Source organism: Pseudoduganella violacea (genome assembly GCF_014191875.1).
In the GTDB taxonomy this organism is placed as follows: Bacteria; Pseudomonadota; Gammaproteobacteria; order Burkholderiales; family Burkholderiaceae_D; genus Rugamonas; species Rugamonas violacea_A.
In genome coordinates this window covers 1-230,686 of the sequence record NZ_JACHXD010000002.1, presented here as the reverse complement: position 1 = coordinate 230,686, position 230,686 = coordinate 1, and the positions used below count along the sequence as shown (strand labels likewise).

At 64.4% G+C, this 230,686-nt stretch carries 189 protein-coding genes and 2 pseudogenes; 99 read left to right on the top strand and 92 right to left on the bottom strand.

Annotation, left to right across the window (positions count from 1 at the left end):
• Positions 1-50 precede the first annotated feature (50 nt).
• Positions 51-1,973, bottom strand: coding sequence for a PrkA family serine protein kinase (locus FHS03_RS04095; RefSeq protein ID WP_183439746.1), 1,923 nt, complete (start codon positions 1,971-1,973; stop codon positions 51-53).
• A 518-nt stretch (positions 1,974-2,491) separates the two neighbouring features.
• Here FHS03_RS04095 and FHS03_RS04090 point away from each other — a divergent pair.
• Positions 2,492-3,505: an adenosine deaminase gene (locus tag FHS03_RS04090; RefSeq protein ID WP_183439745.1), complete on the top strand. Its 1,014-nt coding sequence runs from the start codon at positions 2,492-2,494 to the stop codon at positions 3,503-3,505.
• A 49-nt stretch (positions 3,506-3,554) separates the two neighbouring features.
• Entirely contained in the window at positions 3,555-6,089 is a 2,535-nt protein-coding gene (locus tag FHS03_RS04085) for an ABC transporter permease (protein WP_183439744.1), read from the top strand.
• Positions 6,090-6,107: 18 nt separating this feature from the next.
• Here the strand turns inward: FHS03_RS04085 and FHS03_RS04080 are convergent, their stop codons facing one another.
• Complete coding sequence (locus FHS03_RS04080) at positions 6,108-7,115, bottom strand: response regulator (protein WP_183439743.1); 1,008 nt, start codon at positions 7,113-7,115, stop codon at positions 6,108-6,110.
• A 132-nt stretch (positions 7,116-7,247) separates the two neighbouring features.
• On the opposite strand from FHS03_RS04080, the gene FHS03_RS04075 reads away from it, so the two are divergent.
• From FHS03_RS04075 to FHS03_RS04065, 3 genes and pseudogenes are all read left to right on the top strand, one after another.
• A complete protein-coding gene (locus FHS03_RS04075) occupies positions 7,248-7,649 on the top strand; it encodes a group II truncated hemoglobin (RefSeq protein WP_183439742.1) in 402 nt (133 codons plus the stop codon).
• The gene (locus tag FHS03_RS04070; protein WP_183439741.1) at positions 7,649-8,920 is read left to right on the top strand and encodes a DNA recombination protein RmuC; all 1,272 of its coding nucleotides are present in this window, start codon (positions 7,649-7,651) and stop codon (positions 8,918-8,920) included. The genes FHS03_RS04075 and FHS03_RS04070 overlap by 1 nt, the downstream gene beginning before the upstream one ends.
• A 50-nt stretch (positions 8,921-8,970) precedes the next feature.
• Positions 8,971-10,504, top strand: a pseudogene (locus tag FHS03_RS04065) (acyl CoA:acetate/3-ketoacid CoA transferase); the annotation flags it as partial.
• 123 nt (positions 10,505-10,627) lie between these two features.
• Here FHS03_RS04065 and moeA read toward each other — a convergent pair.
• From moeA to FHS03_RS04045, 4 genes are all read right to left on the bottom strand, one after another.
• A complete protein-coding gene (gene moeA, locus FHS03_RS04060) occupies positions 10,628-12,523 on the bottom strand; it encodes a molybdopterin molybdotransferase MoeA (RefSeq protein ID WP_183439740.1) in 1,896 nt (631 codons plus the stop codon).
• A 1-nt stretch (position 12,524) separates the two neighbouring features.
• The gene (gene moaA, locus FHS03_RS04055) at positions 12,525-13,640 is read right to left on the bottom strand and encodes a GTP 3',8-cyclase MoaA (protein ID WP_183439739.1); all 1,116 of its coding nucleotides are present in this window, start codon (positions 13,638-13,640) and stop codon (positions 12,525-12,527) included.
• 23 nt (positions 13,641-13,663) lie between these two features.
• Complete coding sequence (gene chrA, locus FHS03_RS04050) at positions 13,664-14,974, bottom strand: chromate efflux transporter (protein ID WP_183439738.1); 1,311 nt, start codon at positions 14,972-14,974, stop codon at positions 13,664-13,666.
• Positions 14,975-15,066: 92 nt separating this feature from the next.
• Positions 15,067-18,219, bottom strand: a complete 3,153-nt coding sequence (locus tag FHS03_RS04045; RefSeq protein ID WP_183439737.1) for an Rne/Rng family ribonuclease — start codon at positions 18,217-18,219, stop codon at positions 15,067-15,069.
• Positions 18,220-18,777: 558 nt separating this feature from the next.
• Here FHS03_RS04045 and FHS03_RS04040 point away from each other — a divergent pair.
• From FHS03_RS04040 to FHS03_RS04025, 4 genes are read left to right on the top strand one after another with little or no spacing between them, the layout of a single operon-like run.
• The gene (locus tag FHS03_RS04040) at positions 18,778-19,800 is read left to right on the top strand and encodes an RluA family pseudouridine synthase (RefSeq protein ID WP_183439736.1); all 1,023 of its coding nucleotides are present in this window, start codon (positions 18,778-18,780) and stop codon (positions 19,798-19,800) included.
• A 39-nt stretch (positions 19,801-19,839) separates the two neighbouring features.
• Positions 19,840-20,499, top strand: a complete 660-nt coding sequence (locus FHS03_RS04035; protein WP_183439735.1) for an HAD-IIIA family hydrolase — start codon at positions 19,840-19,842, stop codon at positions 20,497-20,499.
• Complete coding sequence (locus FHS03_RS04030; protein ID WP_183439734.1) at positions 20,499-20,873, top strand: Rieske (2Fe-2S) protein; 375 nt, start codon at positions 20,499-20,501, stop codon at positions 20,871-20,873. The genes FHS03_RS04035 and FHS03_RS04030 overlap by 1 nt, the downstream gene beginning before the upstream one ends.
• Before the next feature lie 27 nt (positions 20,874-20,900).
• Positions 20,901-21,938, top strand: a complete 1,038-nt coding sequence (locus FHS03_RS04025; RefSeq protein WP_183439733.1) for a S49 family peptidase — start codon at positions 20,901-20,903, stop codon at positions 21,936-21,938.
• 252 nt (positions 21,939-22,190) lie between these two features.
• On the opposite strand, the gene FHS03_RS04020 is transcribed toward FHS03_RS04025, so the two are convergent.
• Positions 22,191-22,394 (bottom strand): hypothetical protein, encoded by a 204-nt coding sequence (locus tag FHS03_RS04020; protein WP_183439732.1) that lies wholly within the window; start codon positions 22,392-22,394, stop codon positions 22,191-22,193.
• 162 nt (positions 22,395-22,556) lie between these two features.
• On the opposite strand from FHS03_RS04020, the gene FHS03_RS04015 reads away from it, so the two are divergent.
• The 10 genes from FHS03_RS04015 to motD all read left to right on the top strand — a co-directional run bounded on the left by FHS03_RS04015 (position 22,557) and on the right by motD (position 33,514).
• Entirely contained in the window at positions 22,557-23,273 is a 717-nt protein-coding gene (locus tag FHS03_RS04015; protein ID WP_183439731.1) for a pseudouridine synthase, read from the top strand.
• Between the two features lie 70 nt (positions 23,274-23,343).
• A complete protein-coding gene (locus FHS03_RS04010; protein WP_183439730.1) occupies positions 23,344-24,327 on the top strand; it encodes a fumarylacetoacetate hydrolase family protein in 984 nt (327 codons plus the stop codon).
• A gap of 138 nt (positions 24,328-24,465) precedes the next feature.
• Positions 24,466-25,650, top strand: a complete 1,185-nt coding sequence (flhB, locus tag FHS03_RS04005; protein ID WP_183439729.1) for a flagellar biosynthesis protein FlhB — start codon at positions 24,466-24,468, stop codon at positions 25,648-25,650.
• The gene (gene flhA / locus FHS03_RS04000) at positions 25,647-27,758 is read left to right on the top strand and encodes a flagellar biosynthesis protein FlhA (RefSeq protein ID WP_183439728.1); all 2,112 of its coding nucleotides are present in this window, start codon (positions 25,647-25,649) and stop codon (positions 27,756-27,758) included. The genes flhB and flhA overlap by 4 nt, the downstream gene beginning before the upstream one ends.
• 69 nt (positions 27,759-27,827) lie before the next feature.
• Positions 27,828-28,838 carry a DUF4351 domain-containing protein gene (locus FHS03_RS03995; RefSeq protein WP_183439727.1) on the top strand — a complete coding sequence of 337 codons (1,011 nt, stop codon included), beginning with the start codon at positions 27,828-27,830 and terminating at the stop codon, positions 28,836-28,838.
• A gap of 114 nt (positions 28,839-28,952) precedes the next feature.
• On the top strand, positions 28,953-30,437 hold the full coding sequence (gene flhF, locus FHS03_RS03990; RefSeq protein WP_183439726.1) for a flagellar biosynthesis GTPase FlhF: 1,485 nt from the start codon (positions 28,953-28,955) through the stop codon (positions 30,435-30,437).
• Complete coding sequence (locus FHS03_RS03985) at positions 30,430-31,248, top strand: MinD/ParA family ATP-binding protein (protein WP_183439725.1); 819 nt, start codon at positions 30,430-30,432, stop codon at positions 31,246-31,248. Before flhF ends, FHS03_RS03985 begins: the two co-directional genes overlap by 8 nt.
• A gap of 24 nt (positions 31,249-31,272) precedes the next feature.
• Positions 31,273-32,004, top strand: a complete 732-nt coding sequence (locus FHS03_RS03980; RefSeq protein WP_183439724.1) for an RNA polymerase sigma factor FliA — start codon at positions 31,273-31,275, stop codon at positions 32,002-32,004.
• A complete protein-coding gene (locus FHS03_RS03975; RefSeq protein WP_050411929.1) occupies positions 31,986-32,732 on the top strand; it encodes a flagellar motor protein in 747 nt (248 codons plus the stop codon). The genes FHS03_RS03980 and FHS03_RS03975 overlap by 19 nt, the downstream gene beginning before the upstream one ends.
• Positions 32,732-33,514 carry a flagellar motor protein MotD gene (motD, locus tag FHS03_RS03970; protein ID WP_183439723.1) on the top strand — a complete coding sequence of 261 codons (783 nt, stop codon included), beginning with the start codon at positions 32,732-32,734 and terminating at the stop codon, positions 33,512-33,514. Before FHS03_RS03975 ends, motD begins: the two co-directional genes overlap by 1 nt.
• Positions 33,515-33,612: 98 nt before the next feature.
• Here the strand turns inward: motD and FHS03_RS03965 are convergent, their stop codons facing one another.
• From FHS03_RS03965 to flgA, 3 genes are all read right to left on the bottom strand, one after another.
• The gene (locus FHS03_RS03965) at positions 33,613-34,077 is read right to left on the bottom strand and encodes a flagella synthesis protein FlgN (protein WP_183439722.1); all 465 of its coding nucleotides are present in this window, start codon (positions 34,075-34,077) and stop codon (positions 33,613-33,615) included.
• An 8-nt stretch (positions 34,078-34,085) separates the two neighbouring features.
• A complete protein-coding gene (flgM, locus tag FHS03_RS03960; protein ID WP_183439721.1) occupies positions 34,086-34,400 on the bottom strand; it encodes a flagellar biosynthesis anti-sigma factor FlgM in 315 nt (104 codons plus the stop codon).
• Between the two features lie 98 nt (positions 34,401-34,498).
• Entirely contained in the window at positions 34,499-35,188 is a 690-nt protein-coding gene (gene flgA, locus FHS03_RS03955; RefSeq protein ID WP_183439720.1) for a flagellar basal body P-ring formation chaperone FlgA, read from the bottom strand.
• Between the two features lie 160 nt (positions 35,189-35,348).
• Between flgA and flgB the strand changes: the two genes are divergently transcribed.
• The 11 genes from flgB (at position 35,349) to flgL (ending at position 46,098) form a co-directional block, all read left to right on the top strand.
• Positions 35,349-35,759 (top strand): flagellar basal body rod protein FlgB, encoded by a 411-nt coding sequence (flgB, locus tag FHS03_RS03950; RefSeq protein WP_183439719.1) that lies wholly within the window; start codon positions 35,349-35,351, stop codon positions 35,757-35,759.
• A gap of 2 nt (positions 35,760-35,761) precedes the next feature.
• Positions 35,762-36,166, top strand: a complete 405-nt coding sequence (flgC, locus tag FHS03_RS03945) for a flagellar basal body rod protein FlgC (protein WP_050411935.1) — start codon at positions 35,762-35,764, stop codon at positions 36,164-36,166.
• Positions 36,167-36,179: 13 nt separating this feature from the next.
• Positions 36,180-36,866: a flagellar hook assembly protein FlgD gene (locus tag FHS03_RS03940; protein ID WP_229426056.1), complete on the top strand. Its 687-nt coding sequence runs from the start codon at positions 36,180-36,182 to the stop codon at positions 36,864-36,866.
• 28 nt (positions 36,867-36,894) lie between these two features.
• Positions 36,895-38,433, top strand: coding sequence for a flagellar hook protein FlgE (locus FHS03_RS03935; protein ID WP_183439718.1), 1,539 nt, complete (start codon positions 36,895-36,897; stop codon positions 38,431-38,433).
• 68 nt (positions 38,434-38,501) lie between these two features.
• Positions 38,502-39,245 carry a flagellar basal-body rod protein FlgF gene (gene flgF / locus FHS03_RS03930; RefSeq protein ID WP_183439717.1) on the top strand — a complete coding sequence of 248 codons (744 nt, stop codon included), beginning with the start codon at positions 38,502-38,504 and terminating at the stop codon, positions 39,243-39,245.
• Positions 39,246-39,315: 70 nt separating this feature from the next.
• Complete coding sequence (gene flgG / locus FHS03_RS03925) at positions 39,316-40,098, top strand: flagellar basal-body rod protein FlgG (protein ID WP_176346660.1); 783 nt, start codon at positions 39,316-39,318, stop codon at positions 40,096-40,098.
• Positions 40,099-40,108: 10 nt separating this feature from the next.
• Complete coding sequence (locus FHS03_RS03920) at positions 40,109-40,762, top strand: flagellar basal body L-ring protein FlgH (protein ID WP_183439716.1); 654 nt, start codon at positions 40,109-40,111, stop codon at positions 40,760-40,762.
• Between the two features lie 2 nt (positions 40,763-40,764).
• Positions 40,765-41,868, top strand: coding sequence for a flagellar basal body P-ring protein FlgI (locus FHS03_RS03915; RefSeq protein WP_183439715.1), 1,104 nt, complete (start codon positions 40,765-40,767; stop codon positions 41,866-41,868).
• A gap of 12 nt (positions 41,869-41,880) precedes the next feature.
• Positions 41,881-42,768 carry a flagellar assembly peptidoglycan hydrolase FlgJ gene (gene flgJ, locus FHS03_RS03910; RefSeq protein ID WP_183439714.1) on the top strand — a complete coding sequence of 296 codons (888 nt, stop codon included), beginning with the start codon at positions 41,881-41,883 and terminating at the stop codon, positions 42,766-42,768.
• A gap of 103 nt (positions 42,769-42,871) precedes the next feature.
• Complete coding sequence (gene flgK, locus FHS03_RS03905; protein WP_183439713.1) at positions 42,872-44,833, top strand: flagellar hook-associated protein FlgK; 1,962 nt, start codon at positions 42,872-42,874, stop codon at positions 44,831-44,833.
• 20 nt (positions 44,834-44,853) lie between these two features.
• On the top strand, positions 44,854-46,098 hold the full coding sequence (flgL, locus tag FHS03_RS03900) for a flagellar hook-associated protein FlgL (RefSeq protein WP_307729507.1): 1,245 nt from the start codon (positions 44,854-44,856) through the stop codon (positions 46,096-46,098).
• A 148-nt stretch (positions 46,099-46,246) separates the two neighbouring features.
• Here the strand turns inward: flgL and FHS03_RS03895 are convergent, their stop codons facing one another.
• From FHS03_RS03895 to fliF, 14 genes are all read right to left on the bottom strand, one after another.
• A complete protein-coding gene (locus FHS03_RS03895; protein WP_183439712.1) occupies positions 46,247-54,331 on the bottom strand; it encodes an SPM autocatalytic domain-containing protein in 8,085 nt (2,694 codons plus the stop codon).
• Between the two features lie 84 nt (positions 54,332-54,415).
• A complete protein-coding gene (fliR, locus tag FHS03_RS03890) occupies positions 54,416-55,240 on the bottom strand; it encodes a flagellar biosynthetic protein FliR (protein WP_183439711.1) in 825 nt (274 codons plus the stop codon).
• A 9-nt stretch (positions 55,241-55,249) separates the two neighbouring features.
• A complete protein-coding gene (fliQ, locus tag FHS03_RS03885) occupies positions 55,250-55,519 on the bottom strand; it encodes a flagellar biosynthesis protein FliQ (protein WP_050411946.1) in 270 nt (89 codons plus the stop codon).
• 13 nt (positions 55,520-55,532) lie between these two features.
• On the bottom strand, positions 55,533-56,300 hold the full coding sequence (gene fliP, locus FHS03_RS03880; RefSeq protein ID WP_183439710.1) for a flagellar type III secretion system pore protein FliP: 768 nt from the start codon (positions 56,298-56,300) through the stop codon (positions 55,533-55,535).
• Positions 56,290-56,937: a flagellar biosynthetic protein FliO gene (gene fliO / locus FHS03_RS03875; protein ID WP_183439709.1), complete on the bottom strand. Its 648-nt coding sequence runs from the start codon at positions 56,935-56,937 to the stop codon at positions 56,290-56,292. Before fliO ends, fliP begins: the two co-directional genes overlap by 11 nt.
• Entirely contained in the window at positions 56,934-57,350 is a 417-nt protein-coding gene (gene fliN, locus FHS03_RS03870; protein WP_183439708.1) for a flagellar motor switch protein FliN, read from the bottom strand. Before fliN ends, fliO begins: the two co-directional genes overlap by 4 nt.
• A 50-nt stretch (positions 57,351-57,400) precedes the next feature.
• Complete coding sequence (fliM, locus tag FHS03_RS03865; protein ID WP_183439707.1) at positions 57,401-58,381, bottom strand: flagellar motor switch protein FliM; 981 nt, start codon at positions 58,379-58,381, stop codon at positions 57,401-57,403.
• Between the two features lie 23 nt (positions 58,382-58,404).
• Positions 58,405-58,923: a flagellar basal body-associated protein FliL gene (gene fliL, locus FHS03_RS03860; protein WP_183440037.1), complete on the bottom strand. Its 519-nt coding sequence runs from the start codon at positions 58,921-58,923 to the stop codon at positions 58,405-58,407.
• Between the two features lie 181 nt (positions 58,924-59,104).
• Positions 59,105-60,745, bottom strand: coding sequence for a flagellar hook-length control protein FliK (locus FHS03_RS03855; RefSeq protein ID WP_183439706.1), 1,641 nt, complete (start codon positions 60,743-60,745; stop codon positions 59,105-59,107).
• Positions 60,746-60,791: 46 nt separating this feature from the next.
• The gene (gene fliJ / locus FHS03_RS03850; RefSeq protein ID WP_183439705.1) at positions 60,792-61,232 is read right to left on the bottom strand and encodes a flagellar export protein FliJ; all 441 of its coding nucleotides are present in this window, start codon (positions 61,230-61,232) and stop codon (positions 60,792-60,794) included.
• A gap of 35 nt (positions 61,233-61,267) precedes the next feature.
• Positions 61,268-62,938, bottom strand: a complete 1,671-nt coding sequence (gene fliI, locus FHS03_RS03845) for a flagellar protein export ATPase FliI (RefSeq protein WP_371871586.1) — start codon at positions 62,936-62,938, stop codon at positions 61,268-61,270.
• A 1-nt stretch (position 62,939) separates the two neighbouring features.
• Positions 62,940-63,644: a flagellar assembly protein FliH gene (locus tag FHS03_RS03840; protein WP_183440035.1), complete on the bottom strand. Its 705-nt coding sequence runs from the start codon at positions 63,642-63,644 to the stop codon at positions 62,940-62,942.
• 43 nt (positions 63,645-63,687) lie between these two features.
• A complete protein-coding gene (gene fliG, locus FHS03_RS03835; RefSeq protein ID WP_183439704.1) occupies positions 63,688-64,686 on the bottom strand; it encodes a flagellar motor switch protein FliG in 999 nt (332 codons plus the stop codon).
• Entirely contained in the window at positions 64,679-66,415 is a 1,737-nt protein-coding gene (gene fliF / locus FHS03_RS03830) for a flagellar basal-body MS-ring/collar protein FliF (RefSeq protein WP_183439703.1), read from the bottom strand. The genes fliG and fliF overlap by 8 nt, the downstream gene beginning before the upstream one ends.
• Positions 66,416-66,678: 263 nt before the next feature.
• On the opposite strand from fliF, the gene fliE reads away from it, so the two are divergent.
• On the top strand, positions 66,679-67,020 hold the full coding sequence (gene fliE, locus FHS03_RS03825; protein WP_183439702.1) for a flagellar hook-basal body complex protein FliE: 342 nt from the start codon (positions 66,679-66,681) through the stop codon (positions 67,018-67,020).
• A gap of 82 nt (positions 67,021-67,102) precedes the next feature.
• Here the strand turns inward: fliE and FHS03_RS03820 are convergent, their stop codons facing one another.
• From FHS03_RS03820 to FHS03_RS28495, 9 genes are all read right to left on the bottom strand, one after another.
• Positions 67,103-67,864 (bottom strand): flagellar brake protein, encoded by a 762-nt coding sequence (locus FHS03_RS03820; protein WP_183439701.1) that lies wholly within the window; start codon positions 67,862-67,864, stop codon positions 67,103-67,105.
• On the bottom strand, positions 67,864-68,289 hold the full coding sequence (locus FHS03_RS03815) for an EscU/YscU/HrcU family type III secretion system export apparatus switch protein (protein WP_183439700.1): 426 nt from the start codon (positions 68,287-68,289) through the stop codon (positions 67,864-67,866). Before FHS03_RS03815 ends, FHS03_RS03820 begins: the two co-directional genes overlap by 1 nt.
• Positions 68,279-69,718, bottom strand: a complete 1,440-nt coding sequence (gene fliK, locus FHS03_RS03810; protein ID WP_371871585.1) for a flagellar hook-length control protein FliK — start codon at positions 69,716-69,718, stop codon at positions 68,279-68,281. Before fliK ends, FHS03_RS03815 begins: the two co-directional genes overlap by 11 nt.
• Before the next feature lie 8 nt (positions 69,719-69,726).
• The gene (locus FHS03_RS03805; RefSeq protein WP_229426055.1) at positions 69,727-70,059 is read right to left on the bottom strand and encodes a flagellar protein FliT; all 333 of its coding nucleotides are present in this window, start codon (positions 70,057-70,059) and stop codon (positions 69,727-69,729) included.
• Positions 70,060-70,062: 3 nt separating this feature from the next.
• Entirely contained in the window at positions 70,063-70,503 is a 441-nt protein-coding gene (gene fliS, locus FHS03_RS03800) for a flagellar export chaperone FliS (RefSeq protein WP_050411959.1), read from the bottom strand.
• A gap of 25 nt (positions 70,504-70,528) precedes the next feature.
• Complete coding sequence (gene fliD, locus FHS03_RS03795; protein WP_371871583.1) at positions 70,529-73,198, bottom strand: flagellar filament capping protein FliD; 2,670 nt, start codon at positions 73,196-73,198, stop codon at positions 70,529-70,531.
• Between the two features lie 194 nt (positions 73,199-73,392).
• A complete protein-coding gene (locus FHS03_RS03790; protein ID WP_183439699.1) occupies positions 73,393-73,770 on the bottom strand; it encodes a flagellar protein FlaG in 378 nt (125 codons plus the stop codon).
• 78 nt (positions 73,771-73,848) lie between these two features.
• Complete coding sequence (locus FHS03_RS03785) at positions 73,849-75,336, bottom strand: flagellin N-terminal helical domain-containing protein (protein ID WP_183439698.1); 1,488 nt, start codon at positions 75,334-75,336, stop codon at positions 73,849-73,851.
• A gap of 329 nt (positions 75,337-75,665) precedes the next feature.
• Complete coding sequence (locus tag FHS03_RS28495; protein ID WP_183439697.1) at positions 75,666-79,196, bottom strand: calcium-binding protein; 3,531 nt, start codon at positions 79,194-79,196, stop codon at positions 75,666-75,668.
• Positions 79,197-79,496: 300 nt separating this feature from the next.
• On the opposite strand from FHS03_RS28495, the gene FHS03_RS03775 reads away from it, so the two are divergent.
• Positions 79,497-80,210 (top strand): PEP-CTERM sorting domain-containing protein, encoded by a 714-nt coding sequence (locus FHS03_RS03775; RefSeq protein ID WP_183439696.1) that lies wholly within the window; start codon positions 79,497-79,499, stop codon positions 80,208-80,210.
• 49 nt (positions 80,211-80,259) lie between these two features.
• On the opposite strand, the gene FHS03_RS03770 is transcribed toward FHS03_RS03775, so the two are convergent.
• The 3 genes from FHS03_RS03770 to FHS03_RS03760 form a co-directional block, all read right to left on the bottom strand.
• A complete protein-coding gene (locus FHS03_RS03770) occupies positions 80,260-81,858 on the bottom strand; it encodes a GGDEF domain-containing protein (RefSeq protein ID WP_183439695.1) in 1,599 nt (532 codons plus the stop codon).
• 140 nt (positions 81,859-81,998) lie between these two features.
• On the bottom strand, positions 81,999-82,646 hold the full coding sequence (locus FHS03_RS03765; RefSeq protein WP_050411964.1) for a response regulator: 648 nt from the start codon (positions 82,644-82,646) through the stop codon (positions 81,999-82,001).
• Positions 82,647-82,651: 5 nt separating this feature from the next.
• Positions 82,652-84,142: a sensor histidine kinase gene (locus tag FHS03_RS03760; RefSeq protein WP_183439694.1), complete on the bottom strand. Its 1,491-nt coding sequence runs from the start codon at positions 84,140-84,142 to the stop codon at positions 82,652-82,654.
• Between the two features lie 50 nt (positions 84,143-84,192).
• Between FHS03_RS03760 and greB the strand changes: the two genes are divergently transcribed.
• On the top strand, positions 84,193-84,759 hold the full coding sequence (gene greB, locus FHS03_RS03755; RefSeq protein WP_183439693.1) for a transcription elongation factor GreB: 567 nt from the start codon (positions 84,193-84,195) through the stop codon (positions 84,757-84,759).
• 16 nt (positions 84,760-84,775) lie between these two features.
• Here the strand turns inward: greB and FHS03_RS03750 are convergent, their stop codons facing one another.
• The 4 genes from FHS03_RS03750 to gmk form a co-directional block, all read right to left on the bottom strand.
• Positions 84,776-88,888, bottom strand: a complete 4,113-nt coding sequence (locus FHS03_RS03750; protein ID WP_183439692.1) for an Ig-like domain-containing protein — start codon at positions 88,886-88,888, stop codon at positions 84,776-84,778.
• Between the two features lie 125 nt (positions 88,889-89,013).
• Positions 89,014-91,290 carry a RelA/SpoT family protein gene (locus FHS03_RS03745; protein WP_183439691.1) on the bottom strand — a complete coding sequence of 759 codons (2,277 nt, stop codon included), beginning with the start codon at positions 91,288-91,290 and terminating at the stop codon, positions 89,014-89,016.
• Positions 91,291-91,361: 71 nt separating this feature from the next.
• Positions 91,362-91,565 carry a DNA-directed RNA polymerase subunit omega gene (gene rpoZ, locus FHS03_RS03740; RefSeq protein WP_005665923.1) on the bottom strand — a complete coding sequence of 68 codons (204 nt, stop codon included), beginning with the start codon at positions 91,563-91,565 and terminating at the stop codon, positions 91,362-91,364.
• A 22-nt stretch (positions 91,566-91,587) separates the two neighbouring features.
• Entirely contained in the window at positions 91,588-92,229 is a 642-nt protein-coding gene (gene gmk, locus FHS03_RS03735) for a guanylate kinase (protein WP_050411967.1), read from the bottom strand.
• A 149-nt stretch (positions 92,230-92,378) separates the two neighbouring features.
• On the opposite strand from gmk, the gene FHS03_RS03730 reads away from it, so the two are divergent.
• Together FHS03_RS03730 and FHS03_RS03725 are read left to right on the top strand one after the other, a co-directional pair.
• Positions 92,379-92,981, top strand: coding sequence for a TetR/AcrR family transcriptional regulator (locus tag FHS03_RS03730; protein WP_229426054.1), 603 nt, complete (start codon positions 92,379-92,381; stop codon positions 92,979-92,981).
• Positions 92,978-93,892 (top strand): alpha/beta hydrolase family protein, encoded by a 915-nt coding sequence (locus tag FHS03_RS03725; RefSeq protein WP_183439690.1) that lies wholly within the window; start codon positions 92,978-92,980, stop codon positions 93,890-93,892. The genes FHS03_RS03730 and FHS03_RS03725 overlap by 4 nt, the downstream gene beginning before the upstream one ends.
• 150 nt (positions 93,893-94,042) lie before the next feature.
• On the opposite strand, the gene FHS03_RS03720 is transcribed toward FHS03_RS03725, so the two are convergent.
• On the bottom strand, positions 94,043-94,933 hold the full coding sequence (locus FHS03_RS03720) for a YicC/YloC family endoribonuclease (RefSeq protein ID WP_183440030.1): 891 nt from the start codon (positions 94,931-94,933) through the stop codon (positions 94,043-94,045).
• A gap of 96 nt (positions 94,934-95,029) precedes the next feature.
• On the opposite strand from FHS03_RS03720, the gene FHS03_RS03715 reads away from it, so the two are divergent.
• The 5 genes from FHS03_RS03715 to hemW are packed head-to-tail and all read left to right on the top strand — an operon-like array spanning position 95,030 to position 99,637.
• Complete coding sequence (locus tag FHS03_RS03715) at positions 95,030-96,052, top strand: serine/threonine-protein kinase (protein ID WP_183439689.1); 1,023 nt, start codon at positions 95,030-95,032, stop codon at positions 96,050-96,052.
• Positions 96,053-96,069: 17 nt separating this feature from the next.
• Positions 96,070-97,047, top strand: coding sequence for a PP2C family protein-serine/threonine phosphatase (locus tag FHS03_RS03710; RefSeq protein ID WP_183439688.1), 978 nt, complete (start codon positions 96,070-96,072; stop codon positions 97,045-97,047).
• The gene (gene rph / locus FHS03_RS03705; protein WP_183439687.1) at positions 97,044-97,778 is read left to right on the top strand and encodes a ribonuclease PH; all 735 of its coding nucleotides are present in this window, start codon (positions 97,044-97,046) and stop codon (positions 97,776-97,778) included. The genes FHS03_RS03710 and rph overlap by 4 nt, the downstream gene beginning before the upstream one ends.
• A gap of 9 nt (positions 97,779-97,787) precedes the next feature.
• Complete coding sequence (gene rdgB / locus FHS03_RS03700; protein ID WP_183439686.1) at positions 97,788-98,372, top strand: RdgB/HAM1 family non-canonical purine NTP pyrophosphatase; 585 nt, start codon at positions 97,788-97,790, stop codon at positions 98,370-98,372.
• Positions 98,369-99,637 (top strand): radical SAM family heme chaperone HemW, encoded by a 1,269-nt coding sequence (gene hemW / locus FHS03_RS03695; protein WP_183439685.1) that lies wholly within the window; start codon positions 98,369-98,371, stop codon positions 99,635-99,637. Before rdgB ends, hemW begins: the two co-directional genes overlap by 4 nt.
• A 2-nt stretch (positions 99,638-99,639) precedes the next feature.
• On the opposite strand, the gene FHS03_RS03690 is transcribed toward hemW, so the two are convergent.
• The 5 genes from FHS03_RS03690 to FHS03_RS03670 all read right to left on the bottom strand — a co-directional run bounded on the left by FHS03_RS03690 (position 99,640) and on the right by FHS03_RS03670 (position 104,861).
• Positions 99,640-100,116, bottom strand: coding sequence for a DUF4411 family protein (locus FHS03_RS03690; RefSeq protein WP_183439684.1), 477 nt, complete (start codon positions 100,114-100,116; stop codon positions 99,640-99,642).
• Positions 100,103-101,257, bottom strand: a complete 1,155-nt coding sequence (locus FHS03_RS03685) for an ImmA/IrrE family metallo-endopeptidase (RefSeq protein ID WP_183439683.1) — start codon at positions 101,255-101,257, stop codon at positions 100,103-100,105. Before FHS03_RS03685 ends, FHS03_RS03690 begins: the two co-directional genes overlap by 14 nt.
• Before the next feature lie 55 nt (positions 101,258-101,312).
• Positions 101,313-103,079 carry a methyl-accepting chemotaxis protein gene (locus tag FHS03_RS03680; protein ID WP_183439682.1) on the bottom strand — a complete coding sequence of 589 codons (1,767 nt, stop codon included), beginning with the start codon at positions 103,077-103,079 and terminating at the stop codon, positions 101,313-101,315.
• A 142-nt stretch (positions 103,080-103,221) separates the two neighbouring features.
• On the bottom strand, positions 103,222-104,295 hold the full coding sequence (locus FHS03_RS03675) for a patatin-like phospholipase domain-containing protein (protein WP_183439681.1): 1,074 nt from the start codon (positions 104,293-104,295) through the stop codon (positions 103,222-103,224).
• A 74-nt stretch (positions 104,296-104,369) separates the two neighbouring features.
• Complete coding sequence (locus FHS03_RS03670) at positions 104,370-104,861, bottom strand: DUF1003 domain-containing protein (RefSeq protein WP_183439680.1); 492 nt, start codon at positions 104,859-104,861, stop codon at positions 104,370-104,372.
• 131 nt (positions 104,862-104,992) lie between these two features.
• Between FHS03_RS03670 and FHS03_RS03665 the strand changes: the two genes are divergently transcribed.
• Positions 104,993-105,388, top strand: coding sequence for a hypothetical protein (locus tag FHS03_RS03665; protein WP_183439679.1), 396 nt, complete (start codon positions 104,993-104,995; stop codon positions 105,386-105,388).
• Positions 105,389-105,472: 84 nt separating this feature from the next.
• On the opposite strand, the gene FHS03_RS03660 is transcribed toward FHS03_RS03665, so the two are convergent.
• The 7 genes from FHS03_RS03660 to tal form a co-directional block, all read right to left on the bottom strand.
• Positions 105,473-106,909 carry an efflux transporter outer membrane subunit gene (locus FHS03_RS03660; protein ID WP_371871582.1) on the bottom strand — a complete coding sequence of 479 codons (1,437 nt, stop codon included), beginning with the start codon at positions 106,907-106,909 and terminating at the stop codon, positions 105,473-105,475.
• The gene (locus FHS03_RS03655; RefSeq protein ID WP_183439678.1) at positions 106,906-110,052 is read right to left on the bottom strand and encodes an efflux RND transporter permease subunit; all 3,147 of its coding nucleotides are present in this window, start codon (positions 110,050-110,052) and stop codon (positions 106,906-106,908) included. The genes FHS03_RS03660 and FHS03_RS03655 overlap by 4 nt, the downstream gene beginning before the upstream one ends.
• Positions 110,053-110,061: 9 nt before the next feature.
• Positions 110,062-111,342: an efflux RND transporter periplasmic adaptor subunit gene (locus FHS03_RS03650; RefSeq protein WP_183439677.1), complete on the bottom strand. Its 1,281-nt coding sequence runs from the start codon at positions 111,340-111,342 to the stop codon at positions 110,062-110,064.
• A 224-nt stretch (positions 111,343-111,566) separates the two neighbouring features.
• Positions 111,567-111,950: a hypothetical protein gene (locus FHS03_RS03645; protein ID WP_183439676.1), complete on the bottom strand. Its 384-nt coding sequence runs from the start codon at positions 111,948-111,950 to the stop codon at positions 111,567-111,569.
• A 153-nt stretch (positions 111,951-112,103) separates the two neighbouring features.
• Positions 112,104-112,445, bottom strand: coding sequence for a lysozyme inhibitor LprI family protein (locus FHS03_RS03640; RefSeq protein WP_183439675.1), 342 nt, complete (start codon positions 112,443-112,445; stop codon positions 112,104-112,106).
• A gap of 5 nt (positions 112,446-112,450) precedes the next feature.
• On the bottom strand, positions 112,451-113,593 hold the full coding sequence (locus tag FHS03_RS28600) for a PAAR domain-containing protein (protein WP_183439674.1): 1,143 nt from the start codon (positions 113,591-113,593) through the stop codon (positions 112,451-112,453).
• A 154-nt stretch (positions 113,594-113,747) separates the two neighbouring features.
• Positions 113,748-114,683 carry a transaldolase gene (tal, locus tag FHS03_RS03630; RefSeq protein WP_183439673.1) on the bottom strand — a complete coding sequence of 312 codons (936 nt, stop codon included), beginning with the start codon at positions 114,681-114,683 and terminating at the stop codon, positions 113,748-113,750.
• Positions 114,684-114,840: 157 nt separating this feature from the next.
• Here tal and FHS03_RS03625 point away from each other — a divergent pair, with 157 nt between their 5' ends.
• Positions 114,841-115,413, top strand: coding sequence for a sigma-70 RNA polymerase sigma factor region 4 domain-containing protein (locus FHS03_RS03625; RefSeq protein WP_183439672.1), 573 nt, complete (start codon positions 114,841-114,843; stop codon positions 115,411-115,413).
• 12 nt (positions 115,414-115,425) lie between these two features.
• Entirely contained in the window at positions 115,426-116,646 is a 1,221-nt protein-coding gene (locus FHS03_RS03620) for a metallophosphoesterase (RefSeq protein WP_183439671.1), read from the top strand.
• Between the two features lie 2 nt (positions 116,647-116,648).
• Here the strand turns inward: FHS03_RS03620 and FHS03_RS03615 are convergent, their stop codons facing one another.
• Positions 116,649-117,302, bottom strand: coding sequence for a hypothetical protein (locus FHS03_RS03615; protein WP_183439670.1), 654 nt, complete (start codon positions 117,300-117,302; stop codon positions 116,649-116,651).
• A 120-nt stretch (positions 117,303-117,422) separates the two neighbouring features.
• Positions 117,423-117,875, bottom strand: a complete 453-nt coding sequence (gene soxR / locus FHS03_RS03610) for a redox-sensitive transcriptional activator SoxR (protein WP_183439669.1) — start codon at positions 117,873-117,875, stop codon at positions 117,423-117,425.
• Between the two features lie 75 nt (positions 117,876-117,950).
• Here soxR and FHS03_RS03605 point away from each other — a divergent pair, with 75 nt between their 5' ends.
• Entirely contained in the window at positions 117,951-118,403 is a 453-nt protein-coding gene (locus FHS03_RS03605) for an ester cyclase (protein ID WP_221208040.1), read from the top strand.
• Positions 118,404-118,478: 75 nt separating this feature from the next.
• On the opposite strand, the gene FHS03_RS03600 is transcribed toward FHS03_RS03605, so the two are convergent.
• The 4 genes from FHS03_RS03600 to pgi form a co-directional block, all read right to left on the bottom strand.
• Positions 118,479-119,333 carry an SIS domain-containing protein gene (locus FHS03_RS03600; RefSeq protein ID WP_176346707.1) on the bottom strand — a complete coding sequence of 285 codons (855 nt, stop codon included), beginning with the start codon at positions 119,331-119,333 and terminating at the stop codon, positions 118,479-118,481.
• Positions 119,333-120,805, bottom strand: a complete 1,473-nt coding sequence (zwf, locus tag FHS03_RS03595; RefSeq protein WP_183439668.1) for a glucose-6-phosphate dehydrogenase — start codon at positions 120,803-120,805, stop codon at positions 119,333-119,335. Before zwf ends, FHS03_RS03600 begins: the two co-directional genes overlap by 1 nt.
• A gap of 171 nt (positions 120,806-120,976) precedes the next feature.
• Positions 120,977-121,870, bottom strand: coding sequence for an SMP-30/gluconolactonase/LRE family protein (locus FHS03_RS03590; protein WP_183439667.1), 894 nt, complete (start codon positions 121,868-121,870; stop codon positions 120,977-120,979).
• A 13-nt stretch (positions 121,871-121,883) separates the two neighbouring features.
• On the bottom strand, positions 121,884-123,533 hold the full coding sequence (gene pgi / locus FHS03_RS03585; RefSeq protein WP_183439666.1) for a glucose-6-phosphate isomerase: 1,650 nt from the start codon (positions 123,531-123,533) through the stop codon (positions 121,884-121,886).
• Between the two features lie 233 nt (positions 123,534-123,766).
• Here pgi and edd point away from each other — a divergent pair, with 233 nt between their 5' ends.
• The 3 genes from edd (at position 123,767) to FHS03_RS03570 (ending at position 126,986) form a co-directional block, all read left to right on the top strand.
• A complete protein-coding gene (gene edd, locus FHS03_RS03580) occupies positions 123,767-125,692 on the top strand; it encodes a phosphogluconate dehydratase (protein WP_183439665.1) in 1,926 nt (641 codons plus the stop codon).
• A gap of 1 nt (position 125,693) precedes the next feature.
• On the top strand, positions 125,694-126,314 hold the full coding sequence (gene eda, locus FHS03_RS03575; protein ID WP_183439664.1) for a bifunctional 4-hydroxy-2-oxoglutarate aldolase/2-dehydro-3-deoxy-phosphogluconate aldolase: 621 nt from the start codon (positions 125,694-125,696) through the stop codon (positions 126,312-126,314).
• Positions 126,315-126,428: 114 nt separating this feature from the next.
• A complete protein-coding gene (locus FHS03_RS03570) occupies positions 126,429-126,986 on the top strand; it encodes a hypothetical protein (RefSeq protein WP_229426053.1) in 558 nt (185 codons plus the stop codon).
• A gap of 232 nt (positions 126,987-127,218) precedes the next feature.
• Here FHS03_RS03570 and FHS03_RS03565 read toward each other — a convergent pair whose 3' ends face one another.
• From FHS03_RS03565 to FHS03_RS03550, 4 genes are read right to left on the bottom strand one after another with little or no spacing between them, the layout of a single operon-like run.
• Positions 127,219-127,764, bottom strand: a complete 546-nt coding sequence (locus FHS03_RS03565) for a dihydrofolate reductase family protein (RefSeq protein ID WP_183439663.1) — start codon at positions 127,762-127,764, stop codon at positions 127,219-127,221.
• Entirely contained in the window at positions 127,761-128,723 is a 963-nt protein-coding gene (locus tag FHS03_RS03560) for a GGDEF domain-containing protein (RefSeq protein WP_183439662.1), read from the bottom strand. Before FHS03_RS03560 ends, FHS03_RS03565 begins: the two co-directional genes overlap by 4 nt.
• Positions 128,720-129,352 (bottom strand): chemotaxis protein CheC, encoded by a 633-nt coding sequence (locus FHS03_RS03555; RefSeq protein WP_183439661.1) that lies wholly within the window; start codon positions 129,350-129,352, stop codon positions 128,720-128,722. The genes FHS03_RS03560 and FHS03_RS03555 overlap by 4 nt, the downstream gene beginning before the upstream one ends.
• A gap of 3 nt (positions 129,353-129,355) precedes the next feature.
• Entirely contained in the window at positions 129,356-129,724 is a 369-nt protein-coding gene (locus tag FHS03_RS03550; protein WP_183439660.1) for a response regulator transcription factor, read from the bottom strand.
• A gap of 157 nt (positions 129,725-129,881) precedes the next feature.
• Between FHS03_RS03550 and rpiA the strand changes: the two genes are divergently transcribed.
• Both rpiA and FHS03_RS03540 read left to right on the top strand, forming a co-directional pair.
• A complete protein-coding gene (gene rpiA, locus FHS03_RS03545) occupies positions 129,882-130,559 on the top strand; it encodes a ribose-5-phosphate isomerase RpiA (protein WP_183439659.1) in 678 nt (225 codons plus the stop codon).
• Positions 130,560-130,663: 104 nt separating this feature from the next.
• Positions 130,664-131,050 carry a hypothetical protein gene (locus tag FHS03_RS03540; protein WP_183439658.1) on the top strand — a complete coding sequence of 129 codons (387 nt, stop codon included), beginning with the start codon at positions 130,664-130,666 and terminating at the stop codon, positions 131,048-131,050.
• 54 nt (positions 131,051-131,104) lie between these two features.
• Here FHS03_RS03540 and FHS03_RS03535 read toward each other — a convergent pair whose 3' ends face one another.
• Both FHS03_RS03535 and argA read right to left on the bottom strand, forming a co-directional pair.
• The gene (locus FHS03_RS03535; protein ID WP_183439657.1) at positions 131,105-131,377 is read right to left on the bottom strand and encodes an oxidative damage protection protein; all 273 of its coding nucleotides are present in this window, start codon (positions 131,375-131,377) and stop codon (positions 131,105-131,107) included.
• Between the two features lie 36 nt (positions 131,378-131,413).
• The gene (argA, locus tag FHS03_RS03530) at positions 131,414-132,724 is read right to left on the bottom strand and encodes an amino-acid N-acetyltransferase (protein WP_183439656.1); all 1,311 of its coding nucleotides are present in this window, start codon (positions 132,722-132,724) and stop codon (positions 131,414-131,416) included.
• Positions 132,725-132,778: 54 nt separating this feature from the next.
• Between argA and hrpA the strand changes: the two genes are divergently transcribed.
• Positions 132,779-136,825, top strand: a complete 4,047-nt coding sequence (gene hrpA / locus FHS03_RS03525; protein WP_183439655.1) for an ATP-dependent RNA helicase HrpA — start codon at positions 132,779-132,781, stop codon at positions 136,823-136,825.
• 86 nt (positions 136,826-136,911) lie between these two features.
• Here hrpA and FHS03_RS03520 read toward each other — a convergent pair whose 3' ends face one another.
• The gene (locus FHS03_RS03520; RefSeq protein ID WP_183439654.1) at positions 136,912-137,454 is read right to left on the bottom strand and encodes a PRC-barrel domain-containing protein; all 543 of its coding nucleotides are present in this window, start codon (positions 137,452-137,454) and stop codon (positions 136,912-136,914) included.
• 171 nt (positions 137,455-137,625) lie between these two features.
• Here FHS03_RS03520 and FHS03_RS03515 point away from each other — a divergent pair, with 171 nt between their 5' ends.
• On the top strand, positions 137,626-138,801 hold the full coding sequence (locus FHS03_RS03515; RefSeq protein ID WP_371871579.1) for an extracellular catalytic domain type 1 short-chain-length polyhydroxyalkanoate depolymerase: 1,176 nt from the start codon (positions 137,626-137,628) through the stop codon (positions 138,799-138,801).
• Positions 138,802-138,818: 17 nt separating this feature from the next.
• Here FHS03_RS03515 and FHS03_RS03510 read toward each other — a convergent pair whose 3' ends face one another.
• Positions 138,819-140,072: a putative Na+/H+ antiporter gene (locus tag FHS03_RS03510; protein ID WP_183439653.1), complete on the bottom strand. Its 1,254-nt coding sequence runs from the start codon at positions 140,070-140,072 to the stop codon at positions 138,819-138,821.
• 138 nt (positions 140,073-140,210) lie between these two features.
• Here FHS03_RS03510 and imuA point away from each other — a divergent pair, with 138 nt between their 5' ends.
• Positions 140,211-140,918: a translesion DNA synthesis-associated protein ImuA gene (gene imuA / locus FHS03_RS03505; RefSeq protein WP_183439652.1), complete on the top strand. Its 708-nt coding sequence runs from the start codon at positions 140,211-140,213 to the stop codon at positions 140,916-140,918.
• Positions 140,848-142,314, top strand: coding sequence for a Y-family DNA polymerase (locus FHS03_RS03500; RefSeq protein WP_183439651.1), 1,467 nt, complete (start codon positions 140,848-140,850; stop codon positions 142,312-142,314). The genes imuA and FHS03_RS03500 overlap by 71 nt, the downstream gene beginning before the upstream one ends.
• Positions 142,315-142,479: 165 nt before the next feature.
• Here FHS03_RS03500 and FHS03_RS03495 read toward each other — a convergent pair whose 3' ends face one another.
• The gene (locus FHS03_RS03495) at positions 142,480-144,375 is read right to left on the bottom strand and encodes a M61 family metallopeptidase (RefSeq protein ID WP_183439650.1); all 1,896 of its coding nucleotides are present in this window, start codon (positions 144,373-144,375) and stop codon (positions 142,480-142,482) included.
• A 191-nt stretch (positions 144,376-144,566) separates the two neighbouring features.
• Here FHS03_RS03495 and FHS03_RS03490 point away from each other — a divergent pair, with 191 nt between their 5' ends.
• From FHS03_RS03490 to coaD, 5 genes are all read left to right on the top strand, one after another.
• Positions 144,567-145,028, top strand: a complete 462-nt coding sequence (locus FHS03_RS03490) for an Hsp20 family protein (RefSeq protein ID WP_183439649.1) — start codon at positions 144,567-144,569, stop codon at positions 145,026-145,028.
• A 197-nt stretch (positions 145,029-145,225) separates the two neighbouring features.
• A complete protein-coding gene (locus tag FHS03_RS03485; RefSeq protein WP_229426052.1) occupies positions 145,226-146,695 on the top strand; it encodes a DegQ family serine endoprotease in 1,470 nt (489 codons plus the stop codon).
• A gap of 45 nt (positions 146,696-146,740) precedes the next feature.
• A complete protein-coding gene (locus FHS03_RS03480) occupies positions 146,741-147,400 on the top strand; it encodes a response regulator (RefSeq protein ID WP_183439647.1) in 660 nt (219 codons plus the stop codon).
• A complete protein-coding gene (locus FHS03_RS03475; protein ID WP_183439646.1) occupies positions 147,397-148,740 on the top strand; it encodes an ATP-binding protein in 1,344 nt (447 codons plus the stop codon). The genes FHS03_RS03480 and FHS03_RS03475 overlap by 4 nt, the downstream gene beginning before the upstream one ends.
• Positions 148,741-148,773: 33 nt before the next feature.
• Positions 148,774-149,925: a pantetheine-phosphate adenylyltransferase gene (gene coaD, locus FHS03_RS03470; RefSeq protein WP_183439645.1), complete on the top strand. Its 1,152-nt coding sequence runs from the start codon at positions 148,774-148,776 to the stop codon at positions 149,923-149,925.
• Positions 149,926-149,931: 6 nt separating this feature from the next.
• Here the strand turns inward: coaD and FHS03_RS03465 are convergent, their stop codons facing one another.
• Positions 149,932-152,055 carry a TonB-dependent receptor plug domain-containing protein gene (locus FHS03_RS03465; protein WP_183439644.1) on the bottom strand — a complete coding sequence of 708 codons (2,124 nt, stop codon included), beginning with the start codon at positions 152,053-152,055 and terminating at the stop codon, positions 149,932-149,934.
• Between the two features lie 123 nt (positions 152,056-152,178).
• On the opposite strand from FHS03_RS03465, the gene FHS03_RS03460 reads away from it, so the two are divergent.
• Positions 152,179-153,297 carry a sensor histidine kinase gene (locus FHS03_RS03460; protein WP_183439643.1) on the top strand — a complete coding sequence of 373 codons (1,119 nt, stop codon included), beginning with the start codon at positions 152,179-152,181 and terminating at the stop codon, positions 153,295-153,297.
• A complete protein-coding gene (locus tag FHS03_RS03455; protein WP_183439642.1) occupies positions 153,297-154,058 on the top strand; it encodes a LytR/AlgR family response regulator transcription factor in 762 nt (253 codons plus the stop codon). The genes FHS03_RS03460 and FHS03_RS03455 overlap by 1 nt, the downstream gene beginning before the upstream one ends.
• A gap of 3 nt (positions 154,059-154,061) precedes the next feature.
• On the opposite strand, the gene FHS03_RS03450 is transcribed toward FHS03_RS03455, so the two are convergent.
• From FHS03_RS03450 to FHS03_RS03405, 10 genes are all read right to left on the bottom strand, one after another.
• The gene (locus tag FHS03_RS03450) at positions 154,062-155,780 is read right to left on the bottom strand and encodes a methyl-accepting chemotaxis protein (RefSeq protein ID WP_183439641.1); all 1,719 of its coding nucleotides are present in this window, start codon (positions 155,778-155,780) and stop codon (positions 154,062-154,064) included.
• Positions 155,781-156,045: 265 nt separating this feature from the next.
• Positions 156,046-158,208, bottom strand: a complete 2,163-nt coding sequence (locus FHS03_RS03445) for a TonB-dependent receptor domain-containing protein (RefSeq protein ID WP_183439640.1) — start codon at positions 158,206-158,208, stop codon at positions 156,046-156,048.
• A gap of 188 nt (positions 158,209-158,396) precedes the next feature.
• Entirely contained in the window at positions 158,397-159,170 is a 774-nt protein-coding gene (locus FHS03_RS03440) for a tetratricopeptide repeat protein (RefSeq protein WP_229426051.1), read from the bottom strand.
• 29 nt (positions 159,171-159,199) lie between these two features.
• The gene (locus FHS03_RS03435) at positions 159,200-161,323 is read right to left on the bottom strand and encodes a bifunctional 2',3'-cyclic-nucleotide 2'-phosphodiesterase/3'-nucleotidase (protein WP_183439639.1); all 2,124 of its coding nucleotides are present in this window, start codon (positions 161,321-161,323) and stop codon (positions 159,200-159,202) included.
• A 79-nt stretch (positions 161,324-161,402) separates the two neighbouring features.
• On the bottom strand, positions 161,403-161,693 hold the full coding sequence (locus tag FHS03_RS03430; protein WP_183439638.1) for a type II toxin-antitoxin system RelE/ParE family toxin: 291 nt from the start codon (positions 161,691-161,693) through the stop codon (positions 161,403-161,405).
• A gap of 1 nt (position 161,694) precedes the next feature.
• Positions 161,695-161,979: a CopG family transcriptional regulator gene (locus FHS03_RS03425; RefSeq protein ID WP_183439637.1), complete on the bottom strand. Its 285-nt coding sequence runs from the start codon at positions 161,977-161,979 to the stop codon at positions 161,695-161,697.
• A 102-nt stretch (positions 161,980-162,081) separates the two neighbouring features.
• Positions 162,082-164,472, bottom strand: coding sequence for a TonB-dependent receptor plug domain-containing protein (locus FHS03_RS03420; RefSeq protein WP_183439636.1), 2,391 nt, complete (start codon positions 164,470-164,472; stop codon positions 162,082-162,084).
• A 147-nt stretch (positions 164,473-164,619) separates the two neighbouring features.
• Positions 164,620-165,426, bottom strand: a complete 807-nt coding sequence (locus tag FHS03_RS03415) for a PhzF family phenazine biosynthesis protein (RefSeq protein ID WP_183439635.1) — start codon at positions 165,424-165,426, stop codon at positions 164,620-164,622.
• A gap of 269 nt (positions 165,427-165,695) precedes the next feature.
• Complete coding sequence (locus FHS03_RS03410; protein WP_183439634.1) at positions 165,696-166,637, bottom strand: retron St85 family RNA-directed DNA polymerase; 942 nt, start codon at positions 166,635-166,637, stop codon at positions 165,696-165,698.
• Positions 166,634-167,590 carry a retron St85 family effector protein gene (locus FHS03_RS03405; protein ID WP_183439633.1) on the bottom strand — a complete coding sequence of 319 codons (957 nt, stop codon included), beginning with the start codon at positions 167,588-167,590 and terminating at the stop codon, positions 166,634-166,636. Before FHS03_RS03405 ends, FHS03_RS03410 begins: the two co-directional genes overlap by 4 nt.
• A gap of 584 nt (positions 167,591-168,174) precedes the next feature.
• Between FHS03_RS03405 and FHS03_RS03400 the strand changes: the two genes are divergently transcribed.
• From FHS03_RS03400 to FHS03_RS03385, 4 genes are all read left to right on the top strand, one after another.
• A complete protein-coding gene (locus FHS03_RS03400; protein WP_183439632.1) occupies positions 168,175-171,357 on the top strand; it encodes an error-prone DNA polymerase in 3,183 nt (1,060 codons plus the stop codon).
• 97 nt (positions 171,358-171,454) lie between these two features.
• Complete coding sequence (locus FHS03_RS03395) at positions 171,455-172,348, top strand: hypothetical protein (RefSeq protein WP_183439631.1); 894 nt, start codon at positions 171,455-171,457, stop codon at positions 172,346-172,348.
• A 9-nt stretch (positions 172,349-172,357) separates the two neighbouring features.
• Entirely contained in the window at positions 172,358-172,825 is a 468-nt protein-coding gene (locus FHS03_RS03390) for a GNAT family N-acetyltransferase (RefSeq protein ID WP_183439630.1), read from the top strand.
• Positions 172,826-172,995: 170 nt separating this feature from the next.
• Complete coding sequence (locus FHS03_RS03385) at positions 172,996-173,916, top strand: polysaccharide deacetylase family protein (RefSeq protein ID WP_371871598.1); 921 nt, start codon at positions 172,996-172,998, stop codon at positions 173,914-173,916.
• Positions 173,917-173,979: 63 nt separating this feature from the next.
• Here the strand turns inward: FHS03_RS03385 and FHS03_RS03380 are convergent, their stop codons facing one another.
• Positions 173,980-174,393 carry a PRC-barrel domain-containing protein gene (locus FHS03_RS03380; RefSeq protein WP_183439629.1) on the bottom strand — a complete coding sequence of 138 codons (414 nt, stop codon included), beginning with the start codon at positions 174,391-174,393 and terminating at the stop codon, positions 173,980-173,982.
• A 207-nt stretch (positions 174,394-174,600) separates the two neighbouring features.
• Here FHS03_RS03380 and pyrG point away from each other — a divergent pair, with 207 nt between their 5' ends.
• The 6 genes from pyrG (at position 174,601) to FHS03_RS03350 (ending at position 182,646) form a co-directional block, all read left to right on the top strand.
• Entirely contained in the window at positions 174,601-176,289 is a 1,689-nt protein-coding gene (pyrG, locus tag FHS03_RS03375; RefSeq protein WP_183439628.1) for a CTP synthase, read from the top strand.
• The gene (kdsA, locus tag FHS03_RS03370) at positions 176,286-177,140 is read left to right on the top strand and encodes a 3-deoxy-8-phosphooctulonate synthase (protein ID WP_183439627.1); all 855 of its coding nucleotides are present in this window, start codon (positions 176,286-176,288) and stop codon (positions 177,138-177,140) included. The genes pyrG and kdsA overlap by 4 nt, the downstream gene beginning before the upstream one ends.
• Before the next feature lie 147 nt (positions 177,141-177,287).
• The gene (gene eno / locus FHS03_RS03365) at positions 177,288-178,571 is read left to right on the top strand and encodes a phosphopyruvate hydratase (protein WP_183439626.1); all 1,284 of its coding nucleotides are present in this window, start codon (positions 177,288-177,290) and stop codon (positions 178,569-178,571) included.
• Between the two features lie 51 nt (positions 178,572-178,622).
• Positions 178,623-178,937: a cell division protein FtsB gene (ftsB, locus tag FHS03_RS03360; protein WP_176346748.1), complete on the top strand. Its 315-nt coding sequence runs from the start codon at positions 178,623-178,625 to the stop codon at positions 178,935-178,937.
• Positions 178,938-179,213: 276 nt separating this feature from the next.
• Positions 179,214-181,475 (top strand): TonB-dependent receptor domain-containing protein, encoded by a 2,262-nt coding sequence (locus FHS03_RS03355; RefSeq protein WP_183439625.1) that lies wholly within the window; start codon positions 179,214-179,216, stop codon positions 181,473-181,475.
• 19 nt (positions 181,476-181,494) lie between these two features.
• The gene (locus FHS03_RS03350) at positions 181,495-182,646 is read left to right on the top strand and encodes a hemin-degrading factor (RefSeq protein WP_183439624.1); all 1,152 of its coding nucleotides are present in this window, start codon (positions 181,495-181,497) and stop codon (positions 182,644-182,646) included.
• Positions 182,647-182,786: 140 nt separating this feature from the next.
• Here the strand turns inward: FHS03_RS03350 and FHS03_RS03345 are convergent, their stop codons facing one another.
• Together FHS03_RS03345 and FHS03_RS03340 are read right to left on the bottom strand one after the other, a co-directional pair.
• On the bottom strand, positions 182,787-183,938 hold the full coding sequence (locus FHS03_RS03345) for a glycerophosphodiester phosphodiesterase (protein WP_183439623.1): 1,152 nt from the start codon (positions 183,936-183,938) through the stop codon (positions 182,787-182,789).
• Positions 183,938-186,340: a TonB-dependent receptor gene (locus FHS03_RS03340; RefSeq protein WP_183439622.1), complete on the bottom strand. Its 2,403-nt coding sequence runs from the start codon at positions 186,338-186,340 to the stop codon at positions 183,938-183,940. Before FHS03_RS03340 ends, FHS03_RS03345 begins: the two co-directional genes overlap by 1 nt.
• 281 nt (positions 186,341-186,621) lie before the next feature.
• Here FHS03_RS03340 and FHS03_RS03335 point away from each other — a divergent pair, with 281 nt between their 5' ends.
• The 12 genes from FHS03_RS03335 to FHS03_RS03280 all read left to right on the top strand — a co-directional run bounded on the left by FHS03_RS03335 (position 186,622) and on the right by FHS03_RS03280 (position 196,538).
• A complete protein-coding gene (locus FHS03_RS03335) occupies positions 186,622-187,338 on the top strand; it encodes a thermostable hemolysin (RefSeq protein ID WP_183439621.1) in 717 nt (238 codons plus the stop codon).
• Positions 187,335-189,017, top strand: coding sequence for an AMP-binding protein (locus tag FHS03_RS03330; protein WP_183439620.1), 1,683 nt, complete (start codon positions 187,335-187,337; stop codon positions 189,015-189,017). The genes FHS03_RS03335 and FHS03_RS03330 overlap by 4 nt, the downstream gene beginning before the upstream one ends.
• The gene (locus tag FHS03_RS03325) at positions 189,004-189,912 is read left to right on the top strand and encodes a TauD/TfdA family dioxygenase (RefSeq protein ID WP_183439619.1); all 909 of its coding nucleotides are present in this window, start codon (positions 189,004-189,006) and stop codon (positions 189,910-189,912) included. Before FHS03_RS03330 ends, FHS03_RS03325 begins: the two co-directional genes overlap by 14 nt.
• Before the next feature lie 13 nt (positions 189,913-189,925).
• Complete coding sequence (locus FHS03_RS03320) at positions 189,926-190,297, top strand: darcynin family protein (RefSeq protein WP_050412039.1); 372 nt, start codon at positions 189,926-189,928, stop codon at positions 190,295-190,297.
• Positions 190,278-191,180 carry a diiron oxygenase gene (locus FHS03_RS03315; RefSeq protein ID WP_183439618.1) on the top strand — a complete coding sequence of 301 codons (903 nt, stop codon included), beginning with the start codon at positions 190,278-190,280 and terminating at the stop codon, positions 191,178-191,180. Before FHS03_RS03320 ends, FHS03_RS03315 begins: the two co-directional genes overlap by 20 nt.
• A gap of 27 nt (positions 191,181-191,207) precedes the next feature.
• Positions 191,208-191,549, top strand: a complete 342-nt coding sequence (locus tag FHS03_RS03310; protein WP_183439617.1) for a darcynin family protein — start codon at positions 191,208-191,210, stop codon at positions 191,547-191,549.
• A gap of 37 nt (positions 191,550-191,586) precedes the next feature.
• Positions 191,587-192,354: an SDR family oxidoreductase gene (locus FHS03_RS03305; RefSeq protein ID WP_183439616.1), complete on the top strand. Its 768-nt coding sequence runs from the start codon at positions 191,587-191,589 to the stop codon at positions 192,352-192,354.
• Between the two features lie 27 nt (positions 192,355-192,381).
• Positions 192,382-193,227 (top strand): SDR family NAD(P)-dependent oxidoreductase, encoded by an 846-nt coding sequence (locus FHS03_RS03300; RefSeq protein ID WP_183439615.1) that lies wholly within the window; start codon positions 192,382-192,384, stop codon positions 193,225-193,227.
• Positions 193,228-193,307: 80 nt separating this feature from the next.
• Positions 193,308-194,087: a helix-turn-helix transcriptional regulator gene (locus FHS03_RS03295; RefSeq protein WP_183439614.1), complete on the top strand. Its 780-nt coding sequence runs from the start codon at positions 193,308-193,310 to the stop codon at positions 194,085-194,087.
• 208 nt (positions 194,088-194,295) lie between these two features.
• Complete coding sequence (locus FHS03_RS03290) at positions 194,296-195,723, top strand: MFS transporter (protein WP_183439613.1); 1,428 nt, start codon at positions 194,296-194,298, stop codon at positions 195,721-195,723.
• 21 nt (positions 195,724-195,744) lie between these two features.
• Positions 195,745-196,128, top strand: coding sequence for a darcynin family protein (locus FHS03_RS03285; RefSeq protein WP_183439612.1), 384 nt, complete (start codon positions 195,745-195,747; stop codon positions 196,126-196,128).
• 131 nt (positions 196,129-196,259) lie between these two features.
• Positions 196,260-196,538, top strand: coding sequence for a 4Fe-4S binding protein (locus FHS03_RS03280; RefSeq protein ID WP_050412721.1), 279 nt, complete (start codon positions 196,260-196,262; stop codon positions 196,536-196,538).
• 34 nt (positions 196,539-196,572) lie between these two features.
• On the opposite strand, the gene hslO is transcribed toward FHS03_RS03280, so the two are convergent.
• Both hslO and FHS03_RS03270 read right to left on the bottom strand, forming a co-directional pair.
• A complete protein-coding gene (hslO, locus tag FHS03_RS03275; protein WP_183439610.1) occupies positions 196,573-197,538 on the bottom strand; it encodes an Hsp33 family molecular chaperone HslO in 966 nt (321 codons plus the stop codon).
• Between the two features lie 3 nt (positions 197,539-197,541).
• Entirely contained in the window at positions 197,542-198,066 is a 525-nt protein-coding gene (locus FHS03_RS03270; protein WP_183439609.1) for a gamma carbonic anhydrase family protein, read from the bottom strand.
• A gap of 167 nt (positions 198,067-198,233) precedes the next feature.
• Here FHS03_RS03270 and FHS03_RS03265 point away from each other — a divergent pair, with 167 nt between their 5' ends.
• The 14 genes from FHS03_RS03265 to FHS03_RS03200 all read left to right on the top strand — a co-directional run bounded on the left by FHS03_RS03265 (position 198,234) and on the right by FHS03_RS03200 (position 220,605).
• Positions 198,234-199,109 (top strand): alpha/beta fold hydrolase, encoded by an 876-nt coding sequence (locus tag FHS03_RS03265; protein ID WP_183439608.1) that lies wholly within the window; start codon positions 198,234-198,236, stop codon positions 199,107-199,109.
• 72 nt (positions 199,110-199,181) lie between these two features.
• Positions 199,182-200,015: a 3',5'-nucleoside bisphosphate phosphatase gene (locus FHS03_RS03260; protein ID WP_183439607.1), complete on the top strand. Its 834-nt coding sequence runs from the start codon at positions 199,182-199,184 to the stop codon at positions 200,013-200,015.
• A gap of 82 nt (positions 200,016-200,097) precedes the next feature.
• Complete coding sequence (gene htpX, locus FHS03_RS03255; RefSeq protein WP_183439606.1) at positions 200,098-200,970, top strand: protease HtpX; 873 nt, start codon at positions 200,098-200,100, stop codon at positions 200,968-200,970.
• A gap of 3 nt (positions 200,971-200,973) precedes the next feature.
• Positions 200,974-201,597, top strand: a complete 624-nt coding sequence (locus FHS03_RS03250; RefSeq protein WP_183439605.1) for an L-threonylcarbamoyladenylate synthase — start codon at positions 200,974-200,976, stop codon at positions 201,595-201,597.
• Positions 201,598-201,661: 64 nt separating this feature from the next.
• Positions 201,662-202,336, top strand: coding sequence for a site-2 protease family protein (locus FHS03_RS03245; protein ID WP_183439604.1), 675 nt, complete (start codon positions 201,662-201,664; stop codon positions 202,334-202,336).
• Positions 202,337-202,338: 2 nt separating this feature from the next.
• Complete coding sequence (locus FHS03_RS03240) at positions 202,339-203,541, top strand: tryptophan--tRNA ligase (protein WP_183439603.1); 1,203 nt, start codon at positions 202,339-202,341, stop codon at positions 203,539-203,541.
• 36 nt (positions 203,542-203,577) lie between these two features.
• Positions 203,578-204,159, top strand: a complete 582-nt coding sequence (locus FHS03_RS03235; protein WP_183439602.1) for a class I SAM-dependent methyltransferase — start codon at positions 203,578-203,580, stop codon at positions 204,157-204,159.
• Positions 204,160-204,243: 84 nt separating this feature from the next.
• Positions 204,244-205,122 carry a 4-hydroxy-tetrahydrodipicolinate synthase gene (gene dapA / locus FHS03_RS03230; protein WP_183439601.1) on the top strand — a complete coding sequence of 293 codons (879 nt, stop codon included), beginning with the start codon at positions 204,244-204,246 and terminating at the stop codon, positions 205,120-205,122.
• A 76-nt stretch (positions 205,123-205,198) separates the two neighbouring features.
• Positions 205,199-206,356 (top strand): NlpB/DapX family lipoprotein, encoded by a 1,158-nt coding sequence (gene bamC / locus FHS03_RS03225; RefSeq protein ID WP_183439600.1) that lies wholly within the window; start codon positions 205,199-205,201, stop codon positions 206,354-206,356.
• A 303-nt stretch (positions 206,357-206,659) separates the two neighbouring features.
• The gene (locus FHS03_RS03220) at positions 206,660-214,729 is read left to right on the top strand and encodes an Ig-like domain-containing protein (RefSeq protein ID WP_183439599.1); all 8,070 of its coding nucleotides are present in this window, start codon (positions 206,660-206,662) and stop codon (positions 214,727-214,729) included.
• A gap of 7 nt (positions 214,730-214,736) precedes the next feature.
• Complete coding sequence (locus FHS03_RS03215; protein WP_229426050.1) at positions 214,737-216,308, top strand: TolC family protein; 1,572 nt, start codon at positions 214,737-214,739, stop codon at positions 216,306-216,308.
• Positions 216,305-217,078 (top strand): efflux RND transporter periplasmic adaptor subunit, encoded by a 774-nt coding sequence (locus tag FHS03_RS03210; RefSeq protein WP_221208039.1) that lies wholly within the window; start codon positions 216,305-216,307, stop codon positions 217,076-217,078. The genes FHS03_RS03215 and FHS03_RS03210 overlap by 4 nt, the downstream gene beginning before the upstream one ends.
• Positions 217,079-217,087: 9 nt before the next feature.
• Complete coding sequence (locus FHS03_RS03205) at positions 217,088-218,407, top strand: efflux RND transporter periplasmic adaptor subunit (protein WP_183439598.1); 1,320 nt, start codon at positions 217,088-217,090, stop codon at positions 218,405-218,407.
• A gap of 2 nt (positions 218,408-218,409) precedes the next feature.
• A complete protein-coding gene (locus FHS03_RS03200) occupies positions 218,410-220,605 on the top strand; it encodes a site-2 protease family protein (protein WP_221208038.1) in 2,196 nt (731 codons plus the stop codon).
• A 97-nt stretch (positions 220,606-220,702) separates the two neighbouring features.
• Here FHS03_RS03200 and FHS03_RS03195 read toward each other — a convergent pair whose 3' ends face one another.
• From FHS03_RS03195 to FHS03_RS03185, 3 genes are all read right to left on the bottom strand, one after another.
• Positions 220,703-220,966 carry a hypothetical protein gene (locus tag FHS03_RS03195; protein WP_082219730.1) on the bottom strand — a complete coding sequence of 88 codons (264 nt, stop codon included), beginning with the start codon at positions 220,964-220,966 and terminating at the stop codon, positions 220,703-220,705.
• Between the two features lie 292 nt (positions 220,967-221,258).
• Entirely contained in the window at positions 221,259-221,729 is a 471-nt protein-coding gene (locus FHS03_RS03190) for a DUF7931 domain-containing protein (protein ID WP_183439597.1), read from the bottom strand.
• An 11-nt stretch (positions 221,730-221,740) separates the two neighbouring features.
• Positions 221,741-222,865, bottom strand: coding sequence for a cupin domain-containing protein (locus FHS03_RS03185; protein WP_183439596.1), 1,125 nt, complete (start codon positions 222,863-222,865; stop codon positions 221,741-221,743).
• A gap of 92 nt (positions 222,866-222,957) precedes the next feature.
• On the opposite strand from FHS03_RS03185, the gene FHS03_RS03180 reads away from it, so the two are divergent.
• Complete coding sequence (locus FHS03_RS03180; protein WP_183439595.1) at positions 222,958-223,503, top strand: FKBP-type peptidyl-prolyl cis-trans isomerase; 546 nt, start codon at positions 222,958-222,960, stop codon at positions 223,501-223,503.
• Between the two features lie 55 nt (positions 223,504-223,558).
• Here the strand turns inward: FHS03_RS03180 and FHS03_RS03175 are convergent, their stop codons facing one another.
• The 3 genes and pseudogenes from FHS03_RS03175 to FHS03_RS28595 all read right to left on the bottom strand — a co-directional run bounded on the left by FHS03_RS03175 (position 223,559) and on the right by FHS03_RS28595 (position 227,856).
• Entirely contained in the window at positions 223,559-224,620 is a 1,062-nt protein-coding gene (locus tag FHS03_RS03175) for a hypothetical protein (RefSeq protein WP_183439594.1), read from the bottom strand.
• Positions 224,617-227,244 (bottom strand): DNA mismatch repair protein MutS, encoded by a 2,628-nt coding sequence (mutS, locus tag FHS03_RS03170; protein WP_371871597.1) that lies wholly within the window; start codon positions 227,242-227,244, stop codon positions 224,617-224,619. The genes FHS03_RS03175 and mutS overlap by 4 nt, the downstream gene beginning before the upstream one ends.
• Positions 227,168-227,856 (bottom strand): annotated as a pseudogene (locus FHS03_RS28595) (DUF29 domain-containing protein). The gene mutS and the pseudogene FHS03_RS28595 overlap by 77 nt, the downstream one beginning before the upstream one ends.
• On the opposite strand from FHS03_RS28595, the gene FHS03_RS03160 reads away from it, so the two are divergent.
• Positions 227,855-228,424, top strand: a complete 570-nt coding sequence (locus FHS03_RS03160; protein WP_183439591.1) for a hypothetical protein — start codon at positions 227,855-227,857, stop codon at positions 228,422-228,424. The pseudogene FHS03_RS28595 and the gene FHS03_RS03160 sit on opposite strands and share 2 nt — an antisense overlap.
• Here the strand turns inward: FHS03_RS03160 and FHS03_RS03155 are convergent.
• A complete protein-coding gene (locus tag FHS03_RS03155; protein WP_183439590.1) occupies positions 228,417-229,115 on the bottom strand; it encodes a hypothetical protein in 699 nt (232 codons plus the stop codon). The genes FHS03_RS03160 and FHS03_RS03155 overlap by 8 nt on opposite strands.
• A 169-nt stretch (positions 229,116-229,284) precedes the next feature.
• Between FHS03_RS03155 and FHS03_RS03150 the strand changes: the two genes are divergently transcribed.
• A complete protein-coding gene (locus FHS03_RS03150) occupies positions 229,285-229,791 on the top strand; it encodes a hypothetical protein (RefSeq protein WP_183439589.1) in 507 nt (168 codons plus the stop codon).
• Positions 229,792-229,849: 58 nt separating this feature from the next.
• On the opposite strand, the gene FHS03_RS03145 is transcribed toward FHS03_RS03150, so the two are convergent.
• A complete protein-coding gene (locus FHS03_RS03145) occupies positions 229,850-230,563 on the bottom strand; it encodes a hypothetical protein (protein ID WP_183439588.1) in 714 nt (237 codons plus the stop codon).
• Positions 230,564-230,686 lie beyond the last annotated feature (123 nt).

The window sequence follows — 230,686 nt, the reverse complement described above, 5'->3', positions numbered from 1 at the left end:
CGGGCGGCGGGAGCCAGGCAGCTCCCGCCACGTATTATCGCACCGTCGGCTTAGGATGACTTCCTCACGCGCAGATACCATTCGCACAGCAGGCGGACCTGCTTGGCCGTATAGCCCTTTTCCACCATGCGCGCGACGAAATCGGCGTGCTTGTTGGCGTCCTCGGCGCTGGCCTTGGCGTTGAAGGAAATCACCGGCAGCAATTCCTCGGTGTTCGAGAACATTTTCTTCTCGATCACGGTGCGGAATTTTTCGTAGCTGGTCCAGGCCGGATTCTTGCCGCCGTTATTGGCCCGTGCGCGCAGGCCGAAGTTGACGATCTCGTTGCGGAAGTCCTTGGGATTGGAAATCCCGGCCGGCTTCTCGATTTTTTCCAGCTCGTTGTTGAGCGCTTCGCGGTCGAAGCTTTCGCCGGTGTCGGGATCGCGGTATTCCTGGTCCTGGATCCAGAAGTCGGCAAAGGTCACATAGCGGTCGAAGATGTTCTGGCCGTATTCGGAATAGCTTTCCAGATAGGCGGTCTGGATTTCCTTGCCGATGAATTCGACATAGCGCTGCGCCAGGTGCTCTTTTATATAGGAGAAGTATTTCTGCTCGGTCTCGGGCGGGAACTGCTCGCGTTCGACCTGCTGCTCCAGCACATACAGCAGGTGCACCGGATTGGCCGCCACCTCGGTCGAATCGAAGTTGAAGACCTTGGACAGGATCTTGAAGGCGAAGCGGGTCGACAGGCCGTTCATGCCCTCGTCCACGCCGGCGTAGTCGACATACTCGTGCAGCGACTTGGCTTTCGGGTCGGTGTCCTTGAGGTTCTCGCCATCGTAGACCAGCATCTTGCTGAACACGCTCGAATTTTCCGGCTCCTTCAGGCGCGACAAGATGGCGAACTGGGCCATCATGCGCAGGGTGCCGGGCGCGCAGGGCGCCTTGTCCAGCGAGGAGTTGGCCATGAGCTTGTCGTAAATCTTGATCTCGTCCGTCACGCGCAGGCAGTACGGCACCTTGACGATGTAAATCCGGTCGAGGAAGGCTTCGTTATTGCGGTTGTTCTTGAAGCTCTTCCATTCCGATTCATTCGAGTGGGCCAGGATGATGCCGTCGAAGGGGATGGCGCCGAAGCCTTCCGTGCCCTTGTAATTGCCTTCCTGGGTGGCCGTCAGCAGCGGGTGCAGCACCTTGATCGGCGCCTTGAACATCTCGACGAATTCCATCAAGCCCTGGTTGGCCAGGCACAGGCCGCCGGAATAGCTGTAGGCGTCGGGATCGTCCTGGGCATAGTCTTCCAGCTTGCGGATGTCGACCTTGCCCACCAGCGAGGAAATGTCCTGGTTGTTCTCGTCGCCCGGCTCGGTTTTCGAAATGGCGACCTGCTTCAGCACCGAGGGATAGCGCTTGACCACGCGGAACTGGTTGATGTCGCCGTTGAATTCATGCAGGCGCTTGACGGCCCAGGGGCTGGGGATATTGCGCAGATAGCGGCGCGGGATGCCGTAGTCCTCTTCCAGGATGGTGCCGTCTTCCTGCTCGCTGAACAGGCCCAGCGGCGATTCGTTGACCGGCGAACCTTTCAGGCAGTAGAAAGGCACTTGCTCCATCAGGGACTTGAGCTTTTCCGCGATCGAGGACTTGCCGCCGCCGACCGGGCCCAGCAGATAGAGGATTTGCTTGCGTTCTTCCAGGCCTTGCGCGGCGTGGCGGAAATAGGAAACGACCTGTTCGATCACTTCCTCCATGCCGTAGAACTCGCGGAAGGCGGGATAAATCTTGATGACCTTGTTGGCGAAGATGCGCGACAGGCGGGTGTCGTTGCGCGTATCGACCAGGGTCGGCTCGCCGATGGCGGCCAGCATGCGTTCGGCCGCCGAAGCGTAGGTCAGCCGGTCTTTCTTGCATAGGGCCAGATATTCGGAAAGCGACATTTCCTCTTCCCTGGTGCGCTCGTACCGTGCTGCGTAGTTGTCAAAAATGGTCATTTGAATGTCCTTTAATGTAAACCTGCTAGCTTGTCACGCGGTCGGCAGTCATGAAAAAAGGGAGCTGCTGGCCTGATTCTGGTATGTGCTGGTTCTCCTGATTCTTCTTGTTTTATATGCTGCCAGCTTCCTGTGCCAGTATGGATTGCCCATACCTTGGAGCTGGCCTTCTTGTTGGTGCGGCAGCGTGGTGCCGGATGTTTGTGTGTTCGCCGTAACGCATCTTACGTCTATGAAATTTATTATTGCTCCGTTGCCCCAGGAAGTCAAAACATATGTCGCAATATCGTTAATAGCGCATTCTAAATAATTGATTTAAAAAGGGAATATTAAATATTTTTTGAAATATTTCATGGCTTTTGTGTGTGGTTTTGCACGCATTTCTGCCACAGTAACATGCTTGCCTGAGCCGTGCAGGCCAGCGTGTAAAACGTGCGGCATGGCGGGCCGAAAAACAAGGCGGCGCGCATCGGTTAAGATGGCTGGTCTTCACGCCACACACCCAGGGGAACAATAAAATGCATACATCGCTGCGCTCCATCGTGCAGAACATGCCCAAGGCCGAGCTGCATATCCATATCGAAGGTTCGCTCGAACCCGAACTGATTTTCGCGCTGGCCGAACGCAATGGCGTCAGCCTGCCTTACGCTTCCGTGGAGGCGCTGCGCGCCGCCTATGCCTTCAAGGACCTGCAATCTTTCCTCGACATCTACTATGCCGGCGCCAGCGTATTGCTGCAGGAGCAGGATTTCTACGATATGACGGCGGCCTATCTGCGCCGCGCCGAAGCGGACCATGTGCGCCATACCGAAATCTTCTTCGACCCGCAGACCCATACCGCGCGCGGCGTGCCGATGGCCACCGTCATCAACGGCATCCACCGCGCCTGCCAGGACAGCCCGGTCAGCGCCACCCTGATCCTGTGCTTCCTGCGCCACCTGAGCGAGGACGACGCCATCGCCACGCTGGAAGCGGCCCTGCCTTACCGCGATAAATTCATCGGCGTGGGACTGGATTCATCCGAGGTCGGCAACCCGCCAGAGAAGTTTGCGCGCGTCTTCTCGCGCTGCAAGGACCTGGGCTTGCGCCTGGTGGCCCACGCCGGCGAGGAAGGCCCGCCAGCCTATATTTACGCGGCCCTCGATGTGCTGCACGTTGAGCGCATCGACCACGGCGTGCGCTGCCTGGAAGACCATGCCCTGACCAGGCGCCTGGCCGAAGAGGGCATGCCGCTGACGGTATGCCCGCTGTCGAACATCAAGCTGTGCGTGTTCAGGGATATGAAGCAGCACAATCTGCTGCAGCTGCTGGACGCTGGCCTGGTCGCCACCGTCAATTCGGACGATCCGGCCTATTTCGGCGGCTATCTGAACGAAAATCTGCTGGCCGCTTTCGACTCGCTGCCTTTGGGCCTGCAGCATGCTTACCAGCTGGCGCGCAATAGTTTTGTGGCATCCTTCCTGAGCGAGGCGGACAAGCAAAAACATCTGGATGATGTGGATGCCTATTTCGCCGCCTTTAATTTGACCTGATCGAAGTCGACGGCGGACGGCCCGCGCCGCCTGTCCTGCAAGGAGATACATGTTCCTGCAAGCCCTGAGAATGACGGCGCGCGACTGGCGCGCCGGCCAGTTGCGCTTTCTGCTGCTGGCGTTGATCGTTGCGGTGGCCGCGCTGTCGGCCACCGGCTTCTTCATCGACCGTCTGCGCACGGCGTTGAACCGCGACGCGCACCAGTTGCTGGGCGCGGACCTGCTGGTGTTTTCCGATAAGCCCATTCCCGAGGCCTGGCGCGCCGAAGCGCGCCAGCGCGGCCTGCTGCTGGCCGAAACGGTGGCTTTCCCCAGCATGGCCCAGGCGGGCGAGGGCGACGCCACCCAGTCGCTGCTGGTGGCGCTGAAGGCGGTCAGTCCCGGCTATCCGCTGCGCGGCCGGCTGAAGGTGACGGCGCAGGCGGCGCAGGCGCATGAAAGCATCGGCGCCTTTGCGGAAGGCATCCCGGCGCCGGGCACGGTGTGGATCGATCCGAATATCCTGGCCGGCTTGCAGGTAGAGGTGGGCGGCACGCTGCGCCTGGGCGACAAGAGCTTTACCGTGGCCCGGCTGATCGCCTCCGAACCGGACCGCGGCGGCGGCTTCATCAACTTCGCGCCGCGCGTGATGCTGCCGCTGGCCGACCTGGCCGCCACCGGTCTGGAGCAGCCGGGCGCGCGCATCGGCTACCGCCTGCTGCTGGCGGCGCCGTCCACGCGCCAGATGGCTGCGGTGGATGGCTATGGCGACTGGCTCAAGGCCAAGATCAAGGATGAAAAGCTGAAGGGCGTGTCGATCGAAACGCTGGCCGAAGGACGTGGCGAGATGCGCGCCACGCTGGAGCGGGCCGACCGCTTCCTGTCGCTGGTGGGGCTGTTGTCGGCCATGCTGGCGGCGGTGGCCGTGGCGATGGCGGCGCGCCGCTTCATGACGCGCCACCTGGATTCCTGCGCCATGCTGCGCTGCCTGGGCCTGACGCAAAACCAGGTGACGGGCATTTACCTGACCGAATTCCTGATGGTCGGCCTGGCGGGCAGCCTGCTCGGCGCCTTGCTCGGTTTCGCCAGCCACTTCCTGCTGCTGGAGATGCTGGGCAAGCTGGTGACGGCCGACCTGCCGCCGCCGACCGTCACGCCGCTGCTGCATGGCGTGGCGACCGGCATGCTGCTGCTGGCCGGCTTCGCCCTACCGCCCATCCTGCAACTGCGCAATGTGCCGCATAACCGCGTGATCCGGCGCGAACAGGCGCCGCCGCGTCCCATGGCGCTGGCGACGTATGGCCTGGGTCTGGCCAGTTTCTTTGTGCTGCTGTTGTGGCAGGCGGGCGATCTGCAATTGGCTGCCTACACGGGCCTGGGCTTCCTCGGCGCCTTCGCCGTCTTTGCCCTGGTCGGCTGGCTGGGACTGAAGGCGCTCAAGCCCTTGCGCGGCGTGGTCGATACCCAGAGCTGGCGCTTCGCCATCACCTCGCTGCAGCGCCGTCCCGGTGCCACCGTGGTGCAGATCGTCGCACTGTCGCTCGGCCTGATGGCCTTGCTGCTGCTGACTGTGGTGCGCGGCGACCTGATGACGGCCTGGCGCAATACCTTGCCGCCGGATGCGCCGAACCGCTTCATCATCAATATCCAGCCGGACCAGAAGGACGCGATTGCCGCCAAGCTGGCCCAGGCCGGCGTGCAGCGCGCACCCATGTATCCGATGGTACGGGGCCGCCTGGTGGCGGTGAACGACAAGGCCATCACCCAGGAGACCTACGAGGAGGAGCGCGCGCGCAATCTGGCCGACCGCGAATTCAATCTGTCGACGATGGCCGATATCCCGCAGGGCAATGAGATATCCTCCGGCCAGTGGTACGCCGACCGCGCCGGCGCGCCGGCCGAAGCTTCGGTGGAAAAGGAGCTGGCCAAGACGCTCAAGCTCAAGCTGGGCGACACCATGCGCTTCGACATCGCCGGTTCCTTCGTCGATGCAAAGATCACCAGCTTGCGCAAGCTGGAATGGGGTTCGATGCGCGTGAACTTCTTCGTCATCATCAATCCTGCCGCGATGGCCGAGACGCCGCAGACCTGGATCACTTCCTTCCACCTGCCGAAGCAGGCGCTTGCCCTGGGCAATACGCTGGCGCGCGAATTCCCCAACCTGACCATCATCGATATCGGCGGCGTGCTGCGCGAAATCCAGACGGTGCTGGACCAGGTCATCGTGGCGGTGGAATTCCTGTTCGTCTTCACGCTGGCCTCGGGCGTGCTGGTGCTGTACGCGGCGCTGATGGGATCGCAGGACGAGCGCACGCGCGAAGCGGGCCTGCTGCGCGCCCTGGGCGCCACGCGCAAGCAGCTGGCGCAGGCGCAGCTGATCGAATTCACTCTGGTGGGCGGCTTGTCCGGCCTGTTGGCGGCCAGCGGCGCGGCGGCCCTGGGCTGGGCGCTGGCGACCTACCAGTTCAAATTCGCCTGGTCCTTCTCGCCGACGGTGTGGGCGGCCGGTCTCGCGGCGGGCGCGCTGTGCGCCATCATCGGCGGCTGGCTGGGGCTGCGTTCGGTGCTGAGCAAGCCGCCGCTGCAAACCCTGCGCGAAGCGTAAGCGCGGCGGCGGAACGCTTCACGCCATGCTGGGCTGCGGCGCGGCATCCTTGCCATGCCGCTCGAAAGCGAAGACGGGACTGTCCAGCAGGTGGGGCGGCACGTCGAACAACGCCCAGTAATAGGTTTCGGCGCCGCGGCAAATCTGCGGCGCGTTGCAGTAACGGTGCCAGCGCTCGCCCACCTCGGCCGAGTACATGCCGTCGTTGCCCGGGATCTGGCTGAAAAAGGGCACGATGCGCTTGTCCTGCAGGGCTTGTAGCAGCGAGACCGGGGCGCCGCTGTCGCGCGCCATTTCGTACTGGGCTTGCAGGCTGTCGGCCGTTTCGATAATCATCAGCGTGGCCTTGCCGTTGCGCTCGCAGAACATGATGCCGGCCGGCTTGGGGAAGACATAGTGTTCGACAAAGCCGCGCATCTCGTACAGTTCGCGCACCACGGCCGCCAGCTGCGGGCAGCGCAGGAAGCCGTAGTCGTGCAAGGCCAGCATATCGCGCAGGGTTTCCGAGCGGTCCAGGAAGAAGGCTTGCTGCAGGACGTGGATTTCGCGTTCCAGCAGGTCCAGCGCGCTGCGGTCATTCTTGCGGATGTAGCGGTCGATCAGGCCGCGGTTGAAGGCGTCGACGGCGATCTTCTCGTCGCCGGTGCCGGTAAACAGGATCTTCTTGCAGGGCAGATGCTGCACGGCCTTGAAGAAATCGATGCCGCTCATCTGCGGCATGGAATAATCGACCACCAGCACGGACGGAATGGCGAAGCGCTGCTGCTGGCTGGCGATGCGGTGGATGCGCTCCACGTCGATCGCGATATTGCGCTGGTCCGCTTGCTGGCCATGCATGTCGAAGCTGACGCGCAGCGGCAGGCCGGTACGGCGCGGGCTGGCATGCAGCCAGACCAGGGCTTCGGTGGTGTCGCTGAAGCTGCGGCAGGGCTGCGACCCAAGGTGGTAGCCCAAGCTGCGCAGGAAGGTCGGGCTGTCGTCGACCAGCACGATGGTCGACGGGTGAGAGTAGACGGACAGTTTCATGGCTTACCCGGCATACGCCTCGAAAAATGGTTGAATCTGCATGATGCCGGGGAATGCGGCGGATTTGATTAAAATCCAATCGATGATTGATCCAGATCAATATGCTTTCACTGCCTGCGCTATCATTGCACTATGAATCAGAATGAAACCGCATCCCCTACTTTGTACGACGTGATCGGCGGCGAAAGCAAGCTGCGCGAGATGGTCGACCGTTTTTACGATTTGATGGAGCTGGAACCGGAATTTGCCGGCATCCGCACCATGCACCCGCCTTCCACCGAAGGTTCGCGCGACAAGCTGTTCTGGTTTCTCAGTGGCTGGATGGGCGGTCCCGATATGTTCGTGGAACGCTTCGGCCATCCGCGCCTGCGCGCGCGCCACCTGCCGTTCGCCATCGCCAGCGATGAGCGTGACCAGTGGCTGCGCTGCATGGCCTGGGCCATGGAAGACGTCGGCATCGCGGACGATTTGCGCGTGCGGCTGATGAATTCCTTCTTCCAGACCGCCGACTGGATGCGGAACAAGGCCGGCTGATGGAGGCGACCCTGCTCTGGCTCCTGCTGGCCGCCTGCGCCCTGATTATCGGCCTGCAGATCGTGCTGCTGCTGCGCGGGCGCAGCGGCGGCGTGGACGCCGACCTGGCCGAGCGCCTGGACCGCGTCGAGCGCGAAGTGCGCCTGCAATTGCAGGCCACGGCCCAGGCCCAGCGCCAGGAGATGGGCAGCACGCTGACCCAGGCCCATGCCGCCACGGTGCAGCAGCTCGATGGCATGCGGCGCCAGATCGAGGCGCTGACGGAATCGAATGCGCGCCGTCTGCTGGAAGTGCGGCTGACGCTGGAGAACAAGATGCGCGAGCTGCAAACCGATAACGGCGCGCGGCTGGAAGAAATGCGCAAGACGGTGGACGAGAAGCTGCATGCGACGTTGGAAACGCGTCTGAGCGAATCGTTCCGCCAGGTGTCGGAGCGGCTGGAGCGCGTGCACCAGGGCCTGGGCGAGATGCAGCAATTGGCGCTCGGCGTGGGCGATTTGAAACGCGTGCTGACCAATGTGAAGACGCGCGGCACCTGGGGCGAGGTACAGCTGGAAATGCTGCTGGAACAGGTGCTGACGCCGGAGCAGTATGCCAAGAATGTGGAAACGGTCATCGGCAGCAATGCGCGCGTGGAGTTCGCGCTCAAACTGCCGGGCCAGCAGGAAGGCGGAGCGCCGGTGTGGATGCCGATCGACGCCAAATTCCCGAAAGAGCAGTACGAAAGGCTGTTGGAAGCGGCAGAACGGGCCGACGCCGACGGCGTGGCCGTGGCCGGGCGCGAACTGGAGCGGGCGGTGCGCAACGAGGCGCGCACCATCGCCGAGAAATACCTGGCACCGCCGGCCACCACCGATTTCGCCATCCTCTTCCTGCCGACCGAAGGCCTGTATGCGGAAGTCATGCGCCGTCCCGGTCTGGCGGACGAGCTGCAAAGGCAGCACCGCATCAGCATTGCCGGTCCCTCGACCTTGACCGCGCTGCTGAACAGCCTGCAGATGGGCTTCCGCACGCTGGCGCTGGAGAAGCGCTCGTCGGAGGTGTGGCAGGTGCTGGGCGCGGTGAAGACGGAGTTCGCCAAGTTCGGCGACGTGCTGGCCGCCACCAGGAGCACGCTGGAACGCGCCGCCCGCAATATCGAATCGGCCGAAGTGCGCAGCCGGCAGATGGCGCGCAAGCTGAAGTCGGTGGAAGCTTTACCTGCTGAAGCGGCCCAGCTCCTGCTGGGGGCAAGCCAGGAACAGGATTCGGAAGAACTCGACAGCCTCTGAACGGGGCGTCGGCAAGGGGCCGGCGGCGCGGCGGGGCAGGAGGAGGGGAGATGTCCAGCAGCCCGCGCAGCAAGATCGTCAGCGCCGCCGACGCCGTGGCGCGCATCCGCGATGGCGATACGGTCGCCACCGGCGGCTTTGTCGGCATCGGCTTTGCCGAGAATATCGCCGTGGCGCTGGAGCAGCGCTTCCTGCGCGAAGGCGGGCCGCGCGGCCTGACCCTGCTGTACGCGGCGGGCCAGGGCGATGGCGGCGAGCGTGGCCTGAACCACCTGGCCCATGAAGGCTTGCTGCGGCGCGTGATCGGCGGCCACTGGGGACTGGTGCCCAAGCTGCAGCAGCTCGCCATCGACAATCTGATCGAAGCCTACAATCTGCCGCAGGGCGTGATCAGCCAGCTGTTCCGCGACACGGCGGCCGGCAAGCCCGGCATGCTGACCCACGTCGGCCTCGGCACCTTCGTCGACCCGCGCCATGGCGGCGGCAAGATCAATGCGCGCGCCAGCGAGGATCTGGTCGAGCTGAGCATGCTGGGCGGGCGCGAAAGCCTGTTCTACAAGACGCTGCCGGTGCAGGTGGCCATCATCCGCGGCAGCACGGCCGACAGCGCCGGCAATATCACCATGGAACGCGAGGCGCTGACGCTGGAGGTGCTGGCCATCGCCATGGCCGCGCACAATAGCGGCGGCCTGGTGATCGCCCAGGTCGAAGCGCTGGCGCCGCGCGGCACGCTCAATCCGCGCCAGGTCAAGGTGCCCGGCATCCTGGTCGACTGCGTGGTGCTGGCGGAAGACCCATCCCACCATATGCAAACCTTTGCCGAAGCCTTCAGCGCCGCCTATGCCGGCCTGGAACGGATCGAACTGGGCGAGCGCGCGCCGTTGCACCTCAACGAACGCAAGATCATCGCGCGCCGCGCGCTGATGGAATTGCAGGCCGGCGATGTGGTCAACCTCGGCATCGGCATGCCCGAAGGCGTGGCCGACGTCGCCGCCGAAGCCGGTCTGCTCGAACAACTGACCCTGACTACCGAAGCGGGCGTGATCGGCGGCCTGCCGGTGGGCGGCCTGAGTTTCGGCGCCGCCGCCAATCCCGACGCCGTCATCGACCAGCCCTACCAATTCGACTTTTACGATGGCGGCGGCCTCGATGTTGCCGTACTGGGACTGGCGCAAGCCGATCGCGAAGGCAATCTGAACGTCAGCAAATTCGGCCGCAAGCTGGCCGGCGCGGGCGGCTTCATCAACATCAGCCAGAACGCGCGCAAGGTGATCTTCGCCGGCACCTTCACCACCGGCGGCCTGCGTTGCTGTGGATACGGGGCGTCTCAGCATTGTGAGCGAAGGCAGCGCCCGCAAATTCGTCGACGTGGTCGAACACCGCAGCTACAGCGCCGCCCACGCCCTCGCGCGCGGCCAGCAAGCCCTGTACGTCACCGAGCGCTGCGTCTTCCGTCTGGGCGCGCACGGCCCCGAACTGATCGAAATCGCCCCCGGCATCGACCTCGAGCGCGACATCCTCGCCCACATGGACTTCCGTCCCGCCATCAGCGCCAAGCTGCAGCCCATGCCCGCCCACCTGTTCCACCTTTGATCTGCATCAAACAATGTCCCACCCTGGTGTCAGGCACCAAGGTCGGACATTCTTTGATCCAGCGCAAACAATGTCCTACTCTGGTGCCTGACACCGGGTGGGACATTTGTTGATTTAGATCAGACCTTCGAAGGGGAGGATGGCGACGGACTCGCCGGGGGCGACGTTGCCTTGCTCGTCGGGGAGGATGATGATGCAGTTGGCTTCGGTCATGGAGCGCAGGATGCCGCTGCCTTGCGCGCCCGTCAGACGCACTTCGGCCTGGCCGTCGGCGCCCAGGCTGACGATGCCGCGCTGGTATTCGGTGCGGCCGGCTTTTTTGCGGATGGCGTCGGCCGCGCGGGCGCGCAGCAGCGGCATGTCGTTGCCGCCGTCGACGCCCATCATGCGCTGCAGGGCGTTGCGGGCGAAGAAGTAGAAGGTGACCATGACGGCGACCGGGTTGCCGGGCAGACCGAACAGGAAGGCGGAGTGGCCGTTGGAGCGGATCTGGCCAAAGGCCATCGGCCGGCCCGGGCGCATGCCGATTTTCCAGAAACTGACTTCGCCCAGCTTGTCCATCACTGCGCGCGTGTAGTCGGCGTCGCCCACCGAGACGCCGCCGGAGGTGATGATGGCGTCGGCGCTTTCGCAGGCTTCGCGCAGGGCCGCTTCGAGCGCGGCCGGGTCGTCGCGCGTGACGCCCATGTCGATGATGTCGCAGCCGAGGCGGCGCAGCATGCCGTACAAGGTGTAGCGGTTGCTGTCGTAGATGCAGCCTTGCTCGAGCGGCTCGCCGATGGAGCGCAGCTCGTCGCCGGTGGAGAAGAAGGCGACGCGCAGGCGGCGCCGCACCGGGACTTCGGCGATGCCGAGCGAGGCGATCAGGCCGAGGTCGGCCGGGCGGATCAGCTTGCCGGTGCGCAGGGCGGGCTGGCCGGCTTGCAAGTCTTCGCCCTGGCGGCGCCGGTTGTCGCCGCTGCGCACGCTGTTGCCGGCGAAGGTGACGCTGGCGGCGTCGCTGGCGCTGGCCAGTTCCTGCGGCAGCACGGTGTCGCAGCCTTCGGGCATGACGCCGCCGGTCATGATGCGCACGCATTCGCCGGGACCGGGACGCAGCCCCGATGGCTGGCCGGCGTAGGCGATGCCGATGGTGCGCAGCGTGAGCTGTTCCCGGCCTTGCAATTGGGCGCCGTCGAAGGCGTAGCCGTCCATGGCGGAATTGTCGTGGGCCGGCACATCTATGGGCGAGATCAGGTCAGCTGCCAGCACGCGGTCGAGGGCGCTGCGCAGCGCGACTTTTTCGACGGCGCGCACCGGTTGGATGAAACGTTGGATGATGTGCTGGGCATGGCGCACGGGCAGCGCGCCGGGATCGTAATCCGACAGGCAGCCGATCACTTGCTGCAGGCTGGGCGCGTGGCCGCGCTCCTCTTGTTGCAGCTGCTCCAGCGTGTTGATATTGCGGAAGGCGGCGGCATCGCTGAACAGTACTTCGGCCACGCGCAGCGCGCCATGCCAGCCGCCCATGCGCCGCATGCCGCTGTCGAGATAAGCTTGCAACTGGGGCAGGGCGCTGCGCTTGACCAGACTGAACACGGGATGGCGCTGGCGCTGCGGCACGCCGTGCTCGTCCGGCTCCAGGGTGACGGCCACGGCCAGATCGGCGTCCTCGGCCAGCAGGGCAGTGTGCAGGCGCGCCGCCAGGTCGTCCGGCAGGAAGGGCGAGTCGCACGGCACCGTGAGCAGCAGCGCGGTGGCGCACTGTTGCAGGCCGACTTGCAGGCCTGCGAGCGGGCCGGCAAAGCCGTCCAGCGAATCGGCCAGCACGGGCAGGCCATAGGCGGCATAGGCGTCGGCGTTGCGGTTGGCGTTGATGGCGATGTGGGTCGCTTGCGGCTTGAGCTTTTCCAGCACATGGGCGACGAGGGTGGCGCCGCGGAACGGCTGCAGCCCTTTGTCGACGCGGCCCATGCGCGTGGCGCGGCCACCGGCGAGGATCAGGGCGCTGATCTGGTTCTTATCGGTCAAACTAACCCCCAATATAGGACATTTCGACGCGCCGTTCGCTGCCGGAGCGCGACAGGCCGTCGGTGTTGATGGTGCGCAGCTCGGAGTAGCGGTCGGCGCGGACGCGCCACAGCGCGCCGATGGCGGCGCTGATTTCGGCATCGCTGCGGCCGCCGCGCAGCAGGGCGCGCAGGTCGTGGCCGCGGCTGGCGAACAGGCAGGTGTAGAGCTGGCCTTCGGTGGATAGGCGCGCGCGCGAGCAGTCGTGGCAGAAGGCGTGGGTGACGCTGGAGATGAAGCCGATTTCGCCGCCGCCATCGGCATAGCGCCAGCGCTGTGCCGTTTCGCCGTTGTAGTTCGGATCGGCCGGCAGCAGCGGCATTTCGGCGTGGATGCGGCGGCGCAGCTCGTCGGAGGGGATCACATCGCGCATATTCCAGCCGTTCGAGGCGCCCACGTCCATGAATTCGATGAAGCGCAGGATGGTGGGCGTGTCTTTGAAATGGCGCGCCATGGGCAGGATTTCCTGCTCGTTCAGGCCGCCCTTGACCACCATATTGACCTTGATCGGCCCCAGTCCGGCTTGCTGGGCGGCGTCGATGCCTTTGAGCACATCGGCGACGGCGAAGTCGACATCGTTCATGCGCTTGAAGGTGGCGTCGTCCAGGGCGTCGAGCGAGACGCTGACGCGGGTGAGGCCGGCATCCTTGAGCGACTGCGCCTTGCGCGCCAGCAGGGAACCATTGGTGGTCAGGGTCAGGTCGAGCGGCTTGCCGCTGGCCGTGGGCAGCTTGGCCAGCATCTCGACCAGGCGTTCGAGATGGCGCCGCAGCAGCGGCTCGCCGCCGGTCAGGCGGATCTTTTCCACGCCGTGCGCGATGAAGAGGCGGGCCACACGCGCGATTTCCTCGAAGCTCAAGAGGGAGCCATGCGGCAGGTACTCGTAGTTCTTGTCGAATACTTCCTTGGGCATGCAGTACACGCAGCGGAAGTTGCAGCGGTCGGTCACCGAGATGCGCAGATCGTGCAGGGGGCGGGCAAGACTGTCCAGCACGCTTCCTGTCGCTGGCGCCAGGCTGGCGGGAATGGCCGGGACCGTACTACGGCCGTCCGACACAAGGATGATTTTCTCGGTCATGGGTGTTGCAAGGGGAAAAGCGTTCAACCCGGATACGATAGCACGACGCCAGCGATTGCACAGGTGGCTAAAAGGACTATGGTGTCCATCTTAAAACGGACGAGGGCCAGGCAGGCGAGGGCGCTGATGGCGATGGCCGGCCCGTCCCACCGCCCGTCGGGGCGGAAAACATGTTGTCCGAAAAATACGGCCAGGCTGAGGATGACGCCCACCACGGCGGCCGAAATGGCGGTCAGCGGCGCCGTCATGCGGATATTGCCGCGCGTGGCTTCCACCAGCGGTCCGCCGGCCAGGATGAAGATGAAGGAGGGCAGGAAGGTGAACCAGGCCGCCACCGCCGCCCCGGCCAGCCCGCCCGCCGCCAGCCAGGGGCCGCAGACGGCATGGGTCCAGCCGCCGACGAAGCCGACGAAGGCCACGATCATGATCAGCGGGCCGGGCGTGGTTTCGCCCAGGGCCAGGCCATCCATCATCTGCGCCGGGGTCAGCCAGTGGAAGGTTTCCACGCCGCCCTGGTAGACATAGGGCAGCACCGCGTAGGCGCCGCCGAAGGTCAGGAGGGCGGCTTTGCCGAAGAACCAGCCCATCTGGGCCAGTGGCGCGCGCCAGCCGAAGAGGGCGGCGAGCAGCAGCCAGACGGCGCCGGCCAGCAGCAGGCCGGCCAAGCCGGTGCGCAGCAAGCGGCGGGCGCTGAAGCGGGCATGGGGCGGCGTTGGCGTGGCGTCGTCGATCAGGGCGGGGCCGTAGTGCTGCGGGCCGGCGGCCCGGGCGGAGGCCAGTTGGAACCAGGTGGGGCGCCAGCGGCCGCCGAGCCAGCCGGCCAGGGCGGCCGCCGCGACGATGGCGGGGAAAGGCAGTTGAAGCAGGGTGATCGCGACAAAAGCAAGGAGGGCGATGCCCGCCAGCGCGCCATTGCGCAGGGTGCGGCGGCCCACGCGCCAAGCGGCGGCCAGCACGATGGCGACCACGGCCGGCTTGATGCCGTAGAGGATGCTGGCGATCAGCGGCAGGCTGCCGTAAGCGAGGTAAATCCAGGACAAAGCCATCATGATGAGCAAAGATGGCAGGATGAAGAGGGTGCCGGCGATGATGCCGCCGCGTGTTTTGTGCATCAGCCAGCCGATATAGACGGCGAGCTGGGTGGCTTCCGGGCCGGGCAATAGCATGCAGTAATTGAGCGCATGCAGGAAACGTTGTTCCGAGATCCAGCGCCGTTTTTCCACCAGTTCGCTGTGCATCATGGCGATCTGGCCGGCCGGGCCGCCAAAACTGATGAAGCCGAGCTTTAGCCAGTAAAGAAAAGCGCTGCGCAGGCTGACGGGAGCTGGGGACATGGCTTAGCCTTGGTGGGCAGGGGTGGGGCGGAAAAAAAGGGAAGCCAGCGGCTTCCCTTTGTTCAGATTAGCAAGGGCCAAGCCCATGCCGATCAGCGGCGGGTGTCAACCTGCACCAGCGGCTCGTCCGATACCGGCGGCTGCGGCTTGCGCTCGCGCGGCACGCGCACGGGGGCCACCACCTGGGCGGCGGCTTCCTGGGCGGCGCGCAGCTTGGCCGGGTCGGTCGCTGCCATGGTCAGGCCAACCGAACCCAGCAGGGCGTTCAGGTCGGCTGCCGGAGCAGCAGGCTGGGCAGCGGCTGGCGCTGCTGCGCTTGCCACTGGCGCGGCGGCCGGAGCCACTGGCACAGGTGCAGGTGCGGCCACGGCAACTGCCGGTGCGCTGACTGGCGCGGCTACGGTTTCCACTGCGGCGACGGCTGGAGCACTGGCTTCCGAAGCCGGGGCTTCTGCAGGCGCTGGCGCGGCAACGGCTTCCTCTGCGGCTGGCGCAGCGACAGCTTCGGCTGCGACGGCCGGCGCAGTGACTACCGGTGCGGCGATCGGCGCGGCCACGGCAACCGCGGGAGCGCTTGCTGGCACTGCTTCCGCCGCTACCGGGGCCGGCGCTTCGGCCGCGGCCGGGGCAACGGTGGCCTCGACAACAGCTTCGGCTGGCGCGGCGACAGCTTCCACGGCGGCGCTGACTGGCGCAACGGCAACGGCAGCTTCAGTCTGCACTGGCGCGGCAGCGGTTTCAGCAGCGACAGGTGCGGCGGGCACGGCCGTTTCCACGGCGGTGCTCACGACTGGCGCGGCGGTCGCGGCCACGGTTGGGGCCACAGCTTCGGCTGCCTCGACGGCGGCGATGGCGGGCGCCACGGCCTGGATCGCGGCTTCACCGCTGTCACCGGCTTCGCCATCGGCGGCGAATGCACCATCCTGGCCTTCACCGTCGCGCTCGCGGCGGTTGCGGTTGCGGCCACCACGACGACGGCGACGGCGCGGTTCATCGCCACCTTCGGCGCCGTCCGCGTCCTCGCCTTCCGGACCGGCATTGGCCGGTACTTTGACCAGGTCTGGCACTTCCACGGCAGGCGTGGCACCGGCCGGGCCAACGCCGGCGGCGGCCAATGCCAGTTCTTCCGCTTTCACTTCCGTGGCGGCAGCTTTCTCGCCGCGCGGCTCGCGCGGTGGACGTGGTGGGCGCTCGGCACGTTCAGGGCGTTCGGCGCGTTCCGGACGCTCGGCACGTTCGCCGCGCTCCGCGCGTTCGGCGCGTGGCGCTTCGGCCGGCTGGCCTTCACGCGCTTCGCGTGGCTCGCGTGGTGGACGCGGTGGGCGGGCTGGACGGCCTTCGGCCGCTTTCGGCGCTTCGTCCGTGCCGGCGGCGCGGGCGCCGCCTTCGCGCTCGTCGCGCTCACGGCCCTTGGCGTTACGGTTGCGGCCGCGTGGACCGCGGGCGTTGCGGTCGCCGCGCTCGCTGCTCGATGGTTTGCTGACGATGGCCGGAGCGGCCGGCGCTGCCGCTTCTTCTTTCTTGCCGGTGAAGAAGGAAATCAGCTTGGCGAAGAAACCTTGCTCGGCCGGTGCGGCGGCGGCTGGCGCGGCCGGTTTGACGGCTTCGGCGGCCGGCTTGCGGTCCACCATCGGCGCCGGCTGGGCCGGGGTGATGGTCTTGACCACGGCTTCCTGGCGCGGCTTGGCTTCTTCCTTCTGGCGCTTGCTGAAAGCCATATCGGTTTCGGCCTGCTCCGCCATGGTGTAGCTGGCGGCGCTGTCTTCCAGGCGCGGATCGTCGTGCTTGATGCGTTCGAGCTTGTAGTGCGGGGTGTCCAGATGCTTGTTCGGGATCAGGATCACGGTGATGCGGTGGCGGTTCTCGATCTTCAGCACTTCGCCGCGCTTCTCGTTGAGCAGGAAGGCGGCCACGTCGACCGGCACCTGCACGTGGATGGCGGCCGAGTTTTCCTTCATCGCCTCTTCCTGGATGATGCGCAGCACCTGCAGGGCGGACGATTCGGTATCGCGGATATGGCCGGTGCCCGAGCAGCGCGGGCAGGTCACGTGCGAGCCTTCGGACAGCGAAGGGCGCAGGCGCTGGCGCGACAGTTCCATCAGGCCGAAGCGCGAAATCTTGCCCATCTGAACGCGGGCGCGGTCATGGTGCAGGGCGTCTTTCAGGCGCTGCTCGACTTCGCGTTGGTTCTTGGCCACTTCCATGTCGATGAAGTCGATCACGATCAGGCCGCCCAGGTCGCGCAGGCGCAACTGGCGCGCCACTTCTTCGGCCGCTTCCAAGTTGGTGTTGAAGGCGGTGGTTTCGATGTCGGAGCCGCGCGTGGCGCGCGCCGAGTTGACGTCCACCGACACCAGCGCTTCGGTGTGGTCGATCACGATGGCGCCGCCCGAAGGCAGGGGCACGGTGCGCGAGTAGGCCGTTTCGATCTGGTGTTCGATCTGGAAGCGCGAGAACAGCGGCACGTCGTCGCTGTAGCGCTTCACGCGATGCACCATATCGGGCATCACATGGCTCATGAACTGGTGCGCCTGGTCGTAGATCTCGTCGGTATCGATCAGGATCTCGCCGATATCAGGCTGGAAGTAGTCGCGAATGGCGCGGATCACCAGAGACGATTCCTGGTAGATCAGGAAGGCGCCGGAGCCGGCCTTGGACGCGCCTTCAATCGCGCGCCACAGCTGCATCAGGTAGTTCAAGTCCCACTGCAGCTCTTCCACGGTGCGGCCGATGCCGGCGGTGCGGGCGATCACGGACATGCCTTGCGGCAGGTCCAGCTTGTCCATGGTTTCGCGCAGTTCCTGGCGTTCCTCGCCTTCGACGCGGCGCGACACGCCGCCGCCGCGCGGGTTGTTCGGCATCAAGACCAGGTAGCGCCCGGCCAGCGAGATGAAGGAGGTCAGGGCCGCGCCTTTATTGCCGCGCTCTTCCTTTTCCACCTGCACCACGATTTCCTGGCCCTCGCGCAGCGCTTCCTTGACGGAGGCATTGCGCACGTCCACGCCTTCGCGGAAATAGCTGCGCGCCACTTCCTTGAACGGCAGGAAACCATGACGGTCTTCGCCATAGCTGACGAAACAGGCTTCCAGGGAGGGTTCGATACGGGTGATGACGCCTTTGTAGATATTTGACTTGCGCTGCTCGCGTCCAGCAGTTTCGATGTCGATATCGATCAGTTTCTGACCGTCGACAATTGCTACGCGCAGCTCCTCTTGCTGCGTAGCATTAAACAACATGCGTTTCATTTTTATAAACTCCGCGACCCGAAGGCCGTCTCCAGGCCGCTCCATAAGAGCGGCAAACGTACACGGATATACGCGGGAGTTAAGGAGGCTGCGGGGAAATGCCTCGTCATGCGGCGCAGCAACGCCAAGCGCTGCCGCCGCAAAGGGCGCATGAGGCTGATCGTCATGCCGAGTGCACGCACCGCGGGCAACTCATCCATGCGGCCCGACAGGGTCGGGGGCGGGAGTATGCGGGCGTGCGCAAAGCGTCGGGCCGGGCCTCTCCAGGATCCCGGCGAAACGGCAAGCGTTATCAGCTTCATCAACCAGCGAGCAACGACTAGGGGGCTTGCTCGCCGGACTTATCCTAACAATCCAGCCAATCTAATCCCAGCACTCTTGCGCGCTATCCGATGGCCACAGTGGTGACCACCTTGATTCGCGCATGGGTGTGCGTATACATTTTTTTCCACCGAATTTGCATTTAGCGAGGCCAGTGGATACGCCCCTGTGTAAAATGTGCTTTTATTCTTACACGTGCAGCAGCTTAAACCGCGGCAAAACGATTATATATTCAAAATGAAGGACTTAGAGAGATTTTCTGGGAAGACAGGGCAAAACAAGGCCTCCCAGGCCCAGCCGGCTTCCCCCGCACCGGTCCTGCCGCAAGCACAATTCGTCACAATCACCGAAGAAGAGGCCGGGCAGCGCATCGATAATTATCTGTTGCGTGTTTGCAAAGGCGTGCCGAAAAGCCATATCTACCGCATCCTGCGCTCGGGTGAAGTGCGCGTCAACAAGGGCCGCATCGACCAATTGTACCGTCTGGTACAGGGCGATCTGGTGCGCATTCCGCCGATTCGTGTTGCCGAAAAGAATGAAGTCAGCGTGCCGGCCGCCGAATTCAGCATTATTTTCGAGGACAGCCACCTGCTGGTCATCGACAAGCCGGCCGGCGTGGCTGTGCACGGCGGCTCGGGCGTCTCGTTCGGCGTCATCGAGCAATTGCGCGCCTCGCGTCCGGACGCCAAATTCCTCGAGTTGGTGCACCGCCTCGACCGCGAAACCTCGGGTTTGCTCTTGCTCGCCAAGAAACGTTCCGCCTTGACCAGCCTGCATGAGCAGATGCGCGACGGCCATACCGACAAGCGCTACCTGGTGCTGGCGGTGGGGGACTGGAAGAATAAGCGCCAGCATGTAAAATTGTCATTGCACAAATATACGACGGCCGATGGCGAACGCCGGGTGACGGTGGCGGCCGACGGCCAGCCTTCACATACGGTATTCTCCCTGCTGCGCAAGTTTGAAAAATTTGCCTTGCTGGAAGCCGAGCTGAAAACCGGCCGCACGCACCAGATTCGCGTTCATCTGGCATCGTCGGGCTTCCCGATTGCTGGTGACGATAAATACGGCGATTTCGCCCTGAACAAAGCTTTGCAAAAAGCCGATGCCACGCGTGGCGCGCTGAAACGCATGTTTCTGCATGCCCATCAGATCACGTTTACCCACCCGGAATCGGGGAAACGCATGACGCTGAATGCGCCGCTGGCCGCCGAGTGCGATCGCTTCCTGCAAAGCCTGGGTCCGGCGTTGCCGCACTAATATTATATAGAGGAGCCAGCCGCGCGCCGGCTGGGGAAAATGTCAAGAAAGCAATTTGATCTGATCGTCTTCGATTGGGATGGCACGTTGATGGATAGCACGGCGGCCATCGTCAAGTGCATCCAGGCCGCCGCCAAGGACTTGGGGTTGCCGGTGCCGGGCGAGGCTGCCGCCGCCCATGTGATCGGCCTCGGCCTGCATGAGGCCATGCAGGCCGTGCTGCCCGACGCCGACCCGAAATACCATGCGCGCATGGTGGAGCGCTACCGCTACCACTTCCTGAGCCGCGACCATGAGCTGACCCTGTTCCAGGGCGCGCGCGAAATGTTGCAGGAATTGGCGCAGGAAGGCTATTTCCTGGCCGTGGCCACCGGCAAGAGCCGGGTCGGCCTGAACCGCGCGCTCAACGATGTGGGTCTGCTGTCGGCCTTCGACGCCACGCGTTGCGCTGATGAAACATTCTCCAAGCCCCATCCGGCCATGCTGCAAGAACTGACGCGCGAACTGGGCCAGGACCTCAAGCGCACCGTGATGATCGGCGACACCACCCATGACTTGCTGATGGCGCAGAACGCGGGCGCGGCCGGCATCGCCGTCGAATACGGCGCCCACCCGATCCACCAGCTGCAAGCCTGTAATCCGCTGTTCTCCGCGCGTTCCGTGGCCGAGCTGCACCAATGGCTGAATGAGAACGCCTGATGAGCGAGAACCCTGAGATCCTGATCTGCGCCTCCGACGAATTGGCCGAGGGCGGCAAGGGCGTGCGCTTTCCCGTCACGGCCGGCGGCGAGGACGGCACCGGCTTCGTGGTGCGCTATGGCGGCCAGGCGTATGGCTATCTGAACCGCTGCGCCCACGTGCCCATCGAACTGGACTGGGCGCCCGGCGAATTTTTCGAGTCGAGCGGCCTGTACATCATGTGCTCGACCCATGGCGCCGTGTATGTGCCGGAAAGCGGCCACTGTGCCGGCGGCCCGTGCAAGGGCGGCCGCCTGCGGCCGATCACGGTGAGCGAGCGCGATCAGCAGATTTTCTGGCAACCGGACGATTACGTCCGTCCGGCGCGCGCCTGAGGCGCCGTCTTTCACGAAAAGTAGAGCATGAACGAGAACACTGAACATCCCGGCAACGCCGCTGGCTTGCCGCCGACCCCGCCACCGGCGCCGCCGGCCGCGCCCACCGACGAGGGCGCGCCGCCCATCAAGTGGGAGAGGGAGGTGCTGGAGAAGCTGGTGTTCGCCACCCTGAAGGAACAGCGCGCCAACCGCCGCTGGAGCATCTTCTTCAAGGTTTTCATGCTGGTGATCGTCTTCCTGGCTGTGGTCAGCTATTTCGATATCGACCTGATGGGCGGAGATGCCGAGTCTTTAGGGCGACATACGGCCCTGATCGAGATCGAAGGCAATATCGAGGCGGAGGGTAGCGGCGCCGCCTCGGTGGTGATCCCGGCCCTCAACAAGGCGTTTTCCGACAGCGGCTCGGTGGCCGTGGTGCTGCACATTAACAGCCCGGGCGGCAGCGCGGTGCAGGCCGGCATGATCGTCGACGAGGTGCACCGCCTGCGCAAGGGCTATCCGGCCAAGCCGCTGTACGTGGTGGTCGACGAGATCTGCGCTTCGGGCGGCTATTACATCGCCGCCTCGGCCGACAAGATCTATGTCGACAAGGCCAGCCTGATCGGCTCGATCGGCGTGCTGATGGACGGTTTCGGCTTCACCGGCACCATGGACAAGCTGGGCGTCGAGCGCCGCCTGCTGACGGCCGGCGCCAACAAAGGTTTCCTCGACCCGTTCAGCCCGCAGTCGGACAAGCAAAAGCAGCACGCCCAGAGCATGCTCAATGAAATCCACCAGCAGTTCATCGACGTGGTGCGCACGGGCCGCGGCAAGCGTCTGAAGGAAACGCCGGAGATGTTCTCGGGCCTGTTCTGGACCGGCGCGCGCGCCATCGACATGGGCCTGGCCGATGGCCTGGGCAGCGTGGACAGCGTGGCGCGCGATGTGATCGACGCGCCCGACATCATCGACTACACCCAGCACGAGGGACTGCAGGAGCGCGTGCTGAAGAAATTCGGCGCCGCCGTGGGTTCCGGCGCGATCAAGGCGGCCGCCGAGGCCGCCCGTCCCGCCCTGCGCTAAATTGCGTTAAGAGAGCAACAGACAAGATTGGCAGTTTGCTCTTGTTACCCCTTGTATATTCCCGGTCGTGGGCTATAGTGGTGATGTAGTTCGTTCCAAGGGAGGGCTTATACAAGAAGTTGAAGGTTGGCGTAAGCTGACATTGCGATGGAACTACTCCCGGCGCATCGTGCATGCGCCCACCGAGTGAACTCACTTCCTCGAATGTGTTCCGGGATGGAACAAGAGAACGGCGGCCTCTGGCCGCTGTTTTCATTTCAGCCCGGTTTCTTCGGCATGGAAGCCGCCAGCCTGCAGCCAATCCTGATAATGCTGCTGCAGGTGCGCATGCCAGCGCCATTGCACCGTATGGCCGCCGAATGGGGCGCCACCGCGCCAGCGCGCCAGGGCGGCTTCGGTTTCATGTTGGGCCGCCTGTTCGGCGGTGGCACGGATATCGCTGTCGTGGATTTGCATGATCTGGCTCTCCCGTAAATTCTGATCGTGCTCGATGGAATCCTAAGGCACGTTAAGTAGATTCCTACATTTGTTTCCAGTGTATCGATGGGATCGGTCAGCAGTTTGATTTATATCAATCGCTTGGCGGGTGCCAGGGCAAATCCGGTAAAATTCCGCCCCATGAGTAAAATATCCCTAGACCGCATCCTGCAATCGCAGGGTTTCGGCACCCGCAAATACTGCCGCGCCCTGATCGAGGACGGCGATGTCCTGATCGGTGGCGTCGTGCAGGACAATTACAAGACCAGCTTCGACACCGAGGGCCTGGTGCTGCAAGTCTTCGAGGAAGAGTGGGTCTACCGCGAACACCTGTACCTGGCCCTGTACAAGCCGGCCGACTATGAATGCTCGCGCAAGCCCAGCCACCATCCCGGCGTGCTGACCTTGCTGCCCGAGCAATTCAGCTGGCGCGAAGTGCAGCCGGTCGGCCGCCTCGACCACGACACCACGGGCATGCTGCTGATGTCGGACGACGGCCCCTTCATCCATGCCCAGTCCTCGCCCAAGCGCCACGTGCCCAAGGTCTACCAGGCCACCACCCACGATCCGGTGACGCCGGAACTGATCGCGCAACTGCGCGCCGGCGTGCAACTGCACGACGAGCCGGCGCCGCTGGCGGCCCTGGTCTGCGAACAGCGCGGCGAGCACCAGCTGGAAATCGTGCTGGAGCAGGGCAAATACCACCAGGTCAAGCGCATGCTGGCGGCGGCCGGCAACCATTGCAGCGCGCTGCACCGCTCCGCCATCGGCGGCCTGGAATTGGCGTCGCTCGGCCTGCAAGAGGGCGAGTGGTGCTATCTGACGCCGGAACAGCTGGCCCTGCTGGCACCGGTCTGAGCCTCTCGGTCCGCCGCACCGGGCGGGCATCTGCTACAGTTTTGCTCTTCGCAACTTTCCGCTTTCGCCCATGAAACTGGCAACCCTGAAAGACGGCACGCGCGACGGCCAGCTGGCCATCGTCGCGCGCGACCTCAAAACGGCCGTGGTGGCCGATGGCATCGCCGCCACCCTGCAGCGCGCGCTCGACGACTGGGCCTTCCTCGCGCCCCAGCTCGACGAGCTGTCGCGCCAGCTCAACGAGGGCCGGGCGCGCCGCAGCTTCGATTTCGACCCGCAGCGCTGCATGGCGCCGTTGCCGCGCGCCTACCAGTGGGTTGACGGCTCGGCCTATGTCAACCATGTGGAACTGGTGCGCAAGGCGCGCAAGGCCGAGATGCCGGCCGCCTTCTGGGACGATCCGCTGATGTACCAGGGCGGCAGCGACGATTTCCTCGGCCCCTGCGACGATATCGTGCTGCGCCATGAGGAATGGGGCCTGGACTTCGAAGCCGAGGTGGCCGTCATCACCGGCGATGTGCCGATGGGCGCCACGCCCGACCAGGCCCAGCAGCAAATCCGCCTGCTGACCCTGGTCAACGATGTTTCGCTGCGCAATCTGATGCCCGACGAACTGGCCAAGGGCTTCGGCTTCCTCCAGTCCAAGCCCGCCACCAGCTTCGCGCCCGTGGCGCTGACGCCGGACGAGCTGGGCGACGCTTGGCAGGAGAGCAAGCTGCACCTGCCGCTGCGCTCGGCCTGGAACGGCAAGCTCGTGGGCCAGCCCAATGCCGGCGTCGACATGGTATTCAACTTCGCCCAGTTGATCGCCCACCTGTGCAAGACGCGCCATGCGCGCGCCGGCACCATCGTCGGCTCCGGGACGGTGTCGAACCAGGATGCGAAGAAGGGCTATTCCTGCATCGCCGAGAAGCGCTGCCTGGAAACGATCGCCGACGGCAAGCCGAGCATGCCCTTCATGGGCTTCGGCGACACCATCCGCATCGACATGCTCGATGCCGACGGCAAATCGCTGTTCGGCGCCATCGAGCAGCGCGTGTGCGCGGCGTCCTGAGATATTTTCTAATTTGCAATAAAACGGAACAAGCCGGGGAAAGTCCGCCTGTTCCGCCGATGGCCGTCATGGTCTAGAAGCAATAATGTCTCCTGCCAGGCCGCCGGGTGTCCGCGCCGGCCTTACCAGGAGCAGTAGATGGCTGAAGACAGCGAAGCCGAAAAGACCGAACCGGCGTCACAGAGGCGCCTCGAGCAGGCGCGGGAAGAAGGCGACGTTCCCCGGTCGCGCGAAGTGGCGACCTTTACCGTGCTGATGGCGGCCGGTGCTGGCTTGTGGATGACCGGTTCCGGCCTGGTACGGCAATTGAGCGCGGCGCTGGTGTCCGGCCTGTCGCTGACGCGCGAGCAAGTCTTCAATCCCGATGTCTTGCTCACCCGCATCCTGGTCGATGTGGTGCAGGTCATCGTCGCCTGCCTGCCGCTGGCGGTGGCGGTGATGATCGTGGCCCTCGCTTCGCCCTTGCTGGTGGGCGGCTGGCTGTTCAGCGGCAAGGCCATCACCCCGAATTTCATGAAGCTCAACCCGATCAACGGCTTGAGCAATCTGGTGTCCAAAAATGCGCTGGTGGAGCTGGTCAAGGCCATCCTGAAAACCCTGATCGTGGCCGCCGTCGCCTGGCTCGTGGTGCTCAAGCAGAAGGAAGCCGTGTTCGGCCTGGTCAACGAGCCGCTCAAGCTGGGCAGCGCCCACCTGCTCGATATGCTGGCCATGAGTTTCCTGTTCATTGTCGGCGCGCTCGGCTTTATCGCCGCCATCGATGCGCCTTACCAGATGTGGCATTACGCCAACAAGCTGAAGATGACGCGCCAGGAGCTGATCCAGGAATCCAAGGAATCGGACGGCAATCCCCAGATCAAGGGCAAGATCCGCCAGCTGCAGCGCGAAATGGCCAAGCGCCGCATGATGGCCGAGGTGCCGACCGCCGACGTGGTGGTGACCAACCCGACCCATTTTGCCGTCGCGCTGAAATACGTCGATGGCGCCGGCAGCGCGCCGAAGGTGGTGGCCAAGGGCACCGACGCGGTGGCGGCCAAGATCCGCGAACTGGCCAAGGAACACAAGGTGGCGATCCTGGAAGCGCCGGCCCTGGCCCGCGCGCTGCACAAGCATACCGAGATCGGCGACGAGATTTCGCCGCGCCTGTATGCCGCCGTGGCCGAAGTGCTGGCCTATGTCTTCCAGCTGCGCGCCTACCGTCCGGGCGGCCATTATCCAGACCGTCCCGGCAAACTCGAGGTGCCGGACGATATGGACCCGCTGCATCCAGCCTCGCAACAGGCGCCAACGCAAGCACAAAACAATACGGGAGCTAATCCATGAACAGCCTGAAACTACCCGCCTGGCTGAGCGGCATGAACCTGTCCGGCGCGGCCGGCAAGAGCCTGGCCGCGCCGATCCTGATCATCATGCTGCTGGCGATGATGATCCTGCCGCTGCCGGCCTTTGTGCTCGACCTGTTCTTCAGCTTCAATATCGCGCTGTCGGTCATCGTGCTGCTGACCAGCCTGTACACGGTCAAGCCGCTCGACTTCATGGCCTTCCCGACGGTGCTGCTGGTGTCGACCATGCTGCGCCTGTCCCTGAACGTGGCCTCGACCCGCGTCGTCTTGACCGAAGGCCATACCGGCGCCGACGCGGCCGGCAAGGTGATCGAAGCCTTCGGCCACTTCCTGATCGGCGGCAATTACACGGTCGGTATCGTGGTCTTCGTGATCCTGACCATCATCAACTTCGTGGTCGTGACCAAGGGCGCCGGCCGGATCGCCGAAGTGGGCGCGCGCTTCGCCCTGGATGCGATGCCGGGCAAGCAGATGGCGATCGACGCCGACCTGAACGCCGGCCTGATCGGCGAGCCCGAGGCGCGCCGCCGCCGCAACGAGGTGTCGCAGGAAGCCGAGTTCTATGGCGCCATGGACGGCGCCTCCAAATACGTGCGCGGCGATGCGATCGCCGGCATCATGGTCACGGTGATCAATATCGTCGGCGGCCTGCTGGTCGGCCTGATCCAGCACGATATGGCCTTCGGCGACGCGCTCAAGAACTACACCTTGCTGGCCATCGGCGACGGCCTGGTGGCGCAGATTCCTTCGCTGATCATTTCGATCGCGGCCGGTATCGTGGTCTCGCGCGTGGCCAGCGATAGCGATATCGGCACCCAGGTCATCGGCCAGCTGTTCGCCAAGCCCCAGGTGCTGTACATCACGGCCGCCATCATCGGCGGCATGGGCCTGATTCCAGGCATGCCGAACCTGGTCTTCCTGCTGCTGGCGGCGGCCCTGGGCGGTTCCGCCTATCTGATGGCCAAGCGCGCCAAGGAGCAGGCCGAAGCGCCGGAAGCCGAAGCGGCCGCCGCAGCGGCAGCCGGCGGCCAGACGGCGGCGCCGGAGCAGGAAGAGGCGAGCTGGCAGGACATCCTGCCGGTCGATACGCTCGGCCTGGAAGTGGGCTACCGCCTGATCCCGCTGGTGGACAAGGCCCAGGGCGGCGAGCTGCTCAAGCGCATCAAGGGCATCCGCAAGAAGTTCGCGCAGGAAGTGGGCTTCCTGGCGCCGCCAGTGCACATCCGCGACAATCTGGAACTCAAGCCTTCGGCCTACCGCATCGCGCTGAAAGGCGTGGAAGTGGGCGCGGGCGAAGCGTTCAACGGCCAGTTCCTGGCCATCAATCCGGGCATGGCCTCGGGCACCCTGCAGGGCATGGAAACCACCGACCCGGCGTTCGGCCTGCCCGCCGTCTGGATCGACGCCGCCCAGCGCGACGAGGCGCAGAGCATGGGCTATACCGTGGTCGACGCCGGCACCGTGGTGGCGACCCACCTGAACCACCTGATCACCACCCACGCTTCCGAGCTGCTGGGCCGGGCCGAGGTGCAATCCCTGCTCGACCACCTGGGCAAGGATTCGCCCAAGCTGGTGGAAGACCTGGTGCCGAAAATGATCTCGCTGTCGGGCTTGCAGAAGGTGTTGCAGAACCTGCTGGCCGAAGGCGTGCACATCCGCGATATGCGCACCATCATCGAAACCCTGGCCGAGCATACGGCGCAGAGCCAGGATCCGAACGAGCTGACCGCCCTGGTGCGCATCGCGCTCGGCCGCGCCATCGTGCAGCAGCTGTTCCCGAACGGCGGCGAGCTGTCGGTGATGACCTTGGATAACCGCCTGGAGCGCCTGCTGATGCAAGCCTTGTCGACCGGCGGCGAAGCCGGCATCGAACCGGGCCTGGCCGACACCATCGCCCAGCAAGCCAATGCCGCCGCCCAGCAGCAGGAAGCGCTGGGCTTGACGCCGGTGCTGCTGGTGCCGGGACCGCTGCGCGCCTTGCTGTCGCGCTTCCTGCGCCGCGCGCTGCCGCAGCTGAAGGTACTGTCGCATGCGGAGATTCCGGAGACCAAGACCATTCGCGTCACGGCCCTGGTCGGCGCCAATTGAGGGCGCGCAAGCGCCCCGGGTTTGCGCCAGTCGGCCTTGCCGCGACAGCGGCAGGGCTAGACTGGGGCCATGCCTGCCCCGTCCCGCCATGATTACGACACGCCCTGGAAGGATGCGCTGACGCGCTATCTGCTGGATTTTCTCGCCTTCTATTTTCCGGCCGCCCATGCCGCCATCGACTGGACGCGGCCCCATGTCTTTCTCGACCAGGAGCTGGCGCAAATCTGCCACGACAGCGCCCAGGGCCGACGCCTGGCCGACAAGCTGGTGCGTGTTCATCTGCGCACCGGGAGTGAGCAATGGGTGCTGCTGCATCTCGAAGTGCAGGCGGCCCGCGACTGCAGCCTGGCCGAGCGCGTCTTCACCTGCAATTACCGCAGCTATGAGCGCTACCGGCGGCCGGTAGCCAGCCTGGTGCTGCTGGCCGACCATAGCCCGAGCTGGCGGCCGCACCAGTTTTCCTATCGCCTGCTCGGCAGTGAGATGCGCCTGCAGTTCGCGCTGGCCAAGCTGCTCGATTACGCGCCGCGCCTGCCGGACTTGCTGGGGGAGGATAATCCCTTTGCCCTGGTGACGGCGGCCCACTTGATGGCGCAGCGCTGCCGCCGGCAGCCGCTGGTGGCCTATGCCGGCAAGCGCTATCTGATTCGCCTGTTGTTCCGGCGCCAGTGGGACCGGCGGCGTATCATGGATCTGCTGCTGGTGATCGACTGGATTTTGTGCCTGCCAACCGAGCTGGAGCTTGAGTTGCGCAGCGATATTCGGGAAATGGAAGGAGAAGGTGCCATGCCATACGTATCGTCATTTGAAAGAATAGGACGGCAAATTGGGCTTCAAGAGGGACTTCAAGAGGGACTTCAGGAAGGATTGCGGGAAGGACTGCAGCAAGGATTGCAGCGAGGGCAGGCCGAGTTGCTGGACCGGCAGTTAACGCGGCGTTTCGGCGCCTTGCCGGCGGCGGTGCAAAACCGTCTGCGACAAGCCAGCGCCGCGCAATTGCTGCACTGGGGCGAGCGCTTGCTCGATGCGGCAACGCTGGAGGAGGTGTGGGGGGCGGAAGAGGGCAGAACGACCCCCTGAAATGCGAGGTGTTTCGGCACTTGTTCGAGTGATGGTTTCTCCTGTGCATCGTGAATAATTTCACCATGAGAATTGAGTCGCTAATTGGCGGCGCATCGTGACACAGGAGCTGCAATGAACGTCAAAAAATTTACCGCACCCACATCGCGTGAGGCTTTGCGCAAGGTGCGTGAGGCCCTCGGCCCCGACGCGGTGATTTTGTCCAACCGTCAAGCCGATGGCGTGGTCGAAATCCTCGCGCTGGCCAATGACGATGCCGCCTCTCTCGCGATGCCGCCGGGCGATTCGCCGATGGCCGCACCGGCGCCGCGTCTGGAGTTGCCGGCCGCGCAGGACTTTGCCGCCGAACTGGAACCTGCCCTCGCGGCGCGTGCCAGCAGCCTGCTGTCCGCCGCCACGGCCGCTTTTGGCGCCGCGACGCCAGCCATTGCCACTGCCGCGCCAGCCGCCGCCGCGCCGCGCCCACAGCCGCGTCCGCAAGCGCCTGCCGCCACGGCGGCCCGTCCTGCCGCGCCGCAGCGCAGCGCGCCGCGCGCACCAGCCAATGCGGCGCCGCCGGCGCCGGCCGCACCGACCCTGGATATGGACCGCATTTCCGCCCTGGTGGCGGACGCCGTGGCCTCGGCCAAGGCCAATGCGGCCGCCGAGATGAGCGGCATGATGAACGAGATCCGCGCCATGCGCGGCATGATGGAAACCCAGTTGGCCGAGCTGTCCTGGGGCGCCACCCAGCAGCGCGAGCCGCAGAAGACGGCGGTGCTGCGCGAAATGCTGGCCGCCGGTTTTTCGGCCACGCTGGCGCGCTACCTGATCGACAAGCTGCCGGCCGGCCGCGACGGCGCCGCCAGCCTGCAATGGATCAAGACGGTCCTGGCGCGCAATATCAGCGCCATGGCCAATGAGCAGGCGCTGATCGAGCAGGGCGGCGTGTTCGCCCTGGTCGGCCCCACCGGCGTCGGCAAGACCACCAGCACCGCCAAGCTGGCGGCGCGCTGCGTGATGCGCCACGGCCCGGAAAAACTGGCCCTGATCACCACCGACGCCTACCGTATCGGCGCCCACGAGCAGTTGCGCATCTACGGCAAGATCCTCGGCGTGATGGTGCACTCGGTCAAGGACGAAGCCGACCTGCGCATCGCCTTGAAAGAACTCAAGAACAAGCACACCGTGCTGATCGACACCGTCGGCGTCAGCCAGCGCGACCAGATGGTGACCGAGCAGGTCGCCATGCTGCAGGGCGTGGACGCGAATGTGAAGCGCCTGCTGTGCCTGAACGCGACGGCGACCCAGGAAACCCTGAGCGAAGTGGTGCGCGCCTACCAGGGCAGCGGCCTGGCCGGCTGCATCATGACCAAGCTCGACGAAGCGGCCTCGCTGGGCAATGTGCTCGACGTGCTGATCCGCCAGAAGCTCAATCTGTTCTACGTCTCCAACGGCCAGCGCGTGCCGGAAGACCTGCACCTGGCCGACCCGGCCCAACTGGTCGAGCGCGCCTTCCGCCGCGAAGCGGCCAGCCGCCAAGTGGCCGAGGCCGACCTGCCCCTGCTGATGGCCGCAGCCGGCGGCGATACCCTGGCGCGCGAGGTGCACCTTGGCTAACTTCAATTTCGACCAGGCCGAAGGCCTGCGCCGCATGCTGGCGGGGCCGCAGCCGCGCATCATCACCTTCCTCTCGGCCACGCCACGCGACGACAAGGGTTCCATGCTGGTCAATCTGGGCGCCTCGCTGGCGCGCGCCGGCAACGATGTGGTGCTGGTCGACGCCTGCGACAGCGAGCATGGGGTGGCGTCGCGCCTCGGCCTGGACGGCGGCGCGCGCCTGCTCGACGTGGCGCGCCAGCAATGCGCGCTCAATGAGGTGATCCAACCCGCGCCGCAAGGCTTCGGCGTGGTGTCGATGACGGGCGGCGAAGCGCGCCGCGGTCCGGACGAAGGCCGCCGCCTGGCCAAGGCCTTCGATGTGCTGGCCAAGCAGACGGGCATCGTGGTGGTCGACGGCGAGTTCGATGGCGACGCCTTCCCGGTGCCGATCATGGCCAGTTCCGAGATCGTGGTGCAGGTGTCGAACAGCGCCGAATCCATCAAAAATGCTTATCTAATGATTAAGCGTTTGAGCCATGAACTAGGCCGCCGCCCCTTCGGCATCCTGGTAACCGGTGCGACAGAGGCCGAAGCGAGGTTGGTTTACGATAATATGGCGCAGGCGGCAAGCCGTTACCTGGCCGTGAACCTGGTGTCCATGGGTTCCGTGCCGGCCGACGAGTATCTGCACCGCGCAGCGCGCCTGGGGCGCGCGGTGGTTGACGCATTCCCGCTGGCCGGTGCTTCGGTCGCGTTTCGTCAGCTGGCTGGCCGCTTTGCGCTGGCTGCTGCGCCGTCCTTATCCACGGGGAGCAACAGCCATTTTTAGTGTTCAAGAACAAAACTAGAATTTATGTACACGGTCAAAGGGAAGGTGGACAAGGATTCGCTGCTGACGGAGCATATGCCCTTGGTCAAGCGCCTGGCCCACCATATGAAGGCAAAACTGCCGCCCAGCGTAGAAGTGGATGACCTGGTACAAGCGGGAATGATCGGCTTGCTCGATGCAATCAACCGCTACGAAGAAACCCATGGTGCCCAGTTTGAAACCTATGCGGTGATGCGCATCCGCGGCGCCATGCTCGATGAATTGCGCAGCAGCGACTGGATGCCGCGCAGCATGCGCCAAGACATGCGCAAGATCGAAAGCGCCATGTCCACGCTGCAGCAGCGCCTGGGCCGGCCGCCGAGCGAATCGGAAGTGGCGAAGATGCTCAAGCTCTCGCTGGCCGATTACCAGGAAATGCTGTCCGAAGGCGGCGGCCACCAACTGGTGTACTACGAGGATTTCCACGACGAGGATGGCAATGACAGCTTCCTCGACCGTTATGCCCACGACGAGGAGGCCGATCCGCTGCGCGCCTTGCTCGACACCGACTTCCGCCAGGCCGTGATCGATGCCATCGATGCCTTGCCGCCGCGCGAGAAGATCTTGATGGGCCTGTATTACGAGGAAGAATTGAATCTGAAGGAAATCGGCGCGGTGATGGGGGTCTCCGAATCGCGCGTATCGCAACTGCATACCCAGGCCGTGGCACGGCTGCGGGCGACTTTGAGGGAGCAGGCATGGACTGGGCCAGCGTAATCGGTGTCTTGCTGGGACTGGCCGGGGTCTTGGTCGGCCAGGGCCTGGAGGGCGGCAAATGGTCGTCCCTGGTGCAGCCGGCCGCTTTTGCCATCGTGGTGGTCGGCACCTTCGGCGCCGTGCTGCTGCAAACCCGCCCGTCCACCCTGCGCCGCGGCGTGTGGATGCTGCGCTGGGTGTTCGCGCCGCCGGCCGACAGCCGCGCCGCGCTGGCGCGCGACATCAATGCCTGGAACCTGGCGGCGCGCCGCGACGGCCTGCTGTCGCTGGAGCGCTTCATGCTCTCGTCGAAGGACAAATTCAATGCCAAGGGCTTGCGCATGATCGTCGATGGCGTCGCCCCGGACAAGCTGCGCCAGCTGCTCGACACCGAGATCACGGCCTTTGAAATGGCCGAGCGCCAGGCCGTGCGCATCTGGGAGTCGGCGGCCGGCTACTCGCCCACCATCGGTATTCTGGGCGCGGTACTGGGCTTGATCAGCGTGATGGAAAACCTGAGCGACCCGAGCAAACTGGGACCAGGCATCGCCGTGGCCTTCGTCTCCACCATTTACGGCGTGGGCCTGGCCAATCTATTCTTCTACCCGATCGCCAACAAGCTCAAGAATATCGTCACGCAGCAGGTGCACCAGCAGGAAATCGCCGCCGCCGTGTTCTACGACATCGCCACCGGCGACTTCACGCGCATCATCGACGAGCGCGTCGCCACGCTGCTGCGGGAACACTGATGGAACGCCGCGCGCGCCGCAAGTTCGACGATGAGCCGGAAAACCACGAGCGCTGGCTGATCTCCTACGCTGACTTTATCACGCTGTTGTTCGCCTTCTTCGTCGTGATGTATGCGATCTCCTCGGTCAATATCGGCAAGTACAAGGTGTTTTCCGACGCCCTCGGCGATGCTTTCGGCGGCCAGGGTTCGGCCGAGCCGATCAATACCCAGGTGCAGAACCTGCCGATTCCCAATCCCGGCCTGAAGCGGCGCACCGAACTGATCCGCAAGGAAAAGGAGCAGATGACCAAGCTGGCCCAGGATCTGCTGTCGACCCTGGCGCCGTTGGTGAAGGAGGGCAAGGTGCGCGTGACGCAGAACAGCCGCGGCGTCAGCGTCGAAATCAATGCCAGCGTGCTGTTCGATCCGGGCGACGCGCGCTTGACGGCCGAGTCGCGCGAGGCGCTGCAGGCGGTGGCCACCCTGCTCAAGGACGACAGCCATGCGGTGCAGGTGGAGGGGCATAGCGACAATGTGCCGATCCGCAACGCCATCTTCCCCTCCAACTGGGAATTGTCGGCCATGCGCGCCGGCAGCGTGGTGCGCCTGTTCATTGAAGCGGGCGTGCCGCCCGAGCGCATGACGGCGGTCGGCCATGCGTCGAACTTCCCGGTGGCGCCCAACGAGACGCCGGAAGGCCGGGCACGCAACCGCCGCGTCGCCGTCACCATTCTGTCCGGCATTCCCGATCCGAGCACGGAAATCCCCACCGAGGCCGCTGCCCCAGCGACCCAGCCTTAGGCATGGCGACCGAGCGCTGTCCACGACGAAAAAAACAAGCCGGATGACCCAATGCAAAAAGCCGGCAGCGCCGGCTTGTTCATTTCCGCGAAAAAAACTTAGCGGGCGAGGAAGCCGCGGCTGCTGCGGCCGGCCGTGGCGTGGCCGCTGGGGCCGTAGACCTGGCTTTGGGTCTGGGGGCGCAGCGCGTTCAGCGCGCCTTGCGTGTGGTTCAGGTGTTTGTTGATCAGCACGCCATTCAGGCGGTTCATTTCCTTGGCTTCGCGCGTCAGTTCCAGCACTTGCTGCCACAGGCTGTGGGCATTCGCGTCGCCGCTCGCGGCCAGCCAGGCTTCCATGCCGCTTTCCTGGGCGGCGTAGCCGGCGGCGCCGAGGGCGCTGTGACGCTGGCTGGCCAGCACCGCCATCTGGTTCACCAGCGCGGTTTTCTGCGGGGTGAGGGCGGTCAGGCTGTCGATGTCCGCGGCCACCAGATGTTTTTGCTCCAGCTTCAGGATTTCCAGCAGGGCGGAAATCAGGCTCTGCTCTTCATGCAGGCTGGCCATCGGGGACACGGTGTTCATGCTGGATCCTAACGTTTACGCGAGTGCAGCAGATCCTTGACCGTTTCCAGCAAGCCGTCCGCTACTTTTTCTGAATTGACCTGGAACTGGCCATCGGCAATCGCCAATTTGATGCGTTCGACTTTTTTGCTGTCGAACACGGCGTTGCTGCTGCTGGCTGCTCCGGCCGCCATGGCCTGTCCTTGTGCCGACAGGCGTACATTGTCTGCCCCGGCCTGGGGTGCCGGGGCGGCCGCCTTCTCCGCGCCGCGCGCGGTGGTATTGGCGGGCGCCGGCGTGTTCTGCAGGCCCGGTGTGGTGTTAACTGAATTATTGATCTTCACAGCTTTATCCTCGTCTGGTTGGAGTCTTTACTCCGGGATACGAGTCTTATATCGGCAGCTATTCGCCAAACTTTAGACCCACCAGACCACTTTTCTTGTCAGAAAGCTACCTCGACCAGTCCGCCGGCCCGCGCCACGCCGGACACCGACTGCCCGCTGGCCGTCCTGACCTGGACAGTCTGGCCTTCGGCGGCATTGGCCGCGGCCTTGCCCTCCGACGAGATGCTGAAGCCATTGCCGCTGCTGACCAGGCGCACCAGTTGCCCCTGCAAGACCACTTGCCTGCTGCGCAGGGTATCGAGGCGCAGCGGCACGCCGGCCGGCAGCGAGAGATTGCTGCTGCGGCCGACCACCTGGCTGGCATCGGTGGCCACGCCCGGCGGCAGCGCCGTCAGATCGCCTTTCAGCGTCGTCAGCTGGGCCGCCACGATGGGCTGGCCCTGGGCCAAGGGCACGGCGCTGGCGATGTAATCGCCTTCCACCGTCACCCTGGCTTGAATATACACCGTCCATACTGAGGGCGCCGCACAGCGCACGCCCACCGTGGTGCGGCCCCAGGCGCGCGCGCCCGGCATCATGAACGCTTCCGGCGCGGCGCAGGCGCCCAGACTCAGACGCGGCTCGATGGGGCCGACGCTGAGGCTGACCTTGCCCGGCAGCCCACCCGTCTGCACTTGCAGGAATTGCTCGACCGTCTGTTGCAGCACGGCGGCGTCGGTGCGCGCGGCGGGCTGCGCCAGCGCGGCGCCGGCCGACAGGAACAGGGCAGAGAGAGTCAGCAGTTTCATGGCGGGCAAGGACAAGATGAGAATGCTGCCATGATAGGTGGGCCCGCGCGCCGCGAAAACGGGGAATAGGATGGGAAAGCCGGCCTTTCTCTGGCGATCCATTTGCCGGCCGTGAACGTAAGATCGATGCTGTCATCACCGGATTTTCAGTGGAGCCACCATGCTAGGGAAACTTGACGAACATTTGCGCTTTAACGAGACCGTGCTGAGCTTGCGCTCGCAGCGCCAGACCGTGCTCGCGTCGAATATCGCCAATGCCGATACGCCGAATTACAAGGCGCGCGACATCGACTTTGCCAGCGCCCTGCAGGGCGCCATGGACAACAAGGCCGCGCTGAACACGACGGCAAAAAAACATTATCCGAATCCGCTGCAGCCGGGCCAGGCGCTGGCGGACGGCACCCCGCTGCTCTACCGCGGCGTGGTGCAGGGGGCGGTCGACGGCAATACCGTCGATATGGATGTCGAGCGCAACCAGTTCGCCGACAATGCGCTGCGCTACGAGGCCGGCGTCACCTTCATCAATTCCCAGATCAAAGGCTTGCTGGCGGCCATCCAGGGAGGGCAATAATCATGTCGCTGTTCAGTATTTTTAATGTTTCCGGTTCGGCCATGAGCGCCCAGGCCCAGCGCCTGAACGTGGTCGCCTCCAATCTGGCCAATGCCGACAGTTCCACCAGCGCCACGGGCGAAGCCTACCGCGCCAAGCAGGTGGTGTTCGAAGCGACACCGTCGGCGAATAACGCCTCGACCGGTGTCAAGGTGCAGCGCGTGGTGGAAGATCCGGGGCCGATGAAGCAGGTGTACGACCCCAAGCACCCGCTGGCCGACGAGAAGGGCTATGTGACCATGCCGAATGTGAACGTGGTCGACGAGATGGTGAATATGCTGTCGGCCTCGCGCTCTTACCAGACCAATGTCGAAACGATGAACGCAGCCAAGTCGCTGCTCTTGAAAACCCTGACCATCGGTCAGTAACCGGAAGACCATCATGGCAGTCGATACCTCCAACACCATGCAGGGCGGCCCGTCGGGCACGCTGATGAACGCCGTCAACCCAAAAAAGGCGACGGCGACCGACAGCACCAAGGCAGACCAGGACAAGTTCATGACCCTGCTGCTGACCCAGCTGAAAAACCAGGATCCGCTGAACCCGATGGACAATGCCCAGATCACCAGCCAGCTGGCACAGCTGCAAACGGTGAGTGGCGTGAACAAGCTCAACGCCACCCTCGATTCGCTGCGCGGCGATTACAAGGCGTCGGCCTCGCTGGCGGCCACGAATATGATCAACCACGGTGTGCTGGTGCCCGGCTCGGCCCTGCAACTGGCGGGCGGCAAGGCGGTCTTTGGCATCGATATGGGCACGGCCGCCGATCAGGTGCAGATCGAGATCAAGGACAGCAGCGGCAAGGCCATCCACGTCATCGACATGAAGAGTGTCAAGGCGGGCACCATGCCTCTGGTGTGGGACGGCACCTTGGCCGACGGCAAGAAAGCGCCCGACGGCGCCTACCGCATCGCCGTCACCGCCACCACCGGCGGCGCCAAGCTCAAGGATGCCGCCGCGCTGACCTTCGGCACGGTGGCCAGCGTCTCGACCGGCGCCGCCGGCATCAAATTAAACATCCCCAACGTCGGCACGCTGACGATGGACGATATCAAGCAAGTGTTGTAAGCCAGCCCATACTGAAGAGGGGAATAGCATGTTTCAACAAGGTCTCAGCGGTCTGAACGCCGCAGATATATCGCTCAAAACGATCGGCAACAATATCGCCAATGCCAGCACCGTCGGCTTCAAAGGGTCGGTGGCCCAGTTCGCCGACCTGTACGCGAACTCGCTGAATGGGGTGAGCGGCAACAATCCCGGCATCGGCGTGTCGGTCGCGCGGCTGGCGCAGCAATTCACCCAGGGCGGTATTGAAACGACCAATAATCCGCTCGATATTTCCATCAATGGCGGCGGCTTCTTCCGCACCGTGGTCAACGGCGCCGTCCAGTACTCGCGCAATGGCCAGTTCCTGCTCGACAAAAACGGCGGCATCATCAATGCCCAGGGCGCCCAGGTGACGGGCTATCTGGCCAATAAGGATGGGGTGATCCTGTCCGGCGCGCCGGTGCCGCTGGTGATCGACAGCTCCGACTTGAAACCGAAGCCGACGGATAACGCCAACTTCTCCATCAACCTGAATTCGAGGGACGAGCTGCCCGTCAAGACCCCTTTTAGTCCGACCGATCCGACAAGCTTCAACAAGCAGACCTCGCTGAATGTGTACGATAGTCTGGGTAACGCCCACGTGATGGGCGTCTATTATGTGAAGACGGCACCCAATACCTGGGACGTGTATATGTCCAACGATGGGGTGGAGTTGCAGACGCAGAAGGTGCTGGCCGATGCTGCCGCTACTGACCCGGTTAAATTGGCCCGTCAGGCATATTATGACGCCGTCGTCGCCGTGCCCCAAGGTGATATTCTGGCGGCAAATATTGGCTATGCTAACGCTCTGGGGGAGGCATTGGAAGCCGCCATACTGGCCATTGATCCCGGGGCCGATGTCACCAAGCTGAATGCGATGTGGAAAGACCCTGCGACCAATATCGGCAACCGTGGCAATACCAATCCGGATGAAATCGGCGCCACCATGGCCACGGCCTTCATGGTGCCGGCGGTGAAGCAGAGCACCTTGGTGTTTGACCGCTCTGGCGCCATGGACTTGACGGCAATGGCGGCGCTGACGCCGCCGCAAAAACTGCCGCTGACGGTGAGCCTGCCCATCTTCCCCGACCTCGGCTCGGTGCAGCCGATGACGATCAAGGTCGACTTTGCCGGCACCACGCAATACGGCGCGCCCACCAGCGAGAAAGCCAGTACCCAGGACGGGTATTCCGCGGGCAGCCTGGAGCGCTTTGCCGCGGATGAGAAGGGCGTCATTATCGGCCAGTACAGCAACGGCAAGTCGCGCCCGCTGGCGCAGATCGTGCTGGCTAATTTCGCCAGCCCGGATGGCCTGGTTCCACTCGGTAACAATGCCTGGGCCGAAAGCTCGGCCTCGGGCGCCCCCCAGGTCGGCGTGCCGGGCGACGGCAAGATGGGCAAGCTGCGCTCGTCCTCGGTCGAAGTGTCGAACGTGGATCTGACCAGGGAGCTGGTGAATATGATCACCGCCCAGCGCGTCTACCAGGCCAATGCGCAGACCATCAAGACCCAGGACTCGATCATGCAGACCCTGGTCAACCTGCGTTAAACCCGGCGTCGGCGCGGTAGGGGAGGGCGGCGCCTTCCCCGGGCCGCGCGCCGCTTTCGGAGCTTTTTATGGACCGACTGATTTACACCGCCATGACCGGCGCCAGGCACATCCTGGACCAGCAGGCCACCACCTCGAACAATCTGGCCAACGCCACCACCACCGGCTTTCGCGCCCAGCTCGATTCCTTCCGCGCCGTGCCCGTGGTGTCGGAAGGCCTGCCGACGCGCACCTTCGTAGTCGATTCCACAGTGGGCACGGATTTCCGCCCCGGCCCGATCCAGACCACGGCCAACCCGCTCGACGTGGCCATGCGCGGCGAAGGCTGGCTGGCGGTGCAGTCGCCCGATGGTTCGGAAGCGTATACGCGCAGCGGCAGCCTGAAAGTCAGCACCAATGGCTTGCTGCAGACACGTGCCGGGCATAATCTGATTGGCGAAAACGGGCCGATCGCGATTCCGCCCGACAGCGAAATTTCCATCGCCTCGGACGGCACGGTGTCGGCCATCAGCACCGTGCAGACCCAGCCCGGCCCCTCGAATGTGCTGGGGCGCATCAAGCTGGTCAATCCGCCGCCGGCCGAGCTGCTGCGCGGCGATGACGGCCTGTTCCGCCTGCAGTCGGGCCAGCCGGCCGATGTCGACCAGAATGTGCGCCTGGTCGACGGTGCGGTCGAGGGCAGCAATGTCAACCCGGTCGACGCCATGGTGAGCATGATCGCGCTGGCGCGCTCGTTCGAGACGCAAATGAGCTTGTTGAAGAATGCCGAGAATAACGCGGCGAAAGCTACCCAGATCCTCGCTTTGAATTGACCTTGGCAGCGGCATAATGTCTCCATGAAAACTGGCTTGGCGCGCACCGCCGGCCTCAAGGAGAAAGCACATGATCCGTTCCTTATGGATTGCCAAGACCGGCATGGAGGCCATGCAGACGCAGATGGACGTGGTGTCCAACAACCTGGCCAACGTCAGCACCAACGGCTTCAAGAAATCGCGCGCCGTCTTCGAAGACTTGCTGTACCAGAATATCCGCCAGCCCGGCGGCCAATCGTCGCAGCAGACCCAACTGCCTTCGGGCATGCAGCAAGGCACGGGCGTGCGTCCGGTGGCCATCGAGCGCATCCACACCCAGGGCAATCCCCAGTCCACTGGCAACGACAAGGACTTGATGGTGAACGGCCCGGGCTTTTTCAATGTGCTGCTGCCCGACGGCACCACGGCGTACACCCGCGACGGTTCCTTCCAGCGCGACAATAATGGCCAGATGGTCACGTCCAGCGGTTTCCCCCTGCAGCCGGCCATCACCATCCCCATCAATGCCAAGGAAATCACGGTCGGCCGCGACGGCACCGTGTCGGCCAAGATCGAGGGCCAGATCGCGGCGCAGCAGATCGGCAGCATCCAGCTGGCCACCTTCATCAATCCCACGGGCCTGGAGTCGCGCGGCGAGAACCTGTACGTGGAAACGGGCGCCTCGGGCGCGGCCCAGAGCAACCAGCCAGGCACCAATGGCACCGGCCTGATCCTGCAGGGCTATGTCGAGGTGTCGAATGTGAACGTGGTGGAGGAGATGGTGAATATGATCCAGACCCAGCGCGCCTACGAGATCAACAGCAAGGCCATCACGACCTCGGACCAGATGCTGCAAAAACTGTCCCAGCTGTAAAGGAGTTTGCATGAAAACCGCGTACACCGTCCTTGCCGCCGCGGCCCTGCTGGCCGGCTGCAGCGTCGCCCCCACTTCCATCGTGCAGGGGCCGACCACGGCGCGGCCGCTGACGGCGGCCCAGATGCCGGCCCCGGCCAACGGCGCCATCTTCCAGGTCAACGGCTACCGTCCCCACTTCGAAGACCGGCGCGCGCGCCAGGTTGGCGATCTGATCAATATTGTCATCACCGAGCGCACCTCGGCGGTGAAAAACGGCAGCAGCACCGGCAATAAATCGGGCAGCGTCAATTTCGGCGTGCCCGGCCCGCTGCAGGACCGCTTCGGCGCCACCGCCACGGCCAGCGGCGCCACCAAGTATGCCGATGGCGACAACCAGACCGCCAACAATACCTTCACCGGTAATATCGGCGCCACCGTGGTCGAGGTGCTGCCGAACGGCAATCTGATCGTGGCCGGCGAAAAGCAGATCGGCATGAACAAGGGCACGGAATTCATCCGCTTCTCGGGCATGGTCAATCCTGACTCGATCGGCGCCGGCAATACCGTGCAGTCGACCGCCGTGGCCGACGCCCGCGTCGAATACCGCACGAATAGCCAGATCGACCGCGCCGAAGTGTCGGCGATGATGTCGCGCTTCTTCCTCAGCCTGCTTCCCTTCTGACCATGAAGACCACGCTCAAAATCCTCGGCCTGTGCGCGGCGCTGCTGCTGGCGCCGGGCGCGCAGGCGGAACGCCTGAAAGACTTGGCCAGCATCGCCGGCGTGCGCCAGAACCAGTTGCTGGGCTATGGCCTGGTGGTGGGGCTGGACGGCAGTGGCGACCAGACCACGCAAACCCCGTTCACGGTGCAGAGCGTGGCCTCGATGCTGCAGCAGATGGGCGTGGCCCTGCCGCCCGGCACCAATCTGCAATTGAAGAATGTGGCGGCGGTGATGGTGACGACTTCGCTGCCCGCTTTCGCCCAGCCTGGCCAGCTGCTCGACGTGACGGTCTCGTCCATGGGCAATGCGAAAAGCCTGCGCGGCGGCACGCTGCTGATGACCCCGCTCAAAGGCGCGGACGGCCAGGTGTATGGCATGGCCCAGGGCAATGTGCTGGTCGGTGGCGTCGGCGCCCAGGCCGGCGGCAGCTCGGTGGTGGTGAATCACCTGTCGGTGGGCCGCATCTCGGGCGGCGCCACGGTCGAGCGCGCCGTGCCAACTTCGCTGGGCCAGGACAATATGATCCGCCTGGAGTTGAACACCACCGACTTCGCCACGGCCAGCCGCGTGGTGCAAGCGATTAACGATAAATACGGCAGCGGCATCGCGTATGCGCTCGACGGCCGCGTGATCCGCGTGCAGGCGCCGTCCAGCAGCGATCTGCGCGTGGCCTTCATCGGCACGCTGGAGAGCCTGGACGTGAAACCGGCCCAGGGCGCGGCCAAGGTCATCATGAATGCGCGCACCGGCTCGGTGGTGATGAACCAGGCCGTGACCCTGGAAACCTGCGCCATCTCGCACGGCAATCTGACGGTGTCGGTGTCGTCCGAGCCGCAGGTGAGCCAGCCCAATCCGCTGTCGGGCGGCCAGACCGTGGTGACCCAGACCAGCCAGGTCGATGTGAAGAAAGATGGCGGCAAGGTGCTGATGCTGAAAGGCGGCGCCTCGCTGGCCGAGGTGGTCAAGGCGCTGAACGCGATCGGCGCGTCGCCGCAGGACTTGCTGGCCATCCTGCAAGCAATGAAGGCCGCGGGTTCGCTGCGCGCCGAACTGGAAATCATTTAACAAGAGGCTGCCATGATCCGCCAAAGTAGCACTGCCGACCTGTCCAGCCAGTTTGCCCTCGATACCAAGGGCATGGGCGAGTTGCGCCAGTCGGCCCGCGCCGGTTCGCCGGACGCGCTGAAAACCGCCGCTACCCAATTCGAAGCGATGTTCGTCAATATGATGTTGAAGAGCATGCGCGAGGCGACGCCGCAGGACGGCCCGCTGGATAGCCAGCAAACGAAGATGTTTACCACCATGCTCGACCAGCAGACCAGCCAGAATATCGCCAAGAAGGGCGTGGGCCTGGCCGATATGCTGATCCGCCAATTGTCGCAGGGCGGGACGCCAGCCTTCCCGGGCGGCGCCGAGCTGCAGAGCGGCGTGGACAGCAGCGCGCGCCTGCAGAAATCGATCGAGGCCGTGGGCGGCAGCGCCGTCGCCAGCGGCAAGGGCGCGGCCCTGCCGCATGTGCGCGCCTTCCAGGACAAGCTGGGCGCCCATGCCGACGAGGCCAGCCGCGCCACCGGCATCCCGGCCAAGTTCATGCTGGGCCAGGCCGCGCTGGAAAGCGGCTGGGGCCGGCGCGAAATCAAGCAGCGCGACGGCTCGACCAGCCATAATCTGTTCGGCATCAAGGCCGGCCCGGACTGGAAGGGCAAGGTGGTGACGGCCACCACCACCGAATACGTCAACGGCAAGGCCCAGACCCGGGTCGAGCGCTTCCGCGCCTACGATAGCTATGCCGACAGCTTCAAGGATTACGCCAAGCTCATCACCGGCAACCCGCGCTATGAAAAAGTGCTGGCCAGCGCGGGCGACGCCAGCAAGTTCGCCCAGGGCTTGCAGCGCGCCGGCTACGCCACCGACCCGAACTACGCTGCCAAATTGACCAGTATTATCAAACGCACATTAGCTTGAGCCTGTGGGCAAGTTCTTCCCAGGGGCGGACACTGTAGCCGCCCGGCATTTCAAGTTTCGGCGTGTTCTGCCGTAAACTGATTAACAAGCGAAAGTTACGATTATGTCCAGTCTTCTCAGCATCGGTCAAAGTGGTTTGCTGGCGGCCCAGGTGGGTCTCGCCACGACCAGCCACAACATTACCAATGCCAATGTACCGGGCTATCACCGCCAGGTGGCCGTGCAGAGCACGACGCCGGGCGAAAACACGGGCGTGGGCTTCATCGGCACCGGCACTGAAGTGGCGCAGATCAAGCGCTATTACGACGATTTCCTGAACAAACGCGTGCTCAACGCCGAATCCTCGCAGTCGGCCTATACCGAGTACTACACCCAGATCAGCCAGATCGACAATATGCTGGCCGATACCACGACCGGCCTGTCGCCGGCCTTGCAGGATTTCTTCAAGGGCGTGCAGGACGCCAACTCGAACCCCTCCTCGGTGGCGTCGCGCCAAGCCATGCTGTCCTCGGCCGAGTCGCTGGCCTCGCGCTTCCAGGGCATGGCCGGCCGGCTCAACGAGCTGCGCGATGGCTTCAACAGCAAGACCACCTCCATCGTCAACGAGATCAATACCTATGCCAGCCGGATTGCCGACTTGAACAACGAGATCGCCGGCCTCTCCATCGACAAGCTGCGCCTGCCCAATGATTTGCTGGACCAGCGCGACCAGCTGATTTCCGAACTGAACAAGCGGGTCAAGGTCACGGTGATGCCGGGCGATAACAGTATGCTCAATGTGTCGATCGGCACCGGCCAGCCCATGGTGGTGGGCAATAAGCCCTTCGAACTGACCGTCACCACCTCGCCGACCGATGTCAGCCGCCTGGCCATCGGCTACAAGACGGCCAACCAGATCGCCGCGCTGCCGGAAAGCACTTTCACCGGCGGCAGCCTGGGCGGGCTGATGGAGTTCCGCAACACGGCCCTGGACCAGGCCGGAAACCGTCTGGGCCAGATCGCCGCCAGCCTGGCCGCCACCTTCAATTCCCAGCACCAGCTCGGTATTGACCTGAAAGGCGCGCCAGGCGGCAATTTCTTCAACGATATCAAGGCGGTGGTCGGCTACGACAAGCGCAATTCCATCAGCAGCACCCTGGATATCCAGGCGGTCATCAAGGATGGCACCCAGGTCACGGCCAGCAACTACGATATGAATTTCGACGGCACCAATCTGGTGCTGACGCGCGCCTCGGATGGCAAGCAGACCACGATCACGCCGTTCCCGCAGACCGGGCCGCAGATGATCGATGGCGTGGAGTACACCATTACGGGTGTGCCGGCCAATGGCGACCACGCGGAAATCCGGCCGGTGGCCCAGGCCGCCAGCTCCCTGTCGGTCGCCCTGAAGGATGCCAGCAAGATCGCGCTCGCCGCCCCGATCGCCACCAGCATGCCGACCACCAATACCGGCACGGGCAAGATCGATCCAGGCAGCGTCGATGCCGCCTATCTGCTGCCGGGCAATGCGCTGACGGCGCCGCTGCCGCTGACCTATGACAGCACGGCCAATACCCTGAGCGGCTTCCCGGCCGGCCAGGACGTGACCGTGACCCCGCCCGGTGGCGGCACCCCGACCACCTACCCGGCCGGCACGCCGGTGCCGTTCACCGACGGCGCCAAGATCAGCTTTGGCGGCATCAGCGTCAGCATCACGGGCAAGCCGGCCAATGGCGACCAGTTCGTCATCGGCCCGAACGTCAATGGCGTGGGCGATAACCGCAACGGCGTGGCCCTGGCCGGCCTGCAATCGAAGAATGTGGTGGGCGGCACGGCCACCTTCCAGAGCGGCTACGCGCAGATGGTCAACTATGTGGGCAATAAGACGCGCGAATCGCAGATCAGCATGGATGCGTCCGATGGCGCCGTGGAACAGGCCATGAAGGCCCAGCAGCAGCTCTCGGGCGTGAATTTGGACGAGGAGGCGGCCAATCTGCTGCGCTACCAGCAGGCTTACCAAGCCTCGGGTAAAGTGATGCAAACGGCCAGCCAGCTGTTCGACGTGCTGCTGTCGCTGGGCCGCTGAGGATTTTAAGGAAGAGCATCATGAATATGCGTGTCAGTTCCCGCACTATTTTCGAGACTGGGCTGAACCAGCTGACCAGCTTGCAAAGCCAGTTGTCGCGTACCCAGCAGCAGCTTGCCACCGGGCGCCGCGTGCTGACCGCCGCCGACGATCCGGTGGCCTCGGCGCGCGCGCTGGAGGTGACGCAGTCGAAGGAAATGAACGACCAGTTCAAGATCAACCGGCAGAATGCGCGCGCCTCGATGTCCCACGTCGATCTGGCGCTCGGTTCGACGGGCGATCTGATCAAGGATATCAAGACCCTGATCGTTAACGCCGGCAATTCCGGCCAGACGCAGAAGGACCGCGACGCCCTCGTGATCGAGCTGGAAGGCCGCTTTACCGACCTGCTGGGCCAGGCCAATACGGCCGACGGGGCCGGCAATTTCCTGTTCGGCGGCTACCGCCTCAATACCCAGCCCTTCACCCAGACGCCGGGCGGCGCCATGTACAACGGCGACCAGGGCGCGCGCGACTTGCAGGTGGCTTCGGGCCGCCAGCTCACCATCAGCGATTCGGGCGCCTCCGTGTTCGAAGGCGCGATCACTGGCAACGGCAGCTTCCAGACCGGGGCTGATCCCAGCAACAAGACCCGCAACGGCAGCGGCATCATCTCGCCCGGCTCGGTCATCGACCCGAGCCAGCTGACCGGCCACCAGTATGCGCTGACCTTCAGCGTGACCCCGGCCACGCCCGGCGTGCCGGCCCAGACCAGCTATATGGTGATGGATACCACCACCAATACGCCGGTGACGCCGGCGCCCGTGCCCTACAAGAGCGGGGAAGCGATCAGCTTCGACGGCATCCAGTTCGACGTCAAGGGCGAGGTGGCGGACCAGGATGTGTTTACGGTCGATCCGAGCAAGCGGCAATCGCTGTTTACCACGGTGCGCGACCTGATCACGGCGCTAAAGACGGCCGGCGACGGCCCGAATGCGCGCACCGACCTGACCAACAAGCTCAGCGTGGCCAACCAGAACATCAATAATGCGCTCGACAATGTGCTCTCGGTGCGCGCCAAGATGGGCGCGGGGCTGAAGGAACTCGATTACTTGGACGACGCGGGTTCCGATGTCGACATCCAGTACCAGACCACGCTGTCCAAGCTGACCGAAATCGATCCCATCGCGGTGATTTCGATGTTCACCCAGCAGCAGATGACGCTGGAGGCGGCGCAGAAATCCTACAAGAACATTTCCGGCCTGTCGCTGTTCAACTACATCTGAACGCGCGCGCCGCAAAGCAAAAACGGGAACTTCGGTTCCCGTTTTTTTTTGCGCATTCAATCCAGCGCGCGCAGCCAGCGCATAAATGCCGAGTCCGTGTCCGATTGGGGTCTGACCCCAATCGGACACGGACTCGGCAGCGTGAGGCCTATTTGGCGGCCAGCAGCAGCGCTTGGGGCTGGGCGCGGCGCTGCCAGTCCTCGCTGTTGCCGTTGCCGCCGAGGGCGGCGGCGCCTGTCAGGCCGGCCGCTTGCGCCTGGCGCGCGGCCTGGTTGAGGGCGTCGGCGGCGGGCAGGCCGGCGCCCGGTAGGGTGCCGGCGCCGAAGTGCTGCAACTGGCGCGTCAGCGCGGCGACGCTGGCGCTCAGGCTGGCGCCGTCGGCCGCGCTCAGCGATTGCGCCGCCATCGGCGTCAGCGTGGGCAGGCCGGGCTGGGTGGCGTTGCCGTAACGGTAGCCGGAGAGGGCGTCGGTCAGGGCGCCCACTTTGCCGCTCAGGCTGGCCGGATCGCCATCGCGCGCAGTCAGGAACCAGACGTCGGCCACCTGGCCCTGGCTGCCGTCGCTGCGCTCGTAACTGCCGCGCAGGCCGATCCAGTTCCCTTGCTCGAGTTCGCTGGTGGCGCGGGCGCCCGTGCCGAGGCGGGCGATGCCCAATGCGGCCAAGCCTTGCAGCTCGCCGGCCTGGCTGACGCCGTCGGCATTGCTGTCCTGCCAGACGCGCAACTGGCTGTAGGCGGCGTCCTGGCTGTCGATGACGCCGTCGGCATTGCTGTCGAGTTCGGCCAGCGCGGCGAAGCCATGGGCCGCCCGGCCGCCGGCCGTGCGCGTGGCCGTGCCGAACAGTTCGCTGCCATCGTCGATCTGGCCATTGCCGTTGCGGTCCAGGGCCAGCAAGCCGTCGCCTTGGCCGACCCAGCCGGTGTGTTGCAGGCGGCCGTCGGCGTCGAGGTCGAAGCGCACGCCCTGGTCGAGCGCGAGGGTGCGGATGCCGTTGCCGTCGAGGTCGAGCACGAGCGGGCTTTCCAGACCGGCCGCGTCGCGCTGCTCGGGCAGCATGACGGCCAGCTGGTCGGTGGTCAGGGCCGCGGCCTGGGCCGCGCTGAAGGCCTGGAATTCGCTGACCGTCATGGCGGCCAGCTGGTCCGCGGTCAACGCGCGGATCTGGCCGGCTTTCAGGGCGCGCACCTGGCTGGTGGTCAGGGCGCTGATCTGCACCGTGCTCAGGCCCGCGATCTGGCTGGTGCCGAGCGCGGCGAACTGGCCGGTGCTGAGCGCCTGCAATTCATTGACGTCGAGCGCCTGCAACTGGTCGGAATTGAGCGCGCCCAGGGCCTTGGTCGACATGGCGGCGATCAGGGTGGTGCCGAGCGTGGCCAGTTGCAGCGTGGTCAGGCCGCTTGCGCCCTGGGCGCCCAGGGCCGCGAACTGGTTGCTGCGCATGGCGCCCACGAGCTCAGCCGCCAGGGCGCCGATCTGGGCCGAGCCGAGCGCGGCGATCTGTACCGTGTTCAGGTTGTTGAGCGTGCCGAGCGCGGTGAGCTGGTCGGCGCTCAACGCGCGGATCTGGGCCGTGCCCAGCACTTGCAGGGCGCGCGTGGTCAGCGAGGCCATCTGGTCGGTCGTCAGGCCGGCAATCTGGGCCGATTTCAAGGCCGTCAATTGCAGGCTGCTCAGGGCGGCCAGGTCGGGCAGCTCGATGGCGGCGACCTGGTCGCTGCCGAGGGCACCCAGCGCGGCCACGCTCAAGGAGCGCACTTGACTGGTGCTCAGGGCGGCGATCTGCTCCGTGCTCAAGCTGCCGATCTGGCGCGTGCTGAGGGCGGCGATCTGGGCCGTCTTCAAGGTGGCGATCTTGTCGGCGCTGAGCGAAGGCAGTTGCACCGAGTTGAGCGCGGCAAACTGTAGGGTGCCCAGGGCGGCCAGGGTGCTCAGCGCGGCCAGCTGGGCCGTGCTCAGGCTGGCGACCTGGCCCGTGCTCAGGGCGGCGATGTCGCGCGTGTTCAGTGCGCCGAGCTGGTCGGTGCTGAGCACAACGAACTGGGCCGTGCGCAGCGCGGCGATCTGCGCCGTGCCGAGGGCGGCGATATCGTCGAGGGCGATGGCGGCCACCTGGTCCGTGCTGAGGCCGGCCAGGGCGGTCGGGTCGAGGGCGCGCACCTGGGCCGTGGTCAGAGCCACGATCTGGTCCGTGGTCAGCCAGCTCAGTTGGCGGCTGCTCAGCGCGTCGATCTGGCGCGTGCTCAGGGTCGACAGATGGGCTTCATCCAGGCTGGACAATTGGCTGCTGGACAGGGCGGCCACCTGGTTGCTGCCGAAGCCGCCCAGGCCGGGCAGGCTGGCCAGCTGGGCATTGCTGAGGGCGCGCACCTGGGCGCTGGTCAGGGCGCCCAGTTCGGCCGTGGTCAGCACTTGCAACTGGTCGCTGTTGAGGGCGGCGATCTGTTCGGTTTTGAGCGCCGCGACCTGGTCGGTGCGCAGCGCGGCCAGGTCATCGCCCTGGATGGCGGCGATCTGCTCGGTGCTCAGCGCGCGCAGCGCGGCCGTGTTGAAGGCGCGCCACTGCGCGGTGCTGAGGTCGGCCAACTGGCTGCTCGACAGGGCCGGCATCTGGCGGCTGGTCAAGGCCGCGATCTGGCTGGTTTTGAGCAGGGCCAGCTGGGTCGCGTCGAGGCCGGCGATGCGCGCCGTCGGCAGGGCGGCGATCTGGTCGCTGGTGAAGGCGATCAGGGCGCCCAGTTGGGCGAACTGGTCGGGCGTGAGCGCGGCCAGCTGGGCCGTGCTCAGGGCCGCGACCTGGGCGTCGGTCAGCGCGATGATCTGGTCCGAGGTCAGCGCCGTCAGCTGGTCGGAATACAGGGCGCGGATCTGTTCGCTGCGCAGGGCGGCGATATCGTCCAGTTCGATGGCCGCCACTTGGCTCACATCAAGGGCGCGGATGGCGCGCGTGCTCAGGGCGCGCACCTGGGCCGTGCTCAGCGCGCGCAACTGGTCGACCGAGATGGCCTGGATTTGCGGAATGCCGAGCACGCTGATGGCGGCCGTGTTGATGACGCTGATCTGGTCGGTGTTCAGCGCGCCGAGCTGGGCGGCCGAGAACGCCGCCACCTGGGTCGAGCGCAGCGCGGCGATATCGGCCAGCTCGATGCCGGCCACCTGGGCCGGGGTCAGGGCCGCGATGGCGCGGCTCGACAGGCTGGCGAACTGGCGCGTTTCCAGCGCCAGGATCTGGTCCGGCGTCAGCGCCTGCACCTGGCTGTCGCCGAGGGCCGCCAACTGGGTGCTGGTGAGGGCGGCGATCTTGTCCAGCGGCAGGGCCGTGAGCTGGGCGTCGCTGAGGGAACGGATCTGGGCCGTGGTCAAGCCGCGGCTGTTCAGGGCCGCGATCTGGGCCGGGGTCAGCACGCTGATCTGCAGGGTGCGCAGGGCGGCCACATCGCCACTGCTGAGCACGCCCAACTGGTCCGCGTTCAAGGCTTGCAACTGGTCCGAGCCGAGCGCGGCCAGTTGCCTGCTCGTTAAGGCAGCGATGTCTTCCAGCTCGATCTGCGGAATCTGGGCGGCGCTCAGGCCGTTCAGGGCCGCGGTCGAAAGGGAGGCGAATTGCGCCGTGCTCAGCACCTGCAACTGGCCGGCGCTGAAGACCGAGAGCTGGGCCGAGTTGAAGGCGGCCACCTGGCGCGTGCTCAAGCTGGCCAGGTCGTCCACGCTCATGACGACGATGCGGTCGGTCGACATGGCGGCGATCTGGGCCGTGCTGTAATCGCGCAATTCGCCCAGGGCGGCCAGCTGGTCGGCCGACAGCGCCGCCAGTTGGGCCGGCGACAGCACGGCGATGGCCTGGCTGCTCAGCGCATGCAACTGGCCGGTCGACAGCGCGGCCAGCTGGGCCGGGGCCAGCGCGGCGATCTGGGTGGTGAGCAGGGCGCGCACGTCTTCCGCTTCGAGCGCCTGCAACTGGGTGGCGTCCAGATTGCCCAGGGCGCGCAGAGTAAGCGCGCGGATCTGGGCGGTGGAGAAGGCGGCGATCTGGCCCACGGTCAGGTGGGCCGCCTGGTAGCTGGTCAGGGCCGCCACCTGGCTGGTCTTGAGCGCGGCGAAATCGCCCATGCTCAGATTGCTCAACTGCGCGGTATTCAGGGCCGCCATCTGGGCCGTGGTCAGGCTGACCAGGCTGACCATGGCGTCGATCTGGGCCGTGCTGAGCGCGCCGATCTGGGCGGTGGCGATGGCCGCGATCTCGCCCGTCGTCAGCGACATGATCTGGGCCAGGCTCAGCGCCTGCAACTGGTTGCTGCCCAGGCCGGCGATCTGGCCCGTGGCCAGGTTGCGGATATCGGTCAGGTCGATGGCCTGGATCTGGGCCGGGCTGAGCGCGCGCAGCACGTCGGTGGACAGGGCGCGCATCTGGGCGCTGCTCAGCGCCTGGATCTGGTCGGTATTGAAGAAGGTGAACTGGCTGGTGGTGAAGGCGGCGATCTGCGCCGTTTTCAGGCTGGCCACCTGGTCCGGCGTCAGCGCGCCGATCTGGTCGCTGTTCAAGCCCTGGATTTGCACGGTGCTCAAGCCGGTCAGGCCGAGCGCGCCGAGCTGGGTGGTGCTCAGGGCGCCCATCTGGCGCGAGGTCAATGCCGCGATCTGGGTCGAACTCAGGGCGCCGAGCTGGCCCAGCGTGAGCGCGGCCATCTGCTGGGTCTTCAGCGCCTGCACCTGGCCCGTGCTCAGGGCGGCGATGTCGATGGCCTCGATGGCGGCGATCTGGGTCGTGCTCATGCCGCCCAGCGTGGCCGGACTCAGGCTGCGCACCTGGGCCGTGTTCAAGGCCACGATTTGGTCGCTGCTGAGGGCACCGATCTGGGCGCTGCTCAAGCCGGCGAGCTGGTTGGTGCGCAAGGTCGTGATGCGGTCCGGCGCCAGCGCGCCGATCTGGTTGGTGGTGAGCGCGGCGATCTGGGCGCTGCGCAGCGGGGCCAAGGAAGCGAAGCTGGCCACCTGGAGCAGGGACAAGGAAGCGATCTGCTGCGTGCTCAGCGAGGCGATCATGGCCGTGCTCAAGGCGCCGAACTGGTCGCTGGTGAGGGCGGCGATCTGCTGCGTCGCCAGGCCCGCGATCTGGGCCGTGCGCAGCGCTTGCAGGTCGGCGATCTCGATGGCCGCCACCTGGTCCGAGTCCAAGGCATTCAGGGCGGCCGACCCCAGGGCGCGCCACTGGCTGCTCTGCAGGGCGACGATGCCGGCCGTGCTGATGGCTTGCACCTGGGCCGTGGTCAGCGCCGCCACCTGGTTGCTGCGCAGCGCGGCCAGCACAGCCAGGCTCAGCGAGGCGATCTGGTCGGTGGTGAGGGCGGCAATGGCCGCCGTCGAGAACGAGGCCAGGCTGACCAGGGCGCCCAGTTGGTCGCTGCTGAGCGCGGCTTTCTGCTCGGGCGTGAGCGAGGCGATCTGGGCCGTCGTGAGTTGTGCGATCTGGGCTGTGCGCAAGGCTGGAATCTGGGCCGTGGTGAGCAGGCTCAACTGGTTGGTGCGCAGCGCCTGCAAGTCGTCGAAGGCGATGGCGGCCAGTTGGCCGCTGCTCAAGGCGCGCAGGGCGTCGCTGCCGAGGGCGCGGAACTGGGCCGTGTTGAGGCCGACGATCTGGGTGGTGCTCAGCGCGCCGATCTGGGCCGTGTTGAGCACGGCGATCTGGGCCGTGCGCAAGCCGCTCAGGTCGGCCGTGTTCAAGCTTTGCAACTGGGCATTGCTGAGCTGGCCGATCTGGCGCGTGCTCAGCGAGGTCAGGGTCAGCGCGTCGAGCTGGCCCGCCGTCAGGCTGGCCAGTTGCTCACTGGTCAGGGCGGCCACCTCGGCCGAGGTCAGCGCGGCCAACTGGGCCGTTTGCAGGGCGGCCAACTGGTCGGTCGAGAAGGCGGCGATCTGGCGCGTGCCCATGGCGGCCAGGTCGGCCAGCTCGATGGCGGCGACCTGGGTGGCGTTGAGCGCGGCCAGGGCATCGGTGTTCAGCGCGCGCACCTGGGCCGTGCTGAGCGCGGCGATATGGTTGGCCGACAGGCCGGCCACCTGGCCGGCCTGCACGGCGCCGATCTGGGCGCTGCTCAGGCTGGCCCAATCCTGGGTCGTCAGGCTGGCCAGCTGGGCGCTGCCGAAGGCCTGGATCTGGCGCGTGCTGAAGCCGGCAAAGCTGGCGAAGGCATCGAGCTGGGCCGCGTTGAGCACGGCGATCTGGTCGCTGTTCAGGGCGCGCACGCCGGCCGTGCTGAGGGCGCGGATCTGGTCCGTGCCCAGGGCCATGATCTGGTCGGTGGTCATGGCGGCGATCTGCTGGCTGCGCAAGCCCGGCACATCGCGCGTTTCGATGCCGCCCAACTGGCTGCTCTGCAAGGCGGCCAGGGCGGCGCTGCTCAGTGCGGCCAATTGGCTGGCGCTCAAGGCCTTGATCTGGGCCGAGTTCAGCACGCCGGCCTGCAGCGGCGATAGGGCCGCCACCTGGTTGCTGCGCAGGGCGGTGATGCTGGCCGTGCTCAGCGCCTTGATCTGGTCGGTGGTGAGGGCGGCGATCTGCGCGCTTTTGAGGGCGTCGAGCGCCTTCAGCGCGGCCAGCTGGGCCGTGGTGAGCGCGGCCACCTGGTCGAGCGTCAAGGCCTGGGTGGCGGCGCTGCCGAGGGCGGCGACTTGCTGGACTTGCAGATTGCTGAGCTGATCGGTGCTCAGGCTGGCGATCTGGCGCGTCAGCAGCGCCCCCACATCCTGGCTTTCCATCGCCCGCAACTGGTTGGTGCTGAGCGCCTGCAGCGCCACGGTGTTCAAGGCTTGCACCTGGCCCGTGCTCAGGGCGATGAGCTGGGCCGTATTGAGGGCGGCCGCCTGCTCGGGGTTCAGGCCCGCCAACTGGCCACTGGCCAGACTGGCCAGATTGCGCGTCGACAGGCTGGCGACCTGATCGCTGCCCAGCGCCGCCACTTGCTTGCTGCCCCAGGTCGACAAGGTCTTCAGTGCAGCCAGCTGGTCGGTGGACAGCACGGGTAACTGGTCGGTCGTCAGCACCGCGATATCGTTGCTGTTCAGGCTGGCGAACTGGGCGGTGTTCAGGGCGCTGAGCTGGCCCGGTTGCAGGGCCGCGATCTGGGCCGTGCGCAAGGCGGCGATGTCGCGCGTTTCGATGAAGGCCAACTGGTCGCTGCCGAGCAGGTTCAGGGCTTGCGTCGACAGGTTGGCGAATTGGACAGTGCTGAGCGCGATGATTTGGTCGCTGTTCAGCGCCTGCCACTGGTAATCCTTGAGCGCGCCCAGCTGCTGGCTGCCCAGGCCGGCAATGGCCTGGGTGGCGAGCACGGCCAATTGCTCGGGCGCCAGCGCGGCGATCTGGGCCGTGGACAGGCTGGCCAGCGAGGGCAGGGCGCCGAGCTGGTCGGTGCTCAGGACCGGGATCTGGTCGGTGCTCAGCGCGGCCAGGCCGCGCGTGCCGAGGGCGCGCATCTGGTCGGTCGTGAGGGCCGTGATCTGGCCCGGCTGCAAGGCGGCGATCTGCTGGCAGGCCAGCGCCGCGATATCGCGCGTTTCGATGGCGGCGATCTGTTCGCTCAACAGCACGATCAAGGCGGCGCTGCTCAAGCCGTTCAACTGGGCACTGCCGAGGGCGATGATCTGGTCGCTGTTCAGCACTTGCAACTGGGCCGCGTCGAGGCTGTTCAACTGGCTGCTCGTCAGATAGGGAATACTGCTCGACACCAGGCGCGTCGGGTCGAGCGCGCGCAATGCCTGGGTGCTGAAGGCGCGCAACTGGCCCGAACTCAGGGCGGCCAGCTGGTCGCTGCCGAAGCCGGGCACCTGGTCGCTGTTGAGCACGGCGATTTGCTGGCTGCGCAGCCCGGCCAGTTCCTGGGTAGTGAGCGCGCCGAGCTGCACCGCGCTGAGCGCGGCCAATTGGCTGCTGGAGAGGGCCGGCATGTCCTGGCTGTCGATGCCGCGGATCTGCGCCGTGTCGAGGGCGGCGATCTGGCTGCTGCTGAAGGCGCCGATCAGGCGGCTGCCCAGCCAGCCGATCTGGTCCGATGTCAAAGTGGCAAGGTCGGCGTTTTCCAGGTATTTGATTTGGCTGGTCGACAGCGCGTTCAGCTGCGCGCTGCTAAACAGCGGCATCAGTTCAGGCGTCAGGGCCTTGATATCGTCCGATGTCAGAAGACTGATCTGATAGGTCGTCAGGCCGGCAATCTGTTGGGTTTCAAATACGATAGACATTTATACGCTCTCCGGGCAGCTTGACCATGATAAGCTAATTATTGCCACATGGAAATCAAACATTTGTAACCGGCCGTCAGCCGCTCAGGGCGCCGGGCGCGGCGCCGCCCCGGGCGGCTTGGCTGGCTGACCCCAGTCGCGCGGTAGTTTGCGCGCCGTCTCCACGCCCTGCAGGAAGATGTTCTGCAACGGTCCCGACAGGTAAGGCAGGGACAGTGCCAGCACCAGCAAACCCACGCCCAGCGTGACGGGAAAGCCGATGCCGAAGAGGTTCAGCTGCGGCGCCGCGCGCGTCAGGATGCCGAGCGCGACGTTGGTAATTAACAACGCCGCCACCACCGGCAGCGACAGTTGCAGGCCGGCGCTGAAAATCTTGCCGCCCCAGTCGGCCAGCTGCTTGAACGGCCCGCCGACGAAGGGCTGGGCCGACACCGGCAGCGTGATGAAGCTTTCGGCCAGCACCTCGATCAGCACCAGGTGGGCGTTGACGGCCAGGAAAGCCATGGTCGCCACCAGGGCCAGGAACTGGGCGATGGCCGAGGAGCGCCCCGCCGACATCGGGTCGAAAAACGTGGCGAAGCCCAGACCCATGGTCAGGCTGCTGATCTCCCCCGCCATTTCCACTGCCGCGAACACGATGCGCATGGCCATCCCCATTGCCAGTCCGATAATCATTTCCTTGACCAGGATCAGCAAACCCGCGTACGAGAGCGGATCGGCGGCCGGCAGCGCCGGCACATTGGGCGCGATCACCATGGCTACCATCACGCCCAGGCACAGCTTGACCGTCATCGGGATGCGCGGATTGCCGAAGACCGGGGCGGCCGTGATCAAGCCCAGGACACGGGTCAGCGGCCACAGGAGGCCGGCGATCCATGTGTTGATATCGGCAGCGGAGAGGAAAAGCATGAGGGCCGGTCAGCTGACGAGGGCGGGTATGCCCGTCAGCACCTGGCGCATATAGTCGAGCATGACCGACAGCATCCACGGCCCGGCCACCACCAGGGCCACGAACACGCCCACCAGCTTGGGGATGAAGGACAGTGTCGATTCATTGATCTGGGTCGCGGCCTGGAAGATGCTGACCACCAGGCCGATGACCAGGGCCACCAGCAGCAGCGGCGCGGCCACCATCAGCGTGACTTCCATGGCCTGGCGGCCCATGGTCATGACGGTTTCGGGCGTCATCGCGGCTTCCTCCTTAGTAGAAGCTCTGGGCCAAGGAACCCAGCAGCAGCTGCCAGCCATCGACCAGCACGAACAGCATGAGCTTGAACGGCAGCGAAATGACGGCCGGCGACATCATCATCATGCCCATCGACATCAAGACCGAGGCCACCACCATATCGATGATGAGGAAGGGGATGAAGATGGCGAAGCCGATCTGGAAGGCGGTCTTCAGTTCGCTCGTGATAAAGGCCGGCACCAGGATGCGCAGCGGCACGTCTTCCGGCCCCTGCAGCGCCGGCGAGCGCGAAATCTTGACGAACAGGGCCAGGTCCGATTGGCGCGTCTGCTTCATCATGAAGGTCTTGAGCGGGGCGGCGCCCTTGTCCAGCGCCTGCAGCATGCTGATCTTATTTTCCTGTAAAGGCTGGTAAGCCTCGGTATAGATGCGGTCGAACACCGGTCCCATGGTGAAGAAGGTCAGGAACAGGGCCAGGCCGATCATCACCTGGTTGGGTGGCGCCGACTGGGTGCCGAGCGCCTGGCGCAGCAGCGAGAGCACAATCACGATGCGCGTGAAGCCGGTCATCATCAGCAGCGCCGCCGGGATGAAGGTCAGCGCCGTCATCAGGATCAGCGTTTGCAGCGACAGGCCGTAATTGGTGCCGCCGCCGGACGCCGGCGTGCTGGTGAAGGCGGGAATCGTCGGTTCCGCCGCCGCCCACAGCGGCAAGGCCAGCGCGGCGCCGGCCAGCAGGAGCGTGCGCGCGGACCGCTTCGTCGCAGACTGCTTATTTGTCATTGCGTTTTTCGATCGTCTGTTTGAACCACTCGGCGAAATTGGCGCCCGGCAGGTTCTGCTGCGGCAGCGCGTCGGCCACGCCTTCCTGGCGCGGCATGGTGGCCAGCGCGTTCATGCGGCCGGGCGAAGCGCCCACCACGATCCATTGTTCGCCCACTTCCACCACCAGGATGCGTTCGCGCGCGCCGACGCTGAGCGCGCCCACGAGCTTGACGGTATGGCCGCTGGCGATGCTGCGCGGACCGAAGCGCTTGAGCAGCCAGGCCAGGCCGACCAGCAGGCCCAGCACAACGGCCAGGGCCAGCGTGGTTTGCAGCAGCGAACCGGCGGCCGAAGGACCGGCCGGCGCCAGACCGGCCGGATGGGCCGGACGCGCGCCGGCCAGCGCCGCCTGCTGTTCCGGCGTGGCGGCGGGCGCGCTATCGGCTGCCGCGCCAGTGGCGGGGCCAGCCTCAGCCGCCTGCACCGTTGCGCCCGTTGGCGCGGCAGTCGCACCCGTGCCGGCCGCCGCCGGAGCGGGGCTGGTTGGGGCGGCGATGGTGCCGGAGGCGCTGTGCTGGGCCGGCGCGGGGCCGGCGGCGAGGAGGAGGGTGCAGCAAGCCGCCAGCAGGGCGGCGCGAGGGAAACCAGGCTTCATTTATTGAGTTTTCGGATGCGTTCGGAAGGCGTGATGATATCGGTCAGGCGGATGCCGAACTTGTCGTTGACCACCACCACCTCGCCCTGGGCGATCAGGCAGCCGTTGACCAGCACGTCCATCGGCTCGCCGGCCAGGCCATCCAGTTCCACCACCGAACCCTGGGCCAGTTGCAGCAGGTTCTTGATGGCGATCTTGGTGCGGCCCAGTTCCACCGTCAGCTGGACGGGAATATCGAGGATGAAGTCGATATCGTTATGGGTTTCCGATTTCGCGGCGGTTTTCGAAAAGTCCTTGAAGACGGCGGCCGTGGCGGCCTGGCTTTGCAGGGCGTCCGCTTCCGCCTTGGCCTGCTCGGCAATGGCCGCGCCCCAATCGTCTTCTATGCTTTGATCGTCTTGATTGTCCGACATTCTTACTCTCCTGTGTTGCAGTTCCCGGCGCGCCGCCGCTTAGAGGTCTCTTATTTGAGGTTATCGGCATTGGCCAGCAATTTCTCCACCTTCAGCGCATATTGTCCATTCATGACCCCATAGGTGCAATCGAGCACCGGCACGCCGTCCACGGTGGCCTCGATGCTTTCCGGGATGGTCAGCGGAATGATGTCGCCCACGCGCATATTCAGGATCTCGTCGAAGCTGACGCGGGCCGTGCCCAGGCGCGCCACCAGCTCCACTTCGGCGATCTGGATCTGCTGCGTCATCAGGCGGATCCAGCGCTTGTCCACTTCCAGCGCCTCGCCCTGCAGCGAGGACGTCAGGGCATCGCGGATCGGCTCGATCATCGAGTAGGGCATGCAGAAGTGGATCTGGCCCGAGACCGAGCCCAGTTCCACGGTGAAGGTGGACGCCACCACCACCTCGTTGGGCGTGGCGATATTGGCGAACTGGGTGTTCATCTCGGAACGGATGTATTCGAATTCGACCGGGTACACCGGTTCCCAGGACTTGGTATAGGCCTCGAACACGATATCGAGGATGCGCAGGATGATGCGCTGCTCGGTCTGGGTAAAGTCGCGGCCCTCGACCCGGGTGTGGAAGCGGCCGTCGCCGCCGAACAGATTGTCCACCAGCAGGAAGACCAGGCCCGGATCGAAGACCATCAGCGCCGTGCCGCGCAGCGGCTTCATGTGCACCAGGTTCAGGTTGGTCGGCACCACCAGGTTGCGGATGAATTCGCTGTACTTGGAAACGCGCACCGAACCGACCGACACTTCGGCGCTGCGGCGCAGGAAGTTGAACAGGCCGACACGCAGCAGACGGGCAAAGCGTTCATTGATAATTTCCAGGGTCGGCATGCGGCCCCGGACGATGCGCTCCTGGGTGGCCAGATTATAGGTCCGGACACCCGCGACTTCCTCCGGCGCCTGGGCGTCGTCCTGGTCGCCGTTGACGCCCTTTAAAAGGGCATCGACTTCTTCCTGGGAGAGAAAATTATCAGCCATGACTCGCTACGACTCGCTACGGGTTACTGAATGATAAAGGAGGTGAACAGGACTTCGCTGACATCCTGCGCATCGCCCCGCTCTTCGAACGGCAGCTTCATCTGCTCGATGATTTCGCTGCTGAGCTGCTGCTTGCCTTCCGGCGTATTGATTTCCGACGCGTGTTTGCTCGACAGCAGCAGCAGCACGCGGCTGCGCACCTTGGGCATATTCTGCTTGACGATTTCGACCTCTTCCAGGCTGCCCACTTGCAGCGTGAAGGCCAGCTGCAGATACTGCTCCGAGCCTTCGGTCTCGGGCTGCAGATTGACGGTGAACGGCTCGACCGGCACATACACGGGCGGACCGGCCGCCTTGTGCGCTTTCTTGCCCTTCTTGGCCTTGGGCGCTTCCTCTTCATGGTCGGCGCTGGCGCCCTTGCTCAGGAACCAGGCCGCGCCACCACCGCCGGCGCCCAGCACCAGCACGGCGGCGAGGATGATGATCATCATTTTTTTCTTGCCACCCGCTGGCGGCGCATCGGCCTTGGCTTCCGCTTTCATCTTGGGATTCGCTTTCAAGTCTGCCTTGCTGCTGTCTATCGGCTATGCCGACATTATGTCCCATTATCCGCAATCGCAGTCCACCGGGATCGGCGGAACAGAGGGCGAATCTGGGTGTTTCTTTGCGGTATTGTAACTTGAGGGCAAGCGAATAGGGCGGCGGCGCGCGCCGCCGTCCGATTTAAGCAAAGGTATCGACCACACCAAGGCCACTGCGCACGCGCTGCGGGGCCGCCGCGACCGCTGCGCCATCGTCGCCAGCCGTGCCCGCACCGGCGCCGCGGCCGCCCTGACCCCGGTTGCCGCCGGCCTGGCGGGCGAAGGCTTCCTGCTGTTCCTGGCTGCCGGCCGAGACGGTGGCGTTGCCGAGCTGGATGCCCGCTTCATTCATCATATCGCGCAGCTTGGGCAGGGCGTTTTCCAGCGCCTGGCGCACTTCCGGCTGGGCCGCCGTGAAGCTGGCGCTGGCCTGGTCGTTGGAAATGCTCAGCACCACTTGCAGCGGTCCCAGATCGGGCGGATTCAAGGTCAGCGAAGCGCTTTGCTCGCCGCCGGCCGCCATCCACACCACTTTCTGGCCCAGTTGCTGGTCCCAGGCCTGACTGCCGACACGCGCCTGCAGCTGGTTGCTGGCGACGGCATTGGCCGCCTGCAGCGTGGCTTGGCCGGTCTGGGCCATGGCGGGCATGGCTTGGGGCGCGGGCGCGCTCTCGCGCTGCACCGTCATCACTTCGCCCTGGGTATTCTGGCTGCGCACGCCACGGCTGATGTCGTCGACCTTGGCCTGGGCCGCGCCCAGGGCCGGGGCGGCGGCGCCCTGCGGCGCTTCGCTGCCCGGACGGGCGCGCACGGCCGGTTCGCCAGCCGTATCGCTGAGTTCGGTCGTGGCGTCGGCGGCGGCATCGCCCGCCTTGGCTTCCGGCGTGCTGGCCTGGTTCAGGCTGGCCATGGCTTCGGCCAGTTCGCCGCCGCTGGCGGCGTGGGCGCCGCCCTGCGGGGCGGGCGCGGCCTTGGCCTGGGCCAGGCTGGCGCTGAAATCCGCTGGCAGGGCTTGCTCCGCGCTGTCGGCCTTGCCTGCGGCGGCGCTGCGTGCCAAGGCGGGGTCGATGGCGAGCGCGCCGGCTTTGTCGGCTGCGGCATCGGCGGCGCTGGCGCTGAGGGCGGCCAGCGTCGCGGCGTCCGCGCCGGCCGCCGCCTGGGCGCTGCCGTCCGAGCTGGCGACGGCGCTGGCGTTACCGTTTTGGGCCGCTTTGGCGGCCGCTTCCGCCGCAGCCGCCTGGGCCGCTGCCGCCGCTGCGGTCGCGGCGCTATCGGCGGCCGGCGCGGCGCTCTGGCCGTTCAGGCTGGCCATCATGGCCAGCAGTTGGGCGGCGGCATCTTCGGCGCTGACGACCTTCGTGCCGTCTTCCGTGCTCTCTTTGGCGCCGGCGGCGCTGCCGGCCGTCGACGCCGGAGTGCTGGCCGGACCGGCGTCGGCCTGGCTGGCGCTGTTGCCCTGGTTCTGCGGCTTGGCGGGCGCGCTGTCCTGGGTGGCTTGGGCGTTTTGCGTATTCGGGCTGTTCTGCGCGTTTGGCGCTGGCTGGGCCGGTTTGGCTGGCGCGGTGCTGTTCGCGGTGGGCGCCGGACGCGGCGGCTGGACCTGGGCCGGGCGTGCCGTCGGCGTGGCCGGGGCGGGCGTCATGGGCGCCGGCTGGCGCTGCTCCATCTGGCGCGCCAGCGTGCTGCGGAACAGATCATCGGAGCTGCCGCCGGGCGGCTGCTTGGGCGGCGTCATGCCGGAAGCCGGGGCCAGGAAGGGATTGGTGGTGATCGGTGTCTGCATGATAAAGCCGTCTGGTTAATGCCGCCGGTTGGGCGCCGAGCTCATCTCAGCGCTTGAAATATGCTTGCCGGGACGCGTGTTCGTCCATGGCCTTCTGGTCGCGCTTGGCGTCCACCTTCTGCTGCTGGGCCACGGCCCGGTCGCGCAAGGTGGAGTAGGACATGCGTTTGCGTTCGGCCGCCTGCCAACTGCTTTTCTCCTGCGCGCCGCGCTGCTGCATATGCACAACGATGTCGCGCTGGCCCTGGATCGCGGTATCCAGTTTCGCCATGAAAGCCTGGAAATTGCGGTAAGCCATGGGCGTGATGCCTAGCTGCTGGGTTTCATCGAAACGCTTGCCGTATTCGTCGCGGTAGCCGAGCAGCATGTTCAGCTTTTCCTCGGCCTCGCTGGCCGCTTTCAAGGCCGCGCCCAGGCGCTTGGCCGCGTCGTCGGTTTCGCGGCGCGCCAGATCGATCAGGGTTTCCAATTGGGTTTGCGAGGCCATGATCGTCAATTATAGGCTTCTGGCGGTCGCGGCAATCAATCGAATAGAGCGGTAAGTTGCCCCAAGCTCTGGCCCATATCGACGCGCTCGGTGATCTGCTGTTGTAAAAAATGCTCGATCTTGTCATGCAAGCCGATGGCCTGGTCCAGCACCGGGTCGGTGCCGGGCGTGTAAGCGCCGACGGCGATCAGGTCGCGGCTGCGTTCATAGCGCGAGAACAGCTGCTTCAGGTGGCGCGCCTCGTTCTGGTGCTCGTGCGAGGTGATCGAGTGCATGGCGCGGCTGATCGACTGTTCGATATCGATGGCCGGGTAGTGGCCGGCCTCGGCCAGACGGCGGTTGAGCACGATGTGGCCGTCGAGAATGGCGCGCGCCGAGTCGGCGATCGGGTCTTGCTGGTCGTCGCCCTCGGTCAGCACGGTGTAGAAGGCGGTGATCGAGCCGCCGCCGAGCTGGCCGTTGCCGGCGCGTTCGACCAGCACCGGCAGCTTGGCGAAGACCGAGGGCGGATAGCCCTTGGTGGCCGGCGGCTCGCCGATGGCCAGCGCGATTTCGCGCTGGGCCATGGCGTAGCGCGTCAGCGAATCCATGATCAGCAGCACGTTCTGGCCCTTGTCGCGGAAATGCTCGGCAATGGCGGTGGCATAGGCCGCGCCCTGCATGCGCATCAGCGGCGGCGTGTCGGCCGGGGCCGCCACCACCACCGAGCGCGCCAAGCCTTCCTCGCCCAGGATCTGTTCGATGAATTCCTTGACCTCGCGGCCCCGTTCGCCGATCAGGCCGACCACGATGATGTCGGCCTCGGTATAGCGCGCCATCATGCCCAGCAGCACGGACTTGCCGACGCCGGAACCGGCGAACAGGCCCATGCGCTGGCCGCGGCCCACGGTCAGCATGGCGTTGATGCAGCGCACGCCCACATCCAGGGTTTCCACGATGGGCGCGCGGCCCAGCGGATTGGCCGGGCGCACATTGATGGGCGCGCTGTCGGTGGTCTGGATGGGACCGAGATTGTCGAGCGGGCGGCCGGCGCCGTCGAGCACGCGGCCCAGCAGTTCCGGTCCCACCGGCAGGTGGCGCGCGCGGTCGCTCGGGCGGCGGCGCGGGTGGCTGACGCTGCCCGGACGCGGAATGGTCTGCTCGACCGGGAAGACGCGGGTGCCCGGCACGATGCCTTCGACATCGCTTTGCGGCATCAGGAACAGGCGTTCGCCCTCGAAACCGACCACTTCGGCTTCGACCTTGCCGCCGCTGGGCAGGGGCACGGTGCAGGCCGCGCCCACGGCCAGGCGCAGGCCGACCGCTTCCATCACCAGGCCGGCCACGCGCGTGACGCGGCCCGAGACCTGCATCGGTTCGACGAAATCGCTGAGCACGGCGCAATCGTTGAGGTAGGCGCGCCAGCGGCCGGCGTGGCCCTGGGCGCTGCCGGTATCGACCGGGGCGCGCGGCGCGCGGGCCGGGGCCGCGTCGTCGATCCCGTCCGCGCCGCTGTTCGTGTCGCCGTCCAGGCCGCTGTCGCCGTCCAGATCGCTGTCCTCGGCCAGCGCGCCGTCAGCGGCGTCGGCGTGCCGTGCCGCCGGTTCGTCGAATTCGGCGTCGAGTTCGGCCATGGCGGCGGCCAGGTCGGCCATGGCGTCGGCATTGGCCTGGGACAGGCCGGCCGGATCGCCGGGTTTGGCGGGGGAAGAGGCGGGCAAGTCCATCTCAGTCCAGCCAGTTCAGATCCTTGCCCAGCGCATGGGTCAAGCGCTGCCAGCGCGAGGCCGCCTGGGCGTCGATCTGGTTGCTGGCGGTATCGATCTTGCAACCGCCGCGGCCGATGCTCGGGTCTTCGATCACGCTCCAGCCATCTTTTTCCAGCTCCTCGCCCAAACCGTCGCGCACCACTTGCGCGTCCTCGGGATTGAGGGCCAGGATGGCGGGCGGCTGCAGCACCGGCAGGTACTGGATGGCGTCGCGCACGATGGGCAGGATCAGTTCCGGCTTGGCCGGCAGGGCGGTTTTGAGCATGCCCTTGGCCAGATGCAGGGCCAGTTCCAGCACCTCGTTGGCGATCAGCTGGTCGGCCTCGCGCAGCGCGGTGCTGAAATTGCCGGCGATCTCGGCCACCGGCTCCAAGGTCTTGGCGGTGGCCTCGCGCGCCTCGTCCAAGGCCTGGGCCTGGCCGTCGGCATGGCCGGCCGCGTAACCGGCCTCATAACCCTGCTGGCGCGCTTCCTCGCGGATGGCGTCGAGTTCTTCCTCGGTGGGGTAGTCGGGATGCTGCTCCGGCTCGGCATACATGGCCGCTTCCTCGGCCGCCTGGGCTTCGGCCAGGGCCGCCTGCTCGCGCGCCAGGCGCTCCTCTTCCTCCTGCTGGGCTTGCCGCGCCGCCAGCGTGCTGGGGCGGTTGTCGCCGAAGGATTTCATTTCCCAGCGCTGGAACGCCGGCTGGGGCTGTTTGGAAAAAATATCAGACAAACGAATCCTCGCCTTTGCCGCCTAGGACGATCTGGCCTTCGTCGGCCAGGCGCCGCACAATCTGCAGAATCTGCTTCTGCTGGGTTTCCACTTCCGACAGGCGCACCGGGCCTTTCGATTCGAGGTCTTCGCGCATCATTTCCGAGGCGCGCGCCGACATATTGCGGAACACCTTGTCGCGCAGCTCCTGCGACGCGCCCTTCAGCGCGATGATCAGCATTTCCGACTGCACTTCGCGCAGCAGCAGCTGGATGCCGCGGTCCTCGACATCGATCAGGTTGTCGAACACGAACATCTCGTCCATGATCTTCTGCGCCATATCGTTGTCGTAGTTCTTGATATTGTCCATGACCGAGCTTTCCTGCTCGCCGCTCATGAAGTTCAGGATCTCAGCCGCCGTGCGGATGCCGCCCAGCGTCGATTTCTTGATGTTTTCATTACCCGACAGCAGCTTGGTCAGCACATCGTTCAGTTCGCGCAGCGCGGCCGGCTGCACGCCGTCCAGGGTGGCGATGCGCAGCACGGCGTCGTTGCGCAGGCGGTCGGTGAAATGGCCGAGAATCTCGCAAGCCTGGTCGCGTTCCAGGTGGACCAGGATGGTGGCGATGATCTGCGGGTGCTCGTTGCGGATCAGTTCGGCCACCGACTGCGAATCCATCCACTTCAAGCTTTCGATGCCGGACGCGTCCTTGCCGCCCAGGATGCGCGACAGCAGCACCGAGGCCTTGTCGTCGCCCAGCGCCTTGGTCAGCACCTGGCGGATGTACTCGTCCGAATCGAGGCCCACGGTGGAGGCGGCCGCCACATGGTCGCGGAAATCGTCGAGCGTGGCCACCACCTGCTCATGCGGCACGTTTTTCATGGTGGCCATGGCCGCGCCCAGCTTGAGCACTTCGCGCGGGCCGAGGAATTTCATCACCTCGGCGGCCTCGGCCTCGCCCATCGCCAGCATCAGGATGGCGGCCTTTTGCAAGCCGGTATTCTCAGTCATTTGCGCCTATCCAATCCTTGATGACGTTGGCGACGATGCGCGGATCGTCGTTGGCCAGTTTCTTGGCCAGGGCCAGGTTGTCGCGGTAAGTCCGCGCGGTATTCTCTTCCAGGGCCGCCAGTTCGGCGGCCAGGATTTCGTCCGGCGACGGGCCGGTCGGCTCCTCGACCACCGGCTCTTCCGGTTCCGGCTCGGGCTTGTTGATTTCGTCGATCTTCTTGAACACGGGGCGCATCATCGGGCGCACGATGCGCAACAGGATGTAGAGCAGCACCAGGGCCACGATCAGGAATTTGACCAGATCGCCCAGCAGCGGCAGATTGGCCGGATCGCGCCACCAGTCTAGTGCCGGCGGCGCATCCTTGTCCACGCCGTCGAACGGGGCGTTGGCCACGCTGACCGAGTCGCCGCGCTCCTGGCTGAAGCCCATGGCTTCGCGCACCAGGCTGTTGATCTTGGCCATTTCCTCGGGCGTGTAGGGCTTGATCGTGACCTTGCCGGTCTTGGCGTCGACGAGGCGGCGGTAGTTGACGACCACGGCCACGGTCATGCGCTTCAGGCCCGCCATATTCTTTTGCTCATAGCGCACCGTCTTGTCGACCTCGTAATTGGTGGTCGATTCCTTGTGCGAGGGGCTGTTGGCGCCGGCCGCGCCGCTGGGCACCTGGCCGGGCGCCGGCGCGGTGCCGGGCGGGTTCTGGGTCAGGGGCGCGGTGGCCGTGCCGGGCGGTTGGTTCGACAGCGCGCCGGGAATGCCGTTCGGATTGGCATTGCCGTTGCCATTGGTCTCGCTGCTCTGTTGGCTGCGGATGGCCGAAGCGGCCGGCGGCGAGTTCGGCTTATAGCTTTCGGCGGCCTGCTCGATTTGGGCGAAATCGACGTCGGCCACGGCCTCGGCGCGCACATTGCCTTCGCCCACGATGGGCAAGACGATCGATTCGACCTGCTTGGTGATCTGGCGCTGTAATTCCTGCACATACTTGAGCTGGGACGCGTCGAGGTTCTTGGCGTTGCCGGCCGCGTTGCCGTTCTTATTGGTATCGGACACCAGATTGCCGGCCTGGTCGACCACGGTCACATTCGCCGGCTGCAGTTCGGGCACGCTGGACGCGACCAGGTGCACGATGGCGCTCACCTGCTGCGGATCGATCATGCGGTTGGGGTGCAGGTTGAGCAGCACCGAGGCGGTTGGCTTCTGCTGCTCGCGCACGAAGACGGAAGGCTTGGGCAGGGCCAGGTGCACGCGCGCCGCGTCGACGGCGGCCAGCGACTGGATCGAACGCGCCAGCTCGCCTTCCAGCGCGCGCTGGTAATTGACCTGTTCCAGGAATTGCGACACGCCCAGCTTCTGGTTTTCCATCAGCTCAAAGCCGACATTGCCGCCCTTGGGCAAGCCCTGGGCCGCCAGCTTCAGGCGCACATCATGCACCTGCTCGGTCGGCACCAGGATGGCCTGGCCGTTTTCCGAGAACTTGTGCTTGACGTTCATCTGGTCGAGCGCGGCCGTGATGGCGCCGCCGTCGCGGTCGGTGAAATTGGAGAACAGCACCTTGTACTCGGGCGCCTTGTTCCACAGGTAGAGGATCAGCAGCAGGGCCAGGAAACCGGCCACGGCGCCGCCGCGCACCAGGTTCCTGCCCATGGGCGTCTGCAGAAACGGCGGCTTCTCCTCGGGCGGAGGGGCGTCTGCCGGGGCATCGATATCAAGTTGTTCGGCGGCTGCGGCCATATTAGGTTCCGAAGGCTTGGAAAGCGTCTGGTTGGTGGGCGCCCCGTCACGGGAGAAAGGGCAGTGTGCACATTATTGGCCACGCGGGCGCGCTTCAATCGCGGGAACAGAAGGCCGTTTCCCCTGCTGCTCCAGGCGGCGCGCCGCTGGGGCTGTTGGTATTCTGGCACCCTGACCCTGCATCCAGGGACATATTGTAGCGCGGCAACACGGGACTGTCCCCGGTTGTTTGGCTATAGCAACAACACAAGGAGTCCAGCAAAATGAGAACAGGCGGCATCGACAGCAGCCAGATCCAGGCCATGATCGCCCAATTGAAGGCGGCGGCCACGCGGCCGCAAGCCACCCCGCCGGCCATCCAGACCGAAAAGCCGGCCACCAAGGTCGACTTCTCCGACGCGCTGAAAGGCGCCTTGGACGCGGTCGCCACCAGCCAAAATAAATCCGAAGCGCTCAGCAAGCGCTTCCAGATGGGCGACGACAGCGTCAACCTGTCCGACGTCATGGTTTCGATGCAGAAAGCCAGCATCAACTTCCAGGCCACGGTCCAGGTGCGCAACAAGCTCGTCTCCGCCTACCACGACATCATGAATATGCAAGTCTAAGGCGCGACAGCTAAGGCGCTACAGCCGAGCGCGTGTCCGCTTGGGGGCTGACCCCAAGCGGACACGCGCTCGGCTGTTTGCGTTAGGCCAGGCCGGCGATGCGGGCGTTGCGTTCGCGCTCGAGCTTGGTGATGTAGCGCTGCACGGCGTTGAGCGCGCTGCGCGGGATGTCGGTGAATTGGCAGCCGAGGCGGCGGTTGGTTTTGTTGTTGAGCAGGGTGAGGTCGGTGCAGTTGCGCACCTGCAGGCCGGTGGTGATCTGGCCGATTTCGGGCAGCTCGATGCGGCAGTCGGCATACTCGCGGCCGATGGCTTCGCCCAGCAAGAGCTTGTTGTCGAGGATGGCAATACCGCCGCAGCTGATGTCGGCCAGCGGGAAGCTGTTGGCGCCGCCACCGAATTCGGCCGGGAAGGGGATCAGCACGCGCACCGGATTGCCGACCGGCGTATTCATGCGGTAGAACTCGCGCCGCTGCAGGCGGATCAGGCTGGCCGGCAGGGCGATCTTGAACGCCGGACTGCCTTCATACACGCAGCTTTCCGCGCGTTCGCTGCGGAACAGGATGCGGATCTTGTCCAGCGTGGTTTCATACGAGATGGCGGGCGCGGCCAGGATGCGCGCGTTTTGCTCGGGATTGACCGAGCAGTCGAGGATGACGGCATTGTTGTCGGCATCGACTTCCAGGATCGAGGTCACGCAGACGTCGGCTTCGCCGCGCACCAGCATGCGGATCAGCTGATTTTTCTCGCCGATGCCGCGCAGCAGGTTGAGGATCTCCTTGCGCGATTCCACTTCGAAATCGTGCCAGTTTTCCAGGTCGGCGTCCTGAAGGTATGAGTGCATCAATGTCCACCAGTGGGTTCGGTAAGGGGAGCGCTGGTGTCGGGCGCCGGTGGAAGTGGCTGGCCCGCTTTTTGCGCCTCTTCAATATGATAAAGCCAGGCCAAAAGTTCCGCAATTGTCCGGTAGAGCAGGGGCGGGATCTGGCCGTCGAGGTCGACGTCCATCAGCAGCGACACCAGCTCCTTCGATTCGTGCACGAAGACGCCGTGCTCGGCGGCCACGGCGATAATCTGCTCGGCCACCAGGCCGCGGCCCTTGGCCACCACCTTGGGCGCGGACTCGCCTTCGCGGTAAGCCAGGGCCACCGCGCTTTGCAGTGGGCGGCGGCCATCCTGCTCGGCGCTGGCCGTGGGCAGGGTGGGGCGGGCGCTCTTGTCCACGGCATTGACCGGCAAGGGCAGGCGCGGCTTGTTCTCATTGGCCATCGCCGCCTCCACCCTCGCCGCCGATGGTCAGCGAGGCCAGCGGCGCGCCGGCCGCCTCCATCGCCTGCTGCAACTGGCCGGCCCAGGCGCGCAAGGTGCTGACCGTGCCGTCCGAATCGGATTGCACGGCGATATGCACCTGCTCGCCGACGATGGTGACGCTGGCCGCCAGCGCGCCCAGGCGCGGGAAGCGGAAGCGCACGCCGCTGCGCCACACCGGCTCGCGTGAGTCCTCGTCGCGCCCGCCTTGTTGCTGGCGGCCTTCACGCTCGTCGCGCCGCACCTCCCATTGCATGGCCTGGCCCGGCCAGGCTTCGCCCTGCCACAGCACGCGCTGCTGCTCGTGGGCATGTAGTTGCTGGTTGATCATCTGCGCGGCTGACAGGTCGGGGCCGTTCAGCGCGCGCGCCGCCGTCTCGGCCGCCGATTGCGCGGCGGCCTGGGTGAAGCGTTGCATCTGCGGCTCGCGCGCCAAGTCTTGCAGGCTGCGCTTGCCTTCGGCCCACTCGGCCACATGGGATTCATAGAACAAGCCGCTCTTGCCGAGCGCGTCCTGCAACTGCTTGCTGAGCTGGGCCGTGTCGGGCGCGCCGCCTGGCACCAGCGGCACCTTGCCATTGATGGTGGCGGGCACGCCCGGCGCCGTGTAGGCATTCACCAGGACATTGGCGATGGCGCGCGCGGCAGGGCTGAGGGTGGCGGGCAGGGTATTGCGGTCCAGCGCCGGCAACTGCTCGGCCGGCGTCAGCGGGGCCTTGCTGAGCAGCGTGGCAGCCAGGCTTTGTGGCCGCGCGCCTTCGGCCGGGGCGGCCGCGCCAGGCGCGGCACCGGCGATCTGGCCCGGGACGCCGGCCGCTGCATTGGCTGCCGCGCCGGCCGCCGTTTGCGCCAGGCTGGCCGCCGCATTGGGCAGGGTAGCTTGTCCCGTGGCCGGATTGGGTGGCGTATTGACGGCCGTCTGCGGTGTGGTAGCCCCGGCGTTGCCCGGTGTCGGCGTGGCGCCAGGCTGGGCGCCGCCCGTGCCCGGCTGGGAGGGCAAGCGGCCGCTCAGCGCTGGATTGGTTTGCGAGGGCAGGGCATCGGCATCGGCCGGCAACTGGCCGCTTTCGCTGTAGAGCACGGCCTGTTGGCCGCTTTGCGTGCCGACCTGGAAGGTGGGGCGGGGATTGGCTGACATCACCGTCAGCGGCAGTTCGGCGCCCAGTTCTACGCCGGCCGGCAACATCATGCGCGCATTGGTGTTGGCCACGCGCACCAGGAAACTGCCGTCGTTGAACTTGGACAGCACCTCGCCCTTGATGGTTTGCCCGACCAGCGACTGCAGCGAGCGCTGGAAGGCTTCCTGGCGCGCATCGCCGACGGGCGCGGCCGGCAGCCGCGTCTCGACCGGCCGGACGCCGGGAACATCGATGCGCGGCGGAATGGCCACAGCGACGGTCAGACGCTGCCGTAGGCGTTGACCAGGCGGCGCTCGGTGCCGGTGCTATTGATCAGCTTGGACAACTGGGCCATCCAGGGCATGACCAGATCGCGGATCTGGCGGTCGTCGTCCAGCATCTTCTTGATCAGCTCGGCCTTGCGCGCGCGCGCCTCGGCTTCCAGCTGGATGGCCGCCTCATTCGCTTTGAGCAGGGCCACCTGGGCCGAGACGCGCGCTTCCAGCGCCTCCAGCTCGTCCCAGTCGGAAGCGCCGGCGGCGGCCAGCATGCGGCCGGTCAAGTCGCCCATGGCCTCGTAGGCCGACAGCACATCGTGATTCGTCATCGTCATGGATTACACGCTCGCAAAAGCAGGTTTGTTCTGGGCCTGCGGCTGGGCCGCAGGGCTGCTGCCGATCTGGTTCCAGGTGTCGCGCAGGTCGGCCAGCAGGCCGCGCACTTCCTCCAGGATCTCGGGCTTGTTCTCGATATTGGCCGTCAGCAGGCGCGCGCTCATGTATTCGTACAGCGCGTCCAGGCTTTCGGCGATCTGGCCGCCGGCTTCCTTGTCCAGGCTGGCGCGCAAGCCATTGTCGATGATCTGGATCGCCTTTGAAATCGCCTTGCCCTTCTCGGCCGGGTTGCCCGATTTCATATGCGCCAGGGCGCTCATCACGGCTACCAGGGCGCCGTCGTAGAGCATCACGATCAGCTTGTGCGGCGATGCGGCGGCGACGCTGGTTTCCAGTCCGACCTTGGCATAAGCGCCGACGCCGCGTGGGGTTGATCCGAACATTATGGTCCTCCTCTTGTTGCTGTGATCAGCGGTTGGCGGCGATTTGCGCCAGCTGCTGGTTCAGGTAATTCTGGGTGCTCGCCATCCGCGCCAGTGAGGCGTCGAGACGCGAGTACTGGGCGCGGTAGCGTTTTTCGATTACCTCCAAGCCATCGGCAAATCGCTGGCGCTGCTTGGCCACGTCCTTGATGCTGTTATTGATGCTTTCGGTCTTGCTGCCGAGTAAACCCTTGCTATCGAGGAAAGAGGTGGCGAGGTTATTCAATTGATAGGCATAACCCTGAGTGAAACTGACTGTGCCGCGGCTGCCAGCTGAACCACCTGTAACCTCGATTTTCAGGCCTTCGATGGTGCTGCCAGGTGAACCGGTCATGGTCTGTCCCTTGCCGATAACAGGCTGGCCGTTGATGGTGCCGGCGATGTCCGTACCCTTGACCGGCGTGGCACTACCAAACAGACTGCTGAACGTTGTACCGCTACCATCGCTGATGCTGATATTCGAGTCCGAGCCATATTTGGCGGAGGAGAGCACCAGTTTGCCGTCGGCGTTGATGCTTGCCGCCACCGTCGACCCGGCTGCCGAGAAAGATGAAATACCATTAATGGCTGATTGCAAGACTTTAGCCAAATCCTCGCGGCTGTAGGTGCCGGCGGGGATATTGACGCTAGCAATGTTTTTGGTGTTACTGGGTGTGGTGTCGTTCAGGGCCACAGACCACATGGTATTGCTTGCAATGGTGACATTGGCAGGCAGTGCGGCATCGCTGGTCAGGGCGCCCTGCGTTGCCATGGCCGTCACATCAAGGTTATAGGTGCCTGGCTTGGTTGCTGCCGTCGAGCTGACGAAATTCACTTGGGAATCGCTGGCCGAGCCGATAGCCGCGAACATGCCGACAATGGCATTGAAGTTCTGATCGATGGCTTTTTGCAGCTTGGTGTTGTCGAGGGACATATTGCCGGTTTTATCAATGCTCAGGCCGAGCGCCGACAGGGTGTTCATATCGCTGCTCTGGCCGGTGAGCGTACTGCCGAGCAGACGGCGCAGCTGCGATTGCACCCCTTGTGCCGTGGCATCGGCCTGCAGGGCTCCAGCCTTCTTGGTTTCCGGGTCGTAGGAGATCATCTCCTTGATATTCTTGTTCAGCTCGTTATATGCCTTGACGAAACCCTCGATATTGGTCTTCAGTGTAGACGTATCTTTGTTCACAGACAGGCTGGTCGTGCCGGTCTTGGTTACGGTCAGCGATACGCCTTGAATTGCATCGCTAATATTATTGCTAGCGCTGGCGATGTCGATCCCGTTTACCGTCAGCTTGGTATTCTGCGCGGCCGCTGTCTGGGTCATATTCTGCGCTGCACCCGGATCATAGCCCAGCAGATCGTTAAGCGCGGCATCGGGCGGGTCGCCATTTTCCCCACTCAGCGTGATGCGCATCGATGACTTTTCGCCGGTCTTGGTCGACGTGAGTACGAGGCGGTTCGGAACCGCGCTGCCATCCGAAATAATGCTGGCGGTGACACCCCCGCCCGCCTTGTTGATGGCGTCGCGAATGCCTTGCAGGGTGTTGTTGGTGTTGTCGATCACTACCGACATTGCCGGTTGGGTCGCATCCATCGTAAAGCTAGCGCCGTTATAGCTGCCACTCGAACCAGCGGTCAGCCCGGCCAATGCTGGATTGGTGCCCCCCACCTTGATTTGGCCGCCGCTGGAAGAGAGCACAACGTTGCTGCCAGCTACCACATGGAAGCCGCCGTTGATACTACCGGCCGCCTTGCCGATACCGCCTGTGACCGCACCAACACTGCCGCTCACGGTTTCGGTCACGGCGATATTCGAGCCATCAGCGCGGGTAAATTTCAGATCGCCGCTGGCGGCTGTTCCGGTAAAGGTGATGTTGGCATCGGCCAAGGCTGTGGCTACGGCGCCAGGGCCAGCCAGGGCCGCATCGATCGAGGCGGCCGTCACGCCGGCGCCTGCCGCCACGTTGGCGCCCTGGGCCGCGATCTGAATACCTCCCACGGTCAGGGCATACGTACCGTCAGCGCCGGTGGCAACATCGCCTGTGCCGGCGAACAGATTGTCGGCTGTGGTGGTGGCCGTGGCCGTGGCGGTCACGCCGGTGGTGACGCTCTTTCCATTGATGGCGTCGGCTAGGGCACGTGCGCTATTGGTGCTGCCGTCGGTGGGGATGGCTGTGCCGTTGAGAATCAGCGAGCCATTGCCAATGCCACCCGAAAGCACAGTGCTGCTTAGCTTGGTGGCATTGACGCCAAAGCTGCCGCTGGTGCTGCCGAACTGGAAGAATAGTGTGGTCTTGCCGCCCAGACCGACTGACGAAGTGGTGCTGGCCATGCCCTTGCTGGTTAGCGACTGAGCCTGGGCCATTTGGGAGACATTGATATTGTAGTTGCCGGCCGAGGCTTTGCCACTGGCGCTGGCTGTCAGAACCGTCTCATCGCCGACCTTAGTCGAGAGGGACTTGAAACTGCTGACGGAAGTCAGATTGCCAAGCGAGCTTTGGAATTTGCCGATAGCACCACTGAGTGCGCCATACGCGCTGAGCTTGGCTTGGAACGAAGCAGTTTTCTTGTCGTAGCTTGCCAGCGGCCGCATTTCCGACTGCATCAGCTTGTCGACGATGGCATTGACGTCCAATGCGCCACCACCTGCACTAATACCTGAAGTTGAGGCCACAGCTTGCTCCTGAGAAAACGATAATATAGATGATTATCGGCAGAATCAAACGCGACTTGAGAAGGGTTTTTCCCGTTTTGTTTGCAAGGTGCAAGACAGGTTTGGTTTGGCTTGCAATCCCCTTTAGCATAATGCAAAAAAGCCCCGGCAGCCGCCCGGATAGGGACGGCGGCCGGGGCCGGGAGCGGCAGTCCTCAGGCTTCTTGCTGAATCAGCAAACCCTTGGTACTGCCCAACGACTTTGCAAGCTGCAGCGCCTCCTTGCTGGGGATTTGGCGCAGTATTTCCTTGGTACTCTGGTCGATGATCTTAACCACAGTCCGCTTGCTGTCGGTATCGATGGAAAATTCCAGGCTCTGTGCACTGGCCTGCACTGATTTGTTCAGTTCCGCAACCGCGCTTTCCAGTTCCTTTTGTGAAGGAGGGGCTTCTTTGGCCTTAACGGCCTGCACGGTTTCCACGGCCGCAGCGGGCTGGCGCCCATTGACGGCTGGGGTAGCGGCCGTTTCGGCGCCGCTCACGGGTCTGTCATTTCTTGCAGGGGCGGCCGGGACGATCGAATCGATAGTCATGATGCCTCCTAGTGAAAAGTTCCCCGACTGGAAATCCAGGCGGGGAACCGGCTTTTAGCTAAGTTGTTGCGCTAGCGATTAGCCACGCAGCAGGCTCAACACGCCATTCGGCAGCGAGTTCGCCTGGGCCAGCATCGCGGTACCAGCTTGTTGCAGGATCTGGCCGCGGGTCAGGCTGGCCGTTTCCGCTGCGAAGTCGGTATCTTGAATACGGCTACGCGAAGCAGACAAGTTCTCGGTCGTGGCGCTCAGGTTCGAGATGGTCGAAGCGAAACGCGCTTGCAGAGCACCGAAGGAAGCGCGCTGGGTATTCACCGTGGCCAGGGCTGCATCGGCAATCTTGATAGCCAGCTGCGCGCCTTTGAAGGTGCTCACATCCAGCTGCGACACCGAGTTCAGGTTCGAGGTGCCACCCAGATTCATCGTGGTTGCAGTGCCTTCGGTCACGGAGAAGCTGCTGCTGGAGTCGAAGGTGACGCGGCCAACACCGACACCTTGGGCTGCGTTATCCAGCAAGTTTACCGCGGCGCCAGCCAGGGTGACGCCATCGGCAGCGTAGGTTTGTACGGCGGCTACGAGGTTGGGGGTGGCGGGGAGAGCAGTGTTCTGAACTTTGATGTCGGCACCACCCGAATGGGTCAGTTTCAGGCTGGGGGTGGCCGCACTAGCGTCAAACTCTGCCGTAATACCGGTTTTAGCGGTCTGGGCATTGATTGCCGTCAGCGCAGCTGCAAAATCCGAGGCTTCGTTAGCGCCTGCGCCTACGGCGAAGGACACTTTGACGGCGGTGGTGTTGTCGCCAATCAGATCGAAAGTAAAGGACTCGCTAGGCCCCAGCTTCAGATTGACTTCGGTAATCGCACTCGCTGAGACACCGGTTTTGCCGGATTCGGCGTTGGCTTTGGAGGCAATTGCTTTGGCCGAATCGCCCTGCGCTACGGTAATGGCGGCAGAAGAACCACGTGGACCATTAATCGTAAAGTTGCCGGTACGAGTATCGTTAGCAACGTTTGTGCCATCAAACGCGGTCATCGTGTTGTTGGCGATCTGGTTATTGCCGTAGATATTGGTCTGGAAGTTCGCGCCGGTGGCCGAGATCAACTGACCAGCATCTGCGCCGACCTGGAACTGCGCAGTACCCATGGTGCCGTCCAGCAGATTTTGGCCGTTGAATGCAGTGGTGTTAGCGATACGATTCAATTCGGCAGCCATCTGCGTCACCTCGGTCTGCAGTGCAGCGCGGTCGGAGCCGGAGTTGGTAGAGGTGGACGACTGCACTGCCAATTCGCGGATACGTTGCAGAATGTCGCCGGAGCTGGACAGCGCGCCTTCAGCGGTTTGCGCCAGGGACACGCCGTCGTTGGCGTTACGGCCTGCCTGGGTCATGCCGCGAATTTGCGAGGTCATCCGGTCGGAAATCGCCAGGCCTGCTGCATCGTCACGAGCGCTGTTGATACGCATACCCGAGGACAGGCGTTGCAGCGAGGTGTTCAGCGCGTTTTGCGAACCGGTCAGGTTGCGTTGCGAGTTCAGGGAGGCGATGTTGCTGTTAATAACTGAGGCCATGGTATTTCTCCAAAACTTGGTACTACTGGTTGGGCAATCTGCTCATTCACTTTGGCCCGCCCCGCTGTTCCGAGACGATCAAGCCGCTGTTATTTTGGGTAACGGTTGCCGTACGGGAAGCTTTAGGTGTTTTGGAGAGGAAAATCTGCTGTTATCCCTCTAAAGTGGCGAGAGGGATAACCGCTTAGACGACCTGTTTTTGGGGAACTTTAGCCCCAAAAAATATTTTTTCTTCCTGTATATGAAAGAGGGCGCTACCGTAGCAGCGCCCCAATTGTTTATTTATTTGACACTTATTCCTCGCGCGTGTTTATCACTACGGAAATATTTTAGGCAGCTTCAAGAGCGGGTATTCCCACAAGTTCTACCCCCGCGCTTTCTATATCAACAATATTAGTGATGCTGGCGGGAGCGGTTTTGGCTGGCGAGGAGTACATGGCCAGCAACTGCGCTGGTGTCAGCACCTGCCCGTCCGCAAACAGCATTTGCGAAGGGTTTGTGGTCGGCTGCAGGAAGACTTTTTGAGCAGTGAGCTGATCCCCTGAGCCGTAACTGATGACCAAATCATCGCCTGTGCGTACCACGGATGTCAGGCCATTGGCCAGGATGCCTTCAAACTGGACGGTGGCCATGTTGGCCTTGTCGTGAATGCCAAGCACCAGGGTGTCTTTACCGGAACCGGCTCGCAGCAGAACCAGATCAAGGCCAGTACCGACCTCCAGCACGTCATCTCCTACGCCGCCATCCAGCGTATCGTTGCCAGCTGAACCTCGCAAGGTATCGTTGCCCGCGTCACCGAACAAGAGATCATTTCCCAGCCCGCCGACAACGTTGTCGTTGCCGGAACCGCCGTATTCCAGATCGTCCCCCGCGCCGCCATCTAGACGGTCATTGCCGTTTTCGCCGTACAAGGTGTCATTACCTTCGCGCCCCTCTATGCCATCGGAGTTGTCTCCACCATATATTTTGTCGTTGCCCAGCCCTCCGAGTAGGACATCGTCGCCTGCATCGCCAAAGAGTATGTCATCGCCGCTTCCTCCGTCGATGGTGTCGTTGCCCAAGCCCGCACGGATAATTTCATTGCGGGCTGTCCCTGTGAACTGGTCTGGCTTTTCGCTTAGCAGTACGGGGCTGCGAGCGATGAAGTCATCCATGGTCAGCGTTATGTCGGCAAACTTGAAGACGTCGACCTGGCTGTTGACGTTGGTAAAGTGTTCCAGTAGTGTCAGTTGATCGCTGTCTCCATAGGTCAGGACGAGATCGTTGCCCACCTTCCGTGCCAAAGTGACGTCACTGAATTTTACGTCTTCAAACTGAATTGTCTTAATGGTTGCCGCTGTTGCAGCACCGTTTTGCTTGATAAGGTCTTGACCGTCGCCGTGGCGGAAAATATAGGTGTCATTGCCGCTCTCGGCGCCGTCCAGCGTGTCGTTACCAGTGCCACCATCGAGGGTATCGTTGCCGCCGTCGCCTCGTAGCTGATCATTACCTGCACCGCCAACTATCAAATCGTCGCCGGCTTCTCCGAATATTGTGTCGTTGTCGGCACCGCCGCAAATGGTGTCGTTGCCGTTGCCCGCCTTGATATAGTCGTTGCCTTCGCCGCCTAGAACGCTGTCATTGCCATCGTATGTGTTCAGGGTATCGTTGCCGTCTTCACCCAGAAGCGTGTCGTCGCCAGCTCCCATGTTCACTTCGTCGTCACCGTCGCCGGCTAGGACATGATAGCTATACTTGAAAAAATTTACGTATTTATCAGCCACCTTGCTTAGATGAATTGGATAGGTCTTATAAAGTTCTCCCAGCGTTAAGGTCTTATCAGTAAATTCATAGAGGCCCACTGGGGCGGAACTGTAGTAGATGGATGTTGTAATGCTATCTCCCATGCCATATTCAATCGTAATAGCATCGTATGATATTCGGGTGATCTTGCTGATGTCGCTGGAGGCAACATCCAGGAATTTGATGGTTGAAATATGGTCGTGATCAGTAACGTCCGTATATATTAGATCCCGGCCAGCGCCGAGCTGGGTGATGAATGTATTGTTTCCCTTTCCGCCGTATATTGCGTCGTTACCGGCGCCACCAATGATCGTATCGTCACCATCGTCTCCTATGATACGGTCGTCGCCGTCGCCGCCGATTAGCAAATCATCTCCGTTTCCGCCGGTGAGGGTATCTTTCCCCGCTCCCCCATCCAAGGTGTCGTTGCCGTCATCACCTTTCAAGTCATCGTTGCCACCGCCGCCGTAGGCTTGGTCGTTGCCGGCCCCCATGGACAGTATGTCAGCATAATCCGTGCCATAAACGCGATCGTCTGTCGCCCCGAAACTTAATTTGTTTTCACCTGTCGTCGAATTAAGCAGGTGAATGGGATACTTTGCATAGAGTTGGCTCAGGTTAAAGCTGACACCATCGGAGAAATTTACCTGGTCGATCTGATTGATTGAGGCGAAATGGCCACTTACAGTAATCTTGTCATTGTTGCCGTAGCGAATGATCAAGTTATTCACATCGCGCTCCAAAGACGTGAGTTCGTTTGAGGCTACGTCGGTGAAGCGGATAGTTTTAATCCGTCCTACGGTTTGATCGGCGGTATTGATCAAGTCCTGGCCGGAACCTACACGGAAAACGTAAGTGTCATTGCCGGTGCCGCCAACCAGTGTGTCGTTGCCGGTGCCACCGTCCAATGTATCGTTGCCGCCTTCGCCGTTAAGAATGTCATTGCCGCCGCGCCCGGTCAGGATGTCGTTGCCGGTCTGTCCTAAGATGGTATCGTTGGCGTCAGTGAAGATCGGTTTGTCATTCCCTGTGCTCATCACATACTTGCGCGTGGCCAGGAAATCGTTGAGCGTGTATGTCACCAGCTCATTCGAGGTGGCCGATTTGCGGAATTGCAGGTGGGTGATTTCATAGCCGGCATTAATGAACATGTTTTTCACCGTCACATCGTGCTGCGCCCCCCAGGTCGGTCCCCAGTTGATGACCATATCGTCGCCCACACGCTTCACGTCGGTCAGGGCGGACAGGTCGATGTCGCGGAAGACCAGGGTATCGATATGGCCCGCGCCGCCGTCGCGGTTATCGATCACCGTGTTCAGCGAATTGGCGCCGATGATGTAACTGTCGTTGCCTGTGCCACCTACCAGCGTATCGGAGCCATTGTCGCCGACCAGGGTATCGTTGCCGGCATCGCCTTGCAGCAGGTCGTTGCCGGCGCCGCCGTCCAGGCTGTCGTGGCCTTCGCCACCGCGCAGCACATCGCTGCCATTGCCGCCGATCAGAGTATCGTTGCCGCTGCCGCCATCGAGGGTGTCGTGGCCTTCGCCACCACGCAGCAGGTCGTTGCCGCCTTCGCCGGACAGGCGGTTGTGGCCATTGACCACGCTGATGCTGTCATTGCCTTCGCCGCCCAGCACTTGGATGCTGTAGGAGGTCGTGAAATCGGCCGTGTCGTCACCGCTGCCCAGGCGGATGGGCGTGACGGCCAGGATTTCTTCGGTAGTGAAGCTTTTGCCATCGGCAAACTCAAAGTGGTGGACCGGGTTGCCGTTGAAGTGCTTGAGAACAGTGATGCTGTCGCCATTGCCGTAAGAGACGATCAGATCGTCGCCGACGCGGGTCAGGGCAGGGAGCTCGTCCACACTTAGGTCGGTAAAGCGCAGGGTCTTGCTGCCCGCACTTTCGAGGATGGTGTCGTGGCCGCTGCCGCGTTGGAAGACGTAGACGTCATTGCCAGCGCCGCCGTTCAAGGTGTCATTGCCCAGGCCGCCATTCAGGGTGTCGTTGCCGTCGCCGCCTTCCAGCAGGTCGTCGCCATCGGTTGGAAGAGTACTGCCCAGTGCATTCAGAGCTTGCATATTTCGATTCCTTTTGAAGGTAATAGTTTTTCCATCAATGTTTTTTGAAAAACATTAAAAATATTACATTGAGGAAATTAAAATTGCTAAACATTCCAATATATAGTTTTGAAATAAGAAAGCCCTTTGACTTCAAAAAATAAATTACTTGCAAGATGATAGTTTATGAGATGCAGAGTAGGCTGGGCCAAGCAGTTCCATCGATACGTTATTTTTTATGTGCCGGTGGACGGGGCATACGAAGAGGTAGATTTATTTCGTTGACGAAATTTTATTTTCTAAATAGAATTATTTTTATTTATGATGAAAGAGATTGGTATGAAATTATCAAGCTTGCTTCAAATTTTGACCACTGCATTCGTTGTTCTGACTGCGGTGAGTGCTCTTGCTACTCCTATTCAGGTCGTCGATATACATAGTCCGTATAGCCCCTATGCGCCGCCTGGTCCGAATAACCCCTACCGAGGTGTAGGTTCAGGAACCGCGTATAATATTTTTCAACAAACATTCACCGTAGGGAAATCAGGATTGCTCTCGGGTATGAGCATATATGGGGAGCGCGGTACGTTTGGCAGCTATACGAACCAGCTTAAAATCAAGATTGGAAATGCTAATGGATGGTATTCCGGCTCCTGGGATGTTGAACTATACGCACCAACCTCGGGTTCCATGTTTGATTTGACCTCATACAATCTCCATATCAATGCTGGGGATCTGGTGACGTTTGAACTTGGACATCAGAGCTACTACATAAATTCAGGTGTGTACTTAGTTGAACGCCCACTCGTGTCGCTGCTGAATCAGCGGGTTTCACGGGGATCAACACCTATCTTTTACCCGCCTACAGCGTGGAACAATTTATCTATCGCATTCTCAACATACGTTACAACCGACCCGGATGTGAAACCGGAAAATCCGTCGACGCGGATTCCAGAGCCATCCACGATGTCCGTTATGCTGCTGGGGATGGGGTTACTGGCATACGTCCGCTACCGTAATCGTGGCAAGAAATAAAAAAAGCCCGGTTTAGTTCAAAACCGGGCTTTCATATTTTTCGAACCACTTAATCCGCCACCACCACCCGGTTCTTGCCGGTCTTCTTGGCCGTGTACATGGCCTGGTCGGCGCGTTTGACCAGATCGGTCTGCGCCTCGTTCGGGCGGCGCAGGGCGACGCCGGCCGAGAAGGTGATCAACAGTTTCTCGTTCTCGTGCATGAAGAAGTGGCGCGTCAGTTCGCGCTGCAGGCGGGTCATGGTCGCGGTGGCCGCCTCGACCGCGGTTTCCGGTAGCAGGATGAGGAATTCCTCGCCGCCGAAGCGGGCGATCACATCCATCGAGCGCAGGGTTTCCTTGACGATCTTGACCAAGTGCTTGAGCGCGCCGTCGCCGGCGATGTGGCCGTAAGTGTCGTTCAGGCGCTTGAAGTCGTCCAGGTCGAGGATGGCGATGCACAGCGGCGTGCCGCGCCGCTCGGAACGCGCCACTTCGCGCTCGAACACATCGTCCAGGCCGCGGCGGTTCAGGCTGCCCGTCAACTGGTCTTCGCGCACCAGCTCGCTCATATGCTGCAGTTTCGCCTCCAGCGCGTGGATGCGCGCTTCGGCGTCCTGCACTTCCTGGCGCGCCGTCACCATATTGTCGCGCGCCTTGAGCGCCTCACTCTGCACGATGCGCGTTTCTTTCAGCACTTCGTCGAGAATCTGGTTCAGCTCGGTGATGTTCTCGGCCTTGCTGATCTTTTCCGAATAGCCACCGATCTTGGTGTGGAAGTCGCCGGTGCTGGCGGCCACTTGGCCCAGGCGGTCGATGAAGGTCATCATCATATTCTTGACCGTCAGCTTGACGTCCGAGATGCTGTGCTTGAGCTGGCTTTGCTTGTAGATTACATCCTTCAGGCTGCGCGTGGCTTCTTCCAGCGCGCGCTGGTCGATCGGGCCGGCGATCAGGTTTTGCACGGCGTCGATCTGGCCACGCAGCCAGGAATCGTCATCCAGCAACTCGCTGACGTTTTCCAGCAGCAGGCGGAACAGGCGCAGCAACAATTCCTGCTGCTCGGCCGTGTCGCCGCTCTTGAGTTCGATCTGGTAGCACAGCTGTTTGAGGCGCACGGCGATTTCCGACAGCGCCGCCTCGGTATGCGCTTCCTTGGTGGCCGCGCCCAGCGATTCGGCCTCGGCCACCAGGGCCGGGGTGCCGGTCAATAGCGAGGCGACGGCGAAGGTCAGGGTGCGGCTCAGGAGGTCGCGCAGCACGCGCGTCTGTTCGCCGTCGGGCGCGGGCGCCACTTCGATGCCGCCGCCGCGCTTGACGGGGCGGTCGGCCAGCGCCGACAGGGTGCGCGCATAGGCATCCCAGTCGCGCGCCTTGACGGCGCGGTTCATGCGGCGGCCGAAGTCGGCCAGCTCGCCGGCCTGGGCACTGAGATTGCTGGCGAAGGTGTCGAGCATGCTTTCCGCGCCGCTGTCGGCGGCCGGCGCGGCCGTGCCGAGCGGGGCGGCGGGCGCCTCGGGCGTGTCCGGCAAGCCGGCAATCTCGTTATAGATGCTGCGGTAAGCTTCCGGCGTCGGGGCAATCCGGCGGGTGGCGAGGCGGCGGAAGGCCTCGCGCGCGATATCGGCCGGGTTTTGTTCCGCTCCGGCAGGATTCGGGGATTTTGACATCTGACGTACAGCCTCTTCCAAAAAGGTTTACCGATAGCCTGCATCATATGCCACGGCCGCGCCCGTCAATGCGGGAATTAGCGGGTGGAAGTGGCCTTACTTTGGGGCATCTAACCTTAAGCAAAAATCAAAGGCAGCGCTTATTCGATCAGCTGGTTCTTGATGGCGTAATGGGTCAGTTCGGCGCTGTTTTTCAGTTTCATCTTGACCAGCAGGCGGGCGCGGTATTCGCTCACCGTCTTCACCGACAGCGACAGTTCCTTGGCGATGGTGCCCACCGTCTTGCCGGAGGCGATCATGGTCAGGGTCTGGTATTCGCGGTCGGACAGGCTTTCGTGCAGCGCCGCCTCGTGGTCTTCGCCCACGTGGTTGGCGAGCTCTTGCGCCAGTGCCGGACTAATGTATTTTAATCCGCTAGCGACCTGGCGGATAGCCGTCACCAACTCTTTCGGCGCGCTCTGCTTGGTCAGATAGCCGGCGGCGCCGGCTTTCAGCGAACGGATCGCGTACTGGTCTTCGCGGTGCATGGACAGCATCAGCACCGCCAGCTCCGGCTTTTCCTTCTTGACCTGCTTCAGCACTTCGATGCCGCTGCGGTCGGGCATGGAGATGTCGAGCAGCAGCACCTGGCAGCCCGATTTGCGGAACAGCTTGACGGCGTCCAGCCCATTCTCGGCCTCGCCGGCGACGACGATGTCCTTGGTATCGGCCAGGATCTGTTTCAACCCCTCGCGCACGATCGCATGGTCGTCGGCGATGAAGACCTTGATGACGGCTTTTTCACTCATATCGTTCAGCTTGCTTGATATTTCGGTACGGCAACAGTTGCTATTGTAGCCCCGCTGCCGCCCGCCGGGGGCGCCGCATCGTCCATTTCCCGTTTTATTTTAATGGCGACCACGGTGCCGCCGCCCGGAGCGTGGCTTAGTGTCAACGTTCCGCCCAGCGCATTGGCGCGCTCGGCCATGCCGCGCAGGCCGAACGATTGCGGCTTGCTGCGGTCGGCCTGGCGGATGCCGTCGCCGTCGTCGCTGATTTTCAGGCTGATCTGGTGGCGCGTGCGCGTCAGCTTGACGCTGACCTGGCGCGCATTGGCATGTTTGGCAATATTGGTCAGCGCTTCCTGGCCGATGCGGAACAGGGCGGCGGCCTGGTCGGGGTCGAGGTCGAGCTCCTTCACATTCGAATGGAAGCTGCAGGCGATGCCGGCCTGGGTGGTGAAGTCGCGCGCCTGCCAGTCGAGCGCCGCCACCAGGCCGAAGTCCAGGATCGAGGGGCGCAGGTCGAGCGTGATGCGGTGCACGGCGTCGATGGTGCGGTCGACCAGGCTGTCCACATAGGCCGCCTTCTCGTGCAGCGGGCCGGGCGCCTCGGGCAGGCGCGCCGCCAGCATGGCCAGGGCCATCTTGATGGCGGTCAGGTTGCCGCCCAGGTCGTCATGGATTTCGCGCGCGATGCGGGTGCGCTCCTGCTCCTTGACCTTTTCGATGTGGGCGGTCAGCTCGGCCAGGCGGGCGCGGCTCTGGCGTACTTCCAGCTGCTCCAGCTTGCTCTCCGTGATATTCGTCATGATGCCTTCCCACTGTACGCCGCCGCCGGGCAGGAGGCGCGGCGTGGAGCGCAGATTGATCCACTTCACGTCCTTCCAGGCGTCGACCCAGATGCGGCCCTCCCAGTTCCAGCTCCACAGGCTGTTGGCCGAGGCGTGCATCGCGTCCAGGTAAGAGTCGCGGTCTTCTTCCAGAATCAATTCCAGAAAGCGCTGCGGCGCCGCGTGCAGGGCCGCGGCCGGCAAGCCCAGCAAGGCCTGGCAGCCATCGCTCAGATAGGGGAAGGCCACGCTGCCGTCGGCCGCCAGCACGAACTGGTAGACCAGGCCGGGCGTGTGCGTCACGATGGCGTCGAAGCGCGACTGCACCTGGCGCAGCGCATCGTCGGCGGTGCAGCCGGCGCATTGGTCCTCGGCCATGGCCAGGATCAGGGCCTGGCCCTCATGCCGCACCGCTTGCAGGCAAAGCTGCACGGCGTACTCGCTGCCGTCGGCGCGGCGCAGGCGCGCGGCCAGCGGCTGCCGGCGCGCCAGCGCCGCCTCGAATGCGGTCCGCTCCAGCTGCGGCGCCAGTGCCGGCAGCGTCAGTTGGCGCAGCGCCGCCGCCTCATAGCGGCTATTGCGGCAGGCGGTGGCGCTGACCTGCACGATGCGCAGGCTGGCCGGGTCGAGCAGGTAGATTTCCGCCTGGCTCGCGGTCAGCAGGATGTCCAGGCAGGAGGAAGCGGGGGTCATATATGTGTACAATCGGGAAGCATGCCTGATGATACGTGAAACATAGCCCCATGAATAAAGCTTTCGTAAAAGAAACAGACAACGATGACGATGAAGACGGCGCCCCGCAGGCGCCGCCGATCCCGCCCGGCTCCAAGAATTACATCACGCCAGCCGGCTACCAGCGCATCAAGGACGAGCTGCTGCAACTGATCGACGTGGAGCGGCCCGAAGTGGTGAAAGTGGTGCACTGGGCCGCCTCGAATGGCGACCGCTCGGAAAACGGCGACTACATTTACGGCAAGCGCCGCCTGCGCGAAATCGACCGCCGCATCCGCTTCCTGACCAAGCGCCTCGACCTGGCCGCCGTGGTCGACCCCAGCGTGCACCACGGCAGCGACCAGATCTTTTTCGGCGCCACCGTCACGTATAGCAAGCCGGATGGCGAGGAACACACCATCACCATCGTCGGCATCGATGAATTCGATCCGTTGCATGGCAAGATCAGCTGGATCGCCCCGGTCGCGCGCGCTATCACCAAGGCGCGCGAAGGCGACACCGTCACCCTGCGCACGCCCACCGGCGTGGAGGAACTGGAAATTCTCGCAGTGAGCTACCCGGCGCCCGGCGCGGCCTGAGCCGGTTCAGGACGGGCTAAAAATAGAAGTCCCAGGCCGCTTCCGCGCGGGCATGGCCGCTCATTTCCGTCGATTGCAGGAAATGTTCGGCGACCACGGCCAACGATATGCCATGTTCCATTTTGTCGAGCCAGAAGGCGAGGCCGCCGGCATCGGGTGCGCGCTTGAAAATGGCTTGGTAGAGCGTGTCCAGGTCATGCTGGGCCGTGCCATTCAGCGTGTAGCCGTGCGTCAGTCCTTCGGGCGAGGTAATCATCTGCAGTGCAATCCCGCCCAAGTCGAGGCGGCCCTCCGACTGGACGGCGCCCCAGAAATTGAAGCCGCCCACATCGCTTTGCCGTCCCAGCACATTGGCATAGAGGGCGGCCAGCAGGTCCAGCGCTGGACGGTGTTCGAGCGTGAGCGTGGCATCGGCGAACTGCAATTTCTCGACATTGAGCAGGTCGACCCGCTGTGCCGGCGCGGCCAGGCTGCTGACCGAGACATAGCCGTCATATTGCCGGACCAGATAATCGGCTTGCTTGCCCAGGAAACTTGCCGTGTCGGTGCCAAGTCCCCCATTCAGCAGGGTTGGCGCGCGCGGCTCGTCGGCGCCCTGCGGCGCCCTGCTTTGGGCCTGAGTCTGAGGCGTGGCCGGCGCCGGAACCGCGAATTGCATCATATCGTCGCCGCCGCCGCCATACACCTTGACGCCGTTGCTGGCGGACACGCTGAATTGTTGGCTGGCAGCGTCGCCAGTCAGGATCTGTCCAGCGGTACTGCCGGTGGCCCGGACGGCGCCGATCAAGGCCGCGAAATGCACGTCCTGCAAATTGATGGTGCTGCCGCTGGGCAGGCTGGTGGCGTCGATCACCAAGGCGGTGTGTTGGGCGGCATTGGCCGCGCCCGAGATGGCCAGCGTGGTGGCGCTGGCGTCCGTGGCGCGGGAAAAGACCATGCGCTCGACTTGCAGCGGGACGTTGTCGGCCAACAGATCGAGAAATTGGCTGCCATTACCGGTCAGGTGGCTGCGGTCGGCCGGCGCATTATTGGGCGTGGTGGCGAGGATGGCGGCAATCAGTTCATCCAGCGAGTTGCCGGCCGGCTTGCTGGGGCCGCCGCTGGCCACCAGTCCCACGCCTGCCGGCAGGTGCGCGGTCAGCAGTGCCGTGCTGTTGGCGCTAACCAGGGGGATGTCGGCCATGGTGCTGGCGTTATTGCTGTCGGTGCGCGTGGCGGGCACGATGGGGATGGTGACCGCCGTCCCCATGCCGCCGCCCGGCAGGACCACCGGCGCGCTGCTCACTTCCACCCCGTCGACCGTGGTGGGCGGGTTGGTCGGCGGCGGTGTCGATGGCGCGACGACCTGGATCGCGAACACTTGTTCATAGGTATTGCCGGCGCTATCGGTAACCTTGATGCGCACCGACTGGCTGCCCAAGGCGGTGGCGGCCGCATCGTTGATGCGCAAGCTGCCGCCGGCAATATTGAATAGGCTGTTGCCGCTATCGCCGCTGCCGGCCACCAGCGCATAGGTGAACAGGTCGCCGCTCGTGGCATCGGTGGCGCCCAGGGTGCCGACCGTGCCGTTCAGACCGGCCGCCGTGCTGACGCTGCTGGCCGACAGCGAGAGCGCGCTCGGCGCCAGCGTATCGATCTTCACCGGCAGCGTGGCCGCGGCCGAGACATTGCCCGCCGCATCGCTTTGCTTGACGGTCAGCGTATGCGTGCCATTGCCGAGCGCCGCGCTGGTGATGCTCCAGGCGCCGCTACCATTGGCGGTGGTGCTGCCCAGCACCGTGGTGCCGTCGCTGTCATACAGCGTGACGGTGGCGTTGGCGGCGGCGTTGCCGCTGAGCGTGGGCGTGGTGACGTTGGTGATATTGTCGCCGGCCGTGCCGCTATCGCTGCCGCTGGCCAGCGCCAGTCCGGTGACGCTGCCGATGCTGCCGTAAATCCCCAAGCTCAGGCCGGTGCTGGCGGCCGAGACATTGCCGGCGCTGTCGGTCTGCTTGGCGCGCAGCGTATGGCTACCATCGCTCAAGGCGCTGCTGGTGATGCTCCAGTTGCCGCTGCCGTCGGCGGTGGCGGTGCCGAGCACGGTGGTGCCGTCGCTATCGTAGAGCGTCACGGCGGCATGGGCGGCGGCCGTGCCGTTGATGGTGGGCGTGGTGTCGTTGGTGATGTTGTCGCCCACGGTGCCGCTGTCGCTGGCGCCGGCCAGCGCCAGGGCGGCCGGCGCCGCCGGGGCCGTGGTATCGATGAGCAGGCTAAGCGCGGCGCTGGCCGCCGAGGCCGTGCCGGCCGGCGTGGCTTGCTTGACCGTCAGATTATGCGTGCCGTCGCCCAGGGCGCTGCTGGTGATGCTCCAACTGCCATTGCCCGCCACCGTGGCAGTGCCGAGCACGGTGCTGCCGTCCGAATCGTAGAGTGTCACGGTATGGCCCGCGGTGCCCGTGCCCGTCACGGTGGGCGTGCTGTCGTTGGTGATCAGGTCGCCCAGCGTGCCGCTGTCGCTGGCCGTGGCCAGCGCCGGCAGGGGCGGGGCGGCCGGCGTGCTGGTGTCGATGCTCAAGCTCAAGCCGGCGCTGGCCGGCGAGGTGTTGCCGGCGGCGTCGGTCTGCTTGACCGTGACTGTGTGCGTGCCATTGCTCAGGGCGCTGCTGGTGATGTTCCAGGCGCCGCTGCCATTGGCGGTGGTGCTGCCCAGCACCGTGGTGCCGTCGCTGTCATACAGGGTCACCGCGGCATTGGCCTCGGCGCTGCCGCTGATGGTGGGCGTGTTGTCGCTGGTGATATTGTCGCCCAGGGTGCCGCTGTCGCTGGCGCTGGCCAGGGCCAGGGCCGTGGCGGCACTGGGCGCGCTGGCATCGATGGTGATGTTCAGGGCGACGCTGGCGGCCGAGACATTGCTGGAGCCGTCGGTGGTTTTGGCCGTCAGCGTGTGCGCGCCAGTCAGGGCCGTGCTGGTGATGCTCCAGGCGCCGCTGCCGTTCGATGTGGTGCTGCCCAGTACCGTGGTGCCGTCGCTGTCGTACAGCGTGACGGTGGAATTGGCGGGCGCCGAGCCGGTGATGGTGGGCGTGGTGTCATTGGTGAGGTTATCGCCCAGGGTGCCGCTGTCGCTGGCCACCGCCAGGGTCAGGCCGGTGGGGGCAGCCACGGCCACCGAGGCCGGCGAGAAATTCAGATCGTCCAGGGCCAGCGCCAGATTGCCGCCGCTGAAAGTGAAGCTGGTGATGTTCTTGAAGGCGTTATTGCCCGCGAAGCTGACATTCTGCTGCAGGATCAGGGCGCCGTTGCTGCTGTAGGAGACGGCGCTGCCGCCTTGGGGCGTAATGGAAATATTCACATCGGCGGCGGCGTCGAAACTCAGGCCGTCGAGATCGAAAGCGCTGCCGTCGGCCGCCTCGATCTTGATGCTGCTGATGCCGAAGGCGCCGGCCAGGTCGAAGAATAAAAAATAATCGCCGGCATTGTTGCCCAACAACGACATGGCCGAATTATTGGACACGATATTGGTGTACGAGCCGGGATTGGTGCCGGTCACCGTGTATTTGACGCCATTCAGGGTGAAGGTGTCGGCGGTGGCGCTGTAGCCGCCGTTGGCGTCGTAGTTCTGGTCGGCCGGGGCGGCCAGCACGCCGTCGAAGCCGGCCATCAGGCCGGCATCGAGCACGCGCGCCGCGATCGGGCCGCTGCGCCGGTCCAGCCGCCACGTGCCGCCCCGTTGCGCGGCGCCCGTCAGCCCGGTCGCGGCCGCAACCGGCGCCTGCAACAGGTCGGCCAGGCGCCGCACCAGCGTCTGGCCGCAGCGCCCGGCGCCCGTGCAGCAGCCGTACAGCAGGACGCTGGCGCCGCCGGCCAGGCGGCCGGCAATGCGCCGCAGGGTGGCGGCCTGGCGCTCCAGCGCGGGCAGGTCGAGCGCCGTGGCGCCGGCGTGGAAGCGGCCGGGTGCGCCATGCGACAGCAGGTGCAGGGCACGCACTGGCGGCCGGCTCTCCAGATGGTGGGCGATCTGTTCCAGTCCGTTTTGATCCGGCCGCAGCCGCAGCAAGTCGGCATGGCGGCCGAGGCGGCGCCAAGTGGATCGGTCCAGGGCAATATCGGCGTCGATGACAAGCAGGTCTTGCGCATTCTCGAGGTACATGATGACCTTTCGCGTGCGTGAACGATAGCGTTGTCGTAGTGTAGTCCTTGCCGTGGCGGCAGATTCTAACCGAATCTCACATGACTACGCCGCGCGTGGCCGCGCGGCGTATCAGATGCCAGGACTCAGGCGCGTTCGCGCGAGACGCGGTTGACGCCGGCGACGCGGCGCACATTGCGCAGCAGGCCGGCCAGGTGCACGCGGTCCTTGACCTGGATGGTGAAGCGCAGCTGGTGCAGGATATGCTCTTTGTCCTCGTCCATGCCGACGAAGGTGATGTTGCCGTCGGACTCGCTGATCTCGGCCGCCACGCGCGCCAGGATGCCCTTCTCGTTATTGATGAGCAGCTTGATGCGGGTGTCGAAGCGGCGGTTGAGCTCGGGCGCCCATTTGACGGCGATCCAGCGGTCCGGCTCTTTCTGGCGCTGGCGCTTGGCCACCGTGCAGTCGCCGGTGTGCACCTGCAAGCCCTGGTCGCGCCGCAGCTGGCCGACGATCTGGTCGCCCGGAATCGGCAGGCAGCACGGCGCCAATTGCACCGACACGCCTTCGCTGCCGTAAATCGTCACCGGGTCGAGCTCGGCCGCGCTGGTATGGTCGACCGGCGCGCTGGCCGCTTCGCCGCCGAGCATGCCGAAGATGTGGCGCGCCACCAGGGCCGCCATGCGCTTGCCGATGCCGATGTCGGCATACAGCTCGTCGAGCGATTTGGCGCTCGATTCATTGAGCAGACGCTCGGTCAGATGGTCCGGCAATTGCGGATCGATATTGATCGCGTTCAAGGCCTGGTTCAGCAACTGCTGGCCGAGGCGGATCGATTCCGGCAGGTTGATGGTGCGCAGGTGGTGGCGGATCGCCGAGCGCGCCTTGCCGGTGCGTACGAAGGAGAGCCAGGTCGGGCTGGGCCGCGAGCTGTTGTCGGTGACGATCTCGATGATGTCGCCGTTGCGCAGCTCGGTGCGCAGCGGCGCCGCCTCGCCATTGATGTTGACGCCCACCGTGTGGTCGCCAATGCCGGTGTGGATGGCGTAGGCGAAGTCGATCGGCGTGGCGCCGCGCGGCAGCGCGATGATCTTCGATTTGGGCGTGAAGACGTAGACCGAATCGGGGAACAGGTCGACCTTGACGTGTTCCAGGAACTCGGCCGAGTCGCCGGTCTGCTGCTGGATGTCGAGCAGCGATTGCAGCCAGGCGTGGGTACGCTGCTGCAGGTCCGACATATTCGCGTCGCTGTTCTTGTACAGCCAGTGCGCCGCCACGCCCGATTCGGCGGTGCGGTGCATTTCCTGGGTGCGGATCTGGAATTCGACCGGCGTGCCGTACGGGCCGATCAGGGTGGTGTGCAGCGACTGGTAGCCGTTCAGCTTGCGGATGGCGATATAGTCCTTGAACTTGCCCGGCATGGGCTTGTACAGGCTGTGCAAGGTGCCCAGCGCCACATAACAGTTGGCGAAGTTGTCCACCACCACGCGGAAGCCGTACACGTCGAGCACCTGGGAAAAGCTCAGGTGCTTGGCGCGCATCTTCTTGTAGATGCCGTACAGGGTCTTTTCGCGCCCGTAGACTTCGGCCGAGATGCCGGCCAGGCCCAGCGTGTTCTTGACCGATTCGAGGATTTTCTTGACCACTTCGCGCCGGTTGCCGCGCGCCGCCTTCACCGCCTTCGACAGCACGTGGTAGCGCAGCGGATACAGGTGGGAGAAGGCCAGGTCCTGCAGTTCGCGGTAGATATTGTTCAGGCCAAGACGGTGGGCGATCGGCACATACACTTCCATCGTCTCGCCGGCGATGCGGCGCTTCTTGGCCGGCGCCATCACTTCCAGCGTGCGCATATTGTGCAGGCGGTCGGCCAGCTTGATCAGGATCACGCGCACGTCCGAGGCCATGGCCAGCAGCATCTTGCGGAAGTTTTCCGCCTGCGCTTCGATCTGGCTCTGGAACTCGATCTTCTCCAGCTTGGACAGGCCGTCGACTAGGTGGGCGACGGGGGCGCCGAAGCGCTCGATCAGCTCCTCCTTCTTGACGTCCTGGTCTTCCATCACATCGTGCAGCAGGGCCGCCATGATGGCTTGCGCGTCGAGCTTCCAGTCGGCGCAGATCTCGGCCACGGCGATCGGGTGCGAGATATACGGCTCGCCCGATTTGCGCACCTGGCCCAGATGCATCTCGTCCGAGAAACGGTAAGCCTCGCGCACCTTTTTCAGGTCGGCCGGCGTCATGTACTCGGCCAGTTTTTCGCTCAGGTGGCTGATGGTGGCGACACCGGCGGCAACGACGGGCGCGGCCAGCGGGGAAGTGGGGATGGGGGAGGCGGCAGAAGGATCAACGCCCGGCGCAGGCTTGGCCGGGCGTTTGGCCCGGCTGGCGGGCTGATCGCTAATGCTGGTTTCGGACAGGTTCATACGGTGTCGCAGTATCGGTCAGACTGGGAGAACCTGAGACAGCACAGTGCGGGGAACCGGGGTTCCCACAATTACATTGGCACCTTTTTCAGCATTTCCAGGCCAACTTTGCCGGCGGCGATTTCGCGCAGGGCGACCACGGTCGGCTTGTCCTTGGCTTCGACTTTCGGCGTATGGCCTTGCAGCAGCTGGCGTGCGCGGTAGGTCGCGGCCAGGGTCAGCTGGAAGCGGTTCGGTACATTCTTCAGGCAATCTTCAATCGTAATACGGGCCATCTTAACTCCTCAGATACGGTATTTATTCAGCGTGCTCGGCGTGGATACCCAGTTGGGCAAACAGCTCGACATTGCGGGCCGCTTGTTGCGCAAACCGGCAACGGGCCGATCGGACGATCGCACCCAGTTGGGACAGTGCGACCGAAAACTCTTCATTGATAATAACATACTCGAAGTCGGGCGCGTGGGCGATTTCGCCGCCCGCCGCCAGCAGGCGCCGCGTGATCACATGCGGTTCGTCCTGGCCGCGTTTATGCAGCCGTTCCTCCAGCGCCGCGATCGAGGGCGGCAGGATGAAGATGCCGGCCGCCTGCGGAAATTGCTTCTTGACCTGGCGCGCGCCCTGCCAATCGATTTCCAGCAGGATGTCGGTGCCGGTCTTCATCTGTTCTTCGACGAAGATGCGCGAGGTGCCGTAGTAATTGCCGTGCACTTCAGCCCATTCGAGGAATTCGCCGGCCTGGGCGCGCGCCACGAAATCCTCGGCGGTGGTGAAGAAGTACTCGCGGCCATGCTCTTCGCCCGGACGCGGCTGGCGCGTGGTGGTCGAGATCGACAGCTTGATGCCGGGTTCCTGGGCCAGCAGGGCATTGACCAGGGTCGATTTGCCGGCGCCGGAGGGGGCGGCCACCATGAACAGGCTGCCGGAGAAGTGTTGGCTCATGTTTCGGACTTTCAAAAAACGGAGCAGGCGCGCTAAGCGAGCGCCCAAAGACGTATTTTACCAAGAGCAACCGTTTTTGCACCGGGTTTTTGCGGCGCCGCGCAAACTTTGCTTGACCGCTGGACCGACTGGTCTATAGAATCAATCGCATGATTACGCCCGATTATTCGACCGAAGCCGCGCCCCAGACCCGCGAGCGCCTGATCCAGACCATGATCCACCTGCTGCAGACGCGCGGCCTGCACGGCGCCGGCCTGAGCGAGCTGCTGGCGCTGGCGCAAGCACCGAAGGGCGTGCTCTACCACCATTTCCCTGGTGGCAAGACGGCGCTGGCCGTGGCCGCCGTGGAAGCGACCATCAGCTGGAGCTGCAACAAGCTCGACGAGTATCTCGGCAGCGGCAACGACGTCGGCCAAGCCCTGGGCAGCTGGATCGAGCGGGCCCAGCGCGGCCTGCACGGCAGCGGCTTCGAGCGCGGCTGCCCGCTGGCGGCGGTGGCGCTCGAAAGCACGGCCGCCGACACCGAATTGCGCGCCGCCCTGGCCGCCGGCTTCCAGGCCATCCGCGCGCGTCTGGCCCAGGCCTTGGAGCGCAACGGCCGGACGCCGGCGGCGGCCCAGGGCTTGGCGGCGCTGATCGTCGCCACCTATGAAGGCGGGCTGCTGCAAGCCCGCGTCGCCAACGACACCGCGCCCATGGCGCAGGCCACCGCAGCGCTGCTGGCGCTGCTCAAGGAAAAGGAGCCGAAATGAGTCAGACCGAACGGGCCGCCAAGCCCGCCATCGCCGCCGCCGCATCGCAGCCTGCGGGCGAGGCGTTGACCTTGCGCGCGGCCGACGGTTATGCGCTGGCCGCCGTGCGCTACCGCGCCGCCGGCACGGAACGCGGCCGCCTGATCGTGGCCGGCGCCACCGGCGTGCCGCAGGGCTTCTACCGCCGCTTCGCCGAATTCGCCGCGGCGCGCGGCTACACCGTGCTGACCTTCGACTACCGTGGCGTCGGCCGTTCGGCGCCGGCTTCGCTGCGCGGCTTCGAGGGCGACTTCCTGGTCTGGGGCCGCCAGGACTTGGCGGCGGCCGTGGCCTATATGGCCGATGGCGCCGCGCCGCTCTATCTGGTCGGCCACTCCTATGGCGGCCACGCCCTCGGTCTATTGCCCGAACCGCACAAGGTCGACGGCATGTATGTGTTCGGCACCGGCGCCGGCTGGCACGGCTGGATGCCGCGCCTGGAGCGCATCCGCGTGCTGCTGATGTGGCGGGTAGCCGGCCCCGTGCTGGTGCGTTGGAAAGGCTTTCTGGCCTGGAGCAAGCTCGGCATGGGCGAAGACCTGCCGCTCGGCGTCTACCGCCAATGGAAGCACTGGTGCCGCTTCCCCCACTACTTCTTCGACGACCCCAAGATGCGTGATACGGCCGAAGGCTTCAGCCGCGTGCGCGCCCCCATCGTCGCCGTCAACGCCACCGACGACGCCTGGGCGCCGCCGCGTTCGCGCGACGCCTTCATGCGCGGCTACCGCAACGCCGCCTGGTCCGGCATCGACGTGCACGGCCAGGGTAGCGGCCTCGGCCCGATCGGCCACATGGGCTATTTCCGCGCCCCCGCCCAGCCGCTGTGGGAAGCCGCCCTCCACTGGTTCGACGGCCTCCCCGCCAAACCCTGAAAGCCACCCCTTTGATCCAAATCAAAGAATGTCCACCCTGGTGTCAGGCACCGCGGTAGGACATTGTTTGATCTAAAACAAAAAATGTCCCACCGTGGTGCCTGACACCAGGGTGGGACATTTGTTGAGGCAGATCAAACAGCAGGGGGCTTATTCGAGGTTTTGCACTTGCTCGCGCATCTGTTCGATCAGCAGTTTCAGTTCCATCGAGGCGTCGGCCAGTTCTTTGACCGAGGCTTTGGCGCCGAGGGTGTTGGCTTCGCGGTTGAGCTCCTGCATCATGAAGTCGAGGCGCTTGCCGACCTGGCCGCCTTTTTTCAGGATGTGGCGGGTTTCGCTCAGGTGGGCCGACAGGCGACCCAGCTCTTCAGCCACGTCGATGCGGATGCCGTACAGGATCACTTCCTGGCGGATGCGTTCCATGGCGTCCTGGCGCGAGGGGGAGTTGTTGGAACCCTGGCAGGCCAGGCCCAGCGCTTCCTGCATGCGCTCCACGGCTTTCTGCTGGAATTGCGCCACCACCTGGGGGATTAGCGGGGTGATGCGCTTGACGATGCCTTCCATCGCTTCGATGCGCGACACCAGCATCGCTTCCAGCGCCGCGCCTTCGCGCTGGCGGCTGGTGACGAAGGCTTGCAGCGTGCGGCCCATCAGGGCGGCGACGTCGGCCTGCAGCGATTCCTGGCCGATCTGGGCTTCTTCCACCACGCCGGGCCAGCGCAGCAGCTCGGCCACGCTCATCTGGGCGGCGCCGGAGAAGTGCTTGCCGACCTCGCCTTGCAGGCGGGCCAGTTCGTTCAATAAGGGGATGTTCAAGGCCTGGGTGCCGGCGCCGGCGGCCTTGCGGCCAAAGCTCAGACGCAGTTCGACTTTGCCGCGGGTGATGGCGGCCATGATGGCAGACCGTAAATCGGGTTCAAGCGCGCGTAAATCGTCGTTGATGCGGAATTGAAGGTCAAGGAAACGCGAATTTACGCTCTTGATTTCGATCGTCAAGGTTCCCGCCGCGCTCTCGCTGGTGGCAACCGCGTAGCCTGTCATGCTGGAAATGCTCAATGTATATCCCCGGAATATTTTATCTTTACAATGCGTTCTTTTATCCCACACAATCCGGTCGTTGAGGCGAGGAACACCACCATGGCTGCTCAAAACAACGCCCCGTTGCCGGATGGGCTGGATATAGCTGGATACCGCATTGTAAAGAAAATTGCCTCGGGCGGGTTCAGTATTGTGTATCTCGCCTACGATGCCGAAGACAATGCGGTAGCCATCAAGGAGTATTTACCAAGCGCCCTCGTACTTCGTCAAGAGGGGGAACTACTGCCCACCATCTCGAAATCCAACCTTCCGGTCTTTAGAATCGGGCTGAAATGCTTTTTTGAGGAGGGTCGGGCGCTGGCGCGGATTTCGCATCCAAATGTTGTAAGAGTGTTGAATTTCTTCCGCGCGAACGATACCGTGTATATGGTGATGGCTTATGAATCGGGCCATTCCTTGCAGGATCAGATCCAGCGCCAGCGCGCCAAAGGGCGGCAATTGGGCGAGGCTTTTATCCGCCAGATTTTTATCCAGGTGCTGAAAGGACTGCGCGAAGTGCATGCCAACCAGCTGCTGCATCTGGACCTGAAGCCGGCCAATATCTATCTGCGCACCGACGGCACGCCCATGCTGCTCGATTTCGGCGCGGCGCGCCAGACTATCAATAACGATAGCCCGAAGCTGATGCCGATGTACACGCCGGGCTTTGCCGCGCCCGAGCTGTATGTCAAAAACGAGGCGCTCGGCCCCTGGACTGATATATACAGCATCGGCGCTTCCATCTTCGCCTGCATGGTCGGCTCGCCGCCGCAGCCGGCCGACCAGCGCCGCCAGGACGACCGCATGGAAAGCCATTTCGCCCGCCTCCACGGCCGCTATTCGCCCGAGCTGGTGAAGCTGGTACGATGGGCCTTGTGCGTCGATCCGCTGGCGCGGCCGCAAAGCCTGTTCGAGATGCAGAAGATTTTGCAGCAGCCCGGCACTCCCGCCGCCGCGCCGGCCGCCGACGAACCGGGTACGCTGGAGCGCCTGGGCAGCCAGTTGCGCGGTCTGTTCGGACGCGTGGCCGGACGCCGCGCCGATGCGCCGCAGGACAAGTCCGGGGATGGCGAGACGCGCTGAGCGCGAGGGAGGGGCGCATGCAGTTTTCGGTGTATCAGGAAAGCCACATCGGCGGCCGCAAGCTGAATCAGGACCGCATGGGCTACAGCTTCACGCGCGATGCCTTGCTGCTGGTGCTGGCCGACGGCATGGGCGGCCACCTGCATGGGGAGATCGCCGCCAGCGTCACGCTGCAAACCCTGTCCGCCATCTTCCAGCAGCAGGCCTTGCCGTATGTGAAAGGGCCGGAGCGCTTCCTGGAGGACGCGCTGCACGCCGCCCACCGCGAAATCCACCGCTACTGCAATGTGCACCAATTGGCCGATACGCCGCGCACCACGGTGGTGGCTTGCCTGATTCAGCACAATATGGCGACCTGGGCGCACTGCGGCGATTCGCGCCTGTACTGGTTGCGCGGCGGCCAGCTGCTGGGGCGCACGCGCGACCACTCGCATGTGGAAAGCCTGATCGACAAAGGCCTGGTGCCGCCCTCGGCGCGCGCCACCCATCCCGACCGCAACAAGCTGTATAACTGCCTGGGCGCGTCCATGCCGCCCAAGGTGGAAGTGTCGCGCCGCGCCAGCCTGCTGCCCGGCGACGTGGTGTTATTATGCTCGGATGGCTTGTGGTCCATGCTGACGGACGAGGAGCTGGCGCAGCGCCTGTTCGCCCAGACCGTGGTGCGCGCCGTGCCCGAGATGCTGCAAACGGCCTTGTCGCGCGGCGGCGCCGCCAGCGATAATGCGACCGCGCTGGCCATCATGTGGCAGGGCAGCAGCGTGGCGGACAGCGTGCCGACCCTGGCGGGCGACGCCTCCACCGTGATTTCGACCGAAACGCTGCCGGCCGACCTGCTCAGCACCACGATCCACGGCCCGGAAGCCGGGGCGCCGCCAGCCTCCGGGAAGACCGCCGCCGACGCCTTCGACGAAGCCGAAATAGAACGCGCCATCGCGGAAATCCGCGGGGCAATCGAGAAATCCTCGCAAATACTACGGAAAGACAGCAAAGAATGAGTTTTGAATCCCGTCCCAGCGGCCGCGCCGTCGATGCCCTGCGCGCCGTGCGCCTGACCCGCAACTACACCAAGCACGCCGAAGGTTCGGTGCTGATCGAATGCGGCGACACCAAGGTGATCTGCACCGCCAGCATCGAAGAGAAAGTGCCCGGCTTCCTGAAGGGCAAAGGCCAGGGCTGGCTGACGGCCGAATACGGCATGCTGCCGCGCTCGACCCACTCGCGCATGGACCGCGAAGCGGCCAAGGGCAAGCAAAGCGGCCGCACCCAGGAAATCCAGCGTCTGATCGGGCGCTCGCTGCGCGCCGCCTTCGACCTGGAAGCCTTCGGTGAGCGCACCCTGCATCTGGACTGCGACGTGATCCAGGCCGACGGCGGCACCCGCACCGCCTCCATCACCGGCGCCATGGTCGCCGCCTATGACGCTTTCGGCAAGCTGGTGGCCTCCGGCGCGCTGGCCGCCGTGCCGCTGCGCCACTTCGTGGCCGCCATTTCGGTCGGCGTGTATCAGGGCATGCCGGTGCTGGACCTGGATTATGTGGAAGACTCGGGCTGCGACACCGATATGAACATTATCATGACCGAAAGCGGCCACTTCATCGAAGTGCAGGGCACGGCCGAGGGCGCGGCTTTCGACCGCGCCGTGATGAACCGCCTGCTCGACCTGGCTGACGGCGGCATCCGCGATCTGGTCAAGCTGCAAAAGCAGGCACTCGGACTGGCGGAGTAAAATAGCGGCATGCAAAAGCTTATCCTCGCCTCGAACAATCCGGGCAAACTCAAAGAATTCAATGAACTGCTGTCCACCGTCGGTTTCAGCGTGCACGCCCAGGGCGAGTACGATGTGCCGGAGGCGGAGGAGCCGTATTTCACCTTTGTCGAAAATGCACTGACCAAGGCGCGCCATGCCGCGCGCCTGACCGGCCTGCCGGCGCTGGCCGACGATTCCGGCGTCTGCGTCAATGCCCTGGGCGGCGCGCCCGGCGTGTTCTCGGCGCGCTTTGCGGGCGAGCCGAAATCGGACGCGCGCAACAGCGAAAAGCTGATCGCCGACCTGGCCGCGCATGCCGACAAGTCGGCTTACTACTACTGCGTGCTGGTCTTCGTGCGCCATGCCGACGACCCGCAGCCGGTGATCGCCGATGCGCGCTGGAACGGCGAGATCATCGCCGAGGCGCGCGGCAACGGCGGCTTCGGCTACGATCCGCATTTCTATATCGCGGAACTGGGCAAATGCGCCGCCGAACTGGCGGCCGACGAGAAGAACCGCCTGTCCCACCGTGGTCAGGCTTTGCGTCTGTTGGTTGAGAAGCTGAAGAAATGATCCCGATTAAGCCGGTGGGCAGCAAGCCGGTGTCCACCCCCTCCAGTCCTAGTGGTGCCAGTGGCGTGAGCGGCGCCGCCGGCGTCGCCCTGCAGTATCTGCAGCCCGGCGCGCTGAACCTGAGCGCGCTGCCGCCGCTGTCGCTCTACATCCACTGGCCCTGGTGCGTGCGCAAATGCCCGTATTGCGACTTCAACTCGCACGAGGCCAAGGCCGGCGAAAATCCGGAGGAAGCCTATTTGGCGGCCCTGCGCGCCGACCTGGAAATGTCGCTGCCCCTGATCTGGGGCAGAAAGATTTATACCGTTTTCATCGGCGGCGGCACGCCCAGCCTGATGTCGGCGGCGGGCCTGGACCGGCTGCTGTCGGACCTGCGCACCTTGCTGCCGCTGGACGGCGCCTGCGAAATCACGATGGAGGCGAATCCGGGCACCTTCGAGGCCGAGAAGTTCAAGTCCTATCGCGCCAGCGGCATCAACCGCCTGTCGATCGGCATCCAGAGCTTCAATGCCCAGCATTTGAAGGCGCTGGGCCGCATCCATGACGATGGCGAAGCGCGGCGCGCGGTGGAAATCGCGCAAGCGAACTTCGACAACTTCAATCTGGACCTGATGTACGCGCTGCCTGCGCAGACGCTGGACGAGGCGCGCCGCGATCTGGAAACGGCGCTGTCCTTCCGTCCGCCCCATCTGTCGCTATACCACCTGACGATGGAGCCGAATACCCTGTTCGCCAAATACCCGCCGCAGCTGCCGGACGACGACCTGAGCGCCGACATGCAGGATCTGGTGGCCGAGATGACGGCCGCCGCCGGCTACGGCCATTACGAGGTGTCGGCCTACGCCCAGCCGGGCCACCAGGCGCGCCACAATCTGAATTACTGGCAGTTCGGCGATTACCTGGGCATTGGCGCGGGCGCGCACTCCAAGCTGTCCTTCCCGCACCGCGTGTTGCGCCAGGCGCGCTACAAGCAGCCCAAGACCTATATGGAACAGATGGCGGCCGGCTCCGCGGTGCAGGAGGAGCACGAGATCGGACGCGGCGAGATGGGCTTCGAGTTCATGCTCAACGCCCTGCGCCTACAGGACGGCTTCTCGCCCAATCTGTTCGCCGAGCGCACCGGCACGGCCATGAACACGATCGAGAAGGCGCTCAACGAGGCCGAAGCCAAAGGCCTGCTCTACCGCGACCACCTGCTGATCAAGCCCACGGAGCTGGGCCAGCGTTTCCTCAACGACCTGCAGCAGATGTTCCTGGCCGATTGAGCTCAGCCGAAGACCACTTTTGAGCGGCGCATGAAGTCAAGAAAACTGCAGCAGTTGACTGCGACCGTGGGCAGCTTGCAGACGGCGGGGATCTTATAGTTCGCTTTTAACTTCGGCAGGGTTCTTTGTATGGCTTCGTTGGTGATCAATTCCGCAGTATGCTGTTTGGCTGTGGCGATCACGAGCAGATCGTTTTCGCCAACGCCACCTTGATAATGCGCGCCAATCTGCAGAAGTGCCTTAATGCGCAATGCTTCTTGTAAGATCGCATCGTTCACCGGCAAATAGCTTATTGCCAAGGAGTGCAACCACTGGCTGCATTCGGAAGAAACGCCGAGAATTTCGCTTGAGACTACTTCGGATAGACAGATGCGGCTGGCATTCAGCTCCTGAGCAAGCCAGCCCCAGAGATTTGGAAATTGTTCGATAGGATAATTGTCCCAGGCGTAAATGATGGAGGACGTATCAAAGACCTGCATAATGCTTTTCCAGCTCATTCAGGTCATTGAGTTTCAGACCGTCCAGATAGCTGCTTGCTTTTGAAAGCGAGATACGGCGTTCGCCCAGGGCATCCAAAACGGCGCGTACGAAGGTTTCTCCAAAAATGTGCTTGGGCTCTCTATGGCGATAGGTTCTAGCGGCCTGATCCGTATCCGGGGCCGGGAGATTTTTGCTCCAGGCGCGATAGGCGGCATACTGGCTTTGCGACAGGCGCCGCGCGTCCATCAGGCGGCGCAAAATGACTTCGGCACTGACGCCCCATGCCTTGCATTGGGGGTGAAGCCATGCATCAAACGAAGCGGCATTGCCTGGCCGCGCATGATCGGAAATCTCGCACAGGAACTCATCCGGAACCAGCAAATGTCCTGCAAAGGCGTTTGCATCGCGCTCTTCGCCCTGATGCGAGAGCATATCGGACTCATCGTCAATCGAGCTGGTGCGATGCAGAAGGATATGGCCAAGCTCGTGCATCAAAGTGAATGATTGCCTGGCCTCGCTGCGCATTTTCCTTACGACGATGACCGGACAGCTCTCTTCATACAGGGTAAAACCTTGAATCGGGCTTTCGCTGGCAATCTGCCATTTTCCGCTATAGCCGTTGCTGCGGAATACCAGGATTCCTTTCTTTTCAATGGCTAAGCGATAGCTGTCAAAGGAGTTATGGGGGGGCAGTTCCAGCCATTTGCGGGCAAGGCGCGCAGCGGTGGGGATGTCGTCAGCAACGAGTGCGGGATGTTCGAAGCGGGGTAGATCGCCGCTCTCCATCTCTTCACGCAGTGAGAGAAACACAGACCTTTGTTGCTCAACGCGCTCGATGAACAGCTTTAGCTTCGCCGATAATTCCGGTTTCTGATTGGCGAGCGTGCGGAATGCCGGGGTGTGTACTTGCTCGAAATGTATGGAGCCTTCTTCCAAAAAGAAAAGCACGCCTCGACCAAAGTAGGCCGCGATTTTGCTTAGTTGTTTGAAAGTAAGGCCACTTTCGTCTTCCCTGGACAGCACGCGTTCAAGGCTTGCGACTGGAATCGCATTTTCAGCGGCGAGCTTGTCCACGGTGATGCCAAAGTCTGCGCAGCACCATACGATCCTCTCAGGATTGATCGCGTGAATGCGTTCCATACATGGATGGTAGCGCAGCATTGCCATGCAGGCAATGAGCGTTCACGCAATGTGTTTAGAACTCTTCCCATTCCCCGTCGGCGGTATTGACGGGCGCTGCTTTCGCGGCGCTGCGCGTGGCCGGCTTGGCGCTGCCGCCGGCATTGCTGGCGGCGGCGGGTTTGGGCTTGCTGCGTGCCGGCGCGGCGATGGTGGGGCGCGCTGGCGCCACCGGCTTGGCGGGCTTGCTGACGACGGCTGCGGGAGCGGATGCGCGATACGGCGCGCCATCCGAGCCAAGCTTGAAGGAGGAGGCCACGGCGGCCAGATTGGCGGCTTGTTCCTGCATGCTGGCCGCCGCTGCCGCCGCTTCTTCCACCAGGGCGGCGTTCTGCTGCGTGACCTGGTCCATTTGCGTGATGGCTTCGTTGACCTGGTCGATGCCGATGCTTTGCTCGCGGCTGGCGGCCGTGATCTCGGCGATCACGTCGCTCACGCGGCGCACGCTGTCCACCACTTCGCCCATGGTCGATCCGGCCTGCTGCACCAGGCGCGCGCCGATGTCCACCTGTTCCACCGAGTTGCCGATCAGCTCCTTGATTTCCTTGGCAGCGGCCGCGCTGCGCGCCGCCAGATTGCGCACTTCGGAGGCGACCACGGCGAAGCCGCGTCCCTGTTCGCCGGCGCGCGCCGCTTCCACCGCCGCATTCAGCGCCAGGATATTGGTCTGGAAGGCGATGCCGTCGATGGTGCCGATGATGTCCACGATCTTGCGCGCCGAGGCGTCGATGGAACCCATGGTGCTGACCACCTGGCCCACGATGTCGCCGCCGCGCGCGGCCACGTCGGAGGCGGCTTGCGCCAGCTGGTTGGCTTGCTGGGCGTTGTCGGCGTTCTGACGCACGGTGGAGGTCAACTCCTCCATCGAGGAAGCGGTTTCTTCCAGCGAGCTGGCTTGCTCTTCGGTGCGCGAGGACAGGTCCAGATTGCCCGAGGCGATTTCGCTGGAGGCGGTGGCGATGGTATGGGTGCCGGTCTGCACTTCGCTGACCACGCGCCGCAGCGAGTCGTTCATGGTCTTCAACGCCACCATCAGGTCGCCGATTTCATCGCGCGCATGCTTGTCGGGGAAGCTCAGCGTGAGGTCGCCGTCGGCCACGGTGTTGGCGATATTCAGGGCCGAGGAAAGCGGCACGGTGATGCTGCGCGAGATGGCATAGGCACCAGCGGCGCCGGCCGCCAGCAGCAGCACGCCGAGGATCAGCACCAGCCGCGTGCTGCGGGTGTTCGCGTCGTCGATGGCGTGGGCGGTATCGTCGATGGCCTTGCGCTGGAAGGCCAGCAAGGCTTGCACCTTGTTCTGGTAGGCGTCGGCGGCGGGCGAGAAGACGTCCTTGTACATGCGCTCCGCCGCGGCCGCATCGCCCCCTTTGCGCGCCTCGGTGATCTTGGTCTTGGCATCCTGGTAGACCACGCGCAGCTTCAAGGCGTCCTTGAAGATGGCTTTTTCCTCTTCGCTTTCGAGCATGCCTTCCACGGTTTTCAGCAGCTCGCCGCCTTTCTTGGTGCTGGCGGCGATCACGTCGGCGAAGGTGGTGCCCAGTGTTTCGTCGCTGCTGCGCGCGATCAGGGCGGTGCGCGCCACGGCCGAATAAATCAGCACATACCAGTCGGAGACGATGCGTTCCTTGGTCAGGGGCTTGGCCATCATTTCGCGCGTGGCGGCGGCCGTGTCGCGCGCATGGATCAGGGCATAGCCGGTGGCGCAAGCCGCCAACAGCAGGACGATGGCGAAGCCGGCGGCGAGCCGCGCGGCAATGCGCATATTCGACAGAAAACTCATGGAAGCCCCCATTCAGGAATCGGCACGGCCCAGACCAGCGCCGGGACCGAAAAACTAGCTACTTAGTATGCGCCGATACTGTTTTGGGAGGCGAGGCCTTGTGCGTGAGTCGTTGCCATTTCGCAACGAATGGTGCCGTGGCTCAGAAGGTGGCGGTCTGCTTGAGGTCGGGCTTTTCGACCCAGCGCGCCAGGGCTTCGGCCATGCGCTCGCTCTCGCCCACGGCCTGGCTCCAGTCGCGGATGCGCGCCGCGTGGTCCTGGCCATAGTGCTGGAAGTCCTTGCGGTCGGGCTGGCGGCCATTCGGCAGGCGCGCCTGGAAGGCGGGTGAGGGCGAGACCAGGATCACGTTTTCCAGCGCGGCGTCGCGCGCGCGGCGCCAGGGCAGGGACTTGTCGAGCCAGCCGGGCACGATGTAGTCGGAGAAGTGCGGATACAGCACCAGGCCCGGATCGCGCTGGTAGGGCAGGTGCAGGTGGTAGTCGATCAAGCCGCCATCCCAGTAATTGCCGGGCGGCGCGCCGGCGATATCGCGCACCGCCTGTAGCACCAGGGGAATGGAGCCGGAGGCGAGCAGGGCGTCCTGCAGATTGGCGGCGTCGAGGCCGACGAAGTGCGAGGGGAAGGCGTCGAATTCGGCGCGCAGCCAGGCCGCGTCGTCGCGCGCATTGTGGAAGACCACGCGGTCCATCAGGCCGGCCAGCTTGTTGCGCGAGACGAAATTGCCGGCCGCCGCGCGCAGGAAGCCCGCCGTTTCGCGCCAGCGGCTGCCGCCCGTCTGCGCCAGCGCGCCGGTGCCGCGGATCGCCAGCACCGTCAGCAGGTAGTGGGGATTGGCCAGCATCTCCAGGCCGCGTCCGTCGAGCACATTGTCGAGCAGGGCGCGGCAATTGCGGCTGACGTAGGCCGCATCCACCTTGGCTGGATAGGTCTGGTGGATGTAGTGGTAGGCCAGGCGGCGGTGCGCGGCCAGCGGGTCGGCAAAGGCCGATGCCGCCATGCGCCAGGCGCCGATGGACGCGCCGACCAGGCGCCGTTCGCGCGGCGCCTGCTTCAGCCAATCGCCGAACAGCCAGCAGTCGATGCCGTGCAGGATCAAGCCTTTCGGCCCGCCGGCGGCGGCGGGGATGAGGGCGATGTCGGCGGCCTGCAAGCCGTCGCTGGCGATGCGCTGGCGCGCCCGCGCGCCGAGGCGGATGGTGATCGGGGAGTCCATGGCGTTTACTCGTTCATACAAGACGCCATTGTAGCGGCGCGCGCCGTGCCGCGCTTGTACCAGGGCGCCAGAAATCAGGATTGCGGCAGCAGACGCTGGTGCAGCTCGGCCGTCAGGTGGTCGATGCGCTCGGCCATTTGCCTGGTCGCTTCGGTCAGCGCGGTGTTCTGCTTGAGCAGTTCCATCATCTGCGTGGAATGGCGCGCGGCGGCCAGGGCCAGCGCTTCACGGTGGCGCGCGTCGGCGTCGGCATGCGCTTTGTCGCGCTCGGCCTGGCGCGTCTGCGCCAGCAGGATCAGCGGCGCGGCATACGCGGCCTGCACGCTGAAGGCCAGGTTGAGCAGGATGAAGGGGTACTGGTCGAAGTGGGCAAAGCCCAGCAGATTGGCGGCGATCCACAGAATCACGCCGATAGTCTGCACGCCGAGAAAGAGCGGGGTGCCGAAAAAGCGCGCAAACGCTTCGGCGCGCAGGCCAAAGCTGCTGCTGCCGAAGGCCTTGCTCAGATGTTCGTGCTGGTGGTGGAAGCGGTAGTGGTCGGACTCGTGGTTGGCGTTGGCGCTCATTTGCGGCTCCGGGGTGAGGAAGCTTCGATTGTAATGGCAGGGATTCGGCCTGGCATCGTGCCGGATGGTTTAAAGTTCTGTTGAGTGGCAATTGGCTGCAGGCAGCCGCGAAATTGGAAGAAGGAGAGTTTGTGAAACTGTTGACCGCAATGATCTTGGCCGTGGGCGTCTTGGCTTGGGCCACGGCGGAACCCTTGCCTGAGGCTCAGCGCTCAGCGATTGAATACCGGTCCGTCGCCGAGGCATTGGCTGGCCTGCGCGGCAAGCCGGACACCAGAATTGGCATGCAAGGGACTTGGATTATCGCGCATGAGCTGACGCTATATGTGCTTTGGTCTTTCGTGCCTGAGGAGCACCCTGCCTATCCGGCCGTGATTAAGCGGGCGTTCGTCGCAGAGGATGGCGAAATACAGATGAAAATGGGCATCCTGTGCGAAGCAGGCAAAGGTGCGTGCGATGCCTTGCGGCGCGACGCTATCGAGCAGGACGAGAAGCTCCGCGCGCGTGAGCAGTCATCCGGCCGGTGATGGCGCGGACTCGTTGAGCGGAAGGCTTCAGCTTGAGGGACGGGCAGGCAAGCGGCGCTTGTAGGCCCGCTGCCTGCCTGGGATTTACTTCAAACCGCCGCCAAGGGCGCGGTACAGGTCGATGGCGCTGGTGGCGCGCAGCAGGCGGGCCTGTACCAGCGACTGTTCGGCGCTGAACAGTTCGCGCTGCGCGTCCAGCACATCGAGCGAGCTGGCGACGCCGTTTTCGAAGCGCAGCTGCAGCAGGCGCAGACGCTCCGCCTGGGCTTCCTGGATGGCGCGCTGCGCGGCCACCTGCTCGCCCAGATAAGTTCGCGCGGCCAGTGCGTCGGCGACTTCGCGGAAGGCGACCTGGATCGACTTCTCGTAGTCCGCCACGGCGATGTTCTTGCGCACTTCGCTGAGGTTCAGATTCGCCTTATTGCGGCCGGCATCGAAAATCGGCAGCGTGAGCTGGGGCACGAATGACCAGCTGCCGGTGCCGCCGTCGAACAGACCGGAGAAGCTCGGGCTGGCGCTGCCGATCGCCGCCGTCAGCGAGACGCGCGGGAAGAAGGCCGCGCGCGCCGCGCCGATATTGGCGTTGGCTGCCTGCAGGCGCTGCTCGGCGGCGCGGATGTCGGGACGGCGCGCCAGCAGCTCGGACGGCAGACCTTCCGGCAGGGCGCTCATGGCGTCGATCTGCGCATCGCTGGCCATGGCGCCGTCGGCCGTCACGCCCTGGCCCACCAGCAGGGTCAGGGCATTGGCGGCCTGGGCGCGTTGGCGCGCCAGCGCCAGGGCCGAGGCGCGCGCCGTTTCCATCAGCGTTTCGTTGGAGCGCAGGTCGAGGCGCGAGGAGGCGCCCACTTCGACCCGCTGCTGTGTCAGGTCGAAGGTGCGCTTGCGGGCTTCATAGGTGCGTTGCGCCAGCGTGTACTGCTCGGCGTAGGCGCGCTCGGTGAAGTAGGCTTTCGCCACCTCGGCCACGATGCCGATCTGCGCCGACTGGCGCGCTTCGTCGGTGGCCAGATAGCTGGCCAGGGCGGCGTCGCTCAGGCTTTTCACGCGGCCGAAGAAGTCCAGTTCGAAAGCGGCCAGCGACAGGTTGGCGTCATAGCGCTGGTTGCGGCTGATCTGGCCGTTGTTCGATACCGAGGCCGGGGTTTTGCCGCGCGATTCGGACAGGCCCACGTTCAGGTTCGGTAGCCGGTCGGCCGACTGGATGTTGTAGGCGGCGCGCGCCTCTTCCATGCGCAGCACGGCCACGCGCAGGTCGCGGTTGTTGTCCAGCGCGGCGGCGATCAGCTGCTGCAGCCGCGCGTCGGCGAAGTATTCGCGCCAGCCAGTATCGACGGCGGTCTTGGCGTCGGCAGCCCGCGCCGGCTGCGCTTTGGCGCCGCCGGCCGGCGGCACGGCCGGGAATTCGGCCGCCACCGGCGCGGCGGGGCGCTGGTAGGTTGGTGCCAGCGAGCAGGCCGACAGCAGGCCCGCCGCCAGCATCAGGGCCAGCGCCGGTTTCAGGGGACTACGTTTCATCATGCTTTGTTCTCCGGCAGGTCCAGTTCATGCGCGGCCAGACGGCGCTGGCGTTCGCTTCCCTTGAATATCTTGCGCACCACGACGAAGAAGACCGGCACCAGGAACACCGCCAGCACCGTGGCGGTGATCATGCCGCCCATCACGCCGGTGCCGATGGCGCGCTGGCTGGCGGAACCGGCGCCGGAGGCGACCACCAGCGGCAGCACGCCGAGGATGAAGGCGAGCGAGGTCATGATGATGGGGCGGAAGCGCAGGTGCACCGCCTCCAGCGTGGCTTCCACCAGGCCCATGCCCTGCGCCTGCAAGTCCTTGGCGAACTCGATGATCAGGATCGCGTTCTTGGCCGACAGGCCGATGATGGCGATCAGGCCGACCTTGAAGTAGACGTCGTTGGGCAGATCGCGCAGGTGGGCGCCGAGCAGGGCGCCGAGAACGCCGAGCGGCACCACCAGCAGCACGGCCACCGGAATCGATTCGCTCTCGTACAGCGCGGCCAGCACCAGGAACACCGCCAGCAGCGACAGGGCGAACAGCGCCGGCGCCTGCGAGCCGGAGATGCGTTCTTCCAGCGATTGGCCGGTCCATTCGATGCCGAAGCCGGGCGGCAGTTGCTCGGCCAGGCGCAGCAGCTCTTCCATTGCCTCGCCGGTACTGTGGCCTGGGGCGGCGTCGCCGGTCAGCTTCACGGCCGGATATCCGTTATAGCGCACCAGCTGCACCGCGCCGTTGATCCAGCGCGTGCTGGCGAAGGAAGAGAAGGGCACCATGGTGCCGCTGCTGCTGCGCACCTGCAGGCGCAGCAAGTCTTCCGGTTGCAGGCGGCGCGTTTCGTCGGCCTGCACGATGACGCGCTGCTGGCGGCCGCTGTTGGTGAAGTCGTTGACGTAGGACGAGCCGAGCGCGCTGGACATGGTGCTGTTGATGTCGGCGAAGTTCACGCCCAGGGCGTTGGCTTTCTCGCGGTCGATATCGAGCTGCAACTGCGGCGCGTCTTCCAGGCCTTCGGGACGCAGGCCTTTCAGCACTGCGCTCTTGCCGGCCATGCCCAGCAGCTGGTTGCGCGCGGCGATCAGCGCGGCGTGACCCTGCGAGCTGCGGTCCTGCAGACGGGCCGTGATGCCGGTGGCGTTGCCCAGTTCGCGGATCGGCGGAGGGCTGAGCGGGAAGACGATGGCGTCGGCGATGCCGGACAGGGCGCCGAAGGCCTTGCCGGCGATGGCCGATGCCGATTGGTCGGGACCGCGCTCGCTCCAATCCTTGAGCGGCACGAACACCAGACCAGCGTTCTGGCCGTTGCCCGAGAAGCTGAAACCGGCCACCGCGATGGTGCGCGCCACACCGGGTTGGGCGCGGAAGTACTCGTCCACCTTGGCCAGCACGGCTTCGGCGCGGCTGCGCGAAGCGCCTGGCGGCAGCTGCACGTTGGTCACGATATAGCCCTGGTCCTCGTTCGGCAGGAAGGAGGAGGGCAGGCGCGCGAACAGGTAGCCGACGATGCCGAGAATGGCGAGGAAGACCAGCATGAAGCGGCCGGTGCGCGTCAGCATCTTGGCGACCATGCCCTGGTAGCCGGTGGCCGTGACGGCGAAGCGGCGGTTGAACCAGCCGAAGAAGCCGCGCTTCTCGACATGGTGGCCCGCTTGCACCGGTTTCAGCATGGTGGCGCACAAGGCCGGGGTCAGGGTCAGCGCCATCAGGGCTGAGAACACCATGGCCGATACCATGGACAGCGAGAACTGCCGATAGATCGCGCCCACCGCGCCGCCGAAGAAGGCCATCGGGATGAACACGGCGATCAGCACCAGGGTAATGCCGATGATGGCGCCGGTGATCTGCGACATGGCTTTGCGCGTCGCGTCGCGCGGCGACAAGCCTTCCTCGCTCATGATGCGTTCCACGTTCTCCACCACCACGATGGCATCGTCCACCAGGATGCCGATGGCCAGCACCATGCCGAACATGGTCAGCACGTTGATCGAGAAGCCGAACACCTGCATGGCGGCGAAAGTACCCATCAGGGCGACCGGCACCACGATGGTCGGAATCAGCGTATAGCGGAAGTTCTGCAGGAACAGATACATCACCAGGAACACCAGCAGCACCGCCTCGAACAGGGTCTTCACCACTTCCTCGATGGAGATCTTGACGAAGAGCGAGGTATCGTAAGGCACTTCGTACTTCAGGCCGGGCGGGAAGAATTTGGACAGCTCGTCCATCTTGGCGCGCACCAGATTGGCGGTGGCCAGCGCGTTGCCGGTCAGCGACTGCTGCACGGCGATGGCGACGAAGGGCTTGCCGTTCAGGCGCGCGCTGATATTGTAGGTGGCGCCGCCCAGTTCGATGCGGGCCACGTCGGACAGGCGCACGGTGGCGCCGTTTGGATTGGCGCGCAGCACGATCTTGCCGAATTCCTCGATGGAGCTGAGCTGGCCCGTCACCACTACCGGCGCGTTATAGGTCTGCGAGGCGGGATTCGGCAGGTCGCCGATGGTGCCCGAGGCCACCTGGGCATTTTGCTGGCGGATGGCGGCGGTGACGTCGGCCATATTGAGCTTGTAGCCAACCAGCTTGTTGGGATCGACCCAGACGCGCATGGCGCGCTCGGTGCCGAAGAGCTGGGCCTGGCCGACGCCGGGCAGACGCTTGATCTCGTTGACCACATTGCGCGCCATATAGTCGCCGATGGCGGTCGGGTCCATTTTGCCGTCGGTCGAAGTCAGGCCGACGAACATCAGGATGTTGGAGCGCGCCTTGTTCACCTGCACGCCCTGCTGGGTCACCGCTTGCGGCAGGCGCGATTCCACGCGCTTGATGCGGTTCTGCACGTCCACCGCGGCCAGGTCGGGATTGGTGCCGGGCTGGAAGGTCACGGTGATTGTGACCTGGCCATTGGCCTCGCTCTGCGACTCGACGTATTGCAGGCCGTCGGCCCCGTTCATCTCCTGTTCGATGACGCTGGTGACGGCGTCGTCAAGCACCTGGGCGGTGGCGCCGGGATAGGTGGCGTTGATGACGATGGACGGCGGCGCGATGGTCGGATATTGCGCCACCGGCAGCATGGTGATGGCGAGCGCGCCGCCAAGCAGGATAAAGAGGGCGATCACCCAGGCGAATACCGGGCGATCGATAAAGAATTTTGCCATTGCGTCCCCTTACTTGGCGCTGGCCGCGGGAGCGGAAGCGGCGGCCGGCGCGGCCGCTGGTGCGCCCGCGGCGTTGCCGTTAGCCGGCGCTGCGGCGGGAGCGCCCGCGCCATTGCCGCCTGCCGCCGGCGCGCCGCCTTTGGCCGCGCCCGGGCCTTGCCATGGCACTGGATTGACGGTGCCGCCCGGCTTGGCCTTCTGGAAGCCTTCCACGATGACGCGCTCGCCGCCTTTCAGGCCGGAGCTGATGATCCAGCGGTTATCCTGGGCCGCATCGGCCTTTACCGGCTGCGCCGTCACCTTGTTGTCGGCGCCCACGATCATCACGGTCGCGCCTTCCGCGCCGCGCACCACGGCCTGCTGCGGCACGGTGATGGCCGCCTCGTTCACGCCCTGTTCCAGGTGGGCGCGCACATACATGCCGGGCAGCAGATTGCGGTTCGGGTTCGGGAACTCGGCGCGCATCGAGACGGAGCCTGAGCTTTCATCCACCGCCACATCCGAGAACAACAGCTTGCCGGGCTGCGGATATTCGCGGCCGTCCTCGGTCACGAGGGTCACGCGCGCCTGGTCCTTGCCCGCGCTTTTCAATTTGCCGTCGGCCAGCGCCTGCTTCAGGCGCAGCAGCTCGGTGGAGGACTGGGTCACGGTGACATAGATCGGATCGAGCTGCTGCACCACGGCCAGCGGCGTCGCTTCGCCCTGGCCTACCAGCGCGCCTTCGGTGACGAGGGCGCGGCCGACGCGGCCGGAAATCGGCGCGGTCACGGTGGTGTAGCCTAGGTTCAGGTTGGCGGTCTGGCGCGTGGCGCGCGCGGTTGCCAGGTCGGCGCTGGCCTGCTTCTGCGCGGTCAGCGCATCGTCGTACTCCTGCTGGCTGACGGCTTGCGCGGCCAGCAGCGGCTTGTAGCGTTTTACTTTCAGGTCGGCCTGGGCTAGGTTGGCCTCGGCCTTGGCGACGGCGGCGCTGGCGCTGTCGAAAGTGGCCTGGGTCTGGGCCGGATCGATGCGGAACAGGGTTTCGCCCGCCTTCACATCGCCGCCCTCCTTGAAGACGCGCTGCAGCACGATGCCGGGCGTACGGGCGCGCACCTGGGCAATGCGCGACGCTTCGACGCGGCCCGGCAGCTCGTCGCTGATGGCGACGCTGGCGGCTGCTACGGTGACGACCGAAACGGTGGGAGGAGGTGGCGGCGCGTTACTGGCGTTTTTCTTGTCGCCGCAAGCTGCCAGCAGGGTGAGGGAAACAATGGCGGCAGCTAGGGGCGTGTAACGAGGGACAGATCTCATGGATGTCTCGTGAGGTGAAGTTAAACAAATAATGCTTCCCTTGACTTGAAGCAAGGGAGGTGCGGGACATTGTATAACAGTGTTAAATGTAACGTTTTGTACATGCCGGTGGGAAAATTTTGCGCCTGAGAGGGCGTAGTACGGCATGCCGGGTAGACCTGGTTGTGGAGGGCGGGCTGGCTAGACGGGCTTCACAACTACCAGTGGGAGATGATGCGTGGGGGCTAAGGAGTCTTGCGATACACCTCCTGGCCCTCCCAGCCGCAGGAGGTGCCAAGATAGGCCGCACAGTTTTTACCTTCAACCTTGCCTTTCGTCCATTTCTGGTCGAAGGAGACTTGCAGCACACATTGTTCATGGCTTTCAGCTTTTACGTACGGCTCAAGCAGCAGTGTTCTGCCATTAATTTTCCCGATGCCCGCAATGTGGCCCGAGCATGCCCCTTGAGTGACGGTTGCCGATGCGGCCACAATTCCTTTTTCGGGATCAAGTAGGAGAGTTTTGAGGCGAACGGATTTGGATGAAAACACTGCTTCCGCTTGCATGAATTGCGCATGCGCGTTAATCGAAATGAACAATAAGGCTGGAAGTAGATGATTTTTCATCATGGACTATTTCACCTATGATGCCGAGTTCGCTTTGTCTGCATGCCTCGTCTGCGATTAACGAGCAGAAGGCAGACGCAGATTGCCTACGTCAGACTTTGCAGCATATGGCGATTCAGTCACCGCCGAGTGGTCCTAAATTTTCAGGTCAGACCACTAGTCTTGAATTTCCAATGATGTGTACTTGCCTTGCGTATCAAAAAACAGCGATTGTTCCAGTTCTTTTTTTCGATTGTTGGTGCGGTTGACCAGACAATCGACAGGCTCAGCAGGGAATGCCCATTTACAATCCATGTCTCTGAATTGAAGCCAAACCCTTTGAGCTTTTTGCAGTTTGGCTCGCTCGCCTGCCTCCATACGTCCTGACACCTTGGCATAGACTTCATTTAACTTTTTGTCTGCGCTGCGGAGTTCCGCATCCCGTGTGCTTTGCGCAAATGCGGAGACGGCAGCTGCCAGCCCAAGCATTGCCACAACGATCGCATTTTCTGGTCGCATTCTCATCATTCCTTGCCCTGCCTGAGCATTTGCATTGCCCGGTTGCGTTCATCGTCATAACGCCTGTAAAGCGACTTCTTATTCTCGATATCGAGGCTCTCGACATAGTCAATTCGGGCGTCATATATGTCATTGATCAACTTCTCTGGATATTGCGGACTGTTGCGCTGCAGTGCTTTGTCGGCATGGCTGATTGCCGACTCAAGGAAATCAAATGCTTTGGCATGTTGTACGCTTGCGGACCACGCAGCATCCTTCACCGCCTGCGGCTGCGCGTTGATGTCAAGACCGCTTTTCTTCGTCAGCTTCGCAACCAGGGGATCGAAGTGTGTGCGCTCAATATACTGGTGCTGGGCATTGAAGAAATCGTCGCCGGCTGATGTTGCGATGGCTTTCCACCGTTCACCGAACTCACCGGGCTTGCTTGGATCCATATCCTTAAACTGGTCAGACCATGGCCTTCCTTCGGCTTTTAAGAACCGCTGAACTTGACCGCTTTTGGAGGCCAGCTGATAGGCGCCGTAGGAAATTCCGCCTTTGTCTTTCTTTCCGCTGGAAACGACGCCAGCGGCCTCCCTGTAGCGAGCAGGGGGCATGCCGGTTTCATATTTCATGGATAGAGCACCGGTTAGTACTCCGGGCCTTGATCCCTTAGCCTCCGATGGCGAGCTGCGCCCGTAGTCTGGCATCGAGGCCCGCATCTGCTGCTTGTACCAGGCTTCCTGATCCGATGGAGAGAGCCTTTTTCCAGTAATGACCACTCTTTGCACGGCGCTCGTATCATGTGGCGCCTGATTCGTGGCATGACGCGGCGCAGTGGGTGCGGTTTTGTTTGTGCCGCGTTCCCGTTCACGAGCGCCTTGCGTACTGCTTGCTTCGGGCTGATCGTCCACGGTCATCAGGTGCTGGCTTGCGATCAGAGTCGCACCGCAGGCGGTCTTCATCCCTTCCACGGCGGTGCCAATACCGCCGAAGGTATGAAAATCAAGACCCTCGCTGATCGGGTATTGGCCTTTGCATAAGGGACAGTAGGTGAGATGTCCACGCAAGGCGATGGGACGGCCATCGATGGTGGCGTCCGGATTGCCTTCTAAGACCTTGCCGCCATGGGAGGTGGCATCGCCTTGGCAGATGACAGCGCGGGCCATGGCAGTCTCCTTTTGCGTTTAGGAAACTTCACTCTAGTCCGCATCACAGGTAACAACTTGATCCGCAGCAAACAAAAACAGCCGAGCCCGTGTCCACCTTGGTGCCAGGCACCAAGGTGGACACGGGCTCGGCTGTGGGAGCGGCGGGGGCGGCTTAGCGCAGGGCGGTGATCATTTGCTTGAGCTTGCCGGAGTCGGCGCAGAAGGCGCGAATGCCTTCGGCCAGTTTTTCGGTGGCCATGGCGTCTTCATTGAGCATGAAGCGGAAGGTCTTTTCGTCGACGCTGAGCTTGATGATGCCGGCCGCCGGCAGGTTGTCGGCGCTGAGCTTGCGCGCGACCGGGGCGCTGTCGTCGGCCAGCTTTTGCAGCAGGTCGGGGCTGATGGTCAACAGGTCGCAGCCGGCCAGTTCCAGGATCTGGCTGGTGTTGCGGAAGCTGGCGCCCATCACTTCGGTCTTGTAGCCGAACTTGCGGTAGTAGTTGTAGATGCGCTTGACCGATTGCACGCCCGGGTCTTCGGCGCCCTGGTAGTCGATGGCGGTGGATTTCTTGTACCAGTCGTAGATGCGGCCGACGAACGGCGAAATCAGCTGGGCGCCCGCTTCGGCGCAGGCGATGGCCTGGGCCAGCGAGAACAGCAGCGTCATATTGCAGCGGATGCCTTCTTTTTCCAGCACTTCGGCGGCGCGGATGCCTTCCCAGGTGGAGGCGATCTTGATCAGCACGCGTTCGCGCGGGATGCCGGCCTGTTCGTACAGGGCGATCAGCTCGCGGCCTTTGGCGATATTGCCTTCGACGTCGAAGGAGAGGCGGGCGTCGATTTCGGTCGAGACGCGGCCCGGAATCACGTCCAGGATTTCCTTGCCGAATGCAATCAAGAGGCGGTCGATGATGTCGCCGGTGGAGGCGTTCGGGTTGTCGCGCACGGCTTTTTGCAGCAGCGGCTTGTATTCGTCCTTCTGCACCGCTTTCAGGATCAGCGAGGGGTTGGTGGTGGCGTCGCGCGGGGTGTAGGCCTTGATCGACTGGAAATCGCCGGTGTCGGCAACAACGGTGGTGAATTGTTTGAGCTGTTCGAGTTGGTTCATGGCTGCGGCAAGGTTGAGGGTCAAGGGCGAAAGACTTATTGTACCCAATTGGCGGCCACGGCCGGTACTACCAGCATCTGCGGTGCGGTGATTATGTGTGAACATTTTCGCGCGGCGCCCGTCTAAATTGAGCCTATCTGCTCAGTAAGGGGAAAACATGTTGTCCCAGAGCTTGAACGGCAAGCTGGTGGAGGACTTGCGCGAGATGTTGCGCAGCTATGGCCGGCGCCGCTTTCCCGCCTTGCGCGAGGAGGTCGATGACCTGGTGGCGCAGACCCTGGCCGATGTCTGGCAATACCGGCAGGAGGGCAGCATGCAGGAAGCAAGCGAACCGGAGGCGGCCTTGCGCAAGCTGGCGCACACGGTGTTCCGGCGCCGCGCCGCCGACCTGTTTCGCCGCAAGGCGCGCCAGGATGTGTTCAGCCTGGAAGACTTGCCCGAGGTGGAGCAGTTCGATGGCGCCGTGCCCGAGCGCAGCCGTGCCCTGTTGTACCAGCGCATGTTGCGCGTCTGCCTGCGCCAGTTGGCCGAGGCCAGCCGCGAGGACCGCTTGCTGCTGACGCGGGCGGCGGGATTGGGGCGCGACGATGAAGCGGCGCCGCCGCGCGGCATGGGCGCCATGTCGGCGCGCGAGCGCCAGCGCTTGCGCCGTTTGCGGCAGGCGCTGGCCGAGGCGATCCGGCGCGATTTGGGGGAGGATGCGCGGCAATTGCTGCGCAGCGATTTTTAGAAAGGATGGATCATGGCTATCTCCGGCGGGGAACAGGACGATGAGAGCGACTATGAAGCCTTTTTGCATATCGTCCATCTCTCGGATATGCACTATCGGGATGAAAGCGGCGCCAGTGATTTGCGCATGGAGCGCGGCGCGCGCAAGATCGCGGGCTATTTCCAGCGCTGCGGCGCACAGGGCTTAAGCGAATGGATGCTGCGCAAATGGCACCAGGGGACGGCGGGGCAGGACAGCACGGCCCATGAACGGCTGTGCACCTTCCTGACGAAGTTTGCCGACAATCCCCAGTTCGCCGGGGTGGAAACCTGGCTGCTCGATACGGGCGATCTGAGTTCCCTGGGCGATCTCGGTTCGCTGCAAAACGCGGTGGCCTGCCTGAAGGAATACCAGGACATTCTGGGCGCGAGCAAGCTGTTGACCTTGTACGGCAATCACGATGCCTGGCCCGGCAAGTTTCCGCTGCGCGCCAGCCGCAAGGAGCTGCATGCGCACCGCACCCAGATGCGCTCGACCAAATTGTTCCCGCCGAGCTGGCCGATGATGCCGCTGAGCATAGCGATTCCCCATTGCCAGTCGCGCGTGCTGTTGCAGGGCGTGAGCAGCGTGATCGACGATCGCTGGCTGAATGCGCGTGCACTGGGACGCGTGGGCATCGATCCCAACTGGCTGCCGGCGCGTGAAGGCGTGCACCAGTTGCGCAAGCTCGCGGCCGATGCCGAGCAGCATTGGCATGCCGATGGCAGCACGCGCGATTTCCGCATTCTGGCCGTGCACCATCCAATCCACTATCCGCCGCCGCGGCCGACCTGGACCATGCACATGAAAAACGATGCCGATGTGGCCGACGCCTTGGCAGCGTTCAGCCAGAAGGGCCGGGGCAAGCTGGCCCAGCTGGTGTTGAGCGGGCATACGCATGAGACGTATCCGGCCTGGGGCGAGCTGCCGGCCCAGGTCGCGGCCCATGTCTATTCGCCACTGACGGCCGGCCAGGTGCAGCTGGTGGCGGGTTCGCAGGCGCAGGCCACCTATACCGAAGGCGGCAAGCTGAAAAAGCGCGAGCAAGCCTTGCCGCAGGAATTCCAGATCCTGACCTTCTTCGCCGCGCCGCGCAGTGCGCATCGGCAATTGGTCATCGAGCGGCGCGTGGTGCGCCGCACGAATAATAATGGGCCTTACGATTTGATGAAATCGGGTGACGGCGAGGTCGAGGCGATCACCCTGAGCTATTGAGGCTAGCGGTTGCCGTGGTGGGCCAGTCCGGCCGAACGGGCGGAAAAGGCTTGGCGCGCCGCGCGCTGGCTCTGCTGGTTGACCGACGCGGCGGCACGGCCCTGGTGACGCTGCTGCGCCAGTTCGTGCGCGCGCGCCAGCAGGCGGTGGGCCTGGTGGGTGTCCAGATAGAAGCGCGAGCACGCCAGTTCCAGCGCATGGCGCCGGCTACTGTGGCTATCGTCGGCGAAGTCTTCGAGCAGGCGCTGGCAGGCCGCCTGCCGCCCGCTGTAGGTGTCGGCCAGGTCGGTCCAGAACGCGGCCACGGTATGGGCCAGATCCTGGCCGCGTGCCTGGAGCCAGGGATCGTCGTTGAGCGGCTCATCGCTGGCGTCGGCCGTCTGCAGCTGCTGGTTGAGCTGGCAGCCCAACTGGCGCAATTCGGCGTCGAGTTCGGCCTCGTCGCCCAGCTCCTCGAGCAGGTCGCGCAGGATGTCGTTGGCCTCTTCGGCCAGCGCGTCGGCGCTCTCCGTCGCGGTCAGATAATGGACGGTGGTCTTGAACAGGGTGTAGGTTTCGGGGGAAAGGTCGGCGCTTAAGGCTGTTACCCAAGAGTTCCGCTCGGTAATTTGAGCCGGCGTGGAGCTCATGCCCTCAGGAATGTAATTGCGTTTCATCTCGTTGGCCTTTCAAGCTATGGATTTGCATGATGGATCCCTCCTATCGAAGCGGGTTGCCTCCGTTTTTCCGGAGTACCTAGCTATATCGCCGGCGCGCTGAAAACGTGACAAAAAATTTTACAGCAGCCTTGCGCCCGCGCCTTGCGCCCCCAGCGCATCGTAGGGATTGCGCAAACGGCAATTTTCCACCGAGAGGCAGCCGCAGCCGATGCAGTCGCCGAGCTGGTCGCGTAGCTTGCTGAGGGTGGCGATCTTTTCGTCGAGTTCGGCTTGCCAGCGGCGCGACAGCTGGGCCCAGTCGGCCGCGTTGGGCGCGCGCCCGGCCGGCAGGGCGGCCAGGGCTTGCTGGATGGAAGCGAGCGAGATGCCGACCCGCTGCGCCACCTTGATCACGGCCACGCGGCGCAGCACGTCGCGGGTATAGCGGCGTTGGTTGCCGGCATTGCGCTGGCTGCTGATCAGCCCTTTGTCCTCGTAGAAATGAATTGCCGAGACGGCCACGCCGCTGCGTTGCGCCACCTCACCCACTGTCAGTTGCCGGCCGCAGCCGGCCGGATCGCATGTGCTCATCAGAAAGTCCTTGACCTCAAGTTAAGTTGAGGTTTTACACTGCTTTGCAATTCAACGCAAGCACAGGAGAACAGCATGAGGGCTATCGACAATGTGGCGCGCAATAAGGCCGTGGTGCGCAAGCTGTATGAGGAGTGTTTCAACCAAGCAAATCTGGCCTTGCTGAATGAGCTGATCGCGCCGGATTTCGTCGGCAGCAAGGGCGAGCTGGGGCCGCGCGAATTCGCCGCCACCGTGACGTCGGTGCAGACCGGTTTTCCCGGCGTGCAGTTCCGCATCGAGGATTTGTTCGGCGAAGGCGACCGCGTGGCCGTGCGCTGGACCTTCCACGCGGCCCATGGCGGCCCGTTTGCCGGCGTTCCGCCCAGCAATGTGCACGTGACGCAGCAGGGCAATGTGATTTACCAGTTGCGCGACGGCCAGATCATCCGCGCCTGGCTGCAGGTCGACCGGCTCGGCGTGCTGCAGCAGATTGGCGTGATGCCCCCCAGTTTCGCCGCGCCGCGGCCGGTGGCCGTGGCGGCGTGAAAAGGGTGGCCGTATGGATCACAAGCAGTTCCTCGCCATGTGGCGGGACGAGGTGCCGTGCAGCTGTGCCGAGGCTCAGCCGATGAAGGAATCGAATTGCAGGTCGAATTCCTGCAAGGCTTTTTGCGCGTTCTGCATCTTCTTGCGGAACTCGGGGCCGCGCTGCAGCGCCAGTCCCACCGCCAGCACGTCGATCACCACCAGATAGGCGAGGCGCGCCGAAATCGGCGTGTAAGGGTCGGTGTTGAAGATCAGGTCGATCGGAATGAGCACCGTCGCCATCTCGGCCAGCGGCGTGCCGGACGGCGCCAGCACGATGACGTCGGCGCCGCCGCGCCGCGCCAGCTTGACCGAGCGCACCAGGGCCGGGCTGTTGCCGCGCTGCGAAATCGCCACCACGGCGTCGCCGGTGCGCAGGAGCGCGGCGGCGATGCTGTGGATGGCCGGGTCGGCATAGGCCACGGTGGGCACGCCGGAGCGGAAGAATTTATGCTGGGCGTCGGCCGCCACGATGCCGGACGTGCCCTGGCCGTAGAACTCGATCTTGCTGGCGCGCGACAGGATGTCGAGCGCTTGCTGGATCGGTTCGGCCTGCAGATTGTTGCGCAGGTCGAGCAGGGTGTTGATCGAGCGGCTGCAGATCTTGTTCACGAGATCGGCCGCCAGATCGTCCTGGGCCGGCTGCTCGTTCAGGCCGGGCAGGGCCAGGGCCAAGCCCTGCGCCAGTTTCAGCTTGAACTCATGCCAGCCGTCATAGCCCAGGGTGCGGCAGAAGCGCACCACGGTCGGCTCCGACACCTGGGCGTGCTTGGCCAGGCAGGTGATGTTTTCGTTCACCGTGCGTGAAGGGTTGTCGAGCACCGACAAGGCGACTTTGCGCTCGGACTTCGACAGCGAATCGAGCTGGGTGCGGATGGAATCGAGCAGCATCAGTCTTCCGGCAGCGCTTCTTCGCGCCACTGCAAACCGTCGCGGCCGATCAGGGCGCTGGCCGCCGCCGGCCCCCAGGTGCCGGAGGAGTAGGGCAGGGGGGCGCTATCGTCCTGTTCCCAGTTGTTCAGGATCGGCTCCACCCATTCCCAGGCCGCTTCCAATTCGTCGCCGCGCATGAACAGGGTCAGCTGGCCGCGCAGCACGTCGAGCAGCAGGCGCTCGTAAGCGTCCATGCGCGGCATCTTGAAGGTTTCGCGGAAGTCCAGTTCCAGCTCGGCCGGTTTCAGGCGCATGCCTTCGCCCGGTGTTTTCGCCATCAGGTTCATGCGCAGGCCTTCGTCGGGCTGCAGGCGGATCACCAGGGAGTTGGGCTGGAAGCTCGACGTCGGCTGGTTGAAGATCGAGTGCGGAATCTGCTTGAAGCGCACCACGATCTCGGCCAGCGAGTCGGCCATGCGCTTGCCGGTGCGCAGATAGAAGGGCACGCCGGCCCAGCGCCAGGTGTCGATTTCGGCCTTCATGGCGACGAAGGTTTCGGTGCGCGAGTGCTGCGGCGCGTCCGGCTCGTCGCGGTAGCTCGGCACGGGTTTGCCGTCCACATGGCCGGCGCGGTACTGGCCGCGCACGATGTTCTGCGCCAGCGTGGTCGGGGTGAAGCGTTTCAGCGAGCGCAAGACCTGCAGCTTGGCGTCGCGCACGGCGTCCGGCGCGATCGAGGTGGGCGGCTCCATGGCCACGATACACAGCAGCTGCAGCAGGTGGTTTTGCAGCATATCGCGCAGGGCGCCCGAGGTGTCGTAGTAGCCGATGCGGTTGCCCACGCCGAGTTTTTCGGCGATGGTGATCTGCACGTCGGAAATCCATTCGCGGCGCCACAGCGGCTCGAACAGGATATTGCCGAAGCGCAGGGCCAACAGGTTCTGCACGGTTTCCTTGCCGAGGTAGTGGTCGATGCGGTAGATCTGCGATTCGGAGAAGACTTCGCCCACTTCGGCGTTGATCTGCTTGGCCGACGCGAGGTCGCGCCCCAGCGGTTTTTCCAGCACCACGCGCGAGTTCGGCGTGGCCAGGCCGTTTTCCTTGAGGTTGTCGCAGATCTGGGCGAACAGGTGGGGCGGCGTGGCCAGGTAGTAGACGCGGGTGATGGCCGGGTCGGCGCGCAGCGCTTCGACCAGGGGCGCGTAGGTGCCCGATTCGGTCGCGTTGAGCGACACGTAGACGATGCGCTTGGTGAAGCGCTCCCAGTTTTCGGCCGTGACGGCGGGCGATTTGATATGGGGTTTGGAGGTGGTGCTGACGGTGTTCAGGAAGTCTTCCTGGCAGCAGTCCTGGCGGCCGACGCAGATGATGCGGGCCAAGGGCGGCAGGTCGCCGCAGACGTCGCGGCTGAACATCGCGGGCAGCAATTTGCGCATTGCCAGGTCGCCGCTGCCGCCAAACAGAACCAGATCAAAATCGGTAAGTGCCATAATGTGTGAGTGCCGGTGGATTGTTTTGAAAATTTACTACGTAAATTCCGCTTTTGCAAGAAAAATTACTACATTGTGACTGGCAAGATACGAGCTTGCCGGCGCCGCGCCCCACGCAGCGCGCCAGCATGCCAGGGCTGGCTTAAGCGGCGCTGAGGCGGTCGCGCCGCCTCAATCGCGGTAAGCCGCTTCTTCGCGACCGGCGACGCCGACGTCCACCGCCAGCACGCGGCCGCTCAGCGGCAGCTCGGCCAGTTCGGCGGCCGGGCGCTTGCCGGCGCTGGTGATGTACAGCGTGCGCAGCGCCGGGCCGCCGAAGGCCACCATGGTCGGGCAGCGCACGGGCAGGCGGATCTCGTCGAGCTGGTCGCCGGCCGGCGAGAGCTTCAGCACGCGTCCGCCCTCGAACATCGCCACCCAGTAATTGCCTTCGCTGTCGACGGCCGCGCCGTCGGGGCGGCCGCCATAGCCGCTGCTGGCCTTGTCGGTGGCGAAGCGGCGCACATCGCGCTCGTTCCAGACCTGGCCCGTGAGCGGATCGAAATCGAAGCGGGTGACGCGGTGGCTGGTGGTGTCGGCGTGGTACATGGTGCGCCCGTCCGGGCTGAAACCGAGGCCGTTGGACACCGTCATGCCGCCCGACCAGACCTTGCGCAGCTGGCCGCGCTCCAGGCAGTACATCTCGGCGGCCGGCTTGTCGCGCGGCTCGTAGATGGTGCCGCACCAGAAGCGGCCGGCGGCGTCGGTCTTGCCGTCGTTGAAGCGGGTGGTGGCCATATCGAAAGGCGCGGGCGCCACTTCGCTCAGCGCGCCGCTCTCCGTGTCGAGGTGGGCGAAGCCGCTGCGCAGGGCCACCAGCAGACCGCCGCGTTCGGCGCGCGCGATGGCTGAAGGTTCCGTCGCCATCGGCCAGCTGCGGCGCGCGCCGCTGGCCGGGTGCAGGCGGTGGATGGCGAAGCCTTCGATGTCGACCCAGTACAGGGCTTGTTCGGCCGCATGCCACAGCGGGCACTCGCCCACCACCATGGTGTCGTCGCAAACGGCGCGGATGCTGTATTCGTTCATATCGTGTATACCGTTACTGTACTTTGGCGGCTTTCGCCATCAGGATCAGGCCATTGGTCGAGCTGTCGTGGCGCGCCGGGTCGATTTCGCCGGTCAGCTCGGACTCGATCTTCTTGGCCAGCACCTTGCCCAGCTCCACGCCCCACTGGTCGAAGCTGGCGATATCCCACAGCACGCCCTGCACGAAGGTCTTGTGCTCGTAGAGCGCGACCAGGGCGCCCAGGGTGGCGGGGGTCAGCTGGTCCATCAGGATGGTGTTGCTGGGGCGGTTGCCGGGGAAGGTCTTGTGCGGCACCAGGGCGTCGATCTGCGCCGGCGGCAGCTGCTGCGCTGCCAGTTCGGCGCGCACCTCGTCCGCGCTCTTGCCCTTCATGAAGGCTTCCGACTGGGCGAAGCAGTTGGCCAGCAGGGCGTCGTGGTGGCCGTCCAGGTCGTGGGTCGGGCGCAGCGCGGCGATGAAGTCGATCGGGATGATGTCCGTGCCCTGGTGCAGCAGCTGGAAGTAGGCATGCTGGGCGTTGGTGCCGCATTCGCCCCACACCACCGGGCAGGTCGGCGTGTCGACCGGCTGGCCGCCGCGCGTGACGCGCTTGCCGTTGCTTTCCATCTCGAGCTGCTGCAGATAGGCCGGGAAACGGTTCAGATCCTGGTGGTAGGGCGCGATGGTGAGCGAGGCGGCGCCGAGGAATTGGCGGTTCCAGAAGCCGGTCAGGGCCAGTAGCACGGGCATGTTCTGCTCCAGCGGCGCGGTGCGGAAATGCTCGTCCATGGCGTAAGCGCCTTCCAGCAGGGTGCTGAAGTAGCCGAAGCCCACGCTCAGCGCCACCGGCAGGCCGATGGCCGACCACAGCGAATAGCGGCCGCCGACCCAGTCCCAGAACGGGAACATATTCTCGGGATCGATGCCGAAGGCTTGCACCGCGGCGGTGTTGGTGGAGACGGCGACGAAGTGGCGCGCCAGGTGTTCTTCCTTGGCCGAGGCCAGGAACCAGCGCCGCGCCGTGTGCGCGTTGAGCATGGTCTCGGCCGTGGTGAAGGTTTTCGAGGCGACGATGAAGAGGGTGGTCTCGGGATGGACCTGTTCCAGCGCGGCGTCCATATCGTGGCCGTCGACATTGGAGACGAAGTGCATCTTCAGGCGCGGATGGGCATAGGAGCGCAGCGCCAGGCAAGCCATCTTCGGCCCCAGGTCGGAGCCGCCGATGCCGATATTGACGATGTCGGTGATGGGCTTGCCGCTATGGCCGAGCCAGGCGCCGGCGCGCACGCGGTCGGTGAAGGCCTTGATGCGCTCCAGCACGGCGTGCACCTCGGCGCCCACGTCCTGGCCGTCGACGAGCAACTGCTTGCCGCGCGGCATACGCAGCGCCGTGTGCAGCACGCTGCGGCCTTCGGTAAGATTGATTTTCTCGCCGGCGAACATGGCGTCGCGCTGGGCTTCCACGCCGCGTTCGCGCGCCAGGTCGAGCAGCAGGGCGATGGTGCGGGCGTCGGCACGGTTCTTCGAATAGTCGAGAAAGAGGCCGGCCGCGTCGGTCGTCATGGCCGGAAAGCGCTCGGCGTCGGCGGCGAACAGCTGGCGCAGCTGCCAGTCCTTGGCCTCGGCGGCGTGGGATGCGAGGGCCCGGAAGCTGGCGGTGGAGGTCAGGGGAGGCTGGCGCATAATATCCGTATGGAAGAAATGGAATTTGCCTAACTATACAATAAAAATAGGTAAATTCACTACAATTCAATTGCACGCCAGTGCGCCATGGGTTTTTCGCCCTGGATAGAATGAGTCTCTGCGGCAATTTAGATTGTCATTTTGGCTAATCTATTCAATCCCGTGGCGCGCAGATGCGCGGTTTGCTGAAAAGTGTAGTAAAATTTCAGTAAATTCATTGATAAGGAATGATTATGGCCTTGCATCCGGTTCTGGAAAAAGTCACCGCACGGGTGATCCAGCGCAGCCGCCCCTCGCGTGGCGCCTACCTGGCTCACCTGGAGGCAGCCCGCGTCAAAGGACCGCAGCGCGGCACCCTGTCCTGCACCAATCTGGCGCACGGTTTCGCCGCCTTCCCCGCCAACGACAAGCTGGTGCTGAAGGAAGTGAAGAAGCCTTCGGTGGCGATTGTGTCGGCCTATAACGATATGTTGTCGGCGCACCAGCCCTTCGAGCACTTCCCGGCCATTATCAAGGAGGCGGTGCGCCAGGTCGGCGCCGTGGCCCAGTTCGCCGGCGGCGTGCCCGCCATGTGCGACGGCGTGACCCAGGGCCAGCCCGGCATGGAACTGTCGCTGTTCTCGCGCGACGCCATCGCCATGTCCACCGCCGTAGCCCTGTCGCACAATATGTTCGACGCCGCGCTGTACCTGGGCGTGTGCGACAAGATCGTGCCGGGGCTCTTGATCGGCGCCCTGCATTTCGGCCACCTGCCCGCCGTCTTCGTGCCGGCCGGCCCGATGACCTCCGGCTTGTCGAACAAGGATAAGGCGGCCATCCGCCAGCGCTACGCGAAAGGCCTGGCCACGCGCGAAGAGCTGCTGGAAGGCGAGTCCCAGTCCTATCACGGCGCCGGCACCTGCACCTTCTACGGCACCGCCAACAGCAACCAGATGCTGATGGAAGTCATGGGCCTGCACTTGCCGGGCGCCGCCTTCATCACCCCCGGCACGCCGCTGCGCGACGCGCTGACCGCCGCCGCCGCCCAGCGCGCGGCGCTGATCACCGAGCAGGGCCAGGAATACATTCCGGTCGGCCATGTGGTCGATGAAAAGTCCATCATCAACGCCGTGGTCGGCCTGCTCACCACGGGCGGTTCCACCAACCACACCCTGCACCTGGTGGCGATCGCCAAGGCGGCCGGTATCGTGATCGACTGGGACGATTTCGACGAGCTGTCGGCCGTGGTGCCGCTGCTGGCGCGCATCTACCCGAACGGCGACGCCGACGTCAACCACTTCCACGCGGCGGGCGGCACCGGCTTCGTGATCCGCGAGCTGCTCGACGCCGGCCTGCTGCACGACGACGTCACCACCATCCTGGGCAAGGGCTTGCGCAAGCACTGCGTCGAACCGTTCCTGGCCACGGCGGGCGAGGGCGGCGTGGTGTTCAAGGACGCCCCGGCCGCCAGCGGCGACACCAAGGTGCTGCGCGGCGCCGCCGATCCCTTCTCGCCGGACGGCGGCATGGTGCTGGTCAAGGGCAATCTGGGGCGCGCCGTGATGAAGGTCTCGGCCGTGAAACCGGAGCACCGTTCGGTGGAGGCGCCGGCCCTGGTCTTCGATTCGCAGGAAGCCTTCATGGCCGAATACAAGGCCGGCAAGCTGGACCGCGACTTCGTGGCCGTGATCCGCTTCCAGGGGCCGCGCGCCAACGGCATGCCCGAGCTGCACGCCCTGACCCCGGCCCTGGCCAATCTGCAGGACGCGGGACGGCGCGTGGCGCTGGTGACCGACGGCCGCATGTCGGGCGCTTCGGGCAAGGTGCCGGCGGCGATCCACGTCTCGCCCGAGATTCTGGCCGGCGGTCCGCTGGGTCTGGTGCGCGACGGCGACATCATCCGCCTCGATGCGGAGAGCGGCACGCTGGAAGCGCTGGTCGCCTCCGACGTCTGGCATGCGCGCGCGCTGGCCACGGCCGACCTGACGCCGAACCAGATCGGCATGGGGCGCGAGCTGTTCTCCATGTTCCGCAACAGCGTGAGCGAGGCCGAGCAGGGCGCCACCACCTTCCCGCTGCCGTCGCCGATCCAGACCACCGTGGGCCTGCACGATGCCGAGGTGGTCGGCAACACCGTGCCCGGTTCCGATGAAGACTTCCTGATCAACAAGAAAGCCTGAGATGACCCTACTTGAAATCATGCGTACTTCGGCCGTGATCCCCGTGATTGCGATTGACGATCCCGAGCATGCCGTACCGCTGGCCAAAGCGCTGGTGGCGGGCGGCATCCGCGTGCTGGAAGTGACGCTGCGCACCCGGCACGGCCTGGGCGCGATCCGCGCCATGAGCGCCGTGGAAGGCGCCATCGTCGGCGTCGGCACCCTGACCCAGCCCGAGGAATTCGCCGCCGCGCGCGATGCCGGCGCCGTGTTCGGCGTCTCGCCCGGCTTGACGCCGGCCCTGATCGCCGCCGCCAAGTCCAGCGGCCTGCCGCTGCTGCCGGGCGTGATGACCCCGTCCGAAGTGATGGCGGCGCGCGAGCAGGGCTTCCAGCAACTGAAGCTGTTCCCGGCCGTGCCGGCCGGCGGCGTCGGCATGCTGAACGCCATCAACGGCCCGCTGCCCGACATCACCTTCTGCCCCACGGGCGGCATCTCGCAAGTGACGGCGTCCTCCTTCCTGGCCTGCAAGAACGTGGCCTGCGTCGGCGGCTCCTGGCTGACCCCGAAAGACGCCATGCAGGCCGGCGACTGGGACAAGATCACCGAACTGGCCAAAGCCGCCAGCAGCCTGCGCGGCTGATCCCGGTTCGCTTCGTTTCGCAATGGCGCCTGTGGGCGCCATTGTCGTTTCTGCGTCAGGAACGTTTGCCGAGCTTGCCTGTCGAACTGAATGAATTTATTTGGGGAGACAGTCATGCCGATTCAACTGACTTTGAATATCGATACCGCCACTTTGCAGGATTTGCTTGCGTATCTGGAGGAAACCGCGAGTGGGCAGGAACCGGCGGAGGCGGCGGTCCACGCCTTACGGTATTGGCTGGCGGAGGTACGTAAGCAAGCACCGTCCCCGGATGCGCCGGCCTTGCGCGGTTATCAATGGAAGTCCCTGTTTCTACCGGATGGGAGCAGGCTGCGCATGTATTGCCAGCACGAATATGGCTACGCTCGGGTTGTCGGCGATCAATTGATGTATCACGGGCGGGCGCTCACGCCCAATCAATTTGTTGCCGCCTGCTCTGGTGGCACGCGCAATGCTTGGCGTGATGTGTCAGTAAATTTTCCTGGCGAGAAAACATGGAAGCTGGCCTGTGTGCGGCGCGATGAACTTGTGCGCTTGGGCCAGCAGGCTGCTGCGGGGGCGGCGAGTGCCGCCACGCCACCTTTGAATACAAGCGGCTTGCAGGAAAATGCATGGCCGGCGCGGGAGCGTCGGCGCAATTTTACGGCACTGGATGATGTCGCTTTTGATTAGCGCTATGAGCCGCACCATGATGGGGGGGATGTCTGTGCAGCTGCGTAGCGGAATCTGTCTGAAAATGACTGCCTGATTCCGCCTGAATTTGTCTGCATTTGTCTGCATTTGTTTGAATTTGCCTGAGTTGCTCTGAGTGGCGTGCTTGAGTGCAATTCCAGACATTTTCAGACAAATCCAGACAAAATCAGGCAGTCATTTCAGGCAGGTTCCGAGAGGCAGTTGGAAAGGACTAGGTAACCCTCAATACCCGGTAAACGCTCTGCACCATGCCGCCTTCGTAGATTTTGCTGCGCAGGTGTTCCAGCTTGACATCATGTGGCAGGGCGCAGAACAGGGCGATGCCGCTGCCGATCAGCACCGGCAGGCGCGAGATGGTGATTTCGTCGATCAGGCCGGCGCGCAAGCAGGCCTGGATGGTCGCGCCGCCATCGACGTACAGGCCTTGGCAGCCATCGGCGGCCAGCTGCGCCACCAGCGCTGCCATCGGCCCGCGCTGCAGCTCGGCCTTGCCCGCCACGCTCCCCGGCAGCGTCGCCAGGGTCGTGCTCAGCACCACCACGCGCTTGCCGGTGTAGGGCCAGATGCCCATGGCCTGCACGGTTTCGAAGGTCTTGCGTCCCATCAGCACCGTATCGATGCCGGCCATGAAGGCATCGTAGCCATGTTCCGGCGGCGCGCTGCCCGCTTCCGGCTCGCCCATCAGCCAGTCGAGCGCCCCGTCGGGGCGGGCGATGAAGCCGTCCAGGCTGCAGCCGACGAAGACGCTGGCTTTCATGCCGGCGCCTGCGTGGCAATGCGGTTGCGGCCGCCGCGCTTGGCCTCGTACAGGGCGCGGTCGGCGGCGCCGATCAGTTCCTGCGCTTCGGCCGGATGCGCCAGCGTGCGCGTGGCCACGCCGATGCTGACCGTGACCTGCTTCAGCTCCACGCCGCTGGCCGCATGCGGAATGTGCAGCGCGATGACGCGCGCGCGCAGCGCCTCGGCCATATGCGCCGCCTGTTCGGCATTGGTGTCGGGCAGGATCAGCACGAACTCTTCGCCGCCGTAGCGCGCGATCAGGTCGGCGGCGCGCTGCAGCATGCCGCTCAGGGCCGAGGCCACGCGCACCAGGCATTCGTCGCCGCGCTGGTGGCCGTAGTGGTCGTTGAAGTTCTTGAAGTGGTCGATATCGATCATCAGCAGCGACAGGGCGCTGCCGTTGCGCTTGGCGCGCCGCAGCTCCTTGTCGATGGCGACGTCGAAGTGGCGGCGGTTGGCGACACCGGTCAGGCCGTCGGAGAAGCTTTGCGAGCGCAATTCCAGCGCCTGCTGGCGCAGCAGCTTTTCGCGCCCGACCGCGATGCTGACGTCGTGGATTTCGATCATGCAATGGCGCGGCGCGCCGTCCACCGCCAGCGGCGTGACGGCGAGCGCCTGCTGCAGCCGTTCTTCGCGCTGGGCCGCCGACGCATTGGCGAACAGCGCGAACGGCGAGCGGTTCAGCGTCTGCGACAGCAGGGACGGAAAGTTGTGCTCCAGCGCCTGGGTGATGGCGGCGTCGACGCGCCGTCCGCGCAGTTCGGGAAACAGGGTGGCGAAATCCTGCCCCAGCACGGCGGCGGCGGCGGTGCCGGAGTGGCGGCTCATCCACTGGTTCCACAACACCACGCGGCGCGCGCCATCGAGCACGATGATGCCCAGGTCGACGGCGGCCAGCACGCCTTCCAGCAGGGGGAGTCGGCCCGTCCCGTTCATCGCTCGGCCTGCCCCATGATGCGCGCCAGGTAGCGCCGGATCTGTTCCTGCAGATCCTGCAGGGCGCTGAGGTCGAGGATGAAGGCGACATAGCCCTTGATCTCGTGCACCTCCAGCGCAAAATCGATGTGCAGCATCAGCACCACGGTGTCGGCCGGGCCGCCCGAGGCGCTCAGGATCTCGTCGCAACTGCCGACGTGGTAGGCTGGCAGCGAACCATGCAGCTCGTGCTCGAAGATATTGGCCAGCGTGCCGACGCAGGAGTTGAGGATGATGTTGCCGATCTCGCTGAGCGCTTCCTGCTCCATCTCGGTCAGCTCCAGCAGCGGCACGCTGCCGCCCACCATCAGGCGCACCAGGTCCAGGCTTTTCTCTTCGGGGAACATCAGGATCGCTTCGGTGCGAAAAGCGCCTTCGTAATGCTGGCTGACGCCGCAGACGCGGCTGGCGTTGCGTCCGCCCGGCCCGAGCAGGCGTGCCGCGTTGGAGCGGTTGAGGAAGCTGATCGAGGGCACCGACATGCTGACGGCTTCGTTGACGATGGCGCTCATGGCCGCCGCGGCCCGGCCCACGCCGATATTGAAGATTTCCACCAGCGCATCGTGTTCGATTTCGCTGAGCGGCAGCATCGCTCAATGCTCCAGCGGAGCGATCAGCTGGGCGATGCGTTCGTCGGTGATCGGTTTTTCCATGAAGCCGACGCCGATTTCGCTGGCGCGGTTGCGCGTGGCGCTTTGCACATTGGCGGTCAGCAGGGAGATGTAGGCTTGCGGCAGCAGGGCGCGCAGCTTTTCGGCGGTGGCCACGCCGCCCATGCCGGGCATGTTCACGTCCAGCAGCACCAGGTGCGGCCGGCTCAGGCGCGCTTTTTCCAGCGCTTCCTCGCCATTTGCCGCCTCTTCCACTACCCAGTCGGCGTGCTTGCTGAGGATGTGCTGGCGCGCCACCAGACGCGAGACGCGGCTATCGTCGACGATCAGTACGGTTGGAGTCACTTCCATATCGCACCCTGTGTTGAACGGTCGGAGTGGTCCATTTTCGCACAGAGTGGGCGGGGCGGGCGGGCGATCCGTTAAAATAGCGGGATTGCGCCGCACGCCGGCGTCGCTTATTGCCCGCACTCCTTCTTTTATCTTTCCTATCCATTCCGCACCCATCATGACTCAAGACGAACTGAAACAAGCTGTTGCCCGCGCCGCCATCGACTATGTGGTGGATGGCGAAATCATCGGCGTCGGCACCGGCTCGACCGCCAATTTCTTCATCGATGAACTGGGCCTGATCAAGCACCGCATCCAGGGCGCCGTGGCCTCGTCGGAAGCGACGGCCGCGCGCCTGGCCGGCCACGGCATTCCCGTGTTCGACCTGAACGAGGTCGAGCGCATCGCCGTCTACATCGATGGCGCCGACGAGATCACCCATGCCGGCGCCATGATCAAGGGCGGCGGCGCGGCGCTGACGCGCGAGAAGATCGTCGCCTCCGTGTCGGGCCAGTTCGTCTGCATCGCCGACGGCTCCAAGCTGGTCGACACCCTGGGCAAGTTCGCGCTGCCGGTGGAAGTGCTGCCGATGGCGCGCAACGCCGTGCTGCGCCAGCTGGCGGCCCTGGGCGGCCAGCCGAAGGTGCGCACCAAGCCCGGTTCGGACGAAGCCTTCGTCACCGATAACGGCGGCAATATCATCGACGTGGCCGGCCTGGCGATCGCCGATCCGGTGGCGCTGGAAACGCAGATCAACCAGATCGTCGGCGTGGTCGCGGTCGGCCTGTTCGCCGCGCGCGGCGCCAATGTCTGCCTGCTGGGCACCGCCGACGGCGTGCGCACGCTGAAGTTCTAAGCCGCCAGCAAACCGGGGCCGCCGCCGCGCGGCCCGTCCGCGCTTGCATTTGGCGCGCGCCAGCCATATTCTGTAATGCCACCCCGGCTGCGCGGAGGCTGACGATGACGCACCATTCCCCAAGCCTGCTGCGGCTGGCCTGCCCGATATTGGCAGGCTTGCTGAGCGCCTGTTCCTATCTGCCGTTTTCACGCCCGCTCCCGCCGTCCGAGCCGGGCGCCATCGACCGCCCGCCGCCATTGGCGCTGGCCGCCGACGGCACGCCGCAGGTGCAGAGCAATGGCGTGACGATCCAGAAGGTCGAGTTCCGGCCCGGCGTGTCCTCGGCCACGGTGGAGCATCTGGCCGGCAAGGCCGCCTGCACGGGCGGCTGGGGCGCCGGCCTGGTGACGGAACCGGGCCCGGTCGAGATTTACCGCATGGCCTGCGACGATGGGCGCGTGTTCCTGGCGCGCTGCGAGCTGCGCCAGTGCCGGCCGATGTCAAAATAACAAACGGCGCCGCGGCGCCGTTTGTTCAGGAGGGGCAGGGCTTAGGCCGGTGGCTTACGCCGGGGGCGGCACATAGCCGGCGGCGGCATCGGCGCCATCGCCGAAGAAATGCTTCTCCATCTGCGCCATCAGGTATTTGCGGGCGCGCAGGTCGGCCAGGTTCAGGCGGTTCTCGTTGACCAGCATGGTCTGGTGCTTGAGCCAGGCCGCCCAGGCTTCCTTCGACACCGACTCATAGATCTTCTTGCCCAGTTCACCGGGAACGGGCGGGAAATCCATGCCTTCGGCTTCCTTGTTGAGTTTAATGCAATGGACGGTACGGGCCATCTGTGAAGCTCCTAAAACAAGTGTCTGAAATCCAGATTATAAGGTTTTAATCAGAACCTGGGATTTTCGCTGCCAGTTATACATGCGCTGGCGGTCCGGCGGCAGCGCGTCGACCGAGGCGGCGACGAAGCCGCGCTTGAGGAACCAGTGCGCCGTGCGCGTGGTCAGCACGAACAGCTTGTTGATGCCGATGGCGCGCGCGCGGTTCTCCATATGCTTGAGGATACGCTCGCCGTCGCCCTGGGCCTGGACTTCGGGGTTGACGGTCAGGCATGCCATTTCGGCCATCTTCTGCTCCGGGAAAGGATACAGCGCGGCGCAGCCGAAGATCACGCCATCGTGCTCGATCACGGAGAACAGGTCGATCTCGCGCTCGATCAGCTCGCGGCCGCGCTTGACCAGGGTGCCGTCGGCCTCCAGCGGTTCGATCAGCTTGATGATGCCGCCCACGTCCTCGATGGTGGCCTGGCGCAGGCTTTCCAGGTTCTCGTGGCTGATCATGGTGCCCACGCCATCGTGGGTGAACAGTTCCAGCAGGGCCGAGCCATCCATCGCGAACGGCACGATGTGGGCGCGCGGCACGCCGTTATTGCAAGCCTTGACGGCGTGTTGCAGATAGAATGCGCTATCGGCCGGCAGGAAACCGGCCTGCAGCACGGCTTCGGCCTGGTGCGAGGACAGTTCGCGGATCTCGGCGCCGCCGGCATCTTGCATCATCGCCGTTTCGGTGATGAAGATCAGCTTGTCGGCGTGCAGGGTGACGGCGGCCGTGACGGCCACGTCCTCCATGGTCAGGTTGAAGGTTTCGCCGGTGGGCGAGAAGCCCAGCGGCGAGAGCAGCACCAGGCCGCCCGCGCCGAGGATGGAGTGGATGGTTTCGCCGTCCACCTTGCGCGTGACGCCGGTCAGTTCCAGGTCCACGCCATCGATCACGCCGAGCGGACGGGCGGTGACGAAGTTGGCGGAAATGATACGGATGGCCGCGTGGGCCATGGGCGTATTCGGCAAACCCTGGCTGAACGCGGCCTCGATGTCCAGGCGCAGCTCGCCGGCCGCCTCCTTGGCGCATTCCATGGCGGCGGTGTCGGTGACGCGCACGCCATTGTGGAAGCGGCCTTCCACATTGCGCAGGGCCAGCTGCTCGGCCACCTGCGGGCGCGAGCCGTGCACCACCACGACCTTGATGCCGAGGGCGTGCAGCAGGGACAGGTCGTGCGCCAGCACGGGCAGGGCGCCGGCGGCGACCAACTCGCCCGGAAAGGCGACGACGAAGGTCTTGCCGCGGAAGGCGTGGACATAGGGCGCGACGGAGCGCAGCCAGTGGACGAATTCGATAGGGTTTTCCATTGGCCGCATTATAATTCGCTGCGCGGTTTTCGCAGCAAATACATGTAAAAAACAATGTCAGAAGCAAGCAATAAGTCCCCATCCCGTCCTGCGCCAGCCGAAAAGGGCGCGTCGCAGGCCGTTACCCCGTCCGCCCGCCAGCCCGGCGCCCGCCCACAGCGCGCGTCCGCGCCGGAAAACGCTTTCCGCAATCCGATGCCGCCGATTAGCTTCCCCGAAGAGCTGCCGGTGTCCGGCCGCCGCGAGGAAATCGCGCAGGCGCTGCGCAAGTACCAGGTGGTGATCGTGTCCGGCGAAACGGGTTCGGGCAAGACCACCCAGCTGCCGAAAATCTGCCTGGAACTGGGACGCGGCCAGAAAGGCCTGATCGGCCACACCCAGCCGCGCCGTATCGCCGCCTCGTCCACCGCCAAGCGCATCGCCCAGGAACTGGGCACGCCGCTGGGCGAGAACGTCGGCTACAAGGTGCGCTTCAACGACACCCTGAGCAAGGGCGCGTCCGTCAAGCTGATGACCGACGGCATCCTGCTGGCCGAAACCCAGACCGACCCGCTGCTCAAGGCCTACGACACCCTCATCATCGACGAGGCGCACGAACGCAGCCTGAACATCGACTTCCTGCTCGGCTACCTGAAGCAGTTGCTGCCGCGCCGTCCGGACCTGAAGATCATCATCACCTCGGCCACCATCGACGCCGAGCGCTTCGCGCGCCACTTCGGCATGGAGGGCAAGCCGCCGGTGCCGGTGATCGAAGTGTCGGGCCGCCTGTACGCGGTGGAAGTGCGCTACCGTCCGGTGGAACGCGACCCCGTGGCCCTGCCCGGCGCCGACAGCGGCAAGCCGCCGTCGAAAGCGGCCGCCGCGCGCGACAAGCGCGACCTGATGGACGCCGTGGTCGATGGCGTGGACGAGGTGTGCCGCATCGGTTCCGGCGACGTGCTGGTCTTCCTGCCCGGCGAGCGCGAAATCCGCGACGCCGCCGAAGCGCTGCGCAAGCACCATCCGCCGCATGTGGAAATCCTGCCCCTGTTCGCCCGCCTCTCGGTGGAAGAGCAGGACCGCGTCTTCCGCACCACCAATGCGCGCCGCATCGTGCTGGCCACCAACGTGGCCGAGACTTCGCTGACCGTGCCCGGCATCCGCTACGTGGTCGATGCCGGCCTGGCGCGCGTCAAGCGCTACAGCTACCGCAACAAGGTCGAGCAGTTGCAGATCGAGCCGGTGGCGCAATCGGCCGCCAACCAGCGCGCCGGCCGTTGCGGTCGTGTCGCCGACGGCGTGTGCATCCGCCTGTACGACGAGCAGGACTACCTGCAGCGCCCCAAATTCACCGATCCGGAAATCCTGCGCTCCTCGCTCGCTTCCGTCATCCTGCGCATGAAGTCCCTGCATCTGACCGATGTCGAGACCTTCCCCTTCATCGAGCCGCCGCTGGCGCGCGCGATCGCCGACGGCTACCAGCTGCTGCAGGAACTGGGCGCGGTGGACGAGAACAACCGCCTGACGCCGCTGGGCCGCAAGCTGGCCAAGCTGCCGCTCGATCCGCGCGTGGGCCGCATGATCCTGGCCGCGCAGGAAAACGCCTGCCTGACCGAGGTGCTGATCGTGGCCGCCGCGCTGTCGGTGCAAGACCCGCGCGACCGCCCCATCGAGCACCAGCAGGCGGCCGACGAGGCGCACAAGAAATTCGCCGACGAGAAATCCGAATTCCTCAGCTACCTGAAAATCTGGCGCTGGTTCGAGCAAGCCATCGAGCACAAGAAAACCAACCGCCAATTGCAGGACAATTGCCGCAGTCAGTTCCTGTCCCAGCTGCGCCTGCGCGAATGGCGCGACGTGCACTCGCAATTGCTCACCATCGTCAAGGAGCAGGGCTGGCGCATGAACGAGGCGCCCGCGACCTACGAACAACTGCACCTGGCCCTGTTGACCGGCCTGCTCGGCAATCTCGGCTTCAAGCAGGACGACGAGCCGGGCGCCGGCTACCTTGGCGCGCGTGGCATCAAGTTCCACGTCTGGCCCGGCTCCTCGCTGTCGAAAAAGCCCGGCAAGTGGATCGTCGCCGCCGAACTGGTGGAAACCACGCGCCTGTATGCGCGCTGCGTGGCCCAGATCCAGCCCGAGTGGGTGGAAAAGATCGGCGGCCATTTGCTGAAAAAATCCTGGGGCGAGCCGCGCTGGGAAAAACGTCCGGCCCAGGTGACGGCGGCCGAAAAAGCCACGCTGTACGGCCTGACCGTGTACAGCCAGCGCCGCATCAACTACGGCTTGCGCAATCCGGTGGAAGCGCGCGAAATCTTCATCCGCGACGCCCTGGTGGGCGGCGACTTCGATACCCGCGCGCCGTTCTTCGTCCACAACCACAAGCTGGTCAAGGAAATCGAGAACCTCGAACACAAGTCGCGCCGCCAGGACGTGCTGGTGGACGACCAGCTGATCGAAGCCTTCTACGACAAGCTGATTCCGGCCGATGTGGTGAATGGCGCCGGTTTCGAGAAATGGCACAAGGACGCCACGGCCGGCGACCCGAAACTGCTGTTCCTGAACCGCGACGACTTGATGCGCCATGAGGCGGCAGGCGTGACCACGGAACTGTTCCCGAAAAAGATGATGGAGACGGGCCTGGAAATGCAGCTCAGCTACCACTTCGAACCGGGCAGCCTGCGCGATGGCGTGACCCTGACCGTGCCGCTGTACGCGTTGAACCAGTTGCCGCGCGAGCGTTGCGAGTGGCTGGTGCCGGGCATGCTCAAGGAAAAAGTCCATCTGCTGTTGAAATCCCTGCCGCAGAAGCAGCGCCGCCATATGGTGCCGCTGCCCGATTACGCCGCCAAGTTCTGCGAACGGGTGCAGGACGCCAACGCCTTCGGCCGCGGCGATCTGGTCGACGCCATCATCGCCGACATCCGCGCCCAGATCACGATCAATGTGCTGAGTACCGACTTCAAGCCGGAGCAGCTGCCCGCCCACCACTTCATGAACTTCAAGGTGGTGGACGAGCATGGCCGCCAGCTCGACATGGGCCGCAACCTGGCTACCCTGCAAGCCGAATACGGCAGCCAGGCGCGCCAGAGCTTCCAGAAGATGGCCGAAGCCACACCGGCGCAACTGGCGCAGCTGACCGGCGGCGCGGCTCCGGCATCGGCCGCCGCGCCGACGCCAGGCAAGGCGCATGGCGGCATCACCGCGGGACAGCGCGACAAGGCCGCGCCGTCGAGCGCTCCCGCGTCCTCGCCGGCAGCGTCGTCGGCCCACAGCAACATCACCGGCTGGAGCTTCGGCGAACTGCCCGAGCTGCTGGAAATCACCCAAGGCAAGCTGAGCTTGATCGGCTTCCCGGCGCTGGTGGACAAAGGCACGCACTGCGATCTGGAAGTGTTCGACGACCCGAACGTGGCCGCGCGTACCCACCGCGTCGGTTTGCGCCGCCTGTTCGCCCTGCAGATGAAGGACCAGATCAAGTTCGTCGAAAAGAGCATCCCCAATCTGCAGCAGATGGGCATGCAGTTCATGGCCATGGGCACGCAGGAAGAGCTGCGCGACCAGATCATCGCCAAGGCGCTCGACATCGCCTGCCTGCAGGACCCGCTGCCGGCTGATGAAGCGAGCTTCCTCAAGCGCAAGGACGAAGGCAAATCGCGCCTGGTGCTGCTGGTGAACGAGATTGCGCGCCTGGTCTCGCAAGTGTTGACCGAATTCCACGGCCTGCCCAAGCGCCTGCAAGGCCTGAACCCGCAAGCCGCGCAGGATATGCAAGGCCAGTTGCAAGGCCTGGTGCACAAGCGCTTCCTGCAGGACAGCGATTTCAGCCAGCTGGCCCACTTCCCACGCTATCTGAAGGCGATGAATGTGCGCATCGAAAAGCTGCGCGCCGATCCCGCGCGCGACGCCAAGGCCATGTCCGAGTGGCAGCAAGCCGCCGCCCCGTATCTGCGCGTGGCGCGCGACAAATCGGCCGGCAAGAACACCGACCCGAAGATGGCCGAATACCGCTGGCTGTTGGAAGAGTTGCGCGTCTCCCTGTTCGCGCAAGAGCTGCGCACACCGATGCCCGTTTCCGTCAAACGCCTCGCCAAAGTGTGGGAATCGATGCAGCGCTAAATAGCTGAGCCCGTGTCCACCTTGGGAACTCGGCGTCCCCGTCAGACCCCAATCGGACACAGGCTCGGCTGTGCAGCGCTTACGGTTTAGTAGTTGCGACCGGTTTTGTCGCCGCTCAGATTGCCGGATTCGCTGCCCACGCTGCTGCCTTGGCTATAGCCGCTGCCGCTTTGCAGGCTGCTCGTGCTCTGGCCCATCACGCTGCCGCTGGACGTGCGCTGCCCGGGCAGTGCTTCCTGGGTGCCGTAGAAGCTATGCACTTGGCTGCTGAATTCGGAGCTGGCCATATCGGGCCAGCGGTCTTTGTCGAAGCCCGGCGCGTTGCGCAGCTGCTCCTTGCTGACGTCGAGCAGGAAGCGTTTGTTCACAGTGTCGAGCTGCAGGCTTTGCCACGGCACGGCGAACAGCTTGTCGCCCATGCCCAGCCAGCCGCCGAAGGACAGCACGGCGTAGGCGATCTGGCCGGTCTGCATGTCGAGCATGATTTCCTTGATGTCGCCCAGGTCTTCTTCCTGGCGGTTGTACACGTCTTCGCCGACCAGCGTGTCGGCGCCCATCAGGCGCGGGCCTGGGCCTTGTTCATCGCGGTCGCGGTAAATCCCAAATGGATCTCGGTCTAGATAGCTCATCTGCTTCTCCTTGAATCGGATGGAAGTCCGTCCGGGTGGACGGCTGAAAATCAGCATAGTCCAAATTATTTTTGCGTGTACTTGACCGGATTCAATGGTGTGCCAGCGCACCGATGCGTCAGCACGGCAGGCGTAGACTGCGTACATTAGGGATTCGTGCGGGAGGACTTTGTGGCAAAGCTGACGGCGGGAACGCGTCTGTTGCGTAGTCTGATGAAGGCAGGGAAGGCCCAGCAGCGCGCGGCGGACAAGATGGTGAAGTCGGTATTGAAAGCATCGGCCAAGGCCGTCAAGACGGCCGAGGCGGCAGCAAAGACGGCGCCCAAGCGCAGCAAGGCGGTCGCGCAAGCGGGAACGCCGAAGCGCCATCCCGGCGCTGCCGTGCATGCCATTCCTGGCCTGGCGGCCGCGCCTTTGCCGCTACGTGCCGAACCGGTCGCACCGGGCAGGTGGCTGACCGCCTACCATCCGATTCCCGCCCAGGCCGGGCTGCCGCCGCGGCGCATGAGCTACTGGCTGTACCTGCCGCACCGCGCGCCGCCCGATGCGCGCCTGCCGCTGCTGGTGATGCTGCATGGCTGCCACCAGACCGCAACGCAGTTCGCGCAGGGCACGCGCATGAATTGGCTGGCAGAGCAGAAGGGCTACGCGGTGCTGTATCCGCAGCAGTTGCTCAGTTCCCACTCGCAGCGCTGCTGGAAATGGTATGACAAGGCCACGCAGGAAGGCGGCGGCGATACCGCGCTGCTGGCCGATATCGTGGAGCGGATAGTGGCGCAGCATCCCATTGACCGTCGCCGCGTTTATGTCTGCGGCATCTCGGCTGGTGCTGGCATGGCGAATATCCTGGCGCTCAACCATCCCGAATTGTTCGCGGCGGTGGGCCTGCATTCCGGTCCCGTGTTTGGCGGCGGCCATAGCCGGATCGGCGCGCTGGGCGTGATGCAGCATGGCGCGGGACCGCGCGGCGAGCTGGCGATCCGCGAGCTTCTGGCGCGCCGTCCGGCGTTTCCGCGCATGCCCGCCATCCTGATCCAGGGCGAGGGCGACAATGTGGTGCGGCCGGTGAACCAGCAGCAGCTGGTGCAGCAAAGCCTGCTGCTGAATGGCTTGCCGCTGCAGACGCCCGTCAAAACGGTGTTGAAGGCAGGACGAGGCAATCGCCACAATGCCCACCGCATCCAGGATTTCTACGTGGGCCGCAAGCTGCTGCTGCGCGTGGCCAGCGTTGATGCGCTGGACCATGCCTGGAGCGGCGGCGACGCCAGCCTCGCCTTCAACGCCGCCGCCGGGCCGGACGCCAGCAAGATGATGCTGGACTTCTTCGGCCGCCACCGGCGCGACTAGTCTCCTACAAAAAGCGCTTACAGGAAGAAGGCGGCCGCCGCCACGACGGTCGGCGCCAGTGCGCCCAGCAGCAGGCCGATGGCGCTGATCGATTCATCGCGGAAGCCGCGCCGCAGCAGGGCCACGCCGGCCGGATTGGGCGCGTTGGCGATCACCGTCAGACCGCCGCCCGCCACCGCGCCCGCCACCAGCATGTATTGCGCCTGCGGCGCCATGCCTTCGATCAGCGAACCGAGATAGGTGAGGGCGGCATTGTCGGTGATGGCGGTCAGGCCGAGCGCGCCGAAGAACAGCGCCACCGGCTGCAGTTGCGAGACGATGGGTTGCAGCCACCATTGCTGCATGCCGCCCAGGACCACGAGGCCGGCCAGGAAGAAGCCGACCAGCAAGCCTTCCTTCAGGATCAGCGGGCTTTGGTAGCGCTGGTAAGCCTGGGTGAAGCCGAGGAAGAACAGGAAGATGCCGAGGAAGAGCACGGGATGGTGGGCCAGCAGCACCACGGCGGCGAGCACGCCCAGATGCAGCAGGCAGACTGGCAGCGGCACCGGTTCCGGCTTGCTCAGCGCATCCGGTTGGTCGCCGGCGGCGCGCAGGTGTTTGCTCAGCATGAAGGTGACGACGCTGGCGTTGAGCAGCACGGCCAGCGCGGCCTTCCAGCCGAATTGGGACGCCATGAAGGCGCTGTCCCACTGCCAGGTCGCGGCCACCATCAGGACCGGCGGCGCGGCATAGGAGGTCAGCGTGCCGCCGATCGAGACATTGACGAAGAGGACGCCCAGCGCGCCGTATTTCAGCCACTCGGGCACGCCGGCGCGGAACACCTGCGGCGCCAGCATCAGCGCGGCCAGCGTCATGGCGGCCGGTTCGGTGATCAGGGAGCCGGCCAGCGGCACCAGGGCCAGTCCCAGCCAGACCAAGGCCACTTCGGTGCGCGCCGGGGCCAGACGGGCCAGGCCGCTCAACATGCGCTGCACGATGTCCAGCACCGGGCGCGAGGCCGCCACCACCATCACCACGAAGACGAACAGCGGCTCCGTGTACTGTCGCGTTTCGGCGTAGGCGATGGCGTTTTCGCCGCCGGCCACGAAGGCCATCAGCACGATCAGGATAAAGGCCCAGAAACCGAAGACCACCTCGACCTCGCCCAGCAGATGCAGCAGGCCCGCGTGGCGCGGATAGCGGTGCGAGAGTTTTTCGAAGGATTTGGCGCTGAAAGTGTGCAGCAAGGCCAGGGCAAACAGGATGGCGCCGATCAGTTGCATGGTTTTCAAGGGGGCGGTCCTTTAGGCGGGTAGCAATATTGATGATTCTATCAGGTGGTGCGCACGCTTCGTCCGCAAGTAAACCTTGCTAAAATCAGCGCCAGCTAGTACTGTGTATTTATACAGTATTTATCGCTTTTATCGACCATGGCCCGATCCGACCAATCTTCAGTGCCCGCGCCCGAGGAACTGCATCCCTCGTTGTGGCTGGCTTCGCAGCTGGCGCAGGCGGCCACGCGCTGCGTGGATACCGGCTACGCGGCCCTGTCGGCACAGTTGCCGGGCGGCGGCTGGCCGGCCGGGCAACTGATCGAGCTGCTGCTGCAACAGACGGGCATGGGCGAAATCCGCCTGCTGCATCCGGCCCTGGCCAGCCTGCAGCGGCCGGTGGTATTTCTGCAGCCGCCCCAGGTGCCGCAGACGCTGGGCCTGTCGGAGCTGGGGCTGCCGCCTTCGCAACTGATCTGGATACGCAGCAAGGGCGCCGACAGCCTGTGGGCCGCCGAGCAGATCCTGCGCAGCGGCTGCTGCGGCGCCTTGCTGTTGTGGCAAGCGCAGATACGCGGCGAAAACCTGCGCCGCCTGCATCTGGCGGCGCAAAGCGGGGACACGCTGTTTTGCCTGATGCGTCCGCTGGCCGCCGAACGCGAAGCCTCGCCCGCGCCGCTGCGCCTGTCCTTGCGCACGGCGGCCGGCGGCATCGATATCGGCTTTGTCAAGCGGCGCGGGCCGCGGCGCGACGCGCCCTTGTTCCTACCTTTATTACCGTCACTGCTACAACGCCATGCACCTCTGGATCGGCCTGCATCTACCCCGGCTCCCGCTCGAAGTATTCAGCCCGCGCTGGTCGGTTGATACCGGCATCGTCGTGCTGGAGCAGGAGGCCGTGCTGGCCGCCTCGCCGCTGGCGCGCGCGGCCGGCGTGCGCCCCGGCATGCGCCGCGCCGGCGCGCTGATGATGGCGCCCGAGGCCCAGCTTTACGAGCGCGCGCCCCTGCTGGAAGCCGAAGCGCTGCAAGCCGTCGCCATGGCCCTGCTGCAATTTACGCCCCAGGTGGCGCAAGGCGAGGAAGCGACCCTGCTGCTGGACGTGGGCGCCAGCCTGCGACTGTTTGGCGGCATCCGCAGCTTATGCCGCAAGCTGCGCCACAGCCTGCGCGCGCTCGGCTACAGCGCCCGTCTCAGCACCGCGCCCACCGCGCGCGGCGCCTGGCTGCTGGCGCGCAGCGGGGCCGGGCGCGCGCTGAAACTGTCCACGCTGGAACGTAAGTTGGACGGCCTGCCCGTGAGCCTGTTGCCGCCGCTGCGGCCCTATCTGAACTGGCTGGAAGGCATCGGTTGCCTGACCCTGGGCGAGCTGGGACGGCTGCCGCGTCCCGGCCTGCAACGCCGCTGCGGCGCCGCCGTGCTGGAGATGCAGGATGCCGCGCGCGGCGAACGTCCCGAAATGTTTGAATGGATTGCAGCCCCGGCCAGCTTCCGCGCCCGCCTCGAACTGTTCGATCGCATCGACGACGCGGCCTTGCTGCTGTCCGGCGCCTGCCGCCTGTTGCAGCAGTTGTGCGGCTGGCTGTGCGCGCGCCACTTTGCCGTCGAACGCATCCGCCTGTCGCTGGAACATGAACGGGGAAGAGTGGCACGGCCGCCGACCGTGATTGAAATCGCCCTGGCCGACCCCGTGTGGCGCGACGAGCATCCGCTGCGTCTGTTGAAAGAGCGGCTGGCCAAAACCCAGCTCGACGCCCACGTCATCGGCCTGACCCTGGAAGCGCCCGAAGTCAAACCGATGGCGCCGCTTAGCGACACCTTGTTTCCCGAACCAGGCGGCAGCAAGGAAGACCGTCAACGCCTGTTCGAACTGCTGGTAGCGCGGCTGGGGACGGAGAATGTGCTGCAACCCTCGCCGCGCGCCGACTACCGCCCCGAGCATGCCAACGCCTGGGTGCCGGTGCACGAAAAGCTGCGTTCCAGCCACGTGCAGGCGCAGATGCCGCCCCAGCGCCTGCCGCGTCCCGCCTGGTTGTTAGCCAAGCCGATCGAGCTGATCCTGCGCGAACATCGCCCGTATTACAGCTCCCCGCTGCGCATGGTCTCGCCCCCCGAACGCATCGAAGGCGGCTGGTGGAACGGCACCGAAGCGCGCGACTACTTCGTCGCCGAAGGCCAGGACCACGCCTACTACTGGATCTACCGCGAACGCCTGGGCGGCACCGCCACCCCGCGCTGGTACCTGCACGGCATGTTCGGCTAAGCCCACCAACGTTTGATCTGCATCAAACAATGTCCACCCTGGTGTCAGGCACCAAGGTCGGACATTTACTGATCTAGATCAAAGAATGTCCTACTCTGGTGCCTCGGCGGCCCCGCCTGACACCAGGGTGGGACATTGTTTGATTTGGCGCAAAGCTGAGGGAGCTTATTTGCGGGGTTGGAGGATGGCTTCGAGGCGGTCGGGCGTGCCTTCGATGCGTTCGAGACGCGGGTACTTGAGGCCGCCGTGGTAGTCGAGGCTGACGGTGCGGTAGTGGCTGCCGCGCTTGAGCAGCAGTTCGATCGGCTTGCTGTCGGTCTTGGCGGCGGTGACGGCTTTGCGCAGCACGTCGGGTTTGTAGCTGCGGCCATTGACGGCCAGCAGCACGGTGCCGCCGGCCAAGCCGGCTTTGAAGCCGACGCCATCCCATTGGATCGCTTCGATCTTGCCTTCGGCGCCCACCGAGAAGCCCAGCGAGTACTGGAAGTCGGCGCTGCGGCTGCGCTCTTCGACCATCTTCAGGAAGTCGGTCGGCTTCTCGCTGTAGGCGAGCTTCCAGCCGGCGCGCTTGAAGCCGTCCAGCGGCGCCGGGCCGTTTTCGTCGAGGCGGCTGCGCAGGAAGGGCGCCCAGTCGTAAGGCTGGATGGCGTTGAGCGTCTTGACCACGTCGTCGAACTGGTAGAAGTCGGCGAAGCGCTTGCCGTCGGCGATGCCGAAGAAGTCGCGCGCGAAGTTGTCGAGCGAGCGCTTGTCACCCGACAGTTCGCGGATCTTGGTGTCGACGTCGAGCCAGATCAGCGCACCCTCGGTGTAGTAGTCCTCGCTGCGCTGCCAGCTGTTCCAGCCTTGCGGACGGCGTGCGTTGACGATCGGGTCGTTGGTGGTGTCCTGCACCGGACGCCAGCTGCGGCCGGCCATATTGTCGTAGCGCGCGGCCATCGAAGCCAGCACGTCACGCACGTGGGCCAGCTTCACCAGGCCGGAACGCGAGGCCAGCACATTGCCCCAGTACTGGGTCTGACCTTCGTACACCCACAGCAGGTCGTTCTGCAGCGGCGTGTTGAAATTCGGGACGTCCTGGCCGGCGGGACGGCGGAATTTGCCGTTCCACGAGTGTGTGAATTCATGCGGCAGCAGGGCGCGTCCGGCTTCGCTCTTGGTCCAGTCGCTGAAGTAATCGAGCTTGACGCCGTTCTCGCTGGACTCGTGGTGCTCGCGTCCGACGCCGCCGAATTCCTCGCTCAGCGCGAGCAGGAAGTCGTAGTGGCGGTAGTGCTGGGAGTTGAACAGCTTGTAGGCCTGCTTGATCAGGTTGCGGTGCGCCTCGATCTGCTCAGGCTTGGTTTCCAGCGCCTCGGCATTGTCTGCCACCACGTTCAGGTGCACCGGCAGCTTGGCGCCCGGATCGAGGTCGAAGCGCTTGAAGTAGCGGCCCGCGAACAGCGGCGAGTCGATGAAGGTTTCCAGGTCGGTGGTCTTGAATACCAGGTCGTCGCCTTTGCGCTCGGCCAGTTCCAGCGCGCTGCCGTACTGCCAGTCCTTCGGCAAGGACAGCGTGGGCTGGATCGGAATGCGGCGCGTGAAATAGCCGGCCGGGTAGAGCGTCATCGATTGCCATTGCACGCCGAGGATGTCCTGGGTCATCGTGGTGCGGCCCTGGCTCGCATCGGTCGGCGACAGGTATTGATACTCGACTTCCAGCTGCGACGCGCCCTGCGGCACTTCCAGGTGGAAGGCATGCACATGGACGTTGTCGCGGCGCCATGCCACGTGCTTGCCGCCCGCCGTGATCTTCAGGCCGGCGAACTGGTTCAGCGCACCGCTCGGGCCATGGTTGGCCGGCACCCATTGCGGATACAGCAGCGTCAATTTACCCGGCGCGACGGGGATGCTTTGACGGACGCGGAAGATATTCTGCGCGGTGTCGGAAGCATCGACCTTCATCACGATGGTGCCGGGGTAGGCCTGGTCGATTGGGGTGGGGATGGGATCAGCCTGCGCCTGCAGAGCTGTCGCCAGCAGCGTGGCGAGCAGGGCGCGCTTGATGGAAGGAGAAATCATTTCATTCCTAAAGGAAATACAAGCGGCCGAGTGTAACATGCACCCCGCTTCGGAATGTTACAAAACGTAACGCTGAATTTTTCTATTTGACGCACTCTTGAAAACCCTGGACCGCATCCGTATATCGGAATCAGCGGTTGCCCAGATGGGGACCGCGGGACATATCGCTTAACTTTGAAAGGATATACATCATGCGCAACTTCGACCTGACTCCCCTGTATCGCAGCGCTATCGGTTTCGACCGCCTGGCCCAAATGCTGAACGACGCCCAGCGCACCGACTCGCAGCCCAGCTACCCGCCCTACAATATCGAACTGGTGACGGAAGACCAGTACCGGATCGTGATGGCGCTGGCCGGCTTCGACCGCAGCGAAATCGACATCACCACCGAGCGCGAATCGCTGCAAATCGTCGGCCGCAAACAGCGCGACGGCGTGGAGCGCACCTATCTGCACCGCGGCATCGCCGCCCGCGATTTCGAGCAGCGCTTCCAGCTGGCCAACCACGTGAAAGTCACCGGCGCCTCCTTCAAGGACGGCATGCTCACCATCGAACTGGTGCGCGAAATTCCGGAGGCGCTGAAACCGCGCAAAATCGCCATCGACGGCGTGAACGCCAACGTGGAAGTCCTGGAGCAACGCCAGGCAGCGTAAGGCTTAACAGCCCTTAGCAGCAAGCAAAGGCCGGACTTCCGGCCTTTCTGCGTTGCGTGCCGCCGTTTGGGCTTTAGCTGCGGGGTTTCTTGCGCTGGATGTTATTAAGCAGCGCCTAAGACTGATGGCCCATATTGGTAACATCTAAACTTCAATCACCAAGGAGTGCGGAAATGCGCAAAACTCTTCTCGGATCGATGACTACCAAACGACTGATTCTGGCCCTGACCGCCGCCGGCATCCTCGGCGCGGGCGCCGCCATTGCCGTACAACAGAACGCGGCGCACCAGGCGCCCGCGCCCGTGCCCGCCGTGAATGCCGCCGCCGGCGCTCCCGCCCCCGTGCCTGCGCCCATGATCGCGCTGCCGGACTTCAGCGTGATCGCTTCGCGCAACGGCCCGGCCGTGGTGAACATCAGCGTCACCGGCAGCACCAAGGCATCGTATGAGGGACGCGGCGAACCGTTCACCGACGACCCGTTCTTCGAATTCTTCCGCCGCTTCCAGGGTCCGCAGCAGCGCGGCCAGCGCGATGTGCCCAGCCATGGCGTCGGCTCCGGTTTCATCGTCAGCGCCGACGGCACCATTCTGACCAATGCCCACGTGGTGCGCGACGCGCGCGAGGTGACGGTCAAGCTGACCGACCGCCGCGAATTCCGCGCCAAGGTGCTTGGCTCCGATCCGAAAACCGATGTGGCCGTGCTGAAGATCGACGCGAAAAACCTGCCGGTGGTGCCGCTGGGCCGCTCCACCGAATTGAAAGTGGGCGAGTGGGTGCTGGCCATCGGTTCGCCGTTCGGCCTGGAAAGCACCGTGACCGCCGGCGTGGTCAGCGCCAAGGGCCGCTCGCTGCCGGACGACAGCAATGTGCCCTTCATCCAGACCGACGTGGCGATCAACCCCGGCAACTCGGGCGGTCCGCTGTTCAATACGCGCGGCGAGGTGGTCGGCATCAACTCGCAGATTTACAGCCAGAGCGGCGGCTACCAGGGTCTGTCCTTCGCCATTCCTATCGACGTGGCGAACAAGATCAAGGACCAGATTGTCGCCACCGGCAAGGTGGTGCACGCCAAACTGGGCGTGACCGTGCAGGAAGTGAACCAGAGCTTTGCCGATTCCTTCAATCTGGCGACGCCCGAAGGCGCGCTGGTGTCGAACGTGGAGTCGGGCAGCGCAGCCGAGAAAGCCGGCCTGAAAGCCGGTGACGTGATCCGCAAGATGAATGGCCAGAAGATCGTTTCTTCGGGCGACCTGCCGGCCATGGTGTCGCTGGCCGCGCCTGGCGACAAGATCAAACTGGAAGTCTGGCGTCAAGGCAAGGCGGTGGAACTGAACGGCGCATTGGGCAACGCTTCCGAGCGCAATAGCGTCGCCTCGCGCGAAAATGGCGACGATAGCGGCAAGCTGCGTCTGGGCCTGGCCCTGCGCCAGCTCGATCCGCTGGAGCGCCGTCAATCCGGCCTGCCTTCCGGTCTCTTGATCGAGGACGCGGGCGGCGCGGCGGCCAACGCCGGCGTGCAGCCGGGCGATGTGCTGCTGTCGGTGAATGGCCGGGCGGTAAACAGCATCGAACAGGTGCGCGATGTGGTGTCCAAATCGGACAAGTCGGTGGCGCTGCTGATTCAGCGCGGCGGCGACCGTATCTTCATCCCGGTGCGCCTGGGTTAAGATTGATGCCGGTAAGAGGCAGTATAAAAAAGAAAGGACAAAACAATGCGGCTTCTTCTGGTTGAAGACGATACGATGATCGGTGAGGTGGTGCTCGACCTGCTGCGCGCCGAGCACTACGCTGTGGACTGGGTCAAGGATGGCGATATGGCCGACACGGCCCTGCAAACCCAGACCTACGATCTGGTGCTGCTCGACCTGGGCCTGCCGCGCAAGGACGGCCTGGAAGTGCTGCGCTCCATGCGCGCGCGCAAGGAGCTGACCCCGGTGCTGGTGGCGACCGCGCGCGACGCGGTCGACCAGCGCATCGCCGGCCTGGATGCGGGCGCCGACGATTATGTGCTTAAGCCCTACGATCTGGACGAACTGTTGGCGCGCATCCGCGCCTTGTTGCGCCGCGCCGCTGGCCGCGCCGAGCCGGTGTTCGAGCACAAGGGCGTGTCGATCAATCCGCAGACGCGGGAAGTGATCGCCAACGGCCAGCCGGTCAGCTTGTCGGCGCGAGAGTGGGCCGTGCTGGAGGCGCTGATCGCGCGTCCCGGCATCGTGCTGTCGCGTGCCCAGCTGGAGGAAAAGCTGTACAGTTGGAAGGATGAGGTCAACAGCAATGCCGTGGAAGTGTATATCCACGGCCTGCGCAAAAAGCTGGGCAGCGAGCTGATTCAAAACGTGCGCGGCCTCGGCTATATGGTGCCCAAGCTATGAAGGGTGTGCCTCGGGTTTCGGTGACGCACTCGCTGCGTGGCCGTCTGCTGTGGTTCCTGTTGGCCGCCATCACCATGGCGGCCATCGCCCAGGCCATGATCGCCTACCGCAGCGCCCTAAACGACGCCGACCAGATCTTCGACTATCACATGCAGCAGATGGCGCTCTCGCTGCGTTCCAGCGCGCCGCTGGCGAATGCCGGTGCCCCGAGCGCCGATCCAGGCAACGATGAGATGGTGGTGCAGGTGTGGACGCCGGACGGCATCCAGGTCTTCCGCTCCATCTCGCGCGCCGAGCTGCCGCAGCGCGCCGTATTGGGTTTCTCGAATGTGCGCGCCAACGGCACGACTTACCGCGTGTTCTCGGTGCAGACCAGCAATCAGACGGTCCAGATCGCCCAGGATATGGCCGTGCGCAAGCGCATGGCGGGCAGCCTGGCCCTGCGCACCGTGGGGCCGATCGCCTTGATGGCGCCGGTGCTGATGCTGATTGTGTGGTGGGTGGTCAGCGGCTCGCTGGCGCCGGTGGCGCGCGTGCGCCGCCAGGTCGCGGCACGCCAGGCCGACGAGCTGTCACCCGTGTCCGAGGCCGATCTACCGGACGAGGTGCGGCCGCTGGTGCAGGAATTGAACCTGCTGTTCAGCCGCGTGCGCACCGCCTTCGACGCCCAGCAGCACTTTGTGGCCGATGCGGCGCACGAGCTGCGTTCGCCGCTGGCGGCTTTGAAACTGCAGGTGCTGAGCCTGGAGCGTGCGGAGGATGAAGCAGCGCGCAAGGTGGCGGTATCGCGCCTAAGCGCCGGCATCGAACGCGCCACTCGACTGGTGGAACAGTTGCTGGTCCTGGCGCGCCAGGAGGCGGCCGAAGCGAAGTTGCAGCCGGTCGAACTGGGTGAGCTGGCAAAACGCACCCTGGGCGATATGGCCGGCGCGGCGGCGCAGCGCAACATCGACCTGGGCCTGTTCCATGCCGATGAGGCCAGCGTTGCCGGTCAGTCCGATGCGCTGCTGATCATGCTGCGCAACTTGGTGGACAACGCCATCAAGTATACGCCGTCCGGCGGCACGGTGGACGTGGAAGTGCGCAAGAATGAGAAGAGCGTCACGCTGGCCGTGGACGACAGCGGTCCCGGTATTTCGCCGGAAGAGCGCGAACGCGTCTTCAGCCGTTTCTACCGCGTGCCGGGCAGCACGGCCAGCGGCAGCGGGCTGGGACTGGCCATCATCAAGGCCATCGCCGAACGCCATGGCGCCACCTTGACGCTGGAGCAGTCGCCGCGTCTGGGCGGCTTGCGCGTGAAAATCGACTTTCCCGAAGCCCGCAAAGCCGCCGCCAGCTAAAATATCGCTTTTGACAACGCGTCGGAGCGGCGAATGAAGAAAATCGGTTTTTCGGGCACCCTCGATCCGATCACCAACGGCCATATGTGGGTGATCGGCGAAGCCCGTTCCATTGCGGATGAAGTGGTGGTCTTCCTGTCCGAGAACTCGACCAAGCAGCCCAAGTTCTCGGCCGAGGAGCGCCGTGCCATCGTGCTGGAAAGCTGCCGGGAACGCGGCTGGGACGATGTGCAGGTGCAGATCGTGAAAAGCGATTACACGGCGCGCGTGGCGCGCAAGCACGGCGCCGAGTATCTGATCCGCGGCATCCGCACCACCGCCGATTTCGACTACGAGAATCTGATCCAGCAAACCAATGTGGAAGTGATCGGCGGCGCCAAGACCATCTTCGTGATGCCGCCGCGCGACCTGGGGTCGGTCAGCTCCAGCTTCGTCAAGGCGCTGGAAGGGCCGGTGGGCTGGAATTGGACCATGAAGAAATTCGTTCCCGGTCCCGCCTATCGCGCCTGGATTTTGAGCTGGCTGCGCAAGGAGTGGGACGGGCTGTGGCAGCGCTGCGCCGCCGATGCGGCGCGCCAGGCGCATATCGACCAGTGGTTCGAGCTCCTGACCGGCGTGGCGGCCTACGGCGGCGCCAATCGCCACTACCACAACCTCGATCATCTGGTGCATGGCCTGGCCGAAATCCGCGCCTGGAACGCCAATGTGCAGCCGGCACGCGCCGATGCCGACGCGGTGCGCGCGGCCTTCTGGTTCCATGACGCCGTCTATGAACACGAGGCGGGAAGCACCGTCTCGAACGAGGAGGCGAGCGCCCAGCTGTGGCTGGGCAGCGGCCTGGCCGGCGATGCGGCGATGGCCGATACGGTGGCGCTGCTGATACGCGCCACCGACCATTTCCAGGGCGCGTCCATCAGCCATCCGCTGAAGGACACCATGCTCAGCGCCGATCTGGCCATCCTGGGCCAGGACGATGAGGTGTACCGCAGCTATGCGCGCGGCATCCGCGCCGAATACGCCCATGTGGAAGAAGACCATTACCGCAGCCAGCGCGGACAAGTGCTAGCCTACCTGCGCGGCAAGGCGGAGACGGGCAGCCTGTTCGGCGACGCCTATTTCGCCGAGCAGTACAGCGAGCAGGCCATCGCCAATATGAACGGCGAGCTGGCCTGGCTGCAGGGCTGATGCCATTCAGGGCGCCAGCGGCAACGTGAGTTCCAGGCGCAGAGTGGTGCGGCTGCTGGCAACGCTGTCGCGCCTGTCGCTCAGTGCCGCGCTGCTGTAGCGTTCCGTTTCGCGCCGGTCGGGATGCAGCAGATTGACCGCCGCGATGCGCAGCTGGGTTTTGCCGTCCAATTTCCACAGGATGTAGACATCGAGCGTGTGCCGGATATCGCCGCTGCGGCTTAGCTCAGCGCTCAGGCGCGAGTTGCCGGCCTTTTGCAGATTCAGGCTGGCGCCCAGGCTCAGCGCCGCGCTGGGCCGGTAGTCCACGCCCACGTTCGCCGTCAGCGGCGTTTGCGCGGCCAGATGGTTGTCCGGGCCGGGCAGCGCATCCAGGCGCGACCAGTTGCGCGCCGCGTTCAGGCGCAGATCCAGCGGCGGCGCGGCCGGGAACAGCTCGCGCAGCGGCAGACGGGTGTCGAATTCGATGCCGTGCGTGCGCGCCTTGCCGCCATTGAAGGGTTCCGAAATCCAGTTGCCGTTTTCCAGATAGAGGCGGCGCAGCGTCACGCCATCGATGCGGCGCGCATAGGCCGACAGGCTGAAGACGCCCTTGCCGCCGCCGAAATAGCTTTCGTAGGCGATGTCAGCGCCTTTCGCCAGTTCCGGCGCCAATTGCGGATTGCCCTGCACATCGGGCGTGGTGGGGCTGTTGCCGCTGTTGACGGTGGCGCGGCGCGGCACGATGTCGCGCGTGGGCGGCGCCTTGTAGCTGCGCGAGAAGCCCAGGCGCAGCTGGTCCTTGCCATCGCCTGGCAGCTTCCAGACCGTTTGCGCGACAGGACTCCAGACCGAGGTTCGATGGCGCGCGCCAAAGCCATCGACCCGCGTCTGCAATCCTTCCCAGCGCACGCCGCCATACAACTGCCAGCCGCTGGCGACCTCCCATTCGTCCTGCGCGTACAGCGCCATGCGCCGTATGCTGGCCTGGTATTGCTGGTCAAGCCAGCTTTGCGCCGCGCCTTGCAGGGGGCCGTCCGTTTGCAGGCGCGCGTCCTGGCGCCGGGTATGCGCGGCGTCCCAGCCGATGGCCAGGCTATGGTCGCGGGCCAGACGGCTGGCGAATTTGCCGCCGCTGCTGGCATTGTCCTCATAAACCCAGCCGCGCACGGCGCGCAGCAGGCCGGGAGCGGCGGCGGTGGCTTCGCCGCGGAACAGGAAGTCGCTGTTGTAGTGGTCGCGCCCGAGGCCGAACTTGAGCAGCAGGCTGGTATCGCTGCCGAGGTTCAAGGTCCATGCCAGGTCGGACTTCAGGCTGTTGCTGCGGCCGAAAGCTTGCCATCGGCTGTCCGGATAGCTGCCGCCGGAACCGGAGAACACCGTGGTCCGCGCTTCGCCGCCCATGCGCCGCCGCGAAAAATTCAGCAGGCTTTGCCAGCTCAAGCTGCTGTTATCAAGCTTCCAGTTCAGGCGCGGCGCGAGACTGAATCGATGGAGATCGAAATGGTCCTCGGCCAGCCGCCGCCGGTGCGCGCCGATGCCGCCGTCCTCCGTGATGCGCTGCTCGCTGGCGTTGTACTCATGGCCGGCGCTGCGCGACACCGTGGCTGCCAGCGAATACGAGAAGCGCCCCATCTGATCGGCGCCTTGCAGGGTGACCGATGGATTCCAGAAAGCGCCGCTGCGTTCAAGGCTGGATGTCAGCTCGCTCTGGCGTTCGCTGACGCGGCGCTTGAGGATGACGTTCAGCGTGCCGGCCACACCCTGCGCGCCGTATTCTGCCGAACCGCCGCGCAGCAGTTCCACGCGTTCGATCAGTTCCGGCGCGATGGAGTCGATGCTGAAACCTTGCGGCATCGGATCGCCGTTGACCAGTACCTGGGTATAGCCGGCGCCCAATCCGCGCATCCGCACTTCACCATTCACCACGGAGATGCCGGGCTGGCGCTTCAGAGCCTCGCTCAGATTGCCGTCGCCGAATTGCAGCAGCTCGCTGCGGCCGATCAGCAGTTTGGATTGGGTTTCGCTCTGGCGCTGCGCCAGTTCAAGCGGCGCGGCAATGCGCACCTGCTGCAGCGGTTCATCGGCGGCGCGCGCGGGCGGCAGACAGCAGGCCAAGGCGGTGGAAAGCAGAGTCAGGGTAGGGCGCATGGGTAGACCGGAAGTGGTGGTGACGGCCGCATTATCGGAAGCGCCATGGCGCCTGAAAATCGCTGTGTGACGAACGGGCGGCGGCATGGGACGAATGCCCCTGCGCCCAGCGGAAAAGGCGGAATGCCGCTGCTATACTCGCTGCCAATGATTACCTTCCTTGTCCAGCAGCGCCATTGGGCGCATGCCCTGCTGCGCATCGTTCTGGCGAATGCGCTGATCTGGGGGCTGATTTGCCTATTCGGCGCCCAGAGTTCCTACCTTGATGCAGCGCTGCAGGGTAAGCCGCGTCCTTACCTTTCCTATCTGTCGCGCTGGGTGATCGGCCATATTCCCATCGCCCTGTACAGCACCGGCGTATACGCTTTTTTCGCGCGCCACCCGCGCTGGCTGGGGCAGGCGCGCCACCTCGTCACCGTCTATCTGCTGCTGGCGCTGGCCTACCTGCCGCTCGAATGCCTCTATTACGCGACGGCCTACGTATTGCGTGTGGACGGAGTGTTTTCCTCGGCGCGCTTCTGGGAAGTCCTGCTGGCTTCGAATAACTACAGCTGGTTTTTCCAAATGGCGTGGATGAGCGGAGCATACGTGACGATTGTCGCCATCTGTTCCTGGCGGCAGAGCACCATGTTGCGGCTCGACCTGCAGGAGCAACGACTGCAAGCCTTGCGCGGTCAGTTGGAGCCGCATTTCATTTTCAATGCGCTCAATGCGATCAGCGCGCTGGTGCGCGCCGACGACAAGCCGGTGGCCTTGAGCGGCATCAGCCGCCTCAGTGAGTTGCTGCGCTATGCCCTGGCCTCCAGCGAGCGCGATAGCGTAAGCGTGGCACAGGAGCTGGACTTCATTCGCGGCTATCTGGCCCTGCAGGAACTGCGCTATGGCGAAAAACTGCAATGGAGTATTGGCGGCGAGACGCAGGTAAGGGATGGCGATTGCCCGCCGCTGCTGCTGCAGCCGCTGGTGGAGAACGCCGTGAAACACGGACTGGAACGCCACGGCGGCAGCGGCGACATCGTGCTGGATTTCGAACGCATGGGAGAACGGATGCGCATCCGCCTCAGCAATCGCGTATCCGGGGATGGCGGCGACGCGTCGGCAGCCGGCCTTGGCATAGGCTTGCGCAATACGGCGGCGCGCCTGCAGCTGGCATACGGCGAGGCTGCCAGCTTACGCACCCATCACGACGGCCAGCGCTTCCAGGTGGAGATTGAGATGCTGTTTTATCTAGAGGCGGCGTGATGCGCGCCCTGATCGTCGACGACGAAGCGCCGGGACGCAGCAATGTGCGGCTGGCGCTGGCCGAGCATGCGCAATGGCAAGTGGCGGGCGAATGCGACAGCGCCGAGGCGGCGCGCGGCGCTCTGGCAGCGGGCGGCATCGAGCTGGTCTTCCTCGATATTCAGATGCCCGGTTCTTCCGGCCTGGCGCTGGCGCGCGAGCTGTGCGAGACGGCGGCGCCGCCGCTGATCGTCTTCGTCACGGCATACGACCGTTACGCCATCGAAGCGTTCGACGTACATGCACTGGACTATTTGCTGAAGCCTTTCGATGACCAGCGTTTTGCGCAGACACTAATGCGGGCGCAGGCCATGCTGGAGCAAAAGCAGCAAGCCGGCTATGCGCAGGCCGTGCGTTCCTGCCTGGGCGGCACGCAGGGACAGCCAAACGGCGGGTATGCGTATCATCTGAACATACGCTCGGTGGGACGCATCGAGCGTGTCGAGCTGAATGAGGTGAGGTGGCTGGAGGCGGCGGGCAACTACGTCCAGTTGCATCTGGCGCAGCGCCAAGTGCTGCACCGCATGCCCTTGAGCCGTCTGGAGCAGATGCTCGACCCGGCGCAGTTCCTGCGCGTGCATCGCGGCGCAATCGTGCGCAGGGAGGAATGTGCGCGCTTCAGCGCAACGGGGGAGGGCGGGGGAGTACTGCACCTGCGCTGTGGCGCGCAGGTGGCAGTCAGCGAACGCTATCTGCCCGCATTGCGCGGGCTGTTCGGTTAGGGATCAGAACTCTTCCCATTCATCGGCGCTGGCCTTGGCGGTGGCCTTCGACTGGGCAGCAGCCTTGCGCGAGAGCTGCGGGCGCAGCAGCGGTTCGGCCGGTTTCAGCACCACCGAGGCGGCGCTTTTCGGCGCGGCGGCAGCGGCGGCCGGGCGCCGCGCAGCGCCCACGCTGGCGTCCAGGCGGAACACGCCTACCAGCTCGGCCAGGCGCGACGCCTGTTCCTGCAGCGAGGTTGCGGCGGCGGCGGCTTCCTCCACCAGCGCGGCATTCTGCTGGGTGACGGAATCCATCTCCGCCACGGCGCCGTTGATCTGTTCGATGCCCGCTTCCTGCTCGTGGCTGGCGTTGGTGATTTCGCCCATGATGTTGGTCACGCGCTTCACGCTGTCCACGATTTCGCCCATGGTGGCGCCGGCCTGGTCGACCAGTTGCGCGCCGGCGTTGACTTTCTCCACCGAGTCGCCGATCAATTCCTTGATTTCCTTGGCAGCGCCGGCCGAGCGCTGCGCCAGATTGCGTACTTCGGAGGCCACCACAGCGAAGCCACGGCCCTGTTCACCGGCGCGTGCCGCTTCCACCGCCGCGTTCAGCGCCAGGATATTGGTTTGGAAAGCGATGCCGTCGATCACGCCGATGATGTCGGAAATCTTGCGCGAGGATTCGTTGATCGCGCTCATGGTATCGACCACCTGCGACACCACGGCGCCGCCGCGTACGGCCACGCTCGATGCCGATTGCGCCAGCTCATTGGCCTGGCGCGCCGAGTCGGTGTTCTGCTTGACGGTGGAGGTCAGTTCTTCCATCGACGATGCGGTTTCCTCCAGCGAACCGGCTTGCTGCTCGGTGCGCGCCGACAGGTCCAGGTTGCCGGCTGCGATCTGGGCCGATGCGGTGGCGATGGAGTCGGTGCCGAGGCGTACCTCGCCCACGATTTGGGCCAGGCTGTCGCGCATGCCGCGGATGGCATACAGCAGGCTGCTCTTGTCGCCGTCCTTGATGTCGATGCGCACGGCCAGGTCACCGGCCGCGATCTGGCGCGCGATCCCGCTGGCGTATTCCGGCTCACCGCCGAGCTGCTTGAGCAGGCTGCGCGTGATGATCCAGGCGGCGGCGATGCCGGCTACCAAGGCCAGCGCACCCATGATGATCATGGTCAGGCGGCCACTGGTATACGCGTCTTCCGCGTTCTGGCGGCCATGTTCGATCACGCCGCTCTGGTGTTTGATCAGGGCGCCGATGGCGTCCATATATGCGAGCTGCGAGGCGCGCATATTTTCCAGCATCGATTTCACGGCGTCGTCGCGCTGGCTGGCTTCCTGCAGACGGATCACTTCAGCCAGCGCGGTGTCATAGGTTTTGCGGGACGACTGCATGGTGGCCAGCAAGGCCTTGCCCTGGTCGGATTTGATCAGCGGCGTCAGACGGCCATAGGCTTCTTCGATTTCCTTGAGCTTGGCCCGCACGGTGGTGATTTCCTTGGCGGCCAGCGTGGTGTCGGAGATCAGCAGGGAGTTGCGCAGTGAACGGGCGATCTTGTTATTCAGGTCGAGAATGCTCTGTGCTTCCAGCACCTTGGGGTACTGTTCGCGCACGATGATGTCCATATTCTCGTTCATATCGGCCATGCGGCTAATGCTTAACAGGGTTGCAAATGCCAGCATCAACAGGACTGCGGCAAAACCCAACGTTAATGTGGTGCCTACTTTCAGTTTGTTCATAGGTTGCTGCTCCGCTTCTTCAGATGTGTGTCGGCCTGCCGCGGACGGCATGGCATAGGCAGGGTTAGGGCCTGGGGAGGAAGTCGGGGGCCGCGGGGCTTGGGCGGCCGTCCACTTAAATGAGTGTAACTATTGCTTAAGTAATATGGCCGCACTATAGCGCGAAATTTGCTTTAGAGCAATAATTTACTTGCAATAATGTAGTGTCTTGCTCGGGTTTAGCGCAGGAACGTGGAGGCTGCGGGCGCAGCCTCCGGAGGGATGCTTAGAAGCGGTTCGACATGCTTATATAGATATTGCGCGCCTTGCCCACCTGGGCCGTGTTTTCCGCCTTCATCGCGTTCAGATACGGGCGGTTGAACAGATTGCGTACGCCGGCCAGCACTTCCACCTGGCGGCCCAGCGCTTTCCAGGGCGAGGCGGCGGGCTGCCAGCGCAGGTTCAGGTCGGCGATGGTGTAGCTGTCGCGCACATAGTACTCAGTCTTTTTGCCGCTGACATAGGTGGCGGGGTTCTGGTCCGGCTTGCGCCAGTGCGACACCGCCAGGCCGATGCTCGCTTCCGGCGTCAGCCAGTAGCCCGCGCTCAGGCGCAGCTTGTCGGCGAAGGCATTTGGGTAGTTCTTGCCGGTGCTCTGATTGACCTGTTTCAGATGCTCGTAGCTGGCGTCCAGCTGCCACAGTGGCTGGCGGTATTCCACTTCGATCTCATAGCCGCGCCGCTTCACCAGATCGGCATTGGTGTAGCGCGCGTAGTTTTCGCTTGACGGCGGCGGTCCCATTTCCGGCAGCGCCGTCAGACCGATCATCTGCGAGATTTTGCCGTTGAAGTACATCGCCTTGGCGAACAGCCGGTCCTTCTCCGCAAACAGGGCGTTGCGGCTGAGCGAGGCGCCCAGCTCGCGCTCTTTCGAGTGCTCCGGCTTCAGGTCGGGATTGGGCAGATACCAGTAGAAGGGATTGAGCGCGCCACTGGACGAGGTTTCGTGCGGCGTCGGCGCGCGGTAGGTGCGCGACACGTTGCCGAGCAGGATAAGGCCGCCACCCACGGCGTAGCTGGCGCCCAGGCGCGGGGAGAAGTTCGAATCGCTGTAATCGGCATTCTTGTTTTTGACCTTGCGCCGGAAGCTGTCGTAACGCCCGCCCATATGCAGCACCAGCTTGTCGTCCAGCAGGCTCATTTCTTCCTGCACGAAGAGGCCGCTGTCCTGGTAGGTGTTGGGCATGGAGCCGAAGTCGCTCAGCTCACCGTTCGACACCATGCGCGCGTCCTCGTGGCGGCGTTCATAGCTCAGGCCCAGCACCAGCCGGTGTTTCGCGCCCAGCGCGGAGAAGGCGAAGCGGTTCTGGATATCGATGCCGGTGCGCTTGTCCTGGTTCAGGTAGTCCATGGTGTTGCGCTTGCCGCTGCTCACATAGTCGTAGCCGCGCTGGTAGCTGGCTTCGGCGGTGTATACCGACGCCTCCAGGTTCAGCCAGGGCAGGCCGGCCGGGTTGGCCGTGTAGCGCAGCGACCAGTCGCGCTGGCGCAGTTTGCCGCTGATCGGCCCTGTGGCCGGCGTTTGCGCATGCCATAGCGTTTGCCAGGCCGTTTCGACGCGCTCACCCATATCGAAATACGACAGGCTCAGACGCTGGCGCGGCGCCAGGTTCCAGCCCGCCTTGAAGAAGTAATTGCTGCCGTTTTCATCGTTGTCGGTGTGCTGGAACTGGTTCGGCGGCGTGCCCACCATGCGCGCCAGCTTGATGTCGCCGTCGTGGGTTTTCTTCACGTAGGCCAGCACGTCGAAGGCGCTGCCGGTAGGGGCGCTGGCCAGGGCCACATAGCCTTCGCGGTGGTTGTTATGGTCGTAGCGCAGCTTGGTGGCGATGCCGGTTTCCGCGCCCGTCGCCAGGAAGTCGTTGGCGTCGGCCGTGGTGCTGGATACCACGCCGCCGATCGCGCCGCTGCCGTGCGCCACCGAGGACGAACCCTTGACCACCTCGACCCGCTTGAGCAGGTCGCCATCCATGCGGAAGCTGGAGATATGGTTGGAGAACAGCGAAGCGGAGCGGCGGATGCCATCCTGCTTGACGATGACCCGCTCCTCGCTCTGGTAGCCGAAGCCGCGAATGTTGAAGTGCTGGCCGATCTCGCGGCCGCTGCCGCCGCCGGCGCTGAAACCTGGCACCTGGGACAGCGCGTCGATCACGCCGCTGCTGATGGACAGGTTGTCGCGATCCAGCACCGTCACCGAGCCGGGATAGGCGGCGCGCGAGACGCCGATGCCGGTGCCGCTGACCGTGGTTTCCGGCATGATCTGCTCCACCGTGGCGTGGCGCGCGGGCGTTGGCGGACCGGCTTCCTGCTGCGCGTGGGCGGCGGCGGAGAGAGTCATCAGGACGGCGGCGCTGAGCGGGCGCAAACGGGGGGAGTGCATGCCAGACATGGGAAATCCTCAAAAATAAATGGTGAACGAACGTTTGAGGGCCGGCGGGTGCCTGAACGATTTGAATGCAATTCGTCAGACGTGATGCGAATGCGAATTATTCGCAATGGTAATCAATTAGAAATATTGCTGCAATATAAATTTTGGAAACCATAAGATGGCCGGGAATTTTCACTCCCGGCTTTGATTCAGAAGCGGTTCCAGTTATTGCGACGGTGCTCGTGGGCTTCCTTCAGCAGATGGCCGGCGCGTTCGGCATCGCTGTCGGCCACCGCCATGGCCAGCTCCTGCAGGGCCGGCGGATATTCATGTTCGGCCGATTCTTCCAGCCAGTGCTGGGCGCGGGCCGCGTCGCGCGGTACGCCCTGTCCTTCACGATAGGCATAGGCGAGCAGGAACATCGCATGCGCGTTGCCCAGCTCACTGGCCGCTTCCAGCCAGCGCGCGCTGCGCGCTGCATCGCGCGGCACGCCTTCGCCATTGCGCGCCAGCAGGCCAAGCATCAGCGCCGCTTTCGCATGCTTCTTCTCGGCCGCCGCCAGATACCAGCGCCAAGCCAGCGCGCCAGGGGAGGTGCCGCTGCTGGCCGCCGCGCTGCTGCCGCTCGTGCCGTTGGCGATGCCGCGATACGCCTCCGCCAGGTGGAAGGCGGCCTGCGCATCGCCGCTGCGCGCCGCCTGCTCCAGCAGGCGCATGGCTTCCTCCTGCTGGCCGGGACGAGCGCGGTACAGGATGCCCAGCTCGCGCTGGGCCACCGGCATGCCGCGCGCGGCCCAGCTGCGCAGGCGCTGCTCCGCCTCGGCATTGCCCTGCTGCGACGCCGTCATCGCGACCGACTCGATGCGGGCGGCGTCCGGCCCGGCGCCATCGGCGCCTGCCGCCATATGCGGCCCGCCTTCGCGGCAGGCCGTCAGTGCGGCCAGCGACAGGCAGGCCAGCAGGGTGATGCTCCAGCGTTTCATACCGCGTGCTTCCTTTTGCGCCAAGGTGCTTACTTGCTCAGGTCAATGCTGTACTTAGCGAAGCCGGAGGCATCCAATCCGCCTTCCGCCGCGACCTGGGCCAGGCCGGCACTCTTCGCCAGCGGCAGATGGCCTGGCGCCGAACGCAGGAAGACCGGGCCGGCCGTCTTCACTTTCACGAAGCTCCAGCTTTGCGCGCTGCCGTTATCGGCCAGCGTCACCTTGCCGGTGGTCTTGCCCAGTTTTTGCAGGTAGTTGCTGACCACGGCCTGGTTGGCATCCGGCGACTTGATGATGGTCTTGCTGCCGTCGATGCCCGGCACATTGCCGCCGCCGCCGGCACGGTAGTCGTTGGTGGCCACGATGAAGTCGTCGCCATCGGCTACCGGCTTGCCTTGGAAGCTAAGGTTGACGATGCGGCTGCCGGCCGGCTTGCTGACGTCGATCTGGTATTTCAGCGCATTGCCCTCGGCGTAGAACACGTCGAAGTTGAAGATCGTACCGTAGGACGGCACCAGATCCTGCTCGGTGGTCTTGGCTGGATCGATCTGGCCGAACTGCTTGGCCGACATTTCCAGCCAGGCCTTCAGGTCGGAACCCTTGATCTTCACGGCTTGCAGATTGTTGTTGCCGTACAGGTAAAGGTCGCCCGGATTGCGGATCTGCAGGCCCACCGGCTTGCTGGCGCTGGCGTCCGGCGCCACGTCGGTAAAGTCGGAAGCGCCGTTGCGGCCCGCCTTGAACGGCGCGCTGCAGGAGATCACCGGAATGTTCTTGTAGGTCGACAGCACAGGATCGGTGCTGCTGGCGATGAAGTTCTTCACGTAGTCGAGCTGCGCCTGGTTCACCAGCTGGATCGCGCTCACGTCGCCCACCAGCGAGAAATAGGACGACATTTCAAAGTCGGTCGATACGCCCAGCGGCTGCTTGGCATAGGCCACGGTGGCTTCGTGTTCGTCCTTGATCAGTTTCGACAGTTCCGGATCGGCCTTCACCAGGGTGCTGCCGTCGGTGTATTTGAAGCCGCGCGATTCCACATTGGTCTTGGCTGGCTGCGTCACCCATTTGCCGCCTTGATACACCATGGTCATCTTGATGATGCCCAGACGGCGGCCCCAGCTCTGCGCCATCACGGTCGGCACATTGTTGACGAAGCCGTTGATTGCGTCGATCTTGGCGTTGGCCGGCAGGGCCGCGAAGGATGGGTCGAGAGCCGGCGCGTTGGCCTCTTTACCTTTCGGGAAGACCAGATGCGAGTGGCCGATCATCAGCGCGTCGATGCCGGTGCTGGTCAGGTGGTAGCTCTGGTTTTCCATTTTCGGGCTGTACGGGCTTGGGTCCAGGCCACCGTGCGACAGCGCCACGACCACGTCCGCGCCCTTGCTGCGCAGCTCAGGCACATACTGCTTGGCTGCTTCCACGGAACCGGTGACGGCCACTTTGCCGGCCAGATTCTTCTGGTCCCAATCCAGGATTTGCGGCGGCACGAAGCTCATGATGCCGATATTCAGCTTGACGGTCAGCTTGCTGCCGTCCGGCGCGGTGGCCGCGAAATCGCGCGGCAGCACGGCGTAAGGCTGGAAGATCGGCTTCTGGCTGGCGACGCCGGTGACGTTGCTCAGCACCAGGGGGAAGGTCGGCGCGCCGCAGGTGCCGGCCGGCTTGCTCACGCCGGGGATGTTGAATTCGGTGTTGGTGACTTGGCTCAGATAGGGCAGGCCGTAGTTGAATTCATGGTTGCCCATGCCGCCGCCGTCGAACTTCAGCGCGTTCATGGCTTTGTGGATGGCCAGGGTGCCGGAGCAGGGCACCGGCGAAGTCAGGGCTTGCAGGTCGCCCAGGAGGGTGCCCTGGATGGTGTCGCCGTCGTCCAGCAGCACATTGTTCGGATTCTCGGCGCGGGCGGCCTGGATCAGGGTGGAAGTACGCTCCAGACCGAGGCTGGTGTCTTCGGACAGCGAATAGTAGTTGTAGCTCAGCACATTGGCGTGCAGGTCGGTGGTTTCCATCAGCGCGAAGCTGACGGTGGTGCCTTCCGGGATCTTCGGCGTTTCCGGCTTGGTCACCAAGGTAGTGTTGTCGTTGCTGCTGCTGCCGCAACCGACCAGACCCGCCGCGGCCAGCGCCGCCACCATCACCCAATTCGTTTTCATGCCGTTCCCTGTCAGAAGAAAATCAAAGCCGCGACTTTAATTGTCATTCGTGACAGGGGTATGACAGGGCATGAAGGGATTATGAAGACGGTAGCTGGCGCTGGCTGCGGATTTCCAGAACGAAGACGGTGTCGGTGATCGGATCGTATCTGTAGACGGCGACGTAGCCGCCATGATGCTTCCCTATCAGAAGCTCGCGGCGTCCCAATGTAGCCGGATGTCCCAGCTTGGGAGCATGCTTGAGGATGTCCACTGCATCGTGGATGGTTTTCAGCTTTGTTGTGGCCATAGCAGGAGAACTCTGCGCCAGGAAATCGAAGATGTTCTCAGTATCCTCTGTCGCCGATTCCAGCCATACCAGGCTGGCCATATCAGGCCTTGATTTTGCGTGCTACCGGTCTAGGAACCTGCTCCCCCGCCAGGCGGCGCTCCCAATATTCAATTACCTCTTCATGAGGGATAGCCATGCCGGTTTGCAGGAACTGTTGCCAGCGGCGCTCGGCTTCGTCATGCACATCGGGATCAGGGCTATCCCAGATGAGTTTTTCGCTGATGGCGGCCAAGACATAGTCGTGTTCCGTGATGCCGGCGCGTTCGGCGGCTTTGGTGATAGCGGCTTGCAGTTCGGCGCTGAGCTGAATGGTAGTGTTAGTCATGCCGGCCTCTCTTGGAGATGGTTCGATTCTAGCACCGCTGGTATAGAAAGAAAAAACGCCCCGCACGTTGCCGGCGGGGCGTTCAGATGCGGCGAAGTGCGCTCAGAACTTGGCGTACAGACGAGCGAAGTAGGAGGCGCCGTTCAGGCCGAATTGCACGCTGTCGTACTTGAAGCCATTGTCGGTTTCGTCGCGGTTCTGCGGCGAGGGCTTCACGTTGAAGATATTGTTGCCGCCGAAGGTGGCCTTCCACGTTTTGTTGATGGTGTAGGTGAAGGCCAGGTCGGCCGAGGTCTTGGCCTCGTAGTGCGCGTTCGGCACGCCGGCGGCGGTGCCGCTGAAAGTGCCCAGGGTCTGCGGGCCGAAGTGGATGATCTTGAAGTCGGTCTCCAGCTTGCCGGTCACATAGTCGAAGCCCAGCGTGGCCTTGCGGCGCGGGCCGCCCTGCTCGATGAACAGGCGCTCGCGTTCGGACAGCAGCACGTCCTCATAGCCTTTCAGCGATGGTGGCGCGTGGATGCCTTTCACCTCGGTCTTGCTGACGTTCAGCGCGAGGAAGGTGGTCAGCTTGTTGTCGAGGAAGCTGCCGCGATGCGAGGCGGTCAGGTCCAGGCCTTGGGTCTTGGTGTCGACCGAGTTGACGAAGAACTGGGCCTGGCCTACGCCCAGCGTGGCCAGACGGGCCGCCAGATCGGGGTAGTTGTCGGCGGTGAAGCGGCCCGACAGCACGATGCGGTCCTTGATCTTGATGTGGTAGAGGTCAGCCGTGACCGAGGTGGCTTGCGTCGGCGTCCACGTCGCGCCCAGGGTGTAGGAGCGCGATTTCTCTTCCTTCAGCTTGGGAATGCCCGCCAGTTCCGCCACCGCGCCGCCGTTCGGCGCCAGCACCACATCGGTCGGCACGCCGGAGATGAAGTCGGTGAAGGTGGACGAGAAATACTTCTGCTGCAGCGACGGTGCGCGGAAGCCGCTGCTCACCGAGGCACGCAGCAGCACGGGATCGGCCACGCGGTAGCTGCCGGCCAGCTTGCCGGTGATGGTGGAGCCGAAGTCGCTGAACTTCTCCCAGCGCAGCGCGCCTTGCAGCTTGGCCTGCGCATTCAGGTCCGCTTCCAGGTCGATGTAGGCGGCGCTGCTGTGGCGCTTGGCGTTGGTCACGTCGCCGGGCTGGAAGCCGGGGAAGCCCTGGCTGCCGGCCGCGCCGCCCACACCCACGCCGTCGGCGTCGACGTAGGAGCCGGGTTCGCCGGCGAAAATCTTGTACTTCTCGGCGCGGTACTCGGCGCCGAAGGCCACGTTCAAGCCTTGTCCGATCAAGCCGTCGAAGTAGCGGTTGATGTCGAAATTGGTGGTCGATTGCTGGAAGGAGAAGCCGCCCGCATCGAAGCTGCTTGGGCTGATGCCCTTGCCGCCTTTGAGGATGTCGGCATTGGCGATGGAAGCGTTCAGCGTATTGCTGATGTTGTACTTGAAGCGGTTATAGCCATAGGTCTGCGACAGGTCGGCATTCCACTCGCCGATCTTGCTGCGGAAGCCGACGATGGCGTAGCGGTCGTCCAGATCGCCGTTGATGAAGGGCACAAAGCCGTTCGGATACATCGGGCCGATATTGCGGTCATCCTCTTCCGGCGTGCCGCGCGCCCAGGCGCCGCTGGAAGCGTCGCGCTTCTGCACGCCCGCAGTGAAGTACAGCTTGCCCGCGCCACCGGTGGGGAATTCACCGTTCAGGTAGACGGTCTTGTTCTTGGCCTTGGTGTCGCCGATGGTGCGCGGATTGCCCGGCTCGGCGCGGTTGGAGCGGCCACGGTCCAGGTATTCGCCGGTGATGCCGACCACCCCGCTGCCCAGGGCCACGCCGCAATAGGCCGAGGCCATATAGTTCTTGCCGTCGCCCGCCGAGTACTGGCTGTAGCCGGCCACCGATTCGCAGCCCAGGCTTTTCTTCAGGCCGACGTCGATCACGCCGGCAATCGCGTCCGAGCCGTATTGGGCGGCGGCGCCGTCGCGCAGCACTTGCACATCTTTGATCGCCAGCAGCGGGATGGCGTTCATATCGGTGCCGGTATTGCCGCGATTGCGCGCGCCGAACAGGTTGACCAGGGCCGAGGTGTGGCGGCGCTTGCCGTTCACCAGCACCAGGGTCTGGTCCGACCCCAGGCCGCGCAGCGCAGCCGAATCCACCAGGTCGGCGCCATCGGCGCCGGTTTGGCGGGTCGAGTTGAAGGAAGGGGAGATGTAAGTCAGCGTCTGCGCCAGATCGAACTGGCCGCCTTGCTCGGCCACCTTGTTCATCGGGATCACATCGATCGGCACCACGGTGTCGGTGGTGGAGCTGGTGGCGCGGCGCGAACCCACCACGCTCACGGTCTGGATTTCGCCGGATTTGGCTGCGGTGTCGGTCGTCTGGGCCAGGACGTGAGGCGCGGCAGCCAGCGAGGCGGCGCCGTACAGGCTGAACAATACGGCTTTGCGGAGCTTAGGAATCGGAAACACTTAACAATCTCCCATGGAAAGATTGATCGATTCTAAGCGATAGTTTCTATGCCTAACTATTACTTATTTCAGCACTGTGACAATTTCGCACAGCTTGGATTTTACTAATTGTGCGCGTGAGGAAATCGTGTATAAAGGCTGTATTTCCTAGAGATATGCTCTATTGTGGTGCGTAAATTCCGCAGCGCCGCCGATCTGGATTGTGTCTTGCGCCAGTCTGGTGCGTATCAAGCAGGGCTGCCCTAAATGTGACCCTTGGTAGATGAGAAGTGCACTTTGCAAGTGCGCCGTGAGCGCGCCCGCCGCCACGCCGGTCGCCGCATCTTCCGCCGCCGGATCGAGGTGGTTGAAGTTGCGGCCCTCCAAGTGGCCATCCGCGCGGCGGCACCACACATAGCAGCCGTTCACTCCATGCTCCTTGCTCCACTGAGTAATGCGCGCCAGGTCGGGGCGCAGGCCGAACAGCGTGGCGCTATCGCCCACCTCCAGCAGCAGTTTGGGGCTGCCGACCGATGCGACTACGGGTGCGGATGCCAGTTCCAGCGTTTCATCGTTCAGCAGTTGCTGCACCAGGCCGGGCGTCAGCTCAGGGGAGGGCGCGGGCTGGCGCGTCAGGCTGATAAAGACATCGTTCCCAGTTTGAGACAACTCCAGCAACTGCCCACGCATGGCAGTGCGCACGGTGAGCGCTTGCTTCCGCTGTTCCAGCAGCACCCGCGCCGCCGCCAGCGTGGCATGCAGACAAAGCGGACTGCGCGCATGCGGATAGAAATAGTCCAGCACATAAACCGCCTGCTCATCGTCGCGATCCACAAAAACGCAGGCGCTGACGCCACTCCGCGCCGCAAACGCCTGTCTTTCCGCGATATCCTGCGCGCCCTCCAGCACCACCAGCGCCGGATTGCCTTCGCCCGCCTGCGCACCAAAACATTTCAGCTCATAAATCACTGCCATCTACTACTCTTGCATATGTAGGTTTCTTGAGTTGCAACGGCGCCTATCGAACCCAACATAAAAAATCATATTTAATCAATAGCTTAAGTGGAAAATATGCAGCTCACTTCTGAACATAACCCCAAAAATACCCCCAGTCACTTCTGCTTCGCTAAGATGACATTGGACTTCTGAGGAACGTATGGCTTCCGTGCAATGGCTAGGGATAAAGTAGTAGTAGAGGGCATATCTTCGCAGCCTATCATGATTGCAGGGATATATGAATTGATTCAGCCTGCGGTAGGAGGCTTCATTAGTGAATTAACAACTTCGTCGGAATACTTTTTCCTCATTTTAAAAATGAAATCTGGTTCGATATGGTGGACGTGAGCGATTAAACCTTTTAAGTGCAATCGCTCCTTTTCATCAAGTTTTCCATACTTGAACGAGTTAATTAGTGATGACACTTCGCGCTTGCGCGCACGCCCTACGGATAACTGCCCATCGCTGGTTAACACCACCCCAGTTACATGCCGATTGTATTTCTTTGATGAGAATATAGTCTTTTTACTATTTATTCTAATTTTTCTAAAACATGCATTAATTAAAGTGGATTCCACAATTTTCGGAATCTCAAACAGTACATCCTTTTCATTGGTGGTGAACGTCAAATCGTCCGCATACCTTGTGTATGATATATTTCTTTTCGCGCAATAGTCAAACATATCATTGTCAAATCCACTCATTACGAAATTTGATATAAAGGGCGAACTCGGGGCGCCAATACTCATCCGCAACCTGGCTCGTCTCGTTGACTTATAAAACAACGCATTTTCCAGTAAAATTTTATCGAGCTCATCAAATTTTATTCCTGATGATTCTGCTGCCAAAAACAAAAATTCGGGGGTAATGCTTGGGAAGAAATTTTTAAAATCCATCTTAAGTAGATATCTACTATTAAGATGGCGGAGCGCATTTGCTTTAATCCCCGTCCCGGGCTCGTATGCCGTAGCCGCTTTATGGATGGGAGGCAATAGCTTTCTGAGCTCTTCAACTATTATTCGTTGGATGAACTTCGCCTCCTTCGAAGGCTGCGCAATGTGTCGAGTTTCAATACCATTTCTTTTGAAAATCTTATACTGCTTATAGCGGCGAGGCATTGTCAGAACAAAGCCAAATAAGTCAGCGTTAGACATGACGAGTTTATTCGCTAATATGGAAGCTAAGCTCATTTCATCTCCGACTTGATCTGCTTTATTGACTTAAGTACTAGTACACGTCTCTTAGATGATTCATCATTATCTGCGGTGTAAGCGGATCTTAGCGCCATTGTCAATGCCTGCGAGTCTCGTGTCCGCCCCTTGGTATCCGTGCCAAACTTAATTCTTCTCGTAGAACCCGGTGTGTCAAAGTAGTAGATTACGTTGCTATATACAGTATGCGCAATCAGGCCAATCTTTTCGAGTAGGTATAGAAGTCTGCTTACTGTTTTTCCATCGATCTCTAATTTAAATGCCAAGAGGGTATATTCGATTTCCGTGATTGTAATGGATTCAGCAAGTATAATTACGTCGTAAATAAGAAAAGCAATGTGAGCAGAATTATTTTCGGAAAACTTCTGAGTTTTCTTCATTTTTTCTAACTTCTGCTTGATGTCGCCAACCACGAGCTCAATATGCTCATATTCGAGTACGTCAGAAGATGGCCAAGGATACGCCACAACAGCATCTGGATTGTTACGCTTAATGTGATCTAGTGGCCCGAGAAAGATGAAGGAATCTTCACCTGCGAGTTCTGCCTGTGGCGCAATTATTAGAAGCTTCGATGCTGTAGTAGGGGCCATGCAGAAAAGGCCAAGCTCGACAAGTGAGCCAGCGCTTTCCAAACAAATAACTATTAAAGTTGCAATGTTTGCGATGTCCGTCTCAAACTCCAGTAGATCGGAATATGCACCTTCTTTAAAATAATCTTTGAAATCCTCTGCTTGAATTCGGGAATCATGAAGCTCATCTTCATGAGCAGAGAAATGAGTAATTAATCTGTCTCGGAGGCTTTTAGGGATAGTTGCTTTAATGTCAACCTCGCCTCCGCAGAGGAAGACTTTAGGCGGCATGAATGAAACATGAAATTTTTCATGCTCGAAGTCTTGGAACTCTGCAATTAACTTATCCTCAAACTTCTTCATCTCGCCCTTAAAAAAACGGCCTCCACAAGGAGGCCGCCCAGATTTTCCTTACCTAAAGGATGCGTTAAAGGCTTGACTAACGATCGCGAGGTGGGGTATCGAGGGAGCGTTAGGCAAGCCTTTAACGCAACCTAAATATCCTCAATAAATTCGTGTCTGGCTAAACGCCCGACAAGGACAAAAAATAAATCTGTCCCACGCGTAAGGTAGATCTAGCATAGCGGTTTTGTAGCACATTGGCAATAGTGCTTAGCAAGCAGCAGGAGCATTACTAGACCTAATACAACACGTTCAACGAAGAATGCCAGTGCATACCTAAGGGGCATCGCGTCTCATTAGGGAAGGCTCTATTGGTAAGTTTGCAGTTGGTAAAAATTTATAGTTGCCAAACGGATCAAACCCTTTCAGTTACTCCAGCCCAGCTGAGAAGTGGCTTTTCTGATCTTCACGAAGTAGTTGAAATGCCATCAGACTGAAGAAGAGAGTGGCGAACAATTCTTGAGTTGGGAGTCCGCTGCGAGACTTGCGAGTCTAGGAGGCACTGCTAAAATACTGTATTTATATACAGTTTTTCTTGACCCTCCATGTCCGCGACGCCGCCAAAAATCGGACTGCCCGCCTATGCGGAACTGTTCTGCCTGACGAACTTCTCCTTCCTCGAAGGCGCTTCGCATGCCGAGGAGTTGGCGGCGCGCGCCGTGCAACTGGACTACGAGGCGCTGGCGATCACCGACGAGTGCTCGCTGGCCGGCGTAGTACGCGCTCACGGTGAGGCAAAGCGGGCGGGCCTCAAGCAACTGCTGATCGGCAGTTTTTTCCACTTGAAGAATCCGGACGGCAGCCCGGCGCTGTCGCTGGTCGCCATCGCGCAGAACCGCAATGGCTACGGCAATCTGTCGGAAATGATCACCGTGGGACGCACGCGCGCCGATAAAGGTACATATCTGCTGCATCCCGACGATTTTGCCAATCCAGCGCCGGAGCACGCCCACCTGAAAGGCATGCCGGACTGCTTGCTGATCCTGTTGCCTGCCTATCCCGCCCAGGAAGCGCAGGAGGTCGACCGTCTGCATGCGCAGGCGGCGTGGATGGCGTCCACTTTCCCCGGCCGCTGCTGGATCGGCTTGACCCTGCTGCAGCGCGCCTTCGATGAAACGCACCGCACCGGTGTCGAGGAGGTGGCGCTGCAGCATGGCTTGCCGGTGGTCGCGGCGGGCCATGTCTGCATGCACGTGCGTTCGCGCAAGCCGCTGCACGATACGCTGAATGCGATCCGTCTGGGCAAGCCGGTGGGGGAGTGCGGCTATGAGCTGGGACAGAACGCCGAGCAGCGCCTGCGTTCGCGTTTTCGTCTGGCGAACGTTTATCCGGCACAAGCGCTGGCCGAAACCATACGCATCGCGCAGCAGTGCGAGTTTTCGCTCGATGAGCTGCGCTATGAATATCCCGATGAGCTGATCCCGTCCGGCTATACGGCCACCAGCTATCTGCGCCAGGAGACCTATGCCGGGGTGAAGGTCCGCTATCCCGATGGCTTGCCGCAAAAGGTGAAAGAACAGATTGAGCATGAGCTGGACCTGATCGCCAAGCTGGAGTACGAACATTACTTCCTCACCGTGTACGACATCGTGCGCTATGCGCGTTCGATCAATATCCTGTGCCAGGGACGTGGTTCGGCGGCCAATTCGGCCGTCTGCTTCTGCCTGGGGATTACCGAAGTCGATCCTTCGCGCAGCAAGCTGCTGGTCGAGCGCTTCATTTCGCTGGAGCGCGCAGAGCCGCCTGATATCGACGTCGATTTCGAGCATCAGCGGCGCGAGGAAGTGATCCAGTACATCTACAAAAAATACGGCCGCCACCGCGCCGCGCTGGCCGCCACCGTGATCTGCTACCGGCCCCGCAGCGCACTGCGCGACAGCGGCAAGGCGCTCGGCGTCGATTTGGATATCGTGGAAAAAGTGGCGAAGGCGCACCGCTGGTTCGACAGCAAGCACGATCTGCTGGCGCGCTTGGCTGAATGCGGCCTCGATCCGGAATCGCTGCTGGCGCGGCAATGGGCGTCGATGGCCGAGAAGCTGCTCAAGTTTCCGCGCCATCTGTCGCAGCATGTGGGTGGTTTCGTCATCGCCCGCGACAAGCTTTCGCGTCTGGTGCCGATCGAGAACGCGACCATGGAAGACCGCAGCGTCATCCAATGGGACAAGGACGATCTGGAAGAACTGGGCCTGCTCAAAGTCGATGTGCTGGCGCTGGGCATGCTATCGGCCTTGCACCGCGCTTTCGATCTGATCGGTCAGCGGCGCGGTTGCGAGTTCCGCATGCAGGACGTGCCGAAAGAAGACGAGGCCACCTACGACATGATGTGCGAGGCCGACACCATGGGCGTGTTCCAGATCGAGTCGCGCGCGCAAATGAGCATGCTGCCACGTTTGCGCCCACGCGAGTTCTATGATCTGGTGGTGGAGGTGGCGCTGGTGCGCCCGGGGCCGATCCAGGGCGGTATGGTGCATCCGTATCTGCAGCGGCGCATGGACAAAAGTAAGATTGATTATCCGCCAGGACTGGAAGAGGCGTTAGGGCGTACCTTGGGTGTGCCGATCTTCCAGGAGCAGGTGATGCAGGTGGCGGTTATCGCCGCCGGTTTCAAGCCGGGGGAGGCCGATCAGCTGCGGCGCGATATGGCGGCATGGAAGCGCAAGGGCGATGTGAAGAAATACGAGGAACGCATTGTCGCCGGGATGGTGGAGCGTGGTTATGGCGAGGAATTCGCCAAGCGTATTTGCCTGCAGATTCAAGGTTTTGGCGAATATGGCTTTCCCGAATCGCATGCGGCCAGCTTTGCGCTGTTGACGTATGTGAGTTCATGGGTCAAGTGCCATGAGCCAGCTGTCTTCCTGTGCGCGTTATTGAACAGCCAGCCGTTGGGCTTCTACCAGCCCTCGCAGCTGGTACAGGATGCGAAGCGCCATGGGGTGGAAGTGCGGCCGGTTGATCTGATCGTCAGCGATTGGGACTCTACATTGGAGGAGCAGGAAGGCAGCCGCGCGCGCCGTGCAGACCAGCCTGCGGTGCGGCTGGGCTTTTCCATGTTGCGCGGCATGCGCCCCGAAGCGGCGGCGCGCATCGTGGCGGCGCGCGCGCAGCGTCCCTTTGCCAGCGTGGCGGACCTGGCGCGGCGCGCCGATCTGGATCGTCATGATTTGCAGATACTGGCTGGCGGTAACGCTTTGCACGGCCTCGCAGGCCACCGCCGCCAGGCGCTGTGGGACGCTGTGGGTGCTGTGCCGGATAAGGATTTGCTGCGCCCCACAGTGCCACAGGAAGCCGCGCCGGTACTGACGGCGCCCAGCGAGGGCGAGGACATCATCGGCGACTATCGCGCTCAAGGACTGACCCTGCGCCGCCATCCCGTCGCGCTGATTCGCCCGCAACTGCACGCCAAACGCTTCCTGCCCGCCGAAGTGCTGAACACTTTTACCGACGGCCAGCTCGCCCGCGCCTGCGGCATTGTCACCGTGCGCCAGCGTCCCGGCACGGCCAAGGGTGTTCTCTTCATCACCATTGAAGACGAAACGGGCAATGTGAATGTCATCATCTGGCCCGCCCTGCTGGAAAAGCAGCGCGCCGAAGTACTGACTGCGCCGCTGTTGGGCGTCTATGGCGTCTGGCAGCAACAAGGCATCGTGCGCCATCTGGTCGCCAAGCGCCTGGTCGACATGTCGCACCTGATCGGCCGCCTTCCCACCATCAGCCGCGATTTCTGCTGAGCGCCTGTATTGATCCTGCAAATTATTGACTCAGTTGAAAAGCGCATTATTGTGCTCTCCTGTATGATTGCAAGGATTGTAACGAGTGACTGATTTAATGATGCGTTTTTCTGTTGGTCTGATTTGCCTTCCCCTGATTTTGAGCGGCTGCTCGCGCGATGAGGCGCCTGCGGCGCCTGTGCCGCAGGCCACTGCCAGCGCTGATGCGGCGGCTGCCGCTTCAGCGCCGCTGCCTGCACCGGCCGCTGTGGATGAAAAGGTGCTGCTGCCGCAGCTGATGCAGGCGGTCTTCGCGGACGCTTATCGTCCCGCCAGCAAGGATGCGCTGGCCGAATTGCCTGAACCGGATGAGCGCAGCGTGCGCAGTCTGCATCTGATTACGCCGACCGGAGCCAAAGTGCTGGAGAACGGTCTCGCCGCGCTGGTGGTGAATGGCGAGATGGCCGATGAGCAGGGTGTCACCAGCACGGCCCACGTCACGCCAGGCCGTTTGAGCGTCTATCTGCTGCGCCAGGAGCAGGGCAAGTGGGTGGTGCAGCGCCGCCACGAGAATGTGGCCGAACTGGGGTCGATGGGCCAGTCGGGTTCCGCGCAATGGGTTACGCTGGCGCCGGGCAAGCCTGGCCTGGCCATGCTGCATGGCGGGACGTGGCAGGGTTACAGCATCCGCTTCCTTTCCCTGTTCGATCTGAGCGACGAGAATATGCGCCATATGCTGGGCGAGCAGGTTGAATCGGACAGCGAGGGCGCTTGCGGTCCCGAGACTTCCGAGTGCTGGCGGGTGGATGGCAACTGGCGCATTGCCGCTCCCGCCGATGGGCAGCGCTATGGCGATGTGCTGATCGACTTTTCCGGCGAACGCGAAGCCCTGCCGCAAGGCGTGGAAGGCGGCAAGCGCGTGAAGCGCGCAGTCAAGGGTAGCGCGCGCTATAGCTACCGCGACGGCGCCTACAAATTGGTGGACGGCGCCAATCTGGTGCCCGGCGTTTAAGGAGTGCGGATGAAGCTGCGTTTTGCCCAAGCCGCCGATGCGGATGCGATCAGCGCCCTGGTCATCGACTTGCTGCCTTTTCTCACCATCAGCGGCGACGCCAGCGGCGCGGATAACTTCCTCGCCACGATCCGTCCCGAGGCCATCGCGCGCAATCTGGCCGACGCCAACTTCCGCTATCAGCTGGCGGAACGGGATGGCGCCCTGGTTGGCGTGGTCGCCCTGCGCGGCAATTCGCATCTGTACAACCTGTACGTGGCGCGCCAGTGCCATGGCCAGGGTCTGGGCCGCCTGTTGTGGGAAGCGGGACGCGACGATGCGCTGGCGCGCGGCAACCCCGGCAGCTTCACGCTGAATTCCTCCATCTACGGCCTGCCCATGTATGAGCGCCTGGGATTCCAGTCCGAAGGCCCAGTGATGGAAAAGGATGGCTTGCGCTACCAGCCCATGCGTCTTAGCCTCGGCTCCAGCCAATAAGGCCATCTTCTTACGGCGCTTGAAAGCGCTTCAAGCGCCAGACCACTTATCGCAGGCTCCCAGCCTTGGCAGAATCATTTGCCTGATTCATAGCCAAGGAGCATCCCGTGTCAAACCAAACCACCTCGCGCCGCCGCTTCCTCGCTCAAGCCGGCACTGGCGCCACGCTGCTGGCAGCCGGCGCCGCGCTGTCCGGCACGCCAACTGCCGCAGTCGCCGCATCGCCCACGCTGGCGGGCGGCTTCTGGCCCGATGGCGCGCGCCTCGTCATCTCGATCTCGATGCAGTTTGAGGCGGGCGGCCAGCCGCCGAAAGGCGCCGACAGCCCTTTCCCCAAAGCCGACTTCCCCGCTTCGATGAAATCCGACCCGGCCGCGAATACATGGTTTGCCTATGGCTACCGCGAAGGCGTGCCGCGCATGCTGGACCTGTGGGACAAGCATGGCGTCAAAGTCACCTCGCATATGATCGGCGAGGCGGTGCGGAAGAACCCCAAGCTGGCGCGCGAGATCGTGGCGCGCGGCCACGAGGCGTCCGGCCACGGCCCGCGCTGGAGTTCGCAATTCCAGATGAGCCGCGGCGAAGAGAAAGCCTTCCTGCAGGCGGCGCGCGATATGGTGGAGGAGGGCAGCGGACAGCGTCCGCAAGGGTATAACTGCAACTGGCTGCGGCGCGGCCCGAATACCCTGTCGCTGCTGCAGGAAATGGGCTTCCTCTATCACATCGATGATCTGAGCCGCGACGAACCCTTCATCGAGCAGGTCAACGGCAAGGACTTCGTGGTCGTGCCCTACACCCTGCGCAATAACGACATCCTCCTGATCGAAGGCCGCAACTACACGCCGCAGCAGTTCCGCGAGCAGATCACGGCCGATTTCGACCAGCTCTATGAGGAAGCGGGCACGCGCCGCCGCATGATGTCGATCAGCGCCCATGATCGCATCAGCGGCACGCCGCAGATGGTGCGCGCCTGGGACCAGTTCCTGGCCTATGCCAGGAGCAAGCCGGGCGTGGTCTTCATGCGCAAGGACGATATCGCGCGCTATGCCCTGAATAGCCCGCTCACCCTGCGCGAAAGCGAAACCATTTAAGAGGGCGAAAAAAGGGGCGCGTCCCTTGCTATGCGCGCCCCAAACCCACAGGAAAATACGGTCTTAGCGCAGATTGTCGCCGCTATAAGTGGTGCCGTAATAGGTATGCACCTCGGCCGCCCAGGTCTGGTTCGCCATATCGGGCCAGTTGTCCTTGTCGAAACCGGGCGCGCTCTCGATGCGCTCCTTGTCGATATTCAGGGTCAGGCGCTTGTTGGCGGCATCGAGGGTCAGCGCCTCCCAGGGCACGGCGAACAGCTTCTCGCCGATGGTCAGCACGCCGCCGCTGGCCATCACCACATAGGCCACATGCCCGCTTTGCATATCGAGCATGATTTCCTTGACTGTCCCCAGATGCTCGTTCTTCAAATTATGGATATGGTCGCCGATCAGCGTATCGGCCCCCATCAGGCGTGGACCGGGGCCGGTATGGCCGGTATCCACATAATTACCATAAGCGTCGCGTTCGGTGCTCATTCTCGCCTCCTGTTGCGTGTTGAAATAATGCTATTTTCCACGCTGGCGGCGGGCGCTTCTGTTCGGACGCGCACATTGGCAATCTTGGCAGTTTGCCCAGCAAAGAACGCGGTTGGCGGATTTTTTCGGGGCGTTGTGATGAAGAAGCGGCCAGTTTGAGCTATAATTTCAATTTCCCGCATGTGCCGTTCGGCACCCGATCTCGCAATGACCAAATTTGTCTTCGTCACCGGTGGCGTTGTGTCTTCCCTTGGTAAAGGGATTGCCGCCGCCTCCCTCGCCGCGATCCTCGAATCGCGCGGCCTCAAAGTCACCATGCTCAAGCTCGACCCGTACATCAACGTCGATCCGGGTACCATGAGCCCCATGCAGCATGGTGAAGTGTTCGTTACCGACGACGGCGCCGAAACCGACCTCGATCTCGGCCACTACGAGCGCTTCATCACCACCCGCATGCGCAAGGTGAACAACTTCACCACCGGCCAGATTTACGAATCCGTGATCCGCAAGGAACGCCGTGGCGAATACCTGGGCAAGACCGTGCAGGTGATCCCGCACATCACCAATGAAATCCAGGACTACATCCGTCGTGGCGCGGAAGGCTACGACGTGGCGCTGTGCGAAATCGGCGGCACCGTGGGCGATATCGAATCGCTGCCATTCCTGGAAGCGGCGCGTCAACTGAGCCTGCGCGCCGGCCGCAAGAACGCCGCCTTCGTGCACCTGACCCTGGTGCCGTACATCGCGTCGGCTGGCGAGCTGAAAACCAAACCGACCCAGCACTCGGTGCAGAAACTGCGCGAAATCGGCATCTCGCCAAACGCGCTGCTGTGCCGCGCCGACCGCGCCATTCCGGAAGACGAACGCGCCAAGATCTCCTTGTTCTCGAACATCGAAGAACGCGGCGTGATCTCGGTATGGGACGTGGACACCATCTACAAAGTGCCGCAGATGCTGCACGACCAAGGCCTGGACGCGATCATCTGCGAAGCGCTGGACTTGACCCCGGCGCCGGCCGACCTGTCCGTGTGGAGCAAGCTGATTCACACGCTGGAGCACCCGAAAGCGGAAGTGTCGATCGGCATGGTCGGCAAGTACGTGGAGCTGACCGAGTCGTACAAGTCGCTGACTGAAGCGCTGCGCCACGCCGGCATCCACACCGAGAGCCGCGTCAACATCGAATACATCGACTCCGAAGAGATCGAGACCAAGGGCTGCGCGGATCTGGCCAAATTTGACGCCATCCTCGTGCCGGGCGGCTTCGGCAAGCGCGGCGTGGAAGGCAAGATCATGGCCGCCCAATTCGCCCGCGAAAACAAGATCCCTTACCTGGGCATCTGCCTGGGCATGCAAGTGGCGCTGATCGAATACGCGCGCCACAAGGCCGGCCTCACCAACGCCAACTCCACCGAGTTCGAGCCGAACACCGACCAGCCGGTCGTGGCCCTGATCGACGAATGGCAGAACCGCGACGGCAAGGTCGAGAAGCGCGACGAGAACTCCGACCTGGGCGGCACCATGCGCCTGGGCGCGCAAGCCTGCGCCGTGAAACCGGGCACCCTGGCCGCCGAAATCTACGGCAGCGTGGTGACCGAACGCCACCGCCACCGCTATGAGGCGAATAACCACTATCTGGGCCGCGTGGAAGAAGCGGGCCTGATTGTGGCCGCGCGCACCCCGACCGAAGACCTGTGCGAAATCATGGAACTGCCGCGCAGCGGCGACAATGCCCACCCATGGTATGTGGGCGTGCAGTACCACCCTGAATTCAAATCCACCCCGCGCGACGGCCATCCGCTGTTTACGTCCTATATCAAGGCGGCGCTGGCGCACAAGGCGGCCGGCGGCAACGCCCGTCTGCACGCCGTGGGTGATCTGCAAGGAGACGCAGCATGAAACTGTGTGGCTTCGAGATCGGTCTCGATCAGCCGTTTTTCCTGATCGCCGGCACCTGCGTGATCGAATCGCGCCAGATGGCCTTCGACACGGCCGGCGCGCTGAAGGAAATGACGACTGAACTGGGCATCCCCTTCATCTACAAATCGTCCTTCGACAAGGCCAACCGCTCCTCCGGCACTTCCTACCGCGGTCCCGGCATGGACAAGGGCCTGGAAATCCTGGGCGACGTCAAGCGCGAGCTGGGCGTGCCGGTGCTGACCGACGTGCACTCGATCGAAGAAATCGCCGCCGTCTCCTCCGTGGTCGACGTGCTGCAAACCCCGGCTTTCCTGTGCCGCCAGACCGATTTCATCAACGCTTGCGCCGAATCGGGCAAGCCGGTGAACATCAAGAAGGGCCAGTTCCTGGCCCCCGGCGACATGAAGAACGTGATCGAGAAAGCCCGCGCCGCCGCGCGCGCCAAGGGTCTGAACGAAGACAACTTCATGGCCTGCGAACGCGGCGCCTCCTTCGGCTACAACAACCTGGTGTCCGATATGCGCTCGCTGGCGATCATGCGCGACACCGGCGCGCCGGTCGTGTTCGACGCCACCCACTCGGTGCAGCTGCCGGGCGGGAACGGCACTTCCTCGGGCGGCATGCGCGAGATGGTGCCGGTGCTGTCGCGCGCCGCGGTGGCGGTGGGCGTGGCCGGTCTGTTCATGGAAACCCACCCGACGCCGGCCACCGCGCTGTCGGACGGTCCCAACGCCGTGCCGCTGGGCCGCATGAAGGAATTGCTGTCCGTGCTGATCGAATTGGACCGCGTCACCAAGAAAGCCGGTTTCCTCGAAAACGGCTTTAACTGATCTGTCATAAGGGCGGGCCTCGCGTTCCATACGCCAGGCCCGCTTCCACATCTGGCGGTCCTCTGTTACCCTTGCAGCAATTTTGGCGTGTGAACAGGCAGACAATGCCGGCACGCAGACCAGTTTCGCTTAACTTTGGAGAATTACATGAGTGCTATCGTTGATATTATCGGCCGCGAAATCATCGACTCGCGCGGCAATCCCACCGTGGAATGCGACGTGCTGCTGGAATCGGGCGTGATGGGCCGCGCGGCGGTGCCGTCGGGCGCCTCCACCGGTTCGCGCGAAGCCATCGAGCTGCGCGACGGCGATCCGAAGCGCTACTTCGGCAAGGGCGTGCTGCAAGCCTGCGAGAACATCAACACCGAAATCTCGGAAGCGATCATGGGCCTGGACGCCAATGAGCAAGCCTTCCTGGACCGCACCCTGATCGATCTGGACGGCACCGAAAACAAATCGCGCCTGGGCGCGAACGCGATGCTGGCCGTGTCCATGGCCGTGGCCAAGGCCGCCGCCGAAGAAGCCGGCCTGCCGTTGTACCGCTACTTCGGCGGTTCGGGCGCCATGCAGATGCCGGTGCCGATGATGAACGTCATCAACGGCGGCGCGCACGCCGACAACAACCTGGACATCCAGGAATTCATGATCATTCCAGTGGGCGCGCCGACCTTCAAGGAAGCCATGCGTTATGGCGCCGAAGTGTTCCACACCCTGAAAAAGATCCTGCATAAAAAAGGCCTGACCACCGCCGTAGGCGATGAAGGAGGCTTTGCTCCTTCCGTGGCCAGCCACGAAGAAGCCATCAAGCTGATCATCCAGGCGATCGAAGAAGCCGGCTACGAGCCAGGCACCCAGATCGCCCTGGGCCTGGACTGCGCCGCTTCCGAGTTCCACAAGGACGGCAAATACGTGCTGGAAGGCGAGGGCATGAGCCTGACCGCCGCCGAATTCACCAACCTGCTGGCCACCTGGTGCGACAAGTATCCGATCATCTCGATCGAAGACGCCATGGCCGAAGGCGACTGGGAAGGCTGGGCCACCCTGACCGAAGCGCTGGGCAAGAAAGTGCAGCTGGTGGGCGACGACCTGTTCGTGACCAACACCAAGATCCTGAAAGAAGGCATCCAGAAAGGCATCGCCAACTCGATCCTGATCAAGATCAACCAGATCGGCACCCTGACCGAAACCTTCGCCGCCATCGAAATGGCCAAGCGCGCCGGCTACACCGCCGTGATCTCGCACCGTTCCGGTGAAACCGAAGATTCGACCATTGCCGACATCGCCGTCGGTCTGAACGCACTGCAGATCAAGACCGGCTCCATGTCCCGCTCCGACCGCATGGCCAAGTACAACCAGCTGCTGCGCATCGAAGAAGATCTGGGCGACATCGCCTCCTACCCAGGCCGTGACGCCTTCTACAACCTGAAGTAATAGCAAGACCCTGCGGCCGGAAGCGATTCCGGCCGCGGTATTAGAACATCCATGCGCCTGATCACCCTGTCCCTCGCCTTATTGCTCGTGCTGATCCAGTACCCCCTGTGGCTGGGCAAAGGCGGCTGGCTGCGCGTCGGCGAACTCGAAGAGCAGGTCGCCGCGGCCCACAAGAAAAACGACGAACTGGAACGCCGCAACGCCAAGCTCGACTCCGAAGTGCGCGACCTCAAGGATGGCACCGGCGCCGTCGAAGAACGCGCCCGCTACGAGCTCAGCATGATCAAGCAAAACGAGATCTACGTGCAGATCCTCGGCAAAGGCCAAACCCGTCCCGCCCCCGACGCCGCCAACCCCACCCCCTGATTTGACTTTCATCAAACAATGTCCAACCCTGGTGTCAGGCACTGGAGTCGGACATTCTTTGATTTTGCGCAAACAATGTCCGACCGTGGTGCCTCGGCGGCCCCGCCTGACACCACGGTTGGACATTGTTTGTGATACATCAAAGCGATGCCATCTTGCGAATGAGAATCATTCTTGATAAGATGACGTCTTTGCCAGCCATTCCGCCGTTGTAACGCGCCTGTCGCGCCGGGTTGAGGAGCCAGCTTTCTACTGACCTCTTTTCCCTGGAACGATATGCCTGCTTTCCCTCGTCCGCACCGTTTGGCGGTGCTGCTGCTGACCGCTTTCAGCCCTGTGGCGCTGGCCCAGACCGCTGCTCCCGCTTCCCAATTGGGCGAAATCCTCGTCACCGCCAAGCGCGATGAGGCGGCATCGGCCCGTACCGGCACCAATACCAAGCTTACCGCTGAGGACCTGACCAAGCGTGCCGTCACCGATATGGCGGGCATGGCGCGCTATGAGCCTTTGATCAGCGTGCCGTTGGCCGCCAGCGGCTCGGGCAATATCTGGGATGGCGCCGGCAATACCGGCTTCAATATCCGCGGCGTCGAGGGCAACCGCGTCAGCCTGGATCTGGATGGCATCGCGCTGCCGGATGCGGCGCCGAAGCCCGATGCGACCACGCTGGGCAGCTTCGGCATCGGCCGCGATTATTTCGATCCTGAGACCTTCCGCGAAGTGCGCATCGGCTCCGGTACCTCGGCGGCCGGTGCCGGCACGCCGGGCCTGGGCGGCTCCGTCTCCTTCGTCACCAAGTCGCCGGAAGACTTTGTGAGCGCGCAGCGTCCCACCTACGCCGAATACAAATTCGGCTATACCGGCGTGGACAAGGCCAAGATGCACGCGCTGACCGGCGCCGTGCAGTCGGGCGCGGTGAAGGCGATGGCATTGTACGTCCACCGCAAGGGCGAACAGCAGCGCAGCGAAGGCGATGTGGCGCAGAATCCGGACGACTGGTCGTCCGACGCACTGCTGGCGAAATTCAGCTGGACGCCGCTGGCCGGCCACAAGCTGGGCTTCACCTTCGACGGCTACCGCAACGAGCATGAGCGCCGCTTCATCAATAAGCTCAGCACCAACTATCCGCAAGGCGCGCTGCAAACCTCGAAGACCCGCCGCAACCGTCTGAGCGCCGACCATGAGATGCGCGGCCGCAGCTGGTTCGACACGCTGGAAAGCCGCATCTATGTGCAGGATTCGAAGGTGGACGATCACACCAACGCGCGCTATACCTTCGGCTCGCCGGCCGATCGCAGCATCGATACGGGCTACTACAACAAGAGCGTCGGCCTGGCCAGCAATGCAAGCAAGCAGCTCAACGCCCAGCTGCTGCTGAACTATGGCCTGAGCTTCGAAAATACCGAGAGCCGCCGCCCATGGCGCGAAGACCGCACCATCCTCGCCACCGGCGCGCACCAGATCACCAGGAAGAACCGCATGGCCGATGTGGACACGCGCAAGCTGGCCGCCTATGTGCGCGCCGAGTTGGGCTTTGAGCTGGGCGGCTACAAGAGCGCGCTGACCCCTGGCCTGCGCGCCGAGCATCAGCAGATGAAGCCGAAGAATCTGCAGAATTACGCGATCGCCGTGCCCAACGCCGCCAAGGAGCTGGGCAAGCAAGACTACAGCTATCTGACGCCGAGCCTGAACCTGAGCGTCTACCTGAAACCGGAACTGAGCGTCTACCTGCAATACCATCGCGGCACGCGCATTCCGACCGCTATCGAGCAAACCGGCACCTTCGACTCCTTCAGCTATACCGGTGCAGGCCAGGGCTACGCGGTGCTGGGCAACAGCAATCTGAAAAAAGAAACGAGCGACGCCTTTGAACTGGGCCTGAAGGGCGAGGCGGCCAAGGGCGTGCAGCTGAGCGCATCCGTGTTCAACACGCGCTACAAGAACTTCATCGAGTATGCGCCGCAGGCGGATGATCCGGTTAACTACCCAACGCTGACCTCTGGCCTGTACCGTCCGGAGAACATGGGCAAGGCGCGCACCTGGGGCGCGGAAGCCTCGGTACGCCTGGACCTGGGCGCCTTCTCGGCGCCGCTGAACGGCTTCAGCGTGGATCTGGCGGCCGGTGTCGCCAAGGGCCGCTCGCAGGATAAGGAAACCGGCAAGAAGTCGGACCTGGCCTCGGCCCTGCCGGCCAAATTCACCACCACGCTGGCCTGGGATGATCCCGCCAAGCGCGGCGGCGCGGCCCTGAGCGCGGTGCATGCGCGTGGCCGCCAGGCCGAATCGAGCATCACCGACCCGCGCAGCGGCAAGATCCTGCAGATGTTCGACGTGCCGGCATCGACGGTGCTGGACCTGACCGGCTACTGGAATATCGGCAAGAACGCCACCATCAACGCCGGCATCTACAACCTGGGCGACCGCAAATACTGGGACTACGCCCAGGCGCGTGCCCTGGCGGCGAGCGCCAAGGCCGATATCGAACGCTATGCGCGCCCAGGCCGCACGGCTGCTGTAAGTTTCAAGCTGATGTACTAATCCACCCAAGGAGAGTGATATGAAAACCAAACATCGTTACGCGCTCGCGCTAGCCGCTTCCATGCTGCTGAGCGCAGCCTGCGTGAGCGCCGCGCCCGCGCTGGGCGAGCGTTGGGCCACGCTCAAAGCGGAGCAGCCAAAGCTGCAGATCCGCGATGCGGCGCGCGCGCTGAACGTATCCGAGGCAGAACTGCTGGCCACCGGCATTGGCAAGACCGCGACCCGCCTGAGCGACAGCGAGCATGCCGCCAGCGACATCATGCGCCGCGCCCTCGACCTGGGCACGGTGATGGCCCTGACCCGCAATGAAAACGCCGTGCTGGAACGCACCGGCGTGGCCATGCGCGTCAAGCAGGAAGCGCCGACCGGCGATAAGGAAAAGGACAAGGAAAGCGAAGCGCGCCTGCGCAGCGTGGCCGGCGGCTACCTGGGCGGCGACATCGACCTGCGTTTCCACTTCGCCAACTGGAAGCACGCCTTCGCCGTGGTGCAGCCCGGCCGCGACGGCGCCATCACGCGCAGCCTGCAGTTCTTCGACGCGCAAGGCAATGCCGCGCACAAGGTCTACCTGAAGAACGAAGCCGGCATCGCCGCCTTCGACAAGATCGTGGCCGATTTCCGTCATCCGCAGCAAACCGGCGAACTGAAAATCGCCGGCGCCGCGCCGAAAGCCGCGGAAAAAGCCGACAGCGCCGTCGACGTGAAAGAGTTCCAGCTGGCCTGGCAAGAGATGACCGACGTGCACCAATTCAACCGCATCGTGCGCGAATTCGGCCTGACGCGCGAACAAGCCATGCGTCTGGCACCGGCTGGCGTGGTGCAGCGCATCTCGCCGCAAGCCATGCGCAAGCTGCTGGACGACTCGGCCAAGCAGCAGCTGTCCATCATGGCCTTCCTCGGCAATGACGCGGTGACGCAAATCTTCAGCGGCAAGATCGAAAAGACCGCCGCCAGCGGCGAGTGGTACAACGTGCTCGACCCCAACTTCAACCTGCACGTCCGCGAAAGCGCTTTGAAGACCGGCTACATCGTACAGCGCGCCGGCGTCACCTCGGTCGAATTCTTCGACAAGGACGGCGAGCTGGTCGTCACCTTCTTCGGCGTGCGCGAACGCGCCAAACCGCAGCCGCAAAGCTGGGTCGACCTGACCCGCAGCCTGCCAAAGGCCTAAGCCCCATTTGCGCTAAATCAAACAATGTCCACCCTGGTGTCAGGCACCAGGGTCGGACATTTCTTGAGAAATATCAAAGAATGTCCACCTCTGGTGCCTGACACCAGGGTGGACATTTTTTGCGTTGGATCAAAGGCGGTTTAGCTGTCGGCGGCGAGGCGGCCGAGGGCGGGGTCGTCGGTGAAGAAGCCGTCGAGGCCGAGCTTGAGGTAGCGGCGCATCTCGGCGACCGAGCCGGCGGGGTTGCGGGCGTGCTCGCTGCCGCCGTCGCGGAAGTCGGCGGCGAGGAAGCGGTTTTCGGGGCGGAAGGTCCAGGTTTCCACGCGCAGGCCGGCGGCTTTGGCGTCGGCGCTCAGCGCGGTCGGTTCGGCCAGCTTGCCGTCGGCCTTGAGCGGGATCAGGGCGCGCGTCGGCGGGGCGAAGACGTCGGCGTAGGTGGCGATTTCGCGCAGGCCGGCGGGCGTGCACATTTTTTCATACGTCAGGCTGCCGCCGGATGCGGCGATGTCGCTGGGCTTGCGCGGCCCGACGCCGACCAGCTGCATCAGGCGCAGATTGGCGCGCCGCCCCAGTTTGTCGCGCACATATTTCAGGTTCGCCACTTCAAACGATTGGATTTCCACTGGATTGCGGCGCGTGTATTCGTGCTCGGCCAGGGTGGCGATGAAACGGTCTTCCAATTTCAATCCGACGCCGGCGAAGTAGGTCGAGCTTTTCAGCTCGGGCACCAGGCCGATCACGCGGCCGGCGATGGCTGCTTGCGCCGCGACGAAATCGATTACTTCCTCAAAACTCACCACCTGGAACATGCCGTCGAATTCCGCGCTGCCGGGACGCGATTGCGGAATGCGTTCGATGGCGCGCAGTTTTTTCAGCTCGGCCAGGGTGAAGTCGTCGACGAACCAGCCTTCGTGGGTCTCGCCGTCGATGGTCTTTTTGGCGCGGCGGCCGGCGAATTCGGGACGCCGCGCAACGTCGGTGGTTTCGCTCAGATTGGCTTCGTGGCGAGCCACCAGCACGCCGTCCTTGGTGCACACCAGGTCCGGTTCGATGTAGTCGGCGCCGTCGGCGATGGCTTTGGCGTAAGCGGCCAGGGTGTGTTCGGGACGCAGGGCGCTGGCCCCGCGGTGGGCGAAGACCAGCGGCCGCGCGGCGCCGCTTGGCGCGGCCAGCAGCGGCGATGCGGCCAAGGGCGAGGCGGCGAGGGCGCCGCCCACCGCCGCCGCGGCCGTGATGAAGCCACGGCGCGACAGCACGCGGCCTGTGCCGCCAGAAGCGAACAGGCCGTCCATCAGAAGTCCGCCATCAGGGTCAGGAAGCCCTGGCGCGGCGCGATCGGGAAGGTGTTGTAGGTCTTGTCGGCCGCGCCCACCACCACATTCAGGCTGCCGCGGCGGTCGGCCAGGTTGCTGATGTTCAGGCGATAACGCGCGTTCTTCAGCCAGCCGCCGTTCATGAAGGGCAGCTTGCCCGATACGCCAAGGCTCATCAGGAAGTAGCTCGGCACGCTGAGGTCATTGGTGTAGGTGGCGTAGCGCTTGCCCACGTAGTCGCCGATCAGCTGGAACTCGGTGTCGGCCACATTGACGGTGGCGACGAATTTGTTCATCCATTCCGGGCTGCCCGGCACTTTCTTGCCGGAGGTCGGCACCAGCGCTGCGCCGTTATTGTAGTTGTCCTCGTACTTGGAGCGGTTGTAGGACAGCGCGTTGTAGAAGGAGAACTGGCGGCCGAAGTGGAAGGTGCCGGACAGGTCGACGCCATCGGTACGTACATTGCCGACGTTGGCAAGCACCGGATTGCCGCCGATGATGGCGGAGATCACCGGGGTCGGGCTGATTTGCAGCAGGCGGTCCTTGAAGCTCACATGGTAGAAGTTGACCTGGCCGTCGAAGGCTTGCAGCGGTCCCCAGTTCAGCTGGCGGCTGGTGCGCAGGCCGGTTTCAAAGGTAACGGAGGTTTCCGGTTTGGCGGTCTGCTTGAACAGATCGAAAGCGGACTGGCTGGCCAAGCTCCATGGCGAGGCGCCGCCACCGCCATAGGTCACGAACTGGCGCATATTCTTTTGCAGGTTGACGAAGACCTGGTCTTGCGGGGTCACGTCCCAGCGCGCGCCGATCTGCGGCAGGAACCATTTCTTGGTGTCGATCTCGCCCACCGGCAGGGCGCTCGAGCCGCCGGCAATCGCGCCCTTGCGCGGCTGTACCGGGAAGTCGCCCTTGGCGAACTGCAGGCTCGATTTGAAGCCGGCCAGCAGCGAGACGTCGGGATGCACGCGCCATTCGTCCTGCGCATGCAGCTGCACCACGGTGTTGCGGATTTCGCTGCCGTACTGGATGATCAGCGGATTCGCTGGACGGTCGTATGGGCTGCTTGGATTGTTCACATCCAGCGCGTACCAGCGGCGGTAGGCTTCCGACTCATTGCGCTCGACCCAGACGCCGGCCTGCAGCTTGTGCTCGCCGATTTCGGTGCGCAGCGTGGACAGCAGGCCGCCGCGCTTGATCTTGTATTCCGTGGTGCGGGTGGCGTAGCCGAAATTGCCGAACACCTGCTTCAGGTTCTGGTTCGGATAGTAGACCGCGAACAACGCCGGCAGGCCGGCCACGCCGATCGGGCCGGCCACCACGCCCACGCCGTCGTCGTAGTGGTAGTAGACCTGGTTCGACCAGCTGGTGTTGTCGTTCAGGTGCCAGTCGTATTTGGCGTAGGCCAGATAGTCCTTGCGCTGGGCGTCGCTGTAGTAGTTGCGGTAGTTGTTGCCTTCGGCCGCAGGCGTGGCGCCGGTGGGCGACAGGTAGGACAGGGCGGCGTTGAAGTCCGGGTACAGGAAGGGACGGGTATAAGGCGCGCTGGTTTCGCCGGCCACGTGCACCGTGCTGTCCTCGTTCGGTTCGATCTTGTCGTTGTAGTTGAAGTAGAGCGTCAGCTTGCCCTTGCTGTTCAGGTTCACATACTTGGCGTTGATCTGGTCGCCGCCCTGGCGGCCCTTGAAGTCCCAGGCGCGCGCCTCGTGGTGCAGGGCCGAGACATAGGCGCTGCTGCCGTCGCCGAAGCTGCCGGTGTCGTAGCGCAGGAAGGTGCGCGAGGTGCGGTGGCTGCCCACCGTCTGCTGCGCCGAGAAGCCTTGCTTGCTCGATGGGTCGCTGCTGAAGGTTTCGATGGTGCCGCCCAGATTGCTGGTCGAGGCGGTCGCCAGGTCGCCGGCGCCGGACGAGAGGATCACGCTGCGCACGTTCTCGCTGGTGACGGCGCGCTGCGGCGACAGGCCGTTGTAGTTGCCGTACTGCTGGTCGCCCAGCGGCACGCCGTCCATGGTGTAGCCCAGTTGCTGGCCGCTGAAGCCGTGGATGAAGAGTGAGAGGTTCTGCTCATTATTGCCCCATGGGTCGGCGGTCTGGAAGCTGACGCCGGGCAGGGTTTGCAAGGCCTTCAGCGGATTGGTGCCGGGCAGGATTTTCTGGATTTCGTCGCGTTTCAGGTCGACCGAGGAGCGGGTCTTGCGCGACACCACTTCCACCGAAGCGATCGGGCCGGCCGCGGCGGCGGCGTGCTCGCTGCCGCTCGCGTTCGCGGGCGCGTCGCCGTTCGCCGCCATCTCGGCCACCGCCGCCGCCACATTTTCCGCCATCGCCAGCGGAGCCAGGGTCATCGCCGCGCATGCGGTAACGGCCGCCTTGAAATGCTTGTTCATTGTTCTTGCCTGTCGTCGTGTTAGAGGGAATTGCAACGACGCGCAGGGTAACGGCCAGTTGTTACAGCGTGATGACGCGGCGGTTTTTTTGCCAGGCTGGCCAGCTTAAGAATTTGTAAAAACTGGCGCGTTTATACAAGCCGCTGCCGCACTGCGGGAATGACAATGTGACAACTAAAACGGCGGATGGAAGAGTAGGTCAGCGCTTTAAGCAAGCCTGCGCCAAGCCGTAACTTTGTCATAAACAGGGTGCGTCAAATCCTCAGCCAGGAGTACAAAAAATGTTTCATCTCAACTTAAGCGGGCGCAGTCTCGCGTTCAAACTGGTCGGCCCCGCCGACCCTTACTATGCCCAGGCGGTTCACCTGGCGCAGCATGTGTACCAGCAGTGCTATGGCGCGCGCATCGCGCCGCGTCCGCACCGCTTCGTGGTATGCATCGACGTCGGCAAGAGCCAGGCCCTGGCCTGCGCCGGCCTGACTTTCGCCGGCAGCGGCACGCTGTTCTCCGAGCAGTATCTGGAGCAGCCGCTGACCCAGGTGCTGGCCGATATCTTCCAGCGCGACGTGCCACGGCGCGACGTGGCCGAAGTCTCGGCCCTGGCCACGCTGGAGCCGAGCATCGGCACGGAACTGATGCGGGGCATGGCCCTGATCTGCTGGTATCTTGGCCTGCGCGGCGTGCTGTGCACCGCCACCACCAAGCTGCGCCGCTCCTTCCAGTATATGAAGCTGCCGTTCCAGGAAGTGGCCGTGGCCGACGTCAACCGCCTGGACAAGGTGGAGGGTGTGGACTGGGGCACTTATTACGACACCCGTCCCGTCACGGGCCTGGTGCGCCTGGATGCGCTGGGCAGCTTCTTCGACACCGTCAGTTGCCGCTACAACCAGCAACTGCTCGATATCGAGGCGCCGGAAGAACTGGAGGACATGGGCAGCATCGCGCGCGGCCTGCCGCATCTGGTGGCGGCGCGGCAGATGACGGGGGTGGCGCTATGAGCCATTTCATCGACGCCATCCTCGCCACGCTGCAGAAGGCGCCGCAAGCGCCGGCCATCGTCCAGCTGGGCGGCGCGGGGACGGCGCAGTACACCGTCAGCTATGGCGCCCTGGATCATGCCTGCCGCGCCATCCAGCGCGCGCTGGGCGGCCACTGCGCGCCGGGCGCCACCCTCGGCCTGGTGGCGGCCAACTCGGTGCGCTGGATCGAAGCCGATCTGGCCCTGCTGCTGGGCGGCTATGTGGAAGTGCCGGTGCCGCTGGCCTTCTCGGCCGAGCAGGCGGCGCATCTGCTGTCGGCCTGCAGCGCCGTGCTCACCGACGAGGAAGGCCAGCAACGCTTCGACGCCTGGCGCGCGGCCGCGCCGCAAGCTTTTGCCGCCGTTCCCTGCCTGCGCATCGACCAGTTGCTGGGCGCCTCGGGCGGGCCGCTGCGCCGTCTGTCGCGCGAAGACCGCGTGTGCAAGGTGATCCACACCTCGGGCACCACCAGCAAGCCGAAGGGCGTGCGCATCCGCGAACATGGACTGGACGCCTTGCTTGCCTCGCTATGGCAGCGCGCCAAGCCGAGCGACTACACGCGCTACCTGAACCTGGTGCCATTCAGCCTGCTGATCGAACAGGTCACCGCGCTGTACATGCCCTTCATGGCAGGCGGCTGCGTGGTGCTGCCGCCGGTGGGCCAGGCGCCGCTTGGCGATCCGGGCGCCGTGGCGGCCGACAAGCTGGCCCTGATGCAGCGCGCCGCGCCCAGCGCCATGACCTTGCCGCCCTCGCTGGTGGAAGCCTTGGCCGCCGCCGCCGACCGCGTCGTGGCGGGTGCGGTGGCGCATGCCGGCGTCGATGCGGCGCTGGCCGAAGCGGAGGCCGCGCCGCCGCAGCAGGCCGCGCTGGCTGCCGCCGCCGTGGCGGGTTGCCGCGGCGAGCATCTATGCCGCGCCCTGTTCGGCCGCGCCACGCCGCCGCTGATCGCGGCCGGCGGGGCGCCGGTGGCGGCGGCCACCATCGAGCGCCTGGCGCGCCACGGCATCCCGGTGCTGCAAGGCTATGGCTTGAGCGAGAACAGTTCGGTGGTGTCCTGGAATACGCCGCGCGAGAACCGCATCGGCACGGTGGGCAAGCCGCTCTCCCACGTGGAATGCCGCCTCGGTTCGGACGGCGAGCTGGCGATCCGCAGCGCCTCGCTGTTCGCCGGCTACAGCGGCAGCGATCCCAGCGCTTGCCACACGGACGCCGACGGCTGGCTGTGGACCGGCGACCTGGCCAGCATCGACGCCGACGGCTATATCAGCATCGTGGGCCGCAAGAAGAACCTGATCATCACCGCCCATGGCCGTAACGTGTCGCCGGAACCGGCTGAAGCGTCCTACCGCAGCGTGCCGGGCGTGGCCGACATCGTGCTGCTAGGCGAGGGCGCGGAAAGCCTGAGCGCCTTCGTGCTGACGGCGGCGGGCGCCGATCCGATCTCGCTGCGCGCGCGCCTGCAGGCGCATGGCGAACGCTGGCTGTCCGGCGTGGAACGCGCAGCCGACTTTGTATTCGAAACCGACGCGCCGGCCCTGCGCCAGCGCCTATTCACCGTCACCGGGCGGCCGCGCCGGCAGGACATTGAAAGCTATGTGCGCAGCCGCCGCCACGCGCAAGAGCAATATCAGCAAGGAGAACATGGTGCAAACTGAAGCTCATACCAAACAAGCCGGCCTGGTGGTCAAGGCTTCCGCCGGGGACACCCTGGCTTCCATCGACAAGCCGACGCTGGCCAATTGGCTGGGCCGGCACGGCTACATCGTCCTGCGCGGCTTCGACTGCGAGGTGCAGGCTTTTTCCGATCTGGTGCGTTTCCATTCCAGCCGCATCAGTCTCGACCCGGCCCGCCAGTTCCACGACAAGGACGGCAAGGTGCTGGCGCAGAAGGTCGATGCCGGCGTCGACGCCATCGGCCTGCACTGCGAGAACGGCAACAGCCCGTTCTGGCCCGACCTGTGCTGGTTCTACTGCGAGCAGGCGCCGCGCGTCGGATCGCAGACCACGGTGTGCGACGGTGCCGCCGTCTACCGCGACCTGTCGCCGCAGATGCGCAATGCGCTGCAGGACCAGGACATCGTCTACACCCGCCGCGTTGGCGAGGAACTGTGGAAGAACTATGTGCGCCACGCCTTTGCCGGCGGCCCCGAGGCGGCCGATACCAAGTCCTGCTTTGACCGCCTGCTGGCCCTGGTCAACGACAACGACAGCACCAAGATCGAGTTGAATGAGGATGGTTCCGTCACTTACAGCTTCCGCACCCCGGCCATCCTGGACCGCTCGCTGTTCAGCCCTGGACGGTATGCCTTCGCCAACAGCATTTTCGGTCCGTCCTTCAACTACGAACGGCCCAGCATCACCTTCGCCGACGGCCGGCCGCTGAACGCCGCCATCCGCCGCGTGCTCGACGAAGTCTGCCAGCGCCACACTTTCGACGTGGGCTGGAAGAGCCGGGACATCGTGGTGATCGACAACGCCCGCGTCATGCACGGCCGCCGGCGGATCGAGGATACGCAGCGCACCATCTACAACGCACTGAGCTACTACTGAGAAGGGATTGTCCATGAAACCCAAGCTGACCTACACCGTCATCATGTGCTACAACTTTTCGAACACCTGGCTGGGCATGTCGCGCGACCAGCGCAAGGCCTTCGAAATGGAACACGTCGTGCCCATCTTCGCGCGCTACGACAAGCTGCTGCGCCGCCGCGCCTACGATGCCGAAGGCTTCTGTACGGAGTTCACCGATTTCATGATCATCGAAACCACGGACCTGGCCTATTACTACTACATGGTGGAAGAGCTGCGCGATTCGCGCCTGCTGTCCGATGGCCTGTGCAGCATCGACAAGGTCTTCATCGGCATCGAGGACGGCTATCACCAATTCGAAGAAGATCTTGCCAAGGAGGTGGAACATGAATCCGTTGCTGCATAACATCAATCTGAGCGCCCATCAGCACTTCCTGCATCCCAACCACATGCCCTGGCATGCGGTGCGCGCCGAGGAAGAACTGGATTTCCTCTCGCAGCAGGTCTGCGGCCGCAAGGACGAGCAACTGCGCGCCACCGCCTATCTGTACAAGGAACTGGCGCAGCTGGCCGAGATCGAATTCCACGTCGCCTCGGTGATGGTGCGCGTGATCGCCGAAAGCCAGATGCGCGGCAAGGGCGAGCTGTGGGAAGGCAGCGATCTGGTGCACGCCCTCGGCTGCTTCGCCTCGGAAGAGGTGCAGCATGCGAACACCTTCTACCGCTACGTGCGCACGCTGACCGGCTGCGACTATAAGCTGGAAAACAATTACTTCCAGGAGCGCATCACCCTGTTCCAAGGCGATCATTCGCCGCTGGTCAAGCTGGCGGCGCTGTGCGCCACGGCCTATGTGGGCGAGTCGGTGATCACCGTGTTCGAGACGCGCATGCGCAATATGGACCCGGAAATGAAGTCGCCGTTCACGCGCCTGCTGCATCTGCATGGACTGGACGAGGCGCGCCACATCCGCACCGACCACTTCGTGATCGACCATGTGCTGCCCAGCCTGACGCCGCTGGAGCGGCGCCAGATGGAAGAGCTGATCAACGCCACGGAGGAACTCAACACCACCCTGGCCCTGACCAGCGCGGCCCAGCTCAAGCGCCAGTTCGGGGTTGACTTCCAGACGCAGAACCGCAGCGCCGAGGTGCAATTGGCCATCACGCTGGCCTTCCGCCGCGCCATCCTGGCCGGCGACTCGTTCCGCAAGGTGGACGACTTCCTCGACAGCGATACGCGCGCCCTGCTCAAGGACTTTTCCCAGTCCGAGCGCGTGCACTTCCATTGATTTTGATATGCGAGACAAGGAGAGATCATGAGTACGCCGAAAATCGTCTACAACATCGTCATGTGCTACACCTTTTCCAACGAATGGCTGCACAAGCCGCCGGGGGAAAGGCGGGACTACGAGGGGCAGCACATCTTCCCCATCCTGATCCGCTACGGCGACCGCATCAAGCGCGCTTCCTTCGACGCGGAAGCGTTCACCACCAGCTTCTCCGATTTCATGATCATGGAGACGGAAGACCTGAGCGCCTACTACTTCATGATGGAAGAGCTGCGCGCCAGCCCCATGCTGACCAAGGGCTATGTGACGATCTCCAACGTCATCATCGGCATCAACAACGAATACAAACAGCAGCAGGCGCTGTTGTAAGCACCGCCGCAAGAACCTTTACCGATCAAGGACCATTATGAACACGAGAGAGCAAAATAGCCGCAAAGTGGCTTTCGTCACCGGCGCCAATCGCGGCATCGGCTTCGGCACGGCGCTGGAACTGGGACGCCAGGGCGTCCACGTGATCCTCGGCGCGCGCGACGAGGCATCGGGCCGCAAAGCCCTGGCAGAACTGGCGGAGCAGGACGTGCAGGCCGAATGGCTGGAATTCAATGTCGCCAACGCGGCCGACCACCAGCGCGCCTACGACTTCATCGAGCAGAAATACGGCAAGCTCGATATCCTGGTGAACAACGCCGGCATCATGCTGGAAACACCGGAAACGGAATTCAACCAGAAGAACACCACCAGCGTGGTGTCGGGCGATGCGCTGCGCGGCACCTTCGAAGTGAACTTCTTCGGCCTGGTGGGGCTGACCCAGACCCTGCTGCCGCTGATCAAGCGCGCACCGGCCGGGCGCATCGTCAATGTATCGAGCGTGCTGGCCTCGCTCAATATCCACGCCACCAGCGACGACCCGCGCCTGCCGAACCACCGCCAGTTTGCCTACAACGCCTCGAAGACGGCGGTGAACGCCTTCACCATCCACCTGGCCAAGGAGCTGGCCGGGAGCAGCGTTAAGGTGAATGCCGCCCATCCAGGCTGGGTGCGCACGGATATGGGCGGACCCCATGCCGAAATGAGCATCGAAGAGGGCGCGGCTACCAGCGTGCAATTGGCGCTGCTGGGCGACGATGGGCCGAGCGGCAGCTATATGCACAAAGGCCAGGTTCTGCCCTGGTAAACCACTATTCTCTGGAAAGGAAAGACCATGACTGATACCAAACAACGCGTGTGGTTCATCACCGGCTGCTCCAAGGGCTTTGGCCGCGTCTTCGTCGAGACGCTGGCCCGGCGCGGCGACTATATTTTTGCTACCGCCCGCGTCGCGTCCACACTCGACGATCTGCGCGGGCTGGCGCCGGAACGCATCCGCACGGCCGCGCTGGACATCACCGATATGGCCGCCATCGAGCGCGCGGTGGCGGACTGCATCGCAGCCTTCGGCCGCATCGATGTGCTGGTCAATAATGCCGGCTACGGCGTGGCCGGGCCGATCGAGGCGGTATCGGATGCGCAGACGCGCGCCATCTTCGACACCAACTTCTTCGGCACCTTGAACATGACGCGCGCCGTGCTGCCGCATATGCGCGACCGGCATCAAGGCCATATCATCCAGCTATCCTCCAGCCATGCCTGGGGCGCGCCGCCCGGACTGGGCATGTACAGCGCCAGCAAGTGCGCGCTGGAAGGCGCCTCGGAAACCATGGCGAAGGAGATCGAAGGCTTCGGCATCCGGCTCACCATCCTGCAACCCGGCCCCTACAAGACCGACTTCCTTGGCACGGGCCTGCAACTGGCAGAACGCAAGCTCGATGCGTATGCTAATCTGATGAATGGCCTCGGTGAAGCGCGCGCGGCCAACCACCTCAAGCAGCCGGGCGACCCACTCGGCGTGGCGCGCGCCATGGTCGAGGTGGTGGAAGCCGAGCAGCCACCCCTGCGTCTGTTGACGGGCAAGATCGCGACCGAGCGCGCGAAAGCCAAGATCGAGCAAGTCAGCAATGAGTATGCACGCTGGGAACCGCTGGCGCTGGCGGCCGATTTCGCCGCCTGAGCAAGACGCATCCCTTGCGCGGCGCCGGCTGGCCGCGCAGGGGCTGCTTGATCCGCTTGATTGCGGAATGCGGGAGTAGCATGAACAGCTATCATTTACTGACCCAGGCATTGGAGCCGCGCGACGCCTCGTCGCCGCGGCTGTTTTCGTATGCGGTCATGAGCGCCGTGAACGGCTTCGTGCCGCATGAGGACTATGTGCGCCTGGCCGCCGACGCCGAACGGGCGCCGCCCAGCGACCAGGCGCTGGAAGAGCAGGTCGGCCTGCTGCTGGCCTGCGACGCCAATCCGCTGTCCGAGCTGGTGCAATGCGCGGCCAACGGCGAACAATTTGCCGAACGCTGGAACGGCATCAACCGCAAGGTATCGCTCGGCGTCGCCACCCTGGTCGAAGGACCGGGCCTGAGCCGCCAGCCGCAGCAGGGCCACGATAGCCCGCTGCGCCAGCGCGTGATGCACGCCTTTGTCGACCAGCTCAAACCGGGCAGCCATTCGCCCGGGCTGGGGCGCGGCGAACGGCGGCTGGAAGCGGTGGCGCGCCATGTCGGTGCCGGCAGCGCCATGATCGAACTGACCGAAGCCCTGTACGATATGCCAGGCGCCGAGCTGTTCGACTGCGCCGGCGCCCTGGGCTGCTCGGCGCGCACCCTGCAGCGTCAGCTCACGCACAATGCCGTCACCTTCGGCCAGGTCAAGCAGGCCGTGCGCATCTGCATGTCCGCCGCGCTGCTGCGCAACGGCGCCGCCTCGCTCACCGAAGTCGCCCTGGCGGCCGGCTTCTACGACTCCGCCCACTTCAGCCGCGCCATGAAACTGTCCTCCGGCCTCAGCCCCTCCGAATACCGCCTGCTCAGCGCCTGAGCCCGCCCCACCGTTTGATCTACCTCAAACAATGTCCCACCCTGGTGCCTGACACCAGGGTGGGACATTGTTTGATTTGGCGCAAACGGAGCTTGTCACTTATATACAAGCCAGGCGGGAAGCGGGGTGGAATACTGGCTTCGCCTTGTGGGCCGCGGCTTTGCCGCTCTTGCCGCGCAATGGCTTCCGTTTAATAAGGAGTCTAAAAATGAGTGATAAACCGTTACAAGCTGCGCCCGCGACTCCGCCGAACCGGTGGGTCGCTTTCGCGATCCTGGCCGTGTTGTTCCTGGCCGCGACCGATACCACCATCATCGGCACGCTGCTGCCGGTGATCGCCGGATCGGTCGGCGGCGGACAGGCGCTGTTTCCCTGGCTGATGTCGGGCTTTATGGTGGCGATGGCGCTGGCCGGCCCGCTGACCGGGGCGCTGGCCGACCGCTATGGCGTGCGTTCGGTGTTGAGCTGGGCCATCCTGGTCTTCCTGGCCGGGTCCGCCGGCGCCGCCCTGGCCGGCGATATGCTGATGCTGGTGCTAGCGCGCGTGGTGCAGGGCGCGGGCGCCGGCATGATCATCGTGCTGTCCTATGCTTCGCTGGCCATCATCTATGGCGCGGCGCAGCGCGGCCGGGTGCAGAGCATGGTCAGCATCGTGTGGGGCGTGGCGGCCATCGTCGGGCCGCTGGCCGGCCTGGCGTTTACCCACGCCTTCGGCTGGCGCGCGGCTTTCCTGATCAATATGCCGGTCGGCCTGGTGTGCCTGCTGGTGCTGCGTTCCAAAGCCCTCAGCGCCCATGTGCGGCGCGGCGTGGCGGTGGACTATCTGGCCCAGGGCTTCTTTGCGCTGATGCTGCTGGGCGTGATGGTGGCGCTGTCGGCGGCCCAGGTGGGGCTGTCTCGCGACAGCTTCTGGTCGATGCTGGTGCTGGCCGCGGCGGGCGCGCTGCTGTTGGTGCTGCGCGTGATGGGACGGCCGCAGGCCAGCCCGGTGCCGCTGGCTTTCTTCCGGCAGCGCAGCCTGGCGGTGGCCATGGTCATCGTCATCTGCGGCAGCATCGGCCTGTACGCCTCGATCACCCTGGTGCCGATCGCGCTGCATGCGCGCCATGCCATCAGTACCGCGCAGACCGGCGTTATCGTGCTGCTGGCGGCACTGGGCTTCGTGGTCAGCTCGGCCGTGTGCGGCATGCAGATCCAGCGCGTCGGCTATCGCAGCAGCATGCTGGCCGGGGCGCTGGCGCTGGTGGCGGGCGCCTTCGTGCTGGCCATGGGCAGCACCAGCCTGCCGTGGCAGGCGATCGCCGGCGCCGAGCTGCTGATCGGTCTGGGCATGGGTTGCGTGGCCGTAGGCGCGGTGGTGCTGGCGCAGAACGCGGCGCCGGCCGATTCGGTGGCGACCTACACCTCGACCATCCAGCTGCTGCGCAATGTGGGCGCGGCGCTGGGCATCAATGCGCTGGCGGCGATCCAGTACGCGCTGGAGTCGCAGCACCTGTCGAACGATTCCCTGCGCAGCGTGTTTTCGGTGCTGGGACCGGTCTTCGTCGTGTGCGCGCTGCTGGCCTTGCTGCTGCCGTCCAATTACCAGTTGCAGCCGGTCGCCGCGCCGGGCCAGCCGGCGCCGGCGCGCCGCTGAACCAATGTGAAGGAGCTTAAAATGACTTTGGCAAATCAGGAAACCCTGCCGGCGCTGACCGGCTTCATCGTGGTCAAGGCCTTGCCGGCCTGGACTTCGCTGGGCTTCGGCGAGCAGCTGGTGCTGCTGCAAGCCCACGTGGAGCCGGTGCTGCAGCGTTACCACGAGCAGGTGCGCCTGCTGATGTATGACGTGGAAAAAGCGCTGACCTCGGCCGCTACCGATATCTGGGTGTGGGAGTCGACCGACCGCGCCGCTTACAATCAGCTGATGGTGGACTTGCAGAAGACCCCGTTCTGGGGCCGTTATTTCGAAGTGCTCGATATGCTGGACGGCGCGCGCGGCGATGCCATCTTCCAGCTGTCGTCGTGGCAGTTCCGCACCGGCGTGCCGGTCATGGAATGAGGAGAAGCGTGATGAGACAACATCGACAGCGCGGCCGCCATGGCCACGAAGGGGGACGCGGCGCGCCGCACAGCGCGGCCGAGATCGCGGCCCTGCAGGCCGCGGCCCGCTGCGGCGAGCCGGGCAAGGTGATGCCGCAGATCGATCGCAACCGCTGCGAGGGCAAGGACGATTGCGTGCGCGTCTGTCCCTATCAGGTGTTCGAGGTGCGGCGCATGGACGCGGAGGACTTTTCCGAGCTGAGTTTCAAGGGCAAGGTGAAGGCCGTGCTGCATGGACGGATGACGGCTTACACGCCGGCCGCCGACGCTTGCCGCGCCTGCGGTCTGTGCGTGACGGCCTGTCCGGAAGATGCGATCCGCCTGGTGAAGAATCCGGCGCGCCAGGCGCAGCCGGCGGCAACGGAGTGAGGGCAGGGCGCGGCCAGCACGGCCGCGCCGCTGTTTAGTGCTTGGCGCCGCTGGCGTGCATCAGCGTTTCGGCCGGCGCGTCGCTGGCGAACAACTGGGCGCAATCGACCGGATCGTAATCGTAGTGCTTGCCGCAGAAATCGCAGTTGATGCCCAGCTTGCCCTGTTCGGCCAGGGCCGCTTCGACTTCTTCCTGGCCCAGCATCTTGAGCATATTGCCGACCTTGTCGCGCGTGCAGCTGCAGTGGAATTGCGGGTGCACCGGGTCGAACAGGCGCAGCGTGTCTTCCCAGAACAGGCGGCGCATCAGTTCATCGATGCCGACCGTCAGCATCTCTTCCTGTTTCAGGGTCGAGGCCAGCGTCACCGCGTGGGTCCAGGTTTCCAGCGCCTGTTCGTGGCTGAGTGGATTGGCTTCGGCCTTGCCGCCGTGCAGCGGCAGCTTTTGCAGCAGCAGGCCGCGCGAGACCTCGTCATCGGCTGCCAGCCACAGCTTGGTGTCCAGCTGTTCCGAGCGCAGCATATAGTTTTCGATCACGCTCGCCACATCGTCGCCGTCCAGTGGCACGATGCCCTGGTAGGGTTGCTGGCCCGGCACTTTCTCGGCCGGGTCGAGCGTGATGATGAAGCGGCCCTTGCCCTGCGCATTGAGCAGGGCGCTCAGGCTGGCGTCGTCGGCGACCGGCAGCGCGGGATCGAGCTTGGCCGTGGCGCGCAGGCGCAGCTCGGAATCGCATTCCACCACCAGCAGGCGCACCGGACCGTCGCCGTGGATCTGCATGATGATGGAGCCGTTGAATTTCAGGTTGGCCGAGAGCAGGGCGGCGGCCGACACCATCTGGCCCAGCAGGCGCTTGACCGGTGCCGGGTAGGCGTGGCGCGCCTGCACTTCGCGCCAGGTGGCCGAGATGTCGACGAACTCGCCGCGCACGGCCGCGTTCTCGAAAATGAATTTTTGCAGGGTGTCCTGCGGCGCTTGGGTATCCTGGGTGGTGCTCATGTTTTATCCAATCTTTTTTAGTTGCGTCTTGAACAGCGCGCTGCGCTGCACATAGCTGTCGGCGCTCGCTTGCAGGCGCGCCACGTCCTCGGCCGTCAGTGCGCGGATGGCCTTGGCCGGCGCGCCGACGATCAGCATATTGTCGGGGAATTCCTTGCCTTCCGTGACCAGGGCGCCGGCGCCGACCAGGCAGCCCTTGCCGATCCTGGCGCCGTTCAGCACCACGGCCTGGATGCCGATCAGGGCGCCGTCGCCGATGCTGCAGCCATGCAGCATGGCTTGGTGGCCGATGGTCACGTTCTTGCCCACGTTCAGCGGATAGCCCATATCGGTATGCATCACCGCGCCTTCCTGTACATTGCTATTCTCGCCGATGACGATGCGCTCATTGTCGCCGCGCAGGGTGGCGCCGAACCACACCGAGCTGTTGGCTTCGAGCGTGACCTTGCCGATCACCGTGGCGGAATCGGCCACAAAGGCCGAGGCGTCGATCTCGGGCGCAATCTCGCCCAATTGGTAGATACTCATGGTGGCCTTCGCTAGACGTGGGGTGGCGCTATTTTACGCTGTGGCAGGCGGCCGCCGGGAATTTGTATCTCGCCTGAAATTTTCGCACGGTCGTGCTAATATCGTTTTTCCCGGCCGGCAAGGCTCCGATATAGTGATGGCGGCTTACTTTTCAAGGCAAAGCGAATATGAAACCCTTCCGATCCGAATTCATCACCGTGCGCGGCGTGCGCACCCATGTGCGCCACTGGGGCCGGGACGGCGCGCCCAAGCTGTTCATGGTGCATGGCTGGATGGACGCCAGCGCCTCCTTCCAGTTCGTGGTCGACGCGCTGCAGGGCGACTGGCATGTGATCGCGCCCGATTGGCGCGGCTTCGGCCTGAGCGACTATCCGGCCGTGGACACTTACTGGTTCCCCGACTATGTGGCCGACTTGGACGCCCTCCTGCGCCATTACCAGCCCGAGGGGCAGGTCAATCTGCTCGGTCACAGCATGGGCGGCAATGTGGTCGGCATCTATGCCGGCGCGCGGCCCGAGCGCATCCGCCGCCTGGTCAACTTGGAAGGCTTCGGCCTGAAGTCGGCCCTGCCCGAGCAGGCGCCCGGCCGTTACCGCAGGTGGATGGACGAGCTGCTGGTCGAGCCGGAAATGAAGGGCTACCCAAGCCTGGCCGCCGTCGCCGGCCGCCTGCAAAAGACCAACCCACGCCTGAGCGACGAACGCGCCGCCTTCCTGGCGCAGTACTGGTCGGCCCAGGGCGCCGACGGCGAGTGGCGCATCCTCGGCGACGCCGTGCACAAGCGCACCACGCCGCTGCTCTATCATACGGAAGAGGTGATGGCGTGCTGGAAGGCCATCACCGCCCCCGTGCTGTGGGTCGAGGCCGAACACACCAATATGTGGCTGTGGATGGGGCCGAAGGAAGAGGCGCGCGTCGAAGTCGACCGCCGCCTGGGCCACCTGGCCAATGTCACGGCCAGGATGATGCCCGACGCCGGCCATATGCTGCATCACGACCAGCCCGAAGCGCTGGCGCGCATGCTGGAGGAATTTCTCGCCTGAGGCGGCATCAACCCGGCGCGGCTCCGCTCGGCGTACAATAAGGCCTTAGCACATGTTAAAGATGCAAGCCTTATGTTGAAAGTCGATCTTCATTGCCATTCCAATGTTTCCGACGGCGTGCTGGCGCCGGCTGCCGTGGCCGCGTACGCGCGCCAGGGCGGCGTCGATGTGTGGGCGCTGACCGACCACGATGAGGTGGGCGGCGTGGCCGCCGCGCGCGCCGCGGCGCAGGAGCAGGGCATGCGCTTCGTCCCGGGCGTGGAGATTTCGATCACCTGGGCCGGCGAAACCGTGCACATCGTCGGCCTGCAGTTCGATGAGAACAATCCGGCCCTGTTGCAGGGCTTGGCCGAAACCCGCTCCGGGCGCGATGCGCGCGGCCGCGAGATCGGCGCCCAACTGGCCAAGGCCGGCATCCCCAACGCCTACGAGGGCGCGCTCAAGTACGTGGACAACCCGGCCCTGATGTCGCGCACCCATTTCGCGCGCTATCTGGTGGAGTGCGGCGCCTGCGCCAATGTGCCGGAAGTGTTCCGCAAATACCTGTCGGATGGCAAACCGGGCTATGTGCCGCACCGCTGGGCCACGCTGGAGCAGGCCGTGGGCTGGATTCGCGGCGCCGGCGGCATCGCCGTGATCGCCCATCCGGGCCGCTATAAATTCACGGCATTGCAGCAGGGCGTGCTGTTCGACGAGTTCAAGCAGCTGGGTGGTCGCGCCATCGAGGTGGTGACGGGCAGCCACACGCCCGAGCAATACCCGATTTACGCCCAGTTGGCCAATGCCTATGGCTTCCTGGCCTCGCGCGGCACCGACTTCCACGCGCCGGGCGAGGCGCGCGTCGATTTCGGCCTGCTGGCGCCGCTGCCGGGTAATGTCACGCCGATCTGGCACGACTGGTTCTGAATACCCCTACTCGCGGCTCTTGTATTTCCGGCTGCTCGACCTTATCTTAGAGGCCGGCCAATCCGACCGGAGTATTGATATTATGAAAAGAATTATCCTGTTTATCGCCACCAACCTCGCTGTGATGCTGGTGTTGTCCATCGTGCTGTCCCTGCTCGGCATTGGCCGTCCGGGTCCGGGCAATATGCAGATGGGCAGCTTGCTGGCCTTCGCCGCCGTGGTGGGCTTCACCGGTTCCATCATTTCGCTGCTGATGTCCAAGCCGATGGCGAAATGGAGCACCGGCGCGCGCGTGATCGACGCCCCGTCCAATTCGACCGAGCAGTGGCTGGTCTCGACCGTGCAGACCCTGGCCCAGCGCGCCGGCATCGGCATGCCCGAAGTGGCGGTCTACGACGGTGAGCCGAACGCCTTCGCCACCGGCGCCTTCAAGAACTCCGCGCTGGTGGCCGTGTCCACCGGCCTGCTGCAGAATATGAACCGCGACGAGGTGGAAGCGGTGCTGGGCCACGAGGTGGCGCACATCGCCAACGGCGATATGGTGACCATGACCCTGATCCAGGGCGTGGTGAATACCTTCGTGGTCTTCTTCGCCCGCATCGTCGGCTCCATCGTCGACAAGGCGCTGAGCGGCAATGAGGAGCGCCGCGGTCCCGGCATCGGCTACACCATCACCGTCTTCGTCTGCGAACTGCTGTTCGGCCTGGTCGCTTCGATGATCGTGGCCTGGTTCTCGCGCCAGCGCGAATTCCGCGCCGACGCCGGGTCCGCCAAGCTCTTGGGCAGCACCGTGCCGATGCAGCATGCGCTGGCCCGCCTGGGCGGCATGGAGCCGGGCGCGCTGCCGCAGAATATGGCCGCTTCCGGCATTTCCGGCGGCGGCGGCTGGTCGGCCCTGTTTTCGACCCACCCGCCGTTCGAGGAGCGGATCGCGGCCCTGCAGGCGCTGCGCTGAACCATGACCCAGTTCTTCCAGATCCACCCCGTCAATCCGCAGGCCCGCCTGATCAAGCAGGCGGCCCAGATCATCCACGGCGGCGGCATCGTCGCCGTGCCCACCGATTCCTGCTACGCCCTGGTCTGCCACCTGGACGACAAGCAGGCGGTGGAGCGCCTGCGCCGCATCCGCGGCATCGACGAGAAGCACCACCTGACCCTGCTGTGCCGCGACCTCAGCGAGATCGGCGTGTATGCGCGCGTCGATAACCGCCAGTTCCGTCTGCTCAAGGCGGCCACGCCGGGCCCCTTCACCTTCATCCTCGAAGCGACGCGCTGCGTGCCGCGCCGGCTCAGCCATCCTTCGCGCAAGACCATTGGCCTGCGCGTGCCGGAAAATGCCATCATCGAAATGCTGCTGGCCGAACTGGACCAGCCGCTGCTGGGCACCACCCTGATCCTGCCCGGCGACGAGGAGCCGCTGACCGAACCCGACCTGGTGCGCGAGCGCCTCGACAAGCAGGTCGATCTGATCATCGACGGCGGCGCCTGCAGTTTCGAGCCGACCACCGTGATCGACCTGAGCGGCGAGGAAGCCGCGCTGGTGCGCCAAGGCCGGGGCGATCCGGCCATCCTGGGCCTGTAAGCCGGCGCGGCCCACCCATCCACCTGATCCGGACCGTCGTGGACGGTCTGGTAGAATTTTGCCCATGAACGATTTCAGTCACGCCATCCAGACCATCGCCATTTACGCGATTCCCGTCCTGTTTGCGATTTCCCTGCACGAAGCGGCCCACGGCTATGTGGCGCGCTATTTCGGCGACCCCACGGCTTCCCAGCAGGGACGCCTGAGCTTGAATCCGATCCACCATATCGACCTGTTCGGCACCATCCTGCTGCCGCTGATGCTGTACCTGTCGCCGCTCGGCATGCCCTTCGGCTACGCCAAGCCGGTGCCAGTCGATTTCAACCGCCTGCGCAATCCGAAAAAGCAGATGGGCTTCGTGGCGGCGGCCGGACCGGCCGCCAACTTCGTCATGGGCCTGGGCTGGAGCGCGGTATACGTGCTGCTGTATGCGCTGCATGTGAGCGAGCCCTTCCTGCTCGGCATGGCGACGGCCGGCGTTACCGTGAACGCGGTGATGTGCGTCTTCAACCTGCTGCCGGTGCCGCCGCTCGATGGCGGCCGCATCCTGACGGCCCTGCTGCCGCTGGACCTGGCGCGCCGTTTCGCCAGCGTCGAGCGCTATACCCCGTACATCTTCATCGGCCTGATTCTGCTGATGTATACCGGCATGCTGAGCCCGCTGCTGAGCGGCATGGTGCGCCTGGTGCTGAATCTGTACGCGACGCTGATGACGCCTTTGAGTATGCTGCTGGGCTGACCATGTATCCCGACCGCGTCGTTTCCGGCATGCGTCCCACGGGGCCGATGCACCTGGGCCACTACCACGGCGCCCTGCGCAACTGGATCGGCATGCAGTCCGAACTGCCCTGTCTGTTCTTCGTGGCCGACTGGCATGCGCTGACCACGCATTACGACGATCCCTCGCTCATCGAGCGCAGCACCTGGGACATGCTGGTGGACTGGCTGGCGGCCGGGGTCGACCCGTCCCAGGCCACGCTGTTTATCCAGTCGCGCGTGCCCGAGCACGCCGAATTGCACCTGCTGCTGTCGATGGCCACGCCGCTCGGCTGGCTGGAGCGGGTGCCCACTTACAAGGACCAGATCGACAACCTGGCCCACCGTGACCTGGCCACCTACGGCTTCCTCGGCTATCCGCTGCTGCAGGCGGCCGATGTATTGATCTACCGCGCCTCCGATGTGCCGGTGGGCGAGGACCAGGTGCCGCATATCGAGATGATGCGCGAGATCGCGCGCCGCTTTAACCATCTCTACGGCAAGGAAAAAGGCTTCGAGGAAAAGGCGCAGGATGCCGTCAAAAAGCTCGGCAGCAAACGCGCCAAGCTGTACAACGAGCTGCGCACGGCTTACCAGCAGGACGGCAAGGACGAGGCGCTGGAGCAGGCCAAGGCCATGCTCGACAGCGCCCAAAGCCTGTCGATGATCGACCGCGAGCGCCTGTTCGGCTACCTGGAAGGCAGCCGCAAGCTGATCCTGGTCGAACCACAGGCCAGGCTGACGGCGGCGCCGCGCCTGCCGGGCCTGGATGGGCGCAAGATGTCCAAGAGCTATGGCAATGCCATCGCGCTGCGCGAGGGCAAGGATGTGGTGACGAAGAAAGTGCGCACCATGCCGACCGATCCGGCGCGCGTGCGCCGCAGCGATGCGGGCGAGCCGGAGCGCTGCCCGGTGTGGCAATTCCACCAGGTGTATTCCGACGCGCCCACCCAGCAATGGGTGCAGCAGGGTTGCCGTTCGGCCGGCATCGGCTGCCTCGAATGTAAGCAGCCGGTGATCGACGCCATCATCCGCGCACAGGAGCCGATGCACGAACGCGCCCAGCCCTATCTGGACGACCCGACCCTGGTGCGCGCCATCGTGGCCGACGGCAACGACGTGGCGCGCAAGCTGGCCCAGGAAACCATGCGCGATGTGCGCGAAGCCATGGGCCTGGCCTATACCTGAGGCGCCGCCCCGCCTTTTCCGAACGACGAGACCTGCATGACTGAACTCAAAGAACCCCTGATTCTGCCCGGCGACGCCCAAGCCTCGCCCTGGGTGCAGCGTTTTGCGCCCCTGATTCCCGGCGGCGAAGTGCTGGACCTGGCCTGCGGCAGCGGCCGCCACGCGCGCCACGCGGCGGCCCTGGGCCACGCCGTGGTCGCGGTGGACCGCGACGCCGAGGCGCTGGCGGCGGCGGCCGGCCTGGGCATCGTCACCAGCCAGATCGACCTGGAAGAGGAGGGCGCCGGCTGGCCTTTCGGTCCGGCGCGCTTTGCCGGCATCATCGTCGCCAACTATCTGCACCGGCCGCTGCTGGCCGCCATGCTGGGCAGCCTGGCGCCGAACGGCCTGTTAATCTATGAAACCTTCGCCGAAGGCAATGCCGCTTTCGGCAAACCGTCGAACCCGGCCTTCCTGCTGGCGCCCGGCGAATTGCTGCAATTGGCGGCCGAGCACGGCTTGCGTGTCATCGCATTCGAGGATGGCGTCGTTAACAGCCCGAAGCCGGCCATGGTGCAGCGGATTTGCGCCGTGAAACCGGACTTCCCCAGGGAAGCGGCCCTGTTGCCGTCATTTTGAGCGACGATTCTAGCGTGGGAATGCACCACAGCCCCGGCCTATCGTCTACAATCGTGTTTTAATTCTTTTTGCAAGTGGTTTCCTATGATTAATGGCAGCATAGTAGCAATCGTCACCCCGATGCAGGTGGACGGCAGCCTGGACTTCCCGGGCTTGAACAAGCTGATCGACTGGCATATCGCCGAGGGGACCAATGGCATCGTGATCGTCGGCACCACCGGCGAATCGGCTACCGTGAACGTGGAAGAGCACTGCGCCCTGATCAAGGCGGCGGTCGACCACGCGGCCAAGCGCATCCCTATCATCGCCGGCACCGGCGGCAACTCGACCGCCGAAGCGATCGAGCTGACCCGCTACGCCAAGGAAGCGGGCGCCGACGCGGCCCTGCTGGTCGTGCCTTACTACAACCGCCCGACCCAGGAAGGCATGTACCAGCACTTCCGCGCCGTGGCCGAGGCGGTCGATCTGCCCATCATTCTGTACAACGTGCCGGGCCGTACCGTGGCCGATATGAGCAATGAAACCGTGCTGCGCCTGACCGAGATTCCGAACATCGTCGGCATCAAGGATGCGACCGGCAATATCGGCCGCGGCCTCGACCTGCTGCGCCTGGCACCGAAAGAATTCGCCGTCTATTCGGGCGACGACCCTTCCGCCATGGCCCTGATGCTGGCCGGCGGCAAAGGCAATATTTCGGTGACGGCCAATGTGGCGCCGCGCATCATGGCCGAGATGTGCAAGGCCGCCATGGCCGGCGAGATCGCCAAGGCCATTGAGCTGAACAATAAAGTTTTCCCGCTGCACCAGAAGCTGTTCATCGAGCCGAACCCGGTGCCGGTCAAATGGGCGCTGGCCGAGATGGGCAAGATCCCGAGCGGCATCCGTCTGCCGCTGGTGCCGCTGGCCAACGAGTGCCAGGGCGCCGTGCGCGACGCCCTGTTCGAAGCGGGCCTGCTCAACTAACCGTAAACACGTCCGGCCCGCGAGGGCCGGGTTCAACTCCAGCCCAGCTGGTTTTCAGCATCTATTTTTTATCCACATGACTATTCGCAAGAACGCTTTTACCCCCCAGCGCGGCCTCGTACTCGGTGCCCTGGCCATCAGCCTGACGGGCTGCGGCATGATTCAATCGGTCGTCGGTAACGACAAGGTGGACTACAAATCGGCCAAGAAAGCCAGCACCCTGGACGTGCCGCCGGATCTGACCCAGCTGCAAAAAGACAACCGCTACGCGCTGCCGGACACCAGCCGCGGCGTGGCCACCGCCTCGGGCTATATCGCCCAGCGCGGCGGCGCCCAGCCGACCGCCGCCGTGGCCAGCACGAATGAAGTGGCCAGCACCGGCGTCGGCAGCATCCGCGTCGAGCGCGCCGGCAACCAGCGCTGGCTGGTGGTCAGGCAGACCCCGGAAGCGCTGTGGCCGCAACTGAAATCGTTCTGGGAAGACTCGGGCTTCACCCTGGCCCTGGACAACGCCACGGCCGGCGTGCTGGAAACCGAGTGGAATGAAAACCGCGCCAAGATTCCGCAGGACTTCATCCGCAACACCCTGGGCAAGGTGCTCGACCCGCTGTATTCGAGCGGCGAGCGCGACAAGTACCGCACCCGCGTCGAGCGCCTGGCCGACGGTTCCACCGAGATTTACATCAGCCACCGCGGCGCCCAGGAAGTGTTCGTCGGCGCCCAGAAGGAAAGCACCACCTGGACCGCGCGTCCCAACGATCCAGCCCTGGAAGCGCTGTTCCTGGCGCGCCTGATGAACAAGCTCGGCAACACCGACGACAAGGTCGCGGCGCGCACCGCCGTCGACAACGCCATCATGCAGCCGCTGCACGCCAGCCTGCAGGGCGCCGGCGCCGAGCGCCATGTGGAAACCGATGAAGGCTTCGACCGCTCCTGGCGCCGCGTCGGCCTGGCGCTGGACCGCGCCGGCTTCACCGTGGAAGACCGCGACCGCGTGCAAGGCCTGTACTTCGTGCGCTATGTGGACGATGCGGCCCAGACCAAGGGCTTCTTCAGCAAGCTGTTCAGCTGGGGTTCGTCCGACAAGGAGAAGGAAGCTCAGCGCTACCGCATCGCGGTCAAGGCCGGCAATGGCAGCACCAGCAAGGTCAGCGTGCTCAACGCCGACAACCAGGCCGACACCTCGCCCACGGCCGAGAAGATCCTGGGCCTGCTGCACGAACAGCTGAAATAAGCAGCCTTGCTCGAAAAACCGGCCGCTGGCCGGTTTTTTTTCGCCCGCCGCAGGGGAATACCTGACAAAATTTCTCAGGTGAAAAGTTGCAACGTTTAACTTTTTATTAAATAGTGGTACGATGCGCCCGTCGTGAACCTCTGGCGAGGTGGTGAAGGCTGCCCGCACCATCACGAGACCGCGGCGACAGACCGCCGGCTCCCCCCTTCGATTTTCGCCCATCCAGGACCTTCACGAATCTGATACATGCGCCTTCGGTCCTGTCCAGGCCGGGGCGCTGGCATTCTTTGGAGGAGGAGCAGCATGGGTTGGTTTACATCCCGAACGACTGCGCCGGCATCGGCGCGCCCCAACAAAACTTCGCGGCTCTTGCTGCAGGCGCTGGAACCGCGCCTGATGTTCGATGGCGCGGCCGTGCAGACGGCGATCGCCGCCCTGCATGCCGAGGCGCCGCACCTGGCGCCCGAGCACGGCATGGCGCCGGCGGCGGCCGAGCGCCTGGCGGAACGGGCGGCGCCGCCGGCCGCGCCGGCGCCGGAAAAACAGGTGGTGTTCGTCGACGCCGCGCTCGCCAATTCCCAGGCCCTGCTGGGCCAGCTGCCGCCGGGCGCCGAGGTGGTGCTGCTCGAGGCGGGCCAGGATGGCTTGGCGCAGATCGCGCAATGGGCTGGTCGGCACCACGGGTATGGCGCCATGCACATCGTGTCGCACGGCCAGCGCGCCGGCCTGGTGCTGGGCGGCACGGCCTTGAACACGGCGGCGCTGGACGCGCGCCAGGGCGAGCTGGCGGCCATCGGCGGCGCGCTGCGGCCCGGCGGCGACATCCTGCTGTACGGCTGCGATATCGGTGCCGGCGCCGCCGGCGCCGCCTTCGTGTCCCGCCTGGCCAGCTTCAGCCATGCCGACGTGGCCGCCTCCACCGACGCCACCGGCGCCGCCCGCCTGGGCGGCAACTGGACGCTGGAGCGGCACAGCGGGCCGGTCGAGGCGGCGGCGTTGCGGCTCGATTACCCGGGTTTGCTGGCGCAACCGCGCAACGGCGTCAGCGATTTCAATATGGGCCATGGCCAGGTCATTGTCTCGGGCAGCGCCACCGACGACGGCCTGTCGGCCTCCGATGTCGACGGCTGGGACTTCACCTTGAAGAGCTCGTCCGCCACCAATTGCTACATCGGCGCCGAAGCCCTCACCAACCAGACCCCCATGATCACCGGGGTGAGTTTGGATGGCAGCCCTCTTCTGTATCTGCAGGTGAAGGCCAATAACGGCGCATTGTTTACCCTGACTTCGGTCGACCTGGCGATGAGCGGACTTTCGACCGGTGCGGGCGGCACGCTGAGATTGATCGGCTATCGCAACGGCGTGGCCGTCTCGGGCGCGATCCTGGCCTTGTCGGTAACGGACGTGTATATGGGTGGCCAACTGGTCACGTTCAATGTTTCCAACAATAGCGCCTTCCAGGGCATCGACGCCTTCCGCGTGCAAACCGACGGCAGTTTCCAGGTCACCGGCGCTTTCGGCGTCGACAATCTCACCGCCATCGATTTCATTCCGCCCGGCCCGGTGCTCACGCCCAGCGGCGGCGACTCCGCCTTCAGCGCCGGCACCGGCAACGCGGTCGCGGTCGACAGCGGGATCAATGTGAGCGACAGCAGCAGCAGCACCCTGTCCAGCGCCATGGTCAGCATCACCGGCAACTTCCACGCCGGCCAGGATGTGCTGGCGTTCAACAACGACAATCCCACGCTGTATGGCAACATCAGCGCCAGCTACACGGGCGGCACCGGCGTGTTGATGCTGAGTTCCAGCGGCGGCACGGCCACGCTGGCGCAATGGCAGGCGGCGCTGCGCGCCATCACCTACCAGAACACCTCGCTGTCGCCGATCACCGGCACGCGCACCGTCGGCTTCACCGTGGACGATGGCAGCCACACCAGCACCGTGGTGAGCAAGGGCGTCGCCGTGGCCCCCAATGCCGCCCCCGTGATCGGCAATCTGCACGGCGACAGCGTCAGCTACACCGCCGGCGGCGGGCCGGTGCGCCTGGACAGCGGCACGGCCCTCACCGTGAGCGACAGCGACACCCCCAATTTCAACGGTGGCAGCCTGATGGCGCGCATCACGGGCAATCTGCGCAGCGGCGAGGACGTGCTGGGGCTCGACGCCAGCGGCGCGGTTTCGCTCAGCAACGGCACCAGCGCGGGCAGCATCGTCTCGGTGGGCGGCGTCGCCATCGGCAGCATCGCCAGCAACGGCGACGGCGTGGGCGGCCACGACCTGATCGTCACGCTCAACGGCCATGCCAGCACGGCGCGGGTGAGCGCCCTGGCCGGCGCCCTGACCTACAAGGACACGGCCGGCTCGCCCAACAGCGCCACGCGCACCGTGCAGGTGGTGCTCAACGATGGCCGCGGCCAGAGCAGCGCCGCCGCCAGCGTGACGGTGGCGGTGATTAACGCCCCGCTGCTCGGCCTCAGCGGCGGCAGCGCGGCCTTTGTCGCCGGCGACAACAGCGTCTCGACCCCGGTGCTGCTCGATGGCGGCCTGACCGTCAGCGATCCGGGCAGCAGCACCCTGGCCAGCGCCACGGTGGCCATTACCGGCAATTTCCGCAGCGGCGAGGATGTGCTGGCGTTCGCCAACGACGGCGCTGGCATGGGCAATATCGTGGGCAGCTACCACGCCGCCACCGGCGTGCTGAGCTTGAGCTCGGCGGGGGCCACGGCCACGCTGGCGCAATGGCAGGCGGCGCTGCGGGCGGTGACCTATACCGACACCCAGGTGACGCCGCACACCGCCACCCGCACCCTGAGCTTCCAGGCCACCGACGGCAGCGGCAATGCCAGCGCCGTCGTCACGCGCACGCTCACGGTGACGGCCACCGGCCAGACCCCGATCGCCACCGCCAGCGGCGGCAGCGCCGCCTTCACCGGCGGCGACAACACGGCCGGCGCGCCGGTGGTGGTCGATGGCGGCATCACCCTGTCCGACCTCGATAACAGCACCCTGGCCAGCGCCACGGCAGCGATCACGGGCAATTTCCGCAGCGGCGAGGACTCGCTGGCCTTCAGCAATACCAGCGCCGCGTTGTACGGCAATATCGTCGCCAGTTACAACGGCGCCAGCGGCGTGCTGACGCTGACGTCGGCGGGCGCCACGGCCACGCTGGCGCAATGGCAGGCGGCGCTGCGCGCGGTGAGCTACCGCGCTAGCGCCGCCATGCCGGATACGGCCACGCGCACCGTGAGCTTCACCGTCAGCGACGGCGGCAAGACCAGCGCCGCCGTCAGCCGCCAGGTGACGCTGGCCAGCGTCGCCCAGAGTCCGGTCCTGAGCGCCAGCGGCGGCAGCACGGCTTTTGCCAGCGGCGACAACGGGCCGGCCACGCCCGTGGCGGTGGATAGCGGCCTGAGCCTGTCCGACCTGGACAGCGCCACCCTGGCCAGCGCCACCGTGGCCATCACCGGCAATTTCCGCGGCGGCCAGGATGTGCTGGCTTTCAGCAATACCAGCGCCGCGCTGTATGGCAACATCGCGGCCAGCTATGCCAGCGGCACGGGCGTGCTGACCCTGACCTCGGCGGGCGCCACGGCCACGCTGGCGCAATGGCAGGCGGCCTTGCGCGCGGTGAGCTATATCGACAGCGCCGCAACGCCGGACACCGCCACGCGTACGGTCAGTTTCAGCGTCAACGATGGCGGCAAGACCAGCGCCAGCGCCGCCAAGGCGGTGACGGTAAGCCTCACCAGCCAGAGCCCGATCGCCACCACCAGCGGCGGCAGCGCGGCCTTCACCAGCGCCGACGGCGCCGCCGGCAGCCCGGTGGCGGTCGATGGCGGCATCACCTTGTCTGATCTGGACAGCACGACCCTGGCCAGCGCCACGGTGGCGATCACGGGCAATTTCCAGTCCGGGGAGGATGTGCTGGCCTTCAGCAATACCAGCGCGGCGCTGTACGGCAATATCGCCGCCAGCTATAACGGTGGCACGGGCGTGCTGACGCTGGCCTCGAGCGGCGCCACGGCCACGCTGGCGCAATGGCAGGCGGCGCTGCGCGCCGTCAGCTATGGCGATAGCCAGGCCATGCCGCATATGGCCACGCGCACGGTGAGCTTCAGCGTCAACGATGGCGGCAAGACCAGCGCCGCCGCCAGCCGCCAGGTCACGCTGGCCGCCGCCGCCCAGACCCCGCTGCTCACGGCCAGCGCGGGCAGCACGGCCTTCGCCAGCGGCGACAACGGACCGGCCATGCCGGTGGCGGTGGATGGTGGCCTGAACCTGTCGGACCTGGACAGCGCGACCCTGGCCAGCGCCACCGTGGCCATCACCGGCAATTTCCACGGCGGCGAGGATGTGCTGGCCTTCAGTAATGGCAACGCCGCCCTGTACGGCAATATCAGCGCCAGCTACGACGCCGCCACCGGCGTCTTGAGCATGGCGTCCAGCGGCGCCACGGCCACGCTGGCGCAATGGCAGGCGGCGCTGCGCGCGGTCAGCTATACCGACAGCGCCGCCACGCCGAATACGGCCGCGCGCACGGTCAGCTTCAGCGTCGATGACGGCGGCAAGACCAGCGCCAGCGTGAGCAAGGCAATCAGCATCAGCCGCACCGACCAGAGTCCCATCGTCAGCGTCAGCGGCGGCAGCGCCGCCTTCGTCGCCGGCGACAATGCGGCGTCCACGCCGGTGCTGGTGGATGGGGGGCTGAGCCTGTCCGATCTGGACAGCGCGACCCTGGCCAGCGCCAGCGTGAGCATCAGCGGCAACTTCCGCAGCGGCCAGGATGTGCTGGCCTTGAGCCACACCAGCGCGGCCAGCTTCGGCAATATCACGGCCAGCTACAATAGCGGTACGGGCGTGCTGAGCCTGACGTCGAGCGGGGCCACGGCCACGCTGGCGCAATGGCAGGCCGCCTTGCGCGCCGTGAGCTACAGCAATAGCGCGGTGACGCCGGACACGGCCAGCCGCAGCATCAGCTTCCGCGTCAATGACGGCGGCAAGGAAAGCGCCGCCGTCAGCCGCGGCCTGACGCTGGCGGCCACGGCCCAGACCCCGCTGCTGACCGGCTCGGCCGGCAGTGCGGCTTTCACGGCGGGCGATGGCATGCCCGCCGCCCCGGTGGCGGTGGATACGGGCTTGACCCTGTCCGACCGCGACAGTACGACCCTGGCCAGCGCCCGCGTGGCCATCACCGGCAACTTCCGCAGCGGTGAGGACGTGCTGGCCTTCAGCAATACCAGCGCGGCCAGCTTCGGCAATATCGTGGCCAGCTATGACGGCGCCAGCGGCGTGCTGAGTCTCACCTCCAGCGGCGCCACGGCCACGTTGGCGCAGTGGCAGGCGGCCTTACGCGCCGTGACCTATACCGATAGCGCCGGCACGCCGGCCCTGGCCACGCGCACGGTGAGCTTTGCGGTGTCGGACGGCAGCAAGACCAGCGCCGAGGCCACGCGCAGCGTCACCCTGGCGCTGCCCGATTACACCCCCGTGCTGGGTGCCAGCGGCGGCCAGGCCAGCTTCGTGGTCGGCGCGGCGGCCGCGCCGGTGGTGGTTGATAGCGGTTTGCAAGTTTTGGACCGCGACAGCGCCACCCTGGCCAGCGCCAAGGTGGCCATCACCGGCAATTTCCGGGCGGGCGAGGATACGCTGTCCTTCAGCAATACCAACGCCACGCTGTACGGCAACATCACGGCCAGCTACCACGCCGGCGGCGGCGAGCTGACCCTGACCTCGAGCGGGGCCAGCGCCAGCCTGGCGCAGTGGCAGGCGGCCTTGCGCGCCGTCAAATACTTCGACAGTGCCGCGACGCCGCACATGGCCACGCGCACCGTGGCCTTCAGCATCAATGACGGCGGCCGCACCAGCCAGGTGGTGACGCGCGCGGTGGCGCTGAACCTGCCCACGCCGCAGATCGGCGGCCTGGCGGCGGGCAGCGACACCGGCGCCAGCGCCAGCGATGGCGTGACCGCCAATGCGCGGCCGATCCTGACGGGCAGCGCCCTGGCCAGCGCCACCGTGTCCGTGTATGTCGATGGGGTGCTGAACGGCACCGCCACGGCCGACGGCAGCGGCGCCTGGGCCTATGCCTTCCCGGCCGATCTGCTCGACGGCAGCCATAGCGTCACCGTCAAGGCCCGCAGCGGCGGGAGCGACAGCCCGGTGTCCAGCGCCCTGGCCCTGGTGATCGACACCATGGCCCCGGCCAGCCCGGCCGACCTCAAGCTCACCAGCGGCACGGCTGCGCGCCCCGCCCTCAGCGGCAAGGCCGAGGCGGGCAGCAGCGTGAGCATCCAGATCGACGGGGTGGTGGTGGGCAAGGTGCAGGCCGATGGCGCCGGCGCCTGGGCCTGGCAGGGCGGCAGCGCCCTGGCCGACGGCGCGCACAGCGTGCGCGCCGTGGCGACCGACCCGGCCGGCAATGCCAGCGCGGCCACGGCCGAACTGAAATTCACGGTCGATACCCGCGTGCCGCCGCCGCCGGCGCCGCCGCCGGCCCTGGACCTGGCGCCCGGCTCGGACACGGGCAGCAGCGCCAGCGACGGCTTGACCAGCCAGAACCGGCCCACCCTCAGCGGCACGGCGCAGGCGGGCAGCACCGTCACCGTGCTGGTGGACGGCGCGGCGGCCGGCTCGGTGCGCGCGGACGCCAATGGCGCCTGGCGCTACACCCTGGGCAGCGCCCTGGCCGACGGCGCGCACAGCATTGCCGCCGTGGCCGAGAATGCGGGCGGCAAGAGCGCGCCGTCGGCGGCGCTGGCGCTGACCATCGATACCGCCGCGCCGGGCGCGCCGGCCATCGCCGGCCTGGGCGCCAATCCGGCCCAGCCGGAATTCAGCGGCAGCGCCGAGGCCAACAGCATGGTCGCCATCTACGTCGACCATGCCCTGGCCGGCACGGTCCAGGCCGACGCCGGCGGGCGCTGGAGCTACCGTCCCTCCGGCCTGCTGGGCGAGGGCGCGCACACGGTGCGCGCCGTGGCCACGGATGCGGCGGGCAACAGCGGCGCCGGCTCGGCGGCGCGCGGCTGGAGCGTCGATAGCGCGCCGCCCGCCATCCCGGCCGGTCTGGCCCTGGCCGCCGGCGCGGACACGGGCGGCAGCGCCAGCGATGGCATCACCCGCGAGCGCCAGCCGGCCATCGTCGGCACGGCGGCCGCCGGCAGCCGCGTCACCGTCAGCATCGATGGCGTGGCGCTCGGCAGCGTGGTGGCCGACGCCCAGGGCGCTTGGCGCTTCCGTCCCGGTGCGGCCCTGGCCGAGGGCGCGCATCGCGTCACGGCGGTGGCGGCGAACGCGGCGGGCGCGGTCAGCGCGGCTTCGGCGCCGCTGTTGCTGACCATCGATACCGGCGCGCCGCGCCTGCTGGCCATCACGCCGCTCGACGCCACGGCCACCAGCGCCGGCCTGCTGCGCTATGAGGTGCAATTCTCGGAGGCGGTGGCGCTGGCGGCCGACGCCTTCGGCCTGCTGCTCGGCGGCCAGGCCCAGGCCGGCATCGCGTCCATCACCCCCAGCGGGGAAGGGCGCTATATCGTCCAGCTCAGCGCCAGCGGCGAAGGCAGCGTGGCCCTGACGCTGCGCGCGGGCGGGGCCAGCGACCTGGCCGGCAATGCGCTGGCCCAGGGAGGAGGCGGCACCGCCTACCAGTTGTCGGCGCCAGTGCGGCCGGAGCCGCAAGCACCGCTGACCGAGACCCGGCCCGGCGCTGGCAGGCCGCCGCCAGGGGAGACTGGCGGTCCAGCCCAGACGATAGCGCCGCTGGCGCCTGCCGTGCCAGTCATCGTGAGCGGTAAGCCAGCCTTGGTTCTGGAGCCGGCGCTGGCCGAGATGGGCCGGCTGCCCACGCTGTCGCCGCGCCCGGCCTGGGGCGGCGACCGTTTTGCCGGCGGTACGCGCGGCTTGGTGGCGCGCGAGGTCCAGGACCTGGGGACGCGCACGCTGGCGCCCGGCCAGGCTTTCGAGATCCGCCTACCGGCCGGCACGCTCGGCGCGCGCAGCGCCGAGCTGGCGCCGACCATCCACGTCCAGCTCGGCGATGGCCGTCCTTTGCCGCTCTGGATACGCTTCGATGCCAAGACCGGCCGCTTCCTTGGCACTTTCCCGCCCGGCTGGGAAGAGGACTTGCTGCTGGAAGTGCGGGTCCAGGACGAGGCCGGGCACGAGCACGTCACCCGTCTGCAATTGCGCAGCGGCGGTGCGGTGGAGGCGAAGGCCGACGGCGGCAAGCCGGCGCCCGGCAAGGAGGCCCACGGGCCGCAGGAGGGCAAGGCGGTGCCGGCCAAGGCCGCGCTCAACGAGCAGCTGCGCCAGTACGGCAAGGACGCTTTCGACCAACAGCTGGCCGCCTGGCTGGCCGCGGACGAGGCGGTATGAGGCAAGCATGACTAACGAACAGATGAAAATCCGGAACACCCGCATGAACAATCAGAAACCGCAAGCCCCGGCCGCCGGCCGCTACCGTTGGACCGCCCTCGCCGCCGCCCTCGCGCTGAGCGGCTGCGCCGTCACCCCGGCGCCGCTCACCGAGGCCGAGCGCCAGGCCACCCTGGGCGCCGACCGCCAGGCCATGGTCGGCGGCCAGGCGGCGCTGGCCGGCCCGGTCAGCCTGCAGGAAGCGATGGCGCGCGCCCTCAAGTACAACCTCGACTTCCGCGTCAAGCTGATGGAAGAGGCCCTGGCCCAGCGCCAGCTCGACCTGTCGCGCCTGGACATGCTGCCCAAGCTGGCCGCCGGCGCCGGCTTCACGGCGCGCAGCCGCGACCTGGCCTCGTCCTCGCAGAACGCGGCCACCGGCACCCAGTCCCTGGTACCGTCGGTCTCGACCGAGAAGCAGGCGCACACGGCCGACCTGAGCCTGAGCTGGAACGTGCTCGATTTCGGCGTCAGCTATTACAACGCCCAGCAGCAATCCGACCGCGTGCTGATCCTGCAGCAGCGCCAGCGCAAGGTGGCCCAGCAGCTGATGCAGCAGGTGCGCGAAGTGTGGTGGCAAGCCGTCGGCGCCCAGCAGCTGCAAGGGCGCATCGATGCCCTGCTGCAGGAGGCCGAGGCGGGGCTGGCCGACGCGCGCCAGGTCGAGCAGCAAAAGCTGCGCTCGCCGCTCGAGGCGCTGACCTACCGCCGCCAACTGCTGGACGTGATCCGCCAGATGGGCATCATCCGCAACAACCTGGCCCAGGCCAAGCCGCGCTTGGCCGCCCTGATGAACCTGCCCGCCGGCCAGGACTTCCAGGTAGCGGTACCAGCCGGCATGCCGGTGCCCACCCTGGGCCTGAACCTGGAGCGCATGGAAGAGATGGCCCTGCTCAACCGTCCGGAACTGGGCGAGGCGCGCTATCTGGAACGCATCGGCGCGCTGGAAACGCGCAAGGCCGTGGCCAAGCTGCTGCCGGGCCTGGAGTTCAGCGTGGGCCAGCGCTACGACAGCAATAAATTTCTGGTCAACCATTCCTGGAGCGACGCCGGCCTGCGCGTGAGCTGGAACCTGCTCAACCTGTTCAACGCCGCCAGCATCAAGGGTTCGGCCCAGGCCCAGCTCGACCTGGCCAAGGCCCAGCGCCTGGCCGTGAGCATGGCGGTGCTGACCCAGGTGCACGTGGCTTACCTCGACCTGCAGGGCCGCAGCCGCCAGTTCGCGCTCGAGCGGGAATTGAGCGAAGTGGAGCAGGGCATCTTCGAGCAGAACCGCAACGCCAGCGCCAGCGGCGCCCAGGGCCGCCTGCCGGCCATCCTGGCCGACGCCAATGCCGTGTTCTCTTCGCTGCGCCTGTACCAGAGCTATGGCGACGTGCAGAACGCCTATGGCCAACTGGGCGCCAGCCTGGGCATCGACCCGCTGCCCGACAGCGCCGCCAGCCACGAGCTGCCGGCATTGACGGCCGCCTTCGCCGGCGCCGAAACGCAATGGCAGGCCAAGGTGGCCGCGGCCAAGGCGGTGGAGGACAAGCAGTGAAGCCCGCGGTCGTGATGGTGCTGGCTTCCTGTCTGGCCGGCGTGGCCCCGGCCGCCGTTCCCGCCGCCGCGCCGGTGCCGCCCGCGCCCGTGGCCGCCAGTGCCGTGCCCGCTGGCGATGGCCGCGTGCGCGTGCAACTGATGGCGCGCCAGGCCGTGACCTTGTCGGGCGAGGTGGCGGCGCGCATCGCCGCGCTGCCGGTGGCCGAGGGCGGCAGCTTCAAGCGCGGCCAGACCCTGGTCGAATTCGATTGCGGCACTTACCGCGCCCAGCTGCACAAGGCCCAGGCCGCGCTGGAGGCGGCCAACCGCCTGGCCGAGGTCAATGCCCAGCTGGCCAAGCTCAATGCGGCCGGCAGCCTGGAAGTGGCCCAGGCCCAGGGCCGCGCCAAGGAGGCGGCGGCCGAGGCCAACTATATGCAGAGCGTGGTGGCCAAGTGCAGTATCGCCGCCCCCTTCGCGGGACGGGTGGCGCGGCGTGCGGCGGCCGTGCACCAGTACGTCAGTCCCGGCAATCCCGTGCTCGACATCGTCGATGCCGGGCCGCTGGAATTGCGCATGCTCCTGCCGTCCAAATGGCTGGGCAGCATGAAGCCGGGCAGCCGCTTCACGGTGGCCGTCGATGAGCTGGGCACGAGCTTCCCGGCCCGGATCGCGCGCCTGGGCGCCCAGATCGACCCGGTCAGCCAGTCGATTCCGGCGGTCGGCGTGATTGAGGGCGCCGCCGCCACGCTGTTGCCGGGCATGAGCGGCTGGGCCAGCTTCAAATAGGGCGGCGCGATGAGTGCCGCCGACGCCCGCCGCGACCTGGCCGCCCTGGTCGCCCTGATGCACCGCGCCCGCGCCGCCGGCGATGCCGCCGAGCTGGGCTTCGTGATCGTCAATGAGAGCCAGCAGCTGCTGGCCTACCGCCAGGCCGCGCTGTGGCGCGAAGGCACGCGGCGCCAGGTGGGCGCGCTGTCCGGCCTGTCGGAGCTGGACCCCACGGCGCCCTATGTGCAGTGGCTGGCCGCGCTGTTCCGCCATCTGGCGGCGCAGCCGGGGCCGGACTGCCGGCCGCTCCAGGCCGCGGACTTGCCGCCGGCGCTGGCGGCCGACTGGGCCTCCTGGCTGCCGGCCGAGGTGCTGTGGCTGCGCCTGGGCGGGCAGGGCGCGCTGCTGCTGGCGCGCGCCGAGGCCTGGACCGCCTATGAACGGAAACTGGCGCAGGAATTGGCGCACTGCTACGGCCACGCCTTGGCCCTGTTCGCGCCGCGCCGCAATCTGCGCGAGCTGGCCTGGGCCTGGCTCAAGCCGGGGCCGCGCCAGCGCCGGCTCTTGCTGGCCCTGCTGCTGGCGGCCTGCGTGCCGGTACGCCTGAGCGTGCTGGCGCGCGGCGAGGTGGTGGCGCGCGATCCCTTCCTGCTGCGCGCCCCGCTGTCGGGCGTGATCGCCAGCATCGCCGTGCAACCCAACCAGCGCGTGGCCCGCGGCGCGCCCCTGTTTTCCCTCGACGCCACCGCGCTCGCGGGCCAGTATGCGCTGGCCAGCCGCGAGCGCGAGGCGGCCCAGGAAAGCTACCGCGTCAGCGCCCAGCTCGCCGTCACCGACGACAAGGGCAAGCTGGCCATGGCCCAGGAACGCGCCCGGCTGGAAGAGAAAAGCATTGCCGCCGATTACAGCGGGCGCGAATTGCAGCGCCTGCAGGTGACGGCGCCCCAGGCCGGCGTGGTGGTGTTTTCCGACCGCAGCGACTGGCAGGGCAAGGCCGTGGTGGTGGGCGAGAAGGTGATGACCCTGGCCGACCCGGCCCAGGTCGAACTGGCGGCCTGGCTGCCGGCAGCCGAGGCGATGGACGTGGCGCCCGGCGCGCGCATCGTGCTGTATCCGAACGGCGCGCCGACCGCCTCGCATGCGGCCGAAGTGCTGCGCGTGGCCTACAAGGCCGAGGCGGCCGAAGGCGGCCTGCTGGCCTACCGCATCCAGGCCCGCTTCACCGACGGCGGCGCGCCGCGCCTGGGGCAGATGGGCACGGCCAAGGTGTATGGCGGCTGGGTGCCGCTGGCCTATTACGTGCTGCGCCGGCCGCTGACGGCGGCGCGCCAGTGGCTGGGATGGTAGGCATGCGCCGGGCGGACGGGCAGGGCGGGCGCGGGGGCGCCGGTGCGGACGCGGCGGCGGCCGGCGCGCCGGCCGGTACGGGGCCGGGAGCGGCCGACTACGCGCTGCCGCCGCTGCGCCAGGAGCTGAGCCTGCACGCGGGGCCGGTGCAGGCCGACGGCGCGCCCAGCTGGACCTTGCACGACCCCAGCAGCAACCGCTTTTACCAACTGGGCTGGGCCAGTTTTGAGATCCTGCAGCGCTGGCAGCTGGGCAGCGCCGAGCGCCTGCTGGCGGCCCTGCGCGCCGAAACCACCTTGCAGCTGGGGCGTGACGAGGTGGCGGCCATGCTGGCCTTCCTGTCCCGCCACCAGCTGCTGGTGGCGGCCACGGCCGAGCAGAGCGCGCGCCTGTGGCAGGCGCGCCAGGCCAGCCGCCCGAGCCGCGCCATGTGGCTGCTGAAAAACTACCTGTTCTTCCGCGTCCCGCTGCTGCGGCCCGAGGCGCTCCTGCTGCGCCTGCTGCCCTATTGCGCCTGGCTGTTCCATCCGCGCTTCTGGTGGGCGGCGGGCGGGGCGCTGCTGCTGGCCCTGGGCTTGCTGGCGCGGCGCTGGGACGAGTTCACCCACACTTTTTCCGGCTATGGCGGCTGGACGGCGGCGCTCGGCATCGGCGCGGCCCTGAGCCTGGCCAAGGTCTTGCACGAACTGGGCCACGCGTTGACGGCGCGCCGCTTCGGCTGCCGCGTGCCGGCCATGGGCGTGGCCTTCCTGGTTATGATGCCGGTGCTCTACACCGACACCAATGAGGCGTGGAAGCTGCGCTCGCGCCGCCAGCGCCTCTTGATCGGCGGCGCCGGCATGCTGGCCGAGCTCTTGCTGGCCGTGGCCGCCACCCTGCTGTGGTGCGTGCTGCCGGACGGGCCGCTGCGCGCCGGCGCCTTCCTGCTCGCCTCCACCACCTGGCTGGCGACGCTGGCCGTGAACGCCAGCCCCTTCATGCGCTTCGACGGCTACTTCCTGCTGGCCGACTATGTGGGCTTGCCCAATCTGCACCAGCGCGCCTTCGCCCAGGCCCTGTGGCGGCTGCGCCAGTGGCTGCTGGGCCTGGACGATCCCGCGCCGGAGCACTTCCCGGCTGCGACGCGGCGCAAGCTGATCGTGTTCGCCTGGGCCACCTGGCTGTACCGGCTGGTGCTGTTCCTGTCGATCGCCCTGTTGGTCTACCACCTGTTCTTCAAGGCGCTCGGCCTGTTCCTGCTGTTCGTTGAGCTGGGCTGGTTCATCGTGCGCCCCATCGCGGGCGAGCTGGGGCTGTGGTGGCAGCGCCGCGCCGAACTGCGCTGGTGCCGCGCCAGCCGCCGCAGCGCCGTGCTGCTGGGGCTGCTCGTGGCCGGGCTGGTTCTGCCCTGGCAGGCCGAGGTGGGCGCGCCCGCGGTGCTCGGCGCGCGCCAGTCGCAAGGCTTGTACGCGCCCGCCGCGGCCGAGGTGGCGGCGGTGGCGGTGCGGCCGGGCCAACTGGTGCAGGCCGGGCAAGTGCTGGCCCACCTGCGCTCGCCCCTGCTGCACATGCAGCTGGCCCAGGCCGAGGCGCGCGAGCGCCAGCTGGGCTGGCTGGCGGCCCAGCAAGCCTTCCACAGCGAGCTGCAGCAGCAAGGCGCCGTCTTGCGCCGGCAATGGGCGGCGGCGCAGGAACAGGTGGCCAGCCTGCGCCAGCAGCAGGCCCGCTTGCGCGTGCGCGCCCCGTTCGCCGGCCGCGTGGCCGATGTCAGCGAAGCGCTGCGGCCCGGTACCGTGATCGCCGAAGGCGAACACCTGCTCGACGTGCTGGGGCCGCGGGGCGCGCGCGGCGAAGCCTTCGTCGGCGAAGCCCAGCTGGCTGAGCTGCAAGCCGGCGCGCCGGCGCGCTTCGTGGCCGATGGCGGCGAGCACTGGGCCGTGCAATGCCGGGTGGGGGCCATCGACGATCTGAATCTGCCCCTGCTCGACCAGCCCCTGCTGGCATCGACCCATGGCGGCCCGATCCCGGTGGAGGCGCGCGAGCGCGGCCTGGTGCCGCTGGCGGCCGTGTTCCGCGTGCGCCTGGACGAGTGCGCGAGCGGGGCGGCGCCGCTGCGTGAAATGGCCGGGGTGGCGCGCTTGCAAGGAGAACGGCACAGCCTGTTAGGCCGGGGCTGGCGCGCGCTGCTGGCGCTGCTGCGCCGGGAGGGCGGCCTGTAAGACCGGGGCGGGGAAGAAAAGGGGAAGTGGGCAGCTGGGGCAAACGCTAGACGAAAAAAAACCGGCCAAAGGCCGGTTTTTTTCCCTGCGTGCCGAATTACTTGGCAGCGGAAGCAGCCGAAGCGGCAGCGGAAGCGGCTGGAGCAGCAGCGTCAGCGGCTGGAGCGGCAGCTGGAGCAGCAGCGTCAGCGGCTGGAGCAGCGGCTGGAGCAGCAGCGTCAGCAGCTGGAGCGGCTGGAGCAGCGGCTGGAGCCGAAGCTTCAGGAGCGGCTACTGGAGCAGCAGGAGCGGCTTCTTCTTTTTTGGAGCAAGCAGCCAGGGCAACAGCCAGCAGGGAGGCGATCAGCAGGGATTTTTTCATGGGTTTTCCTTAATTAATTCACAAAAAGTAAACAACGATGTTGCGATGAATAATTACCGGTAATTATCGCTCTTTAGGGTGTCTTCGAAGCCTTGTGTACCGTATGGTTTCCCGGACAACGTAAACTTCCTAACCTAATATTATAGCGAATTTTGACGCGTCGCAATAGCGGTGGGAGCCGATTTCATAACTATTTTGCGGTAATGCAATATAATTTTCTGCCCCGATCTGCCTGCTTTGGACGGCATCGCCGGCTTACCTGTCGAACAGCCGCATTTTACATATTTCTGGATCATAATCCAGCAATGTTTGCATGCAGGCCAGGATTTGTGTCATTCCAGACAGCAACAAAACGTTCGGCGCTGATTTGCGTCTCGGCGGGCGCGTCAAACGCCGCTTCGCCGCGCAGATGGTCGGCGTGGAAACGGCGCACGATGTCGCGGCCGTCGGCGATGACGAAGGAGTCGGTGAGCTGGCGCAGGGCCGGGATGGTGAGGCGGCACTCGATCAGGTGGCTGTAATCCCGCAGCAGGTGCAGAAAGCGCGGCGCGTCGCGCTCCAGGCGGGCATTGCTGTGGGCCACCAGGCGTAGCCGGCCCTGGCCGTGCAGGAATTGGCGCAGCAGCGCGTCCATCTGTGAACTGCCCAGCTGCCACCAGCCGAAGTCGGGATCGAACAGGTCCAGCGTCAGGCGGGCGCGGGAGAAGCAGGTGTGCAGCAGGCTTTCAAACTCGGCCCGGCTCGAAAAAGGCTGCTTCTCCATCGCGTTCTCCTTTACTGGGCCAGCTCCAGCCAGCCGTCGTGGTACCAGGCGTACAGCGCTTCCAGCACGTCTTCCGAGGCGGCGGCCACGGCGGCGCCATCGAGGGCGCGGCTATTGGCCAGCGTTTCCAGCGTCACCTTGTCGGCCTTGCCGATGGCGAAGGACTCGCCATTGATGAAGACATTCTTGCCGCGGTAGAACATCTGGCTCTTGAGCGACAGTTGCACGCCCTTTTTCGCCGCCGTCTGGGCGAAGCGCTCGGTCGTCAGCGGCTTTTCCGGCCCCTTGAAGAAGACATTGTGCTTCGGCTCGGACAGGTATTCGCCCAGGAAGATAGTCACATCGTCCTCGGTGAAGCGCACCTTGTTCAATTCCTCGGCCACGGTGGCCAGCATGTGTTTCGGGATTTCGGCCGGTTTGGTGGTCGGCTCCAGCTCCGGATCGCCGTAGATGCCCGGCAGGTCGATGGAATCGCACATGAATTGCAGGAAAGCCTCGCCCAGCTCCTGGTAGGCCGGCGCGCGGAAACCGATCGAATACGTCTGGCAATCGCCGATGGCGATGCCGTCGTGGGCGTAGTGGGGCGGCAGGTAGAGCATATCGCCCGGCTCCAGCACGAATTCCTCGGTGGGCTTGAACTTGCTCAGGATCTTCAGCGGCAAGCCTTCGACCAGGTCGAGGTTCTTCTGCGGGCCGATGCGCCAGCGGCGCTGGCCCTGGGCTTGCAGCAGGAACACGTCATACGAGTCGAAATGCGGGCCGACGCCGCCGCCATCGGTGGCGAAGCTGACCATCAGGTCGTCCAGGCGCGCATCGGGGATGAAGCGGAATTGGCGCAGCAGCGCGTCGGCGCGCGCGTCGTGCAGGTTCACGCCCTGCACCAGCATGGTCCATTCCTTCTGGCTGCGCGGCGGCAGCCCGGTCAGCGGGCCGTGCTGCAGATCCCATTGGCCGCCGGTCAGCGTGACCAGGCGCGACTCGACGTAATCCTTGGTCGCCAGCTCGGCCAGCGCCTCGACCGGCAGCAGGGGCTGAAAGCCCGGCACGGCCTGACGGATCAGCAGGGGTTTTTTATGCCAGTATTCGCTCAGGAATTGAGCCGGCGTGATGTCGCCGAGAAGAGTGAGTTTTTTCATGGCGCCATTATAGCAACCGGCCGCCGGACGGCGGCGGCGGGACAGCCCAGGAGGTATAATCTGCCTGCGCTTAAAAACGAAAGGAAGCCATAATGAAGATCGCCAAGAATACCGTCGTGACGGTGAACTACAAACTGTCCGACGCACAGAACAATCTGATCGAAGACGGCCGTCAACCCATGGTCTACCTGCACGGTGGCTACGAGAATACCCTGCCGAAGATCGAAGAAGAGCTGGACGGCAAGGAAGTCGGTTACAGCAACACGATCCAGATCGAACCTGAAGATGCCTTCGGCGATTACGATGCCAATCTGGTCAAGGTCGAAGACCGCGCCCGCCTGCCCGAGCCGCTGGAAATCGGCATGCAATTCGAAGGCATGCCGGATGGCGAAGATGGCGAAGAAGAAGCCATGATCTTCACCGTGACCGAAATCGCCGACGACAAGGTCGTACTTGACGGCAACCACCCGCTGGCCGGCATGGCCCTGCGTTTCGAACTGAAAGTGGTTGAAGTGCGCGCCGCCAGCGAAGAAGAAATCGCCCACGGCCACGTGCACGGCGCCCACGGCCACCACCACGACGACGAGGACGACGAAGGCGAAGAGGGCGACCACTTCCGTACCCACCCGATCCACTGATCGCGTCCCGCAAGCAAAAAAAGGCGAACCCCGGTTCGCCTTTTTTATTGCACCGCTACGGTCGGGTTCGTGTCCGATTGGGGTCTGACCCCAAGGTGGACACGGGCTCGGCTTTGGGGCGGGTGAACAGGGTGGGGCTGCCGGGGGCGACGCGGATGGTGGTCCAGCCGGGGCTCAGGCTCAGGTGGGCGAGGTTGCCGCGCCATTGCAGGACGGCTTCGGCGTCCGGCGCGGATGCGGCGGCGTTGGCCGATGCGCTGGCCGTGCCGTTCTGGGCGGCCGGCGCTTTGGCGGTTTTTTGCGCGCTGTCGATCAGCAGCACCTTGCCTTTGAATTTCTCGGCCAGCGCGCGCACCTGCTTGCGTGTCTGGGCGAAGCCGTCCTGTTTGGAGGAGAAGCCGCTTAGCAGCGAGAAGCTTTCCTCCTGGTGGGCGCCGATATCGCCGTCCGATACCAGCACGATGCCATCGAGTTTCTTGCGCTTGGCCAGCGCGAACAGGCGCTGCAGCCAGTTGCGGTTGGCCACGGTGCGGTCTTCATATTCGCTATTGCGCCCGGCTTCGGTCAGGAAGTGGTTGTTCTTCGCCGGCAGGTTGATGGTGGCGAACAGCACATTGCCATATTCCCAGTAGGCGTTTTCGGCGTAGCTGCGGAACTGGCTGGAGTTCGACAGGCGGTTCAGCGCGAGCTTTTTCTCGCCCAGCGACTCGTCCTGGTCGAAGAACAGTTCGCGGATGCGGTTCAGGCGCTCGATCGCATTCGAACGGCCGGCCGAGTTGCGGCAGGCGGTCCAGTCGCTGCCGGCCAGCGACAGCACCAGCGGACGGGGCGACTTGTCGAGCAGGGCGCGGCGCTGGGCGTACAGCTTGTCGCTGCAGGCTTCGCTGGCCGACTTGATGCCGGTGACGAGCAGGAAGGCGGCGCGCTTTTGCTCCGCGTCCTCCAGGGTGCGTTGCAGTTCGGCTTCGTCGGACTCGCCCTTCAACACCTGGGCCGCGACGGCAAACTGGAAGGATTTCTTGGCTGGTGCGGCGGCCGCCGGAGCCAGCGCCGCCAGCGCGAGCGCCAGCAGCGCGGCGGCGCTCAAGGGCGGCACGGCGGCGCGCCGCATGCTCATGCCAGCGCGGGTTGCGCCAGGCGCTTGAGCTGGTAGAGCTGTTCCAGCGCTTCGCGCGGGGACAGGGCGTCCGGATCGAGTTCGTCCAATGCGCCCAGCAGTTCCTGCAGCGCGGGATTGGCATCGGCCGGCGCGGCGGCGACCGGCGCAGCCGCTTCCTCGTCGTTGGCGTCGGCCGTCGGCGCGGCGAACAGGTCGAGCTGCGGCGTGGCGTCGAGCGCCTGCGATTCGAGGCGGGCCAGATGCTTGCGCGCCGCCTTGATCACCGGCTGCGGCACGCCCGCCAGCTGGGCCACTTGCAGACCATAGCTTTGCGAGGCCGGTCCGGCCTGCACCGCGTGCAGGAAGACGATGCTGTCCTTGTGCTCCACCGCCGACAGGTGCACATTGGCCGCCGTCGGATGCGCTTCCGGCAACTGGGTCAGTTCGAAGTAGTGGGTGGCGAACAGCGTGAAGCTGCGGCTGGCGTCGATCAGGTGGCGCGCGATGGCCCAGGCCAGGGCCAGGCCGTCGAAGGTCGAGGTGCCGCGCCCGATTTCATCCATCAGCACCAGCGAATGCTCGGTGGCGCCGTTCAGGATGGTGGCCGCTTCGGTCATCTCCACCATGAAGGTGGAGCGGCCGCCGGCCAGGTCGTCGGTGGCGCCGATACGGGTGAAGATGCGGTCGATCGGGCCGATGGTGGCGCTGGCCGCCGGCACGTAGCTGCCCACGTAAGCGAGCAGGGTAATCAGGGCGACCTGGCGCATGAAGGTCGATTTACCGCCCATGTTCGGGCCGGTGATCAGCAGCAGGCGGCGTTCGTCGAGCAGCTTGCAGTCGTTGGCGATGAAGCGCTCGATCTGGTTTTCCACCACCGGATGGCGGCCTTCAACGATATGGATGCAGGACTCGGCCACCAGCTCCGGCGCGCACCAGTTATGGCGCAGCGCATGCTCGGCCAGCGCGGTCAGCGTGTCCAGCTGGGCGATGTTCTGGGCGATGGTCTGCAAGGTGCCGATATGCGGCGCCAGGTCGGCCAGCAGCTGGTCGTACAGCACTTTCTCGCGCGCCAGGGCGCGGTCCTGCGCCGACAGGGCCTTGTCCTCGAAGGCCTTGAGTTCGGGCGTGATATAGCGCTCGGCGTTCTTCAGCGTCTGGCGGCGGCGGTAGTCATCCGGCACCTTGTCGGCCTGGCCGTTGGTGACTTCAATATAGAAGCCATGCACCTTGTTGTATTCCACGCGCAGATTGGCGATGCCGGTGCGGGCGCGTTCGCGCGTTTCCAGGTCGATCAGGAATTGGCCCGCGTTTTCCGACAGGCCGCGCAGCTCGTCGAGCTCCGCGTCGAAGCCGCGCGCGATGACGCCGCCGTCGCGCACCATATTCGCCGGCTCCTCCATCACCGCGCTTTGCAGCAGATCGAGGCAGGCTTGCGGCGTGTCGATGGCGGCGTGGATGTGCGACAGCAGGCTGGCGTCGTTATCGTGGCTCAGGCTGCGCTCCATGGCGTGACGCAGATTGGGCAACTGGCGCAGGCCGTCGCGCAGGCTGGCCAGGTCGCGCGGACGCGCCGTCAGCAGGGCCACGCGGGTGGTGATGCGTTCGATATCCGGCACCTGGGCCAGATGGTGGGACAGCGAGCCGGTGACATCGTTCTGCATCAGCGCCGCGATGGCGTCGTGGCGCGCGCGCGCCACCGATTGCGCGCGGCGCGCATGGTGCAGCCAGTGGCGCAGCAGGCGCGAACCCATGGGCGTGCGGCAGTGGTCGAGCAGCGAGAACAGAGTCGGCGATTCCTGGCCGCGGATGGTTTCGGTCAGCTCCAGATTGCGGCGCGTGGCCGAATCCAGGCCGATGAATTCCGATTCGGTTTCGCAGGCGAGGCTGCGCACGTGCTGCAAGCCGCGGCCCTGGGTCGATTGCGCGTAGCGCAGCAGGGCGCCGGCCGCGCCGAAAGCCGCGCCCAGGCCGTCGGCGCCGAAGCCGGTCAGGGTGGCGACGCCGAGCTGGTCGAGCAGCGCCTTGTGGCCGTGCACTACATCGAAGTGCCAGTCCGGCACGCGGTTGACGTGGCACAGGGTGCTATCCTCGAACAGCTCGCCGTTATCGCCGCGCAGGATTTCGGCCGGCACGATGCGTTCCAGCTCCTGCTGGATGCGCGCGGTGACGGCGCGCTGCTCGCCCGAGAACTCCATCAGACGTAGCGAACCGCTGGCCAGCGAGAGCCAGGCCAGGCCGGCCGTGTACACCTTGCGGTTGGCGATCACGCACATGGCCAGCAGTGGACGTTCGGATTTCTCCGGCAGCAGGTCCGAATCGGTCAAGGTGCCCGGCGTGACCACGCGCATCACCTTGCGCTCCACCGGCCCTTTGCTGGTGGCCGGATCGCCGATCTGTTCGCAGATGGCGCAGGATTCGCCCAGCTTGACCAGCTTGGCCAGATAACCGTCCAGCGAATGGAAAGGCACGCCCGCCATCTTGATCGGCATGCCGTTCTGCGTTCCGCGCGCCGTCAGCGTGATGCCGAGGATGCGCGAGGCCTTTTCCGCGTCGTCGAAGAACAGCTCATAGAAGTCGCCCATGCGGTAGAAGACCAGCATCGTGGGGTGTTCGGCCTTGATGCGCAGGTACTGCTGCATCATCGGCGTGACTTTTTCGGCAGGGCTGTTTTTGATGGCGGCGGCGTTGATTTCTTTGGGAACGGTGGTCATGTCGGTATGTCGGTAGTGCAGCGCACGGAGCGCGTCGTAAACCTGACATTTTACCTCTTTTGCAAAATTCGCAGCAGGATGCGGTCCCTTCAAGGTGGAAAATCCTCATCCAGCAGTTGCTCGACCATATACGGGAGGGGGACGGAAAAACGATGGAAGCCAAGCCTGTTTCTATGGATGCCTGCCTGGCGGCTACCGGATAGGTATTGTTTGCAAACTGCATAATTTTTGGCCGCAGGCTTGGGCTGTCGTCCAATATCGTTTGAATGCTTGCGCGTTGTTCGATGGTCGTGGCAGTCCAGCTCGGCGTTTTTCGCTCGGGCTGAAACGGGCATTTCAGCAGATGCTGAATCAAACTGCCAGTCTGCTTGTCAGGGCGTGACGTTCTTGCCGGGACATGCCGTTCAATTCCTCGATCAGGTTCTCGATATCCAGTTGTTCCAGCTGGCCGCTGCGCAGCAGCGCAGCCTGGGCGTCCAGCCACAGCACGAAGTCATCTTCGTAATCGGGCTGGGCAGGTGTTTGGTCTTTGAAGTCGAGCATGATCGGCACCTCCTCGAAGCAAGCTAGCAGTGAGGGTGGGGATGTCCAGAGAATGTTCCCTGTCCCTACGCTGGCACTAATCCTGTTTGACAGCGACGTGTATCGCCTTCATGGGCATGCTGATGACGCCGCGATGATCCAATCGGAAGAGGCCGATGTCTTCGCGCTGAATAAATTGCAGTGCGCCTCGTGTTACGACAACGTTTATTTCAGCCGCCCAGATTTGGATGTTCTGGGAATGTTGGCCCAGGCCGTTCGCTATCGCCGGACAAAGAAAAACCGGCAGCGCATTTTTCCCAAAGAGGATTCGCCCGAGCGAAAATCGGAAATCATCATAAACATGCTAGTAAGCGTGAAAATGCCGCTGGCGTTGTCGTTTCTGCGCCCCCCGGCGGCGCCAAGCCATGATTATATTTGCGCATGCAGACTTATCGGGGCGCGAAATGACTTGGCGGGGCGGACTCTCGCCATGGCCTGCATGGTTCCAAACCCTGTCGCCGCCGCGCAATCCGCAGGGCAACCACAGGTGAACGGCAGCGCGGGAACAGATTGTCGCGAAGCTATATGACGTTCTTCTTTTCGCCATTGATCCAGAGGATCTTGTCGAAGACGCGATCCTGAAACCAGTCGGCCTTGGAGTCTTTCAGCGCTGATTTTTGATTCGCTTCCGGGACCATGGACCAGTGAGCGACGCCGGGCAGGCCCTTGATCGCCTCTTTGAGCTCGCTCCGCAGCGCCTGATATTCAAGCTCCCACGCGGCGGCGAACAGCTCGTAATCGCCATCCACTTTTTGCCCTTTGCTATCATCGCGAAGCTTGCTCAACGCGTTAAGAGCCGCGACAGCGCGTTTGTCGTAAATTCGGACGCTCGTATGCCCGCGAAACCAGAGGAATTTGGTCGCAGCTGAAAGCAAGATCGGTTGCGCGCCCGCGTCGTCTGCCAACGGGAAAATCTTCCCAAGCTTCTTGGCCAGTCGATGAACCTCGTCGGCTGGCGAATCGGTGGAGGTCAACTCCACTTTCCGAACGGCGTTGGCGACCTTGCGCCACAAGAGCTCAACCTGCCGGGGGCCAGCTTTCTTCGCCTCCTTGGTGGAGAAGTTGCGAACCACATTGTATTTTGTCGCCAGTTCTCGGAAGGCGATCGCCAGCTCCTTCGGCCCTGCGTCGCTTCTCAGGATCGTGGCCAGAGGCTTGTCGGTTCGCTCCCATTGGTTGAGGTAAGAAAGAGCGGCTGGGCGGGCTAGGTTCTCATTCATAGGCGTCCTCCTTGAGTTGACTGATATCAATATTATGCTCCAGACTTTGAGCGCTGGGCGGGCTGTGGCGAAGGCGCCGAGCTCCGCTGGCTCGCGATCGAAGCGCGTGGTGGATGGGAGTGCGCTGCGAAGGCGAACGACAGGCTGATATCACTCAATGGAGGCTGCGATGAAACAAACCAAGTTGTATAGAAAGGTGAAGCCCTTTGTCGAAAACAGGTTGTTCCCGGTGGCGGCGCTCTGGTTGTTCGCGCTCGCGATCTTTGAATCAGCGGCCTGGATGGTTGGATATTTATCGGAAGGCGGAGCGCCGACGCGTTTGCATTTAGTGAACTTGTCCGCGTTTGGAGATGGGCGCGTGGTGCTGCTCCTAAGCGTGTGCGCGTTGGCGGCCATGGGCGTCGTGTCGATGATCGATCTAAACGTCAACCGGCGCTCCATCAATCGAGCGAAGGTGGAGAGGTTTCCCCACCAGTTGTGGGACGAGGTTTCATCGGCGTCTGCGCACGCGGGCGCGGCCCTGTGCGCTTCGGTGTATTGGGGCGGCGGAGAAAGCTTGTCTCGCGCCGTCGAGCAGGGGCGATTGGTGACGGCGTGCGCGTTGATGGGAATCGCCTTTTTTGCCTATCATTGGGAAGAGCCGGAGCAACGCGGAAGCGCAGCCAGCGAGATATAGCCGTCCCGACGATTCGATTTGGGCTTGGCACAGGCGCCGCGCGCTGGCCAGGCTCATTTCAAAGTCTGTCTTTGTCGAAGAACAGCACAAGGTTGTAATGGGCGTCATACTTGGCCTCGATTTCCTCCACTGTCGTGGCGAGGTTGGAGGCGCCCATTGGCTTGCTTGGGCTACGCGAGATCACTTTTTCGATGATCTTTTGAGCGGGAAGCAGTGTGAAGCCGCCGCCGTCAGAGGGAAATGGCCGCCCGATCAAAGTGATGAAGACGCCGATGCTCCAGGCTCCGAACCGCGCCCATTCAAAACGAACGCATGCAAACTCCTTGGCGGGGTCCAATCGCGGATCATGAGGCCCTATATCCATCTCTAGGCGCATTGCGAGGTTGTCCTCATCAGTGATTTTTTCAAATTGCATGATCTGTTCCGCATGGCGCGATATCTCGGGAAAGGAGGCCCTGACGTGGTCGAATATACCCATGCGCTGAAGAACTCGCAGGGTGGCCTCAGTCGCGTCCAGCTCGTTTTGGAATGCGAAGGTGCGACCTTGCGAAAAGCCAGCGATGCTGTAGTGGACATTGTCCGGCGTGTTAAATTCGAAGAGAATTCTCGTCTCCGAGCATAAGAGCGCTTGAAATCTCAGCGCGGCTTGCAGATGGTGCAACGGAAATTGCTTAGTCCCGAGATTGGATGAGAACTCCAACCGTCCTTCGTCGAGGTGGATGATCAGGTCGAAAAACTCGCCTTTGAATCTGCACTTGTGGCCTCCCGCCATGGCGTTGAAAAAATCAACAGGGAAAGACTGCGGTGGTCAAGAAATTTCGGACACAACAATAGGTTCACGCACTGCCATTTTCCGTTCATAGACGGCGGGCGACAGATTGCCCAATGCTGAATT

Excerpts from the sequence above, each read along its gene's own strand:
- fliO (WP_183439709.1), bottom strand. The coding sequence starts at position 56,937 with ATGAAGCCTGGTTTCCCTCGCGCCGCCCTGCTGGCGGCTTGCTGCACC.
- FHS03_RS03235 (WP_183439602.1), top strand. The coding sequence starts at position 203,578 with ATGACTGAACTCAAAGAACCCCTGATTCTGCCCGGCGACGCCCAAGCC.
- FHS03_RS04070 (WP_183439741.1), top strand. The coding sequence starts at position 7,649 with ATGGAGGCGACCCTGCTCTGGCTCCTGCTGGCCGCCTGCGCCCTGATT.
- imuA (WP_183439652.1), top strand. The coding sequence starts at position 140,211 with ATGGCCCGATCCGACCAATCTTCAGTGCCCGCGCCCGAGGAACTGCAT.
- FHS03_RS03750 (WP_183439692.1), bottom strand. The coding sequence starts at position 88,888 with ATGTACCTCGAGAATGCGCAAGACCTGCTTGTCATCGACGCCGATATT.
- rdgB (WP_183439686.1), top strand. The coding sequence starts at position 97,788 with ATGCAAAAGCTTATCCTCGCCTCGAACAATCCGGGCAAACTCAAAGAA.
- FHS03_RS03690 (WP_183439684.1), bottom strand. The coding sequence starts at position 100,116 with ATGCAGGTCTTTGATACGTCCTCCATCATTTACGCCTGGGACAATTAT.
- FHS03_RS03195 (WP_082219730.1), bottom strand. The coding sequence starts at position 220,966 with ATGAAAAAATCCCTGCTGATCGCCTCCCTGCTGGCTGTTGCCCTGGCT.
- FHS03_RS03190 (WP_183439597.1), bottom strand. The coding sequence starts at position 221,729 with ATGGAGAAGCAGCCTTTTTCGAGCCGGGCCGAGTTTGAAAGCCTGCTG.
- FHS03_RS03940 (WP_229426056.1), top strand. The coding sequence starts at position 36,180 with ATGGCAGTCGATACCTCCAACACCATGCAGGGCGGCCCGTCGGGCACG.
- flgB (WP_183439719.1), top strand. The coding sequence starts at position 35,349 with ATGCTAGGGAAACTTGACGAACATTTGCGCTTTAACGAGACCGTGCTG.
- fliG (WP_183439704.1), bottom strand. The coding sequence starts at position 64,686 with ATGACTGAGAATACCGGCTTGCAAAAGGCCGCCATCCTGATGCTGGCG.
- FHS03_RS03640 (WP_183439675.1), bottom strand. The coding sequence starts at position 112,445 with ATGCGACCAGAAAATGCGATCGTTGTGGCAATGCTTGGGCTGGCAGCT.
- FHS03_RS03220 (WP_183439599.1), top strand. The coding sequence starts at position 206,660 with ATGGGTTGGTTTACATCCCGAACGACTGCGCCGGCATCGGCGCGCCCC.
- FHS03_RS03815 (WP_183439700.1), bottom strand. The coding sequence starts at position 68,289 with ATGGCCAATGAGAACAAGCCGCGCCTGCCCTTGCCGGTCAATGCCGTG.
- FHS03_RS03670 (WP_183439680.1), bottom strand. The coding sequence starts at position 104,861 with ATGAGCGCCAACGCCAACCACGAGTCCGACCACTACCGCTTCCACCAC.
- bamC (WP_183439600.1), top strand. The coding sequence starts at position 205,199 with ATGACTATTCGCAAGAACGCTTTTACCCCCCAGCGCGGCCTCGTACTC.
- coaD (WP_183439645.1), top strand. The coding sequence starts at position 148,774 with ATGAAGAAAATCGGTTTTTCGGGCACCCTCGATCCGATCACCAACGGC.
- fliS (WP_050411959.1), bottom strand. The coding sequence starts at position 70,503 with ATGTTCGGATCAACCCCACGCGGCGTCGGCGCTTATGCCAAGGTCGGA.
- FHS03_RS03310 (WP_183439617.1), top strand. The coding sequence starts at position 191,208 with ATGAGTACGCCGAAAATCGTCTACAACATCGTCATGTGCTACACCTTT.
- kdsA (WP_183439627.1), top strand. The coding sequence starts at position 176,286 with ATGAAACTGTGTGGCTTCGAGATCGGTCTCGATCAGCCGTTTTTCCTG.
- FHS03_RS04045 (WP_183439737.1), bottom strand. The coding sequence starts at position 18,219 with ATGAAACGCATGTTGTTTAATGCTACGCAGCAAGAGGAGCTGCGCGTA.
- FHS03_RS28600 (WP_183439674.1), bottom strand. The coding sequence starts at position 113,593 with ATGGCCCGCGCTGTCATCTGCCAAGGCGATGCCACCTCCCATGGCGGC.
- FHS03_RS03775 (WP_183439696.1), top strand. The coding sequence starts at position 79,497 with ATGATGAAAGAGATTGGTATGAAATTATCAAGCTTGCTTCAAATTTTG.
- FHS03_RS03730 (WP_229426054.1), top strand. The coding sequence starts at position 92,379 with ATGATTACGCCCGATTATTCGACCGAAGCCGCGCCCCAGACCCGCGAG.
- FHS03_RS03240 (WP_183439603.1), top strand. The coding sequence starts at position 202,339 with ATGTATCCCGACCGCGTCGTTTCCGGCATGCGTCCCACGGGGCCGATG.
- mutS (WP_371871597.1), bottom strand. The coding sequence starts at position 227,244 with ATGATGCAGCAGTACCTGCGCATCAAGGCCGAACACCCCACGATGCTG.
- FHS03_RS03330 (WP_183439620.1), top strand. The coding sequence starts at position 187,335 with ATGAGCCATTTCATCGACGCCATCCTCGCCACGCTGCAGAAGGCGCCG.
- FHS03_RS03205 (WP_183439598.1), top strand. The coding sequence starts at position 217,088 with ATGAGTGCCGCCGACGCCCGCCGCGACCTGGCCGCCCTGGTCGCCCTG.
- FHS03_RS03590 (WP_183439667.1), bottom strand. The coding sequence starts at position 121,870 with ATGAACGAATACAGCATCCGCGCCGTTTGCGACGACACCATGGTGGTG.
- FHS03_RS03180 (WP_183439595.1), top strand. The coding sequence starts at position 222,958 with ATGAAGATCGCCAAGAATACCGTCGTGACGGTGAACTACAAACTGTCC.
- chrA (WP_183439738.1), bottom strand. The coding sequence starts at position 14,974 with ATGTCCCCAGCTCCCGTCAGCCTGCGCAGCGCTTTTCTTTACTGGCTA.
- eno (WP_183439626.1), top strand. The coding sequence starts at position 177,288 with ATGAGTGCTATCGTTGATATTATCGGCCGCGAAATCATCGACTCGCGC.
- FHS03_RS03605 (WP_221208040.1), top strand. The coding sequence starts at position 117,951 with ATGAGGGCTATCGACAATGTGGCGCGCAATAAGGCCGTGGTGCGCAAG.
- flgF (WP_183439717.1), top strand. The coding sequence starts at position 38,502 with ATGGACCGACTGATTTACACCGCCATGACCGGCGCCAGGCACATCCTG.
- FHS03_RS03645 (WP_183439676.1), bottom strand. The coding sequence starts at position 111,950 with ATGATGAAAAATCATCTACTTCCAGCCTTATTGTTCATTTCGATTAAC.
- fliJ (WP_183439705.1), bottom strand. The coding sequence starts at position 61,232 with ATGGCCTCGCAAACCCAATTGGAAACCCTGATCGATCTGGCGCGCCGC.
- FHS03_RS04075 (WP_183439742.1), top strand. The coding sequence starts at position 7,248 with ATGAATCAGAATGAAACCGCATCCCCTACTTTGTACGACGTGATCGGC.
- flhA (WP_183439728.1), top strand. The coding sequence starts at position 25,647 with ATGAACAGCCTGAAACTACCCGCCTGGCTGAGCGGCATGAACCTGTCC.
- FHS03_RS03200 (WP_221208038.1), top strand. The coding sequence starts at position 218,410 with ATGCGCCGGGCGGACGGGCAGGGCGGGCGCGGGGGCGCCGGTGCGGAC.
- fliE (WP_183439702.1), top strand. The coding sequence starts at position 66,679 with ATGAGAACAGGCGGCATCGACAGCAGCCAGATCCAGGCCATGATCGCC.
- FHS03_RS03185 (WP_183439596.1), bottom strand. The coding sequence starts at position 222,865 with ATGAAAAAACTCACTCTTCTCGGCGACATCACGCCGGCTCAATTCCTG.
- FHS03_RS03430 (WP_183439638.1), bottom strand. The coding sequence starts at position 161,693 with ATGGCCAGCCTGGTATGGCTGGAATCGGCGACAGAGGATACTGAGAAC.
- flgG (WP_176346660.1), top strand. The coding sequence starts at position 39,316 with ATGATCCGTTCCTTATGGATTGCCAAGACCGGCATGGAGGCCATGCAG.
- FHS03_RS03935 (WP_183439718.1), top strand. The coding sequence starts at position 36,895 with ATGTTTCAACAAGGTCTCAGCGGTCTGAACGCCGCAGATATATCGCTC.
- greB (WP_183439693.1), top strand. The coding sequence starts at position 84,193 with ATGAATAAAGCTTTCGTAAAAGAAACAGACAACGATGACGATGAAGAC.
- FHS03_RS03570 (WP_229426053.1), top strand. The coding sequence starts at position 126,429 with ATGCCGATTCAACTGACTTTGAATATCGATACCGCCACTTTGCAGGAT.
- FHS03_RS03615 (WP_183439670.1), bottom strand. The coding sequence starts at position 117,302 with ATGAAACGCAATTACATTCCTGAGGGCATGAGCTCCACGCCGGCTCAA.
- FHS03_RS03145 (WP_183439588.1), bottom strand. The coding sequence starts at position 230,563 with ATGGCGGGAGGCCACAAGTGCAGATTCAAAGGCGAGTTTTTCGACCTG.
- FHS03_RS03725 (WP_183439690.1), top strand. The coding sequence starts at position 92,978 with ATGAGTCAGACCGAACGGGCCGCCAAGCCCGCCATCGCCGCCGCCGCA.
- FHS03_RS03150 (WP_183439589.1), top strand. The coding sequence starts at position 229,285 with ATGAAACAAACCAAGTTGTATAGAAAGGTGAAGCCCTTTGTCGAAAAC.
- hslO (WP_183439610.1), bottom strand. The coding sequence starts at position 197,538 with ATGAGCACCACCCAGGATACCCAAGCGCCGCAGGACACCCTGCAAAAA.
- fliN (WP_183439708.1), bottom strand. The coding sequence starts at position 57,350 with ATGTCGGACAATCAAGACGATCAAAGCATAGAAGACGATTGGGGCGCG.
- FHS03_RS03435 (WP_183439639.1), bottom strand. The coding sequence starts at position 161,323 with ATGAAAACGAATTGGGTGATGGTGGCGGCGCTGGCCGCGGCGGGTCTG.
- rph (WP_183439687.1), top strand. The coding sequence starts at position 97,044 with ATGAGTTTTGAATCCCGTCCCAGCGGCCGCGCCGTCGATGCCCTGCGC.
- FHS03_RS03715 (WP_183439689.1), top strand. The coding sequence starts at position 95,030 with ATGGCTGCTCAAAACAACGCCCCGTTGCCGGATGGGCTGGATATAGCT.
- FHS03_RS03285 (WP_183439612.1), top strand. The coding sequence starts at position 195,745 with ATGACTTTGGCAAATCAGGAAACCCTGCCGGCGCTGACCGGCTTCATC.
- FHS03_RS03785 (WP_183439698.1), bottom strand. The coding sequence starts at position 75,336 with ATGGCCTCAGTTATTAACAGCAACATCGCCTCCCTGAACTCGCAACGC.
- tal (WP_183439673.1), bottom strand. The coding sequence starts at position 114,683 with ATGAACCAACTCGAACAGCTCAAACAATTCACCACCGTTGTTGCCGAC.
- FHS03_RS03390 (WP_183439630.1), top strand. The coding sequence starts at position 172,358 with ATGAAGCTGCGTTTTGCCCAAGCCGCCGATGCGGATGCGATCAGCGCC.
- fliM (WP_183439707.1), bottom strand. The coding sequence starts at position 58,381 with ATGGCTGATAATTTTCTCTCCCAGGAAGAAGTCGATGCCCTTTTAAAG.
- FHS03_RS03175 (WP_183439594.1), bottom strand. The coding sequence starts at position 224,620 with ATGAGCATGCGGCGCGCCGCCGTGCCGCCCTTGAGCGCCGCCGCGCTG.
- argA (WP_183439656.1), bottom strand. The coding sequence starts at position 132,724 with ATGGAAAACCCTATCGAATTCGTCCACTGGCTGCGCTCCGTCGCGCCC.
- FHS03_RS03720 (WP_183440030.1), bottom strand. The coding sequence starts at position 94,933 with ATGACAGGCTACGCGGTTGCCACCAGCGAGAGCGCGGCGGGAACCTTG.
- flgK (WP_183439713.1), top strand. The coding sequence starts at position 42,872 with ATGTCCAGTCTTCTCAGCATCGGTCAAAGTGGTTTGCTGGCGGCCCAG.
- FHS03_RS03555 (WP_183439661.1), bottom strand. The coding sequence starts at position 129,352 with ATGCTGCCGCTCAGCGAAATCGAACACGATGCGCTGGTGGAAATCTTC.
- flgA (WP_183439720.1), bottom strand. The coding sequence starts at position 35,188 with ATGAAACTGCTGACTCTCTCTGCCCTGTTCCTGTCGGCCGGCGCCGCG.
- FHS03_RS04010 (WP_183439730.1), top strand. The coding sequence starts at position 23,344 with ATGAAACTGGCAACCCTGAAAGACGGCACGCGCGACGGCCAGCTGGCC.
- ftsB (WP_176346748.1), top strand. The coding sequence starts at position 178,623 with ATGCGCCTGATCACCCTGTCCCTCGCCTTATTGCTCGTGCTGATCCAG.
- FHS03_RS03565 (WP_183439663.1), bottom strand. The coding sequence starts at position 127,764 with ATGAAAGCCAGCGTCTTCGTCGGCTGCAGCCTGGACGGCTTCATCGCC.
- flgC (WP_050411935.1), top strand. The coding sequence starts at position 35,762 with ATGTCGCTGTTCAGTATTTTTAATGTTTCCGGTTCGGCCATGAGCGCC.
- rpoZ (WP_005665923.1), bottom strand. The coding sequence starts at position 91,565 with ATGGCCCGTATTACGATTGAAGATTGCCTGAAGAATGTACCGAACCGC.
- FHS03_RS03535 (WP_183439657.1), bottom strand. The coding sequence starts at position 131,377 with ATGGCCCGTACCGTCCATTGCATTAAACTCAACAAGGAAGCCGAAGGC.
- flgL (WP_307729507.1), top strand. The coding sequence starts at position 44,854 with ATGAATATGCGTGTCAGTTCCCGCACTATTTTCGAGACTGGGCTGAAC.
- FHS03_RS03315 (WP_183439618.1), top strand. The coding sequence starts at position 190,278 with ATGAATCCGTTGCTGCATAACATCAATCTGAGCGCCCATCAGCACTTC.
- FHS03_RS03520 (WP_183439654.1), bottom strand. The coding sequence starts at position 137,454 with ATGAGCTATCTAGACCGAGATCCATTTGGGATTTACCGCGACCGCGAT.
- FHS03_RS03500 (WP_183439651.1), top strand. The coding sequence starts at position 140,848 with ATGCACCTCTGGATCGGCCTGCATCTACCCCGGCTCCCGCTCGAAGTA.
- moaA (WP_183439739.1), bottom strand. The coding sequence starts at position 13,640 with ATGACCGAGAAAATCATCCTTGTGTCGGACGGCCGTAGTACGGTCCCG.
- FHS03_RS03155 (WP_183439590.1), bottom strand. The coding sequence starts at position 229,115 with ATGAATGAGAACCTAGCCCGCCCAGCCGCTCTTTCTTACCTCAACCAA.
- FHS03_RS03770 (WP_183439695.1), bottom strand. The coding sequence starts at position 81,858 with ATGTCAAAATCCCCGAATCCTGCCGGAGCGGAACAAAACCCGGCCGAT.
- FHS03_RS04025 (WP_183439733.1), top strand. The coding sequence starts at position 20,901 with ATGAACGAGAACACTGAACATCCCGGCAACGCCGCTGGCTTGCCGCCG.
- FHS03_RS03295 (WP_183439614.1), top strand. The coding sequence starts at position 193,308 with ATGAACAGCTATCATTTACTGACCCAGGCATTGGAGCCGCGCGACGCC.
- FHS03_RS03490 (WP_183439649.1), top strand. The coding sequence starts at position 144,567 with ATGCGCAACTTCGACCTGACTCCCCTGTATCGCAGCGCTATCGGTTTC.
- FHS03_RS03305 (WP_183439616.1), top strand. The coding sequence starts at position 191,587 with ATGAACACGAGAGAGCAAAATAGCCGCAAAGTGGCTTTCGTCACCGGC.
- FHS03_RS03540 (WP_183439658.1), top strand. The coding sequence starts at position 130,664 with ATGACGCACCATTCCCCAAGCCTGCTGCGGCTGGCCTGCCCGATATTG.
- FHS03_RS03415 (WP_183439635.1), bottom strand. The coding sequence starts at position 165,426 with ATGGCAGTGATTTATGAGCTGAAATGTTTTGGTGCGCAGGCGGGCGAA.
- FHS03_RS03820 (WP_183439701.1), bottom strand. The coding sequence starts at position 67,864 with ATGCACTCATACCTTCAGGACGCCGACCTGGAAAACTGGCACGATTTC.
- FHS03_RS03335 (WP_183439621.1), top strand. The coding sequence starts at position 186,622 with ATGTTTCATCTCAACTTAAGCGGGCGCAGTCTCGCGTTCAAACTGGTC.
- FHS03_RS03245 (WP_183439604.1), top strand. The coding sequence starts at position 201,662 with ATGAACGATTTCAGTCACGCCATCCAGACCATCGCCATTTACGCGATT.
- FHS03_RS03620 (WP_183439671.1), top strand. The coding sequence starts at position 115,426 with ATGGCTATCTCCGGCGGGGAACAGGACGATGAGAGCGACTATGAAGCC.
- FHS03_RS03340 (WP_183439622.1), bottom strand. The coding sequence starts at position 186,340 with ATGAACAAGCATTTCAAGGCGGCCGTTACCGCATGCGCGGCGATGACC.
- FHS03_RS03280 (WP_050412721.1), top strand. The coding sequence starts at position 196,260 with ATGCCGCAGATCGATCGCAACCGCTGCGAGGGCAAGGACGATTGCGTG.
- gmk (WP_050411967.1), bottom strand. The coding sequence starts at position 92,229 with ATGAGCCAACACTTCTCCGGCAGCCTGTTCATGGTGGCCGCCCCCTCC.
- FHS03_RS03975 (WP_050411929.1), top strand. The coding sequence starts at position 31,986 with ATGGACTGGGCCAGCGTAATCGGTGTCTTGCTGGGACTGGCCGGGGTC.
- FHS03_RS04090 (WP_183439745.1), top strand. The coding sequence starts at position 2,492 with ATGCATACATCGCTGCGCTCCATCGTGCAGAACATGCCCAAGGCCGAG.
- fliL (WP_183440037.1), bottom strand. The coding sequence starts at position 58,923 with ATGAAAGCGGAAGCCAAGGCCGATGCGCCGCCAGCGGGTGGCAAGAAA.
- motD (WP_183439723.1), top strand. The coding sequence starts at position 32,732 with ATGGAACGCCGCGCGCGCCGCAAGTTCGACGATGAGCCGGAAAACCAC.
- FHS03_RS03345 (WP_183439623.1), bottom strand. The coding sequence starts at position 183,938 with ATGGACGGCCTGTTCGCTTCTGGCGGCACAGGCCGCGTGCTGTCGCGC.
- flhB (WP_183439729.1), top strand. The coding sequence starts at position 24,466 with ATGGCTGAAGACAGCGAAGCCGAAAAGACCGAACCGGCGTCACAGAGG.
- fliI (WP_371871586.1), bottom strand. The coding sequence starts at position 62,938 with ATGGACTTGCCCGCCTCTTCCCCCGCCAAACCCGGCGATCCGGCCGGC.
- FHS03_RS03270 (WP_183439609.1), bottom strand. The coding sequence starts at position 198,066 with ATGAGTATCTACCAATTGGGCGAGATTGCGCCCGAGATCGACGCCTCG.
- FHS03_RS28495 (WP_183439697.1), bottom strand. The coding sequence starts at position 79,196 with ATGCAAGCTCTGAATGCACTGGGCAGTACTCTTCCAACCGATGGCGAC.
- zwf (WP_183439668.1), bottom strand. The coding sequence starts at position 120,805 with ATGGCACTTACCGATTTTGATCTGGTTCTGTTTGGCGGCAGCGGCGAC.
- FHS03_RS03790 (WP_183439699.1), bottom strand. The coding sequence starts at position 73,770 with ATGACTATCGATTCGATCGTCCCGGCCGCCCCTGCAAGAAATGACAGA.
- FHS03_RS03625 (WP_183439672.1), top strand. The coding sequence starts at position 114,841 with ATGTTGTCCCAGAGCTTGAACGGCAAGCTGGTGGAGGACTTGCGCGAG.
- flgJ (WP_183439714.1), top strand. The coding sequence starts at position 41,881 with ATGATCCGCCAAAGTAGCACTGCCGACCTGTCCAGCCAGTTTGCCCTC.
- edd (WP_183439665.1), top strand. The coding sequence starts at position 123,767 with ATGGCCTTGCATCCGGTTCTGGAAAAAGTCACCGCACGGGTGATCCAG.
- FHS03_RS03855 (WP_183439706.1), bottom strand. The coding sequence starts at position 60,745 with ATGCAGACACCGATCACCACCAATCCCTTCCTGGCCCCGGCTTCCGGC.
- htpX (WP_183439606.1), top strand. The coding sequence starts at position 200,098 with ATGAAAAGAATTATCCTGTTTATCGCCACCAACCTCGCTGTGATGCTG.
- FHS03_RS03655 (WP_183439678.1), bottom strand. The coding sequence starts at position 110,052 with ATGGCAAAATTCTTTATCGATCGCCCGGTATTCGCCTGGGTGATCGCC.
- FHS03_RS03405 (WP_183439633.1), bottom strand. The coding sequence starts at position 167,590 with ATGAAGAAGTTTGAGGATAAGTTAATTGCAGAGTTCCAAGACTTCGAG.
- FHS03_RS03480 (WP_183439647.1), top strand. The coding sequence starts at position 146,741 with ATGCGGCTTCTTCTGGTTGAAGACGATACGATGATCGGTGAGGTGGTG.
- fliQ (WP_050411946.1), bottom strand. The coding sequence starts at position 55,519 with ATGACGCCCGAAACCGTCATGACCATGGGCCGCCAGGCCATGGAAGTC.
- FHS03_RS03560 (WP_183439662.1), bottom strand. The coding sequence starts at position 128,723 with ATGAACGGGACGGGCCGACTCCCCCTGCTGGAAGGCGTGCTGGCCGCC.
- FHS03_RS03445 (WP_183439640.1), bottom strand. The coding sequence starts at position 158,208 with ATGTCTGGCATGCACTCCCCCCGTTTGCGCCCGCTCAGCGCCGCCGTC.
- fliF (WP_183439703.1), bottom strand. The coding sequence starts at position 66,415 with ATGGCCGCAGCCGCCGAACAACTTGATATCGATGCCCCGGCAGACGCC.
- FHS03_RS03300 (WP_183439615.1), top strand. The coding sequence starts at position 192,382 with ATGACTGATACCAAACAACGCGTGTGGTTCATCACCGGCTGCTCCAAG.
- FHS03_RS03250 (WP_183439605.1), top strand. The coding sequence starts at position 200,974 with ATGACCCAGTTCTTCCAGATCCACCCCGTCAATCCGCAGGCCCGCCTG.
- FHS03_RS03840 (WP_183440035.1), bottom strand. The coding sequence starts at position 63,644 with ATGAAATCCTTCGGCGACAACCGCCCCAGCACGCTGGCGGCGCGGCAA.
- FHS03_RS03450 (WP_183439641.1), bottom strand. The coding sequence starts at position 155,780 with ATGAACAAACTGAAAGTAGGCACCACATTAACGTTGGGTTTTGCCGCA.
- FHS03_RS03460 (WP_183439643.1), top strand. The coding sequence starts at position 152,179 with ATGCCGCTGCTATACTCGCTGCCAATGATTACCTTCCTTGTCCAGCAG.
- FHS03_RS03660 (WP_371871582.1), bottom strand. The coding sequence starts at position 106,909 with ATGATGAAACGTAGTCCCCTGAAACCGGCGCTGGCCCTGATGCTGGCG.
- FHS03_RS03685 (WP_183439683.1), bottom strand. The coding sequence starts at position 101,257 with ATGGAACGCATTCACGCGATCAATCCTGAGAGGATCGTATGGTGCTGC.
- pgi (WP_183439666.1), bottom strand. The coding sequence starts at position 123,533 with ATGCGCCAGCCTCCCCTGACCTCCACCGCCAGCTTCCGGGCCCTCGCA.
- FHS03_RS04040 (WP_183439736.1), top strand. The coding sequence starts at position 18,778 with ATGAAGGACTTAGAGAGATTTTCTGGGAAGACAGGGCAAAACAAGGCC.
- dapA (WP_183439601.1), top strand. The coding sequence starts at position 204,244 with ATGATTAATGGCAGCATAGTAGCAATCGTCACCCCGATGCAGGTGGAC.
- FHS03_RS03650 (WP_183439677.1), bottom strand. The coding sequence starts at position 111,342 with ATGAGATCTGTCCCTCGTTACACGCCCCTAGCTGCCGCCATTGTTTCC.
- FHS03_RS03380 (WP_183439629.1), bottom strand. The coding sequence starts at position 174,393 with ATGAGCACCGAACGCGACGCTTATGGTAATTATGTGGATACCGGCCAT.
- FHS03_RS03915 (WP_183439715.1), top strand. The coding sequence starts at position 40,765 with ATGAAGACCACGCTCAAAATCCTCGGCCTGTGCGCGGCGCTGCTGCTG.
- FHS03_RS03290 (WP_183439613.1), top strand. The coding sequence starts at position 194,296 with ATGAGTGATAAACCGTTACAAGCTGCGCCCGCGACTCCGCCGAACCGG.
- FHS03_RS03455 (WP_183439642.1), top strand. The coding sequence starts at position 153,297 with ATGCGCGCCCTGATCGTCGACGACGAAGCGCCGGGACGCAGCAATGTG.
- FHS03_RS03675 (WP_183439681.1), bottom strand. The coding sequence starts at position 104,295 with ATGGACTCCCCGATCACCATCCGCCTCGGCGCGCGGGCGCGCCAGCGC.
- soxR (WP_183439669.1), bottom strand. The coding sequence starts at position 117,875 with ATGAGCACATGCGATCCGGCCGGCTGCGGCCGGCAACTGACAGTGGGT.
- FHS03_RS03265 (WP_183439608.1), top strand. The coding sequence starts at position 198,234 with ATGAAACCCTTCCGATCCGAATTCATCACCGTGCGCGGCGTGCGCACC.
- FHS03_RS04080 (WP_183439743.1), bottom strand. The coding sequence starts at position 7,115 with ATGAAACTGTCCGTCTACTCTCACCCGTCGACCATCGTGCTGGTCGAC.
- FHS03_RS03980 (WP_183439724.1), top strand. The coding sequence starts at position 31,273 with ATGTACACGGTCAAAGGGAAGGTGGACAAGGATTCGCTGCTGACGGAG.
- FHS03_RS03495 (WP_183439650.1), bottom strand. The coding sequence starts at position 144,375 with ATGATTTCTCCTTCCATCAAGCGCGCCCTGCTCGCCACGCTGCTGGCG.
- FHS03_RS03320 (WP_050412039.1), top strand. The coding sequence starts at position 189,926 with ATGAAACCCAAGCTGACCTACACCGTCATCATGTGCTACAACTTTTCG.
- eda (WP_183439664.1), top strand. The coding sequence starts at position 125,694 with ATGACCCTACTTGAAATCATGCGTACTTCGGCCGTGATCCCCGTGATT.
- FHS03_RS03325 (WP_183439619.1), top strand. The coding sequence starts at position 189,004 with ATGGTGCAAACTGAAGCTCATACCAAACAAGCCGGCCTGGTGGTCAAG.
- FHS03_RS04095 (WP_183439746.1), bottom strand. The coding sequence starts at position 1,973 with ATGACCATTTTTGACAACTACGCAGCACGGTACGAGCGCACCAGGGAA.
- hemW (WP_183439685.1), top strand. The coding sequence starts at position 98,369 with ATGATCCCGATTAAGCCGGTGGGCAGCAAGCCGGTGTCCACCCCCTCC.
- fliR (WP_183439711.1), bottom strand. The coding sequence starts at position 55,240 with ATGCTTTTCCTCTCCGCTGCCGATATCAACACATGGATCGCCGGCCTC.
- hrpA (WP_183439655.1), top strand. The coding sequence starts at position 132,779 with ATGTCAGAAGCAAGCAATAAGTCCCCATCCCGTCCTGCGCCAGCCGAA.
- FHS03_RS03400 (WP_183439632.1), top strand. The coding sequence starts at position 168,175 with ATGTCCGCGACGCCGCCAAAAATCGGACTGCCCGCCTATGCGGAACTG.
- FHS03_RS03745 (WP_183439691.1), bottom strand. The coding sequence starts at position 91,290 with ATGAACCTGTCCGAAACCAGCATTAGCGATCAGCCCGCCAGCCGGGCC.
- flhF (WP_183439726.1), top strand. The coding sequence starts at position 28,953 with ATGAACGTCAAAAAATTTACCGCACCCACATCGCGTGAGGCTTTGCGC.
- FHS03_RS03895 (WP_183439712.1), bottom strand. The coding sequence starts at position 54,331 with ATGTCTATCGTATTTGAAACCCAACAGATTGCCGGCCTGACGACCTAT.
- FHS03_RS03710 (WP_183439688.1), top strand. The coding sequence starts at position 96,070 with ATGCAGTTTTCGGTGTATCAGGAAAGCCACATCGGCGGCCGCAAGCTG.
- FHS03_RS03965 (WP_183439722.1), bottom strand. The coding sequence starts at position 34,077 with ATGAACACCGTGTCCCCGATGGCCAGCCTGCATGAAGAGCAGAGCCTG.
- FHS03_RS04015 (WP_183439731.1), top strand. The coding sequence starts at position 22,557 with ATGAGTAAAATATCCCTAGACCGCATCCTGCAATCGCAGGGTTTCGGC.
- fliP (WP_183439710.1), bottom strand. The coding sequence starts at position 56,300 with ATGACAAATAAGCAGTCTGCGACGAAGCGGTCCGCGCGCACGCTCCTG.
- FHS03_RS03215 (WP_229426050.1), top strand. The coding sequence starts at position 214,737 with ATGACTAACGAACAGATGAAAATCCGGAACACCCGCATGAACAATCAG.
- FHS03_RS03395 (WP_183439631.1), top strand. The coding sequence starts at position 171,455 with ATGATGCGTTTTTCTGTTGGTCTGATTTGCCTTCCCCTGATTTTGAGC.
- FHS03_RS03920 (WP_183439716.1), top strand. The coding sequence starts at position 40,109 with ATGAAAACCGCGTACACCGTCCTTGCCGCCGCGGCCCTGCTGGCCGGC.
- FHS03_RS03260 (WP_183439607.1), top strand. The coding sequence starts at position 199,182 with ATGTTGAAAGTCGATCTTCATTGCCATTCCAATGTTTCCGACGGCGTG.
- FHS03_RS03160 (WP_183439591.1), top strand. The coding sequence starts at position 227,855 with ATGATCGGCACCTCCTCGAAGCAAGCTAGCAGTGAGGGTGGGGATGTC.
- FHS03_RS03410 (WP_183439634.1), bottom strand. The coding sequence starts at position 166,637 with ATGAGCTTAGCTTCCATATTAGCGAATAAACTCGTCATGTCTAACGCT.
- FHS03_RS03600 (WP_176346707.1), bottom strand. The coding sequence starts at position 119,333 with ATGCTGCTCGATTCCATCCGCACCCAGCTCGATTCGCTGTCGAAGTCC.
- FHS03_RS04030 (WP_183439734.1), top strand. The coding sequence starts at position 20,499 with ATGAGCGAGAACCCTGAGATCCTGATCTGCGCCTCCGACGAATTGGCC.
- FHS03_RS03425 (WP_183439637.1), bottom strand. The coding sequence starts at position 161,979 with ATGACTAACACTACCATTCAGCTCAGCGCCGAACTGCAAGCCGCTATC.
- FHS03_RS03765 (WP_050411964.1), bottom strand. The coding sequence starts at position 82,646 with ATGAGTGAAAAAGCCGTCATCAAGGTCTTCATCGCCGACGACCATGCG.
- FHS03_RS03465 (WP_183439644.1), bottom strand. The coding sequence starts at position 152,055 with ATGCGCCCTACCCTGACTCTGCTTTCCACCGCCTTGGCCTGCTGTCTG.
- FHS03_RS04035 (WP_183439735.1), top strand. The coding sequence starts at position 19,840 with ATGTCAAGAAAGCAATTTGATCTGATCGTCTTCGATTGGGATGGCACG.
- FHS03_RS03475 (WP_183439646.1), top strand. The coding sequence starts at position 147,397 with ATGAAGGGTGTGCCTCGGGTTTCGGTGACGCACTCGCTGCGTGGCCGT.
- FHS03_RS04085 (WP_183439744.1), top strand. The coding sequence starts at position 3,555 with ATGTTCCTGCAAGCCCTGAGAATGACGGCGCGCGACTGGCGCGCCGGC.
- FHS03_RS03355 (WP_183439625.1), top strand. The coding sequence starts at position 179,214 with ATGCCTGCTTTCCCTCGTCCGCACCGTTTGGCGGTGCTGCTGCTGACC.
- FHS03_RS03680 (WP_183439682.1), bottom strand. The coding sequence starts at position 103,079 with ATGAGTTTTCTGTCGAATATGCGCATTGCCGCGCGGCTCGCCGCCGGC.
- FHS03_RS03440 (WP_229426051.1), bottom strand. The coding sequence starts at position 159,170 with ATGAAACGCTGGAGCATCACCCTGCTGGCCTGCCTGTCGCTGGCCGCA.
- FHS03_RS03805 (WP_229426055.1), bottom strand. The coding sequence starts at position 70,059 with ATGACGATGACGAATCACGATGTGCTGTCGGCCTACGAGGCCATGGGC.
- FHS03_RS03485 (WP_229426052.1), top strand. The coding sequence starts at position 145,226 with ATGACTACCAAACGACTGATTCTGGCCCTGACCGCCGCCGGCATCCTC.
- FHS03_RS03760 (WP_183439694.1), bottom strand. The coding sequence starts at position 84,142 with ATGACCCCCGCTTCCTCCTGCCTGGACATCCTGCTGACCGCGAGCCAG.
- pyrG (WP_183439628.1), top strand. The coding sequence starts at position 174,601 with ATGACCAAATTTGTCTTCGTCACCGGTGGCGTTGTGTCTTCCCTTGGT.
- FHS03_RS03995 (WP_183439727.1), top strand. The coding sequence starts at position 27,828 with ATGCCTGCCCCGTCCCGCCATGATTACGACACGCCCTGGAAGGATGCG.
- FHS03_RS03350 (WP_183439624.1), top strand. The coding sequence starts at position 181,495 with ATGAAAACCAAACATCGTTACGCGCTCGCGCTAGCCGCTTCCATGCTG.
- FHS03_RS04020 (WP_183439732.1), bottom strand. The coding sequence starts at position 22,394 with ATGCAAATCCACGACAGCGATATCCGTGCCACCGCCGAACAGGCGGCC.
- FHS03_RS03550 (WP_183439660.1), bottom strand. The coding sequence starts at position 129,724 with ATGGAAGTGACTCCAACCGTACTGATCGTCGACGATAGCCGCGTCTCG.
- rpiA (WP_183439659.1), top strand. The coding sequence starts at position 129,882 with ATGACTCAAGACGAACTGAAACAAGCTGTTGCCCGCGCCGCCATCGAC.